This is a genomic window from Halorientalis marina, from assembly GCF_023028345.1.
GTDB lineage: Archaea > Halobacteriota > Halobacteria > Halobacteriales > Haloarculaceae > Halorientalis > Halorientalis marina.
The window spans coordinates 1777692-1996875 of sequence record NZ_CP095487.1 but is presented as its reverse complement, the minus strand read 5'-3'; the positions used below and the strand labels follow the sequence as shown (position 1 = coordinate 1996875).

Below are 219184 nucleotides of genomic sequence, written 5' to 3'. Positions count from 1 at the left end.
GAGCCGGTGGGCGAGTCTGCCGACGCGCTCCTTGTTGATGCCGAGTGAGTCGAGCGCCGACGCTGCCGTTTCCTCGTCGGTGACGAGATATCCCTGTTCTTCGAGCCAGCTGTTGGCGTAGAAGACGGTGTCGATGTCCCGACAGCCGTGGTCGGACGTCAAGAGGAGCGTCGCGTCGGGGTAGGCATCGCGGATGGCACCGATGTGTTCGTCGATGATCTCCCAGGCGTCGCGGGTCGGTTCGCCTCGGTAGAAGAAGTGCTGGAGGACGTTGACGTAGAAGACCGTGCAGTGGGCCACGTCCACGTCTCGCTCGCCGAGTTGGTCGCGGAACGTCCGGAGTCGGTCGTCGATGAGGTCGACGACGCCCGCGGCGGCCTCGCGGTCGGCCTTCGAGGACACGGGTGTCTCGGGGTGGAGGCGGTACCCCTGGGCGTCGAGGTCGTCGCCGAGGTCGGGCGGGTGGGTGTAATCGGTCTGTTCGCTGTCGGGGCCGCCGGCGACGAGGAAGCCGTCGACCTCGAACGGCGGATAGGTCATCGGGACGTTGAAGATCCCGGCCGAGAGGTCCTCGTCGGCGAGGTAGTCCCAGTAGTTGGCGCTGCGGAACGACCGCGAGTTCGGCGTCGTCAGGGTGCGCTCGTCGGTGTCGATGCGCTCCCACCAGAAGACGCCGAGCTTTCCGGGATTCTTTCCTGTCGTGTAACAGCGCCAGTTCGGGCAGGTAACGGGGGGGAGACAGCTCTCCATGTCCGTCGCGACGCCCGACTCGCGGAGGGCCGCGATGTTCGGGAGTCGCCCCTCCTCGAGCCACGGCCCGAGGAGGTCCCAGTTCGCGCCGTCGAGTCCGAGTACGATGGTGTCCGTCATGTCTCAGTCGAGTCCCCGCGTACGAAAGGCCGCGTACCGCTCCGTGACCGCGGTTTCGAGTCGGTCGACGAACGCACCCGACGAGAACCTTTCGACCGCCGACTGCGGGTCGGCGTCGATGCCATCCCGCTCGAACCGCTCGACCGCGGCGCGAATCCCCTCCGCGCTCCCGTCGTGGAGGACGCCGTTCTCGCCGTCGTCGACGAACATTCCGGGGAACCCCTCGTCGCGGGCGAGACAGGCCTTCCCGCTGGCGTTGGCCTCGATGGGAACGATGCCGAAGTCCTCGTTGCGACCGTTGAAGACGACCGCGCGACACCGCGCGAGCAGGTCACACTTCTCCGCCTCGGAGACGAACCCGCGGTAGTCGAGGCCGTCGGCCCGCCGAATCCGGGCCAGGACGTCGTCGTCCACGTCACCGCGTCCGCCCGCGAGGACCAGGTCGCGGTCCCAGCCAGCGAACGCCTCGACGACCGCCGGGACGCCCTTCTCCTCGTCGAGTCGACCGAGGTGGAGGTAGAACCCATCGTCGCCGCCGTCGCGGTACGAGTCGATGTCGACCGGCGGGTAGAGGACTTCCGAATCGCGTTCGTAGTACTTCTGCAGACGCCGGGCGATGATCGGCGAGTTGGCGAAATAGCCGTCGACCCGGGGGTCGATGGTGGCGTCCCGCATCCGGAGATAGCGAAGCAGTGGCCGGGCGAGCTGGCCGACGAGCGAGTCCTTCCGGTCGTGGTAGAGGTCGTAGAACCACCGCGGCGGGGAGTGACAGTAGTTGAGGTGGAGCGTGTCGTCGGGGGTGATGACAGCTCGCGTGGTCGCCCCCGACGTGACGAGCACGTCTGGATCGCCGAACTCCCGCCAGTCCACGTCCTCCCAGAGGGCGTACTCGAAGACGCGCCCGGCGCGAGCCTGGAGTTTGCGTAGCGGCCGTGGCGCCAGCGAGTCCGTCACGTCCACGAACCGCACGTCGCCGTAGGGGTTCGGGTCGTCGGGCGCGGGCTCGCCGAGCGTGTGGACGGCCTCGCAGCCCAGCGCCTCGGCGAGGCGGGTCACGAGGTACTCGGCGCCGCCCCACGCGTCGATCCCCCAGTGGGCGACGGCGATATCGAGGTCGTCGATGTCGGGGGCGTTGGGGGTCTCGCCACCGTCACCGGCGGCCACGTCGCCGGCACCGTCCCCCGTGTCGTCGCTCATTGTCGTTGTGCTCGCGCCGGGCACCCGTTAAGCGTATCGACCCCCGGCGACGCGGGTCGGAGCCGACGGTGGCACCGTTCACGTCCCGTCAGCGCCACTTCGTCGTTCCGTAGAGGTAGCCGAACCCGACGGCGGCCGTGAGGAGGTACAACCAGACGAACTGGGCCGCTCTCTCCCGCGAGGGGTCGAAGAGCAGCCCCTTCAGGCGGTCGGGCGTGAACTCGAAGAGGAGTTGGCCCAGGAACTCGGTCTCCTCGCCGGTGGAGTCGGGGACCAGGACCTCCATCGCCCGCTTCGAGTACCCCTGCCAGAACGCGCGGTCGAGCAGCCAGCGGGGTTCGGTCCGGTACTCGAACACCTTGTGTGCGACCTCGGCCTCGGGGTTGTAGTAGACGCCCTGGCCGTACTCCTCTTGCAGCCGGGCACAGAGTTCGGTCTCGCCGCCCTGGAGGTTCGCGTCGCCCTGGCGGCCGCCGATGTCCGTGTCGAACCCGCCGAGGTCGAGGAAGACGTCGCGGCGAAAGGAGATGTTCGAGCCGAAGGTGTTGCGCACCTCGCCGGGGCCGTCGGCGAACCCCCGCTGCGTGACGCCGACGAGCCAGTAGAACTCCGCGGGGAGGAAGTCGGGTCGGCCGGCGACCCACTGGGGGACCATCTTCCCGCCGGCGGCGACGGCGTCACGCTTCTCGTAGGCCTCGACGAGTTCGGCGACCCAGTCGGGCGCGGCCACGGCGTCGTCGTCGATGAATGCAACGACATCGCCGGTCGCGATCTCGGCGCCGGTGTTCCGACTCTCCAGCAGGCCGACGTTCTCGTCGTTGCAGTGGGTCAGTACGTCCTCCCGGCCGCCGAACTCCGCTTCGAACCGCTCGTAGAGGTCCGGATTGCCGTCGCTGACGAGGACCAGTTCGGTGTCGTCGTGGGTCCCCCCGAGGACGCTGTCGGCGGCCTCCTGGACCGCGTCGTACCGGTCCAGCGTGTGACAACAGAGGACGACCGAGACCCGCATACCGGCGAGTGGGCGACCTCAGTTCAAAGGCGTTTCCCTCTGTGGCTGTTCAGTTGCCGAACCCGGAGGACCCGGACTCCGACTGTGCGGACCAGTTCCCGAGCCGTTTCGTCTGGTTCCCGCTCTCCCAGCGGACGATAACCTGATCCTGGCCGGTGATCGCCTTCCCGAACGGCGAGTTCTCGCCGAGCGGGACCGTATCGCCCGTCTCGACCGTCGAGGAATTGTTCGTATCGGCGACGGCCGCCCACGTCTTCTCGGTGTCCCCGCTCGCGAGGACGAGTTCGCCAGCCGGGATGGGGTCTCCGGTATCCTTCGTTACGAACAGGAGGTTCGACTGGCCGATGTACTCGAACGAGAAGTTCGCGGACGGCGTTGCGTTGGAGTCGCCGCCGGAGAGGGCCAGGCCGAGTCCGAGACCCCCCGCGACGACGAGCGTGAATCCGACGAGCGCAACGGTCGCGACGCTGTCGGTTACCGTCACCGCGCGCACGTCGTCGAACCGGTTGTCTCGGTCTCTCATACTGAGGTCGGGGCCCGTTTCGGTGGGCAACTGGCGGTTCTACTTGGGCGACACTCCAGAGCCTTGCGGAAAGCTCACGCTTCGAAACGGGGCGTTCGAGTCCCGAAACTCGCTGCAAACGGCCGAATCACCGATAGCTACTGAACGGTCGGGACCGGAGTCATTTGACAAAGTTTATCCCGCCGTTCATATTTAACCCGGTCAATGAGTCAAGGCCGGGAACGGTTCGAGGACTTCGACCTCGGAACCGCGGTACGTGACTTCGAGAAGTGGTACCAGATCCCGACGCTGGTGGTGCTTCTCGGGTTCATGCTGTGGATCCGAGTACAGAGCTACTCGAATTTCATTCAGGATGGGAGGGTGTTGCTCTCGGGGAACGACGCGTGGTATCACCTGCGGCAGACGACCTACACGGTCCAGAACTGGCCGAACACGATGCCGTACGACGTGTGGACCTACTTCCCGATCGGGACGGGGCAGGGCCAGTTCGGCTCGCTGTTCGACCAGATCGTCGCGACGGTGGCACTGATCGTCGGGTTGGGGGACCCGAGTCAACAGACCATCGCGACGGTGTTGCTGGTCATGCCGGCCGTGTTCGGGACGCTCGTCGCCATTCCGGTCTACCTGGCCGGCAGACGGATGGGCGGGCGCTTCGCCGGACTCGTCTCCGTGTTGATCCTGGCGCTCTCGACCGGCGGGCTGCTCCAGCGGAGCATGGTCGGGTTCAGCGACCACCACGTCGCCGAGGCGCTGTTCCAGATGCTCGCGGTCCTCGGCTTCATGGTCGCGGTTTCGGTCTCCGAGACGGAGATGCCGGTCTGGGAACTCGTGGCAAACAGGGAGTGGGAGCCGCTCCGGCGCCCGCTCACCTGGGCGATCCTGGCCGGCTTCGCGCTCGCGCTGTACATCTGGGTGTGGCCGCCGGCGGTCCTGCTCATCGTGATCCTCGGACTGTACTTCTTCGTGCAGTTGAACGTCGACTACCTCCGCGGACGGAGCCCGGATCACGTCGCGTTCACCGGCGTCGTCGGCCTCGGCACGGCCGGCCTGCTTTCGTTCATCCCGCTGAGCGAATTCGCGCTCGCTACCACGGACTTCACGCTGCTGCAACCGCTTTTGGCCTTCGCGGTCGCGTTCGGCTGTGGCTTCATGGCCTTCCTTGCCCGCGTGTGGGACGACCGGGACCTCGACCGCCGGCTGTATCCGCTCTCGGTCGTCGGCATTATCGGTGCCATCGCAGTGCTGATGGCCCTGCTGACGCCGAACCTCTACAGTTTCTTCGTCAACAACGCCGCCCGCATTCTCGGTGCCGGCTCCGCGACGGGACAGACCATTGGCGAGGCCCAGCCCCTCACGCGGCCGCTGATCACGTTCTTCGTCAGCTACGGGCTGACGGCGTTCAGCGCGCTGTTCGGCGCGCTCCTGGTCGTCGTCGCACACGTTCGCTCGGACAACCCACGCGGCGAGACCCTGCTCGTTCTGGTCTGGAGTCTCGTGCTCCTGCTGGCGACGCTCTCCCAGCAGCGGTTCACGTACTACATCGTGCTCCCCATCGTGGTACTGAACGCGTACGCGGTCAAGTTCGTGATCCAGTATCTCACGGCCAGCGAGCGGATCGAGTCGTTCAAAGATATCGAGACGTTCCAGGTCATCACGGTCATGGCGGTGTTGCTCGTCGTCGTCGCACCCCTGGTCGTCAACGTCGGCGGTCGACCGACCGTCGTGGACGAGGCACAGGGCAATCAGCCGAGCGCCGGCGTCGTCGGCTGGGGCAGTAGCCTCGAGTGGATGGACGACAACACGCCCGAACCGGGAACCTACGGCGGCGCGGACAGCAACATGAGCTATTACGGGACCGTGCCCCGACAGGACGACTACGACTACCCATCGGGGTCCTACGGCGTGATGTCGTGGTGGGACTACGGCCACTGGATCACAGTTCGCGGGGAACGAATCCCCAACGCGAACCCGTTCCAGCAGGGAGCGACCGACGCCGCGAACTTCCTGCTCGCGCCCAACGAGACGCGGGCGAACGAGGTTCTCGACGAGGTGAGCGAGGACGACGCCGCGACCCGCTACGTCATGGTCGACTGGAAGATGACCAACACGTGGTCCCGGCGCGCCAACGGGAAGTTCTTCGCGCCGATCCAGTTCTACGACGACGCGGACGTGAGTCCGCGGGACTTCCGCCAGCGCGTCCTCTCGCTGTCGGGCGGCCAGCCGCGGACAGCCTACTACACCCGCTCGCAGCGCTACTACAACAGCACGGTCAATCGGCTGTGGCAGTTCCACGGGAGCGCCCAGCGCCCGAACCCGGTCGTGATCAACTACGGCGAACGGCAGGTTCAGGGTGGGACGCTCAGAACCCTGCCGCGTGACCGACCGAACTTCCGGCAGTTCCGGACGCTCGATCAGGCTCGGGAGTACCTGCAGAACAACACCGGGCAGATCGGCGGCGTCGGTCCGAACCCGCCGGAATACGTCGAGGCGCTGGAGCACTACCGGCTGGTCCGGAACTCCGAGACGTCGGCGATTCAGCGCGGGAGCCCGTACCAGCTGGCGGTCCAGTCCGAACTCCGAGGACTGGCGGCCGGGATGGACCTCCGGAACATGTCCGAGGTCCAGGCCAGGCAGGTCCAGTCCCAGCTCCAGGGTATCCTGTTCGACACGGACAGTCAGAACCGGAGTCAACTGGTGCGGCCGCCGTGGGTGAAGGTCTTCGAGCGCGTCCCGGGAGCGACCATCGAGGGCGAGGGGCCGCCGAACTCGTCGGTCGCTGCACGGGTTCAGATTCGCTCGCCAACGACCGACTCGTCGTTCATCTACCGGCAGATGGCCGACACCGACGCCCAGGGGAACTTCGAGATGACCCTGCCGTACTCGACGACGGGCTACGAGAACTTCGGTACCGAGAACGGGTACACGAACGTCAGTGCCCGCGCGACCGGGTCGTACCGGTTCTACGAGGCGCCGACCAGCACCAACTACCAGCGGCCGGCCGTGCGCGTGAACGAGACGTCGGGCGCACAGTACCTCTACACGGCCAACGCGACGGTTCCGGAGGCGAACGTCGTCGGCGAGAACACTTCACCGATCACGGTGGAACTGGAGCGTCAGACGGTCGCCGAGGGTAACATCAACGCCTCCGACGGTGGCGAAAACGCCACGGAAGGCAGCGAAACGACCGACGGGTCGACGGACGGCTCACAGACGGAGGGGACGACCGACGAGAATCAGACTGCGGAGAGCGTCGCCGGCCCGCGACAGGCAGTGGCGCCATAGGACTGGCCCGGCGGTTTTTCGACGCAGTCCGCTCAGTCCCAGTCGGGCGTGTCGCCCTCGGGACTGGAACTATCGACCCACGCCGCGCCGAGCAGCGCCAGGAACGCGACGATGCCGACCTGGTGCAGTGGGACGCCGCCGAACACGTCCGCGGCGACGGCGAGCATCGGAAGCAGCTCCACGTCCGCGAAGAGAACGACCGGCGAGAGTCCCGCGAGCGCGAGCGCGAGGACGAAGGTCACGATATCACGACCTGTGGCGTCCATGTCTGACGCTTGTCAGCCAACCGAATAAACGTCGCGGCGCAATTATCGGTCGTGATATCTCAAGGCAGCTGACGTGCTGTGCTGCTTTTATTTTCGATATCCGTGTAGTCGAACTGCGACGACCGGGCGGGTGGCAGAAATCGAACACGAACGGAGACGGTTCCAGGGGTTTCAACCCTGTTACCGTGTGAACGTGGGACGAGAATCCTCTTTACGGACCGACAGATACATTTACCCCACTTTCGACACGTTCGACCGGACGAGTCATTGGTATGAGACTACTCAGACGTTGGCTCGACCGGCTTAGCTTCGTCGGCGTGTCGAGCGGCGTGTTCCTGTGGGGATTCGTCCAGGGACACTACGCGCTGACGTTCCGGGTCGAGTTCGCGTTCGCCGTCCTGGTCGTCGTCCTCCTCCAGGCGGTCCTCTCAAGCCTGATGTTCACCGGGTTCGTCGGGCTATCGACGACCGCCTTCCTGTGGTCGCTCCTCCGGGGCGAGGGTCCAGCCCCTGTCGAATCGGGCCCGTCCGTCACCGCCATCGTCCCCGTCTACGGTGACGCCGCCGTCCTCCATCGGAGCGTCGAGAGCCTGTTGGACAGCGAGTACGACGACCTGTCGATCCGGATCGTCTGTGAGCCGGACGACGAACGGAGTATCGAGCGCGCCCGCGAGCTGGCCGCCAGCGCGGGCGTGGAGTACCTCGTCAACACCGAATCGCCGGGCTCGAAGGCCGGCGCGATCAACTACGCGACCGAGGGTACCGACAGTGACCTCGTTGCGGTGTTCGACGCCGACGAGGTGGTCCATCCGGAGTTCGTCGGCCGGGCCGTCGCCCGCCTGAACGCCTGTGAGGTCGTCCAGGGTCGGACCGTCCCACAGCCCGACGGCTTCGTCGAGGAGTTGGCCTACTACGAGTCGGTTCTGTTGAGCTACGTCGGTCGGCGCCTGCTGTACCTCGTGACCGACTTCAGGATGGCCGCGAGTCGCGCCGTCGTGATGGAGCGGTCGGTGCTCGACCGCGTCGGCGGCTACGACGAATCGATGCTCACCGAGGACTTCGACTTCGCCTACGAGTGTTACAAGAACCGCATCGAGGTAGAAGAACAGCTGGCTGCACCTTCGCGGATCGAGGCGGCCCACTCGCTCCGGGACTGGTGGGGCCAACGCAAACGCTGGATGACCGGCTACGCCCAGACCCTCCACAAACTCGTCACGAAGGTCCGCCCGGTGACGGATTACCGGAACCTCCTGTCGGCGGCCATCTGTGCGAGCACGGTGGTCGGGAGTCTGCTCATGCTGTCGCTGCTCTCGAAGTTCGTCGTGCTCTTCCTGGCCGGCGCGGAGGGACTGTTCCTGTTGCCCATCGTCGTCGTCCTCGCGGCGACGGCGGCCGTCCGCTTCTACGACCGCCGCGCCGGAACCGTCGACGGTTTCGGTGTCGGCTGGGCGCTCGTCCCGGTGATCGTCCCGCTGTACAGCCTCGCCGCCATCAAGGCGGTCATCGAATACCTGTTCAGCTGGGACGGGAGTTGGTACAGCGTCGAGAAAGGCGCCGCGACCTCCGAGGCCTGACGGACGAAGCGGGGCTCGGCCACTCCACGGCCTTTTTTACGACCCGAGACGCAGTCGGTGACGATGATTCGTTCGTTCAAGGACGCGGAACCGGACATCGCGGACTCGGCGTACGTCGATCCCGCGGCGACCGTCATCGGCGACGTACGGATAGAGGCAGAGGCGAGCGTCTGGCCCGGAACCGTCCTGCGCGGTGACCACGGCGAGATCGTCCTCCGGGAGGGCGCGAACGTGCAGGACAACTCGACGCTCCACGAGGGGGCCGAAATCGGCCCGTACGCGACCGTCGGGCACAACGCCATCGTCCACAGCGCTACCGTCGGCGAGCGCGCCATGGTCGGCATGGGTGCGATCGTCCTCGACCGCTCGACGGTCGGCGACGGGAGCCTCGTCGGTGCGAACAGTCTCGTCACCGAGGGCACCGAGATTCCCGAGTCAGTCCTCTATGCCGGGACGCCGGCCGAACTCGTCAAGCACGTCGAGGACTCCCCGTGGCAGTACGCCGGCGACCGGTACGTCGAACTCTCTCGGGAACACGCCGCCCACAGCGAGGTTCTCACGGAGTCTCACATCCCGGACGAGGATTGAGACTCGTATTCACCGCCTCGCGTCGTGGCCCCGAATGGGTCGCGGGGTACTGCTTCGGGGCCCGCGAGCCGGCGGTCACTCGGCGACGGCGTCGCCCCGCCAGGTCGCGAACGAGTCGAGCACGTCGTCCTCGTCGAACCGCTCGATACAGGGCACGTCGTGGGGGTGGAGTTCGACCACGCGATCCCGAAGGGCGGGGTAGGCCGCGTCGGTCGTCTTCGCGAGCAGGATGACCTCTTCGTCGTCGTGGAGGTCCCCGTCCCAGCGATACACCGAGTCACAGGAGAGGCGGTTGACACAGGCCGCGAGGCGCTCCTCGACGAGCGTCCGCGCGAGGTCCCCGGCCGCCTCGGGCGGCGCGGTGATGTAGGCCGTCGGCATGGCCGTGAGATGCGCGGGCCACTCGCAAACGCCTGTCGGTCGAAAGGTTCGGTGGTCGTTCGGGACCGCCGCTCACTCCTCGAAGGGGTTGTAGGTGCCGTTGATGTCCCACTCGTGGAGACAGTGGGGGTTCCCCACCGCCTTCTCGCCGTCCTCGTCGGCGATGACCCACGTCCGTTCCGCCTCGTCCCAGACGTCTCGTCGCCCACACCGCTCACAGACCCGTTCTTCCGGCGGGATGACTCGCACCATACGTCCCCGTTGGCCCGGCACCCGTAATGAAGCTCTCGACTGCCAGCCCCCCACGCTCAAGGGGCCCGGAGTGGAAGGGGCGCTCATGCCAGGACGACGGCGGTTCCTGCGGGCCTGCGGCGGCGTCGCGGTCGGCGGTGCCCTCGCGGGGTGTACCGGTGACGGGTCGGACGAGCCATCGGGAAACGCGACGACCGTCTCCCCGTCACCCGGGTTCGTCCTCCGCTCGCCGGCGTTCGCGGACGGGGAGGCGATCCCACGGAAGTACACCGCCGACGGCGACGACGTGTCCCCACCCCTCGAAATCGAGGGCGTCCCGAACGGGGCCGACACCCTGACACTGATCGTCGACGACCCTGACGCACCGGACGGACCCTTCTACCACTGGCTGTGCTGGAACGTCCCGGCCGATACCACCCGGATTCCGGAGGGTGTCACCCAGGCCCGTCGCATTCCGGACCTCGGGGACGCTCGACAGGGGACGAACGGCTTCGGCGAACTCGGCTACCGCGGGCCGCGCCCCCCCGCCGGGGACGACCCGCACACCTATCGGTTCACGCTCTATGCCGTCTCGGGGTCGCTGAACGTTCAGGCCGGCGCGCGGTATCCGACGGTCGACGACGCCCTCTCGGGGTCTGTCGTCGCCAGCACGCGGCTGACCGGCGAGTACGGGCGGGAGGAGTGAACGGGACGAGCGGCCGAGGGGCTTAATCCCACCCGGCCCGACGAACGCACATGGGATTCCACACGTTCGATGCCGAGCGTGCCGACGCGCTCGAAGACCCCACACGCTACGCCTATCTCTCGGCCGACGAACTCCTCGCGCTGTTCGACCCCGGCCCGGACGACGAGGTCGCCGACCTCGGGAGCGGGACCGGCTTCTACACCGACGACGTCGCCCCGTACGTTGGCACCGTTCACGCCGTCGACGTCCAGGCCGCGATGCACGACCAGTACCGTGAGAAGGGACTACCGGAAAACGTCGAGACGGTGACCGCAGCGGTTGCGGACCTGCCGTTTGCCGACGACGCGCTCGACGGCGCCGTCTCGACGATGACCTACCACGAGTTCGCGACGGAGGCCGCCCTCGCCGAACTCGGGCGCGTCCTCGCGCCCGGCGCACGGGTCGGCATCGGTGACTGGACTGCCGCCGGCCGTGGCGAGGGGGGGCCGCCGCTCGACGAACGGTTCGACGCGAGCGACGCGCGCGCGGCGATGGCCGATGCCGGCTTCGACGTGGATCGGGCCGAGGACCGCCGCGAGACGTTCGTACTGGCCGCCGCGTGGCAAGCCTGAGGGAGTGCCGCGATGCGGGGGCTACGTCTCGAAGTCCGGGAGGTCGTCGGGGGCGTCGTAGTCGGCTTCCCAGTCGATGTACTCGTTTTTGAGGACGACACAGACGACCTGCCCGAGTTCGGTGAGGCCGGCGTTGATAGCGGACACGCGGCCCCACGAGTCGAGGTCGGGGTGGATGTCACGCTCGCGCCAGTCCTCGGGCAGCCCGGGGGCGTGATAGCCCACGCGGTCGGCGAAGTCGTCCCAGAAGAAGTCGAACTCCTCGAAGAGCCCGAGGTCGGTCGCGACTGCGAAGTCGTCCTCGTCCATGTCGGTGTCGTCCATCCAGTCGTAGAAGGCCCGCTCCCAGGCTCCGTCGTGGAGGAACTCCGCCAGTTCCTCGCGGCGGTAGTCAGTTCCCTGTACGTCCACGTCGTCGTAGTCGTCTGCGTCCAGCCCGGTCGAGAGTTCGGGCGGTGCCGGCGGATCGACGTTCAGTCCCATAGGAGCGATACGCGAGACACGGGGAAAAGAGTGCGCGTCGGTGGGCCGGTGTCCGCGGGCCAGGTCAGGCGCTCTCCTCGGAACTGGACCGGGCGGCCGCCTGGAGTTCCTCGCCGCGTTCGGAGTCGGTGGTGAGTTCCGGGACCGCAGCCGGATCGAAGTCGTCGTCGATAGCGACGTAGACGAAGTGCGACTCGGTGGTGAGTTCGGTCTCGGTGGTCCGCGGGTCCTCGCCGAAGGCGCGGACGCGGACGCGGATACTCGTCTCGCCGGCGTCGTAGACGTACCCCTTCAGGAGGGCGTTGTCGCCGACCTCGATGGGGCGCCGGAAGTTGACCTGCTCCATCCGCGCGGTGACGCAGTTCCGGCCGGCAAAACGCATCGCGACCATGCCGCCGACCTCGTCCATCCACTTCAGGACGTTGCCGCCGTGGGTCGTGTTCAGGCTGTTGGCGTGGTTGGGCTGGATCATCTCGCGGTTCTCGATGTAGGTGTCCATCAGGTCCGGCATACGGGCCGCTTCGCCGGAAGCGACAAAACGTCTGCTGTCTCGTCAGTGCGTGCCCGACCTCTCGACGCGTGCGCCCCGATGTCATCCCGACAGTCGTAAAACGGGGGGTGGTCTATGGAGGGTCAATGACGGAGCGTGCGGCACCGACGCCGGACCCGCCCGGCGAGCCCTCGGGGGAGGGGAGCGTGACGGTTCTCGGAACCGCCCACGTCTCGGCCGACAGCGTCGAAGAAGTCGAACGGACCATCGAGGAACAGCGACCGGACATCGTGGCCGTCGAACTCGACGAGGGCCGGTACCGCCAGATGAAAGGCGAGGCCCCGGAGGACCTCGAACCGAGCGACCTGCTCGGCGGGAGTACCGTCTTCCAGTTTCTCGCCTACTGGCTGCTCTCGTACGTCCAGGCGCGGCTTGGCGACCAGTTCGACATCGAACCGGGGGCGGATATGCTCGCGGCCACCGAGACGGCCGAGGAGCTCGGCCTCGGGGTCGCACTGGTCGACCGGGACATCCAGACGACCATCCAGCGGTTCTGGGCCAGGCTCTCCGGCCTGGAGAAGCTCAAGCTATTAGGTGGGCTGATCGCCGGCGTCGGCGACCCCGTCGTCGCCGGACTGACCGTCGGGTTCGCCATCGCGACGTTCGTCGCCGTCCCGGTCGAACTGCTCGCCGGCCCGCTCCTGTTGGGCGGCCTCGGGATCGCCTCCATCGCCGGCGGCGCCGTCCTCGCGCTGCTCGACGGGGTCCTCCTGATCGTCACTCTCGGGCTCGGTATCGGGCTCGTCTTCGCCCTGCTTTTCACCGACTCCGGCGAGCAGGAGGATATCGACGAGATCGACGTGGAGAAACTGACGGACGCGGACGTGGTGACGGCGATGATGGAGGAGTTCCGCCGGTTCTCGCCGGGCGGCGCGGAGGCGCTCATCGACGAGCGCGACGCCTACATCGCACACAACCTCGTCCAGCTCCGGGCCGCGGGCTACGACGTGCTCGCGGTCGTCGGGGCGGGTCACCGCGAGGGCATCGAAGCGTACCTCGACGACCCGGACACGCTCCCGCCGTTCGAGTCCCTGATGGGCGAGGACACGAGCCGGCGGTTCTCGGTCTCGGGAGTCCTGTTCAAGGCCTTCGGCTACGCCTTCACGCTCGGCTTCCTCGCGTTCTTCCTCCTGCTGGCGATGGCCGGGGTGCAGGACACCTTCCTGTTGAAACTGTTCGCGGCGTGGTTCCTCGTCAACGGGATCATCTCCTTCGGGCTGGCGTCCCTGGCCGGCGCGCACTGGCAGAGCGCGTCGGTCGGCGGCGCGGTCGCGTGGCTGACGAGCGTCAATCCCCTGCTGGCACCGGGCTGGTTCGCCGGCTACGTCGAACTCCGGTACATCACGGTCAATGTCGGGGACATCAGCACGCTCAACGACATCCTCGACGACGAGGAGGCTCCGATCCGCGACATCTTCGGCCGGATGAAGGAGGTCCCGCTCTTCCGGCTCATCCTCATCGTGGCGATGACGAACGTCGGGAGCTTCATCGCCAGTTTCCTCTTTGCCGCCCTGCTGATCCCCTACTTCTTCGGGCAGATCGGCGGCGTCGACGCCATCGTCCGGCTGATGCTCGAAGGCGCGCGCAACAGCGCGTCGCTGCTGTGGGGGCTCGTGACGTGAGAGTCCAGTTCTCGACGCGGGAACTGTTGGATTTCGCGCTCGCATGGGTCGCGCTGAGTCTCGCGTTCGCGCTCTTTTTCAACGGCGGTCCGCCGCTCGTCGACCCCGCTTCCTTTCTCCCGCTGCTCGCCGTCAGCTTCCTGACCGCCGGCGTGGGCTTTCTCCTCCACGAGATGGCACACAAACTGACGGCGATCCACTTCGGGAAACTCGCGGAGTTCCGTGCCGACTACGGGATGCTCTTCATCGCCGTCGTCACGGCGCTCGCGGGCTTTCTCTTCGCCGCGCCCGGCGCGGTCTACCACCGGGGGCGCTCGACGGTCCGCGAGAACGGTCTCATCGCGCTGGCCGGCCCGCTGACGAACGTCGCGCTCGCGGTCCCGTTCGTCCCGCTCTTGCTTTTCGACGGCTTCGCGGGGCTTGTCGGCATCTACGGCGTCCGCATCAATCTCCTGCTGGCCGGCTTCAACATGGTGCCGTTCGGCCCGCTGGACGGCAGGACCGTACTGGACTGGAACCGAACAGTGTTCGCCGGGGCGTTCGTCCTCTGTGTCGGCCTCGCGGTCTTTGCGCTCTTTGGCTTCGGGTTCCCGGTCCTGTGACCGCTCCCGAGCGGACCGACGAGCATTAGTGCGCCCCGCGCGGCGACTCGGACATGACCGACCACGACGACGGGGACCGCGGAGACGCCGACGAGGAGGGACTCACCTACGCCGGGGCGGGGGTCGACATCGACGCGAGCGAGGCGGCCACGGCCGCGCTAATCGGCGCGACAGAGGGCTTCGAGGGCGACTTCGCCGGCCTGCTCGACATCGGTGACCGCTACCTCGCACTCGCGGCGGACGGTGTCGGAACGAAACTGCTCGTCGCCGAGGCCGTCGACGACTACTCGACCATCGGTATCGACTGCATCGCGATGAACGTCAACGACCTCGTGGCCGCCGGCGTGCGACCGGTCGCGTTCGTCGACTACCTCGCCGTCGAGGAACCCGACGACGAGACGAGCGAACAGATCGGCGAGGGACTGGCCGAGGGCGCCGAACGCGCTGACGTGGCCCTCGTCGGCGGCGAGACTGCCGTGATGCCCGAGGTCATCAAGGGGCTGGACATCGCCGGGACCTGCGCGGGGCTGGCCGAGAAGGGCGACCTCTTCCCCGGCGAAGCCGAGGCCGGCGACGCGCTCGTCGGTTTTCCGTCCTCTGGCATCCACTCGAACGGCCTCACGCTCGCGCGGCAGGCCGTGACACGGGACCACGAGTACACGGACCCGTTCCCGCCGGACCCGGAACGATCCGTCGCCGAGGAACTGCTCGAACCCACCCGCATCTACACGGACCTGCTCGATCCGCTCCAGGCTCACGATACCCACGCCGCCGCCCACGTCACCGGCGGGGGCTGGACCAACCTCACCCGGATGGGCGCGTTCCGCTACGAGATCACGGACCCCTTCGAGACCCAGTCCGTGTTCGAGTTCGTCCAGGAGGAGGGGAGCGTCTCCGACGAGGAGATGCACCGCACCTTCAACATGGGCACGGGGTTCGTGGCGGCGCTATCTCCCGACGACGCGGAGCGACTGGTCGAGACGACTGACGACGGACGGATTATCGGTGAGGTGCGAGAAGGCGACGAGGCGGTGTCGATCCGCGGGTTAGAATTGGCCTGAGCGACTCGAACCGCACTCGACCGCAGGGAGAGTGCGGTTTTTTCACCCACGTTTTTGACGCGAGTGGTGACCGCAGGGAGCGGAGCGACCGAGGACACCCGAGCGGGAAAAAGGTGGATGCGGCACGGGGTTCGTGGCGGCGCTATCTCCCGAGGATGCGGAGAAACTGGTCGGGGCGACCGAGGACGGCCGAATCATCGGCGAGGTACAGGAGGGCGAGGAAGCGGTGTCGATTCGCGGGCTGGAGGTGGCCTGAGAACCCGGGCGAAGTCGGTGGGGCGCGCCGTGGTCGCGGCTATCGTTCGTCGACGGGAGTCCACGACCGGCCGGTCTCGCCGACGTAGCGGCCGACGGGGCGGACGAGTCGGTTGTTCGACTTCTGTTCGAGGGCGTGAGCCATCCAGCCACCCGCCCTGGCGACGGCGAAGGTGGCGGTGAAGAGGGGCTGTGGGACGCCGATGCCGTGGAGCAGGGCGGCGGTGTAGAACTCGACGTTGGTCGCGAGCTTTCGGTCGGGCTTGTGCTCGGCGAGCAGGTCGACGGCCACCTCCTCGTAGGCCTTCGCGGCCGCGAAGAAGTCGGCGTCGCCGGCCGTGTCGTAGAACCGCTCGGCGGCGGTCGAGAGGACGGCCGCCCGAGGGTCCCGGACGCGGTAGACTCGGTGACCGAAGCCCATCAGGCGCTCCCCGGCGTCGAGTTTCGCCCGGACGTACCCCTCGGGGTCGCCGGACTCGTGTACCTCGCGGAGCGCGTCGAGAACCGGTCCCGGAGCGCCGCCGTGGAGCGGTCCCTTGAGCGATCCGACGGCGGCCGTCGCGGCGGAGACGAGGTCGGACTCGGTCGAGACGACCGCGCGGGCGGTGAACGTCGAGGCGTTGAGCCCGTGGTCGATCACCGTGTTGAGGTAGGTCTCCAGTCCGCGAACGGCGGCTTCGCTCGGTTGCTCGCCGGTGAGCATGTGGAGGTAGTTCGCGGTGTGGCCGAGGTCCGACCGGGGCGCGACCGGCTCCCGGCCCTGCCGGTAGCGCCAGTAGGCGGCGACGATAGTCGGGAAGACCGCGACGATCCGCCTGGCATCCGCCTCGTCGCCGCCGGCGTCGGTCCCGAGGTTCGCCGCCGCGGCACCCATCCGGAGGGCGTCCATCGCGGGTCGGTCCTCGGCGGCGGCCCGTCCGAGAACGGCGTGAACCTCGTCGCCGACGATCCGGCGGTCGGCCAGGTCGGCGCGGAACGCCGCGAGTTCAGTCGCCGAGGGCAGTCGGTCCTCGAGAAGCAGGTGGAGGGTCTCCTCGTAGCTCGCACGGGTCGCCAGTTCCGCGACGGGGAACCCGCCGATCACCAGTTCGCCGGCCTCGCCGTCCACTCGGCTCAGCCGCGTCTCGGCCACGGTCACGCCTTCGAGACCGCGGTTCAGCTCGGTGTCGCTCACGCGTCGACGCACCCCCGACCGGGGCGGCCACGCTGCGGGAATCGTCCGAACATAGACACCGAAACCGACGTACCCCGTTAATGTAAAATATTGGAGAATTGCACTTCTCCAGACGCGCTGACACGTGCGGACGGACGCCAGCAACGGTCGCGGTCGATCAGTCGGGGAGGTCGCCGACGATGCCGTCGTCGGTGACGATGGTGTGGACGACGGTGTGGCCGGCGTCGGTAAGGGCGTAGCCGTCGGGACCGTCGCGGACGAAGTAATCCCGGAGCTGTCGGAGGTGGTAGTTGAATCGGCCCTTGTCCTCGATGGAGGTGGCGGCTTTCAGCGCGGAGTAGGCGAGCGGGTCCTCCGCATCGAACAGGGCAAGGAGGACTTCCAGCCGTGCGGGCTCGGAGAGGGTGGCGAGCGTCTCCGAGACCGGTTCGAGCGAGCCCGAGTCCCGGTGGCGAGCCAGGAGCGTCGCGTCGGTCGGCGTCCGCTCCTCGACGGGCGTCCACGAGCGCTCCGTCTCGCCGACGTAGCGGGCCACGGGCCGCACGAGGTGGTCCGTGTCCGCCTGTTCGAGACAGTGGGCCATCCAGCCGGCCACCCTGCCGACGGCGAACGTCGCGGGCAGGAGGGCGGCGGGGATGTCGAGGGCGTGGAGCAGGGCCGCGGCGTAGAAGTCGACGGTGGGGCGTGGCCGATCCCCGTCGGCCCCGGCGGCGAGTTCGTCGCGCCCGACGGTCTCGACGGTGCGGGCGGTTTCGAGGAACGCTTCTTCTCCCGCGGACCCCGATAGACGGTCGGCGGTCGCCGCGAGCACGGCCGCCCGGGGATCGCGGACCTCGTAGACGCGGTGGCCGAATCCGGGGAGCGTGCCGGCCTCGCGCAGGTGCTCGCGGACGACCGCGTCCGGGGCGTCCGCGTCGTGTGCGTTCCGGAGCAGGTCGCTGACACGGGCGAACTGCCCGCCGTGGCGAGGGCCCTTCAGAGCGGCGACGGCCGCCGTGGCAGCCGAGATCGGATCGGCACCGGTCGAGGCGACGACCCGCGCGGCGAACGTGGAGGTGTTCAGACCGTGCTCGGCCATCGTCGTCAGGAACGTCTCCAACCCCTCGGCGGTGGGTTGGTCGGGCACCGCGCCGGTCAGCAGGTAGTGGTAGTTCGCTGCGTGTGAGAGGTCCGGTCGCGGGGAGAGGGATTCCACACCTCGTCGCCGCCGCCAGTAGGTCGCGACGACGGTCGGCACCACAGCGATGGCTCGCCGGGCGGCGGCGAGCGGCGCGTCGTCGACCGAACCCGGCTGGAGGTCGGCGCTGGCGAGCCCCATCCGCAGGGCGTCCATCGGCGAGCGGTTCTCGGCCGCGGCGCGCCGGAGGACCGCCCGGACTTCGTCGCCGATCACCCGCTGGTCGGCCAGTGCGTCCCGGAACCGGTCGCGTTCGTCGGTCGTCGGGAGGTCACCGCGGAGCAACAGGTAGCAACACTCCTCGAACGACGCGTTGGCTGCGAGTTCCGCGACGGGGAAGCCGCGGACGAGCAGGTCGCCGTCCTCGTCGACGCGGCTCAGTTCCGTCTCGGCGACGGTCACGCCCTCCAGCCCAGGGTCGAACAGCGAGGGCGTCACGGCAGTCAGGAGAGGTGTGTCGCCACGTCGGCGTCGGTGATGATCCCGATCATCTCGCCGTCCTCGATGACGATGACGGCCTCGTGGTGGTCGAGGTGGGTGTCGATCTCGTCGATGGTCGCCTCGCGCGTGACGGTGGTGATGGACTCGCGCATCACGTCGGCGACGGGGAGTTCGCCGGGCTCGTCGTCCTCGACGTGGCGGATGTCCGACAGCGAAACGATGCCGACGGGGTAGTCGTCCCGGACGACCGGTAACTGGGAGTACCCCTCCTGGTTCATCGTCTCGATGGCGAAGGCGATGGAGTCGTCGGGTTCGATGCCGTAGACCGGGCTGTGCATCAGGTCCTCTGCGCGCATGATCCCGCCCTCTGCCTCCTCCAGTGCGTTCACGATCCGGCGAAGCGTCGAGAGCCGCGGATCGACGTCACCCCCCTCGATGCGTGCGATGAGCGGCTGAGACACGTCCGCTCGCTCGGCCAGTTCGCTCTGCGTGAGACCGAGGTGGTTCCGCCGCTCGCGCAGGTCCTCCGACGTCGGGAGTTCCATACTCCCGCATTACCAGAAGTTATACAAAAAGCTTCCCCAGTGGGGCGCGGCGAGCGCGGGCTTCAGGCGTTGGCCTCGGCCTGGTCGTCGTCCTCGAACTCCATGGTGTCGACGACGCTGAGGGGGACGTCCCGGAGCGCGCCGCCGATCTCGCTTTTGGCGATCCGCTGGGCGTGTTCCGTGTTCTCGGCGTTGAACACCTTCATTTCGAGAACCAGACCGACCAGAGCCGTGTCCGCGGCGATGAAGGCCGAGTCGAAGGGTTCGCCACAGGCCGGACAGCCGGTGGCACCGACCTCGACCTCGACGTAGTCCATGTCCTCGTCGTTCAACCGCTTGCCGGCTTCGCTGACGGCGACGCCGATGGCGTCGTCGATGTCGTCGACGTCACGAACCAACCAGGCCGCCTCCATCGCTACGAGGTAGTTCATACCCCACCTTCGGGTCCCATCACTAACGTGATTTGTGATTTCCGCGCGCCGACAGTCACCGCCACCGGACGACGCGCACGAGACGCCGATAATGGTCATAACTTATGAGAAAGACGAGGGTCGATAATCCGAACCTGACGCGACCGCCGCCGAAACACCTCGCCGAACTGTCCATCCTACCGGCCGCACGAAACCGCTGTACTGCGAAGTGACTATATCTATTTAAAGACCATTATGTATTTCATACTACACCAAGCTTTATATACCAGTCTCCCCCGTGTCTTGTCGAGGACAATGGAATCGCGACTGTATCGAGGGACGCTCCTCGCGCTGTACCAGTTCAGCCTGCTACTCGGCATCACGCTGCTGCCCATCGCGCTCGTCGCGCGGCAGTTCGGCGTGGCACTGCCGGTTCACTGGATGATAACCCGACTCGGCGAAGCCTACGAGGAGACTGCCGAACAGGCCTGAGCTATATTTCGGTACCGGTTCCGGTCGGACGATTTAATCCCCTCGGGGCGCTACGACTCGCCGATGGAGTTCGCCGCGTTCGCCGACCGGGCCGCAGAAATCGAGGCCGAATCGGCCGATCTGGAGATCGTCGATCTGGTGACCGACCTCTTTCTGACCGCAGGGGACGACCTCGCTACGGTCGCCCGCTTCGTCCAGGGCCGGGTCTTCCCGGCACACGACTCGACGACACTGGACATCGGTCCCTCGCTCTGTTACGCTGCCATCGCTCGCGCGGCCGGGCGGAACGTCTCCGCGGAGGACGTCGAGGACCGCGTCGCCGAGACGGGCGAGATCGGCGCGGTGGCTGCCAGTTACGGGTTCGGCGGCCAGCAGGGACTCGGCGCGTTCGGCGGGGACGGCGAGGGTGGGGCCGACCCGTTGACCGTCGGCGAGGTCGATGCACGGCTCCGAGAGCTGGCGGCGGCCGCGGGCGAAGGGAGTCAGGACCGGAAGCTCGACGTCCTCTTCGGGCTATTCAATCGCTGTGACCCCGACGAGGCGCGGTATCTCGCACGGATCGTCCTCTCCGAGATGCGGATCGGCGTCGGCGAGGGGACCGTCCGTGACGCCGTCGCCGGGGCCTTCGACGTGCCGGTCGAGGCAGTCGAGCGCGCCCTGCAGGTGACGAACGACTACGGACTCGTCGCAGAGATCGCACGGGACGAAGGGGAATCCGGACTCGCGGCCCAGCACCTCGAAGTCGGCCGCCCGGTGCAGGCGATGCTCGCACAGGCTGGCAGCGTCACCGACGCACTGGAGGACTGGGACGCGGCGGCGGTCGAGACGAAGTTCGACGGCGCACGCGTCCAGGTCCACTACGACGGGGAGACGGTGTGGCTGTTCTCCCGGAACATGGAGGACGTGACCGACGCGTTGCCCGAACTCGTGACCTTCGTCGAGGAGTCGCTGACGGTCCCGGCCATCCTCGACGGGGAGGCAGTCGCCGTTGACGACGACGGGAACCCACAGCCGTTCCAGGAGATACTGAAACGGTTCCGCCGGAAACACGACGTGGCGAAGGCCCGCGAGGAGGTCGCGGTCGAACTCGACGCCTTCGACTGTCTACACGCCGACGGCGAAGACCTGCTCGACGCGCCGCTGACCGAGCGCCACGACCGCCTCGTCTCGGTCCTCGACGCCGGCATCGCCGAACTCCGCGTCACCGACGACCCCGACGAGATCGCCGACATCGAGACCACGGCGCTCGAAGCCGGCCACGAGGGAATCATGCTCAAGGACCCGGACTCGACGTACTCACCGGGGCGGCGCGGGAGAAACTGGCTCAAACGCAAGCCCGACGTGGAGACGCTGGACCTCGTCGTCACCGGTGCCGAGTGGGGAGAGGGTCGGCGCGCGGAACTGCTCGGCACCTTCGAGGTGTCGGTGCGGACCGACGACGGGTACGCGACGGTCGGCAACGTCGCGACGGGGATTACCGACGAGGAACTCGCCGACCTGACCGACCTGCTCGACGCGCACGTCCGGGCCGAGGACGGCAAAACGGTCGACATCGACCCCACCGTCGTCTTCGAGGTGGGGTACGAGGAGATTCAGCCGTCCCCGACCTACGATTCGGGGTGGGCGCTTCGCTTCCCGCGCTTTGTCGGCGTCCGCGACGACAAAGAACCCGCGGACGCCGACGCGCTCGACCGCCTCGAACGGCTCGCGGCCGAACAGTGACCGGCCGGCGTCGCCCATCCCTGACTTTTTGAGCGCCGCCACCGAGGGGTCGGTATGACCGTTCGACACCGCGACCTGCGCGTCGACTGGCTCGGGTACGCGACGCTCCGCATCGAGGCCGCGGACGGCCCGACCGTCTACCTCGACCCCGGCCGCTACGGCGTCCTCACCGGGGAGTGGGAGTCCGACAGCGAGGACCACCGACACCCTCCGGCACGGGACTACCGGCCCGAGGACGGCGACCTCGTCTGTGTCAGCCACGTCCACCACTACGACCCGGACGGCATCGACCGCGTCGCGGCCGACGACGCCACAGTCGTCGTCCACGAGGCGGTCCACCACAGCGAGACCGACCGGGACGTGACGCCCGTCCGGGACCTGCCCTACGACACACGGCGGGTCGACGACGAGACGGACACGGTCGTCGCCGACGTGGTCCTCCGGACGACGGCGGCGTACAACCACCCCGACGGCCCGCGGACTGACGGCTCGGGGACGCCGATACACCCCGAGGGGACCGGCTGTGGGTTCCTGCTCGATTTCGACGGGACGTCGGTGTTCTGGCCCGGCGACAGCGACGTGCTGGAGGGACACGCGGAACTCGACGTCTCGCTGTTTTGCCCCTCGATCAGCAGTTCGTTCACGATGGACCGCCACGACGCCGCCGACCTCGCGGCGCGATTGGACCCCGGACTCGTCCTCCCCATCCACTACGATACGTTCCCGGCACTCGAATCGGACGCCGACGCGTTCGTCGTCGACGTGGCCGCGCGTGGCGTCCCGGTCGCCCTCGACTGCTGACCGGCGTCGCTCACAGCAGGACCGACAGCGCGACGACCACCAGCACGAGCAGTGTCAGGACGACCACGACACGAAAGGCGAGCGAGACGAGCGGCCCGTCCGACACGAGCTGGCGCTCGGAGGGGTCCAGCAACATCCGCCGGGCCTGCTCGACGGTCCCGCGGTCGTCGGGTGGCGTCCGCTGGCGCTGGTCGGCGGAGCCACAGACACAGACGCCAGGGTCGTGATCGTGGACGCGGCCACACTCCCGGCACTCCCAGCGCATAGAGTGAGTAGAACCCCCTCGCTGAAACGCGTACCGGGCGAGTCGGGGGCCGACCCGACTCAGATAACGCCCATCTCGGTGAGTCGCTCCGGGAGGTAGGTGTCGGTCACGAAGTCGAGGCCGCGGGAGGCCAGGCTCTGCTGTTCGGCCTTCTTTCCGATGTCGAGCTGGAGCTCGATCTGCTCGCGCCAGTAGTCGGTCTGGAACCGCGGGTCCTCCAGTTCCGATTCCAGGGCGTTCACGTCCGAATCCGAGAGCGGATCGGTCGGGAGGTCGTACTCCACGATGTCGGCGGGCTGAATGCCGATGTACCGCGCTTCGGGTGTCGCGAGGTACTCCGAGAGGTGTGCGGACTTGATCGAGCCGTAGGCGACCGAGCCGTAGATGCGGTAGGACCACGGGTCGCCGTCGGCGAACACCGTCACCGGCAGGTCGAGTTCGTCGTGCAGCCGCTTGATCAGCCGGCGGGTCGCCCGCGCGGGCTGGCCCTTGAGGTGGACGATCAGGGCGTCGTACTCCTCGTCGAAGCCGTTCTCGACGAGCCGGTCGCGCATCCCGCCGGTCTCCACACAGAGGACGAACTTCGCGTCGTTTTCCAGGAACTCGATGGTGTCGGGGTCGTTCGGAATCTGGTAGCCGCCCTCGCCCACGTCCTCCTGGCAGTGGATCTCGCGCTCGCCGCGGCGTGTCTGCTCGCGGATGAGCAGCGGGCCCATGACGGTCGCGCCGGACTCCTCGGGGCGCATGTGGAACTCCTCGCGGCGCACGTCGGAGACGATCTCCAGGTCCTCGATGAGCTGGTTCGACTCGTCCTGCCCGTTGAACTGCGCCTCCTCGTGGTCGAACGACTCGCTGAGGTAGTACAGTTCCCGCAGGGTCGAAGAGCGGTCCTCCTCCAGTTGCTGGGCGAGGAAGTCGATGACGTAGATGGCCTTCAGGAGCTTCTGGGCGCCGCTAACGGACTTGGCCGACCGGGTGCTCTGCCGGTCGCCGTACACCCAGACGCCCTTTTCCTCGTCGTACTCGATGTTACTCTTCGTCCGGGTCGGGATGGACATCGTCGGAACCTCGCCCGACTCGAACTGGTCGTAGAACTCCGCGGCGAGGTCGATCAGCCGTTCGCGCGCGTCGCCGTCCGTGTCTGTGTCAGTACTCATAGTTAGGCGTCGATGGTCAGTTTCTCGTCTTCGATGCCCTCGACCGAGACCTCGAACTCGGCGTCACCGTTCAGCTCGTACTCCAGGGCGGCCCGGTCACCGGCCGAGACCGTCGGTTGCCACTTCACGAAGTACTCGCCGTCCATCTCGACGACGTTCGCACCGTCCACGTCGCCGGGGTCGGCCGAGACGATGTCGGTGATTTCGAGGTCGGCGTTCGTCGAGGCGTTGTTCTCGACGACGAGTCGGACCGCGTCGTCGCCCCGTTCCCGCTCGACGAGGACGTTGTTCATGATCCGGGCCAGCGAGTCGTCGATGTGCAACTCGCCTTCGCCGGTCACGTCCGCCAGTTTCTCGGCCATCGCCGGCAGGATCGTCGCCAGCTTGTCCTGTTTGTGCCGGCGTTTCTCCATCGACCGGCGCTTCTTGAGGAAGGACTTGAGGTCGCGTGCCGACTCCCGGATGGCCCGTTCGATCTCGTCTTCGATCTCCGGGATGTTCGCGACGGCGTCTTTCGACTCGCTCGTGAACGGCACGTTCGTCGAGGCGACGTGGACCATGATGACGACCGGCCCGTTAGGGATGCCGGTCCCGCCTGGCTGGTCGAGCTTGTAGTTGCGCCAGTTGATGCGCTTGATGACGTCCGTGATGGCACAGGCGCCGCGCTGGTAGACCAGCGGGACGCGGTTGGCGAAGCGCATCACCTGCGCCTTGTCGCCCTCGGGGAGGTCGCCGCCGTAGGCGATGCCCGCCTCGACGATGAACGGGTCACCGCCGTGGACGGAGGCGTCCCGGGTCGTCGAGGAGTAGAAGTCCGCGTCGAACTCCTTTTCCAGCCCCGCGAGCACGAGTTCGTCCGTGATGGGCGAGAGACAGTCCGTCGGCGGAGCGATGATGTCCGTCGCGCGCATCGCCTCCAGTAGTTCGCTGGCGGCGTCGCGGTCGGTCTCGATGTCGCTCACCTTCGGCGGGTCGTCGGGGACCGTCTCCATCAGGTCCCAGATGGCGTCCGTGACGTTCTCGCGTGCCGTCTCGCCGAAGGTCGCGTCGTCGTAGTCCTCGGTATCCTCGGCGGATTTCTCGACGTAGCCCGCGAGCGTGCCGTAAGGCACCCGGTCGCGGGGGTCGTCGTCACGGTTCTCGAACTTCGCCGCGATGCGCTCGGCCAGCCCCTGAACGTGGGCGTCCTCCTTCCGTTTCGTCGTCGCCTCGTCGACGAGGGTGTAGATGTCCGCCGTCCGTTCGGCGGTGATGGCCTCCCAGGCGGCCGCGACGGCGTTCTCCCGCACCGTGTCACCGAAGGACTTGTCGTGTGTCTCCTCGATGTCCTCGGCGATCTCGTCCACGACGGCGACGACGTGGTGGTGGGCGATGCGGTCGCGACTGCCGAGTTCGTCGGCGACCTGTCCGGCGAAGTCGGCTGTCGCCTCGGCACCCTTGTTCGAGACGGCTTCCGTGACGGCCGACTCGATGTCGGCCTCGGAGTGCGGTTCCGGCGGTCGCCACGTCATCTCCCGGCCGAAGTGACGGTCCCGGAAGTTGTCGATGACGCTGCCGGCTGTCTTCCCGCCGACGCGAGTGAACTCGTTTTGCAGGAACCCGGAGACGGAGTAGGAGTCGGTCGCCTCCAGCATCTTCTGGAGCGTCCCGAGTTCGACGCCGTGGGGGTGGGGCCTGATCTCCTCGGTTTCCGCGGGCAACTGATCGGTCGCGCGCTCGTACTTGAAGTGGGCGTCCGGCTCCCGGAGTTCGATACGGGCGTGCGGGTTGACGACCGCCGTGTGTTTGATGTAGTCGTGGAGCTGCTGGCGGGCGCGCATGTTCCCCTCCATCTCCAGTTCGATGCGAGTGCCGTGCGGTCGGTCCCAGGACGTCGTCGACTCCGCGTCGATTTCCGGTTCGTTCGTGTCGGTGTCGATGATCAGTTCGAAGTACTGGGCCTCGTCGCTGCCGTGCGTGCGGCTGGTGATCTTCGGGGGTTTCCCGCTCGTCAACTGGGAGTAGAGGACGGCCGCGGAGATGCCGATACCCTGCTGGCCGCGGTTCTGCTCGCGCTTGTGAAATCGGGAGCCATAGAGGAGTTTCCCGAAGATCTTGGGAATCTGTTCGCGGGTGATTCCGGGGCCGTTGTCCTCGACGACGAGGCGGTAGTAGTCGTCGCCTTCCTCGATCTCGACGTAGATATCGGGGAGGATGCCGGCCTCCTCGGCGGCGTCGAGCGCGTTGTCGACGGCCTCCTTGACGGCGGTGACGAGGGCCCGGGCACCCGAATCGAACCCGAGCATCTGACGGTTCTTCTCGAAGAACTCGGCGATGGAGATGGAGCGCTGATCGGCTGCCAACTCCTCGGCGATCCCCTCGCCCTCGCCGAGCGTCGACTGAAAGGAGGTCATTCTCTGTGCCTTTCTACCCCCGGAGGGTTTATTAGTTGCACGCCAGCGGAGTGAAAGTGGAGCGGACACCTGTGATGCTCCACGGCGTGAGTCGAGGGTTCAGCGGACGAGAGCGGACGCATTGCCCCGGAGAGCGGCCACAAGAGCCGTACGCGCGCGCGAGCGTGCGGGGGTTTTATCAGTACCCGTATCTTACCATCGAGTAGAATTTCATGTCTCAGGAGTCCGATTACGGCGCCAGGCAGATTCAAGTCCTGGAAGGGTTGGAGGCCGTCCGGAAACGGCCTGCGATGTACATCGGCTCGACGGACACTCGTGGACTCCACCATCTCGTCTACGAGGTCGTCGACAACGCCATCGACGAAGCTCTCGCAGGGCACTGTGACAGTATCGAGGTGACGATTCACGAGGACCACTCGGTGTCGGTCAGCGACGACGGCCGCGGGATTCCGGTCGACACCCACGAGGAACACGACAGGCCCGCCCTGGAGGTCATCATGACCGTCCTGCACGCCGGCGGGAAGTTCGACAACAAGTCCTACCAGGTCTCCGGTGGGCTCCACGGCGTCGGCGTCTCCGTGGTCAACGGCCTCTCGAAGTGGCTCGAAGCCGAGGTCAAGCGCGACGGCGCGGTCTGGAAACAGCGGTTCGACCACGGCGAACCCGAGTACGAACTCGAACGGGTCCGCGACATCGACCCCGACGAGGAGACGGGTACGACGATCAGGTTCTGGCCCGACGACGAGGTCTTCGAGACGACCGACTTCGAGTTCTCGACGCTCCAGTCGCGGCTCCGTGAACTCGCATTTCTCAACTCCGGCGTCGAGATCACGCTCCGTGACGAGCGCGACGACTCCGGGGTTGCCTTCGAGTACGAGGGCGGTATCAAGGAGTTCGTCGAGTTCCTGAACGAGACGAAAGACCCGCTCCACGAGGACGTCATCTACTTCGAGGATAGCGCGGAACTGAGTTCCGCGGACCATTCGAGCGGGCAGGGCCCGCGAGAAGACGAGGCGGACATAGAGGACGGCGTCGTCCAGTTGGAGGTCGCTATTCAGGCGACGAACGAACTCCAGGGGTCGATCCACGCCTTCGCGAACAACATCAACACACGCGAGGGTGGGTCCCACCTCACAGGGTTCAAGACCTCGCTCACGCGGGTTATCAACGACTACGCGAGCGACCACGACATGCTCGCCGACCTCGACGAGAACCTCAAGGGCGAGGACATTCGCGAGGGGCTGACGGCCGTCATATCGATCAAACACCCCGACCCGCAGTTCGAGGGGCAGACGAAGACGAAACTCGGCAACAGCGAGGTCCGGGGCATCGTCGAGAGCGCGATTCACGAACGGCTCGACACCTACTTCGAGGAACACCCCGACACGGCCCAGGCGATCATCTCGAAGGCCGTCGAAGCCGCGAAGGCCCGCAAGGCCGCGAAGAAGGCCGAGGAGCTGACCCGACGGAAGAACGCCCTGGAGAACACGGCACTGCCGGGCAAACTGGCCGACTGCCAGACCAAGGACCCGACGGAATCGGAGCTGTTCATCGTCGAGGGCGACTCCGCGGGCGGGAGCGCAAAGCAGGGCCGAAATCCGGAGTTCCAGGCCATCCTGCCGCTGGGCGGGAAGATCCTGAACGTCGAGAAACACCGCCTGGACCGGATTCTGGAGAACGACGAGATCAGGAACATGATCACGGCCATCGGGACGGGCATCGGCGACGAGTTCGACATCGAGGACGCCCGCTACCGGCGGATCATCATGATGACCGACGCGGACGTGGACGGGGCTCACATCCGGACGCTGCTTCTCACGCTGTTCTACCGCCACATGAAGCCGCTCATCGAGGCGGGGTACGTCTACGCCGCGCAGCCGCCCCTGTATCGGGTCCGGTATCGCGGCGAGACCTACGACGCGATGACCGAACAGGAACGTGACCGGATCGTCGAGGAGAAATGTGACGGCAACCCCACGCAGGTCCAGCGATTCAAGGGACTGGGCGAGATGAATCCCGAGCAGTTGTGGGACACGACGATGAACCCGGAGAACCGGTATCTCAAACAGATCACGATCGACGACGCGGCGGCGGCGGACAAGATGTTCTCGGTGCTGATGGGCGACGCCGTCGGGCCGCGCAAACAGTTCATCAAGGAACACTCGCCGGAAGCCGAGTGGGTGGACATATAGTATGAGTTCGGACTTACCAGACGCTCCGGACGAGCAGCCCGCGGCGCCGGCCGCGAACGTCGAGCGCGTCCGGGTCGAAGACGAGATGGAGCAGAGCTACATCGACTACGCGATGAGCGTCATCGCGGGCCGTGCCCTGCCGGACGTCCGGGACGGTCTCAAGCCCGTCCACCGGCGCATCCTCTATGCCCTCCACGAGATGGGAGTCAGTTCGGGCAGCAGTCACCGCAAGTCCTCGTCCGTGGTCGGGGAGACGATGGGTGACTACCACCCACACGGCGACCAGGCCATCTACGACACGCTCGTGAACATGGCCCAGACGTTCACGATGCGGTATCCCCTCGTCGACGGCCAGGGGAACTTCGGGTCGATGGACGGCGACCCTGCTGCGGCGATGCGGTACACGGAGGCCCGGATGGCCCCCATCGCCGAGGAACTGCTCGAGGACATCGGGAAGGACACCGTCGATTTCACCTCGAACTACGACGACCGGCTGACCGAGCCGGACGTCCTGCCGGCGGCCTACCCCAATCTGCTGGTCAACGGCTCGACCGGCATCGCGGTGGGGATGTCGACGAAGATTCCGCCCCACAATCTCGGCGAAGTCATTGACGCGACGGTCCACCTCATCGACAACCCCGACTGCGAGGTCGAGGACCTCATCCACCTCGAGTCGAACCCAGGTCCGATCAAGGGGCCGGACTTCCCGACGGGCGCGAACATCGTCGGCCACAACGACGTCCACAAGGCCTACAAGACGGGACGCGGTCGCGTGACGGTCCGCGCGGAGTACGAAATCGACCGGGAGGAAGGCAGGATCGTCGTCAGCGAACTCCCCTACCAGGAGAACAAGGCCCGCATCGTCGAGCGGATCGCCGAGGACGTGAACGAGGGCAAAATCGAGGGGATCAGCGACCTGCGCGACGAGTCCGACCGCGACGGCGTGCGTATCGTGGTCGAACTCAAACGCGGCGCGAACGTCGACGTGGTCGAGAACCAGCTGCTCGAACACCACCTCGAGTCCACCTTCGGCGTCATCAACCTCGCGCTGGTCGACGGCCAGCCGAAGGTGCTCAACCTCAAGGAGACCCTGGCGGAGTACGTCAGCCATCGGAAAGAGGTCGTCCGCCGGCGGAGCCAGTTCGAGCTGGACGAGGCCGAGGACCGCGCGCACATCCTCGACGGTCGGCTGACGGCCGTCCAGAACGCCGAGGACGTGATCGAGATCGTCCGCGACGCCGAGGACCGCGACGCAGCCAAGGAAGCCCTCAAAGCCGAGTACGAGTTCTCGGAGGAGCAGGCGGACCACATCGTCCGGATTCAGATCGGGAGCCTCACCTCGGCGGAGGTCGGCGAGATCGAGACCGAGTACGAGGAGGTCCAGGAACGCATCGACCGCCTCGAAGAGATCCTCGGCGACGAGGAGGAACTGCTCGACGTCATCAAGGACGAACTCCGGGAGATCAAAGACGAGTACGCCGACGAGCGGCGGACGAACTTCGTCGCGGATTCCGGCGAGGTCACCCACGAGGACCTCATCCCGGAGCAGGACTGCGTGGTCGTCATCACCGACGAGGACTACATCAAACGGATGCCGGTCGCGGACTTCGAGCCCCAGGGCCGGGGCGGCAAGGGCATCATCGGCGCCGACCCGAAGGAGGGCGACAGGGTCGCCAAGGTGTTCCGCGCGAACTCCCACGACTACCTCCTCTGTTTCACCAACCGCGGGAAGGTCTACCGACTCAAGACCTACCAGGTGCCGGAGATGTCACGGACGGCGCGTGGCAACCACATCCGGAACGTCATCGAGGGGATCGACGACGGCGAGGAGATCACCGCGGTCGTCAACACGGACGACTTCGGCGCCGACGAGTGCATCACGATGGTCACCCGCGATGGCTACGTCAAGCGGACCTGCTGTGAGGAGTTCGAGAACATCCTCTCGACGGGCATCATCGCGGCGAGCCTGGAGGACGGCGACGAACTCGTCGACGTGGAAGTGACCGACGGGACCCGTGATCTGGTGATCGCGACCCGGAACGGCATGACGATCCGGTTCGCCGAATCCGAGGTCCGTCAGATGGGGCGCAACGCCCGCGGCGTCGGCGCGATCAAACTCCAGGACGGCGACGCCGTGGCGGGGATGGTCGCGACGGACGACGACGACCGCTCGCTGCTGACCGTCACGAAGAACGGCTACGGCAAACGGACGAAACTCGAGGAGTACAGTCGACAGAGCCGCTACGGCAAGGGGCTCATCGACATCAAGACCGAGGGCCGCAACGGGCCGGTGACCTCGGTAAAGGGTGTGAGAGACGACGACCACCTGATGGTCATGAGCGAGGGCGGTCAGATCATGCGGATTCGCGCTGGCGATATCTCCACGGTCGGGCGGAACACGATGGGCGTCACGATCATGGAGGTCGAGGAGAACGACCGCGTCGCGAGCGTGACGGTCGTCCCGGTAGCGGACGATACCGAGTCGGCGTCCGAGGAGTAGGCGTCCGGTTTCAGGCGTCCGGCCCTTCGTACGCGGCGAGTGTGGCCGCGGAGTCCCCGTCCTGCCAGACGAGTCTGATTTCGCCGTCGCTGCGGAAGCCGACGGTGACCCGGTCGCCGGCGGCGACGGCGGGTTCCCCGTCGGTGCGCGAACTCGTGGAGCCGCGCCACCGCCCGGGCCCGGTCATGTCCGCGCCGCTGGCGCTCGTGAACCCGGTGCCCCGGACGTAGAGGTTCGCGGCCGCGATGGTGTCCCCGCCGTCGTGTGTTATCGTCACGGTCTCGGCGGACGAGTCGTACTCGAAGGAAAACGAGGCCACCGGCGTCGGCCGCTCCGTGGACCCCCCGAGTCCGAGGACGAACGAGCCGACGACTGCCGCGACGATGGCGACCACGGTCCCGACGTCGCCGGCCGTCGACACGGTCACCTCGGCGCCGTCCTGGGAGACCTCCGTGCTCTCGACGGCTTCGAGGAGTCTGTCGACTATCTCCTCGCCGCTCGGGCCGAATGACGACTCGCTCTCGATCTGGTTCTCGAGGGTGGTCAGCCCGCCCTCGATCACGTCGGCGACGTTCTCGGCGCCGTCCGCGTCGTCGGTCGTCAGCGTGACCTGGAACGCGGTGTCGCCCGCTGCGATGGAGCCGTACCCGGACTCGACGTTCTCGAAGACCGAGATGTCGAACTGGCCGCTGGACTCCGCCGGAACCAGCTCGTCGCTCACCGTGAACGCGAAGCGGAGATAGCCGTCCCGCGCGTTCTCGTAGGCGGACCGGACCTCGCCGCCGACGGGGTCGGCGTCGCCGTTGTGAACGTCGACGGTCGCCTCGACGATGTCCTCGCTGCCGATGGCGTACGTGCCGTCCTCCAGAACGCCGATCAGGTCGCCATCGTCGCCCTCGTAGATCGTCGTTCCTTCGTAGGAACCTTCATCCAGGTCGGCGGCACCCTCCTCCGCGGCGTCCGTGAGGTCGTCTTCCGACCAGTCGGTCCAGACGACGGCACCGAACGAGTCGCTCGCTCCGGCCTCCCCGAACGTTATCAGTTCGTTCAGTCCGCGGGGGTCGAGGCCGGTTTCGGACTCGATCTCGTCGAGCGCGTCCTCGATCGAGTCCGGGCCGCCGCTCCCGCCGGTCGCCGAGGCGAACGTATCGATCTGTTCGTTGACGCTCTCTCTGACGGTCTCGTCGTTCAGAAAGCCGGACACGTCGGCGTACAAAACCGTCGTGGCGTCCGCGGGGACCGCCTCGATTCGGCCTCCACCGGACCCGTCGCCGAGAATGCCGAGACAGCCGGAGAGACCGCCGGCCGCGGCGAGACCGCCGAGTGTCGCACCGGTTTTCAACACTGTACGTCTGGAGGGCGTCGGTTCGGGCATACCCCTACGTCTGCGAGCGTGTCCTATAAATATCGGTGTAGTTGCAGGGGGTGACGGTCAGTCGTCGGCGGGCGCGGTATCGACGAGCGCGTCGGGGTCGACGGGCGCGAAGGCGACGACCTCCTCGAAGTACTCGTCGGGGAGTTTCTCGCCGTCGGTGATGCCGCGGGCCTCGGACTGCCGGAAGCGCGTCTCGACGAACCACTCCGCGACGAGGGCCTTCCGTGCGTTCTCCTCGTCGTCGATCTCGTCCTGTGCGCGTTCGAGCAGGAGCGTCGCCGTCACCACGTCGAATATGTAGTCGGCGAGTTCCTTGGCCTCGTGCTGGGCGTAGTCCGGGTCGCCGGTGGCGAGGCTCACCATCGCCGCCTGCAGCGACTCGAACTCGGATTCGACGGTCTCGGCGAGCGATTCGAGGTGGGGGTGCTCGACGGCGTCCAGGCGCTCGCGGACGAACGGGAACAGTGCCTCGTGGGATTCCTCCTTTTCCAGGACGCGGAGGACGTCCAGCGAGAGGATGTTGGACGTCCCCTCCCAGATCGGCGTGACCTGGGCGTCACGGAGCAGCCGTTCGGTGACGAACTCGCGAACGTAACCGTTCCCGCCCTTGACTTCCATCGCGTAGGAGGCGGTGTCGACGGCCAGCCGCCCGAGCTTGTACTTGGCGATGGGGACGAGCAGTCGCATCAGTTTGTACGCCCGCTCCTCGCCGATGTCGTGGACCTCGGTGTCGGAGCGCTCGTCGTCGGCGTCGGCCTCGTAGCGCTCGTAGCGGTCGTAGATGCGCGATGCCTCGTAGACGTACGCCGAGGCGGCGTCGTAGTCGGTCTGCATGTCCACGAGGTCGCGTCGCATGAGCGGGTACTGGTCGATGGTGTCGCCGAAGGCCTCGCGGTTCGCGGCGTAAATCTTCGATTCGAGGAGCGAACGGCCCATGATGCCGAGCGACCCGCCGGCGTTCGTCAGTCGCTCGAAGTTCAGCATCGCGGTCATGTACTTGAACCCCTTTTCGGGTTCGCCGACGAGGTACGCCTCCGCGCCCTCGAACTCGACTTCGCCGGTCGGGACCGCGATGGTCCCCATCTTGTCCTTCAGCCGGCGGTAGACCTGGTCGTTCAACTCTCCGTTCCGCTTGGTGTGGGGGACGATGAAAAGCGAGAGGCCGTCGGTTCCCTCGGGGGCGTCCGGCCGGCGTGCGAGCGCCAGCGTCCCCTCGGCGTCGATGTTCGAACAGAACCACTTCTCGCCGTGGAGTTCGTACACGTCTTCCTCGTCCGTGGGTTCGGCGCGGACCTCGTTCGCGCCGACGTCGGAGCCACCCTGTTTCTCGGTGAGGAACATCGCGCCCTCGACGAACGCTTCCAGGTCGTCGGTCGTGAGGTGGTCGAGGTACTCCTCGCAGTACTCGTTGTCACCGAACTTGTCGAGCACGATAGCCGCGCCGGTCGTCATCGAGACCGGACAGACGAAACCCGCGTCGACGTAACAGAGCAGGTTCTGCATCGCCAGCGTGTGCTGGAGGCCAAGCGGTTCGTCCCGTCCGTCCGGCGCCCGCCAGGCGTCCGAGACGATGCCGCGCTCGTAGGCGAGACGGTCGTTCTCCAGCTGGAGCGGGTGATACTGTACGTCGTTGACGACGTTGCCGTCCTTGTCGTACGTCCGCAGTTCGTGGCCCTCCTTGTCGACGCGGTCGGCGTTATCGGCGATCTCGTGTCCGACCACCTCACCGAAATCGGCGAGTTTCTCTTCCGCCCACGCGAACTCGTCGTCGGGGTACAGCCGCTCGACCTCGTCCCGGAAGGTCGGGTCGAGCTCCCAGTAGTTGACGTGCCGTCCCTCCTCGTACTGTCCGTAGTCGAGTGGCTCCCCTGTCATACCCCCGTGTTCCTCGGCAACACACATAAAGACACAGCAAACTCGTTGTCGGTTGTAGGCTGATGGAACGAGTCGCTGACACCTATCCCGGTCGATACGATGACGGAGGCCTGGGCTCGAATGAACTCCCGACGGGTTCCTCCGCGTCCGAAATACTCATGTGACGGGGTTTCGCACGTCACGTAGTCACATGGGAGATGGAACCGACCTGTCCAACGAGGACCTCGACGTGACGGTGAGCGACGACGGGCTGGAAGTGCGGGCGACGATAGACCGGCCCGAGGAACGGAACTCGCTGAACGACAACGTTATCCTCGGTCTGCTGGAGGCGCTGGAATACGCCGACGAGGGCGACGCGCGCGTGTTCGTCATCCGTGGTGCCGAGGGAACGTTCTGCTCGGGCGGCGACCTGAAATCGATGGCCGGGGTCTTCGGCGAGGGCTCGCAGGCCTACCGCGAGCAGTTCCAGGGGCTCGCGGTGCTGGTCGAGGCGATGGTCGACGCGAGCGTGCTGACCGTCGCGGCCGTCGAGGGGTACTGTCTCGCCGGCGGTCTCGGCCTCGCGGCGGCCTGTGAGTTCGTCGTCGCCGACGGGGACGCGACCTTCGGCCTCCCCGAGGTGGACATCGGTCTGTTCCCGGCCCAGGCCATGGCGCCGATCATGCGCGCCGTGAGCGAAAAAGCGGGGCTCAAACTGCTGTTCACTGGCGAGTTCGTCGATGCGGACGAGGCCGAACGGATCGGCATCGCGACCGACGTGTACGACGACGAGTTCGAAGAGGCGCTCGACGACCTCGTCGACGACCTCGTCAACAACAGCCCCGTCATGATCGGGATGGGCAAGGAGGCCTACTACACCCAGCGGGACATGGGCTTCGGGGAGGCACTGACCTACCTCAAGGAAGTCATCTCGCTGATCGCGATGAGCGAGGACACCGAGGCGGGCATCAACGCCTTCCTCATGGACGAAGAGCCGGAGTGGAAGGGGCGATGAGCCACGGCCCACGACAGCGGCGAACGCGGACGACCGGCGGAACGACCACGACCGACGCGACGCGAGACCACGACACAGGACGATGACTTACGAGAACCAGGAATCAGTCAAGGGGAATCATCCGGACAGAGCGATCATCTCGGCGGCGCTGACGGGCGCGCTGACGACTCGGGACCAGTGCGAGGCGATCCCGTACACCCCCGCAGAGATCGCGGAGGAGGCCGCCGCAGCACGGGAGGCCGGCGCTGCAGTGGCCCACATCCACGCCCGCACGGAGAACGGCTCGCCGACGTTCTCGGACGAGACCTACCAGGAGATCTACGACGAGGTCCGGGACCGGACGGACATCGTCATCAATTTCTCGACGGGGGCGCTCCACGAACCCGTCGAGGAGCGAACGAGCTACATCGAGTCCGTCCAGCCGGACATCGCCGCGCTGAACATGGGGTCGATGAACTACGCGAAGTACTCGGACGACCGCGACGACTTCGTGTTCGACATGGTGTTCGAGAACCCCTTCGAGGAAATCCGGGAGTTCCTGCGGACGATGCAGGAAAACGGGGTCAAACCCGAACTCGAGTGTTTCGACACCGGCCACATCGGCAACACCCGCCCGATCCTGCAGAAGGGCGAACTCGACCCACCACTGAACTTCAGTCTCATCATGGGCGTCCTCGGCGGCATTCCGGCGACCGTGGAGAACCTCGCCCACCAGGTCCGGCAGGTGCCCGACGACGCGAACTGGCAGGTCATCGGCATCAGCGAGGACCAGTGGCCGCTCGTCGCCGCCGCGCTCGCGATGGGCGGCAACGTCCGCGTCGGATTGGAGGACAACTTCTACGTGAGCGAAGGCGAGATGGCAGAGAGCAACGCCGATCTCGTGGAGAAGGCCGCGCGGATGGCGCGTGACGTGGGCCGCGAGCCGGCGACGCCCGAGGAGGCGCGTGAAATCCTGCGGCTCGACTGAACACGGCCGGCGAGCGGCGCGTCCGTCACCAACGGCGGAACCAGCCCAGGCCGAACACGAGGAGGAGCGACACGAAGAGGGGCACGAGGAGGGCAAAGCCGAACCCCGGGCCCGACGCCTCGGTCGGTCGTGCGGTTGGCTCCTCCGCACCCCACGTATCGCTCACGTTCAGCTGGCCAGCGCGGACGCCGTCGATGGCGATGGTCCCCTGGCGGGCGGGGAACTCGATTCGGAGTGTTCGCCGAGTGTCCGGGGAGAGTTCGACGGTCCTGGTCGCCACCTGATCGCCGTCGAGGGTCACCGCGAGCGTCTCGGTCGCCGGCCGGTCGCCGGGGTTGACCACGGTCGTCAGCACCGTGGCGTCGTACCCGCGTTTCACCCAGTCGGCCGGGAGCCGCGTCTCGACGACTTCGACGCGGCTTTCGCCGCCAGTCGATTCCAGGACCGTCACGTTGCCCACCCGCTCGGAAGCGACGGTGACGGTATAGAGACCGGTCTCGTCGAAGGCGTGCTCGAACGCCACGGCTGCCGACTGGTTCGCGTCGAGCGAGAGGGGTTCCGAGGCAACCACGCGACCGTCGACCCCGAGCGCAACTTCGAACCTCCCCGCCCGGTCACCGAGGTTCCGCAGCCGGGCGGTCGCTTCCACGGGATGTCCAGTCTCGACCCGCGTCTCGTCGAGAGACGCCGCCGTGAGCGCCAGGTCCGCTGACCCGGTCGCTGTCGTCGGTACGTCGGTCGCTGTCGTCGGTACGTCGGTCGCTGTCGTCGGTGCGTCAGTCGCAGTCGTCGCCGAGACATCGTTCGACGACGAGAAATCCCCGTCTGACGAGCCACTGTAGGGGTCCTTGGCCGTGACTGGATCCGACGGCGGTGGTTCCTCGGTAGCTACCGAGGGGGCCTCCGTCGAAGTGGTCGCCGCCGTGGTCGAAGACATCGTGGTCTCTGTCTCTGGCGGGGACGTGGTCGCTGTCGTCGCCCTCGCCGTCGAGGTATCTGTCTCCATTGGTGTCTCGCTCGGTGTCGAAGACCCCGTAGTTGTCGTCGAGGTGTCCGTCTGCATCGGTGTCGGCGACGGCGTTGGGGTCGGTGACGAGGTTGAAGTGGGCGTGGATGTCGGCGTCTGTGTGGCGGTCGGAGAAGGTGTCGGCGTGTCGGTCGGAGAAGGTGTCGGCGTGTCGGTCGGAGAAGGCGTCTGTGTGGCGGTCGGAGAAGGCGTCTGTGTGGCGGTCGGAGAAGGCGTCGCAGTCGTTATCGGAGTACCGTCGAACTGGAGGTCTTCAGCTTCTCTATCGTCGTCCTCGTCGTCCTCGCCATCCTCACTATCTTCCTCCTCGGTTTCCTCGTCATCTTCGCCGTCCTCGCTGTCTTCATCTTCCTCGTCATCTTCGCCGTCCTCGCTGTCTTCATCTTCCTCGGTTTCCTCGTCATCTTCGCCGTCCTCGTCGTTGCCGCATCCGTTATCCCGGTCGGAGGGGTCTTCGTTTTCGGCACAGCCCTGGTCGAGGTCGTCCTTGTTATGAGCGATAGCGTTACCCGAAACCACGATGGGAGCTAACACGACGGCGACCGAGAGAACGACGACGAAGACCCGGTGCCTCATTACGCGAACGTGGCCGCTCGCGGTGTATTGTTATCCCCCTCCCAAACTCGGGTAACGCTGTCGTACCAGCGAGCGGTCGTGAAATTGGTGAAGGAACCCTATTCCTCATCGCATCGCACGGACTCTCGATAGCATCCCGGTTGTAAGTCTCTGCTACCCTCCGTCGCGGGGCGTGGTCCTGGGTTCTGCTTGTATGACGCTGACGGTCGAACGGTCCCCCGATCTGGGCCTACCCCGACCAGCCGCCCCGGATGTCGCTGTCGATGTTCCCCCGCCACTGCTCGAACCCGTTTTCACAGGCGGGATTCGACTTCAGATGATCGACGAACCCGGCCCCCGGCGACTCCAGTGCCATCTCACAGAACGGACAGACGTTCGGGTCGTTCCATGTCGACGGCACCGCCGTGGTTATTTCGTTCCCCATAAATACGGAGAGAAATTTACCACGGCACCACTTCAAGATTGCCGTTTTCCGTACTATCGATCATTACATCCCTTATATCACTCTGTATGACAGGAAGTGGTCTCAGAACAGGACGGTCCCGTGGTGGCGGTCCCGTTCGTGGCGGCGTTTGTTCTCGAAGGCACGGAGTCGTGAGGTCAATTGCTCCCGGAGGTCGCCGGCGGGCAGGAGTTCGTCGACCTGCATATTCGCGGCCTGTTTGCGGATGTCGATGTACTTCTGGAACTCCTGTTTCGCGCTCTCGACGAACTGCTCACGGGTCTCACCTTCCATGTCCTCCAGTTGGCCGCCGAAGAGCGCGTGGACGGCGGCGTCTGGACCCATCACGGAGATCTCGGCGCTGGGGAGTGCCAGCGTCGCGTCGGGGCCGAAGGAGGGGCCACACATCGCGTAGATGCCGGCGCCGTAGGCCTTCCGGGTGATGACGCAGAACTTCGGCACCTGGGCGTTGGATGTGGCGTAGATGAACTTCCGGCCCCGCTGGAGGATGCCCTCCTTCTCGACTTTCGAGCCGACCATGAACCCGGGCGTGTCACAGAGGTAGACGAGGGGGATCTCGTAGGCGTCGCATATCCAGACGAACTCGGCGGCCTTCTCCGCTGAGTCGGGGAAGATGGCCCCGGAGACGTGTGCGGGCTGGTTGGCGACGACCCCGACCGGACGGCCGGCGATGCGGGCGAAGCCGGTGACGATCTCCCGGGCGAACTCGGGTTTGATCTCGAAGAAGGATTCGCGGTCGACGACGCGGTCGATGACCTCGTGGACGTCGTATGCCTCGTTCGGTGCGTCCGGGATGACTCCGTCGAGCCCGTTCGGGTTCTTGACCGGAGGCCGGGCCTCCCGCCGAGGGTTGGGAGCGTCGTACTTCTGAGGGAGGTAGGAGAGCAGTTGCTCGACGGCCTCGACGGCGGCCTCCTCGTCGGGGACGACGAGGTCGGCGCTGCCGCTGTGTCTGGCGTGAACGTCCGGGCCGCCCAGTCCCTCCATGTCGATTGCCTCGCCGGTCATCGCCTCGACGATGCGCGGGGAGGCGATAGCCATCCCGGAGATGTCGTCGACCATGATGAGGAAGTCACAGAAGACCGGCGTGTAGGCCGAGCCGGCGATGTCGGGGCCGTAGAGCACGCCGATCTGTGGAACCTGCCCGGAGTGGATACACTGATTGTAAAACATCTTCCCGCCGCGATAGCGGTCCATGTGGGTGTCACCCTCGTCGCGCTCCTCTGCGTTCAGGCGCGCCCCCGTCGAGTCGATGAGCCGGACGATGGGTGCGCCGGCCTCGACGGCGCGCTCGGCCAGGCGAATCTCCTTCTCGACGCCCATCTGACCGAGGGAACCGGCCTTGACTGTGTAGTCGTTGGCGGTGAAAAAGACCTGTCGCCCGTCGATGGTGCCGACGCCGGTAAGCAGTCCGTCGGCGGCCAGATCGTCGTCATCGTCGTAGCGGGCGAAGGTGCCGTCCTCGTAAGCGATGTCGTCGAACAGCATATCGAGCCGGTCGCGGACGAACAGTTTCCCGAGGTCCTCGATCTTCTCGTGGCCCCGCTCGGGACCGCCCGCCATGATCTCACGGACCTCCTCACGGAGTCGCTCCTCGCGCTCGGTGACGACAGCACCGCCCTCCGACCAGTCTGCGTCGTCGGCGGAGATGCGCCCGCCGCTCTCGTCGACGATCTCGACCGGCTGTCCGAGGTGCTCCGACAACGCCGTCGCGATCACGCGTGCCGTCTCCTCGTCCGCTTCCGAATCGACCGTTATTTCCACGTCACGACACCCCTGTTCCGTTCCCGGTGCCACAGGGAGAACTATCCGCTCGTTTGAAGTTTCTACTCCGTCCCATACCAGAGTAGTAATCCGTTGCAGGGGCTAATACGTATGGGTTTCCCACACACGTGAATCACCCACGGGGGGTAGAGCGATATCGACCGACGAACCTGCAGTACGTCGAACGGCGATTTCCAATCGATGGTCGATCCACGGGTCCAGCTACCACTTTTCGGCCAGTGAGGGCCTCTCCTTTCCATCGCTATCGGGTTCGGTCCAGCCCGATACGGGAGTTTTCGCCCCGCTCGAAGGGTGAGCCGGCGAGAGCGCCACGAAGCCCCGGAAGAAACTGTAAACAACTGGTATCGTTGGCAAACTCGAATGATTTTTAATACCGGTGGACAAAAGATTGGGCTGTATTATGGTCGACAAGGATGACCTGCGCCAGCAGATGATCGACGCGTTCGGTGGAGCTGACTACCCGATCTCGAGCCCGATGGACCTCGTTCCGGCACTGCCGAACGGGCCGTCCACCAAGTTCGAGTCCGGCGACTTCTCCATGACAGCAATGGAACTCAACACGAAGCTCTCGGGCGGGGAGTTCCCCTACGACGCCCCCGAGGACTTCGTCGACGACATCATGGACGACCTCGAAGACCAGGACCTGATCTGACGGTCGGGTTCGAGCGGGAAACTTCTCGGTTTTTTCGCCCCCTGAGCGACTGCGCTAGAGTTCCTCGCCGGAGGAGGTGAGCGGCCCGTCGAGGCGCTCCTCCGCCTCCTCGCCGAGTTTGTAGCGCTGGACCTTCTGGGTCGCGCTCCGGGGCAGTTCGTCGACGAAGAAGATCCGTCGCGGGTGGGCGTAGGTGGCGACGTGGTCGAGCGTGAACTTCCGCAGTTCCCGCTCCGAGATGTCGGCTTCCGCTTCCAGCACGACGAACGCGACCGGGGCCTCCCCCTTGATTTCGTGGGGTGCGCCGACGACGGCGGCCTCGGCCACGTCGGAGTGTTCGTAGAGGGCGTCCTCCACTTCGGCGGGGTAGATGTTCTCCCCGCCGGCGATGATCATGTCGTCGGCGCGGTCGACCATCCAGAAGTAGCCGTCCTCGTCGACGCGCGCGATGTCCTCGGTGTAGAAGAAGCCCTCGTCGTCGAAGACCTCCTCGCTTTTGTCGGGGAGCTTGTAGTACCCCTCGAACACGTTTGGCCCGCGGATCGCGATCTCGCCGGTGACGGCATCCGGGTCGTCGAAGTCGATGTCCTCGTCCGGGCGCGGGGTGAGCTGGTCGGTCGACACTTTCGTCTCCCGGGTCGCGGGATCGGCGAGCTTGATGTCGATGTTGCCGAGGACGGGGCCGATACAGCCCGCCTCCTTGCGGACCCCGCGGAGCGGTTCGAGCGTCCCGGCGGGACCGGTCTCGGTCATGCCCCAGCCTTCGCCCATCGGGACGTCCCAGGCCTGTTCGATGGTGCGGCGCACGTCGTCGGCCAGCGGCGCGGCGGCACAGGTGACCTCGTCCAGCGAGGAGAGGTCGTACTCCTCGGGTGTCTCGCGGTACTCCCGCCACATCATGGTGTACATCGCCGGCACGCCGGCGAACTGCGTGATGTCGTTCTCCTCGATGGCGTTTAGCATCGGCACGGCCTCCGGTTCGGGCTGCATGTGCATCGTCCCGCCGGAGTACATGTACGTCCCCATGATGGCGTTGAGGGCGTAGATGTGAAACAGCGGCAACACGAGCAGGATGCCGTCCTCGGGGTCGATGGAGAGCCCGCCGTTGTCGTAGGTCTCGATGGTCGACAGCAGGTTCTCGTGCGTCAGCAGGACACCCTTGGGGTCGCCGGTCGTCCCCGAGGTGTAGGGCTGGCAGGCCACGTCGTCGTAAGCCCGTTCCGGCCGGTCGAACTCCGAGCTGGCTTCGCTCACCGCGTGGGAGTAGTTGACGACGCCATCGTCGCTGACGCCGGGGAGCAGGAGCGTCCCCACCTCCGCGGCGTTCGCGAGGTTCTGGACCTCGTCGGCCAGCAGCGGCGACCCGATAACGTGATCCGCCTCGGCGTTCTGGACCACGTAGACCAGCGTGTTGGGGTCCATCCGGAGGTTCAGCGGGACCGGGACCGCACCCGCACGGATCGACCCGAAGTACGCCTCCGGGAACTGGAGCGTGTTCGGGATGAACAGCCCGACCCTGTCGCCCGGCTCGACTCCCTCGTCGGCGAGGACGTTCGCCACCTTGTTCGCGCGGTCGTCGACCTCCGCGTAGGTCCGTTCCTGTCCGAACGCCTCGAACGCCGTCTTCGACCCGTACCGGTGAGCCGCCATCGCCGGCAGGTCCCCCATGTGCCGGAGTGGTTCGCCATCGAATATTTCCATGGTAACATCAACCACCCTCACCGGGCACGATAATAAGTCTGACTCCAGTGTGACAGCGTGATTGGAGTTTTCTTTCCCTCGTGTGAACCGACGGTTCGGGCAGTCTCAGACGGGAAGACGGCCGGCGACGAGCAGGAGCGAGCCGGCGGTGGCGGCCACCCCGAGTACCAGGAACGCGTAGTTCGCCGCGGTGTTGTCGGCACGAGTCAGCGACAGCGAGAACGTCCGGTTCCAGACCGGCCAGAACGGTGTAATCCCCATCGGAGTGAGCACGTCACCCAGGAGGTGTGCGAGGACTGAGAGACCGCCAATGGCGACCCCGAAGAGCGCGAGCGAGGGAGCGGCGAGCGGGTCTATCCGGCTCCCGAGGGTCCATCCGACGAGGCCCAGGGCACCACCGACCAGGAGTGCGAACCCGACGGTGTGGGTGGCGCCACGGTGGCTCACGAGCGGGAGGCGGTGGTCACAGTCCGGGAACGACGCGAGCCAGTACATCCCGGCCCCGCCGAGCAGGGCCAGTTCGGCACGACCGCTCGTCAGCAGGAGCGTCCCGAGCGGCGCGTAGACGAGCATCGCGATACCGAGGTGGCCGGTCCGGTACACGGTCGGGAGTTCGTCGCTCTCTCACCTGAATGTACGGGCCGATGCGACACGGGCGGAGTGGGACCGCGCCGGCCGCTCCCCCGAACCGGAACCGGAGGGTTATCGGTCCTCGGGGCCGTTGCCCGGTGCATGATCGGGACGGCAGTGGAGAACGTACTGGGAACAGTCGGGCCCTTCATCATCCCGGTCGTCGTCTTCACCGTCGGACTGATCGGCTACCTCCTGCTGTACGGCTACTACCGGTGGCGCGACGGCGACCTTTGGCGCTGACCAGGCCAAAATTCAAGCCCCCCCGGGCCGGGACTGTGGACCATGGCGGATCAAGAACCCGCGATGACCCGTTTCCCAGTCCCGGACGTCGAAGACCTCCCCGAGGACCTGCAAGCGCGAATCGAGGAGGAGACCGAACGCGCCGGCTTCACACCGAACGTCTTCAAGGCGGTCGGCTACCGGCCCGAACAGGCCCGGGCGTTCCTCGACTACCACGACGCGCTGGTCGAGGACTCCGAACTCGAACGCGCCGAGATCGAGATGATCATCGTGGCGGTCAGCGGCGTCAACGACTGCCTGTACTGCATCGTCGCCCACGGCGCGCTCTGTCGCATCTTCGCCGAGGCCCCGAAGCTCGCCGACCAGCTGGCCGCCAACCACCGCACCGCCGACATCAACGAGAAACACCGGGCGATGCTCGATTTCGCGGTCAAGCTCACGGAGAACCAGACCGCCGTCGACGAGGACGACATCGAGGGCCTCATCGACCACGGTTTCAGCCGGAAGGCGGTGTGGGATATCGGCGCCGTAACCGCCTTCTACAACCTCTCGAACCGGCTCGCACACCTCGCGGATATGCGGCCCAACGAGGAGTTTTACCAAATGGGACGCGACCAAACATAGAACGAGAGCAAAATCAGTAGCTCAGAGGGAATCGCCACGCCAGAAAATCCGGTTCACTCAGCAACCCTTTTCGTCGCTGTCCCAACCAGCAAACGCTTCCGAAAGCCGTCGAACTACTTCCCCCTCAGTCACGTCCTCGCCCATCTCTTGTTTCACGGCGTGCTTTGCGTTGGTGTAGGCAGAGATTTGATCGCCGTAGAGGTTAACCACCTTGTGTGATTTCCCCTCGTTCCCTGGTTGCGTCTCTTTAGCGAAATAGGCGAAGATTTCGAGCTTCGTGCTCTTCCCCCCAATAGCGTCTGTATTCGCATTCGCGGCAATGCGCCTGATTTCCTGATAGTGCATCTCCTCTAGCTCTTCGAGTGAAAAGACGGGATCGCCGTTCTCTGCTGCCCGTTCATCAACCATGCCCGAAAGTGCCTGTGCTTTGCTCATTGTTTCATCAGTCCAAGGTACACACTCGCCGGAATCACACCCAGGAGCGGGACAGCACTCAGTAACGAATACAGCACAACTCGGCGCTTGGAACACTGTGGCTCTACCACACCGTGGGTAGCGACAGACGCCGGCAGGAGAACCCACGCACCGATAATGAGTGCATCAACCCCTGCCGCCGGAAGCTCAGAGACACCAAGCAGGATGAACAGACCCACCCACAGGGAAAGCCCAACAACGATTCCAAAGACCGAGAGTGTAACCAGTAGATCGTCCGGCCCACCGCCGTCCGACATTACCCTCGTGCTCATCCGTTTCGCCCCCTGCGCGATACGGTGTCTCGTCGGTAGCGGCCAGTCTCGTTAGTCACGTCACGGCCGTCAAGGTAGACTCTCGGGTTATCAAGCGCGTTGCCCGTGCTCATGTTGGGGGTCATGCTACCAGCCATGTTATCAGCCGCTCCGCCAACCGTGCCGGTATTCGCGTTAATGCCCTGTGCGACAGTATTCACTAGTCCCGGCCCGGTTTGGTCAAGGTCGGATAGTGGGCCAGTTTTCGCGGGACTAGAGGGAAGCCTATCACGGATGGGCTGTGCAATCTTGTTGTCGACCGCTTGTTTGAGATCGTTCACTGAGTTTTCAAAGCCCTGGATGATTCCGTCTATGATGTTTTCACCCCACTCTACAGCCTGGTCAACAAGATTTTCAATAATCCGCTCAACCCGTTCAAGCGTCCGTTCCCATGCTCCGATGAACGTGTTAATCACACTGCCACTGAGTGTGAGCGCCCGGTCGATACCTTCCGACAGACCACCTTCTAACGTTCCCTGCACAAAGCCACGAATTGCCGCCCCGACTGTTGCCAACGGTGCCGTAAATGCGCTTGAGAAGGCCAACATTCCATCCGTTGCCCACTGGGGTAGCCTGTCCCGTATCGTCCGGCCAAACTGTTCCACACGGTCGAGCACCCCCGTCACTTCTAACGCGGCCACACCGAGCGTCCCGATGAACGCACCAAGTGCGCCCGCTGCCGCGAGACTGCCCGACACAAGACCCCCGAGTGTTGTAGCGAGCGATGTAACACCGCCTGCGACGGTTGACAACAGGCCCGAGAGTTTGCCGAGAAGTGCGCTCAACCCCTGGGTTTTCGCAATATACGCCCCGTACACAGTGAGCGAAGCACCGAGTGCCGTTCCAAGCCCACTAATCGCACCGATTAGATCGCCTGCCGCGCCGTCGACTTGGAAGATCGCATTTGCCACCTTGAAGAGTGTTTGATTCAGCCCTGTGAGAGAGGGGCGAAGGGCTTGGTCAATTTGGAACGCGAGGGCGTCAACAATCGCACCTAGTCCACCCATTAGTTCGCCAACCACGGGGACCTGCGTAGCGAGTGCCGACACGCCGAGCGTTAGGCCGGCGACAATCGCACCAAGAGCGCCCTGCCATTCTGATGCTAAATCCCCGAGTTGGCCGGTGGTATCTTCCATCTCATCGGTGGTTTCGCCAATCTCACCCTGAAGATTCTCAAATTTATCTGCCGACTCCTCAACCCCGTCCGGCTTGGCACGAATTACCAACTCCTCGACAGTATTACTCACGCCAGATCACCCCACATCTCCAGTTCGCCGTTTCCCGCTAACCATTCCGAATCGGGATTCTCTGTCGTGACAAACTCGGCAAAGTCCATCACACGGCGCTTGAGGAGTACCTCATTGGCTTCTTGCTTGATTTTCTCAGTACGGTCGGGTGCCCGGCGTATCTTCCGTTTGTGACGGTCTGTGACTTCTCTGTTTACCTCTGGATGGTTGGCCCGTCCCCACTTGAACGCCATATTGATGAATAGACCCATCTCCACGTCAAGCGAGTGTAGAGCACTATCCAGACACTCCCGTTCGTCAGGGTTGAGCTTGAGAAAAATCTCGCCCTGTTCCGGGTGCTGGTATCGGATTTTCGTTTGCTCAGTCATTGTTTGATTTTTCCCATTTATGATACAAAAGCACTCGTTCAAATCAGCCAGAAGGCCGGCCCACCACCCTCGAAATCGTCGCTGTAATGCCGCCAACTCTCCTCAATATCCTCGGCTACCTGCTCTTTGTCCACACCCTCACTACTGGCGTAGCACTCCGGGCAGGCTTCGAGTTGCTTCCCGTGCTCCAAGTCCCTATCAAGCGGCAGATCGGTTATCTGCACTAGACGGGTATCGCACTCCTCGCATTTTGGAATCGTCACACTCGACAGTTGCCGGGACAGGCTTCGCGTGACTGTTGCAATCCGAATACCAGGGTTTGCCCGTCCGTAGCCGGACCTATCTGGATTAGCCATGTGCCTCACCCTCTGCCGGTTCCTCGCTCGTCGCTTCGCTCGTGTCGACGTACTCCCAAGCGGGGGCTTCGCTTGGTGCATCAACACCGGGCAATTCCCGCAGGTAATCCCACACCTTCCGGTAGCCCCGGTCAGTCATATGCACCCCGCAGTTTTGGATTAGCTCAAACTCATGGGCGGGCCGTGGGTAGCCATTCCGCTCCCTGATTTGTTCCAGGTGTTTGTATGATGCACTCACCGCTTTAGGGACCAAGTGGTGACTTCGCGTATCAGGAATCTCTAGCTCACTCGCGGCTGTCTGCCACTCGTCGCTGTTGTGCTCAGGGGCGTCCGCTTCAAGCCGATACGAGCCGTTCCAGTCGACCGCTTCGGCACTTGAAATCAGTGGGGCAACTTTCGCCCACAGTCCTTCTTTGAGCATCTGATGATCGTTGCCCGCGATAGCGGCATTCCGTAGTTCGTCGTCAGTGGCCGATTTCACCTGTTTCAAGTGCCGAAGGGCATTCTCGGCGTGCTGGATTAGCTTATTTTTCTCGTTCCACGTTCGGATTTGGTCGTACTCCTCAAACGGCGTGCTCTCAAACGGTCCCGGTTCATCGGTCGAATTACCGCGGTTCATGAAGTCGCTCATATTACTGAATCTGTCTGTTATGCGTGATAGTTTCTCGTTCATCCGTGCGTTCTGAAGGTGGGGCGGTGCGTCCGGGGTGTGGTGGTTTCCCCGGTCATGGACTGACGCGAAATCCGCGAAGTGCTTTCACGAACGCACCGGGCAGTTGCCTCACCGAGATGCCAACCTCGGATCATCGGCAGGGTCACTATTCGTCACCCCCGTAGTCGCCAATACCAGAGTTGCGACCGTCCGAATCGCTATCTTCGTCACTGGTTAGATAGCTCTCTCCTCGCTCATTGAGAGTCACACCGACAAAGACACGCTGGCGCTTCCCGTCGATGTATGCCCGCCCATCGGCTATGCCCTCACTCTTGAGCCGGCGAGTCATTTTGTGCTGTGTCTCTGCCGGCAGGTTCTCCTCCTCACAGAACGTCAGATATGCGCGGAATGCCGTCTGTTTAGCCAACTCATCACCCTCTGTTTTCTCAAGGCAGGTTTCACGGAAGCGGTCGACCGTGTTACCCCACTTCTCCCATGTCCGTTGTGTCTCTCCGGGGGTTCTATCAGCCGTAAACTGCCCCTGTTGCATTAACCGCTGCAACCCCTCTAACATCCAGTTGAGAACGCCGGATAGCTCAGACTGCAATTTCTCATCAAGATGGGGATCGCGGTCCTCCTTGGGGACAGACGACGGAAACGGCACCAACAGCACACGCCGATAAAACGCTTCGTCCTCAGTTTCAGCGTCCGGCAGTTGATTCGCACTAAACAGGTGCTTGGCAGTCGGCTCAAACCGGAACGGGTCTTTGAATTTCCGTTCGGCTTTGATGCTATCGCCGGCAGTGATTTCCTTGAATGAGCCTGTGTCTTCGATCAGGCTACTCGGAATGTCGTTGCGGAAATTCGCCCACGACTGGAACAACTCGGCCCCTGCGAATCGCTCACTCGTTAGTTCCTGTGGCGTCAATGAAACCACAGTGTCCGTGTCAAGCACCGCCCGGATGGTATCCAGAAACGTCGATTTCCCCGAAGCGGTCGGCCCGACCAAAAACAGGGCCTTGTGATACGGCAGTCCCCAATGCAGTAGCGTGTAACCAGCGTACTCTTGGAGCTTTTTGCGACCGGCCCCACTCTGGACGGACTCTTTCAGGAATGACCGGAAGCGTGGGCAGTCGGCGTTTGGATCAAACTCTGTTGCCACAGACCCCAGGAACCGATACCTCGGGTCATGGTCCGCCAATTCGATACTGTCGGACTCGACTTTGAGCACACCGTTCCGAACCGGGATGTGCTTCGCCGGCCCACCCATCTCGTCTTGACTGACGGTGTGCCGGCCCCGAAGTTGATCCAGAATCTCGTTTTTCTCGTTCTTGGCGTATTGCTCTTTCAGGTTATCAACCAACAGCTCACGGACTCGTTTCTCACCAGTTGGATTGTAGACCCCTCGCTCAGAGTCATACGCATACAACACGTCGTTTTCTTCGAGGTTTGCCCAATGGTGTGCCTCAGACAGCAACTCAGTGGCCTTGTATCGGGCCGGCTTCCGCTCTTCGGCTTCGGACGCGCCATCATACTCCCGATACACCGCGTCCCATGTGTGACTGTCCTCGTTTCGTTGCGGGGCGTCTGTCGTTTCTTGAGCCGCCGTTACTGTGCCGCCGTCAGTGGTGGGGACGGCTTTCGTATTGGCGTCAGTCCCAACATTGCGTTTCGCTTTCTCCCACGTCCGTTGCCAATAATCGTCTGAAGCATCGGGAGCGTCAACCTTCGTATTGGCATTGGTCGCTAGCAATCGGTAGGCTTCCCGCTCATCAACACCGTGTTCGATCATCCGGCAACAGACATGGAAATCCGATTCGCTACGGTCGTCACTCCCATGCATCAGATAGTCACTGATGTTTGAGTAGTGGCGTGCGACCGCACGCGCCTGTGTGTCGTCCCCCTCCTTGGCTGGTGTCTCTCGGGACGTATCCACATCCCCCGTGTTCTGTGGCGCGTTCTCGTCGCTCTCGTCGGCGTTGATAACCTCAATCAAATCGGCTACCGTAATCTCGGCTATCGGGGCGTCTGTTGCTATCTCGTAGGTTCCACCGTCCGGCTTTTGGCAGTCCTCACACCACTCCTTATCACAGCCGTCGAGTTGCGACCCCGGCCCAACGACGTACTGGTTATGAACGCGAATCTCGCCCCAACTCATGCCGGGATTCTTCGCACCCGTGGCCGCTTCGATAGTCTCGGCTACGGCTTTCCCGTCAATGAAGTAATAACGGTGCCCGCCGGGATCGCCGTCTGTATGCGGGCTTTTGACCGTCAGTGTCTCGGGTAGGTCCGTAGCCGCTTCGAGTGCGTTCGTGTCGGCAGCGTTGTAATCGTCAATATCCACGTCGATGAGCCACCGCTCACCGTCCGGCGTAGCTCCCGCATAGACCCCGTAGTTTCCAGACAGTGTGTCGAAATCGCTCTTCCTGTTTGCCGATTCATTGTGCCGGACCAGGGACGCTTTCCCGCCGTCCTTCACAGGGATTAGACGGTTCTCCAACAGGCCCACATCTCTCAGTCGGTCGGCGACTGTCTCCCGGTCCTTGGTCATGCTTCGCTCTCCAATTCTAGAAGTGCCTGCGCGATTTCCGCACAGGGCAGGTCTGATTCAGACAAGTCCTCAAGCTCCTCACGTCGTGCGCCAATCTTCTCAGAGAGCGTAGAATCTACTGTTGCCATTTAGGGAGCCTCCGTTAGCCGTTCGCCACAGACAGCACACTTGTAGGCCACAAGCTCGTTGGCCGTTTCTTCGAGCGTTGGCCGGTCACACTTGGGGCAAGAGTAATTTGCCCCGAGCGCCAACTTAGCCATGCAACCACACCTCAAGGTTGTAGTCCTTGATTTCGCCCCGCCGGTGGTCCCAACACCGGCACACCGTTCCTGCCATCGTTAGACGTTCCCCTCGTAGGTGTCGGCCATTTCCGCCAGAAACTCGTCATAACTCATACTGTCGTACGGCTTGAGCTGTTCAAGCCGGTTCTTGACCGGGCGAGTCACCCGGATTGTGGTTGAATCGGTTTGGTTCGTTGCCATACGAACCTATACGCCCATATACTTATTAGTGGTAAGCCCATTATTGGACGTGTAGTAAGATGAGCCAAACCGACGAACAAGCGAAAGGCCGATTCTTGACCGACACCCAACGGAAATATCTTCAAGGAAACCACGACCCGCCCAGCGATAACGCAGAGTATCAAATGCGGTCCAAGATTCGGCACCGTACCAAAGGCGCAATCCATGACTTGGGAGTTGTTGCCCGGCACCTGAGTCAGAAAGATCGGTCGCTCCTGCTGGATTTGGAAACACCACACGATACCGATACGGCACAGGAAAAGACCGAAATGCCAGATGGGACACCGCTTTCACTCCCTACGGACGAGAACACAGACTTTGGACTGTGGGGATGGGTTGGGTTCTCCCGAGAGATGGATTCTATTCTGCAATTCTACTACTTGGCTTCCCGTGAGCAGACACTCAAAGAGGGGAGCGATTTCAGCCGGTCAAACATCACCGAATCAATCAAACAAGCTCTTGAGAACGCCGAACGGGAATTTCTCAATGTCTCGCCACGCACTCACAAGATAGAGGCAACGGTCGACATTGAAACCACGAAAGAGGTTGATATTGAGAACGCCAAGGAGCGACACAAACAGGGCAAAGACCTTCGACCGATTGAATTGAAGGCCCTGGTAGAGAGCGGCCACGCCGATATTCAGATCACCGACGATTGACCGCTCACAGTCGAGGGGTAACCTGCAACGGCTTGTTCGTGCTACCGCTCTCAAAGTGTCCCACAAGATTCCTGATACATCGCCGTTTTCAGCAACCACAGGCTCTCTCCGGTCAATGTAACTTATCCAATGGGACACATCGGTTTCACCTATTGCGAGCGCACACGCACACGTACGGACGCGATTAATAGGAGCAGGTTGTCCCATAAACTGAATGATATGCCCGGCTTAGACTGTGAGAGTGGTAAAAACCCGGAAGTGTCAAGCATTTTGTGGGACACATCCAAAGACCATTATAGATTTCTGCTGTCAAGACAACGGTATCCCGTCGGTTGGCTGTGGTCATAATGTAGAAAAACCTCTCCACGTTGTGAGAGAAACGCTAGATTCTTCTATCACAAATCTTCTATCGGGCAGGAAACACGCCGGACGGCGAGAGGGTCCGATCATCCCACCGCCGGCAGTGTGGTGATAGACTCACCGATAATGCCTGCAATCCCCGAGTGTGGGCCTATCGCTTTTCGATGAGTGAGCCGCTATCACTGCCTTCTTTGCGACCGTACATATCGGCCCCGAGAACCTGGGTACCACTCTGTCGAAGGTTGAGCTTCGTGAGTGCGTAGTATGCAGCATCCAGCAGGTCGGGGCTGTTGTCGGATGATCCAAACTCACACCACTCACGCACGAAGGGTCTAAGGCGAGCGTCATACCCAAGATTCTCGTCAATATCTCTGTTGACCAAGACCACATCCCCCCGCTCGAAGGCTATGCTCATGTCCGTGATTCGGCTGTCTTTACTTTCGGTGCCGGGACTCACGGGGACGATATTCCCAGGGACGGCTTCTTGTGCCTCTTGAATCCAAAAGTTCTGTGCGCCCACCTTCTCGACTTTCACCGTGGGATTCGGGACTTGAGAAGCTAAATCAGAGAGCCACTGAATGCCTTTTCTCATGGACATACCGCGTTCTCTGGCTATGTCGATGAGGTAGGCTTGTTTGTTCTGTGAGTCGACTCCAACCAAAGCCACCGCCGTATAGTCGGAATCTGTGGCTTCGGCGTGCTGTTTGCTTGAGACATAGGACAGGTCAACCCCCAGGTGATAGCGTAGGTTTTCGTCCTCAAGATCGTCAAGATGAACGAAACTCAGTTGGTCACGGGAGAGGAGTGCGCCTGTGGACTGACTAAACCCACCATAGAGAGCCTGTGATTCTCGGCTTGTGTTCCCATACTGCCGCTCAAAGCGTTCCTTTTCCCCGGTATCCAGATACGGGTTCTCAAGCGTACTGGCCCGCACAAGCTCAATGTTCAACCCAAGGGCTTCGCCGTCTGAGTCCTCTTTCCGTTCAAGAATGTCAAAGGCGGCGTTGTGTCCGTTGCCCGTGAGCGTCCACAGTTGCGCCTTGGGGCCGTCGACTCCTCGAAGCCGGGAGCCAATCATCTCAAGGAGATCGTGCAAATCTTCGCCGTAGTGAGAGGGTTCATCAAGCCACACACCGCCGTACTCATCACCCGCGTATCTGTTCCACTTGTCGGCACTCCCGAGTTTCACAACGGTATCATTGACGAAGGTGAGCCGGTGGTTCTGGCGATTATAGTCTTCAACCACGGGGGACTGTTCCGGCCCGTTGTAGGAGCTTGTGACTATGCCCGTACGTTCGCCGGGGAGCTGTTCAAACAACACCCGGAATGTGGTATCCCTGGCCTTGGTGAAATCAATCCCCATGCCAAGGAATCGAGAACCGTCATGATCCAGGGCGTTCTTGATGAGCCACCGTGCCCCGAAGATCGTTTTGCCAGACCCGTAGCCGGCGAGAAACGCGGTAATATCGGTGTCGCTATCCAGCGTGGTGAGTGTCTGTCGCTGTGCGCCCCACAGGTCGTATGTGAGGGTATTCGACTCCGGCACCCACGTCACACCCTCCGGGCGGGTTGAGGGGTCCGCAGTCCCCCACAGAACGGTTACGTCGTCACTGACACCGCTCCCGGTCTGTTCAATCACCTGCTCGAATTTGTTGCGAACCTCCCGCTCAGTGGGTTGATTCATAGGTCAAGTTCGCCGCTCTCTTGGAGGGCTTCGAGGGTCCGGCCCATCTCTTCAAGGTGCTTGTCTTTGACCACCTGCCGTTTGGCTCGAATGGCCTGTTCCGTCCGTTTCATGTATTCTGCGCGGGCTTTGGCCTTCTTTGTATCCTTGATTCGCCCGTCGCCTGTGAGCTTGGAAAGCCCCAGTTCAATAATCTCGTCAAGGACGGCAACCATGTCATCGTATTCGTCGGTCGTTTCTGGCGTGCCCTGAATGGAATCGTCGGCAATACTCATTGGAAGATCGTGGGGTGTGAACCCGAATCGGTGACAGGGGACAGTCTCAGGCGTAGTTACGAGTGGTAACTGTCTCGTATCGCCCGGTTATTGCCCTGTTATGTGCATCTAACAGAGAACCCGGTGTAAGTGTTCGGTCAACTAGGAATCGTCTAGATCGTCTATATCCACATCACCGAAGGCTTCGCCAGCGGCAACACCATGGCACGGTGCGCATAGATAGACGGGTTCTTTCGTCTCCTCATCGTACCCCACGTACGATTTCATCTTTTGTTCCTCACACCGCATACATTCAATCGGGGAATCATGTTCGGTCCATGAGTCACTTGGGAAGATAGCACCGAGAAGCCGCCCGTCCTCGAATCGCTTCCCACCGATATGTTGCGGTTCGTCGGGTAGTAGATCGTCGGGAATCTCATCAGTCATTGGCCTTACTCCAACCAGGATTTGAACCGGGAAATAACACCGCTCTGTTCACTGTGAGTCGTGTTCGATTCAACCTCACTTCGTAGTTCCACGTCCTCGAAATACTCGGCTATCAATTCTACGGCGTCAAGCTCTAAGATCATCCCGATAAGTTCGCTCCCGTCGATCAACAGCACATCCAAATCAGGGGCTAGTGCTTCGGCTTGAGTCGAGAACGTGCCGGTTGTGACGATAGTAACTTGGTCGACGTTTTCCTCTTGAAGCCGAAGCGAAGCGTACTGTTGCACTTCGGGACTCCCAACGGTCGTATTGGGGCCGTATCGCTTGGCTTGAATGAGTTGCTTGTTCTCGGGTGTGGTTGCTACCACGTCAATGCCCTTATCGCCGGGTTCGCCCACGACCTTCGTATTCCAGTCCATGTAGGTCCACAGGTCGGCTACGAAGTGCTCAAACTCATACGGGTCCATGTTCTGTAACCGCGTGCGAACCATCTCCCGCGTGGCAGTCTGATAGTCGTCGGTCATTCGTTCAGTTTCTCAAGCAGGGCGGCTTTCACTTCGGGATCATCCAGCAGTTCGTCTAGCTGGTCGACTTTCTCTTGGGTGTCACTGCCGGGTTCAGTTTGGGCGAAAGACTGCTTCATGTCCGATTCAACTTGGTCCTTCGCTGCCTGTGCGTTCGGTGCGAACACGGTTCCACACCCCTCACACGCCTTTGCGTCCGGTGCGAGGTTATCGTCACAGGTTGGGCAGACCGGCGGTGTGAACGGTGATTCTTCCTCTTCGTCCCGAACCCCAAACTCAACTTCGGCGTCCTTGATGTGGTCCTCGTCGGTCAAGTGCTGGTAGGTCGTTTCCATGACCGTGCTCCCCTCCCCGTGGCCGATAAGGTGCTTAACCGTGGCGTCGTCCATGTCGTAGTGCCGTTTGCACATCGTCACGAAGTAGTGCCGGAAGTTGTGGGGGTTCGGTGGCTTGTCAATCTCCGCTTCGTCGGCCAGTTTCTTGAGCGTCCGGCGGATCGTAGATTGAGAGAGTTGCTCGCCGGACTTGGCCCATGAATGATCGTTCCGTGGCGTGATTAGGAACGCTTCGGGGTTCTCACTCTTGGGATGAAAGTCCAACCAGTCCTTGACCGCCCGCTTCGCACCAAGGAGCGGACGCTTGGCCCCGTTCTGGTCGGCACCTTTCAGCCCTTCCATGTCCGTGTTAAGATAGTAAACGCCAGTGGCCCCTTCGTTCGGCTTCACGTCCTTCACACGAAGCGTCTGAATCGCTCGAATCCGCTGCCCCGTGTTCAAGAACAATTCCAGCATACACTTGTCGCGTGCGTTGTCGACCGCTTCACGAAGTGCCTGCACCTCCTCGCGGGTATACATATCCCGGTCGTCAACACTTGATTTATCCTGCGTGAAAATCACTATCTCGTTCGGATCAACCTCGTAATCGTGATACCGATAGAAGCCACGAAGAGCCGCCTGCCACGGCTTGAGATACGAGTTACTATAACCGTCGTCTTTGACGTTTTCGTGGTCGACCCGCCCCTCACGAAGCGCCCCCATCAATTCATTCACATCGTCGGCAGTGAACTCCCCGAGTGGTGTATCTGTTACCTCTGCCACGCGCTTGAGTCCATACACGTAGGTCCGTAGCGTGTTGGTGCTCTTCGTTTCCGTTTCGCCGTCCTCGTTTACGAAATTCGTGGTTAGGTTCTCCGGGTCGATTGCATCAAGGAACTCTGCTATGTCGTCCTTATCCGCCTGCGGAATGTCGTCACACTCCTGCATGGATTGCCGGTTTCGCTGGTAGCGATAACGAGGGTCGTCTTGGTTCGCCATGCACATGCCAAGTGACCCCATGCACTTAGTTGTTTTACACAGTGACGGCACGCCAAACGAGGAGTTCTACTCGATGGGGCGGTAGGATGCGCGGCCTGGACGAGACGGACCGGCAGATACTGGATCTCCTGCTGGCGGACGGTCGCCGCCCGTACAGCGAAATCGCCGAGGCCGTCGACCTCTCCGCGCCCGCGGTCTCCGACCGGGTCGACCGCCTCCGGGAGACCGGCCTGCTCCGCCGCTTCACTGTCGACATCGACCGCTCGATGCTGCGGGAGGGCATCCCCCTGCTGCTCGACCTGACCGCGCGGCCGGGCCGGGCCGCTGACCTCCGGGCGGGGCTGGAGACTGCGGACCCGATCGAACACGTCTTCACCACCGCCGACGAGCGGCTGGTGGTCACCGCGACCGTCCCGGACGCCGACGTGGAGGACCTCCTCGACGACGCAGTCGACCTCGACGCGGTCGCGAGTTACGAGGTGGACCTGCTGACCGATACGGACTGGTCGCCGGGGATGGGCGAGGCCGAACTCGCCCCCGCCTGTGCCGAGTGTGGCAACACCGTCACCGTCGAGGGCGAGACGGCGCGGCTCGACGGCGAGCTATACCACTTCTGCTGTGGCTCCTGTGAATCACAGTTCGTCGAGCAGTACGAGACCCTCCAGGAAGGGATCGACTCCTGAGCGTTATGTGGACGGCCGCCGAAGCCGGCGTATGGTCCCGATCCGTCGACTCGTCCTCGACGTGTTGAAGCCACACGAACCGGAAATGACTGAACTCGCCCGTCGCACCGCCGACTGTGACGGCGTCGAGGGCGTGAACGCGACGCTCGTCGAGTACGACCGTGAGGTCGAGAACGTGAAGCTCACGCTCGAGGGCGACGATATCGACTTCGAAGCGGTCAGGACGGTCATCGACGGGTTCGGCGCCAGCGTCCACTCCGTCGACGAACTCGCCTGTGGCGACCGTCTCATCGATGCCGGGGAGACGCCCCAGGACTGAGATGTCGGGACTCGTCTCCCGCATGCGGGCGTGGGTGGGCCGCCACTTCGACGCGATTTCGCGCCGGTACTTCATCTCCAACGGCTTCGACGGGACGCTGACCAGCATCGGCGTCGCCGTCGGCTCGTACCTCTCCGGGGTCCCGGAGGGCGTAACGGTGGTGAAAGTCGGACTCGGCGCTGCCGTCGGCCTCGCCACCTCCGGGGTCTGGAGCGTCTGGGAGATCGAGCGCGCGGAGAAACGGATCGAGCTGGCGGAGATCGAGACGGCGATGCTCACCGGGCTGGAGGGCACGCGCGTCCAGGCGCAACAGTCCGAGCGGCGCCTCCGGAGTGCCGCCATGAGCGGGATCGGGCCCTTGATCGGCATCATCCTCCCGATCCTCCCCTACGCCTTCGCCCCCGCGACGGTGTCGATGCTCGGGGCCACGCTCGCCGCCATCGCGGTCGGCGTTGGCCTCCTCTTCGTGTTCGGTGCCTACATGGGAAGCATCTCACAACAGTCCTGGCTCGTCGCCGGCGCCAGAATGGGACTGGCCGGGCTCGTGGTCGCCGTCATCAACATCGCGCTCCCGGGGTGACTTACATCGGACAAGAAAACTGGCAGTAATGCTTTGGATTCGAGTGTCTGGAGGGTTCTCGGTCGAACTATATAAAGAACAAACCGCTTGAACGAGGGGGCCCTAGGTATAGATAGGACAATGGTATCGAGAACGACCAGGCTGGAGATCGGCGGGATGAGCTGTGCGAACTGCGCAGCGACGATCACGGAGTCGGCCGAAGGGATCGAGGGGGTCGAGGAAGCCAGCATCAATTACGCGACCGACGAGGGGTCGGTGACGTACGACCCCGAGCGGGCGTCGCTGGCGGAAATCTACGCGGCCGTCGAGGAGGCCGGCTACGACCCCGCACGCGCGACCGTGACCGTCCCCATCACGGACATGTCGTGTGCGAACTGCGCGGAGACCAACGAGGAGGCACTGCTGTCGACGCCGGGCGTAATCGACGCCGAGGTCAACTACGCGACCGACGAGGCACGCGTCGAGTACAACCCCGCGGACACCGACCGAGGCGCGCTCTACGACGCTATCGAGGATGCTGGATATTCGCCTGTGCGTGACGACGGCGCCGCCGGCGACGACGCGGACGGACAGTCAACCCAGGAACGGCAAGACGCCGCCCGCGGGGAAGAGATCGAGCGACAGAAGCGCCTGACGCTGTTCGGGGCGGCGCTGTCGCTCCCGTTGCTGGCGATGATGGCCGAACACCTCTTTTTCCCGGGGACGTTCCCGGATTCGGTGTTCGGCCTCTCCTTTGGCTGGGTCGCCTTCGCATTCGCGACGCCGGTACAGTACGCGCTGGGGAAGCCGTTCTACGAGAACTCCTACCAGGCGCTCGTGAAGAACGGCCGCGCGAACATGGACGTGCTGATCGCGATGGGGTCCTCGACCGCGTACTTCTACAGCGTCGCCGTCCTGCTCGGCCTCATCGCCGGGCAGGGGCTGTACTTCGACACGGCCGCGCTCATCCTCGTGTTCATCACGCTGGGTAACTACCTCGAAGCCCGCTCGAAGGGGCAGGCCGGCGACGCCATCCGGCAGTTGCTGGAGATGGAGGCCGACACGGCGACGCTCGTGGACGACAGCGAGGCGTCGGACGACGCCTCTGGCAGCCGGACGGAGTCCGGCGACGACGGGACCGAACGCGAGGTCCCCGTCGACGAGGTCGAACCCGGCGACCGCATGAAGGTCCGGCCGGGCGAGAAGGTGCCGACGGACGGCGTCGTCGTCGACGGCGAGTCCGCGGTCGACGAGTCGATGGTCACCGGCGAGTCCGTCCCCGTGGAGAAATCGGAGGGCGACGAGGTCGTCGGCTCGACGGTCAACCAGAACGGCGTGCTCGTCGTCGAGGCCACGAAGGTCGGGTCGGAGACAGCCATCCAGCAGATCGTCTCGATGGTCAAGGAGGCCCAGAGCCGCCAGCCCGACATCCAGAACGTCGCCGACCGCATCAGCGCCTACTTCGTCCCCGCGGTCATCGCGAACGCCCTGCTGTGGGCCACTCTCTGGTACCTCTTCCCCGGAGCACTCGGCGGCTTCGTCGACGCGCTCCCGCTGTGGGGCGTCGTCGCCGGCGGCCCGACGGTCGCGGGCGGGACGATCCCCCTCTTCGAGTTCTCGGTGCTCGTGTTCGCCAGCGCCGTCCTCATCGCCTGTCCCTGTGCGCTGGGCCTGGCGACGCCGGCGGCGACGATGGTGGGGACCTCCATCGGCGCGCGCAACGGCGTCCTCTTCAAGGGCGGCGACGTGCTCGAACGCGTCCGCGACACCGACACGGTCGTCTTCGACAAGACCGGGACGCTCACCGAGGGCGAGATGCGCCTGACCGACGTTGAAGTCGTCGACGGCGCGGCCGCCGACGGTGGCGAGACAGTCGCCGACGGCGGTCGACTCGAGCGAGCGGTCGACGAGGATTTCGTCCTCGAAGTCGCGGCCAGCGCCGAACGCGGGAGCGAACACCCGCTCGCGCAGGCCATCGTCGAGGGCGCCCGCGAGCGCGGCATCGACCCCGAAGAGCCCGAGGACTTCGAGAACGTCCCCGGCCACGGCGTGCGCGCGACGACGAGCCACGGCGAGGTCCTGGTCGGGAACCGCAAACTGCTCGAAGACGAGGGCGTCGACCCCGCGCCGGCCCTCGACGCGATGGAACGCCTGGAACGCGAGGGCAAGACGGCGATGCTCGTCGCGCTGGACGGCGAGGTCGTCGGCGTCGTCGCCGACGCGGACACAGTGAAGGAGTCCGCGAAGGCGGCCGTGTCGGCGCTCCGGGACCGCGGCCTCGACGTCCACATGATCACCGGCGACAACGAGCGGACCGCCGAGGCGGTCGCCGAGGAGGTCGGCATTCCCGCCGAGAACGTCAGCGCCGGTGTCCTTCCCGAGGACAAGGCGGACGCCATCGAAGCGATCCAGTCCGACGGCCGGCGGGCGATGATGGTCGGCGACGGCGTCAACGACGCGCCCGCGCTCGCGGCGGCGTTCGTCGGCGTCGCCATCGGGAGCGGGACGGACGTGGCAATCGAGGCCGCGGACGTGACGCTCATGCGTTCGGATCCACAGGACGTGCTGAAGGCCATTCGCGTCTCCGAGGGGACGCTCGCGAAGATCAAACAGAACCTCTTCTGGGCGCTGGGCTACAACACGGCGATGATTCCGCTGGCCTCGCTCGGCCTGCTCCAGCCCGTGCTCGCGGCCGGCGCGATGGCACTCTCCAGCGTCTCCGTGCTGGCGAACAGCCTCCTGTTCCGGAAGTACACGCCGGACGAGGACTATCGCCTGCTCGGTTTCCTGCGGCGCTGAGCGGCGACCGCCCCTTTCTCGCGGGCTATCAGAGGTCGCCCGATTCGGCCAGTTCCCTGATCTCCGCGGCCCGGTCCCTGATTTCCTCGCGTTCGTCCTCGTCTTTGTCGTCCCAGTGGCTGTAGACCAGCCCCATCCGGTGGTTCGAGCGCAGTTCGTCCTCGTTGCGCCCGAGGAAGTCCCAGTAGAGGGCGTTGAACGGGCAGGCGCCGTCACCAGTGGTCTTTGTCTTGTAGTACGGACAGCCCGAGCAGTAGTCGGACATCCTGTCGACGTAGTTCGCCGAGGAGGCGTATGGCTTCGTGGCGAACACGCCGGCACCGAACAGGCCCATCTCGACGACGTTGGGCGTCGTCACCCAGTGGAAGGCGTCGACGTAGGCGGCGTGGAACCAGCGGTTCAACTGTGCGGGCTCGACGCCGTACGTGAGCGCGAAATTGGAGAGGACCATCAGCCGCTCGATGTGATGGGAGTAACCGCGCGCTCGGACGCCGTCGATCACGTCCGAGAGGCAGGCCATGTCGGTCTCGCCGGTCCAGTAGAACTCGGGCAGGTCCTCGGCAGCGCCCAGCTGGTTTGCGTCTGCCAGTTCGGGCATCTCCCGCCGGTAGACGTGTCTGAGGAACTCCCGCCAGCCGAGCACCTGGCGGACGAACCCCTCGACGCTGTTGAGGGGGACGTCCCGGGATTCGTACTCCTCGACGACGCGCTCGACCACCTCCGCGGGGTGGAGCAGGCCGAGATTGAGCGCCGTCGAGAGCAGGCTGTGCTGGAGCGCCCACTCCGAGTCGCGCATCGCGTCCTGATAGTGGCCGAAGCGGTCGAGCCGTTCGGTCGCGAAGGTGTCGAGTGCGTGGCAGGCCTGCCGGCGAGTGACGGGCCACGGGAAACTGTCGCCGTTCCACGCTGGGTCGGCCCAGTCGCCGCCGTAGGGTGGGTCGTCGTAGCCGCCGTCGAAGGTCTCACGGACCCACTCGTGGACCTCGGCAGTCGTCTCGTCGATCTCGAAGGCCGGCGGCTCGGGCGAGTCGTAATCCTCGGGCGGCGTCTCGCGGTTTTCCTCGTCGTAGTTCCACTCGCCGCCGACGGGCTCGTCGCCGTCCATCAGATAGCCGGTTTCGCGGCGCATGAACCGGTAGAATCGCTCGTGTTTGAGTCGGTCGGCGTCGCCGACCCACTCGTCGAAGTCCGCGGGCGAGCAGAGGAACGCCTCGTTCTCGACGACGGTCAGCGTGCCGCCGGCGTCGGCGACCAGTTCGTGCAGGCGCTCGGCGGTGCCGTGGCTCGCCGGCCGCATGACGACGAGTTCGTCGTCGGGATGGGCGTCGAAGTGCGCCGCGAACCCGTCGGCGAACGTCTCGACGCGATGATAGTCGACCGTCCGCCCCTCGGCTCGGCACTCGTCCCGGAAGTGCCGCATGGCGCTGAAGACGGTCGTCAGTTTGTGGGGGTGATAGGGGAGTCGGTGGGCGAACGCGCTGGCTTCGATCATGAGGACACGCTCGTCTTCTCGTCGTGCCACGGGGCCGTGGCGGCGGGTGAGCTGGTCCCCCAGTACGAGGACGGTCAACGGCCCCGTCCCCCTGCGATAGCGTCCATGAAGACCGCTTGGGACGCCGGCCACTAATCAGCCCCGCCCGCTGAAGTCAGGGAATTTATATTTGCGGGCGGTAACGTAGTTCTCTATGACGTGGACACCAGAGCGGCGAACGTTCATTCGAATCGGGCTCGCGTCGTCGGCGGTCGGGATCGCCGGCTGTTCGGGCGGCGGTTCCGAGGAGACGGAGGAAGAGGACGACGACGAGGACACCGACGAGACGACGGCGACGGCCACGTCGACGGAGGCGACGACGGCACCGGAGCCGACGGAGACGGTCCCGGAGCCGACCGAACAGCCCGAGCAGCAGACGGTTCAGGCGACGGAGAGTCAGCGCACGCCCTACGCCGATCCCGAGGGCGCGATCGACAGCTGGCTCCAGAACACCTCGAACTACAACGGGACGATCCAGGACCGTCGGGGCGAGGACCGGGTCAGCGTCCAGGTCGGCGCAGACGGCAACGGCGGTGCCTTCGCGTTCTCCCCGCCGGCGGTTCGCATCCAGTCCGGCAACTCGGTTTTCTGGCAGTGGCGCGGCGAAGGGGGCGCACACAACGTCTCCGCGCGCAACGGGGAGTTCCGGAGCGGCGACCCCCGGGAAGGTGGCGGTCTCTCGTTCCAGGTCACCTTCGAGGAGACCGGGCTGTACCTCTACGAGTGTGACACACACAGTAACTTCGGGATGCGGGGCGCGGTCCTCGTCGAGGAGCCACAGACCCTCAGCGGCTATCCGCGGGTCGACGACTGGCTCGCGGACTACGAGTACTCCGGGCGGCTGAGCGACCAGCGGGGGCAGAGCACCGTCGAGATCACGGTCGGCGCCGACACGGAGGATGGGGCCTACGGCTTCCGTCCCATCGCGCCGCTGGTCGACCCGGGAGCCGAGATCCAGTTCGACTGGACCGGCCGCGGCGGCAACCACTCCATCGACTGGGAGGAGACGCCGACGGAGGTCTCGAACAGCGAGTCCACGAGCAGCGCGCGAGGGAGTTACTCGGTGACGCTCGACGAACCGGGCGTCTATCTCTACGGCTGCGGCGACCACCGCATCTTCGGCGGCCACGGCGCTATCGTCGTCAACGACGCCTGACAGCCGAGACGCGGGCGCGGCACGACCGCCACGCCGCCGTCAGGTCCGCTCGACGAAGTCGACGATCTCCGCGGCGACCGTCTCGCCTTTGTCCTCCTGCAGGAAGTGCGCGCCACCCTCTATCCAGGTGTCGGGCTGTTCGTCGGCGGTCGGGAAGAGGTCACGCAGGTCGTCACGAGCGCCGTGCGTGATGGGATCGGAGTCCGAGAAGAGCACGAACACCGGTTTCTCCCAGTCCGCGAAGGTCTCGCGGGCGTCGCCGATGGTGTCGGCTCCTTCCATCTCGGGGTCGGTGGGGACGCGACTCGGCATGATGCGCGCGCCGGCCATGTGTGATTCGTCGGGGAACGGCGCGCCGTATGCGGCTTTCACGTCCTCGTCGAGGTCGGAGAGGCAACCCCCGTCGACGAGCTGGGCCACGTCGAAGTTCGGGTCCTCCTTCGCCATGTCCTTGAAGTCGTGCCAGACGTCCGGCATCCCCGCCGTCCCGTCCATGAGGCCGGTGTTCATCGGCACCAGTCGGGCGAATCGGTCGGGGTTGTTCGCCGCGACCGGCAGGCCGAGCAGGCCGCCCCAGTCCTGGCAGACCAGGGTGATATCGGTCAGATCGAGTTCCTCGACGAAGGTCTCGACCGTGTCGTACATCCGGTCGTATGTGTAGTCCTCCTGGGCTTCGAACTTGTCCGACCGGCCGAAGCCGACGAGGTCGGGTGCGACCACCCGACCCACGTCCGACAGCGTCGGGATCATCTTCCGGTAGAGGTACGACCACGTCGGTTCGCCGTGCAGGCAGAGGAACGTCTCGTCACCGTCGCCCTCGACGTCGACGTACGCCATCTCCGGGCCGCCGACGTCGACGTACTCCTGGTCCCACGGGTAGCCTGGCAGTTCCTCGAACCGTTCTTCCGATGCGCGAACGAGTCCCATGTTCGGCCAACTCACACCGGGGATTTGTAACCGTTTGGTTACGACTCGGGGCAAGATAGAATACACTGGTCACCATTAGAGGGAGAGAGAACAACGATGGAAGTAGAAGATGTGATTTCGACAAACGATGTATCCCCCGTCGGTACGGCGCGAGCACCGTCCACGGCCACGGCGACGAGGCCCGGGATGTGGATTTATGCGGGATCGAGCGATAGCGTGGGTATGGACGTGGAGTTCGTCTCCTACGCGACGGTCAGGGACGCCATCGGAACGAAGTCGGTGACGCGGGACCTCCCAGAAGGAACGACGGCCGAGGACGCGCTGCGCGACCTCGCCGTGGAGTACGAGGGGCTGGACTCGCTCCTGTTCACGAGCGACGGGGAGATTCGCCCACACGTGAACGTCCTCGTCAACGACGAGAACATCCGTGACCGTGACGGGCAAGCGACGACACTCTCCGCCGGCGACACGGTCGGTCTGTCACCCGGCGTCGCCGGCGGCGGTCGCGTCGGGGTGATCGACGCGTGAAGCGCATTCAGCTGGAGAACTCCTTCTTCGAGGGGCTGAACAACGCGTACCTGTTCAACGGCGACGGACCGACGACGCTGGTCGATACCGGTGTCTCGACGCCGGAGACGCGGGAACAGCTCGAAGACGGCCTCGCCGAGGCCGGTGTCGGCTTCGCTGCCATCGAGCAGGTGCTGTTGACGCACTTCCACGCCGACCACGCGGGTCTGACCGGCGAAATCCAGGCCGAAAGCGGGGCGACGGTCCGCTGTCATGCCGCCGATGCCCCGCTGGTGGAACACGACCCCGACGCCGAGGCGGACATGGACGCCAGCCACGAGCGCCTGTTCGACGAGTGGGGGATGCCGGCAGCAGCACAGGAGCAACTGCTCGCTTTCCTCGACGGTGACGAGCGGCTGAACGGGACCGGTGCAACGGTCGAACCGATAGCGCCCGGCGAGTCGGTCGCCGCCGGCGACGAGCAACTGGAAGCGATGCACCTGCCCGGCCACACGGCGGGTCTGACCGGGTACGTCCGCCAGGGGGCAAACGGGCAGGAACTCCTGAGTGGCGACGCGCTCCTGCCGGAGTACACCCCGAACGTCGGTGGTGCGGACGTGCGCGTCGACGGTGCGCTCGCGCAGTACCTTTCGACGCTCGACAGCGTCGCCGACGCGGGCTTCGACCGCGCACACCCGGGGCACCGGTACCCCATCGAGGACCCGACCGCACGCGCTCGCGAGATCATCGACCACCACCGCGAGCGGACGGAGAACGTCCTCGCTGCCCTCGCCGAACACGAACCGGCGACACCCTGGCGCATCAGCGCGCACCTCTTCGGCGACCTCTCGAACATCCACATCCTGCATGGCCCCGGCGAGGCCAGCGCACACCTCGAGCATCTTCAGGCCCACGGCATCGTCGAACGCGACGGGCGCGAGTACCGGCGGATCGAAACCGACCCCGACACCACCGCGCTGTTCCCCTGAACGGCGGTCGAGCGGAGCAGACCGGGCCGTACTCCGGGCGGAGCAGCCACTCACAGTCGCGCACGAGCGGGGAGAACGCATCCGACGATACACTCCGGCAGTCGGAACGGGCGCTCGGGGAGCGCCCGATCAGACCATCGCGCGGAGTCCGCCGGGTGTGGGCAAACGCCCGTCGTCGTCAGTTGTCCCCTCGTCCCTGTTCCCCTTCCGTTCGGAGCCTGACGCGTCGCGGTCGGACATACGTCCATCTGATCGTTCGTGACCCCCCGTATAAATTCCTTGCTTCAGAAGGCGAATAAAAAGGCCAGTGGAAGCCCGCCGGTCACTCGTCGGCCGTCGCCGCACCCTCGCTGTCGGTCGCGTCGAGTTGGTCGATCCCCGTCCGGACGGCCCCGGCGATACCGGCACCGAGCATCACGTCGACCACGACGAGGCCGATGATCCCCACGAACGCGACGATCGGCGTCAGCTCGTAGAGCCAGTACAGGTCCCCGCCCAGCAGGGTCACGAGCAGTTTCGGGTTCACCTTCCAGCCGAGCGCGCCGTACTGACCGGCGAACACGAACGAAATCACGAACCCGCCCATGACGCCGGCCGCGAGCCCGTGCCACAGCGCCGTTTTGAGCGTCCCACGACAGAGTAGACCGGTCACGATCCCGCCACAGACGAGAAGCGTGTAGCTCCCCGTCCCCGACAGGAACATCGAGATCAACTCCAGGTTCATCACCAGGAGCGTCCCGTGTTTCAGCGCCGTCGTGTTGCTCTCCGATACCCCGAAGATTCCGCCGCGTATCTGATCGGTCAGTCCCATATCCCTCTCGCCCCCAAGCGAGATATTTTCTATCTATTGCTATTCGACAAAAACATTTCCACTCCGCAGTCCGGGCACGACCAGCAACAGGTAGGTGCGTCGTTACGGCCCCGACTTGACCGCGACGGCGTGGCGAGTCAGGGATCGCTCAGATCGTTCTGCTCTGGTCGGTCGTCACGCTCGACCCGCTCACGACGAGGTCCATCCGTTCGAGGAGTGCATCGCCGCCCCTGTTTTTCGGCATCTGCGTCCGGACTTTGAGGTCGCCGTTCTTGTCGGAGACCGTGTTCAGTTCCCAGACGACGTCCGCGACGGTCAGCGTCGTCTCGCGGAACGCCGGTGGCTCTCCGAGCGACGTGCAGTGAAAGACGCCGATACTGTCTGCGTCGTGGATGTGTGAGGCCACCCGGGACAGGAGCGTCCGATAGTCGGCGCGACAGGCGTTCCGTTCCAGCGGGTTCGTCGGGTCGATGATGACGTTGTGGCGCTCGTCGATCCGCTTGACGATGTCGAACACCTCGTCGAAGAGCCGATCCGGTTCCGTCGTCTTCGCCGCGTGAATGTCGCTTCCGGTCAATTCGTGTAACATCAAGTTCTCGGTCGATGCCTTCCCCACCTCCTCCAGCGTGAGGTCGGCCTGCCGGTCCACCCCGGCCGGCAGGTCGTTTTCGACGACTGACGCAGGGCGAAGGGTAGAGATATAGAGCGTCGGGCGCCGCCGGATCAACTCGTGTAACACGGCGTAACTCGGCGTGTTCGGCGACGTGACGAGTGCCACCAGACTCCCCGGTTCGAACCCACCGTCCAGTTTCGCGTCGATCTCCCTGATCCCCGTCGAGAGGTTGTGCCCTGCTGCCATGTGTGTCCACCACCCACCCGGACGTTGTGTCGTGCTCACATATCATTACCTGACAGTTCAGAACTGTTCAATCGAATCGAATAACAAAACCAGTCATTGAGCCGGTGGTCGGAGCGAGATAACGCTCATTGAAACCCGGAAGCCTGTTCCTTCGACCGACCCCCCGCTGTCGGTCGGACCTCGAAGCCGTCCCGGGTTCGATACTCGAGCCCGTTGTGACACCCCCGACATGGAATCGACGGCCGGTTCCGTCAGCAAAAGCGATGAGTCGAGAGTGGTGACGCGGGACAGTCGCGGCCGAAGCGATGGGCGTGCCGGGATTCGAACCACGCCCGAGAACCTGCGCTTCGCGCAGAACCTCGGTCTACTTCGAATCCCGGTTCCGGTTCACTCGACACTCACTGCGTTCGTGTCTCGTTGCACGGGCGTGCCGGGATTCGAACCCGGGATCGAGGGGTTAGGAACCCCTCGCCCTGTCCACTAGGCCACACGCCCTACCGACCGTTGGACCACCGGCCGAAAAACCGTTTCTTTTCTTGGAAACGCTTAGGTACCGGCCGTCACATCGCCGTGTATGGAGAAAGTATCACTCGACGACGTGCAGGTCCAGACCAACCCCGTCGCCGATCAGTCGATTCGGAAACCCGTTTCACAGGCGCTCGGGACGACGGACTTCGCGTTCAACTATTTCGAGCTCCAGCCCGAGGAGTCCTTCTCCGGGGGGATGCACCGCCACCACGACCAGGAGGAAGTGTTCTACGTCCTCGAAGGTGAGGCGACGTTCGAGACGCCCGACGACGAGCACGTGATCGGGACCGACGAGGCCATCCGGTTCGAACCCGGCGAGTACCAGACCGGCCGCAACAGTGGTGACGGCCCGCTCCGTGGCCTCGCGATGGGCGCACCGGGCGCCCGCCACGACTGGGACCAGATCGACGCCCTCCTGTTCTGCAGCGAGTGCGACGAAGAGACAGACCACGCGATGAGCCTCACCGACGACGGCCGCTTCGAGTTCGAGTGTCGTGACTGCGGCAACGAACTGTGAACTACCCCACCCTACTCAGCCGCTAGCGCGGCTTCCTTGAGGGTGGGCCTTCTGTCTCAACGACGCGCTTTACATCCACAACATCGGAAGCACCCGACGATCTAATCCTCGGCGGCAGGTTTTTGCGCCGACCGGGCGAGGCCCGGGTATGCGCGACGTTGTGACGTTCAGGTCCGGGCCGGACGGTTCGCTGATCCTCGCACCCGACCCCGGAGAGGACTACGACTACGAGGATATGGAGGTGGAACTCAGCGGGCGGACGATACACGTCTCGACGCCCGAGGGCGGCCAGAAAGTACGACTCGAAGTCGTCCACGGCGAGAGCGAGTGACGGGACCGGCGGCTGGGAACGCGGTCTCGAAAAAAGACGGACGCGGGAGTTACTCGCTGCTGCCGCCCGTGCTGCCCGTGGATGCGCTCTCGGTTTCGGTCGCCGTACTCTCGGTCGTTTCCTCGGTGGCCTCCGCGGCCGTGGTCGCGGTGTCGTCGGCGGACTTGGTCTCGCCCTCTTGCATCTGCTGGAGTTCCTGTTCGACTTCCTCGCGCCCCTTCTGGAACTCGCCGATGGCCTCGCCCGAGGAGCGGGCGAGTTTCGGGATCTTGTTCGCGCCGAACAGGAGGATCGCGATGAGCAGGATGACGAGCATCTCGGGCCCACCGGGAATGCCCCCGAACAACGGAATAGCTCCGGTCATGTGTATCTCAAGGTAGCCGAAGGCTGATTATAGGCTTTTTGCTCCTGTGAACGGGGGCGGTACCGAACGCAACTATCATTGTGCGCGTCCGTGTATGTCTCTCCGATGGTTTCAGAAGGCGATACTGCTCCGGACTTCACGGCACCGCTTGCCGACGGCGACATCGGCGAATTCACCCTCTCGGACCGGCTCGACGAGGCACCACTCGTCCTCGCGTTCTTCCCGGGCGCGTTCACCTCGGTCTGCTCCCACGAGATGACCGAGTTCCGCGACCGGATGGAGAGCTTCGAGGACCTCGGCGCGGCGGTCTACGGCATCAGCGTCGACTCCCCGTTCGCGCTCAACGAGTTCCGCGACAAACTCGACCTGAACTTCGGCCTCATCAGCGACGCCGACAAGGAGGTCATCGCTGAGTACGGCATCGGCATGGACTTCGCCGAACTCGGCGTCCACGACGTGGCGAAGCGCGCGGTGTTCGTCGTGAACGGTGACGGCGAGGTCACCTACGCCTGGGTCAGCGACGACCCGAGCGTCGAACCCGATTACGAGGAAGTCGAGTCCGCGGCCGAAGCGGCCTGAGGCGGACCGCACCACCCACTCCTTTTTTGTCTGGCACGCGTCGGCGTCCTCATGAGTGATGCAGACGACACGCGGGGCGGCCGCGTCTACGACCCCGACGCCGACCACGCGTTCCCCGACGAGCGCGTCAACGAAGCCCTCGCGTACGTCGACGACGACGCCGAAATCACCGCCTACCTGGAGGCCCAGAACGTCAACCCGGTCGACCGTATGCGGTACAACGACCACGGGAAGAAACACGTCAGCATCGTCCGCAACCGGGCGATGTGTCTCTACGACCTGTTGAAAGGTGCCGGCGTCGAGTTCAACGGCGCGACCGATCAGGGACTCGACGAGGCCGACGAGGCGGTCGTCGTCGCCCTCGCGGCCGAACTGCACGACATCGGACACGTCGTCCACCGCGACGACCACACCTACTACTCGATCCCGCTGGCCGCGGACATCCTCGACCGCGTGCTCGACGACCTCGGCTTCTACGACGTCGCCGAAACCGTCCGGATGAGAGGCGAAATCCTCCACGCCATTCTCTGTCACACGACCGAGGAGAACCCGCTGACGACCGAGGCTGGCGTAGTCAGGGTCGCGGACGCGCTGGACATGGAGAAGGGGCGCTCGCGCATCCCCTACGAACAGGGCGGCCGTGGCATCAACACGGTCTCGAGTCAGGCCATCAAGCGGGTCAGTCTGCGGCCGGGCGACGAGAAGGGAGTCCTCGTCGAGATCGAAATGAACAACGCCGCCGGGGTCTACCAGGTCGACAACCTCCTGAAGGCCAAACTCCGGGATTCGGGGCTCGAAGAGCACGTTCGTATCGTCGCCGTCAACGAACACGAACAGCCCGACCAGATCGTCGAACGGATCGAACTGTAGTCAGTCCTCGTCCAGCAGTGCGTCGTCGCCGTGACGCTGCCGGAGTTCTCGCAGGTACTCCCGCTGCTCGCGGACCCGCGGCGTCGGTGCCTCGTAGGCGTTTTCGAACAGCTGCTCGGGGTCCGGTTCGTAGCCCATTGCTTCGTCGACGAGTTCGGCGACGCGCTCGCGGGCCGCCTCGTGAATGGCGTCGAGGCGTTCGTCGTCGACCAGGCCGCGGTCCCGGAGGAACCGCTCCATCCGCGGGAGTGGGTCGCGCTCGCGCCACCGCTCGACTTCCTCCTCCTCGCGGTAGACCGAGGGGTCGTCGGCGGTCGTGTGAGCGCCGAAGCGATACATGACGGTCTCGATGAGCGAGGGGCGCAGTTGGTCCTCGTCCGGGTCCCGTGCCTTCTCGACGGCGGCTTTCATCACCTGGTAGCTCGCGAGCGGGTCCATCCCGTCGACCTGAATCCCGTCGAAGCCGTAAGCCTCTGCCTTCTGGGCGATAGTGTCGCTCGCGGTCTGTTCCTCCCGTGGGATGGAGATAGCGTACTGATTGTTGTTACAGACGAAGATCGCGGGGACGTCGAAGACACCGGCGAAATTGAGCGCCTCGTGGAAATCGCCCTCGCTCGTGGCGCCGTCGCCGAAGTGACAGGCGAAGACGGTATCTTCACCTTTCAGTTTCGCGGCCCACGCGAGTCCAGTCGCGTGGGGGAGGTGGCTCCCGATGGAGATGTTGATTGGGAAAACGTTCTTCTCGGCTAGCCACTCGTTGCCGGCCTCGTGGCCCTGCCAGTAGAGGAGGTATTCGGGGGCGAGCCCGCGGTGGACGACGGCCCCGTGTTCGCGGTACTGGTAGAGTATCCAGTCGGAGTCGGAAAGCGCGTGGGTCGTCCCGATCTGGGCGGCCTCCTGGCCCGCCAGCGAGGGGTAGGTCCCCATGCGGCCCTGGCGCTGGAGGGAAATGGCGCGCTCGTCCAGGTGGCGGGCGAGCCACATCTCACGATACATCTCGACGAACTGCTCGTCGGGCAGGTCCGGAACCGCCGCGTCGTCCAGCACTCGCCCGTCGGCGTCGAGCACCTGGACCATGTCCTCGGGCACCTCCCCGACCGTGGCTCGGTTCGCAGTCACTGTGTGCCCGGCCACGTCGGGCGATGACATAATCCTATCCCCGCCGAACCTCGCAGCCACTGTCTCGTCACAACCGTTTTGTAGTGCCACGCCTATCTGTGTGTATGGGTAACACGCCCTCCCAGCAACCCTTCGAAGACGACGCTCCGGAGGGAGTGGAGTCCGCTCCGGGCGCGTCCCTGGCTACGAGATTCGTGCGCGCGGCTCGGTCGTTCGTGGCGTCCTGTCGGCGGCGTGTGATGGGGTTCCAGTCGCGGCCGGTCGGTACCTCGACCGAGAGGGAGGACGCGGACGTGACCGGGGACGGGAGCGGGCAGGACGGAATCGAATCGGCACCGCCGACCACGGCGGACGCCACCGAGTACCGGAGCATCGATGAGATTCCCGCCCGCGAGACGCCGTTTGCCTATCCCGAGAGCAACTGCGAGGGCGAGAACGGCCCGGACCTGCAGGCGACAGAGTCGGAGGACGAACTCGCGATTTACTACCCGAGCTGTCCCGGCGCGACCATCGAGTCCGACACCTGGGAGCGCGTCGAGCGCTGACCGTACCGGATTCGTGCGTGCCTCTCAGGACACGGAGAATCCCCGCTCCCGGAGTTCCTCTCGCGCCCGGTCGGAGTGATTGCCCTGGAGCTGGATCGTCCCCTCCTCGACAGTCCCACCGCAGGCGAACGCCGATTTCAAATCCGACGCGAGGTCGTCAACGTCGACGTCGTTCGGGTCCAGTCCCTCGATGATCGTCATCTCCTTACCGTACCGCCGCTCGTCGACCCTGATCGTGATCTCCTGGGCCTCCTTTGCCACGTCCTCGCAGACGCAGAGTTCGTCGGGGAGTCCACAGGTCGAACAGGTCTCCGCCATTACCCCTCCCTTGCACGACCGGCGGACTAAACCTTTCGACGTGGTATCACGTGTCAGACACCGGACGAGGCCGAGCGACTCTACTGGCGTCGTCTTCGGCGACACCTCCGCGACGGGGTCCCCTGTCTCGGGTCGTGTTCGGCGAGCGAGTCGTGCAGTAGCCGCGGGTCAAGCCAGCGTCCGGCGGTCTTTGCACGCCGGATCACTCGACGTGAGCGAACCGAGTGTCGACTGGCAAGAGCCGTCGACCACTAGCCCCACCGAGATCAGTCGGCCTCCTCGATCATCGCGAGCGTCCGGGTGTAGCGGCGGACAGTGTTCCCGTCACCGTCACGCAACACCACCTGGAACTGTTTCTGCCCGGTCACCGTCGAGAGTTCGTCCTCACTGACGGTGAACTCGAATGGGGGGTCCTCGTCGGTGGTAACCACCTCGCCGCTACTCACGACCTGGACGTGGTCGATCCCGCGCGACTCGGTGAGGTGACAGTGGACCTCGGTGGTTCCGTCGTTGACACTCTTCGTACAGAGCAGGCTCGGGTCGATATCGGTCCCCGTCGAGCTCTCGATGGCCGACTGGAAGTCGAAGGCCATCACGCCGGGTGGGGCCGTGCCGATAACGACGACGATGGCGAAAAACACCGCGAGACTGGCGTTCGGCAGTCGCTTGCTCAGTCGAGTGCGGCCTCCCCGGCGCAGACGGACAGCCAGCGGAATCACGACGACGTGATGGAACGGCCCGTAGAGGACGAGAACGAACCCGTAAGCCATCGGGTAGTAGAGCCACTCCCAGGACGACTGGAAGGAAAGCAGTACGTTCGCGGCCATCCAGAAGAAAAACCCAAAGAAGACCAGCGCGCCACTCTTGAGAAACCGCCAGCTCGGTGAATTTGCCCAGTAAACGCTCTTGACGGCCTTCCAGGTGTTACCGGCGGCCCGGCGCGTCCATTCCAACGGGGACTCGACTGATTCCTGACTCATTCAAATCACAGCAGATGGTCGCTATCGATTGCTAGGCTGTCTCCGGACAGGGGAATTGTCACGAATATGTTCGCCTCCATTCACGGCGCCTCGGCGGTGACGACGCGGTGGTACGCGCGAGTCGCGAGTGCAGGCAGGTCTGGTCCCGGCGCAGCCGGGACCCCGCCGAGACGGGGCCGCCGCGACCAGAGCCAGCCGATCAGCATCGCCGAGAGACCGGCGCTGCCGAGAGCACCCGCTGGTCCGGCCGCGAGCGAGCCGTCGACGGCCCAGCCGACGAACAACAGCGCGAGATAGACGTTCGAGGTGAAGAAGGCTCGGACAGCCGTCGAGTCCGTCCCTGCCGTGAGGAACCCGCGGTAGGCCAGCAGGAACAGCACCGAGCCGGCAGCGAGCGCACCAGCGTAGACCGGGCCCGCGAACGGGACCAGTGCGGCGGCCGTCAGGACTGTCAGCAGTGCCGACAGCCAGATGGCACGCCGGGTCCGAGCGGGGTCGGTGACCACCGGCAACGTCGGGATGGCGACGGCAGCGAAATCCTCACGGTAGACGACAGCGAGCGCCCACGCGTGAGCGGGCGTCCAGACGAACACGAGGAGAGCCATCAAGAGTGCCGGCGCTGCGGGGACCGCGACGGGGTGGACCGCGGTCCAGCCGGCCAGTACGGGGAACGACCCCGCGGACCCGCCGAGAACGACCCCCAGCCAGTGGCGTCGCTTCAGCAAGACGGTGTAGAGGCCGACGTAACTCGCGACGCCGAGCCACATGTACCCGACCGAGACGGCAGGGAGCACGAGCAGTCCGACGGCCGTCGCGGCAGCGAGCAGCCCCGTTCCGAACGCGAGTGCGACCCACGGCGAGACGTGCCCCGTCGCGAGCGGGCGGTCGGCAGTGCGTTCCATCTCGGGGTCGATATCCCGGTCGTAGTAGCAGTTCAGCGCGGCCGAGCCACCGGCCATGCCGATCCCGGCGAGGACGAACGCTGCGAGTTCGACGAGCGGTAACCCACCGGCTGCGAAGACAGCGGTTACGCCCGTCAGCGTGAGCAGCGCGACGATCCGGGGCTTGGACAGCGAGAGGAGCGAGCGAGTCAGCGACGGGGTGTGGGTGTCCTGCATGGTGGTCACCCGATCTTCCAGAGGCCGCTGAGCAGGAACCAGTTCAGTGCCATCATCACGACGAACACGGCGAAGAACACGAGCGCGAGGATGAACGTCCCGCGCATGCTCAGCATGTGGTGGGCCATGCCTTCCTCGTCGTCGTCACTTCCGTCGGACTGCCCGTCCGACGACGTCCCGTTCGCGTCGCTCGCGGGACCACCGTCGGCGACGGCGGTGGGCCGCTCGACCGGGAGCGCACCCTCGTACTTGTCACCACCGAGCAGCGTTCCGACGGCGACGACGACGAACAGTGCCCCGCCGAGGATCGCCACCAGCGCGGCGATGCCGAAGATGAAAAACAGTGGCTTGGCGGCGGCGAAGCTGAAGTCGGTACCCGGGATGTCCATCACCGAGGGGTGACGACGCGGGACACCGAACAGGATGCCGATGTACATCATCATGAGGACCGTGATGCTCATCGCACCGGCGTAGAGATACGGCTGGATGACCGCCAGCGGTTTCAGGACCCACTCGCGGCCAAAGACCAGTCTGAGGACGTAGTAGCTCAGCCCCATGAACGCCAGCGTCGTCCCGAGGACCACGGTGGCGTGGAAGTGACCCGGCACGGCCAGCGTGTTGTGCCAGGTCATGTTGAGCTGCATCTGGCCCATCATGACGCCGGTGATGCCTCCCAGGAAGCCAAAGAGGATGACGCTCATCACGATAGACGAGAAACCGGGGTCGCTCCACGGTGCGGTCTTGAGCCAGCCGAAGACGCCACCACCCTTGCCGCGCTTGCGGCGTCCGACTTCGAGTCCCGCAGGGATGGCGAACGCGTGAATCATGCTCGCCAGGACCGCGCCGTACGCGGCGTAGGAGGTGTTCCAGATCTTCCAGGCCGGCGAGAGGCCCGGGTCCACCATCAGGTGGTGGGCCGCGCCCATGTTGATGAAAAACAGGTAGAGCACGAAGGCCGTGCGTGAGACTTTCTCGCTGGCGACCTCGGCACCCCCGACCACGTGGGTCATGAAGTACCAGATCGTGATCATCGCCAGGAGGTTGATCTGCTGGGTCCCGTGACCCATGATCCAGTACATCTGCCGGTACCACGCCGCATCGAGCGCCGGGAAGACCCCGATCCGCCAGAGATACGTCGGGATGTAGGTGACGAGTCCACCGACGATGGCCTCCGCGGCGACGATCGAGGTGATGAACGCGCCGAAGGCGACGAGCGGCATCGTCCCGTGGGGGTTCTGCCGTTTCTCCTTCCAGATCGTCGCGAGGAAGGGCAGCGCCGCGACGAGTGCCCCCAGCAGGAAGACGATCGCACCGAGATAGAACCACTCCGAGGACGGCAGTGGGACGTAGGAGGTCAGCAGTGGCGCCTGATTCGGTTGCTCGGTGAGCCAGATCGCGGTGAGGATCGTCACCGCGCCACCGGCCATCAGCGCGTACGCCGCCTGTGAGAGGCGCTTCCACGGGAGTTTTCGCCCGAGGACGAACGGGCCACCCACGTACAGGACGGCGATCTCCATGAACACCATCCAGAAGACCAGCAGGAGCCACGCGTGCATCGAGAGATACGTGTAGAAGTCGCCCGGGGAGAGCAGGCCGACGACCTCCCAGCGGGTCAAGACGACGAAGATCGCGAAGATGCCACCGAATGCCAGCGAGACGATCGCCGTCACGCCGAACAGTTTCACCATGTCCTCGGCGGACCTGTGGATGTCCAGTCCCGTCACCGAGCACGTGCGGAAGCCGTCGTCGTCGTATTCGTACGTTCCGAACATCTACAGCACCTCCACGACGCCTTTCATTCCGAGGGCTTTGTGTGGCCGGCAGAAGTACGTGACAGCGCCGCTCTCCTCGAACGTCCGCTCGAAGGTGAAGCCAGCCTCGCCGGTCAGTTCGGACTCGAAGTCAGCACCCGACTCCGCGACGACGTTGTGCTGGCCCCCCTCGCCGGTCCACTCCCAGGTGACGGTCGTTCCAGTGTCGACCCGGACGGCCGGGGGGTCGAACGCGAAGCCGCCGCCGTTGCCTTCCGCGCCGACTCGAATCGTGACCGAATCGCTGCCGGTCTCGTCGACTGGTTCGCCGTCGAAGTTGTCCGCGTTGCTGAGGTAGCCGTCGTACTGGCCGTCTTCCGACCCGTCGGTGCCGGTGCCCATCTCCACGTCGGGGAGCGAGTCACGCACCTCGAAGGTGGAGTGCATCGTCCGGTGCCCCTCGCCACAGAACTCGTTACAGACGACGTGGTAGGTCCCGATCTCGTCGAAGGACATCGGCACGAGCCACTCGTACCCCGGAAGCATCTGCAGGCTCATCTGCTTCGAGAGGGTGTCTTCGAGTCGCACCGAGAACCCGTGCTGGACGTCGTAGGTACCCAGGTGGAACGTGTACTCGGTCCCCTTCTCCAGCACGACCGGCAGGCCGTCGAAGGCGTACCGGGCCGCGCCGACGTAGATATCCGTTCCGGGCGGCACCAGACCCGCTTCGGCCTCACCGGCCCGGCTCTTGTAATCGGTAACTTTCTCCTGGAACCGTTCGGTGGAAACGTCCAGCGACTCGCCGATGGGGTTCTGGTTGCCGAACTGCGTCCAGCCGGACATCCAGCCGAACAGGCCCAGTGCCCACGCGCCCGAGATGCCGAGCCAGATGGTTTCGCGCCTGTTCACCTTCTCGTCCCACCAGTTTCCGTCTGGGCCTTCGAGTGGTGACTTCATGTTACCCTCCTGCGATTGCCATGAGATCGACCAGACCCCAGATGATGTACGAGAGCGTGAAAAACAGCAACGCCGCCCCGGCCAGCAGCCAGGGACTCTCCAGCAACTGCTGGGGCCACGGTACGTCTGCCCGATCCTGTCCTGACATAACACGCTCAACTCGACACCCTGCCTGCATCACTCACGACCCTGAGTATGCAGGGTCTTATCTACCCTCCCTGGCCCAGGCCTGCCGGGACCATCCGGATTCCCAGCGGCTGAGAACAACGACGGCCGCATATGGGCAGCGATTGCGGAGAGAGACGTATGAGCACTCACGGGTCCAGTGACGGCGTGACAGTCTCGGAAGCCGACGACGGGGAAGAGACCGGCGGTGGCATTCAGGTCGAGATGGTCGTGAGAGGACCCGAGTGCTGCCCGATCGCGGACCTCTCCGGGGAGTGTAACGCACTGGTCAACTCGGTGGCTCGCAGCAGTCCCGCCGAAGACTGCGAGGTTGCGGAGTTCACACTCCCCGCTGAAGCCGATCCGCCGGCGGAGGACATGACGCCGGTCTTCCGGACCGGATCGCGGACGCGGTACCGATACAGCTACGACCCGGATGGCCCCTGTCTCTGCCGGTTCGTCGAGCAGCACAACTGCCCGGTCAGCGACATTCACGCCGAGAACGGCGACCTGTTCGTCACCTTCTACGCCGAGAACGTCGAGACGGTCCGGACGATCGTGACCGAAGCGCGTGAGGTGTTCTCGGCTGTCAGGCTCCGGCACCTCTCCCACTCGGCCGGACTCGACGACGAGGACCACGTCGTCGTCGACCGCGGGCGACTCACCGACCGCCAGATCGAGGTCCTCTCGACAGCGTACGAGATGGGCTACTTCGATCACCCCAAGGAAGCCAACGCCAACGAAGTGGCCGCGGAACTCGATATCGCCACCACCACGTTCAGCGAACACCTCGCGGCCGCCCAGGGCAAACTGCTGTCGAGCGTCGTCTCGGAGTGACCGACGACGACCGGCCGGTTACGGACCCCACGCTCGTTCGCCATCGGAACCCGGGGCCTCTCCTCGATCCGGTGGCCGATCGAACCGTCACCGCGGCAGTCGACCGCCCGTTCGACCTCGACGGCTGCGTCGTTGCAGCCGCTGGCGCGTCGCTCGATATATATCACCCTCAGTATGCAGGGTCAGGATACGTGGTCTGCCGATTCCACTCGTCGAGCAATGACCGCGGACGGGGCCACGGCGACGACCTGCACGCTCTGTGAGCTGCCCGCGCCGGACCCGCCGCTCACCGACGAGACCGTCGAGGGCGAGTTCTGCTGTCGCGGCTGTCTCGCGGTCGCAAAGCGACTCGACGAGTGTGAGCCCGAGGCCACGGAGGCAGTCCGTGACCGACTCGACGGCGAGGCGGAGCCGGTGCCCGCCGACGCTGACGGGACGGAACTGTTCCTGGCAGTCGAGGGAATGCACTGCGGGACCTGTGAGGCCTATCTCGAGAGCAGGGCGACTGCACAGGAGGGTGTGACGGCAGCCGAGGCGAACTACGCGGCGGACCTCCTCAGGCTGGTCTACGATCCGGAGCGGGCCGACCCGGCGGCTCTCCCCGAGGCGGTCAGCGGGCTCGGGTACGAGGCGCGACCACTCGACGACGCGACGCCGGAGCGGTCGGCGTCCCCGCCCTGGCGGCTGCTCGTCGGCGGGTTCTGTGGTATGATGGTGATGATGTGGTACGTGCTCTTCCTGTACCCGCGGTACTTCGGGTTCCAGCCGACGGGAGCCGCCTGGCAGTCCGGGCCAGTCGGGTTGCTTTCCCTGGGGAATCTCTGGGTGTTCACCTCCATCGTTTTACTGTACACTGGCGCACCGATCCTCCGGGGCGCGTACGTCAGTCTCCGGTCCGGACATCCGAACATGGACCTGCTCGTGGCTCTGGCAGCGATCAACGCCTACGTGTACAGTACGGCGGTCGTCGTCACTGGTGGCTCGGAGGTGTACTTCGACATCTCCGTCGTGATCGTCCTCGTCGTCACGCTGGGCACTCGCTACGAGGAGCGCATCAAGCGAACAGCCAGCGGAACACTGGAAGACCTGACACGAGCGCGTGTCACGGAGGCACACCGTCGGACTCCGGACGGGACTGACACGGAGGACGTCACGGTCTCGGCCCTCCAACCCGGTGACGAGGTCGTGGTCCGGCCCGGGGAACGCGTGCCCGTCGACGGCATCGTCGCTGCGGGGACGGCATCGGTCGACGAGTCACTGGTCACCGGGGAGTCGGTCCCGGTTCGGAAGACGCCAGGCGACGAGGTGATCGGGGGTGCGGTCGTCACCGACGATGCACTCACCGTCGAGGTCGGCGAGGACGTCGACAGCACGCTCGACCGGCTGGTGACTCAGCTCTGGCAGATCCAGAGCGCCCGGCCGGGTGCACAGCGACTCGCGGATCGGCTGGCGACCGTGTTCGTCCCGCTCGTCTTGCTGCTGGCAGTGGGTGCGGCGGGCTGGCAACTCCTCTCGGGTGTCACTTTCGCGACCAGTTTGCTAACGGGGTTGGCGGTACTCGTGGTCTCCTGTCCCTGTGCGCTCGGGCTGGCGACGCCACTGGCGGTCGCCTCGGGCGTCAGGGACGGACTCGACCACGGAATCGTCGTGCGTGGGGACGGCGTCTTCGAGGCCGCCGCGAAAACCGACGTGGTGGCACTGGACAAGACCGGGACGCTGACCACCGGCGAGATGCACGTGACGGACCCGGCGTCGCCAGCGGCGATGGAGCGTGCGGCCGCAGTCGAGCAGTTCGCCAGCCACCCCGTCGCGGCGGCCATCACCGACCACACCACACCGACCGAATGGACCGTCACGGAGTTCCAGCGCCACCCCGGACGGGGCGTGAGCGCGACCGTCGACGACCAGCGCGTCATCGTCGGCAAGCCGGAGCTACTGACTGCGGAGGGGCTTGCAGTGCCGGACTCGCTCCGGACGCACGCCGACGACGCCCGCTCCGAAGGCGACCTGCCGGTCGCGATCGGCTGGGACGGGCGGGCACGAGACGTGATCGTCGTCGGCGACCAGCCCCGTCCCGAGTGGCCCTCGGTCGTGAGCGAACTGTCGGCTGCCGGGCGGTCGGTCGCGGTCATTACGGGCGACGACGAGCGCGCAGTCGGCCGGTTCCGTGACCATCCCGACATCGAGTACGTGTTCGCCGGCGTGCCACCGGAGGCGAAAGCCGAAGTCGTCGAACGCCTCCGGGCGGAGGGAACGGTCGCGATGGTCGGCGACGGGAGCAACGACGCGCCCGCGCTGGCGACTGCCGACCTCGGCATCGCGCTCGACAGCGGGACGGCGATGGCTGCCGACGCCGCCGATGTCGTGTTGACCGGCGAGAAACTGCGCGCCGTCCCCCGCGTGTTCGCGTTGACCCGGGCGACGAACCGCCGCATCTCACAGAATCTCAGGTGGGCGTTCTGCTACAACGCCATCGCAGTCCCGATTGCGATTCTCGGGCACATCAACCCGCTGGTCGCTGCCGTCGCGATGGCGCTCAGTAGTCTGCTCGTGGTCGGGAACTCCTCGCGGCCACTGCTCGCCGCCCCGACCCCGGAGACGCCCTCAACCGAGGGCCCGTCCGAGACACCCGATTCGACGGTCAGTCAGGAACCCGATTCGGCACAGCAGCGCGGTGTTCCGGCCGGTGAATGAGGCGAGACTCGCGTCGCCCGTCTCTCTCGGTCGAATCCGGACTGCTCGTCCGTTCGCAGCAAAATGCGCCGGCCGGGATTTGAATTTACATCAGGTGTACTCACTCGGTTCGTCGTCCCGCCGCCTGGCAGTGCTCAAAACGCGTCAATGTTGCATTTGTGGCTCACTTTGAGTGGACACAAAGTGGGCCACTCCAGATTTGAACACCGTATTTGCCCGTAGATCTGTGCCATCCTTCCACTGTATTCTGGACACAAATCTAAAATACATAGAATTCAAACTACAGATGAATGCCGATACTCACCGCTCCGTCGGATACTCCGAACGGAGTTTCCGACGAAAATCAATTCGAGGCTGATTTCGACGGACTGATCGCTGCAACGACGCTGCTTCAGGAGCCACGCCTCGCTCGGGGATACGTCTACATCTGCTACTACGGACCGACGACGATCCAGGACCTCATCGACCAGTTGGACATCGCACGGGCGACAGCGTACGACGATGTCGACCAGCTCGAATCGCTCGGTGTCGTGGATCGAGACGAAAGTACCCGGCCCCATGAGCTGACGGCGACCGCCTTCGCGTTTATCGACGAGAGTGAAATCGCGATCACTCCGACCGTCCTGCACGCAATCGCGCTGAGTGAAATCGACGACGACGTGGCGTACGTCCGGAATCGGTACGGGACGACGCGGCTGGTGAAAGCGCTCAGACTCGCTGGCGAGTACGTCGCGGGCTCGCTCACACAGCGGATGGTTGCCGAGAAACTCGGTGTCACGCCCGCCGAGGGGATGGCCATCGTCTACGCTCTGCAGCCCGTGCTGTCCGCAGGCAGCGAGCACGACCCATACTTCGACCGGTTGTTCCCCGAGATCAGTGACGATATTTCGGTCGATGGAGACCTCTCCCGGCCAGTGAGCGACGAGTCTGTAGAGGATGGGTGAAGCGCTCGGCACGGCCGATATCGTTCTGGTCGACACGAACGTCTTCGTGGCCGTCGGTGGCCCCGACCACGACAAGTACCAGGCACTTCGGTCAGTCGTCCAGCGTGAAGGCGTCGTCCTCCAGATTCCCGAGCGAGTCAAGGCGGAGTTACGAACGATGCAGATGACGAACCGGGTGGAGTCGGCAGTCGACGACGGCTGGGCAGAACTGGTTTCCCCGCCTGAACCAACCGACGGTGACGCAGTAACGGCCATGGACTTCACACGGCGAGACATCGCCAACCAGACCGACACGCACGAACACGAAGTGGAGAAAGCGGACACGGTGTTTGCTGGACTCGCCATCCAGTATCTGAAGGACGATACTGGTGGCAGCTTCGTCGTTCTAACCGACGATAAAGTGGCGGCTACGGCGATTCAGCGGGCGGTAGAACAGCAGGGATACGGGACGTCAATCTCCGTTTTGCGACTGTCCGATGTCATCGAGGACGAGATTGATGACGACTTCCGAGTGATTTGAGTCGGAAAGATGACCCTATGGGCGTTCATCAGCGTCATCTTCCGACCTGGAAACGACAACGGTCTATGAGCAGTAAGCATCGGGTCGGATTCCGGTTTCGTGTCGTCTCTGGGGGCAGTTTGCCCGTAAAACCGATGCGCCGACCGGGATTTGAACCCGATGGCAAATCCTCGCTGCCGCTCGGATTTGCGTGCTTCAAATCCCTTTGCGATTCCTGCGGCTCACGAATTGCTCGCCGCAGGAATGCGCCGACCGGGATTTGAACCGGAGGAAGACGGTCGGCCTCGCGTCGCTCGGCCGCTGCGACTTCCAGGGTTCAAATCACTCCGGCGATTTCGCCGCTCGCGTATTGCTCGCCGCAGGAATGCGCCGACCGGGATTTGAACCCGGGCCATGAGCTTGGAAGGCTCAGGTCCTACCACTAGACCATCGGCGCGCTCACTTCCTTCGCGCCCCGAGCATCGACGGACTGCGTCCGTCTCAACATCGACGCGCTCACTTCCTTCGCCGTTGGAACGCATCCCGGAGTTACCCGCCGTGCATTAAGGGCGTTTCCTTTCACTCCGGGGCCGACACCGTGGCGTAACAGTTCCCACTGGAGACGAAGCAGTCGTCGACGACGAGGTCGGACCGGTCGAGATCGGCCCGGAACTCCGCCGGGTCGTACACGTGGTAGAATCGGTCGACGACCTCGCCGTCGGGCAGGGTCCACTCGACGGTCGTGTCGAACCCCTCCGAGTCGTCGAAGCGGTCGTGGGCCGTGCTCCAGGCGCTCACCAGGGCCCGTCCCCCGGGCATCAGAACGCGCGCGAGTTCGTCGAGGCTGGCGCCCCTGAGCGAGCGCTCGGGCAGGTGATGGAGGGTGGCTACGTAGGCGGCGAGGTCGATAGCGTCGGCCTGGAGCGGGAGGCAGGCGGCGTCGCCGGAGAGGAGGGTGGTCCGGTCAGCCACGCCGTCCCCGGCGACGCGGTCGCGGGCCTCGTCGAGGAGGCCGCGGCTGGCGTCGACGGCGAGGACGCGGTCGACGCGCGCGGCGAGGGGCGCGACGTGGCGGCCGTTCCCACAGCCGAGATCGAGGCCGACGGCACCCCCGGGCGCGGATTCGAGGAATCGATCGACCTCCGGCCACGGGTAGGCGCGCGTCTTGGCGAAGTGGGACGCGATCTCCTCGTAGGTGTCGCGGACGCTGGCGCGGTCCGGCCGGTCGTCCATGCCACCGCTTCCGAGCGGGCGAGGAAGTGGGTTTCGGGAGTCAGGTGACCGTCGCTTCCGCCCGGTTCGCCTCGGCCCCCGGCGGATACGGCCTGTCGAGTTCGCCGCCATCGTACTCGAACTGCTGGTCGTCGTCGGTGTCCATGTGCGGGACGGCGACGACGGTCGCGTCGCTCGGTATGTCCCTGTCGAGTTGTATCATCACGCCCTTCGAGGTGCCGGCAGGGAGGTACTCGGAAGTGCCGACGACGGGGCCGTTCTCGTCGTAGAGGTGGAGAACGACGTACCCGCCCGAGGACAGCGAGGCGGACTGGACTTCGACCTCCTGGTCGAACATCAGTTGCTCCTGGAACGACATCGAGGCGACCGGCGAGGAGAGGACGACGAACGCGACGTAGGCGACCCCGAGCAGGACGGCGGCGTGTTTCGCGCCATCGCGGATCGTCCCCTCACCGATCTGGCCGCCGATGAGCCCGGACAGGACCGCCTGAATGAGCGCCGTGTGGAAAAAGACGAGCGTGTACGCGGCCTTGTTCACGCTGCCCAGGCGGCTGAAGGTATCGGCGTTGACCCCCAGTTCGTTGCTGTCGGGCGTCGGCACGCTGTTGGGCAGGCTCGGCACGAGCACCTCCTGGACGGCCACGATGATGACCAGAAAGACGAGAAAGGCGACGTAGATGACGACGAGGTAGGTGAGCATCTGTCGGCGGCGCTGGCGTTTGAGCCGCAGGTCGGCCCGCGACTGATTGGCGGCGATCCGCAGGACAGCACCGATATTCCCGCTGGCCCGCATGGCGTTCGTCAGCAGGGTCACCCCGCGGGTGACCGGGACGGTCCGGACGCGACGGCCGAACCGGGTGAGCGCGTCGTCGACGTTGGCACCGATGCGAACGTCCGCCCAGATTCGTTCCACCTCCTCCGAGAGAGCGCCGAGGTCGCTGCCGCGCACGCGGTTGAAGCTCTCGACGATGGACATCCCGGCCTCGTTGAGCGACGCGAGGCGTTCGAGGAACTCCGGGGTCGCCGCCTCGATACGACTCAGCCGGCGCTTGTGGACGTACTGGACGATGGCGTACGTCCCGATGACGAAAAGCAGCGCCTGGGCGATCAGGTCGTCGACGACTCTGACGTTGACACCGACGCCCGTCAACGCAGCCGGGAACCGCAGAGCGGTCACCACCACGGCGAGCGGGACGGTAACGTACAGCAGGGCTTCGGGGTTCCGAAGGACCGTCCGGAGCGGACTCCCCAGGATTCGTTTGAGGTCGGCGATGTCGTCGTAGCGGGCGAGGCGGGCGAAGTTCTCCCGCATCGCGGGAACGTGGCCGCCGTCGGCGGCGGGCACGTCGGCGGTGGGACTGGACCGCTCCGCGGTGTCGCCGTCGTCCGGGACCGTCGCCTCGCTGCGCCCGCCCATCCCGAGCAGTGAGAGTCGCTGGCTGACGAAGACCATGAACCCGAAGTTCGCCAGCGGAATCAGCAGGTACCCGAGCATCTGGAGCAGCCAGAGGGTGTCGGTCGTCGTCAGTCCGAAGACGAGCAACACGGTGATGATGAACAGCGTCCCGGCGACCAGCACCGTGACGTACGCTTCCGCGATGGTCGCCAGCAGTTCCAGCACCTCCTCCTGTCGCTCCTCGGCTTCCTCCTGGTATCGCTCGTACTGGTCTTTGAGGAAGGTCGGGAGGCTCTGCCCGCTCTGGAGGACGCTCGCGAGGTTCTCGCTGAAGGTCTTGAAATCCTCGCTGGGAGTCCGCTGGGACGTGGTCCGGATGGCCGTGATCATGTCCGTCCCGAACAGTTGCATCTCGCGGACGGCGACGGAAATCTCGTCGGCGGCCGCGCCGTACACCTCGCGGTTGCGCGACAGCGTCGCCATGATCTGGGGGAAGGGCATTCCCCCGCGGGACTGAGCGTAGAGGAAGGCCACGGTCCGGGCCATCCCCTCGTTGATCTGTCGGCGTCGAGCCTCGGCGCTGCTGGCCGGGAGCCGCCACCGCATCGTGTAGGCCAGCCCCCCCGAGAGGAGCGCGCCGACCAACCCCCCGCCGACGAGCAGGATGGTCCACTCGGTCCTGGACAGGGAGATGGACCACTCGGAGGGATAGCCTATGACGGCGTTGATGGTGTTCGGCAGCCCCGAGAGGAAGTCACCGATGGTCGGGATGGCGACGACGATACCGCCGAGGACGTACGCGGTGGCGATGCCGCCGACCACCGACAGGAGGACGGTGTAGAGGTACGTCTTCGCGGCGTAGGTCCGGTAGGTCTCCGCGACGTAGGCCGACTGGAGCAGGCGTTTTCGTTCCCGGCGCCCCTCGTCGAGGCGGTTCCGGAAGAGCACCCTGGCGATCCGGGCAAAGGAGCGGTTGACGGACTCGCTGCCGCCGGCCGCGACGAGCAGGGCAACGACGGGAACGGCGACCAGTGCCGGCAGGATCACGATGGGCGAGACCATGTCAGGTTTCGATCGTGACCGCGGAGTCGTCGATGGTTTCGAGGACCTCCTCCTGGTCCGCGTAGTACTTGTTCACCATGGCGGTGAAGCGGCGGTAGTCGTTGACGCCCTCCTCCTGCAGATACTTCAGGAACCGCCGCCGGTTCCGGAGTTCGGTGAGCAGTTCCGACTGCGACCAGCCCCGCTCCTCGCGGATTTCGTCCATGAGTTCGCTCCCGCTGTCCCGGAACTCGTCCGCTGTCGCCTGCCAGGAGTAGGTGTTCGAGTAGTCCAGTTCGCCGGTCCGCTGGTCGATGCCTTCGATCTCGGCGAGCGTCTTCGCCCGGCGGACGCGTTCGCCCTCGCTGCGGGCCAGCACCTGCACACAGAGGATGTCGAGGCTCTGGACCATCGGCCGCGGGACGTTGATCGGTTCGTTCTCCAGCCGATTGATGACCGTCTGGACGGAGTCGGCGTGCATCGTCGAGAAGGTCGTGTGCCCCGTGTTCATCGCCTGGAAGAGCGTGATCGCCTCCTCGCCACGGACCTCGCCGACGATGATGTACTCCGGCCGGTGCCGGAGCGCCGACCGCAGGAGGTCGTACATCGTGATGTCGTCGTCGTCGAGCCGTTCCCGCGTGACCGAGGAGAGCCAGTTGTCGTGATACAGCGACAGCTCGCGGGTGTCCTCGATGGTCAACACCTTCGAGCGCGGGGGGATGAACATCGAGACGGCGTTCATCGAGGTGGTCTTCCCCGCAGCGGTCCCGCCGGCGAAGATGAGCGAGCGGTTGTTCTCGATGGCGAGCCAGAGGTACGCGAGCATATCGAGGTCGAAGGTCCCGTACTCGAGCAGGTCGATTGGGGTGAACGGCTCGTCGGCGTACTTCCGGATGGTGAACGCGGAGCCGCGTGGCGTGACCTCCTCGCCGAGCGCGAGTTCGATACGCGAGCCGTCCGGGAGCGTCGCGGAGACGACTGGCTGGGAGACGGAGACGTGGCGACCGGCCCGCTGTGCGAGCTGAATGACGAAGTTCGAGAGGTCCTGTGCGTCGTAGACGACGTTCGTCTCGACGTCGGTGTAGTCGTCGTGGTAGACGAAGAGTGGGAGGTTCGGCCCGTCACAGGAGATGTCCTCGACGTGGGGGTCGTGCATGATCGGGTCGATCTGCCCGTAGCCGTGGAAGCGCCGGTAGAGGTAGTAAAAGAGGCGGAAGAAGGTCTCCATGCCGATCTCGACACCGTACTCCTCCAGCCGGGTTTTGAGTTCGTCCCGGAGCGCGGCCTCGGGGTCCTCGGCCACGTCGTCGCGGTAGAGCAGGGGTTCGCGGATGTCGGCGGTGAGCCGGTCGAGTAACTCGGTTTCGAGTTCGTCGAGCTGAGGTTCGACGATGTGATAGATGTGCTTGTCGTTCTCCGGGTCGAAGTTGATCGAGACGAACGAGAACGGGACGTTGAGCCAGTAGCGGTCGATCTCCTCGTGACCGGGCAGGCCCGAGAAGGAGATGAGCCGCCCGTGTTTGTCCGGGTCGTAGTTCTGGACCGGGATGGTCGACCCGCGAAGCAACTCCGCGGTCCGGGACAGCCACTGCCGAACGTCACGGAGTGGATTGCTCGCGTCGTCGCCGGGGGTCGTATCCTGTCGTGACATCGCTACGTAGACGGGTCCTAACCGGGGTACGCCGCTCTTACTCCGGGTAGCGGACCCACGTACTTAAACCCGCTACTCGTTTCCGGCCCCGTGTGGGTCACGCCCCCTCACGCCGGGTCCGTGGCCTCGTCGGGGGCGTCCTCGACCGTCTCGGCGCGGACCAGCAGGACCGCGAGGACGAGGATGACCACCAGCCCGACCGGGACGGGGATGCCGACGGCATCCCGGGCGATGTAGAACCAGGCGGTCGAGACGGCCAGCGGAACCGTGGCGGCGATGAGGAGGTAGCCGGTGACGCGCGGGTACGAGAACGGGAGCCGCGCCCGCGTCGCCTCCTCCCGAGTGTACATGGCGATGCTGAGTGCGAACGCGGCGAGCAACAGGAGGGCGGCGAGCGTCCAGAAGGCGTTGGCGAGGGTGAGCGCGCGTGCGCCCTCGAAGGCCGCCCCGTCGTACCAGAGCGCGGCGGTGGGCGGGGACGTGCCGTAGAAGTTCTCGAACAGTCTGGTGCCGCTGTAGACAGTATCGAGGGCCTCCATCACTTCGAGTTGCTCGGTCCGGTCGGGGTACTGGATCGTGATATCGGAGGGGAAGCGAAGCTGCAGTTCGAACACGGAAATCCGGACGAAGGCGAGGTGACTGCTGAGCGGCCCGTCGGAGTGGTAGGTGACCGACCACGGCACCACCATCGACAGCCAGGTGACGAGCACGGCGAGTTCGTCCGCGTACTCCGACTTGACCCAGACCATGCTCGGCCATCCGTGACCGACGCTGGTAAAACCCATCGGTGGGAGGGCGGAATCGTCGGTCCGGTCGCGGCCAGAGGTATCGGGTCGTTGACGTGGGCGTTACGTTCATTGCCCCCGAAACCGTACGTTCCGGTAGCGAATGAGGCGCGATTACTTCACGCTCCACCTGGACGACCTGGCGACCAGCGCCGAGGATCAGCCGACGGTCCACGTCGATTTCGACGGACCGGCCGACACGCTCGAAGAGCGCCTCACACTGGCGTCCGACGACGTGGACGTCACCTACCGGTTCCGGACGCCCGTCGGCGCCGACGACGCGTCCGGCGTCCTCGCAGTCACCGACCGACTGACGGGCGAGTTCGTCCTCGAATGTAACGCCGACGCCGAGCGGATCTTCGACCTCGTCGACGCCGCCCGCGAGTTCAGCACCGCCGACGCCGACGGCTGTTACGAGGTCCGCATCACCCACGGCGACGAGTCAGTGTTCACCACCGAGAAGCGGATGCTGCTCGTCTACGACGACGAGGGCAGTCTCCTCCGCCAGCACTCGCTCATCCCCAGCGGCGTCGAACTCTAGGGCCGCCAGCCCCCGCTCCCCGCGTCCGAAGGGTACGTTCTAAGTTCACGCCGTGACTGGGGAGCGTATGGAACTGTTCGGGACCGCGGGCATCCGCGGACCGGTTCGGACGGACGTGACGCCGGAGCGCGCGCTCGCGGTGGGCAGGGCAGTCGCCGCCGACGGCGCGGAGTTCGTCGTCGGTCGCGACGGCCGCGAGACCGGCACGACGCTTGTCTCGGCGCTCGAGGCCGGCCTGGAGAGCGGCGGCGCGACCGTCCGACGAGTCGGGCAGGTCCCGACGCCGGCGCTGGCCTACGCTTCCCGCGGCCGCCGCGGCGTGATGGTCACCGCGAGCCACAACCCGCCCGCCGACAACGGTCTCAAGTGTTTCGTCGACGGCGTGGAGTACGACAGCGACGCCGAACGGCGCATCACCGACCGCGTCACCGAGGGGACCGACCCCGTCGCGTGGGACGGGTGGGGCACCACCACGACGACGGACGTCCTCCCAGCATACCGCGAGGCGGTCGGCGATTACGCCGAGGGCTTCGGCACGGGGCCGGACCACCTCCGCGTCGCCGTCGACTGCGGGAACGGGATGGCGAGCCTGGCGACGCCGCAGGTACTCGCCGACCTCGGCGCGTCCGTCGTCGCGCTCAACGCGAACGTCGACGGCCACTTCCCTGGCCGGGAGAGCAAACCGACGCCGGAGAGCCTGCGTGACCTCCGGGCCTTCGTCGCGGACGGGGACGCCACGTTCGGCATCGGTCACGACGGCGACGCCGACCGCATCGTCATCGTCGACGGGGACGGCGAGGTCGTCCACGAGGACACCGTCGTCGCGGTCCTGGCCGAGCGGTTCGTCCGGGCGACCGACGCGGCCGACCCGGTCGTCGTGACGACGCCGAACGCCTCCGCGCGCATCGACGAGCGGGTGGACGCCGCCGGCGGCCGCGTCGAGCGCGTGCGACTGGGGGCCCTGCACGAAGGGATCGCTCGCGTCCGCGCGGCGGGCGACGAGCGGACGCGGGTCGCGTTCGCGGCCGAGCCGTGGAAGCACATCCACCCCGACCTCGGCGGGTGGATCGACGGCGTCGCGAGCGCTGCGGTCCTGACGCGGGTGGTCGCGGCCGAGGGACTGGACTCCCTCCGGGAACCGGTGGCCGAGCGCCCCTATCGGAAAGAGAGCGTCGCGTGTCCGGACGACCGGAAGGACGCGGCGATGGAGCGCCTCGAAGCGACACTCCCCGAGGCCTTCCCCGAGGCAGCGGTCGCGACGGAGTACGGCGTCCGGCTGACGTTCCCGGACGGGTCGTGGTGTCTCGTCCGGCCGAGCGGCACGGAGCCGTACCTCCGGGTCTACGCGGAGAGCGAGCGCGTCGAGGCGCTGACCGACGAAGTGCGCGAGGTCGTCGAAACGGCCATCGAGTAACCGGGTTCCCGCGGGGGTCAGGCGCCTTCCTCGGTCAGTTCGGCCAGCGTCGCACGGACGTCATCGAAGGCGCCGATGTCCGAGCGGTCGAACCGAACGTCCTCGGTCCAGGCGGATCGGAGTCGGACGACGAGCGAGTCCTCGGCCACCTCGAACCGCTCGACGTCGTCCCAGCGGGTGAGCGTCCCGTCGACTTCGATGCCGTCCTCCCTGATGCGAACCGTCCGCTCGGCGGTCTGGAAGACGACCCAGATGATCGAGACGACGGCGAGACCCAGGACGGCGAGCACGAGGGGGGAGGTCCGGCCGTTCAGGAACAGCGACAGGCCGAGGCCGACGATTATCCCGAGGCCGAGACCGAGCGAGGCGAGGCGCAGTCGACGCGTTCGCGGCGGGGGGCGGGCAGTGAACGCCGCGAGCGTCTCGGACTCGGACGCCCTCGAGGCGTCGAGCGCGAGGTGGATCGCCACCATCGCCGGCAGGAAAGCGAAGATGCCGACGGTCGTCGTCCTGACGAGGAGGTTCCCGGGGGTCATGCCGGGGTTGTTCGCGGCCAGGGCGAACAGCCAGACGAGATAGCCGAGCGGAAGGACGGCCGCGATGGACCCGCCGAGCACGTTCGAGAGGTGCGAACGGAGGTCGAACCAGTCGACGAGGGCGTATCCGAGCGTCCCACCGCCGACGAGACCGACGGCGAGAACGAGCCACGCGAGGCCGGGCACGGGCGGGTCCCGTGACACGAGCAGGGTGGGGAGGGGACCGAGCAACAGGGCGCCGTAACTCGCGATCACGAGTCGGAGTTCGCGGTCGGCGCGCATAGCGGGAACAGTTCCTGGCAAGACAAATAAGTTCGCGGCAGTTCGAGACGGGAAATCGCGGTGGCCCGACGGGACCGCTCGCGCCGGAGGGTATTAGTCGCGGGCCTGCCTCCGTCACGCCCATGGACGACCTGATAGAGCGGGCCCGCGACGCCCTCACGAACGCTCACGTCCCCTACTCGGAGTACCGGGTCGGCGCCGCGATCCGGGTCGCCGACGGGTCCGTGTACACGGGCTGTAACATCGAGAACGCGAACTACAGCAACAGCCTCCACGCGGAGGAGGTCGCGGTCGCCGGCGCCGTGTCCGACGGCCACCAGGCGTTCGACCACCTGGCGGTGACGAGCAGTGAGCGCGACGGCGTCCTGCCCTGCGGGATGTGCCGGCAGACGCTCACGGAGTTCTGTGGCCCCGAGTTCCCGGTCGTCTGCGACGAGGGTGACGGGACGGCGAGGTACACGCTCGGCGAACTGCTCCCCGACGCCATCTCGCGGGAGACGCTGGACCGATGAGCGGGGACGACCAGCGGGACGGGAGCGCGGACACGCCCGCCAGCGAAGACCCGAACGAGGACGAGGGGTACCACCTCGAAGTCGGCCCGGAGGACGTGGCCGAGACGGTCCTGCTCCCGGGGAACCCCGAGCGCGTGGCGAAGGTGACGGCGACCTGGGACGACGCGACCGTCGTCGGGGACCACCGGGAGTACCGGACGGCGACGGGCACCTACGAGGGGACGCCGATCTCGGTCACCTCGACCGGCATCGGGAGTCCGTCGGCGGCCATCGCCGTCGAGGAACTGGCCCGAGTGGGTGCGGACACGTTCATCAGGGTCGGCTCCTGTGGCGCGCTCCGCGAGGCGGCGAGCGTCGGCGACCTCGTCATCACGCGTGGGGCCGTCCGCCAGGAGGGGACCAGCGACGAGTACGTCCGCGAGGACTACCCGGCGGTCGCGGACCACGCGGTCGTCGCCGCGCTCGTCGCCGCCGCCGAGCGCCTGGACTACGAGTACCACGTCGGCCTCACCTGCTCGACGGATTCGTTCTACGCCGGGCAGGGCCGCCCGGGGTTCGAGGGGTTCGAGGCCGCCGGCGCCGCCGACCTCGTCGACCGCCTCCGGGAGGCGAACGTCTGCAACGTCGAGATGGAGGCCAGCGCGATCCTGACGCTGGCGAACCTCTACGGCCTGCGGGCCGGCGCAGTGTGTACGGTCTACGCCAACCGCGAGACCGGGGAGTTTCGAACCGAAGGGGAACGGAAGGCCGCGAAGACGGCGAGCCTCGCGACGCACCTGCTCGCGCGGATGGACGACCGCGTCGCGGCAGCGGACGCGGACGCCTGGCACGCCGGACTCAGCATCGACGACCCCGTCGAGTAGCGCGCGCGCCGACCGGGTCCGCGGCGGCGTCCCGGAACGGTCATTTCACTGCACTTCGAAGCGCGACTCGTGAGCGTCATCGCCGAGTTCGAGAAAGAGGCCAGGGTCATCCGGGACACGCTGGAGGCAGTACCGGACGTGACCGTGACCGTCGACGGCGTTCAGTGGCTCCCCGAGAGTCCGGCGAAGGTCCACTTCGAGGCCGGCGGCGGCGATCTCGACGCGTTCGAGGAGGCGCTCGCCGAGGACCCGACGGTGACGGCGTTCCGCCGACTCTCGTCCGTGACGGGCGGCCGCCTGTACAGGGCCACCCTCTCGTCCAACGGGCAGGGAAAGTCCACGTACCACCTCGTCGCCGACCAGGACGGGCTCGTTTTGCACATGACGGCCCGGAGCGATACGGCACACGTCCGGGCCCGGTTCCCCTCACGCGAGGCGCTGTTCGCGTACCAGGAGGCCTGCCGGGAACGTGACATCGAGTTCAGTCTCGACCGCCTGTTCACCGAGGACGCCGGCGCGACCACCGGTGGCGACCGGTTCGGCCTCACCGAACCACAGCAGGAGGCGCTCCTGGCCGCGCTGGAGAGGGGCTACTTCGAGGTCCCGCGACGAACGAGGCTCGAAGCCGTGGCGGACGACCTCGGTATCTCGACGCAGGCCCTGTCGACTCGGCTCCGGCGCGCGCACTCGAACCTCCTTCGGCACACCCTCGCCGCGAACGATACTATTTAAACCGTTGTGCTGGTCAATACGGACGGCTTCCCGTCCCGGGAGCGGAGTTCGTACGATGTCAAAGCGTTCCGGGAGCATGCCAGAGCAATCCAGCGTGACGACGTATCAGGTGGGGCCTGCGGAGTCGTACACCGAGGCCATCGTCGCTGCGGTCGCGGACGTGTCGGATCGAAACACGAGTCCGTTGCAGGACGGGGCACACCTCGACAGCCTCTACGAAAGTATCGATCCGGACGCGCTCGAAGCGCTCTTCGAGCGCAGCGCCACGGACAGTCCGGTGACGGCCACGTTCTCCTACAGCGGGTACCGGGTGACGGTCGACGCCACCGGTTTCATCACTATCGCGGGCGCCTGAACGCGGCAGTCGCTCGGCGGGCGGAACGGACTCACTCGGTTTCGGAGACGGCTCGTTCGTACCAGGGCGGGCGCTCGACGGCGGTCGTCCCGATGTCGTCGACGGTCACCCGGACGGTCACGTCCACCGGCTCCCCGTTTCGTCGAACGCGGTAGCTGATACGATACTCCGCGAGGACGCCCTCGGGCGTGACGGTCCCCTCGAAGCGCACGTTCTCCAGGGGTGGCACGTCACGAACGCGGGTCGTGGTGAGCCGATAGCGCACCGAGCCGTTCTCGCGGTCCGTCCCCGCCACGTCGACGGAGAGCAGGCCGAACACCCGGCCAAGCGAGGCGCCGTAGTCGCTCGGGCCGAGCGGGACCCGTCGGGCGGTCGCGACGGTGTCTTCGACGCTGTAGGTCGTCGCATTGCCTTCGGTCCTGGCCGTGTACACCCGCTGTCCGTCCGCCCAGCTGTCGATACGGAGGGACGTGGCAGCCGCCGTTGCCCGCCGTACGTACCGGTACCGGACCGCCGACCCGTTCCGCCGGACGACCGTCGTGTACTGGCTCAGGATCGTCCCGTTCGCGTCCCGTCGCGTCACCCGCTCGCGGAAGGTGTGTGACGCGTTCGCGAGCTGTGTGGTGTGCGCGCGCTGGAGGGCGCCGGGGTCGACCAGTCCCTCGGCGGTGACGCCGGGGGCGACGTACCGCCCGTCCGCCCGGTCGGTCGTCGTCGGCACGGCACCCGGTGCGACCGTCGTCCGGTCCTCGGCGGGCCCGCCGGCGAAGCCGCTACAGCCGGCGACGACCAGGGCGAGCGAGAGCACGAGCGGTGCCCAGAGACGGGCCATCGACGACACTACGGATGGCAGAGGTTAACGAGTGTCGGTCGATTCGACGGGGGCGCGAACTCGCACTGTCGTGAGCCGCCGGCGTTACCGAGATTCGAGAAGAAAGTCCACGTCGTCAGTCGCGGGAGCAGTCACATATCGGGCCACGCCTTCGCGGCGCGGCCGATGCCGGTGATCGAGGCGATCCAGCGCGCGGCGATGGCCTTCTTGAGGGTCCGGGCCATGACGCCGCCGAAGGTAGTGATCGGGAAGTACATCACGTCGTGTGCGACGGCGTCCTCGCCCACGGAGATGGCGGTCCCCTTCGATTTGAACCGCCAGTCCTTGAGGGGTTGGCCGCGTATCTGTCGGGCCATGTTCTTGCCGACGTGGTCGGCGGCTTCCCAGGCGGCCTCGGCGGTCGGCGGCGCGGGGTTGTCTCCCGGCTGGTCGACGAGCGCACAGTCCCCGATGGCGAAGACCCGCTCGTCCTCGGTCTGGAAGTTCATCCCCGAGTTGATCCGATGACTGCGCTCGTCTTTCTCCAGGTCGACGTCCTGAACGCAGTCCCGCCCCGTTATTCCGCCGGTCCAGATCAGCACGTCGTAGTCGAGTGCCTCGTCGTCACCGATGTAGACGGTGTCCTCGTCCACCTCGCCGATGAACTCGCCCGTCATGATGTTCACGTCGAGCTTTTCGAGGCGCTTCCGGATCGCGCCCTGTACCTCGGGGTCGTTGTTCGGAAAGACGTTGTCCAGCCCCTCGACGAGGTGGATGTCGATTGGCGCGCGGTGCTTGTCGCGGAACTCCGCGATCTCGCCGGCGGTCTGGATGCCCGACAGGCCGGCTCCGCCGACCACGACCTGGGCGGGGTCGGACTGGGAGGCCTCGCGAGCGGCCGTCTTGACGTCTTCGTGAATATCCAGCGCGTCGTCAAGGCTCTTCATCGTGTGTGCGTTCTCCTCCAGGCCCTCGATGCCGAAGAAGGCCGTCTGGGAGCCGATAGCGACGAGCAGGTAGTCGTAATCGACCGTCGAGCCGTCGTCGAGGGCGATCTCGCGGTCCTCGGTGTCGACGTCTTCGACGCGGGCCTGGACGAACCGCGTCGAGGGGGCCTTGATCTCCTCGATGGGGATCTTGACTTTGTTTTCGACCGCGGGGTCCCGAATACACCGGTGGGTCTCGTGGAGAACGAGGTGGTAGTCGACGTCGGAGACCCAGGTAATATCGGCCTGGTTGCCGACTGCCGATTCGAGACTCTGAACCGCGCCCGCGCCGGCGTATCCCGAGCCGAGCACGACGACGTTTTCCGTCATACCGACGACTCGGGAGTCACCTGATACAAAGGCTTTGAATTCACCACGAGGTGTCGACCGTTGACACAGGGCCTGGACCCTCCCACTTGCAGGTGGTTCTTACCGCTACCGAGACCGGGTGAACAGCGGAGAAGACGAGTGACGGCTTATTTCTGGACGTCGCCGACGGGCGCTCGCATGTCGTCGATAGTCAGAATGATGATATTGTTCGTATCGTCCTGCCCCTCGACAGTGCCGATGATGCGGAGTTTCGAGAGCGGCGTCGGCCCGACGGTGACCGTATCGCCCTCGTGGAACTGGGAGATGGAGCCCTGGAGTTTGATTTCCGCGCGGCACTCCTCGGGGTGGTGGACGCTCGTGAGGTCGATCTCCTCGACGTTCGCGTCCTCGACACCTTCGCCGTCGTGCTGGAGTGGCACGTCGGCCGCGTCGTCCATCTCCTCGACCTGCAGCGCGTCGTAGGCGTTCGCTGTCGGCTTGTAGCCACCTTTCGGCCCCGGTACACCCTCGACCAGCTGGAGGGCCTTGAGGCTCTGCATCTGGTTGCGAATCGTTCCGGGGTTGCGGTCGACCTGCTCCGCGATGTCCTCACCTTTGACTGCCGTCTCGGTTTTCCGGTAGAGGTTCACCAGTTCCTGCAGGATGTTCTTCTGGCTCGGTGTGAGTTCGATTGATGACATGACGGACGTTTCGTTGTTGCCGTCCTTAAACCCGACGGAGGGTATCACCGTTCCGGTAACTCCACGGAATCGACACCGAACGGGTCGTAGCGTCGCGTTCTCGCCAGCCGCGCTCCGCGGGACAGTCGCCTCTCGGACAGTTGATACGCGGGGCCGCCGACCCGTCAACCGGTTGTTCCGCTGACGATAAAGCGACATACATAAACCGGTCGCATCAGGGAGGATAGATATGCAGAACAAACGCGTGCTGGTGACGGGCGGTGCGGGGTTCATCGGGTCGAACCTCGCCAATCACCTCGCCGAATCGAACGACGTGATCGCACTGGACGACGGCTACCTCGGCACGCCCGAGAACCTCGACGACGGCGTCGAGTTCGTCGAGCGAAGCGTCGTCGAGGACGACCTCCCGACCGACGTGGACGTCGTTTTCCACCTCGCGGCGCTGTCCTCGCTGAACATGCACGAGGAGAACCCACAGAAGGGCGCACGCGTCAACATCGAGGGGTTCGTCAACACCGTCGAACAGGCCCGCGAGGACGGCTGTGACACCGTTGTCTACGCCTCCACCTCGTCCATCTACGGCAGCCGCACGGAGCCCTCGCCCGAGGACATGCCCGTGGCGGTCAACACCGGGTACGAGGCCTCCAAACTGGGCCGCGAGCGCTACGGCGAGTACTTCGCCAACTACCACGACATGAACATGGCCGGTCTCCGCTTCTTCTCCGTCTATCAGGGCTACGGCGGCGCCGAGGAGCACAAGGGCGAGTACGCCAACGTCATCGCGCAGTTCGCCGACGACATCGCCAACGGCGAGTCACCCGTGCTGTACGGCGACGGCGAGCAGACGCGGGACTTCACTCACGTCTCGGACATCGTCCGTGGCATCGAACTCGCCGCCGAGCACGAACTCACCGGTATCTACAACCTCGGCACCGGCGAGGCCTACTCCTTCAACACCGTCGTCGAGATGCTGAACGACGAACTCGGGACCGACGTGGACCCGGAGTACGTCGAGAACCCCATCCCAGAGGACGTGTACGTCCACGACACCTGCGCCGACGCCTCGAAGATCGGCGAGGCCGCCGGCTGGGAGCCCGAAATCGACTTCGAGGAGGGCCTCCGCCGGGTCTGCGCGCAGTACCAGTAGGTCACCGCCCGGGCGCTTTTTGTCACGGCACGCGTCGGTCGTCGCATGGACAGACCGGTTCGCGTCCTCGGCGTCCCGATGGACCTCGGCGCCGACCGCCGCGGTGTCGATATGGGTCCCTCCGCGATCCGATACGCCGGCCTCGCCGAGACGCTGGCGGACATCGGCGCGTCCTGTCTCGATGCCGGCGACGTCACAGTGCCGCGCCCCGAGGCGCGGGACCCCGACGCGGGCGGCCCGGCCACCGGAGACGCGAAGTTCCTCGCGGAGACCGAGACCGTCAGCCGGCGGCTGGCCGACCGCGTCGCCGGGGTCGTGGCGGACGGCGAGTTCCCGCTCGTCCTCGGCGGCGACCACTCGGTGGCAATCGGCTCGGTCGGCGGCGTCGCCCGCGACCACCGGACGGGGCTGCTCTGGTTCGACGCCCACGGCGACTACAACACGCCGACGACGACACCGAGTGGAAACGTCCACGGCATGAGCCTCGCCGCGCTCCTCGGCGTCGGAGAGTTCGCCGACACGGACTGGGCGCCGGCACCGACCGTCCCCGAGGAGAACGTCGCTATCATCGGTCTGCGTGAAATCGACGACGGCGAGCGCGAGGGGCTCCGGGAGAGCGACGTGACTGCGTACACGATGTCCGACGTCGACGCCCGCGGCGTGACGACGGTCGTCGCCGAAGCACTCGACACCGTTACCGACGGGACGGACGGCGTCCACGTCAGCCTCGACCTGGACTGGCTCGACCCGACCGAGGCGCCGGGCGTGGGGACACCGGTCCGGGGCGGCGTCTCCTACCGCGAAGCTCACGCCGCGATGGAGCGCGTCGCCGCACGTCTCACCGACGCGGGGATGCTCCGGGGCTTCGACCTCGTCGAAGTGAACCCCATCCTCGATCAGCACAACCGGACGGCCGAGCTGGCCGTCGAACTCGCCGCGAGCGCGCTCGGGAAGCGAATCCTCTGAGAGGCCCGACCGGGGCCGGTGGCCCGGAACCGCCGCTCGCCCTACGCCACGGCGTCGAGCGCGTCGAGGAGATCGTCGGTGATCGCGTCCCGGTCGGCCGAGGCGAAGAGTTCGTGGCCGCCGTCGTACAGCGTCACCTGCTCGGGGTCGACGGCCGCGCCGATCCCGTCGAGCCCGACGACGGTGTCGCGGAGCGAGCAGAAGACCCGCGCGTCGTCGCCGGGGTCGGGCATCCGTTCCTGCGCATCGTGGATCGCGGCGACGAAGCCGGGGCTGACCCGTTTCGGCAGACTTGCCCACTCCGAATCCGAGACCAGGGCGCCGAGTTCCGACCGCTCGAAGTCGATGGGCACGAGCGGCCGGTCGGTCGACAGTTTTCGGACGAGATCGAAGCCCATCCCGCGGAGTTTCAGTCCGTAGAACTCCCACCACGGGCTACAGTAGACGGCGCCGTCCGGCTGCAGGTACGGGCCGACGAGGCCGCCGGTGCTGTGGCCGACGACCGGCGCGAGCTGGAGCGCGTTCCCGTTGCGGTACTCCTGCACCGGGTCGAGGTAGTCGGCCTCGAAGTCGGTCCCGTTCGTCGGCAGCTGCGCGGCGTGGACGCGGTAGCCGGCGTCGACGAGCCGGTCGACGAACCAGCGGACGTTGTCCCCATCGAGTCGATTCCCCCATCCCAGCAGGAGAAGGAGGTCCTCCCCCTCGCCGTACGCGGCGAACTCCATGTTCGGGGCAGTGTTCTCCGAAATAAAACGGTCAGTGGTGTTTCGGCACCCGTAACGAGCCGGTGGTGTGAAGGCGCCGTCAGTCGTCGGCCGCGGCGACCGTCTCCCCGTGTTCGATCTCGGTGCCGAGCAGGTCGAGGAACTCGGCGAGCCACTCCTGGTGGTCGGGCCAGGCCTGCCCGGTCACGAGGTTCCGGTCGCGGGTCACCTCGTCCACCCAGGAACAGCCTGCGGCCTCGACTTCGGCCTGGACTGCCGGGTAGGCCGTCATCTCGTAGCCGTCGAGAACGTCCGCGGCGGCGAGGATTTGCGGGCCGTGACACAGCGACGCGACCGGCTTCTCCGCCTCGAAGAAGTGCTGGACGGCGTCGATGACCTCGTCGTGGGTCCGCAGGTACTCCGGCGCGCGACCGCCCGGAACGACCAGCGCGTCGTACTCGGCCGGGTCGACCTCGCTCATCGTCGCGTTCAGCTCGAAGTTGTGGCCCCGGGCCTCCATGTACGTCTGGTCGCCACGGAAGTCGTGGATGGCAGTCTTGACGGTCTCGCCGGCCTCCTTGTCCGGACACACGGTGTCGACGTCGTGGCCCACCATCTCCAGTGCCTGGAACGGTACCATCATCTCGTAGTCCTCCCCGAAATCGCCGACGATCATCAGGATTCGCTTGCCGCTCATTGGAAATCACGCGTCCCTCTGGAACGCACCCGTACGGTAGGTGCTACCGTAGCATAAAGCTACGCCGCGTCGGGGGCCGCGGGGCCGCTGATCGCCGCCACTCCGTCACAGCAGGGCATCGGGGACCGCCGAGAGGGAGTCGAGTACGTGGTCGGGGGTCGCGTCGGCGGCCGCGATGTCGGCACGCGTGCTCGCGCCGGAGAGGACCAGCACGGTCTCCATGCCCGCGCGCTCGCCCATGGCGATGTCGGTGTCGAGGTTGTCGCCGACGAGCAGACACGCCTCGGCGGGGGCGCCGAGGCGGTCGAGGGCCATCTCAGTGGTTCGGGCGGCAGGCTTCCCGAGGACGATATCGGGGTCGCGGTCGGTCACGACGCCGACGGAACCGATGATCGCTCCCGACCCCGGGACCGCCATTCCGTCGCCGGTCGGGATCGTTCGGTCCGGGTCCGAGCCGATGAAGGCGGTGTCGTCGTCGAGTGCCACGAGCGCGTCACGCATGTCGTCGTAATCGAAGTCGCGCTTCCAGGAGGCGACGACCACTTCCGCGCCCGTGGGGTCGTCGACGAGCGAGAGCCCGCCGTCGTCGAGTTGCTCGCGCAGGCCCGGCGACGCGATGGGAAAGACGGCGTCGTCGCCGTGCTCGTCCTGCAGGTAGGCCGTGGTGACGGCACCCGCCGAGAGGACCTCCGACTCGTCGGCCGCGATGTCCATGCCGGCCAGGCGCTCGACGTAGGCCGCGGGCGTCTTCGTCGGATTGTTCGAGAGAAAGAGGAGGTCGAGCCCGGCATCGCGGAGGGCGGCGACGGCCTCCGGCGCACCCGGGACGGCGTCCCCGCCGCGGTAGACGGTTCCGTCCAGGTCGACGATAGCGGCGCTGAAGTCCATGTCGACCCCCAGGGGCGCGACCGGGAAAACCGCGCGGGAATCGGCAGCCCCGGACGAGGAGGCCATCGGTGGCGCGTCAGGCGGAATCGACGCCGGTGATGTCGAATCGGGCGCCGCCGTCCTCGCTGGCGGTGACGGTGATGGTCCAGCCGTGGGCGTCGGCGATCTCGCGGACGATAGCCAGGCCGAAGCCGGTGCCGTCCTCGGCGGTCGAGAAGCCGGTCTCGAACACGTCCTCGCGTTCCTCCGGAGGGATGCCCTCGCCGTCGTCGGCGACGAAGAAGCCGTCGGCGGTCGTCCCGACGCGGATCGTCTCGGCCTCGCCGTGGTCGACCGCGTTCTGGAGGAGGTTCGTCAGCAGTTCCTGGAGCCGGCTGGGGTCGGCCTCGACTCCCCCGTCGGTCTCGACCACGAGGTCGGTGTCGGGCGCGTTCACGTAGGGCCACACGTCCTCGGTGGCCGCGCCCAGGTCGGTCGGCTCCGTCGCCTCGATGGTCGCGCCCTGCTTCGCGAGCGTCAGCACGTCGTCGATGAGGTCGGCCATCCGGCGGTGGGACTCGTCGACCTGTTCGAGTTCCGGCGGAACCTCGTCGAACTCCTCTTCGAGGACCGAGAGGTTCACCTGCGCGATGTCGAGCGGGTTCCGGAGGTCGTGAGAGACCGTCGAGGCGAACTGGTCGAGGCGGTCGTTCTGCCGTTCGAGTTCCCGTTCCCGCTCGGTGCGTTCGGTCACGTCCCTGGCGATGAGCTGGAAGGTGTTGCGCTCGGTGTTGATGTCGACCCGGACGAAAATAGTCTGGTAGAACCGGTCGCCGAGCTGGACCTCCTCGCGGCGCGTGCGGCCGTCCTCGACCGTCTTACAGCCGACCGAGAGCAGGTCCGCGCCGATTTCGGGGACGGCCTCGGTCAGGTCGGTACCGACCAGCCGGTCTCGGGTCGCGTTCGCGAGGTCGGCCATCGCGGGGTTGGCGGCCAGGGTTTCGCCGTCGGCGGCGACCTGTGCCACAGCGTCCGGCGTGTTCTTGACGAGGAGTTCGTACCGTTTCTGTGCGCGGCGCTGGTCCACGGCGGTCTCGATGCGGTTCGCGAGCCGCTGGTACTGTTGGTCCTCGACGACCTCCAGTTTGAGGATGTAGTCGGCGACGCCGGCCGAGATGGCGCGGGCGGCGACGGTCTCGTCACCCCGACCCGTGAGGATGATAAACGGGATTTCGCCGTGGCGCTCCTCCACGAGTTCCTTGAGTTCGAGTCCGTTGGTCCCGGGCATCTCGTAATCGCTGACGATACAGTCGATCTCGTGCTCCGCGAGGACGTCGAGGGCCGCCTCGGCGTCCGAGGCCCACTCCGCGTCCATCCCGTGCTCGTCGGCGAGCGTGTTCGCGGTCATCTCCGCGAAGAAGTCGCTGTCGTCGACGACCAGTACGCTGAGCGGCCCCGGGTCGCTCATGCGTGGTGGGTCAGTGATGTGTGGGACGCAGTTGGCAAAACGGCTCGACACGGGGACCGACGAGGAGTGTACACGGGTAACACGGAGAGATGCGATACGCAAATATCCTCCGGGTGTGACGGATGCCGAGTCTCGCTCACGGGCCGTCTCGGCCTAGGACCGGAGTCGCCGTTCCCACCGTGGCCCGGCCCGCGTCGTGAGGGCGAGACCGATGACCGCACCGAGGGCCGCGACCGCGAGCGAACCGACGAGCGTCGCGGTCGGAGCGACCGGGTAGACGAGGGCCGCGACGAGAAGCGGGACCGCGAGGGCCGCGAGTGCGGCCCCGAAGGCCACGAAGCGAGCGGTGTCGAACAGCAATTCGGTCGGCGAGAGTCCGGCGACGAACGCGGTGACACCGAAGACGTAGACGGCGACGAGCGGGAGAACGACGGCCCCGACCGCGAGCGAGAGCGGGTCGTACCAGACGACTGCGAGCACCAGATAGACGAGTCCGGCCGGAACCGAGAGGAGCAGGTACGCGCGTCGCTTGCCGGCGAAGACGGTCGCCATCGACACCGGATAACGGAGGTACTCCGCGGATGCGTCGAACTGTGTCACCCACGAATAGGTCGTGAACGCACCGAGTCCGAGCAGGGTTCCGAAGGCGATTCCGGGCGAGGGCTGGAGCCCGGTGGCGGCGACGATCTGCCGGAGCAGGAGGGCGGTCACGGCGAAGAGCACGCCCATCGAGAACAGGACCTTCCAGACCGAGCCGGAGGAGCGAGCCACGTCCAGGAGCGGCCGCGTCGTCAGCCCGGAGTCGTCTCGGAGGAGGCCCCGGAGCCGCGTGAACCGCTCCGGCGAGGTCCGTTGTGCGCGCCCCTCGACGGGCCGAAAGAGGAGCGGCCCGACGACGGCGAGGACGATGGCAGGGGCGAACCCGCGGGCCGCAGCGAGCGACGACGGCTCGGCGTAGAGCGCGTACGGCGTGTACGCGACGACGTCGACGCGCCCGGCGAAGATGGCGACGACGACCGCCGCGACGAGGACGATCACGAGGGGTTTGCTCCGGGTCGCGACCCCCGCGAGCGTCAGGCTCGCGGCCGTCCCGAGGCCGAAGGCGCCGACGAGGGTGAGCCACAGAAGGAGGATTCGGGGGACGGCGACGCCGGCACCGAGCGCGCTCGGGACGAGAGCCAGCGAGAGCGGCGTGACGAAGTAGGCGGTGTAGTAACAGAGGTCCTTGACGAGGAAGACGGCGAGTAGGCGGTTCCACGAGACCGGGAGCGTCCGGGCCGAGAAGACCAGCAGCGTCACGTCGCCGAGCACGTCCCGGAGGGCGTCGCGGCCGACGAGGCCGATGGTGCCGACCTGGAGGCCGAGGAAGAACACGAGGCCGTGGAGGCCGGCGACGACCGCGCCGAAGTCGGTGCCGGTGGCCGCGAGCAACTCGAAGCCGCCGAGCACGAGCAGGAAGACGACGACGGGGAGGGCGGCGAACCGGCGACTCCCGAACAGTTCCTCGTGGAGGCGCCACTCCTCGCGGCACATCCGGACGAAGAGGTCGGTCGTGAGCGTCATGTCAGGGTGAGCCCGCGGCGGCGTTCGCCATGCCGACCTCGGCGCGGAACACGTCGAGAAGCGACATGCCGTCGGGCAACTCGCGGGGGTCGCGTTCCTCGACCAGCCGCCCGTCCGAGACGATGGCGACCTGCGTACAGAGTTCCTCCGCGACCTCGATGAAGTGCGTCGAGAGGACGACGGTGTTGCCACGCCCGCAGTAGTCGACGAAGTGACCCTTGATCTCCTCTTGCATGAGCGGGTCGAGGTTCACGAGCGGTTCGTCGATGAAGACGAGGTCGGGTTCGTGGACGAAGGCGGCGGCGAGCATGACCCGCTGGCGCTCGCCCTCCGAGAGGTCGGTCGCGAGCGTGTCGAGTTTCTCGCGGAACTCGAAGCGGTCGGCCCACTCGTCGATACGGGCGCTCGTCCCGTCGATGCCCCGCACCGCGCCGACGAACTCCAGGTACTCCCGGGGCGTGAGGAAACTCGGCGGGTCCTCCCGTTCGGGGAGGATGCCGACGGCCCGGCGGACCGCGAGCGGGTCCGTGACGGGGTCGTGGCCGAGGACGCGTGCTTCACCGGCGGTGGGTTCGAGCTGGCCGGTCAGGATTTCGATGGTCGTCGTCTTTCCGGAGCCGTTGGGGCCGAGGAGGGCGAACAGTTCGCCCTCGGGCACGGAGAGCGTGCAGTCGTCCAGCGCGACCAGGTCGCCATACTGTTTCGTCAGGCCGGTCGTCTCGACGGCAGTCATCCTCTCGACGGTCGGCCCCGAGGGGAAAAAGCGTTCGGCGGGTTTCGAACCGGGAGCGACGGAAGCGAGGTCGTAGTACCGGTATCAGTCCTCGTCTCCGAAGACGATCTCCGCGATCTCGTGGCGCGGATTCTCGTCGTCGTCGCCCTCGTACTTGTAGCGGACGCCGTCTTCCTCCTCGGCCGTGGCGTTGTGCGAGCCGTCACAGAAGGGGTAGTCGGCCGAGAGGCCACACATACAGATCGCGATGTCCCCTTTCTCGCCGATGTCGTCCTCGCCGACGATCTCCGGTCCGGTCGCGTCGTGAGTAATCTCTCGTGACACACGTTCACATGCCGCTCGATCCACTAAAACCCGGCGGGGGTGCTCCGAAAGAGGAAAGAGGTGGTGCCCGCTTGGAGTGACTGATGGACACGTGGCGCCGCCGGACCGTTTACTATCTCGTGGGGCTGGTCGCGGTCATGCTCGTGTACGTGGGTCTCTATCACCACGTGATGGCGACCTACGAGGACGATCCGGTGACGGTCCTTCACGCTGCACAGGTCGTCGTCGAGACGTTCACGACCACGGGGTTCGGTTCGGACTCGCCGTGGACGACGCCGGAGTCGAACCTCCTGATAATCGCGATGGACCTGACCGGCGTGGTCCTCATCTTCCTCGCGCTGCCGGTCTTGCTGTTCCCGCTGTTCGAGGAGACGATCTCGACGACGCCGCCCCGGGCGGTCGACGGCGTCGAGGACCACGTCGTCGTCTGTGCGTTCTCACCCCGGATTCGAGCGCTACTGGACGAACTCGATGTCCTCGACATTCCGTACGTCGTCGTGGAATCGGACCGCGACGAGGCGGTGGAACTCGTCGAGGAGGACCTGCCAGTGGTTCACGGCGACCCTGAATCCGGGGCAACGCTGGAGAACGCCGGCGTCGACGCGGCGCGTGCGGTGGTCGCGGACGTGGACGACGAGACCAACGCCAGCATCGCCCTGACGTCGAAGGGAGTCTCGCCGGAGACGGACGTCATCACCTTCGTCCAGACGCCCGAGATCGAGACGTATCACCGGTACGCGGGCGCCGACCACGTCTACTCCCCGCGACAGCTCATCGGGCAGAGCATCGCGAGCAAGGTCTCGCGGTCGGTCTCGGCGGAGATCGGCGACGCCGTCGAGATCGGCGAGGACTTCGAGATCGTCGAGTTCCCGGTCCAGGCCGACAGCGACATCGCGGGGACGCGGATGACCGAGAGCCGCATCCGCGAGCGGACCGGCGCGAACGTCATCGGCGCCTGGTTCCGCGGCGAGTTCGTCTCCCCCCCGTCCCCCGACGCCCTGATCGACGAGCAGACCGTTCTACTCGTGGCCGGCCAGGAACGACAGCTCGAACAGCTCAAGGAGCTGACCCTCTCGGAGAGACAGGAGTTCCGGACGGGGCGGATCATTATCGGCGGCTACGGTGAAGTCGGATCGACGGTCGCGACGGCGCTGGCGGAAAACGACATCCCGACTGTGACGGTCGACAGAGACGGCGAGAAAGACGTCGACGTCGTCGGCGACCTGACCGACGAAGCGACGCTGGAGGCGGCCGGCATCGACGACGCGAGCACGGTCATCCTCGCGCTCCCGGACGACACGACCACCATCTTCGCCACGCTCGTCCTCCGAGAGCTGGCACCCGAGGTCGAAATCGTCGCCCGCGCGAACGGGAGCGAGAGCGTCCGGAAGATCTACCAGGCGGGGGCGGACTACGTGCTCGCGTTATCGACCGTCAGCGGCCGGATGCTCGCCTCGACTATCCTCGGCGAGGACGTCATCTCCTTCGACCAGCAGGTCGAGATCGTCCGCTTCGGTGCGGACCAACTGGCTGGTGACACCCCCGCTGGCGAGGACATCCGCGCCCGGACCGGCGCGACGATCATCGCCGTCGAACGAAACGGCGATGTCATCACCGACTTCGGTCCCGACTTCGAGTTCGCGGCCGACGACGACCTCATCGTCGCCGGCCCGGACAACTCCATCACGCAGTTCGCGGCGACGTACACGTGAATGGAGCCAGCGCTGGGACGGTTAGCCGAGCCCGAGCCGACGGCGGACGTCGACACTCGTCGCCACCGCCCAGACGCCGAAGACCGTGGCGCCGACGATCTCCGGCAGCGCCAGCCCGGGCCGCACGAACGGGCCGGTCAGCCCCCAGACGACCCACGCCGCGAGGTTCGCGACCCCCGCACCGGCTGTCAGCAGGCCACGCCGACGCGCGCCGGCGAGGGCGTTCCCCGCGCCGTACGTCCAGCACGCGAGCGACAGCAGGACGTAGAACGCGACGGCGACCGCGAAGTGCGGGTCGCGGTGTTGCGGGAAGACGCCGATCAGTGCCATCGCGACCACCGTGAGGCCGAACAGGGCGACGCCGGCGAGTTCGACGGCGTTCCGGCGGGCCGCCAGGAGCGTCGGCCCGAACCCGAGCCCCACGAGGCCGCCCAGGAGCAGGCCGTTGTTGAACAGCAGTCGCGTCGTCGGCGTCGCGACGGCCGCGTCGGGGCCGCCGAGGTTCGAGAGCGCCTTCGCCGTCCACGAAAACGACGGCGAGAGCAGGGTCGCGGCGAAGATGGCCCCCAGTGTCAGTACCGGCGCGAGAGCGCCAGCGGCCGCGCTCGCCCGTCGCAGTCGGTCGGCAGGCATATCGGCGGCCGACGCCCGGCCGCGGTATCAACCCACGGGATTCCGCGCGGCCGTGACCGCTCTGTGAGGTGACCGTGGCTGTGCCACGGCCTTCCTACCCGACGGGCGTCGTTCCGGCACTGCCGTCGCCGTAGACGTCCGTTCCGGGGTTGAAATCGCGCCACGCGAACCAGAACATCGGCGAGCGGTCGTTGGCCCGGTCGAGCGTCGTGCCCTCGTAGGAGCCATCGGTAGCCGTCGCCGTCGCGACCGACCACCGGGAGCCGCCCGCGGCCAGCGCGTCGCCGTCCCGCTCGAAGGTCAGCGTCGTTCCATCGACGCGCCGGTCGTAGGCGTACAGGCGGCCGTCGTCGCCGACGGTCACGACGACCGGCAGGTCCCCTACGGTGTCGTTCAAGACGCCGGCCTCGCGGACGGCGGGGAGCGGGTACGCACGGCTCGTGTCGCCGCTGGTCACGCCGACGACCGTCGTCTTTGGGTGGAGCCGACCGCCGTCCTCGCGGTCGCCGATACCGATCCGGCGGCTGTCGTCGTAGGCGGCGTAGGGGTCGACGGCGTACCGGCGGCGGACGCGGCCAGCGACCGTGTCCGAGATCGGCGGCGGGAGGAGGACCTCGGTGTCGGGGTGGGCCTCACGCCAGGAACCCCAGGCGGTGAACGACGACGGGGTGAGCGAGAGTCGGTCGCCGGTCGCCGGCCCCTGGATGGCCTGTGCGAGTATCTGACTCCACAGGCTCTCGGTCGCCTCGTCGTACATCACGAGGTCCGCCCTGTAGAGCAGGCCGGAGACGCCGAAGGTCGTCGGCTCGCCGTCGACGCGGCGCTCGGCCGTCACCGCGCTCCCACAGAGCGGGCAGTAGGTGACCAGCAGCGGCCCCGCGAAGGTGTCGTTGACGACCTCGTGCCAGTTGAGCACGCGCAGGGGGTAGGCGCGCGCCCGGCCGTCGCGCTCGACGCCGATGACCTGGTCGTCGTCGTTCAGCGCCAGTCCCTCCGGAAGTGAGCTATCGTACCCCTGTGACCGCTGGGTCACGTCGCTCCAGTCGGCACCGAACACGGGGTCGGTGATCGCCGGGATGGCGTCACGCGGCGCGCCGCGGTCGAGCGCCGAGTCGGGTACCGGGAGGTCCGTCCCGTCGACTGCCGTCCCGGTGACTCGACCCGGCGTTCGCGTCGCGGGGGACGCGGTCGCGGCCGTGCCCGGTATGCCGGTGTCGGTCCCCTGCCCGTCCCCGGAACGACCACCCTGACACCCCGCGGCAGCCGCGACCGCCGCGGTGAGCGAGGCGAGATAGGCCCGTCGGCGCATTACAGTCCTCTGGTAGTCACAGCCACATATACCGCGTGGGGGTGTGTACCGCGATAGCACACACGCCGAGTCGTTTTTCACCACCGACGCGTGAGAAACGGTATGGACGACCGGAGCCGCCGCGCGGTCCTCGCGTCGAGCGGTGTGGCGCTGGCCGCCCTCGCCGGCTGTACCAGCCTTCCCGGGAGCGCTGCCGGCGGCGACGGCGCCGCGGACGAGTCGACGCCGGCGGGGTTGACCCTCGACACCTACGACGTGGCCGGCTCCTCCGGCGAGACGGTGCCGGTCCGGGCACCGGATTCGGTCACGCTGCTCGACTTCTTCGCGACGTGGTGTGCCCCCTGCAAGCCGATGATGGACGAACTGCGCCAGGTCCGCGCCGACTTCCCCGACATCCACATGCTCTCGATCACCTGGGAGACCGAGCAGGCCGCAATCGAGTCGTTCTGGCGGGAGTACGAGGGGACCTGGAACGTCGCGAGCGACCCCGACATCACGACCGGCGAGGAGTACGGTGTCGGCGGCCAGTTGCCGACGACGCTCCTGCTCGACGCCGACGGGACCGAGGCCTGGCGCCACACCGGCCTCGTGCGAGCCGACGACATCGCCGCCGAGGTGGAGGCCGCGCAGGAATGATCGATCTCGGGTCGCTCAAACTCGGCCTCGCGTTCTCCTTTGGCACGGTCACCTTCTTCGCCCCCTGTGCGTTCCCGCTCCTGCCGGGCTACGTGGCCTACTACCTCGGGTCCAGCGGGGACGACGACACGAGCCGGCCGCTCCCGAACCGGCTCGGGCGGGCGGCCTACGTCGGTGTCGTCACCAGCCTCGGGTTCTTTCTCGTCTACGGCGCCCTCGCGGCGATTGCGGTCCTCGTCGGCCAGCAGGCGCTCAGGAACGTCAGCGTCCTCGAACTCGTCGTCGGCGTCCTGTTGATCGTCCTCGGAATCGGGATGGCACTGGGGCGGTTCCAGGCGTCGTCGTTACATCTCCAGTTGCCCGAGCGCGAACGGTCGACGCTCGGCTACCTCAGTTTCGGCGTCGTCTACGCGGCGGCAGCGGCGGGCTGTACCGCCCCGTCGTTCATCGCCATCGTCGGCCTGGGCCTCGCCGGTGGCCCGACCTCGATGGCGGCCATGCTCGGCGCCTACGCCGCTGGCATGAGCGTGCTGATGATCGCCGTGACGACACTCTCCGCGGTCGGCCGCGACACGCTTCTTCGCCGCGTCTCCGCGCGGACGGGACAGATCACGCGCCTCGCCGGCGTGGTGATGGTGCTGGCCGGCATCGTCCAGTTGTACTTTTTCCTGTTCCGGTTCGACGGGCTGGCGACGCTCGGGCTGGTGTGAAGTCGTAAAAAGCGATCAGGCGCCGTGGTCGTCGCTCTCGGCCTCGAAGAGGCCACGAATCTGGACTTCGTTGTCGGTCGCGAACATCAACTGCGCGCCGGTCGTTTCCGTGCTGGTCGTCGTCGTAGGTCGACTGTCGTCGGTTCGGAGTCGTGTGCTCATTGTTGGAAGTCGGGGGCGGACGTTCGATGCCGATACCGCTACGCGTCTCAAAGAAGGAGTCGGTGTACGCGTACGGTCGAAATCATCGGCTTACCTCACCGTTTTGCCCTATCTATAATAAATGTTCCTGTTGGACGCCGCCGTCACCGGGTCAGTCGGTGGTGACTGCGGCGGTGGTCGGTCACAGGTCGCTGTCGAGGTCGTCGGCCGCGGCGTCGAAGTGGCTCCTGCGGATGGACACCTCGTCGGCCCGCTCGGCGGCGGTCTCGGGGCCGTGCTCGATGGCGAACTCGCGGATGGCCCGCATCGACGCGCCGCGGACGAGCGATTCGAGGTCGGCACCGGAGTACTCGGTCGTCTCGGCCGCCAGCCGGTCGAGGTCCACGTCCTCGGCGAGTGGTTTGTCACGAGTGTGGACCTCGAGGATGGCGCGACGCTCGTTTTCGCCGGGTTCGGGAACCGGAACGTGTTCTTCGAGCCGACCCGGGCGCAGCAGCGCGGGGTCGAGAGCTTCCTTCCGGTTCGTGGCAGCGATGACGACCACGTTCGGGTCCTCGGCGTTCCCGTCGAGTTCGGTCAGCAACTGTGAGACGACCCGCTCGGTGGCCTCGTTCCCCCCGCCGCGCTGGGTGGCGATGGCGTCGATTTCGTCGAAGAAGACGATGGCCGGCGAGGCCTGTCGGGCGCGCTCGAACACCTCCCGGACCGCCTTCTCGGACTCGCCGACGTACTTGTCGAGCAGTTCCGGGCCGGCGACGCGGATGAAGTTCACCTCGCTCTCGCCGGCCAGCGCCGTCGCGAGCAGTGTCTTCCCAGTCCCAGGCGGGCCGTAGAGCAGGACCCCCGAGGGCGGGTCCGTTGCCGTCGCCTCGAACAGTTCGGTGTACGAGAGCGGCCACATCACCGCCTCCTCGAGTTTGCGCTGTGCGGCCTCCAGCCCGCCCACGTCGGCGAAGGTCTTCGTGGGTTTTTCGGCGACGTACTCCCGCATCGCCGAGGGGTCGACGGCGGCCATGGCCGCCTCGAAGTCATCGCGCGCGACCATCGGCTCCGCGCGGGTTCGCCGCAGGGCGTTCATCGCGGCCTCGGTCACGAGCGACTGGAGGTCGGCGCCGACGAAGCCGTGGGTCCGGGCCGCCAGTCGGTCGAGGTCCACGTCGTCCGCGATGGGCATTTCGCGGGTGTGAACATCGAGGATTTCGCGCCGCCCGGTCTCGCCGGGGACGCCGATCTCGATCTCGCGGTCGAACCGGCCGCCGCGACGCAGGGCGGGGTCGATGACGTCGACGCGGTTGGTCGCGCCGATGACGATGACGCGGCCCCGCTCCGCCAGCCCGTCCATCAGCGTCAGCAGTTGGGCGACGATCCGGTTTTCCATGTCCGCGTCCTCGTCGCGCGTCCCCGCGATGGAGTCGATCTCGTCGATGAAGAGGATCGCCGGGGCGTTGTCCGACGCCGTGCGGAAGGCGTCCCGGAGCTGTTCCTCGCTTTCGCCCTTGTACTTCGAGACGATCTCCGGCCCGGAGATGGTCTGGAAGTGGGCGTCGACCTCGTTCGCGACCGCGCGGGCGATGAGGGTCTTCCCGGTTCCGGGCGGGCCGTAGAGCAGGACGCCCTTCGGCGGGTCGATACCGAGCCGGCGGAACACGTCCGGCTCCGAGAGGGGGAGTTCGATCATCTCCCGGATCGTGTCGAGTTCGTCGTCGAGCCCGCCGATGTCCTCGTAGGTGACGCCCAGTCCGGCGGCCTCGTCGGCGTCGTCGCCGGACGTCCCCCCTGCAGACGTCTCAGCGGTCTCGCCGCCGGCCGCACCCAGATCCCCGTCGAGATCGACGGTCATCCCATCGAGAACCGAGAACTCGGTCGATTCGGTGATCCTGACCGGCCCCGTCGGGTCGGCGAGGGAGACGACGAAGGTGCCCATCCCCTCGACGTTGACGCGCTCGCCCTCCCGGATCGGCCGGTCGAGCAGTCGCTCTTTGACCCGGTCGTCGACGCCCTCGTCGTCGGGGAGCGCGGAGGTCGGGCGGACGGTGACGACGGTCGCGTCCTGGATGGAGGTGGTGGAGACGGTGACGGTGTCGCCGACGTTGACGCCGGCGTTGGCGCGGGTGTCGGCGTCGATGCGGATGACGTCGTCGCCGCCGTCGCGCATCGGCCACACCTTCGCGACGGTCCGTTTCTCGCCCTCGATGACGACCGCGTCGCCGCTGAGGACGTTGAGTCGCTGGCGCGCCGGCTCCGGCAGGCGGGCGACGCCGCGGCCGGCGTCGCGCTTGTCCGCGCCCTTGACCGTGAGTTCGATACCGCCACCGTGGCTCATATCCACCCCTTCTGGGTCCACGTGCTTCAGGCTTCCCCGGGGGAACGGTTTTCACGCCGGACACACGACCCTCACGTATGGTGGTCCAGACCGAGCGTGACGACGCGACCTGGTACGAGTGTGAGCAGTGTGGGATGCTGTTCGACGAGAAGCAGGACGCCGCACAGCACGAGGACACCTGCGACGCCGAAGACCCCTCGTACATCCAGTGACAGCGCGGGGAGTCAGCGGGGTTAGGTATCGTGAAACGGCCAGCAGGTACTTCTTCGACGACCGCCGAGAGCCGACGGATGCGAGTTGCGCTTTTTTTCGGTGTCGTCGTCCTCCTGGCCGGCTGTAGCGGCCTCCCCGTCGACACCGGTACCGACACGACGCCGACCGAGGACCGGTCGCCCGCCGCGACCCCGCGGCCGACGACGGGGGACTCGACAGCCACGGCACCCGCGACGGACGAACGGGCGACCACCGGGGCCACGCCAACGGCAGCGAGTCGGACGACCGAGATCGGCGACCCCGCCGACGGCGAGACGACAGACGACGGGACGGCGACCACGGCCGACAACCCCTGGGGCGAGCGGACGGTCTCGGTCGCGCTCGTCCGAAACGGCCACGAACGGACGGACTACGAGCGCGCACTCTTGGAGACGTTCGACTACTGGCAGAATCACATCGCGCTGGCGGACTATCAGGTGGCCTTCGAGCTCGTGAACGACACCGCCGACGCCGACGTCCGCGTCGAAATCCGGGAGGAAGTGGGCAGTTGCGGCTACGACCAGGGGGAGTACCTGGTCGGCTGTGCGCCGCTGATCGAGCGCGGAACCGAACCGGACCGGCCGGCGACCGTCCGGATCGAGGCGGGATTCGATCGGCGGAGCACCCGGAGCGTCATGATCCACGAGTTCGGGCACGTCCTCGGGATCGGACACGGCGAGCCGCCCGAGTCGTACATGACTGCCAACAACACCCTGTTCACCGTCGAACGGCCCGATGCGACCGAGCGGGCGTACCCCTGGGGGACGACGGACTTCCGCGTGTACGTCGCCACGGCGGACCTCCCGGACGACGAGCGGACTGCCACCCGCGAGCAGGTGCGCCACGTCGTCGACTACTACAACCGGATTCGAGACGTGGACGAGTCGGTCCCTTCGAACGTAACCTTCCGGCTGGTCGAAACGCCGACGGAGGCGAACGTCTTCGTCTCGTTCCCGGAGCAGCTGTCGTGTGGTCCTGACGAGGGGAGCTGTGGCGGCCTGTTCGGCCCCGACCTCGACGGGGACGGCGCTATCGAGACCTACGACCGACTGAACGTGACGGTCTCGGGGCTCGACGCCGACGCACGGGGCTGGCACGTCGGCTACTGGGTCGGGCGCTCGCTGGGCATCGTGGAGTCGGACCTCCCCGACCCGTTCGTGGACCCGAGCTACCGCGAAATCCGCTCGGACTGGTGGACCGAGGCGCCCTGACCGTCACTCCGCGGCCGGGTCACCGTCCGCGGATTTCGATATCGCCACCGAAAGGACCGGGATTTCGGTCTTCGCGAGGACGCGCTCGGTCGTGCTGCCGATGAGGTGTTCGACGCCGCGGCGCCCGAAGGTCCCCATCACGACGAGGTCGGCATCGTTCGCGGTCGCGTAGTCGACGATGGCCTCGTTGATGTGCATCCCGCGGACCACGTCCGTCGTGACCGGGACGTCGGCGTCCCCTGCCATGGCCTCGATGTCCGCGACAGCGTCCGTACCATGCTGTTTCATCTCGCCGATGGCGTCGTTCATCGGTTTCGTGCTCACGAAGAGGTTGCTCGCGCTCTCGTCGATGACGTAGACGACGAGCAGTTCCGCGCCGACTTCAGCCGCGAGGTCGATGGCCTCGCGTGCGGCCGCCTGCGCCGCCTCGCTCCCGTCCGTCGGGACGAGAATCCGGTCGTACATACGGCGGGGTACGACCGGGAGTCACTTAATCGGGTCCCCGCGGCCGCCGCCGATTCGGGGCTGGCCCCGCCCGCACACGCAAACCGTTTGACCGTTCGGCGATTACACGGAGCCAGTGACCGACGACGCCGACGACGCGGCGACAGAAGCGGGGGACGGCAGTCGCACCGAGAGCGGGCCGGACCTGGACGCGGACGCGTTCACGGACCTGATCCAGCGGATCGGCCGCCCGGTCGTGACGGCCGCCCGGGTCGCCGAGGAACTGGACTGCTCACAGGAGGCCGCCAGCGAGTCGCTCGGGGCGCTCGTCGACGAGGAGTTGCTCCAGCGACTCGACGTGTCCACGGACCCGGTGGTGTGGTACCCGACGGACTGGTCGCGGCTGACCGACCGGGAACGGGTGATCCCGTTCCCGAAGCGCCGCGAGGTCGTGGTCGACCACCCCACGCAGTTCACGCGGGCACAGCTGTCCCAGTTCGCCCATCTGGTCGACACCACCCACAGGGGCTACCTCTACGAAATCCGTCGAGAGGACATCTGGAACGCCCCGTACGAGGAGTTCGAGGAGCTTCTGACGACGGTCCGGGACGTCCTTCCCGAACGCGTCCCCGCGCTGGAGGAGTGGATCGAGGACCAGTGGAAGCGCGCCCACCGGTTCACGCTCCGGACCCACGAGGACGGGTACGTCGTCCTCGAAGCCGCCTCGGAGAGCCTGATGGGCAACGTCGCCCGCGAGAAACTCGACGACGACCAGCTGCGAGCGCCCATCTCCGACACCGAGAGCTGGGTCGCCGAGGACCGCGTCTCGGCGGTCAAGCGCATCCTCTACGAAGCCGGCTACCCCGTGCAGGACGAGCGCGACCTCGATACCGGCGAGGCGCTCGACCTCGATCTGACGCTGGACCTGCGGGACTACCAGCACGCCTGGGTCGAGCAGTTCATGGAGACGAAATCCGGCGTCCTCGTCGGGCCGCCGGGGGCCGGCAAGACCGTCGCCGCGCTGGGCATCCTCGCCCGCGTCGGCGGGGAGACGCTGGTGCTCGTCCCGAGCCGCGAACTCGTCGGGCAGTGGCGCGAGGAGATTCTCGCCCGGACGACCCTCACCGAGGACCAGATCGGGGAGTACCACGGCGGGACGAAGGAGGTACGACCGGTAACCATCGCCACGTACCAGACGGCCGGGATGGACCGCCACCGCGAACTGTTCGACAGCCGCCAGTGGGGGCTCGTGGTCTACGACGAGGTACACCACATCCCGAGCGCGGTGTATCGGCGGAGCGCGGACCTCCAGACCAAACACCGGCTCGGCCTCTCGTCGACCCCCGTCCGCGAGGACGACAAGGAGGAAGAAATCTACACGCTCATTGGGCCACCCATCGGGACGGACTGGGACGCGCTGTTCGACGCGGGCTTCGTCGCGGAGCCGGAGGTCCAGATCAGGTACGTCCCCTGGGCCGACGAGGACAGCCGGAACCAGTACGTGAGCAGTAACGGGCACGAGCGCCGTCAGCAGGCGGCCACGAACCCGGCGAAACTGGAGGAGGTCCGGCACCTCCTGGCCCGCCACGCCGACAAGAAAGCACTGGTGTTCGTCGACTACCTCGACCAGGGCCGCGAGTTCTCGGCGGCGCTCGACGTGCCGTTCGTCAGCGGAGAGATGCCACACAGCCGCCGGGAGCGACTCCTGGAGGAGTTCCGGACCGGCCAGCGGGACACGCTGCTCGTCTCGCGGGTCGGCGACGAGGGAATCGACCTCCCGGACGCGGAGCTGGCTATCGTCGCGTCGGGCCTGGGCGGCTCCCGCCGCCAGGGTGCCCAGCGCGCGGGCCGGACGATGCGGCCGGAGGGGCGGTCGCTCGTCTACGTCCTCGCCACGCGAGGTTCGAACGAGGAGGAGTTCGCACGCCAGCGGCTCCGCCACCTGGAGGAGAAAGGCGTCCGCGTCACGGAGTCCGAGGCGGAGGCAGTGGAGTCGGAGTGACGGCTATCGGTGGGGGCGGGCTACCCGGTGATGGACGGGTCGCTACCGAGTGAGACGCCAACGGCGGCGAGGCGAAGCGTCACTCGCCGTCGGGGCGGATTGGAGGGTTGAAAAAGAGCGCGTCGGCCATCGCGATGGACCCGATCAGCGCGGCGGCGAGCAGTGCCGTTCGCGTCGAGATCGGGAGCAGGTGCCCCACGAGGACGCTCACCAGGAACGCCACCGGAATGACGGCGAGCACGATGTCGTAGTGTGACAGCGAGGCGAGAAGACCGAACGGTCTCTCGCGTCGAGCGGTCCGAGTGACGTCGTCACTATCAGTCATGGCTCTGGGCACCTCCACGTGTGAATATACCCCGTTTTCCCACTAAAATTTTACCCCAATACCATCATCCAACACCATCGAAACGAGCGGTAGGTGTCACTTGTAATATCGGTATAACTTATGCGGTAGTTTTTCAGGAATAACCGACGGAGAGGGGTGGAGTGGCACTCGCCAGGGAACGAAGGAACCGGACAGCTAGCAGCGACCGCGGGGCGAGTTCCATAGTGGAAGGTCACCCGTGACGCCGTCCGCGCCGTGTGAGAAATCCTATCTGTTCGGAGGAGAGTCGCCCGAAGCCGAACCAGGACCGGTCGATACGGCGACTGGCACAACGGTTTAGTGTTGCCCGACCGTATCTCGTACCCGCAATGAGGGCCGAGGTATGGGTCCACGGAGCCGTCTTCGCACTCGCGGTTGCCCAGTTTTTCGTCTTCTGGTATCTCTACCGCCGGTCTGGAATGTCGAGCGCCACCGAGACGGGAGGGAGCAGCACAGCGGCGGCGGCCGAGGGCACCCGAGAGACGGGCGATCACCACGTCGCCTGCCCGAACTGCGGGGCACTCAACACCGCCCAGTTCCGGTACTGCCAGGACTGCGTCGCGGAACTCCCCCGCAACGCACGCACCGATTGATATCCGCAACCGGGCATCCCGAACGAGGTCACTGCGCGTCTCGACAGTTCTACCACGGTGGCTCGTCGTGAGCCGTAAAGCCAAGGAGGGACGATTTCCTGGGAAACGATATGCCCGACGAGTTCGCTGATAGATTGCGCGGCCGGCGAGCACGGACGACGGTTGACGGGACGGAGTGTGCGGGGACGATCACGTCGGTCACGTACACGCTCAAGGGCGGTGAACCCGTCGTCGAACTGTCGTTAGACGAACCCACCCCGACCGGTCGGGAGGCCGTCGCCGTCGGGCTCGGTGACCTCGACAGGGCCGCCGACTGACGGTGACGGGGCCGGGCTCCCCCAGGGCCCGGCTGTGAATGGGCTCGGCCGACCCGGTCGCGTCAGCCCGACCAACGTGCGTCAGCGAGCGTTCGCTGGACTGCTTCCTCGCCGACGGCGGTCGCGAGGGTCTCGAAGCCGGCGCGCTCGCTGCGGTCGGTGGCGTCGGCGACGAGCCGCGAGACGATGAACTCCGGCGTGGAGCGGCCGACGGTCCCGAAGCGGGGCTGGTAGCCGACTTCGAGTTCCAGGTCCGGGTCCAGCCCTTCGGCGAAGATGCCGTCGATCCGGGCGGCGTCGGGCAGCGGTTCGAGGTCGTCGGCGAGGTGCGTGACGAACACGCCCAGCGCGCCGCGGTCGACGGCGAGCGTGACCAGGCCGTGCAGGAGGTCGGCGGCGCTGCCCGGTTCGGTGATCGCCTCGAACTCGTCGACGAGCATCAGCGTCCGGCCCTCGTCGGTCAACGGCGGGACGATGGTCCGGAGCGTCGATTCGAGGACGCCGGCGTTGAAACTCGCGTGTCGCCGGTGGAACACCACCACGTCGACGATCCCGACCTCGGCCTGGGCTGCCGGGACGGGCAACCCCATCTGTGCGAGCAACTGGACCTGACAGAGCGTCTCCAGCAGCGTCGTCTTCCCGCCGCTGTTCGCCCCGGTCAGGACCGAGACGCTGTCGCCAGTGGGCGGTGCCGTCGCGCTCGCGAGGCCGAGTTCGTGGTCGCCGACGGCGTAGGTGACCGGCTGGATGTCCTCGTCAGCCGCCCGGAGCGCGAGGTTGCGCGCGTCCGCGACGGCGACCGTCTCCCGGTCCGCCACGAACGCCGGCCGCGAGAGGTCGTACGCGAGCGCGAAGCGGGCGAGCGAGACGTAGAAAGCGATGTCGTCGACGGCCGCCACCGCCGCGTCGATGTCTTCGCGCGCGTCCTCGATAGCGCCTTCGAGGTCGGCGGCGATCTCGTCTTCGCGGTCCGCGATGGCCTCGCGGCGGTCGTCTGCCAGCGCCCGAAGCGTCCCGCCGACGAACCCCGCGGCGTCGGTCGCGTCCGCCGGCATCGCCTCCCTGACCGCAGAGAGCGAGACGCCGGTCTCGGCGACGACGTACTCGACGAACGCCTCGCGGAACTCGTCGGTCCCGCGAGCGCCCTGCTGTACCGTTTCGACTACGTCCGCCTGGTTCGCGGCCAGTTCGTCCACGGCAACCGACTGCTCGCGGAGCTCGTCCAGCCGGTCGTCCGCGCCCTCGCCGACGGCCCCGTCGTCGAGGGCGGCCAGCGCCGTGGCCGCGTCCGTCAGCGCGTCGGCGTCGATGTCGTCGAGCCGCTCGAAGACACCGCCCTCGACGCCGGCGTCGAGGAGGTCGAGCGCGGTCAGCGCGGCCGACCGCTCCCCGCCGGCGACGCTATCGTGGGCCTCGAAGGCGTCGATTACCGCTGCCTGCGTCGGGTCGTCCAGCCCCGCCCAGGCATCGACGGCGTCGAGGACGGTGTCCATCCGTTCGGCGATCGCCTCGCGGTCCCGCAGCGGCGTGAGCACGCGGATTCGGTCCTCGGCGTGGCGCGTGACGGCGAACTCGCTGGCGAAATCGAGGATGTCCTTGTACACGTCGCGGGTGTCCCGCGTCGCGAGGACGTCCATCCCCTCGCCGCCCTGTGCGCGCCTGAGGATTCGGGTGGCCCGCCCGCGGCTGAGGCCGGCGTCCATCAGCGCGCGGCTGTCGGCGTTCTCGATGGCCTCGATGGCCGCGGCCTCGCCGATCTCCTCGACGAGCAACTCCCGGGTCTTCGGCCCGACGCCCCAGTAGTCCTCCAGTCGCATACCGCCGCCCAGAACTGGCGCGGTCTTAGCGGTTGGGGACTCGCGACGGCCGGTCCCAGTGGCAAACCGAGGGCGTCCGTCGAGACGGGTCGAAATCGGGGGCACACTAGAGAGATAGGGGCGCGGATTATGACTGGAAGACCGGACGTTCACCCATGCGGAAAGAAAATGCAGGGGAGGCGAGTCGGTACGGACAGCAACCATCACGCTCCCGGCGCGCCGTCCTCGGTACGCTGGGTGCCGCGGCCGGTATCGCGCTCGCAGGGTGTAGCGGCGGTGGCGGCGACGACGGCTCGACGGACGACGAGTCCGGAGACGACGGCTCGGGAGACGACGGTGCGAACGGCGACGGCTCGAACGGCGACGGTGGCGACGGTGGCGGAAGCGGTGGCGAGAACGGGGACAGTGACGGCGGCGGTGGTGGCGGCGACGGGAGCAGCGGTGGCACGACGCCGAGCGGCTGTCCGTCGCCGCCGTTCTCTTACAGCGAGTACACCGTCTCGTACCCGGACCAGCAGTACCCGGCGTTCGCCGTGGACGCGCCGGGTTTCGCCCAGGTCGTGACGGCGGGCGGCGTCTCGTTCAATTACCAGACCGACAGCGGGTCGTACACGACCGTATCCGCTTCGCACTGGGAGACCACGAGCAGTGTGTCCGACATCACCGAGTCCCTGGCGGAACAGTACGAGGAGACGACGAGCGAGTACGACCTCCAGCCGGACGGCGCGCGCTCGTTCACGTTCGACAGGATCGGAACCACGATCGTCGTCTACCCGACGCAGAGCGGCGCGTCGTCGGTCTCACTCGGGTTCCAGGGAGCAGCCGATGACTGTCCCGATACGGTGGAGGCACTCAGAACCCACATGATCGAGTCGATTCGGCTGGCCTGACGAACACCGGGCAGGGACGAGGGGCGACGCGACGCTACTCCAGGATTTCCTTCGTCTTCCGGTGGCGGTATCTGAACATCGGGTCGAGACCGATCACCGCCAGCGGGCCGAGGGCGTCGCCGATGGGACCGAGCGGAAGCCGGTACTCCACGCGGTCGTTGACGACCGTCTCGTCGCCGTCCGCGAAGAAGCGGTGGGTGTGGCGCCAGTGCCGGAAGGGGCCGCCCTCCATCTCGTCGACGAAGTGCGCGCTCCCGTCGCCCTCCTCGCGCTCGACGATCACGGAGGTCCACCCCTGGCGGGGGCCGACGCCGAAGGGCCGCATCGAGGACTCCGCGCGGGACCCGGCGTCGAGCACGTCCGGGTCCGGGTCGCCGTCCGGCCCGGTCACGGATTCGATTTCGAGGTTCATCCATCCCGGCGTGAGTGCCTCCAGCCCGCTGATCTGTGAATGAAACTCCCACACCTCGTCGAACGGTGCCGCGACCCGGACCTCCCGCTGAAAGACTGGCATTGCCCAAAGTAGGGGCGGCGCGGTGAAAACCCCCGCGGTGACCGTCCACGACGGGAAGTTCCGTTATCACTCCCTGGGAACCGAGGGCCCGTTGAAGGTGGTGTGTATCGAACGTCCGAATATGTACGACAGAGTTCTGATACCGACCGACGGGAGCGAGGCGACGACCGAGACGATGAAACACGCGCTCGACCTCGCGGATCGCCACGACGCCGCCGTTCACGCGCTCTACGTCGTCGACGAGCGCCAGTACGGCGGGCTTCCCCCCGAGCGACGGGACGAGGCCGAGGAGACGTTACACAAGAAAGGCGAGCGCGCGGTCGCGGAGGTCGAGATGCGAGCCGACGAACTCGGCGTGGAGACGGCGACGACCGCGGTCCGCGAGGGGATTCCGTCCGAGGTCATCGTCCAGCACGCGCAGGGCAACGACGTGGACGTGATCGTCGTGGGGACCCACGGCGAGGCGGACCACGAGCGACGAGTCAGACTCGGGAGCGTCACCCGGCGCGTCGTCGAATCCGCGACGGTCCCGGTGTTCGTCGTTCACATCGGCGCCGACACCGAGACGCCCTGAGAGACGCGCAGCCCTCAGGGGAAGACGCCACTCTCGTCGGCGGCCTTCGCGACGCGCTGTATCGCGACGACGTAGGCCGCCGTCCGGTAGCTCGGGAGGTCACGCGCCTCGTAGGCGTCGGTGAGACCGTCGAAGGCCTCCGTGATTACGCGTTCGAGTTCGTCGTTGACCCGCTGTTCGGTCCAGTTGAACCGTTGTCGGTTCTGCACCCACTCGAAGTAGGAGACCGTGACACCGCCGGCGTTCGCCAGCACGTCGGGGAACACCGCCACGTCGCGGTCGGTCAGCACGTCGTCGGCGTCCGGCGTGAGCGGCCCGTTCGCCGCCTCGACGATCATGTCCGTGCGCACGTCCTCGGCGATGTCCTCGTCGATGGCGTTTTCGAGTGCCGCCGGAATCACCAGGTCGGCGTCGAGGGTGAGCAGTTCCCGGTTCGTAAGTTCGGACTCGGCGCCGTCGAAGCCGGTCAGCGCGCCCGTCTCCATCTTGTGGGCTTTGGCCGCCGCCACGTCCAGCCCAGCCGGGTCGTAGACCGCGCCCGAGGAGTCCGAGACGGCGACGACGCTCGCACCCAGGTCGTCCGCGATCAGTTCCGCGGCGACCGACCCGGCGTTCCCGAACCCCTGGACGGCGACGGTGGCCTCGGCGATGTCTTTCCCGAGGTACTCGAAGGCCTCGCGCGCGGTCAGCATGACCGACCGGCCCGTCGCTTCGACGCGGCCCTCGCTCCCGCCGCTCGTGAGTGCTTTCCCCGTAATCGTCCCCGGCGCGGTCGTGTTCTCCAGGGTCTCGTAGGTGTCTTTGATCCAGTTCATCTCCCGCTGGCCGGTGTTCACGTCGGGCGCGGGGATGTCCTTGTCCGGCCCGATCAGCGGCCGGAGTTCCTTCGCGTACGACCGGGTGAGCCGCTCCAGTTCGCTCGCGGAGTACTCTCGCGGGTCGACGACGATTCCCCCCTTCCCGCCGCCGTAGGGAATGTCCACGACGGCACACTTGTAGACCATCCACCCCGAGAGGGCCTTCACCTCGTCCCGGGAGACGTTCGGGTGGTACCTGATCCCGCCCTTGTACGGGCCGCGGTCGCCGTTGAACTGCGACCGGTAGGCCTCGAAGAGTTCGATGGAGCCGTCGTCGAGTTCGACGGAGAGGTTCGTCTCGAGGACCCGCTCGGGCCGTTTCAGTCGTTCGAGCACGTCCGGTCCGACGTCGAGGTACGCCGCGGCGTCGTCGATCTGCTCTTGCAGACTCTCGAACGGGTTCACGTCCTCGGACATGCCCCCCACATCGGTGACGGCGGGGATAAACGTACTCCCGATCCGTGTCAGGCAGGCAGGACCGGCCTGCGTGGCGGTTCCGCCGTGGGAGGATTTACCGCTCGCCAGCAGCTCGCGCCCGTTCGAGGACGCGCTCGGCCTGTGCGATCAGCGGGGCGTCGATCATCTCCCCGTCCACACGGAAGACGCCGCGGCCCTCGGCGTCGGCCTCGGCTTTCGCGTCGAGGACCCGCTCCGCCCACTCGACCCGCTCGGGCGCGGGTGTGAACGCGTCGTTGATGACCGGGACCTGCGCCGGGTGGATCGCCATCTTGCCGTCGTAGCCGAGTTCGAGCGCGAAGTCGGTCTCGTCGGCGAGGCCCGACTCGTCTTCGAAGTCGGCGTGGATGGTGTCGATGGCGTCGACGCCGGCGGCGCTTGCCGCGAGCACGACGTGTTCGCGGGCGTACAGTACCTCGGTCCCGTCGTCGGTCCGAGTGGCGCCGAGGTCGGCGGCGAGGTCCTCGGCGCCGAAGGCGACGGCGTCGGTCGCGTCCGCGGCCGCGATGGATTCCGCGTTGAGGACGCCCGCGGCGGACTCGACGAGAGCGACGATTGGGAGGGACCGGCCGTGTTCGTCGAGCAGTGCGTGGAGGGACTGCACGTCGTCGGCCGCCGCGACCTTCGGGAGCATGACGCTGTCGAGTCTGGGGTCGCCGGCCAGCACTGCGCCGAGGTCGTCGTCGGCCGCGATGCCGGTCGGGTTCACGCGGACACAGACCTCGGCGTCGGGGTCGAAGTCGGGGTCGGTCAGCACCTCGGCGACGGCCGCCCGTGCGTCGGCCTTGGCGTCCGGCACGACGGCGTCTTCGAGGTCGAACACGACCACGTCGGCCCCGCTGTCGGGAGCTTTCCGCATGAGTTCGGGCCGGTCGCCCGGCGAGAAGAGGACGCTTCTGCGAGCCATGGCGTGGGGATGCACCGCCAGGGATTTGTGCCTTCGGGGGCGCGGCGAGTCACGCCCCCCGGCCGTCGACGGCACACGACGACACGGCGAGCCGTACTCCACCCAACATTGATTTACCAGTTGGGTTAACCCTCGTGGTATGGTAAACAAAACGGCACTTGGTGTGCTGGGCGTCATCATCCTCTCGTCGATGGGGGTGGGCATCCTCATCGGTATGCAGATGGGTGGCCCCGTGAGCGGCCAGACCGCCGACGGGAACGAGACCGGCGGCGACGCGACACCGCTCCCCAACGAGACGACGAGCAGTCCGACGCCGTTCCCCGAAGCCCCGCCGACTGCTGTCGGTCCCGGCGGGCCGAGCCCGACGGTGACGCTCGCCGAGCGGACGACGGTCTCGTACCGCCGGTTCGACGAGAACCGTATCGCGGCGCTGGTGAAAGACCGCATCAACGACCGCCGGGAGCGGGCCGGGCTCTCCCCGCTACAGGCCGACGGTAACACCGTCGACCGGCTCGACGCGATGGCGACGACTCACAGCATCGCCATGGCGGACGCCGGGAAGGTCCGGAACTTCCTCGACGGGAACAGCAGTGCCGACCGCTACCGGGATTTCGGGCTGTACAGCTCGTGTACCTTCTCCAACGAGGCGGAGACGTTCATCGTCGACGCCGACGGGAACCAGCTCGAAGTCATCGGCGAAGCCAGCGCCGGCCGCGCGTACGGCAGTCAGGCCAACCCACGGTTCAACGAGAACGAATCACAGGTCGCGGACCAGATCGTCCGCGAGTGGTGGGCCGACCGGGCCAAACGCGACCGACTCTCCTGGGATAACGCCGAGCGCATCGGCGTCGGCGTCGAGGTCACCCAGGACGGCAGCGTCTACACGACCGCGAACCTCTGCTGACGCCGCGTTTCCCGGTTCGGCGTGACAGCAACGGTCACGTTCGGCGATGCTGTTATATGTCACCATGACCCATGAAACGGTGACTATGGGGCGACCGAACTGGATGCGGCCGGCCGACGAGGAGATCCTCTCGGAGCTACACGAGCAGCGGCCGGAGTATCTCCCGCTCGTCGCGAACAGACTGGGGATGCATCTGGGGTACGTCGAGCGCCGCTGTGACGAACTCGTCGAGCAGGGACTGGTCGAGGCGGTGAGCGAGGAGACGGTGTACCGGACGACGGACCTCGGTCGGCAGTACCTCGCCGGCGAGGTCGACGCCACGGCGCTGTCCGCACGCGGGGACTGACCGGGTGTGGGCGAGAGTGGCTGGATTGATACGGCTCGGGCGCCTGGAGTCGGGTAATGTTACTCGCTGATCGGACCTGGCCGGAACTCGGAGAGTACTTCGCGGACGAGTCGCTGGCGTTCGTCCCGCTGGGGTCGACCGAACAGCACGGGCCACACCTGCCCGAGGCGACCGACGCCATCATCGCGGAGGGGTTCGCCCGGGCCGCCGCGCGCCGGACCGGGTTCCTCTGTACTCCCACTGTCGACATCGGCGTCTCACCCCACCACCGACAGTTCCACGGGACGATGTGGGTCGACGCGCCCGTCTTCCGGGACTACGTCGAGAGCTTCACCCGGAACCTCACCTCCCACGGCATCGACCGCGTGATCTTCGTCAACGCCCACGGCGGCAACGTCGAGCACCTCCGGGAGGTCGGTCGTCGCCTCCGCGACGCCGGCGACTGTTACGCCATCGAGTGGATGTGGGACGAGAGCATCACCGACCTGATCGAGGAGGTCTTCGAGACGCCGGGGCCACACGGCGGCCCGAAGGAGACCTCGCTGGTCTGGCACCTCGAACCCGACCTCGTCCGCGAGGACCGCATCGAGGACGCCCGCGACGGCGGCCTCGTCGACTTCGACGCGGACGCGGGCCGCGTCCACGGCGCTCGGACCTTCTACGACTCCATCGACAACACCGAAAACGGCGTCCTGGGCGACCAGACGGACGCCTCGCCGGAGGTCGGTGAAGAGCTGTTCGAGGCCGCCTGCGACCATCTCGTCGAGTTGGCCGGCTGGCTCGACGACCAGCCCTTCGAGGACCTCATGCCGAAGGCCCACGTCTGAGAGACGCGGACAGCGACAGCGTGGGCGCCCCGATCTCAGGGGTCCGCCATCGGAAAGAGCAAGAGCCCGACGAAGGTCATCTTCGTCGTGTCCTCCTGGTTCGTGGTGCGTGCCCTGCTGTGGACGACACCCATCCCCTGGGCGTCACCCCATGGCTCCTTGTCGACGACCTCCGTCTCGACCGACAGCGTCTCGTCCGGCCTGACGGGCTGGGACCAGCGGAGTTCGTCCACGCCGACAGCGCCCAGCGCCCGCGACTCGTTGAGGTAGTTGTCGACGAGCATCCGCATCGTCATCGCGGCCGTGTGCCAGCCGCTCGCGACGAGCCCGCCGAACATCGACTCTCGTGCCGCCTCCTCGTCCGTGTGGAACGGCTGTGGGTCGTACTGCTCGGCGAACTCCAGGACCTCGGCCTCGGTGACGTGGTAGTCCCCGAACGAGCGGGTCTCACCGATATCGATGTCTTCGAAGTACGGACGGTCGTCGGACATACCCCTGCGACGGGGTGAACGGAAAAAATAGTGGGGGTGAGTCGACGTGAGTCAGTTGCTGGAGCTGTTCGTCGAACTGTTGCCCGAACTGCCCGAACTCTGCTGTTCGTCGACCCACTGCTGGAACTCCTCTTCGCTCCGGACTTCGACGGAGCCGAGCATCGCGGAGTGGCCCGAGCCACAGTACTCCGCACAGTAGAGCTGGTATTCGCCGGTCTCCTGTGCCTCGGTGAGGACCTGGTTCCACTGGCCCGGGAAGGCGTCCTGTTTGAGTCCCATGCCGGGAACGTGGACGGCGTGGAGCCAGTCCTTCGAGGTTACGTTCAACTCCACTGGCCGATCACTGGGCATCACCAGCGTGTTGGTCGAATTGATGTCCTGTTCGGGGTAGTGGAACTGCCAGTTGTAGCGCTGGCCGATGACCTTGATCTCCATCGGTTCCTGTTCGGTGTCGAGTTCCTGGGTGGAACTGGCACTCACGTACGGGCTGCCCAGCACCTGGTAGGCCGCGGCGCCGACGAAGAGGAGAATGACGGCGGTCGCGACGGTCCACGTGATTTCCAGCCGGCGGTTCTCCTTCGTCGGTTTGGCCTCGTCGCTCTTGCTGAACTTCCAGACGGTGTAGATCAGGATCCCCTCGACGAGGATCGTGATGGGCACCGCCACGTACAACAGTTTGCTGTTGAGCCCCCAGATGAGCTGCTCGGTCGTCGTCGAACTCGTCTGCTGTGCCGCCACCGGTTCGACGAAGACGAGCAGGAAGGCGAACCCGAGGAGGGCCGTCAGCCCTGCGCGCTTCCCTTTCATCGTATCGGCGGTTAGGAGTTCCCGCATAAATAGCTGCTGTTGTCCGCCCAGACCGGCCGACGGGGATTCGGTACGGCCCCACATATTCGGGTCAGTGCGGACGCGACGACCCGGGTGTCGCCGGGCAAAGCGCGGGGCATAAGTGGTCCCGGTCTAAGGTTCATCTAACGAGGAATAGCACCGTGTCCATCTCCATCCCACGCCCGCGGTTCGCGACCCTGCTCGCCAGTACCGCGATGGGAATCTACCTCCTCGTGGTCGTCGGCGCGACGGCCGCGATGGCGGACGTGACGAGCGCCTGTGGCTCCTGGCCGCTGTGCCAGCAGGCACCATCCCTGGCCGAACCCGTCCTGCTCGTCGCCTGGCTCCACCGCGTGGTCGCACTCGCGGTCGGCGTCCTCACCCTCTGGACCGTCGCTGTCGCTTTCACCAGTGAGACCGTCGCCCGTCGCGTCAAGGCGGCCCTGGCCGGCTCCGTCGCCCTCTACGGCGTCCAGGTCGGGATCGGGGCGGTTGTCGCGACGAACGGTGCGAGCGCCCCCTTCCCGATGGTCCACCTCGTCGCCGGGATGGGCATCTTCGGCGGCTTGACGCTCGCGCTCGCCTGGCACCTCGAACCCCGGACGGGTGCGGACGCCAGCGAGCACGCGCCCGTCTCGACCGGCGACGCGCCCGACGGTACGGCCGGTACCGATACGCCCCACGGCCCGGGGACCGCGGCCGAGGCGACGGCCGAGACCGACACGGCCGCCGAAGCCGACGCCACGACGGCATCGGCGGCCTCCGCCGAGTCCGGGGACTCGCCCACGCTCGGTCAGCGCGCCTACGCGTACTTCCGGTTGATGAAACCGCGGTTGATGTGGTTGCTCTGTCTCGTCGCCTCGGCCGGGATGGCGCTGGCGGCGACGACCGGCGCGCCGCTCACGGTCGCAACGGTCGCGTTCACGCTCTCCGGCGGCGTCCTCGCCATCGGCGCGTCGGGCACGTTCAACCACGTTCTGGAGCGCGACGTGGACAAGGAGATGGACCGGACGAGCGACCGCCCCGTCGCGACCCACGAGATTCCGGTCCGGAACGCCGTCGCGTTCGGCCTCGCGCTGGCGGTCGTCTCCGTGACGGTCTTCCTCCAGTTGAACCCGCTGGCCGCGGTACTGGGCGTCACGGCGATTCTGTTCTACAGCATCGTCTACACGCTCCTGCTGAAACCCAACACCGTACAGAACACGGTTATCGGCGGTGCGGCGGGCGCGCTGCCGGCGCTGATCGGCTGGGCGGCCGTCACCGGCGGGATCGGCCTGCCGGGGCTCGCGCTGGCCGGGATCGTGTTCGTCTGGACGCCGGCGCACTTCTACAACCTCGCGCTGGCGTACAAGGACGACTACGAGAAGGGGGGGTTCCCGATGATGCCGGTGGTCCGCGGGGAGGCGACGACGCGGAAACACATCCTGCTGTGGCTGGCCGCGACGCTGCTGACGGCGACGGCGCTCGCGGCGTTGACGAGCCTCGGCTGGCTCTATGCCGCCACGACGACGGCGCTCGGTGCCGTCTTCCTCTGGACGGTGATCCGCCTGCACCGCGAGCGAACCGAGGGAGCCGCCTTCCGGGCGTTCCACGCCTCGAACGCGTACCTCGGCGCGCTCCTGCTCGCCATCGTCGTCGACGCACTCGCCATATGAGCACCGTCACGTCGGACTGGCTCGCGCGGGTCCGCCCGGAGCGGAAGACGCTCCTGTGGGCCGCACTCGTCGTCAACTTCGAGATACTCCTGCTCGCGTCGTACGCCGTGATCTCGGAGTCACAGCTCGTCGGCCCGCTCGCGGTCCGGTACTGGCTCTTTCCGTTCGTCTGGATCAACGTCGGGCTCTGGGCCATCCTCCGGACGCGACCGGCGCCGACCGGGACGCGCGAGCGTCGCATCGCCGCCGCGGTCGCCGTCGGCTACTTCGCCGTCCTGTCGTACTTCGGGGGGCTGATCGGTCCCGCCGCGAACCCCGCCCTCTCGACGGCCCGGGTCGTCCTGCTCGACCTCCCGCCGGGGTGGGGACCGGCGCTTCTCTACGACGGGACCGTCGTCGGCGTCACGCTCATGCCGTACAAGCTGGTCGGTTACATCTCACTCGCCTATCTCGTGTACGCAACGGTGATCGACGCGGCCGGGTCGGCCATCGGCGGGCTGCTCGGCCTGCTGTCCTGTGTCTCCTGTACGTGGCCGGTGCTGGCGACGCTCGTAACGGGCGTCGTGGGGAGCGGCACCGCGGTCGCGAGCGCGGCCTACGCACAGACCTACGGCCTCTCGACGGTCGTGTTCGTCGTCACCGTCGCGCTGCTGTACTGGCGGCCGTTCGGCCGGTGATGGGACCGGGCGCGGTCGTGTCACCACCCCGACCGTCGTCGGCGGGTTTTTGTCGCTCACTATCGCACACACCAATATGACGACCGTCGAGATCGAGTACTGCGTTCCCTGTGGGTTTCTCGACCGCGCACTGCGGATTCAGGAGTCGCTGTTGCGGACGTTCGGGGAGCGCCTCGACGCGGTAACGCTCCGGACGGGTCGGGACGGCGTCTTCCGCGTCAGCGTCGATGGAACCGTCGTCTTCGACAAGGCCGACGACGACTACGACGTCGACGAGGTCGTGCGCCGTGTCCGCGACGAGGTCTGATGGTTGGGGCTATCGGGGGCACCGGTGGGATCGCACTGGACATCGTACTCATCGGAGTGGCCGGTGTGGGGCTGTGGTTCGGGTCGGGCCTGCTCGTCGAAGGTGCCGTCGCGATAGCCGGCCGACTGGGACTTTCGGAAGCCGTAATCGGTCTGACGGTGATCGCCATCGGCACCTCCGCACCGGAACTCCTGGTGACCGGCAACGCGGCCATCTCGGGCGAGGGCGATATCGCCGTGGGGAACGTCGTCGGCTCGAACGTGTTCAACCTCGGGTTCGTCCTCGGCGGTCTGGCGCTGACCCGCGATATTCCAACGTCGCGAAACCTCGTCCGTCGAGACGGGCCGGTACTGCTCGCAGCCGCGTTGCTGGTGACGGTCTTCCTGTTCGACGGCCGGCTGAGCGCCTGGGAAGGGGGCGCGCTCGTCGCGCTCTGGGTGAGTTACGTCACGGCACTGCTTCTGGGGCTGTCGGCGACGGAAGGTGACGCAGTCAACGTCGATCCGGACGATATCGACACTGCGGTCGAGGCGGCGGTCCCCGATCTCCCCGGCGACCTGGACGAATGGGAGGGGGGCGACGAGTGGCCGCTCCCGAGAATGGTCGCGGTGCTCCTGCTCGGCCTGGTTCTGTTGCTCGGCGGGGCGCACCTGCTCGTCGGCTCCGCATCGAGTATCGCGCGGGCGGTGGGCATCGCCGAGTGGGTGATCGGCGTGACCGTCGTCGCGACGGGAACCTCGATGCCGGAGTTCGCGACGGTGACCGCGGCAGCCCGACGCGGGAGTCACGGAGTTACGGCGGGGACGCTGATCGGGAGCGACCTCTCGAACCTGCTGCTCGCGCTGGGGGTCGCCGCGGTGATCCAACCACTGCTAATCGACGTCGCGGTCGTCCCGAACTTCGGGCCGCTGGTGCTCACGGTCGGACTCGTAATCGTGCTGTCGCTGACTGGGGAGCGACTGCGCAGGCGCGAAGGGGCCTTGCTCGTCGCCGTCGCGCTGGGGCGATGGGTGATACCCCTGCTGTAAATCCGAATCCTTACGCCGGCAGGGCAGTCACGTCGGGATATGACCGCCGCCATCGTCGCCGAAGAGGTCCGCCGGGCCTACGGCGACACCGTCGCCCTCGACGGCGTCTCGCTGACCATCGACGAGGGCGAGGTGTTCGCCTGCATCGGGCCGAACGGCGCGGGAAAGACGACGCTCGTCCGCGCGCTCCTCGGGACGACCGACGCCCAGGGGAGGGTGGAGGTGTTCGGGCAGGCGCCGACAGCGGTCGGCCGCGACCGCATCGGCCTGCTCCCGCAGGCGTTCTCACCGCCCGCGCGCCTGACCGCCCGGGAACTGCTGGACTACTACGCCGGCCTCTACGACGACGCCCGCGACGTGGAGCGGGTCCTCGCCGACGTGGGCCTCGAAGCCGACGCGGACACCTGGTACGAGGACCTCTCGGGTGGACAGCAACGGCGGGTCTGTGTGGGGACCGCACTGGTCAACGACCCGGACCTGCTCGTGCTCGACGAGCCGACGACCGGGATCGACCCCGCCGGCAGACGCGCGCTGTGGCGCCTGATCGAAGCCCTCGCCGACGGCGGGACGACCGTCTTCCTGACGACCCACTACATGGAGGAGGCCGAACGGCTCGCCGACCGCGTGGGACTGCTCGCGGACGGGACCCTCGTGGCCTGTGATTCGCCGGCGGCGCTCGTCGCCGACCACGGCGGGGACAGCCGCCTCGTGATCGCGACCGACGCCGACCCCGCGGTGACGGCCGACCTCGGCTACCCGGCGGAACTGGCCGACGGCCAGCTGACGGTCTACGACGTGCCGCCGGAGGCCATCGGCGATGTCGTGGCCCGCCTCGAAGCCGCGGGCGCGACCTACGACTCGCTGACCTGGACCGAGCCCGACCTGGAGGACGTCTACCTCGACCTGACCGGCCGAGCCGTGACAGCGTCCGGCGAGGCCGTCGACCGCGGGGAGATACCGCTGGCCGATGGCGGGCAGTCCACGTCGGCCACGGACGACGCCGAGTCCGAGGAGGGGCACCGATGACCGTACTCGGCCGCGTAGCGTCCTCGTTCACCGCGGCCTCGCGCTCTTTCCTCCGCCGGCGGACGGCCGTCTTTTTCACCTTCTTCTTCCCGGTCATCATCATCCTGATTTTCGGGGCGGTCGTCCAGACCGACGCGACCGGGAGCGGCCTCTTTACCGAGCCCGCGGGCTACTACGTCCCGGGCTATCTGGCCGTCGTCGTCCTGTTCACGCCGCTCTCGCGGGTCGGGAGCGAGGTGGCGCGCCACCGTGACGGCAATCAGTTCGAGAAACTGGCGACGACGCCGCTCTCCCGGCCGGAGTGGCTGCTCGCACAGACGCTGGTCAACGTCGTCGTCATCGGTCTCGCGGGCCTGCTCCTGCTCGCTTTGATCGTCGTCGTGACCGGTGCGGAAATCACGTTTTCACCACTGCTCGTCCCCTTCGTCGCCTTCGGCGTCGCGCTGTTCTGCGGTGTGGGCGCCCTGCTCGGCAGCCTCGCGGACTCACAGGACGGGGTCATCGCGGCGAGCAACGGCATCGCCCTCCCCTTGCTTTTCCTCTCGGAGACGTTCGTGCCGCCGGTGCTGTTACCGGACTGGCTCCCCACCGAACTCTCGCCCCTGACGTACTTCTCGTGGGGCGTCCGCTCGGCCACCTTCGACCCTGCCTCGGCGCCGCTGTCTGCGATGGCCGCACTCGGCGTCCTCGCCGCGCTGACCGTCGTCTTCTTCGCCGCGGGCGCGTACGCGCTGCCGACGACGGACTGATCGCGCTCACTCGGCGCCGTCGGCCTCCGCGTTCCCCCCGCTCTCGGTTTCCGCTTCCGTGTCTCCCGAGTCTGCACCGTCGGCACCAGTGTCGCCGTCCTCGACGGCCGCGCCGTCGGTCTCGGCCGGCACACCGCCGTCCTCGACGCCGTCGGCCAGGACCTCCTCGTCGACCTTCTCGACTGCGGGTTCCCGGGACTTCTCCATCTCTTCGAGCGGGTCGAAGGTCACGATGCCACGGCCGGAGGTGTACTCGTAGGCCGACCACTCGGGGTAGGTGAGGACGCCGCTCATCTTCCGGACGCGAATCTGTTTGATGAGCGCGCCCTCGACGATGTCCTCGTTGAGCCGGACCTCGATGATACCGTCGACCATGTAGCCCATGTCGTGGGGGAACTCCAGTTCCTCGCTGGCGCGTGTCGCGCCGGCGAACACGGGGACGAACCGCCCCTTGCAGACCTCCGCGCGGACGTTCTTGACGAAGTCGTAGGCCTGGACGGGCTGGACGAGCGTTCCCAGTTCCGTCAGCGAGTCGATGACGACGATGCCGGCGTCGTCCATCCCGAGGTCGCCGAGGCAGTGGTCGAGTTCGTTCTCCAGCTGGCGGGTCGCGCTCGGGTCCCGGGCCGTCGTGGTGGCGTCCTCTGCCACGGTCGCGAGGTGGTGGTTCCAGTCGTCCATCCGGTCGAACATCCGGTCGTGGTCGTCCAGCCGATAGGTGAAGCAGTCGAGCAGGCGCAACTGCCCGGACTCCAGATACGGGAGGACGTTCCACTCCAGCGTGACGAACTTCTGAATCACCGACACCGGCGGTTCGAGGAAGGTGACGTAGACGACCGGCTCGCCGCGCTGGAGCGCCCGCCAGACCAGTTCCGCCATGATGGCTTCGGAGCGCGTTCCCGCCAGGTCGGTCAGCATGACGAAGGAGTTCCGGGGCACGCCCTGGGGCAGGCTCGCGTCGAGAGCGGCGACGTTCGTGTCGTAGCGTCGAAACCCGTGATACTGCGTGAACGCGTGCTCGGCGTCGCTCTGTGCGTCGCGGCAGGCCGCCGAACAGAACTCGTAGGTCACGTCGTCGTGCTCGACCGTCAGCGACTCGCGCGGGCACGGGAGCCGGCAGTAATCACACCGCGTGATCGTTTCGGCGTCGGTTCGGTCGTCGGCCATGTGGCTTGCGTACGTGGACCACGCAAAAAACCGTGCCGTCGGGAGAGGCGACGTGACTCGACGCCGCTTACTCCCGGTCGCCGAACAGGCTGTCCCGGAGTTCGCCGAGTCCGGGGCCGACCAGGAGCAAGAAGAGTTCGGTCCGGGGTTCCCAGCTGTAGACGTGATTCAACAGGAGGTACGTGATGACTCCGAGCGCGAGCGAGAGGCCCCACGCACCGACGGCGACGCGGCCGACGCGCTTGTGGATCGTGTCGCGCAGTTCCGACGGGGAGTGAGTCAGTCCGAGGACGACTGCGTGGAGGACGACCGGGACCGCGAGCGCCGATAGCAGGATGTGAACGGCGAGCATTCCGAGATAGGCGTAGTAGACCACGCCCTCGGCGAGGATGGCTTTCTCGAAGCCGGCACCGACCTTCACGAGGTACATGACGAGAAACACCATGATGAGCGCGAAGGCGGTCAGCATCGCGGCGCGGTGTTTGCGGACCTGGTCGGTGCGGATGAAGTAGACGCCGGCGACGATAGCGCTCAGTGCCAGCGTGTTCACCACGGCGATGGCGTCACCCAGGAGAATGACGGTGTCCCGACCGATCTCGGGGATGGGGAGCAGGCCCCCGAACGCGCCGATCACGAGCGCGTAGCCGAGGATCGACAGGACTGTGGTGACGAGACGCGGGTGTGCCCTGGGCCACTGCCCGAGGTCGTCGGCGACTGCCATACCGAACGTCGGGACCGAACTTTCTTCAGTGCGTCGCATCCGGTCGGGTTCGCGCGGGCACCGCGACGGGTCCGCTCGGAGCGGCGAACCTGTTACCTAAGTGTGGGGATAGAGGGCAAGAATGAAGCCATCCACCCCGGTACACTGTGCTATGAGTGCGGATACGGAGCAACGGACGATTCGGTGTCTGGTCGCCAAGGTCGGACTCGATGGTCATGACCGGGGCGCACACGTCATCGCGCGTGCGTTCCGAGATGCCGGGTTCGAGGTCATCTACTCCGGCCTCCACAAGTCCCCCGAAGAGATCGTACAGGCGACGGTCCAGGAGGACGTCGACGTGCTGGGCATCTCCATCCTCTCGGGTGCCCACAACACGCTCGTCCCGAAGATCCTCGACGGGCTAGAGGAGTACGACGCAAAGGACGACACGCTGCTCCTGCTCGGCGGCATCATCCCCGAGGAGGACCGTGACGACCTCTACGACCTCGGTGTGGGGAAGATATTCGGGCCCGGCGCGTCGATGGACGAGATCATCGAGTACGTCCGCGAGAACGCTCCCGATCGATGAGCGACCTGATAGAGGAGTTACTCGCCGGGAAACACCGCGCGCTCGCCCGCGTCATCACGAAAATCGAGAACCGATCACCCGGCTACCGGGACCTCGTGTCGGCCCTCCACGACCACACCGGCGGTGCCGAGGTGATCGGTATCACCGGCAGTCCCGGCGCCGGCAAGTCGACACTCGTCGACAAACTCGCCGAACACTACCGGGACGAGGGCCTCACGGTGGGTGTCATCGCCATCGACCCCTCTTCGCCGTTCACCGGCGGGGCGGTCCTCGGGGACCGCATTCGGATGGCCTCGAACCGCGGGGACATGGACGTGTTCTTCCGCTCGATGTCCGCACGCGGGACGCTCGGCGGCCTCTCGACGGCGACGACGGACGCCGTCAAGGCGCTCGACGCCTTCGGGAAGGACAAGATCATCATCGAGACCGTCGGTGCCGGACAGAACGAGGTCGATATCGTCCGGACCGCCGACACCGTGACCGTCCTCGTCCCACCCGGAAGCGGCGACGACGTCCAGATGCTCAAGGCCGGCATCCTGGAGATCGCTGACCTGTTCGTCGTGAACAAGGCGGACCTGGAGGGGGCGAACCGGACGGTCTCGGACCTCCGGGAGATGATCGAGATGCGCCGGGACGAGGTGTCGGTCGCCACGGGCCACCACGGCGCCGTCGAGTCGGACGCCGAGACCGTCGCCGTCGAGACGCGAGCCGACGAGGAAAGCGAGGGCGCGGGCTGGAAACCGCCCATCGTCGAGACGGTCGCCAAGACCGGCGAGGGACTCGAGGACCTGGTCGAGGCGCTCGACGACCACCGCGAGTTCCTGGAGACCTCCGGGCAACTCGACGAGATCGCGCGCGACCGCTACGCTTCGGAGATACGCACCCTCCTCCGGGAGGACGCCGCCGGCCTGCTGGCCGAGGAGATCGAGGCCCGCGGCGGGCTGGACTCGTTCGTCGAGGCCGTAATGGCCCGGGAGACCGACCCGTACACCGTCGCCGACGAACTCCTCGAACCCATCGAGGACTGCGTCAGCGACCGTCGCGACGAGTGAGCGAGCGGATTCCCGGATCATGGGAACGGGCGAAAGGCTCCCCAATTGCAGGCCTCGTACAAGACAACAACGGAACAGTGCCGGTTCGAACCGACACCGCGTCCGAATACCGAAGCATGACACGGAAACACGTTTGCGAGAGCGGCGGGGGTGGATCGGGTCGCTCGTGCGACCACGACAGAAAGCCGGTTCGCGTCACGCGACGCCACGTCTGTGCCGGCATCGCGGCGGGAGCCGCGACGGCACTCGCGGGGTGTTCGAACGGCGGTGACTCGGACGCAGCGCCGACCGGTGACGTCCCCGCCGCGGTGACCCTGACGACCGACGACGCCTGTGAAATCTGTGGTATGATCATCCCGAACCACCCGGGGCCGACGACGGAGATCTTCTACCCCCAGCACACCCCGTCGGGGCACGAGAACCCGGCGCGGTTCGACAGTACGTGGGAGGCGTTCCAGTACGACTTCGACCGTGACTGGGAGCGAACGGTGATGTACGTCACGGACTATTCCGCGGTCGACTACGACCTGTTCGAGGAGGGCGGCGATACGCTCATCTCGACGCACCCGCAGGCCGATTCCTTCGTCGACGCCGCGTCGGTCACGTTCGTCGCCGGGTCCGAGGTGAAAGGCGCGATGGGGCGGGACCTGATCGCGTTCTCGGAGCGCGGCGACGCCGAATCGCTCCAGTCCGAGTACGGCGGCGAACTCGTCGGCGTGGACGGGGTGACGCCGGAACTGATCGCCCAACTCGGGATGTAGATGCACGTCAAGTACGTTCTCGTCGCGGTGCTTGCCGTCGTCGCGGTCGCGGCGACGGGGTTCGCCGTCGACACTGGCGTCGACAGCCGCACGTCGGCGGTGCCGTTCGACGAGACGCTGACGCTCGGGTTGGCCGGTGTCGACGTCCAGGAGGCGGAGGCCGCGGGCTACCACGTCCCGAAGACGGAGGTGTTCTACTCCCAGTTCCAGTACGTCGTCGGGTACTACGGCGTCGACGCCGCTGCGACACACCTCGTCACTCCCGGAACGGGGGAGCAGTTCGGCCGGCCGCTCTCCGTGCTCGTGACCGACTACGCGAACGCGGCCCCGAACCTCACGCGCGAGGGGTACGTCCGCCTCGACAACGAGATCGGACTCCGGTGGGTCCAGGCGAGCGAGGCGTGGTTCGTCGTCGACAGCCCGGCGCGGACGCCGGGCGGACCCGCAGTCCTGCCGTTCGGGGACCGTGACGCGGCACGGGCGTTCGTCGACGAACACGGCGGCGAAGTCGTGGACTGGGACGGCGTTCTCGCGCGCGCCGGCGAGGAAGCGGCGGACCCCGTCGAAACACGCACACGGATCGTCGACAACCGGACCGCGTGGGCCGACCGGCAGGTGGAGGCGGCCGCCGACCTGCGGGACCGGCCGACGTCGGTCGTCGTCGGTGATGACGCACCGACGCTCGCCGCCGGGATCGAGCGGGCCCCGCCGAACACGACCGTCGCGGTCCCGGCCGGTACCTACGACGCGAACCTGACAGTCGAGAAGCCCGTGACGATCAGCGGTGTCGGCCCGGATACTCACCTCCAGGGTCCCGGAACAGGCACCGTCGTGCGCGTCAGGAACCCGCGCGTGGCGATCACAGACCTCCGAATCAGTGGCGTCGGGCCGAACGGGTCCCGCTCCGTCGCGGACGTCGAGAGCGACGACTGGGACGCGCGCGTCCGAGTCGCCTACGGGACCGGCGATGCGGCGATCCGGTTCGACAACGCCACGGGGTCGCTCGTCGACGGCGTCGAGATCGACACGCCGGCGACCGGCATGTTGATCCGGTACAGCCCCGGCGTGGTCGTTCGCGACTCGACCGTCCGCGGGACCGAGACGGCCGCCGACGGATTCATGGGGGCGCTCGCGATGTACGACCCGGTGGTCGTCCAGAACTCGACCTTCCGTGGCGGTCGCGACGGCGTCTACACCCACCGGACGCCGGGAATCGTGGTCCGGGACAACCGGATGCTCGGCATGCGCTACGGCGTCCACGAGATGTACACGTCGCGAGCGTTGGTCACGGACAACACGATCCGGGACACGCGGGCCGGCGTCATCGTCATGACCAGACCTCGGCGGAACGTCCTCCTCGGGAACGACGTTCGTGGCAGCGACATGGGTCTCTCGATCGCCGGGAGCGCGTCGTTCGTCGCCGACAACACGGTCACCGACAACGGCATCGGGATTTCGGTCGGGGCCACCCGGTCGCTGGTAGATGGCAACGTCGTCGTCGGGAACGACCTCGGCGTGCGGGCGGACACGCTCATGCCCTCGACCGACGTGGTCCGAAACGACATCGTGGCTAACGAACGCCAGGTCGAAGCCCGGCGGGGGCCGATCCGCGTGTGGACGCGCGACCGGGGGAACTACTGGGGGGACCTGCCGGGCCGTGACGACGACCGTGACGGGACGCTCGACACCGCCTACTACCCGACCGGCGAACTCGACCGGTCGCTCCTGCGTGCTCCCGGGGCCGTGACGCTCCGTGAGTCCCCCGCCGTCGGGACGTACCGGAGCGTCCAGAACGCCGTTCCCGGACTGCGGGCGAGCGGCATCGTCGACCGCGCACCGCTCGTCGAGCCGGTCCACCCGAACCGCCTTGCGTCACTCAACCGCTCGAACCCATGACAGAACACGTCGCCACTCTCGATTCGGTTACCGTCTCGTTCGGCGATCTCACCGTCGTCGAGGACGCGAGTTTCGCCGTCGAGTCCGACGCCGTCACCTGCCTGATCGGGCCCAACGGCTCCGGGAAGACGACGCTGCTGCGAGCCGTCACGGGCCTGCTCGCGCTCGACCGCGGTCACGTCGACCGCACGGTCTCGACCGACAGACCCGTCGGCTACCTCGCACAGGAGCCGACCTTTCGCCCGCAGTTCACCGTCCGCGAGACCCTTGAGTTCTACGCGGACCTGATCGGGCACGACATCGACGTGCCGGCGGTGATCGACCGGGTCGGACTCGGTGGCGTCCCCGACCGCCGAGTGGAGGCCCTCTCGGGAGGGATGACGCGCCTGCTCGGAATCGCACAGGCCACCCTCGGCGATCCGGGGCTGCTCGTCCTCGACGAACCGTCGAGCGGCCTCGATCCGATGATGACTCGCCACATCACCGAGACCGTCTCGGAACTGGCCGACGGGGAGACCGGGGTCCTGCTCGCCACGCACGACCTCGCGTCGGTCGAACGGGTGGGCGACGAGGTCGTCGTCCTCGACCGCGGGCAGGTCGTCGAGACTGGCACACCGACGGCGTTGCTCGACGAGACCGACACCGGGAGCCTCGACGAGGCGCTCTCGGCGCTCGTGAGTGGCGAGTCGGGCTCGGTCGCGACCAGAGAGGTCGTCTCCGCCGAGGGCGGCGACGGGGGTGACCGATGAGCCGTCGGGCAGCGGTCGACCGGGCGTTCGTCGTCGCCCAGCGGGAGTTCCGCACGGTCCTCCGGACCCGGACGGTGGCGGTCCTCGCGGCGGGGTACGTCCTGATCCTGGTCGGGCTGGTCGTCGCCGCGGGCACGGCTGGCTACCTCCCGCTGTCGCTCGATCTGCTCCGGCCGGTCGAGGTGCTGGTGCCGATCCTCGCGTTCGCCTTCGGCTACCGGTCGATCCTCGCGGACGCCGAGCGCGGCGAACTGGAGACGATCAGGACCTACCCGATCTCCGGGCGCGTGTTCGTCGCCGGCGTCTACCTGGGCCGGCTCGCGGGTTTTCTCGCGGTCGTGCTCCTTCCGCTCGTGATCGCGGGCCTCCTCGTCGCGACGGGGGGCAAAGGCCAGGTGTCGGTCATCGCCGCCCACGAGACGGTCGATTCGCCCGCCATCTACTTCCGGTTCGTGACGCTGACCGCCGGGTACGCCGCCGTGACGCTCGCGATCGCGACCGCAGTTTCCGCGGTCGCGCGGTCGACGCGCGAGGCGCTCGCGCTCGTCGCCGTCCTCTTTCTCGCACTCGTGATCGGGTTCGACGCCTCGATAGTCGCGGCGCTGTCCGGCGGGCTGATCGGCCCCGGACAGGTCGCCCCGCTGCTGGCAGTCAGCCCGAACAGCGCCTTCCGTGGACTCGTGTTCTCGCTCGCTATCGGTGACGCCTACACGCGTGGCGCGACGACCGGATCGCCGCTGCTGTTGGCGGCCGGGCTGACCCTGTGGTTCGTGGGGTCGATGGCGGTCGGCGTCCGCACCGTCTGGCGATCCTGACGCGGCACCCACTGCCCGCTGCGCCACAACTAAACCGCCGACGACCCTATTGTGAGTATGAAGCTCCGATCGATCGCCGGTGCCGCGGTCGGTGCCGTTGGCCTGACCGCCGTGGCGAACAGGGTGTTGGCCGGGCGAGCTGGGGACCTCGAATCGCCGCTGGACGGCGAGTCGGGCACCTACCGCTGGCGCGGGTTCGACATCGCCTACACCGAGGCCGGCGACCCCGACGATCCCGACCTGTTGTGCCTGCACGGGGTCAACGCCTCCGGGTCCAGCCACGAGTTCCGCCACGTCTTCGGCGACCTCGCCGAGGACTACCACGTCGTCGCGCCCGACCTCCCCGGATTCGGTCGCTCCGACCGGCCGCCCCTGCTGTACTCCGGGCCGCTGTACGCTACCTTCGTCGAGGACTTCGCCCGCGATATAACCGAGGACGCGACCGTACTCGCGAGTTCGCTCGCCGGCGCGTACGCGACCGCCGCCGCCGAGTCGGTCGAGTTCGCCGAACTGATACTCGTCTGTCCGACCGCGACCACCTTCCCGGGCCGGCGGGCCTGGCTCCGAACCGCGTTCCGCGCGCCACTTTTCGGCGAGGCGCTGTACAATCTCATCACGAGCAAACCGTCGATCCGCTACTTCAACGCCGACCACGGTTACTACGACGAGGACAACGTGACCGACGATCTCGTTGACTACCAGTGGCAGACCAGCCACCAGCCCGGCGCCCGCTACGCGCCCGCTTCGTTCGTCGGCGGCTTCCTCGACCTCGACATCGACCTCGGGAGCGCCCTCTCGAACCTCGACGAGCCGGTGACGCTCGTCTGGGGCCGGGAGGCGTCGATCACGCCGCTCGAAGGGGGGCAGAAACTCGCCGAGGCCGCGGACGCCCGACTCGTCGTCTTCGACGAATCGGACGTGCAGCCCCACGTCGAACACCCGGGGCAGTTCGTCCGGCAGGTGCTCCGGGACGCGCTCGACCCCGACGCGGCCGAAATCGAGATCGAGGAGCCCGGCGAGTCCACCGAGCCCGAGGAGTGAGGCCGTGTCCGACCACCTCGACCTCGGGATCGCGGTCGTGGTCGGTGCGGTCGCCGGCGTGGGCTACGCGGCCTTTCCGGTCGCACTCGCCATGGCCGCGGACGAGCGGGCCGAGAGCGCGGTGAAAACGGACGCGGACGCGAGCGCCGAGAAGCGCTAGCGCCGCTCGAAGACGACCAGACGGTCGCCCTGCGTGACCGTCTCGTCGACGTCGATGCCGACTATCTGACCGGTCTCGACGTCCTCGGGGTCGACGCCGCGGACCTGGCCCGTGACTGACACGGGCCCGAAGTCGACGATCGCGGTGACGAAGGGGGCGTCGTCCTCGAACGTCGGCGTCGGGACCGTGATGATGGTATAGGTCTCGATTTCACCCGAGTCGGGGAGTGGCGTCTCGCTCACGTCGCGGTCGCCACACTGGGGGCACACCCGCCGCGGCGGGAGCGAGCCGTGGCCGTTCGCGCATTCGAGGTAGTAGCCGCCGTCGTCGGCGACCGCGTCGAGCCAGTCGTCGAAGCCGCCGTCCCGCGTCTCCTCGCTCATGATTGCACCTCCAGGACGTGGACGGTCGCGCTCGCGACCGTCCCACCCGCGTTGTGCGCGAGAGCCGTCTCCGCGTCGGCCACGTCGTCGCTCCGGGGGCCGTCGCCCCGGAAGTGTCGGACGATGGAGACGACCTGTGCCACGCCGGTCGCACCGACGGGGTGGCCCTTGGCCTTGAGTCCGCCCGAGAGATTGACGGGGAGGTCGCCGTGGCGCGTCGTCTCGCCGCGGGCCGCGGCACCGATGGCTTCGCCGACCTCGTAGAGCCCCAGGCTCTCCAGCGCGAGGACTTCGGCGATGGTGAAGCAGTCGTGGACTTCGAGGAAGTCCACGTCGTCGGGGCCGATCCCGGCGTCGGCGTAGGCCTCGTCGGCAGCGTCCTCGGTGGCGGGTGATTCCGCGAGGTACTGCCGGTCGTGGAGCGCCATCTTGTCGCCGCCCTGGCCCGTGCCCGTCACGGCGACGGCGGCGTCGAGGTCGTGCTCCTCGGCGTAGCTCTCGCTGGTGAGGACGATAGCGCTCGCGCCGTCGGTGATGGGACAGGAGTCGTAGAGGTGCAGCGGGTCGGCGATCATCGGCGCGTCCATCGCGTCCTCGACGGTGATCTCGCTGCGAATCTGTGCGTGCTCGTTCGTGAGAGCGTGTTCGTGGTTCTTGACGGCGATCTCGGCGAGGTCCTCGCGGGAGCCGCCGAACTGGTCGAAGTACGAGCGGGCCATCAGCGCGTACGCGCCGGGGAAGGTCATGCCGGCGCGGACCTCGTAGAGGTCGTCGGCGGCGATGGCGAGCGCGTCGGTCGCGCCCGCGGTCCCGATGTTCGTCATCCGCTCGGCGCCGCCGACCACGACGACGTCCTGCTCGCCGTTGCGGACGGCCCGGACTGCGTCCCGGATCGCGGCACCGCTCGATGCGCACGCCGATTCGTAGCGCGTCGCGGGGGCGTCCAGTCCGATGGCTTCGGCCATCAGCGGGCCCTGGTGGCCCTGGTGTTCGGCCAACTCGCCCATGAAATTGCCGTAGAAGAGTGCCTCGACGTCGTCGGGGTCGATGCCCGAGTCGTCGAGCGCGGCCAGCCCCGCCTCGGCGAACATGTCGCGTCCCGTCCGCTCGGGATGTTTACCGAAGTGGGTCAGGCCAACGCCGGCTACACGTGGGTCTGACATCAGCTACCATAGACGGCGGAGCCCTTATACCGCTGTCGGACCGGCCGTCGTCAACCGCGACCGGACGCCCGCTCCACGCGACCGGCCCGAACCGGTCACATCCCCATGTCGTCGGCCGGGTCTGGGACCGGGAGGTCGTGGGCCGAGACGCCCAGCAACTCGGCGGCGTGGTCGAGCGCCATGTCGAAGCCGTAGTACCGTTCCAGTTCGTCGCCCTCGGGGGTCGGCCGAACCTTCAGCATGGCATAGCCTTCGACGTTCTGGGCGACGGCCGCCGTCGCGCCGTCGCGCTCGAACGACAGGACGCGCTCCTCCTCGGTTTCGTAGTAGCGGGCCGTCACGCCTCCCTCGCTGACCTCGGTCTCGCTCATCGAACACCGGTACGGGCGCGAGCATGTCGTACCTGTCGGTTCCAGTAGCTACAGTCAGCGGTCGCTGACTTCGAGCCCACGGACCTCGTCGGGGACGAGCCGCCAGCCCTGGAACTCCCGAATCCCTTCGGCACGTTCGAAATCCGGGGAGAACCAGGCGTTGTCGGTCAGCGCGTCCATGAGCGTCGCCCACTCGTCGCTGTCGGGGGCGACCGGGCGGAGCGTGCCGGTCACGGCGATGGACTGCCAGTCGAATCGCCCCGCGACGTCAGTCACCAGCACCCGTGCCGTCTCGCCGTCCCCGGCGAACTCGAATTTCGTGTTCGTCGGGCTGTCCCTGATAAACACGAAGTAGACGTCTTCGCCATCGTATCCCGTCGAGACGGGAATGCTGTACGGTTCGTCGTCGGCGGCGAGCGAGAGTACGCCCCACCCTGCGGAGCGGAGCAGGTCGTCGATGTCGCCCTCGTCCATCGGTGTCCCCATCCACTGTCCGTACGGATCGGTCGCCATGGAAGTACATTCCGTCGGCCAACATTTCAACCCTCCTGCGTACACGAGCGGCGGGGTCGGTGAGTCCGACCGAGCGGGACTCGAAAAGCCGTTGTGCGCGGCCCCGGGAGTGTCGGTATGACCCGCTGGCTCCAGAGCGGCACCCGCCGGGACCTCTGTGTCCTGCTCGCCGGTGCCGAGGACGGGGAACTGCCCGCACAGAAACTGAAGACGCGACTGGAGCGCCACTACGACACTCGGATCGAGCCGAAACGGTTCTACGGCTCGCTGGAGGACCTCGAACGGAAGGGGTTCGTCGAGTCCCGCGCCGAGGGGTTGACCGATGTCTATCGCCTGACCGACGCCGGCGACCGGCGACTCCACGACCACTACGACTGGCTGCAGTCCCAACTGGAGTGAGTCAGGCCAGGAAGCGGTCGTGGATCAGGACGCCGACCGCGTACAGGACCATGACGATCCCGATGCCGAACGGGAGCGGGTCGTACGTCGCATCGACCGCCGAGGACGATGCCAGCCCGTACGTGGTGAGGACGAACCCGACGACGGCGACGAGGGCGGCCTGCTGTCTCCGGGCGAGACCCATGAACTCTCCCATAGTCGACCTATCATCGTATCTGCATATAAACGCTCGGTCGAACCGGCGGCGGCGGGGAAACCGATTTGTCCGACCATCGATAACGTCGGTCGCATCGGTGATCCTGTGAACCCACCAGACCAGCAGACCGTCGAGAACCGGATCGAGGAGTACTGGGGCTGGATCACCGTCGCGCTCTTCTTGCTGGTGACGCTCTATCTCCTCACGTCCCTCTACGCCGCACAGGTCGTCGGCCTGGAGTACGAGTCGAACCCACTGATGGCGTGGCTGCTCGGCCAGTCGCTGGTGGCGGTCATCACCGTCCACGTCGCCGCCGTCGTCCTCGCCGCAGTGTTTTTCTACGCCATCGTCGAACTCATCCGCCGGACGACGCCCACCCTCCAGTGGGTGATGATGCGCAGTCTGGAGATCTATCTCGGCCTGCTCATCGCCGTAGGACTGTTCGTCGTCGCCAACAACCTCTCGGTGATCGTCCTGCGCCGGAGCCTGCTGTGAGCGAAAGCGGAAGCTCGAACGGCTGCAGGGGCCGAATCAGTCCAGAATCTGCTGACCGATGGTGTTGCGCAGGACCTCGCTGGTCCCCTCGTAGATCTCGTTGAGCTTGGCGTCGCGGTAGAACCGTTCCGACGGGAAGTCCTTGGTGTAGCCGTAGCCGCCGTGAACCTGGATGCCTTCGTTCGCGACTTCGCGGGAGATTTCGGAGGCGTAGAGTTTCGCCTGGGCGGCCTCCTTGATGAACTTCTCGCCGCGCATCTTCTTGTCGGCCGCGGAGTGCATCAGCAGGCGCGCGGCACGCGTCTTGGTGTCCATGTCCGCGAGTTTGTGCTGGATGGCCTGGAACTCGCCGATGGGCTGGCCGAACTGCTCGCGGTCGCCGGCGTACTTCGCGGCCTCGTTGAGGGCGGCCTGTGCGATGCCGACCGAGCGGGCGGCGATGGTGATGCGGCCGCCGTTGAGCGTCTTGAGCGCCTGCACGAAGCCGTCGCCTTCGTCACCGAGCAGTCGGTCTTCGGGAACCCGCAACCCGTCGAACCGGAGTTCCGCGGTGGGACAGCCCTTGTCGCCGAGTTTCTCCTCGGTACCCTCGACGATGAAGCCGTCGTCTTCCTCCGGGCGGACGATGAACGAGGAGATGCCCTTGTTCCCGGCGTCGGGGTCGGTCTTGGCGAACAGCGTGACGGTGTCGGCGACCGAGCCGTTGGAAATCCAGAGCTTGCCGCCGTTGATGACGTACTCGTCGCCGTCCTTCTCGGCGGTGGTGTCCATCGCAGGCACGTCGGAGCCGGCGCCCGCTTCCGAGAGCGCGAACGCGCCGATGTCGTGGCCCTCGGCCAGCGGCGTCAGGTACTCCTCTTTCTGTTCGTGGTTCCCGAACTCGTAGACCATGTTGCCGGCCAGCGAGATGTGGGCGGCGACGATGGTACCGAGGCCGCCCGAGCCGCGTGAAATCTCTTCGAGCGCCATCGGGTAGGCGTGGTAGTCGAGCCCGGCACCGCCGTACTCCTCCGGGAAGGGCATTCCCATGAGGCCGAGCTCGCCGAGTTCGTCGACCAGGTCCCACGGGAACTCGTCTTCCTTGTCGATCTCCGCGGCCCGCGGTTTGACCTCGTCGTCGACGAAGTCGGACACCATGTCCTTGATTTGTCGCTGTTCCTGCGTGAGGCTCAAGTCCATAACTGATAGTCTAGGAAAGTTCGTCCTTTAGCTTTCGCATTGGCCGTCACTCAAGCGAGGGGTAACGTCCGGTTCAGCAGACGGTCAACGCGTCGCGTGGGAACCGGATCGACACCGTCTCCCCGACGCCCGGCGGGTCGTCACTATAGGCGTCGACCGTCACGTCTGTTCCGTCGCCGGTCACGAGCGCGCAGACGACCCTGGTGCTCGCGTCCTCGCGCGTGACCCGTTCGACTGTCGCCGTGGCGTCTACGGCGCCGGCGTCGCCACCAGCGAGAACGACGGCTTCGGGGCGGATCGCGACGTAACCGCTGTCGTCGGTGGTCCCGTCGACCGTCTCCCGGAGCGAGGGCAGGGCCGCGAGCGGGAGGACGTTGCTCCCGGTGAACCGCGCGACGAGCGGCGACGCCGGCCGCTCGAACACGTCGGTCGGGGTCCCGGTCTGGACGACGCCGCCGTCGTTCATCACGACGATGCGGTCGGCCAGCGCCCGCGCGGTCGTCCGGTCGTGGGTCACGTAGATGGCGGTGGCGTCTGCCAGCACGTCCTGCAGGTCGTCGCGGAGCGTCTGGCGAGTGGGCACGTCCAGAGAGGACAGCGGTTCGTCGAGGAGCAGGACCTCGGGGTCGACCGCGAGCGACCGGGCGAGCGCGACCCGCTGGCGTTCCCCGCCGGAGAGCGTCGGCGGCGACCGCTCGGCGAGGGCAGCGACGCCCAGTTCCGAGAGCAGTGTCTCCGGGTCACGCTCGCTCTCGTGGTATCGCAGGCCGAACCCGACGTTCTCGCGGACGGTCATGTGCGGAAAGAGCGCGTAATCCTGGAAGACGAACCCGAAGTCGCGGGACTCCGGCGGGTCGTTGGAGATCACTCGCTCGTCGTGGCGGACCGCCCCCTCGTGGTCGTGAAAGCCCGCGACGCTCTCCAGCAGTAGGGTCTTCCCGCTCCCGCTCGGGCCGAGGACGACGACGGTCTCGCCGGTCTCGACTTCGAAGGCGGCGGCGATGTGGAAGTCGTCGGCGCCGTCCGCGGAGAACGTCGCCGCGAGATCGACGGTGAGCGTCACGGCAGCCCCCCAGTGCCGGCCGTGTCGCTGGTCAGCCAGCGGACGAGCAGGAAGATTGCGGCCGAGACCGCGAGCAGGAGCGCGGCGACGGCCCCGCTCTCGTCGAGGCCGCCCTGCAGGTACGTGTTGTAGACGAACACCGGCGCGTGCTGGGCGACGACCCGCGAGCCTTCGAGCGGGAAGAAGAACTCGACGCTGTAGGCGACGACCGCCACGGCACCGAACTCCGAGACCGAGCGCGCCCAGGCGAGGACGCCGCCCGTGACCATCCCGCGGACGGCCAGCGGTCCGGTCACGCGGCGGAAGGTCGCCCACGGCGTCGCGCCGTGGACCCGCGCGGCGTACTCCAGTCGGTCGTCGACCGACTCGAAGGCCTCCCGGCTCGCGTTCACGGCGTAGGGTGCGCTGACGAACGTCAGCGCGAGCACCATTCCCGGGAGCGTCCCGAGCACCGACAGCGATGGGAAAGCACCGCCCTGGCCGAAGCCAAAGAGGATGATGATGCCCGCCACGCTGTGGGGCACCACGAGCGGCAGATCGACGAGGCTCTCGACGAGTTCCTGCCCGGGGAACCCGCGGGCGAGGTGATACGCCAGCGGGACGCCGAACAGGAGGCTCGCGGCGGCGGCGAGAAACGGGGCGTAGACGCCGAGATAGAGGACGCGGTGGACGCCCGGATCCATCGCCTTCTCGGCGACCAGCGACGGGGACTGCCGGGCGACGAAGAGGAAAAGCGGGAGGCCGAGCGCGACGAGCAGGACGCTCCCGACGGTCGCCATGGCGACGCCGAAGGCCCCCTCGCGGCTGGCGACGCCGAGGGCGGCGGCGCTGACGACGAGGAAGACGGCGTACAGCGTCGGCATCCCGACGGTGTAGGCCGCGGCGAACGCGAGGAGCTGGACGGCCAGTACCGCCAGTACGACCGAACTCCGCGCGAACCCGTCGAGGGGAAGTGACCGTTGACTCTCGGTTGCCATCTGGTGCTACCCTGCGCGGCCGTGCCCCTGAGCCTTGCGCCCGGCAGGTCGCCGGGAGACGAGTTCCGACCGCATCACTGCGGGTTCAGCGCGATGGGACCGAGCGCCTCTCTGGCCTCCGCGTGTTGCATGACTCGCTGTGGAACGGCGTCCGAGCCGCTGGCGTTGACGACCGGCGTCTCGACCGGCTGGAGGCCCTTGTTCCGGAGGATCTCCCGTCCCGGCTCGGTGACGAAGTACTCGACCCACTGGGCGCCGCGCCCGGATGCGCGGGCGACGTTCGGAACGGTCATCCCGTACGCGATCGGCGCGCCGGTGAACGTGCCGCTCCCGGTTTCGACCTCCGCCTTCGCGTAGTGCTGGGCGTACTGCGAGGTGGCCCGCGAGAGGTCGACCTGCGGCTGGAGGTCGACGAACGGCTTGCCCGACGTGCTGGAGATAGACTGGTAGTAGAGCACGTAGTCCAGTTCGCCGGATTCGAGCTGCCCCTCCAGGTTCGTCTCGGTCCCGGTCGGGACCGTCGCGTTGTCCATCATCGCCTGGTAGGTCGAATCGGCGTAGAGGCGCTCGCCCTCGAACGCCTCCCTGCCGAGTTGCATGGTCATCACAGCGCGGTAGCCGCCGGGATCGACCGCCGGGTCGGAGTGGCCGATAGTCACGTCGTCCCGGGAGAGGACTTCCCACCAGTTGTCCTTGCTGATGTCACCGGCGCCCGGCGAGTCCTCGCGGTACTGGATCGACATGGCGTTCGTCGTGAACACGATGACCCAGTCGCCGTAGTCCGGGACGACGCGGTCCCGGATCAGTCGGAAGTCGGATACGCCGAGGGCGTCGGCTTTCCGGCCCTGCTGGGTGATCTTCTGGGTCGAGGCGACCGAGCCCTTCGCCTCGCGGGTCACGTCGACGCCGTTCTCGTCCTCGAACCGCGGTTCGGCCTCGCTGAACGGCGGCGCGAGACTCCCGGCGTGAAAGATCGTCATCGAACTCGCCATCTCGTCGCCGGAACCGCCTCCGTTCCCGCCACCGCCGAGACAGCCGGCGAGCGCGAGCGCGCCAGCGCCCCCTGCGGCCGCGAGGAATCCTCGCCGTGTCCGTTCACCCGTCGCCGCATACCCCGAACCGGTACGTTGTGTCATGAGAGATACAACGTCGTTGTGCCGAGTGTGGCATAACGTCTTCGGTACCGGGAATCGGCGACTGCTCGCCCCCGGACTCCGTGGCAGGCGGTCGATTCGGACACACATCGCGGGCACAACGGCTTTGACGGGCAGCCGTGAAGCGTGGGTATGGACATCGCGGCGGATTTCGACGCGCGCCTGGGCAGCGGTGACGTGTCCCTGACAGCCGCGGACCGGGAGCTGCTGACGGCCATCGAGGAGGAAGGGTCGCTGAACGCGGCCGCAGCGGCCCTCGACCGCTCGTACGCCCACGCCCAGCGCCGGGTGGTCGAACTGGAGGAGGCGTTCGGCCCGCTGGTCGAGCGCAGTCGCGGCGGCTCGGGGGGCGGCGGGAGCGAGCTCACCGACACCGCGCGGCGGTTGCTCTCGAAGTTCGACCGCCTCAGGGCGGAGTTCGCGGGCGTCGCCGACGCCGAGGAGACGGTCCTCCCGGGAACGGTGGTCGAGCGGGACGGCGAACTGGCCGTCGTCGAGACGGCGGCGGGCGAGGTGCGGGCCGTCACGCCGCCCGATACCGAGCGCGTGGAGGTCGCGGTCCGCGCCGACACGGTGACGCTGCACGGTCCGGACGACGCGCCCGACCCCGGCGAGACGAGCGCGCGCAACCGGTTCGCGGGGACTGTCACGGGCGTCGACCGCGGCGAATCACTCGTCCGCGCGCGAATCGACGTCGGGGCGGACGCTCCCCTCGTGGCGACGGTGACGACCGAGAGCGTGGGCCGACTCGACCTGGAAGCCGGCGACGCCGTCGTCGCATCGTTCAAGGCCACCGCGACGCGGGCCGTTCCGCGGCGGGACTGAAAGGAGTCGGAAACGCTTACCCCGCCAGGGGAGTTTTGCCCGGGTATGTCACCGACGATCTCGGAGTTGCAGGACGTGCTCGACTGGCAGGCCATCGTCGTCATGCAGGCAGTCGACGAGCGCGGGGGCGCCACCGTCGACGACATCACCGACGCGACCGACCTCGGTCGAGGCGTCGTCGAGAGCCGACTTCAGCAGGTGACGACGCTGGGACTGGTCGCCGAGGCCGAGACCGACGCGGGGACGGTCTACGAACTGACGGGGCAGGGCCACGGGGCCGCCGGCGCCGGCCTCTACGACGAGTACGACCTCGTCGGCGAGGCGGACATCGACGACCTCGCCGAGCAGGTGGCGGGCCTGCTGGACCGCCGCGACGCTCTCCGAGCAGAGGTCGGCGAACTCCGGGACGACGCCACCGAAATCCGGGAGAAGGCCACCCGGCAGTTCGGCGACCGCGAGGACGTGCGCGCGGAGTTCGAGTCGCTGATGGCCGACATCGAATCGCTGGCGACGGCGCTAGACGGTGACGAGAGCGGCACTGCCGACGACTGACTCAGTCCTCGTACTCGTAGAACCCCCGTCCCGACTTCTTCCCGAGGTCGCCGGCCTCGACCTTCCGCTTGAGGAGGTAGGGCGGCTGGTAGCGGTCGCCGAGTTCGGTGTGGAGCGTCTCCATCGCGTCGAGACAGATGTCCAGCCCGATGTGGTCGGCGAGTTCGAGCGGCCCCATCGGAACGTTGGTCCCGAGTTTCATCCCGCGGTCGATGTCGTCTTTGGTCGCCACGCCCTCGTCGAAGGCCCGAATCCCCTCGGCGAGCCAGGGCATCAGGATGCGGTTGGAGACGAAGCCGGGTTTGTCGTCGGCCTCCCAGGTGGTCTTCCCGAGGTCCGCGGCGAGTTCGTGGGCGAGGTCGACGACCGCCGGGTCGGTGTGCTCGCCGACGACGACTTCGACGCCCTCCATGAGCGGGACGGGGTTCATGAAGTGAAGCCCGACGACGCGGTCGGGGCGGTCGGTGGCGCTCGCGATGGACGTGATCGAGAGCGTGCTGGTGTTGGTGGCGAGGACCGCCTCCGCGGGCAGCGTGTCGTCGAGGTCGGCGAACACGTCCTCCTTGACGCCCAGTTTCTCGACCACGGCCTCGACGACGAACTGACACTCGGTCAGATCGTCGAGGTCGGTGGTTCCGCCAATTCGCTCGCGTGCGGCGTCCGCCTCCTCGTCGCTGAGGTCGCCCTTCTCGACGAACCGCGAGAGGCTGTCGTCGATGGCCGCGAGACCGTCGTCGACGAGTTCGCGCCCGATGTCGCGGAGGACGACGTCGTAACCGCTGATGGCCGCGACCTGTGCGATTCCGTGCCCCATCGTTCCCGCGCCGACCACGCCGATGGTGTCGATGTCTGTGAGGTCCATATCTCACCTCTCCCGGCGGGCGCGTGTAAGCGTGACGGCGAGCAGTGCCTCCCGGACCCCCGGCCGACTCCCATCGGCCGGGACGCGGGATTCCGGCCGGTCGCTCAGTCCTTGTCGGTCCCGTGGACCCACTCCAGGGCGGCGCTCAGTCCCTCTTCGTCGCGGATATCGCGGAACCGCGTCGCGGCGGCGGACTCCATCGTCAAGGTCCCGAGGTACTCGTCGATGCGCCCGTAGCGGCGGTAGCCCTGCGTCTCCTGTACGTCGTTGACCATGTCCTTGACGAGCGCGACGGCGGACCCCGGCGTCTTCAGGATGTGGTCGACCTCCTCGTCGACGGCGGCCCCGAGGTCGCCGTCGGGGACGACCCGGTTCACGAGCCCCATCCGGTGGGCTTCCTCGGCCGAGATCGATTTCCCGTTGTAGAGCAGTTCGCGGGCCTGCTTCAGGGAGTTCGTCACGAAGGGCAGAACGAACTTCGGCGGTGGTTCGCCGAAGTGCATGTCTGGATAGCCGAACTCGGAGCGTTCGGTGGCGAAGGTGAGGTCACAGGCCAGCGCGAGGTTACAGCCGCCGGCCAGCGCCGGCCCGTCGACGGCGGCGATCACGGGAATTCGCGCGGAAAAGACCGCTTCGAGGTGGGTCCGCTGGTCCAGCATCGCCTCGTCGACGGACCGCTCCGGTTCGTCCTCGCCGATGTCGTAGCCCGAGGAGAAAGCGTCGCCGTAGCCGGCGACGACCGCGACGCGAACCTCGTCGTCGGCCTCGTCGTGGGCGAGCGCGTCGACGAACTCCGAGAGCAACTGCTCGTTCAGCGCGTTCAGCGCGTCCGGTCGGTCCAAGCGGACGTGGGCCGTCGCCCCGTCGCGCTCGTACTCGACCGTCTCGTAGGTCGGCATGGGACCACCGTCCGGCCGGACCGGAATAAAACTACGCCGGCACGACACCGTAACACCGATTGTCACTCGTTTACATATGCCACAGTATGGAGCGCGGCACGGACTGGGAGCGCGAGGCCGTGGCCCGGCAGTGGGCGGTCATGGAGCGGCGGCGCAGACAGGGGACGCGGCTCTTGGGCGGCGTCGGCCTGCTGACGCTGGGAGCGATCTGTCTTTTCCTCGGGACCGCGTCGGCCGCCTGCGTCGGCGACAACGGGGTCGTGCCGACGTGTACGGCCATAGTGCCCGGGCCCGTCGCGACCGTCTTCCTGGCGACGGGGGTCGTGGCGCTCGCGGGCGGCGCGTGGCGGTGCTGGTCCGCTCTCGGTTGATTACGTCCCCGTGTGACCCTGCCGCGGTGCGGAGTCGCTCGTCCCCGCTCGCGCGGGCGCCTCCACGGCGGTCTCCTCCTCGTCGCGGACGAGGATTTCCCGCATCAGGCGGACGGTCACCGGGACCGCGAGGAAAAGCAGGAGGACGCTCAACGCTGCCATCCAGACGACTGCTTGTACCATATGCGCCGATACACCGAGGTGAATAAAAAAGACTGAGCGGCGTTCCCAGCGTCCGAAAACAGGCCGCTCACGACCGATTCTGCTTTAGAACCGCTCCATGATGTCACGGCGGTAGAGGTCGAGTTCCGTGACCGTCGCGGGCGCCGGCTGTCCGGCGACGTAGGCGATGGCGTCGGCCACGTCCGTCGCGTCGAGCGTGTCCGCCGCGGGGAGCGAATCGGCGTTCGTCGTCTCCCGGAACTCCGAGCCGAAGTCGGTCGTGACGCCGGAGGGGTTGACGACGGTGACGCCGACGCCCTCGGGGCCGACGCGGCCGGCGACGCTCTTCGCGAACCCGCGGAGCCACCACTTCGAGGCAGCGTATATCGGCGTCGACGTGCTCGGGTACTGGCCCTTGTAGCTGCCGACGAACACGAGCGCGCCGTTGCCCTCCCGCAGGGCCGGTAGAGCCGCCCGCGTCGTGTAGTAGGCCCCGTGAACGTTCGTCTCGGTGACGCGCTCGAACTGTTCGAGCGGGAGGTCGTCGAGCGCACGGTTCCGTTCCTCCCCGATGCCGGCGTTGACGACGACGGTGTCGAGGCGGCCGAACCGGTCGGTCGTCGCGTCGACGAGCACCGCGACGGCGTTGGGGTCGGCCACGTCCGTCGGCACCGCGAGTGCATCGCCGCCCGAGTCACGGCAGTCCGCGGCGACCGATTCGAGCGCGTCCCCGCTCCGGGCCGCGAGAACGACGTTCGCGCCGTCGCTCGCGAACCGGCGGGCGGCCGCGGCGCCGATGCCGGAGCTCGCGCCGGTGACGAGCGCGACGGTGCCGTCGAGGGGTTCGTCGCCCGTCACACGTCGAGTTCGGTGATCCGCTCGTCGTCGGTGGCGGCCGTCGCGGCGTCGATGCCGGCCGCCGCGTCGAGGAAGGCGATCCGGTAGCTCGCGGGGCCGTCGTAATCGCCGTACTCGCCGGCGGCGGCGAGTTCGCCCGCGCGACCGTAGGCCAGCGTCGAGGCCAGCGCCGCGTCGAGGGTGTCGTCCATGCTCCCGGCGAAGACCGCGTTGGTCGCGCCGAGCATACAGCCGGTGCCGACGAACTTGCCCATCATCGGGTCGCCGGCCTCGACCTCGAAGGCGCGGTCCGCGGTCGCGACCACGTCGGTCACGCCGGAGGCGACGACGACCGCCCCCGACGCGTCGGCGAGGGCCTGCGCCGTCGGCACGATGTCGTCGTAGTCGCCGACCGACTCGACGCCTCGGACCTCGGCGGCGCCGCCGGCCAGCGCCGTGATCTCGCCGTAGTTGCCCTTGACGATGGCCGGGTCGATGTCGGTCACCAACCGCTCGGCAGCGTCGTCGCGGGTCGGCGTCGCGCCGACACCGACCGGGTCGACGACGACCGGCGTGTCCGTCTCCATCGCTGCCTCGCCGGTCGCGAGCGACGTCTCCAGGCCCGCCTCGGAGACGGTGCCCATGTTCAGGAGCAGGGCCTGTGCCCCCTGGACCATCTCCTGGGCGTCCTCGTGGTCGTCGGCCATGACCGGCAGGCCGCCCCAGTAGAGGACGACGTTGGCGACGTCCCCGACGGTCACGTCGTTCGTGATGCAGTGGGTCAGCGGGCCGGTCTCCGCGACGGCGTCGAACGCCGCGTCGAGGTCGACCGTCACGCTTCGACCCTCCCCTGCTTGACCGCATCGTTCAGCGTCCGCGTCGCCGCCGCGGGGTCGTCCGCGGCCGTGATGGCCGAGATGACCGCGACGCCGTCCGCGCCCGCCGCGACCACGTCCGCCGCGTTCTCGGGCGTGATGCCACCGATGCCGACGAAGGGTACGTCGACCGCCTCGTCGATGGCCCGCACGCGGTCGAGTCCGATCTCGGACTGTTCCGGGTCGGTGTCTTTCGACGACGTGCTATAGACCGCGCCGACGCCGAAGTAGTCCGCGCCGGCCGCCGCGGCGTCCTCGGCGGCGTCGACCGTCGAGACCGAGCGGCCGATGACGGCGTCCGCGCCCAGTTGCTCGCGGGCGACCGAGATCGGGAGGTCGTCGTCGCCGAGGTGGACGCCGTCGGCGTCGACGGCCGCCGCGAGATCGAGGCGGTCGTTGACGATCAGCGGCACGCCGGCCTCGCGGGTCAGGTCGCGCAGGTCCTGCCCCAGTTCGTACCGCTCGCGTGCGCTCCGCCCCTTCTCTCGCAGTTGGACCGCGTCGATGCCGCCCTCGATGGCCGCCTCGACGATCTCCACCGTCGAGCGCCCTGCCGAGAGGCCCGCGTCGGTTACCAGATACGTGTCGGGATTCATCCGTAATATCGCCTCGTGGTCGCGCCTCAAGTGGATTGGGTTCCTGACGGTGTTGTGCCCCCAGTGCACCCGTGACCGGCAGGGTCGTCCCCCGGGCCGGCTTCCCGACGGAACACAACTGGCGAATGGCCCGGTTATTTGGGGATGGCACGGTCACCTCGACGTGCATGTCCGTCCTGTCAACTGAAGACGAGGGAAAGTTCCTGATGGATGTCGAAGGCGAACAGATCGGTATCGTGACCGAAGTCGACCCCGAGGCCCAGGTCGCGTACGTCGAACCGGATCCGGACCTGGCGGAGGCATGGATCCAGGGGTTCGGGTTCGGTGACGCCGACGAGGACGACATCGAGGTGCCCGCCGATGCCGTGGCGACGGTGACCGATTCCGAACTCCGGGTCGCCAGAGACCTCTGACGGCGCAGGACACCACCGTCCCCGGGCGCGTGGGGCGCCGGTTCTCACCGAGCAGTGTCCCACACTCGTCCCGCTGTGGCCGGTCGCTCCCGGTCAGTTCGTGCAGGTCACGCCGGGCCCGGTGTACGTCGCGCTCCCACCCGTCGCGGTGAACAGCGGCTCCCCGTTCAGGAGGATCACGTTCTCGTACGACGCCTGTTTCGTCACGTACTGGAACGTGCTCTCCTCACAGCCGGGCTGGAAGACGAGGTACACGTCGTTGGTCGGTTCCGAGCCGCCGGGCGTCGCCTGGAGGTCGCCACTGGCGGTGACGGTCACCGAGTCGGCGATCCGCGCGCGGTCCGTTTCGCTGGGACTGCTGTCCCAGTCTCCGACGTTGTCGGGGAACACGACGACGTACACCGGTGGTTCGAGCCCCTCGACCGGGCGGTCGAACCGCTGGACGTACACCCACGGATTGGTGGTCGGATAGCTCGTGTCGCCGTTGACCGAGTTCGGCCCGTCGGGGTCGATCGAGAGCGTGAACTCGAACGACTGGTCGCGGAGCGGAACCTCCCGGTCGCCGACTTTCGCGTAGGCGAACTGTGTCGCAGTCCCGGACAGATCACAGTTCGTCCTCGCCTCGACCGTGTAGCGCTCGATCAGGTACGTTCGCCCGCCGCCGTCGTGGACCGACCTGATAGAGAGTTCGTCGCCGGGGACCAGACAGCTGAGCCGCCGGACCTCACGGCCACCGCTGCCCTGCCACGTGTACACGTCCTGGCCGTCGATCTGCAGGACGAACTCCGTACCGTCTTCCATGTACTGGGGGACGATCCGGAACGCCTCGCTGCTCCGGTCGATGGTGAAGTCCGCACGCGGTCGCGGTTCGGTGTCTTCGGGCAGGAACGTCAGCGCGCCGACGACGACGACGATGCCGACCACGAGTGCCAGCGCGATCATGAACAGCGTCGACAGGACCGGCGTCACGGCACGGTCCGAACGGCCGTCACCTCGCCACATTCTCGGTTGTTGCTCGGAACTCCGCCCCCAAAACACCTCGGACGGTTGCAACGAGTGAGTGGTCCCTGGACGGCCGAGCAGCCCGGCCGGGCGCGTCGTCCTCGGAGGCGATACCGAACGGACGCTGGAGCCGAAACACGCAGCCCCCGAGCCACCGGACTCCACCCGATACGCCCCGAGCCGCGCTATCTCCACCCGAAGCGGTACCGTTTTCTCTACGTTTGCGTGTGTTTGACACAGTTCTCTCGGGGGGTCGTCCCGTCGCGCCCGCCCTCTCAGTCCGGCCTGCGAAGCCGCTCGACGCCCGCGCGGAGACTCTCTACCTCGTAGGTCGGCTCGACGGACAGCGAGCGCTCGGCGTTGTGCGGGCGCCGCAGAAAGGCCACGTCGACACCGGCCCGGCGTGCGGCCTCGACGTCGCTCTCGCTGTCGCCGACGTACAGCGGCCGTTCGATCCCGAGGTCGGCCATCGCGTCCGTCAGGAAGTCCGCCGCGGGCTTTTTCCGGTCGAGACTCGCCAGCGTCGGCTCGCGGGCGCGGACCGTCCCGAAGACGTCCGCCAGCCCGTGGTGGGCGAGTACGTCCTCGACGATACGAGTCTGGTTGTTGCTGACGACGCCGAGCGGCAGGTCGACCTCGGTGAGTCCGTCCACGTCGTCGTATGGCGTCTTCCGTCCCTCGCGGGTCGCCGTCCGGAGCAGCCGTTCGATCCGGTCGTCTCGGTGGCGCCACAGCGTCGCCGGTTCGACGTCGTAGGTCCGCCCCAGGCGCCGTACGTCGGCGGGGTCGACGCCGACGCTGATCGCGTCCACGTCCGCCGGGTCCGGGTCGGTGATACCCGCGTCCGCGAGGGCGTCGCTGGCCGCGCGCCGGAGGCTGGCCCGGTCGGCCAGAGTCACGATGACCCCGTCGTGATCGAGCAAGAGTCCGTCGTAGCCCATCACCAGTTACTCCGGCGCTAACCACCTGAAAACATCGGTTTCAACCCAGCTCCCGGAGCAGTTGCTCCGCAGTGTCGGTCGTGACGTAGTAGGTGTGTTTCCGGTGGGTCTCGTCTTTGGGCTTCAGTTTCCGCTCGCTCCCCTTGATCGTGCTGCCCTCGTAGGTCGTGACGAGACCGACCCGGCGGAGCGCCCGATAGCAGTGGCGGGCGTGCTCGAAGTCCATCCCGAGCTCCTCGGCGGTCATCCGCGGGTAGTCCGGGCCGCCACGCGCCAGCCGCTCGGCGATGCGCCTGCCGTCGGGGAGGTGCCGGAGGACGTTTCGTTTCCCCTCACGATCACCGAGGAAGCGCAGGAGGTGGTCGCCCTCGCGGGAGAGCCGGTAGTAGGTGTGGTGCTGGCGCACCTCGTCGGCTTGCTTGGCCTTGACGTTGCGCTGTTTCACCGTGCCCGACTCGACGCGTTCGAGCAGCCCCGCAGTCTCCATGCGGCCACAGAGTTCCTCGACGTGACCGCGCCCGGCGTCGAGGTGGCCGGCCATCGAGCGCGGGTAGTTACCTTCGACGGTATCGAGGTGGGAGAGGACGAGGTAGGCGACGGGGTCGGCCGGGAGCGGGGCGAGTTGCCCGACGACCTCGCGCTGTCGTTCGAGTTTTTCCTCCAGTTCCGAGACGCGTTCGTAGCGGGTTTGTGCGTTGGCGGCGGCGTCCGCGTCGAGGTCGAGCGTGACCGTGATGTCCTCGCCGCGGGGCGTCTCCAGCGCGAGGTCGAGTTCCCGGTCGTCCCAGTGGTCGCCGTCCTCCGAGCGGGCCCGCTCCAGTGCCTCCTCGACCCGCTGGATGCGGGTCATGATCGTGTCCGCCTCGCGGCGGAGTCGCTCGATCTCGGCCTCGGAGACCATCACTTCGCGAAGTAGCTGGTGAAAAAGCCGGACAGGAACGCCGAGAGTCCGACGGCGAGGGCCATCTCCGAGAGGTCCCAGGGGCCGTCCTCGTCGTCGGCCATCGCGACGGTGACGCCGACGCTGATCACGAGCGAGATGATACCGTTGACCGTGTGTTTCGCGAGTCCCATATCCGTCCCGTGGGCCGCCAGCGTCTAGAGGGTTTCCCCGTCGGTGGCGTCGCGGTCGTCGGAGAGGGTGTCCCCGCACTGCCGGCAGTACCGGTCGCTGCGGGCGACGGCCTGTCCACAGCGAGGGCAGTCAGCGTCGGGGGCGTCGGGGTCGGTCGAGAGGTCCCGGAGGCGACTGGCCTGCCACGGGATGAGAACGAACCCGACGAGAACGGCGGCGACCGTCACCCAGCGGCCGGCCACCGTCACCGGGACGATGTCGCCGAACCCCACCGTCGAGACCGCGATGACCGTGTAGTAGAACGCCTCGCCGAAGTTCTCGATGCCCGGGTTCGCCCGCACTTCCACGGCGTAGACGAACCCGCTGGTGATGAAGAAAATCAGGAAGATCGTCACCGAGAGTTCGACCCGACGGACGGTCCGCTGGTGGAGCGTCCGGCCGAGCACCTGACGCTCGTCGACCAGCAGGCGCAGGAACCGGAACACCCGAAGCGTGTGGAAGCCACGCAGGAAGCCCACGTTCGCACCGCCCAGGGCGAACACGGGGAGGACGGCCACGAGGTCGACGACAGTGAAGGGGTCGGTCACTTCCCCCCGCGGGTCGTCGGCCGAGTACACCCGGGCGACGTACTCGCCGAGGAACACGACACCGAGTCCCAGTTCCGCCACTCGAACGGCCGTCGGGTACGGCGCCGGGAGGTCGTACGTCGAGACGACGTACAGCGCGATGAAGACCGTGTTGAGCGCGTAGAGGACGGCGTTGGTCAGCCGTCCCGGGCGCGTCTCCCGGTCGCGCAACAGGAACCCGATCCGGTCCAGCAGACGGACGATCATCGAGACAACGCCCACCACGTCGCCCCCGCGAATAACTGTTGATATGCCGACCGCGGCTCACTCCTCGCCGAACGGGTCGGTCGTGTCCCGCGTCCGGCCCCCATCGTGTTCACGGTCCTCGTCGAGCGTCGCCTCGCGGCCGGCCGCGGTCAGCCGCCAGCGCCGGACGCCGCGGTGGGTATTGAAGCCGACGAACCCCTGGAGGGCGAGCTGCTGGAGGTGCGTCGTCAGGTACGGTTTCGGCGCGTCGAGGGTGGCGGCGAGTTCGGCCGTCGGCACCGCCGTCCGGTCGAACCGCGCCAGCGCCGCGAGCACCGAGTCGCCGGTCAGCGCGTCCAGTCCCATACCCCTCGTCAGGGCGGCCGGGGGCACAAGCCTGGCGGTCACCTGCCGACACTGGGAAATCGGGATTTAAGCCCGTCGGCCGTGGAGATGGTGTATGGCAATCCTCGTCGCCTACGACGGGTCGCTCCCCGCACAGAAAGCGGTCGAGTACGCGGTTCGGGAACACCCCGACAAGGAACTGATCTTCCTGCGTGTCGCCGAGGCCGCGAACGGCTCGCTGGAGGCCGGCTTCAACCTCCTCAAAGAGCAGTTCACGGAGGAACGCGAGGAGATCTCGGATCGCGTCCAGGCCGAGGTCACGGACCTCCTCGAGGAATCGGACCCCGAATTCACCGTCGAAGTATCGGTCGGCAAGCCGGCCCGCGAGATCGTCGAGTACGCCGAGGAAAACGACGAGGTCGAGGGGATCGTCGTCGGGAGCCACGGCCGCGACGGCGTCTCCCGTGTCCTCCTCGGCAGCGTCGCCGAGAAAATCGTCCGTCGGGCGCCCTGCCCGGTGACGGTCGTCCGGTAACGGACGCCAACAGCTCGCGTCCGCGGGTGGTCAGGCGGTCAGTTTCGGTTCCGGCTCGAGCAGCGGCTCGGTCCGGTCGACGGTGACGGCGTCGAAACTCGTCAGCCAGTCGGCGTCGCCACGGTCGAACGCGTCGAGCGCGTCGCCGACGGCGTACGCCCGCTCCTCGTCAGTGCAGGGGAACACGCCCTCGATGCGGTCGCCTTCGTAGATGGCGAGCGCGATGACCGGGAAGACGACCACCTCGTCGACGCGATTCAGGCCCATGTACGACCGCGTGCGCCGCTCGAAGGCCGGTTCCAGCGAGAAACCGTTCCGCTCGGCCCACTCCCGGAACTCGTCGTGGATCGCCAGTGCCCCGTCGCGGGCGTCCTCGGCCCGGGTCCGGATACGCTGCCACTCCCCGGCCACGATGGACTCGCTGAACGTCCCGTTTGCCTCCAGGCGTTTCACGCGGTTCAACACCTGTTGCTGTGCGTCGAACGTCCCGTAGGTGTCCCCGCGGAGGTACAGTTCCGCCCGCAACCCCGAGTCAGTCGTCGTGTGTGTCATACGACGAACGTCGACTCCCTCCGTATTAATGCCTGCTGTCCACGTTCCAACACTTGTGGGTGGCTTGCGTGCGCGATTCGGCGGTCGGCCGGGACCGGCGCTGAGCTCCCGTTCGAATCGGTTCGACGGGAATTTACCGCCGGGAGGCCAGACAGGAATGCTTCGCGGGTCCACGCGCGGTGTCACGCCGGTCGTCTCCGAGGTGTTGCTGATCGCGGTCGTGGTCGTCGTCGCGACGACGGTCTCGGTGTTCGCGCTCGGGGTCGGCGAGGAGACACGCGAGCCCGCGCCCGCCGTCGCACAGTCGAGCGGGACGTTCGTCGCCTTCGAGGACGGCTCGGACGAACAGATCGTCCGCATCACGCACGTCGCCGGGGACCGCATCCCGATCTCCGAACTGGAAGTCGTCGTCGACGCTACCGACGCCTGCGGGAAGGCGGGACGGCTGGTCGACCTCCCCGTCGACGGGGCCGGCGGCAACGCCATCGCCGACAGCAACATCGACGGCGACGATATCCTCGACCAGCGACCGCCGTACCTCGGCGGGCCGGACCTGGGCGTGCTCACCGGATCGTCGTTGGCGGCCGGCGAGTACGTTGGGTTCCGGCTCTCGAAAGGCGAGTGTCTCGTCGAACCCGGCGACGAGGTGGTCGTCCGACTCGTCCACGCGCCGACGGACGCGGTGGTCGTCAGGGAACGGCTGGTCGCGGACGGCTGACCGGGACTACCGGCGGACGGTCGTCGGCGACGGTCGACGAGGTGACTCGTTCACGCGTCGGACCTGCCGTTCGGTTCGTCGGCGAGGAGCGCGTCCATGAGTTTCTGCTGGGCGGCGCCCAGATGCTCCGCGAACGTCGCCTGTGCGATACCGAGTTCGTCGGCGACTTCCGAGCCGTTCGCCCGCTTCGGGTGTTCGAAATACCCCATCCGGTGGGCGGTTTCGAGGATCTCCCGCTGTCGGTCCGTGAACGAACTTCGGTCCAGCAGGATCGGGTCCGCGTCGGCCAGCGCGTCGTCGGAGTGTTTGAGACAGCGGATACGGACGGAGTCCGCGGTCGTGCGGAGCGAACTGACGACGCTCCGGAGTCCTTCGAGGTTTGGCGCGATGAAACTGAGGACGAGCGTCCCGTTGGCCGCCCGGACGTCGCGGACCGGACAGCCCAACTGCTGGATTCGCTCGCAGGCACAGTTCAGGTCCGCCTCTCTGGTGGTCCGGTACACGGTCTCCGATTCGTTGCTGAACACGCGCCGTGCCTCGACACTGTCGTCGAACCGGTCGTCGGTCGTCACCTCGACGGGGACCTGCCCGTCCATCGGTCTGCCCTGTGAGACCGACGTGATCCGTGTCCCCTCGCTGAGCGACGACACTGGACAGCACTCCGGGTCCGCCACGGCCACTTTCGCCAGGACGCCGCCGTTCATATTCGCCCAGTCCACGGTTGGAATAATATACGTTTCCCCGAACCCGTCGAATCCGACGAGCAAAACGGGTGTGACCGACCGAGGCGGTGCCTGAACGGCCCCGTGCGTCCGTTTGCGCCCGGTTCGTCGACCGAAAAGCCGCCGAGGATCGGAAGCACGGTGTGTAGAGTGCGGGCACCCGTGAGTTCGTCCGTCCGGGCCTGCATCTGGACGCGTTCCCCGGACTTTACGGCGCGGCGTACTGCCGATCCGGCCCCGGTTCTTTAAGCCCCTCTATTTGATGGGTCGTGATTCAACCTCGGCCTCTACGAGGTTCACATGTATCGGAACCGAGAGTACTCCATCCGCCGTCGAGTCCCGGACCCGGACGGTCCGCGGCGGACCGGGTCGTATCGAACCGGAAACGCCGATTGACCGGTAGTCGGCTCTCGGCCGCGTTCGAGGGCCCCTTCCCACCATGCAATACAGGACACTCATCATCCTCCTGGTGGTCGCCGCCGTGCTCTTGCCGACGTGGTACGTCGCGATGCACGGCGAACCACCCGCCGAAGAGATCGAAATCGACCAGAGCGTGAGCGAGATACAGCCACTGGCCGGCCCGCTGGACACGCCGACGAAACTCTCGCCCAGTCAGGTCGGCGTCATCGTCTGGGTGGCGCTGTTCGCCCTCGTCGGCGTGGTCGCCGGCTTCCATCGGTTCATGAACCGGGCGGCGCGGCCGGACGCCGACGAGCGGGCGACGGCGGCCACGGACGGCGGGCCCGCGAGCGGAGCGAGCGGGGCCTCGTCGGAGCATCGGCCCGACGGCGGTCCCGAGAGCGGGGCGAGCGAGACCTCGTCGGGCCACCGGCCCGACGGCGGCGTGTCGTTGCCGTGGATCGAGACCGAGACCCGCTGGCTCGTGGAGTACTATCCTTCGAGCGACGCCATCGAGGGGCTGATCGCCATGGGCGGGCTGACGGCCCTCTCGATCACGTTCGCCGCGCTGTTCACCGGCGAGTACCTCACTCTCGCCCGCACCCAGTACTTCGGGCTGTACGCCTTCGGGATGTTCATGTCACTGACCGGGCTCACGGTGTCGTACTACGCCTGGTTCATGCCCCACGTCGAGGTCGCCGAACGGAGGGACCACGGATGACCGGGACCGACGACGGCTCGTCCGCCGACGAGGTGCCGACCTCTGGGTGGCCCGACGCCGACGACGGCTGTGCCTGTGAGGGTGGCGACGGCGGCCACCGGCCGAGCATCTACCAAAACTTCTACGGCGACCACCGCGCCGAGATGGAGCGCCGCGACTACGCGAAGGCGCTGGCGACCATCGGCGGGCTGACTGCCATCGGCAGTCTCGTGGCCCCGCTCTCCGGGCTCTCGAAGGTGTTCGAGCGGGAGTACACCGGTCCCGTCTACTCCGACGGGGTCGCCCTCGTCGACGGCGAGGGCAGTCGGATCGAAGAGGGGCGGCTCGGCGAGGGCGAACAGCTCACCGTCTTCCCGGAGAGCCACCCCGGCATCGAGCGAGCGCCGACCCTGCTCGTGCGCTTCGCGGAGGGCGAGTACGGCGGCGAGACGAAATCCGAGTTCACCGTCGGCGGGTACGCTGCCTACTCGAAGGTGTGTACCCACGCCGGCTGTATGGTCGCCGACCGCGACGGGACGACGCTGGTCTGTCCCTGTCACTCCGGGCGGTTCGACCCGCTCTCGGGGGCGATGGTCACCGGCGGCCCGCCGGCGCGGTCGCTCCCGCAGCTCCCGATCACGCTTTCCAGTGACGGCTATCTGCTCGCGACCGGCGACTTCGAGGGGGCCGTCGGCCCCGGGGGTGCGTGATGAGCCGCCGTGAGCGCCTCTACGGCTGGTTCGACGACCGCCTCGATCTGAGCGGTGCCCAGTCGTTCCTCGGGAAGGCCTTCCCCGCAGAGGACTCCTTTCTCCTCGGCGAGGTCGCCCTGTTCTGTTTCCTGATCCTCGTGCTGACGGGCGTCTTCCTCGGCTTCTTCTTCGAGCCGAGCACGAGCGACGTGGAGTACGAGGGCAGCGTCGCCCAGTACCAGGGAGAGGACCTCCCCGAGTCCTTCGCGAGCGTCCTCAACATCACCTACGACGTGCCCTTCGGGATGTTGATCCGGCGGATTCACCACTGGGCGGCCCACCTGTTCATCGCCTCGATGGCCCTGCACATGTTACGGGTCTTCTTCACCGGGGCCTACCGGAACCCCCGGGAGCCGAACTGGCTCGTCGGGACCGGCCTCGCGGGGCTGTCGATGTTCGCTGCCTACACCGGGTACGCGTTGCCGTTCGACGAGTTCGCCAGCACGGCCGTCGGCATCGGCTACAACGTCGCGCTCTCGATCCCACTGGTCGGCGAGACGCTGGCGTTCATCGTCTTCGGCGGGAGTTTCCCCTCCAGTGCGACGATTCCGCGGCTCTACTTCCTGCACATACTGGTCCTGCCGCTGGCAATCGCGGGACTGCTCGTCCTCCACATGGCGATTCTGATCCGGCAGAAACACACCGAGGCCCAGCGCGACGAGGACGTGGATGGACGCGAGCAGGTAGACAAAGACGACGACAGCGTCGTGGTGGGCCTGCCGGCCTTCCCGAACCAGGCGGCGGTCAGCGCCGTCGTGTTCTTCCTGACGCTGGCGACGCTGTCGCTTTTGGCCGGCTTCCTGCCGGTCCACAACGTCGCCGCCTACGGGCCGAACGACCCCGCGTCGACGCCGAGCCTCATCATGCCAGACTGGTTCCTGATGTGGGGCTACGGCTTCCTGAAGCTCGTCCCGTCGTGGATGAGCATCGACCTGCTGGGCGTCCACATCAGCTCGGAGTTCATCGGCGGCCTGCTGTTGCCCGGGCTGGTCTTCCTCGCGGTCGCAGTGTGGCCGTTCATCGACTACGAGGAGGACCCGGTCCACTTCACCGCGAACCCGCTGGAGCGGCCGTGGCAGACCGGCGTCGGCGTGGCTGGCGTTACGTTCATCATGATCGCCTCCATCGCCGGCATGGACGTCCTCCTGGCCGAAATCGTCGGGATGCCGACCAACGACCTCAAACCGTTCCTGATTGCCGCGCTCGTGGTCGTCCCGCTCGTCACGGGGTTGATCACTTACGCCACCCTCGGCGGCTTCGGCGGCGGGGGCGGTGGCTCGGAGGCCGCGCCGGCCACCGACGGCGGCAGGGCGAGGAACGGCCCGGCAGCGGACGGGACGGACGACGGCCCGGCCGCCGAGGAGGGGTCGGAATGACGACGCATCGCTCGCTGGCGCTGTCGCCGGCACAGTACCGCTGGCTCGACCGGGTGAGCAAACTCGCCGGTGTCGCGCTGATCGCCGCCGGCCTCGACGTGGGCGGCGACACGGCGCTCGGCATCGGCCTGGCGGCACTCGGCGTGGCCTGTGGCCTCCTGACGGTGGTGTTCGACAATGAGTGAACGAACCGAACGGAACGACGACACGAGGGACGGGACGACAGACACTGGGGCGGACGGAGCGGACGACACCGCGACGGACGGCGGGACTGACGCTGCCGCGGATAGCGGAACGGACGCCGCGGCGGAGTCCACACCCGACGCCACAGCGAACGGGCTGGACACGGCCCGCCGTGACTTCCTGAAGGGACTGGGCGCCGCGGCCGCCGTCGGCGCGACCGGGCTGAGTCTCGGCCAGGACGGCACGGCGATGACCGACCTCGAGATCGTGGACGACCCCATCGGCTCTTACCCCTACCGCGACTGGGAAGACCTCTACCGCGAGGAGTGGGACTGGGACTCGAAGGCACGCTCGACTCACTCGGTCAACTGCACCGGGAGCTGTTCCTGGCAGGTGTACGTCCGTAACGGCCAGGTCTGGCGCGAGGAGCAGGCCGGCGACTACCCCAACTTCGACGAGAGCCTTCCGGACCCCAATCCGCGGGGCTGTCAGAAGGGGGCCTGCTACTCCGACTACGTCAACGCGGACCACCGCATCACCGAACCGCTGATGCGGGTCGACTGGAGCCGCGACGAGCCCAATCCCGAGGGCCGCGGTGAGGGGCAGTGGAAGCGCGTCTCCTGGGACGAAGCCCTGACTGCTATCGCCGAGGAGGTCATCGAGACGGTCCAGGACGAGGAGTACGACGCCATCAGCGGCTTCACGCCCATTCCGGCGATGAGCCCCGTCTCCTTCGCCTCGGGGTCCCGGCTCGTCAATCTGCTCGGCGGGCTCTCCCACAGCTTCTACGAGTGGTACTCGGACCTGCCCCCCGGACAGCCCATCACGTGGGGGACCCAGACCGACAACGCCGAGAGCGCCGACTGGTACAACGCCGACTACATCATCGCGTGGGGGTCGAACATCAACGTCACGCGCATCCCAGACGCGAAGTTCTTTCTCGAAGCCCAGTACAACGGCACGAAACGCGTCGGCGTCTTCACGGACTACTCACAGACCGCGATCCACTGCGACGATTGGCTCAGCCCGGAACCGGACACCGACACCGCGCTCGCGCTCGGGATGGCCCGGACCATCGTCGACGAGGGACTGTACGACGAGGCCCACCTGAAGGAGCAGACCGATATGCCCCTGCTGGTGCGTGAGGACACCGGGAAGTTCCTCCGTGCGAGCGAGGTGCCCGGCCTCGGCACGAACGTCGAAGACCCCGAGAAGACGTTCGTCATGCAGGACGCCCAGGGGAGTCTCCGGGTCGCACCGGGTTCGCTCGGCGACCGCGACGGCCAGCACGACGCCAGCGCGAGCATCGAACTGACCTTCGATCCGCAACTGGACGTGTCCCGGACGGTGCAGGCCACGGGCGGCGAGGTGTCGGTCACGTCGGTCTGGAACAACCTGAACGAGGAGCTGTCGAACTACACGCCCGAGTACATCAACGAGGAGACCGGCGTCGGGCGGGAGACCCACCAGGAGATCGCCCGCGAGTTCGCCGAGGCGGACAAGGCGAAGATCATCCATGGCAAAGGCGTCAACGACTGGTACCACAACGACCTCGCGAATCGCGCCATCCAGTTGCTCGTCACGCTCACCGGCAACCTCGGCGAGCAGGGGACCGGCCTCGACCACTACGTCGGCCAGGAGAAGATCTGGACGTTCCACGGCTGGCAGACTCTCTCCTTCCCCACCGGGTCGGTCCGCGGGGTCCCGACGACGCTGTGGACCTACTTCCACGGCGGTATCCTCGACAACACCGACCCCGACACCGCCCAGCGCATCCAGGAATCCATCGACGAGGGATGGATGCCGGTCTACCCATCCGAACGCGAGGACGGCACCCGACCGGACCCGCGGCTCATGTTCGTCTGGCGGGGCAACTACTTCAACCAGGCCAAGGGCAACGTCGCCGTCGAGGAGGAACTGTGGCCGAAACTCGACATGGTCGTCGACATCAACTTCCGGATGGACTCGACGGCCCTCTATTCGGACATCGTGCTCCCGGCGGCGAGCCACTACGAGAAACACGACCTCTCGATGACGGACATGCACACGTACGTGCACCCGTTCACGCCCGCCGTCGAGCCGCTGGGCCAGTCCAAAACCGACTGGCAGATCTTCCGCGAACTCGGCCAGAAGATTCAGGAGATCGCCGAGGAGCGCGGTATCGACCCGGTGCCCGACCGCAAGTTCGACCGCGAGATCGACCTCCAGTCGATCCACGACGACTACGTGCGCGACTGGGAGGACGACGAGGAGGGCGCGCTGACCGAGGACCGCGCCGCGGCGGAGTACATCCTCGAGCACTCCGCGGAGACCAACCCCGACGGTACCGACGAGCAGATCACGTTCGACGACGTCGACGACCAGCCACAGCGGTTCCTCGAAACCGGGGACCACTGGACCTCACCCATCGAGGAGGGCGAGGCCTACGCGCCGTGGAAGCAGTACGTCCGGGACAAGGAGCCGTGGCCGACCTTCACCGGCCGCCAGCAGTACTACATCGACCACGACTGGTTCCTGGACCTCGGCGAGGAACTGCCGACACACAAGACCGGGCCGGTCCTGCAGGAGAAAGAGGACTACCCGCTGCGATACAACACGCCCCACAGCCGGTGGTCGATCCACTCGACGTGGCGGGACAACTCGAAGATGCTCCGCCTCCAGCGTGGCGAACCCACCGTCTTCCTCAACCCCCAGGACCTGGATGAACGGGGCATCGAGGACGGCGACACCGTCCGGGTCTACAACGACCTCGCCGACGTGGAAGTCCAGGCCAAGTCCTACCCCAGCAGCGAGCCAGGGACGGCACGACACTTCTTCTCCTGGGAGAAGTTCCAGTACCCGGATCGGGAGAATTTCAACTCGCTCGTGCCGATGTACATGAAGCCGACACAGCTCGTCCAGTACCCCGAAGACACCGGGGAACACCTCTATTTCTTCCCCAACTACTGGGGGCCGACCGGCGTCAACAGCGACGTGCGCGTCGAGGTGGAGCCGGTCGACGGGGGCGACGGGAGCGCAGGTGGCGACGACGACTCTGCCGCCGACGGCGGAGGTGAGAGCCAATGAGTTCCCAGGACCAGTCGGGGGACGGAAGCAGCGACACCCCGGAGGGCATCGACCTCGCGGAGGGCGTCGACCACCAGGTCGCGATGGTCATGGACCTCAACAAGTGCATCGGCTGTCAGACCTGCACCATCGCCTGCAAGACCAACTGGACAGAGGGCGGCGGCCGCGACTACATGTACTGGAACAACGTCGAGACCAAGCCCGGGTCGGGCTACCCCCGGGACTGGGAGGAGATGGGCGGCGGCTGGCAGTCCGAGGAACACAGCGAGCGCAGCCCCGGCGAACTCCCGGACGAGGAGGAGTACGGCCGGCCGTGGGAGTTCAACCACGACGCCATCTTCTACGAGGGCAGCGACGAACCGCTCCGCCCGATGGACCAGGCCGAGTGGGGCCCCAACTGGGACGAGGACGAGGGCGCCGGCGAGTACCCCAACTCCTACTACTTCTACCTCCCACGGATCTGCAACCACTGTACGCACCCCTCCTGTGTGGAGGCGTGTCCACGGTCGGCGCTGTACAAGCGCGAGGAGGACGGCATCGTCCTCGTCGACCAGGACCGCTGTCGGGGCTACCGCTACTGCGTCGAGGGCTGTCCGTACAAGAAGGTGTACTACAACGCGATGACGAAGAAGTCGGAGAAGTGCATCTTCTGTTACCCGCGCATCGAGGGCGAGGGGCCGGAAGGCGAGGTCCGCGCGCCGTCGTGTGCCGAGGACTGCCCGCCGCAGTTGCGGATGGTGGGTTTCCTCGACGACGAGGACGGCCCCATCTACAAGCTCGTCGAGGAGTACGAGGTGGCGGTCCGGCTCCACCCCGAGTACCGGACGGAGCCGAACGTCTACTACATCCCGCCCTTCGCCCCGCCACAGCACTCCGAGGGCGGGGAGTCGCTCGACGCCGAACGCATCCCGCGGAACTACCTCGAAGAGCTGTTCGGCCCGGCGGTCAACGAGGCGCTGAACACCATCGAGCGCGAGCGGAACAAGGTCCAGCGCGGCGAGGAGAGCGAGGTCATGGAACTGCTGACCCGGAACCGCGAGGACAAGTACCGGCTGGAGGTGTTCGACGATGGATGACAGGACGCTCGCGGCGGTCGCGCTCGTCGCCGTCGCCGTGCTCGCGGGGACGGCCCTCCTGCCGGCGGTCGTCTCGGCGCGCCCGGCGTTCGCCATCCCGGTTCACTACAGTACGGGCGGCGACGCGGGGACGCTCCAGCAGCCCACCGGTGCGGGCTGGGCGGACGCCCCCGCGGTGACGGTCCCGCTCGGGAGCGCGGCGAGTAGCGTCCCCGCCGCGGACAACACGAGCGTCGAGCGACTGAACGTCGAGGCGGCACGGACGAACGACCGGCTCTACCTCCGGCTCTCCTGGGCCGACGCCACCCGGGACACCACCACGGAACCGATACGCGGGTTCGCCGATTCCGCGGCCGTCCAGGTGCCGGTCAACGAGAGCGCCCGCCCACCAATCGCCATGGGTGGGGCGGACAATCCGGTCAACGTCTGGTACTGGTCGGGCAGTGGACGGAGCCAGGAACTGGTCGCCGGCGGGCCCGGCACGACGACCTCCTTCGAGTCGTCGCGGGTCGCCACCAACCACAGCTACGAGGACGGCCGCTGGACGGTCGTGGTCTCGCGACCGCTGGCCGCCGACAGCCCGAACCGGACGACGATCCCGACCGACCGCGACCTGGACGTGGCCTTCGCGACCTGGAACGGCTCGAACATGGAGCGGTCCGGCCGGAAGGGCGCGAGCGACTGGTACTACCTCGCGCTCGGGCCCGGGCCGCAGGGACCGCCCTACGAGGCGATCCTCTGGGGCATCGCCGGCGTGGGCATCGTCGTCACGACGCTGGTCACCATCGAGGGCGTGCGGCGAACGCGGAGCGGAGGTGAGACCGATGGCGACGAATGAGCCGGGCGCGGCGACCGACGAGTTGGCAGACGAGGTGGAAACGGACCCCGCCGCCCGCGGGACGATCTACGCGCTCGCGGCCCGGGCGTTCACCGAACCGGACGCCGACCTCTACGCCGCGCTCGACAGCGGCGACCTCGCCGCGGAGTTCGCGACCCTGCTCGACCGCACTGCGCTGGACGTCGAGCCGCCGGACCTGGACATCGCGGACGACCACGACACGGTGCGGGCGCGGTACAACGACCTGTTCGTCGTCGGCTACTCCGAGGTCGTCGACCGGACCGACGGGACCGTCGACAGCCAGGGCCCGCCGGTGTCGCTCTACGAGTCCGATTACCGTCCGGAGGTGTCCTGGAACGACGTGAACCTCGACCTGGCCCGCGCCTACGAGTACTTCGGGTGCCAGGTCGACCAGGACGAGCGGGACAACCACGACAACCTCCGCATCCAGCTGGAGTTCATGGGCTATCTCTGCCGACGCGAGGCGGCGGTCGACCCGGACGTGGTGGCCGCGCGGCTCGACTTCCACGACCGCCACCTCCGGGTCGTGATCGACGGCGTCACGTCGGCGCTGGCCGAGGAGCCGGGAACGGGCTACTACGGCTCGCTCGCGGACTTCCTCGACCGGTTCAGCGACGCGGACGTGGCCGACCTCGCCGCCCGCTGTGGAGGTGACGGCTCGTGAGCAACCGACAGCGGACGACGACCGGAGACGGAACTGGCGGCTCGGCGGCAGCGCTCCTCGCCGGTTTCGACGCGCGGCTTCCCGAGCGGCGACGGGCACGCCGATTCGCCGTCGGCGCTGCCGCGCTCGTCGTCGCGGCCCGACTCGTCGCGACGCTGCTCTACAACGCGCCGTACGACCCGCTGGCCGTGCCGGCCGCGTTCCGTGGCGGGCTGGCGGTGGCGACGACGGCGGTCCTCGCCATCGCGCTGGGCGTCGTCGCGGTCACGGCCCGCCGCCCCGCGGTTCGCGTCGGCTCGCTGTTCGTGGCCGCCTTCGGTCCGCTCGCGGTCGTCGACGCGAGCGCGACTCTGCCGGCGGTCCTGGGCGTCGCGTTCGGCGGTGCGGTCGCACTGGCGGGCGTCGTCGGCCGACCGACGAACTACGTCGAGGGACGGAACGCGGTCGTCGCGGCGGGATTCGCCATCGGCGTCGGTATCTCGCTGTCCAGCACGACCGGCCTGCTCGGTGGCGGCTGGCGGGCCGTCGGCGCCGCGCTCGCGCTCGGATCGCTCGCGGCGACCGGACTGTTCGGGTCGGGCGCACGCCCGGCGGGACGTGACCGGCTGGTCGGCGTCGTCGGCCTCGCGGCCTTTCTCGCCGTCGTCGCGGCGGGCCTCGCCGCCCCCTACGTCTTCGGGAGCGTCCTGCTCGTGGGCTTCGCGGTCGTCGGCGTCCCGCATCTGCTGTTCGCGCTGGCGGTGGCCGGCGGCGTCGCCGCGGCCGTCGGCGCGCTCCGTCGGCGCGCGTTCGTCCCCGCGTTCGGTGCCGTCCTCCTGCTGGCGGCCGGCGCGCCGGTGACGCTCCCACGGGCGACGGCCGTCCTGCTCGGTGCTGTCGTCGTCCTCTCCGACGCGATGCCTTCGACGGAATCGGGGGTGACGACATGAGGGACCCGGAGGAGGCGACGGACGGGCCGACCGACCCGCGGGTCCATCCCGAGCAGAGCCCGGGGTTCGGCGAGGACCCCGAGGGGCTGGAAGACATCGAGGTGAGCCGCGACATCACGATCGGCGAGGCGACGCCGCGGGAACTCCAGGCGACGGACCTCACGCCCATCGTCGGCGACAGCGCCGCCGAGAAGATCGAAGACCTCGTCGCCGGTGACCACGTCGAACGGCGCCGCGCCGCGCTCGGTCTCGGCGAGGAAGGCCACGACCCGACCGTCGTCGAGGCGCTGGTCGAACACGGCCTGACGGATGCGGACGACGACGTGCGTCAGTTCGCCGTCGAGTCACTCGGCAACCTCGGCGGCGAGCGGGCGGCCGAGGCCGCCATCGAGACGCTCGGCGACGCGGACCCCTGGGTCCGCGCCGAGGCCGTCGTCGCGCTGGACCGTATCGACCGCGTGACCTACGAGTCCCACATCGAGGCCGCGCTCGAAGACGACCACCACGCCGTCCGCCGGAACGCCTTCGTCTCGCTGTTCAAACTCCGCGGCGAGGGCCTGCGGGACGTGCTGCTCGAACACACCCACGACGACAGCGAGCGGGTTCGCGAGTGGGCGGCCCACCTGCTCGCGGGCGTCGACGACGAGGGCGCCGACGAGCGCCTCGAAGCCATCGCGAACGACGAGAGCGAGCCGAAAGTCGTCCGCAGCACGGCCGCCCGGGCGCTGGACCAGGACCCCGGGAAGTTCCGGCGACAGTTCACCGGCGGCACGGAGAACGACGGCGCTGCCCTCCCCGGCGAGGACCGACTCAACCGCAAACCAGACCTCTGACCATGACCGACGAGACACCGGCGACGGAGCAGGAATCGAGCAGGGAGGTAACGACCGACGACGGCACCGCGACCGACGGAGGCGCTGCCGCCGACGGGAGCGTCACCACGGACGACGTGGAGGCTGCGCTCAGGCAGGTCCGCGACCCGGAAGCGGAGGTCCACGTCATCGAGGCGGGACTCATCGAGAACATCCACGTGACCGACGGGCGCGTCACCGTCGAGGCGGACCTGCAGGACTTCCCGCCAGGGGAGGCCGAGGCCGTGACGAAGACGATGATGCGTGCCGTGAACGACGTGCCCGGCGTCGAGCGTGCCCACGTCGAACACGTCGGCTCGGTTCCGGACACGACCGACCGGGACGTGGGAGTCGAGGCCGCGAACCGCGTCATCGCCGTCGCGAGCGCGAAAGGCGGCGTCGGCAAGACCACCGTCGCGACGGCGCTGGCCTGCGGCCTCGCCGCCGACGGGCGGGACGTGGGCCTGTTCGACGCCGACATACACGGCCCGAACGTCCCCGAACTGCTCTCGATCAGCGGCCCCGTCCACTCCGACGAGGACGGGAACCCGATTCCCGTGGCTGTCGACGGTACCGACGAGGATAGCGACGCCGACGCGGGCAGTCTCGAAGCCATGAGCGTCGGCCTGCTGTCCTCCTCGGCGCCGCTGGCCTGGCGCGGCGCGATGGCCCACGACGCCCTCTCGGAGCTGTTCGAGGAGACGGCGTGGGACGACCCGGACACGGTCGTCCTCGACCTCCCGCCGGGGACCGGCGACGTGGCGCTCACGACGCTCCAGGAGGTCCAGGTCGACGGCGTCGTCTTCGTCACGACGCCGTTCCACGCCGCCGTCTCCGACACCGTTCGCTCGCTCCAGCTGTTCGAGGAGAACGACGTGCCGGTGCTGGGAATCGTCTCGAACATGGGCGAGTTCGTCTGCGACGAGTGTGGGGCCGCCCACGACCTCTTCGACGGCGGCGACCCCATCGCGGCCCTCGACGCGCCGCGGCTCGCGGACGTACCCTTCACCGACGACCTGCAATCGACGTTCCGCCCATCGGCCGCGGCCCTGCCGGCGCACGCGCGTGACCTCGCGACCGCGGCGGCGGAGCGACTCGACGAGATCTGGTCGGTCGAGGTCCCCGACCACGCGGTCGACCTCCGTGGCCTGTCACCCGAGGAGCGTCGCGAGCGCGTCCGTGACTCGTTTACCAGCATGGACCCCGGCGCGGAGTTCCTGGTGGTCAGCGACCGCGACCCCTCACCGGTCCGTGGCTATCTCGACGAACTGGCCGACGGCAACGCTCCGGTCGACGACGCGGCAGTCAAACGGCACAACCCCGAGACGTGGTTCTTCCGGGCGACCGTCGCGGCCTGACGAGTGACCCGTTCACTCGATCTCGTACCGAGCCACGTCCCGCGAGCCACAGGCTGGACAGCGCGCGGTCGGGCCGTCGAGGGTCGTTCCGCATCGGCGGCACTCGCGGAAGTCGTGCGTCGTCCGGCCGACGGCCCGCTTCAGCGTCCCGAGCATGGCTACCCACGACTGAGGACTCGACCGCTAAATAGGCCACCCGACCGCGCCGGAAGTGAAAACCGCAGGAAGTGGTGACGATACGCGACCTCCCGTCAGTCGACCGTCAGACATCCGTCGATGGGCGTTCAGGCCTTCGGACCGATCCGACTCACGGCTCGACGACGAGTTTCCCGAGGAAACTCTCTTCCAGTACCGCGCGGTGGGCCTCGGCGGCCTCGTCCAGCCCGTAGGTGCGGTCGATGGTCACGTCGAGGCGACCCTCCGCGAGGAGGTTGCCGATGCGGTCGAGGATCGGGCCGATGTCCGGCGCGTCCGAATGGGTCGCGAGGTTCGACATACTCATCATGTGGACGTCGAGTTCCGCGGACCGCGCCGCGGCCACGTCCGGGAACGTCGCCGTGTCGCCGGCGATGGCGACGATATCGCCACCGAACCCCGCGGCTGCCACGTCCGTCCCGAGGTACGTGTCGGGCATGTGGTCGAGGACGGCGTCCGCGCCGCCGGTGGCGTCGCGGGCCGCGTCCGCGAGGTCGTCGCGCCCGTAGTCGAGGACCGTTCCGGCCCCCAGGTCCCCGAGCGCGTCGTGGTACTGCGGGCGGGCCGTGGCGACCGGCGTCGCACCCAGAGCGTCCGCGAGGCCGACCGCGACGTGGCCGACGCCGCCGTTGCCGCCGTGGACGAGGGCCGTCCCGCCAGGTTCGAGTCCGGCGTGGTGGACCAGCGCTCGCCAGGCGGTGACGCCGACGAGCGCGACTGCAGCACCATGCTCGAAGGAGACGCCCTCCGGGAGGTGTGCGAGGAGATCGGTCGGCACTGCCGCGTACTCGGCGAACGAGCCGCCCGCGAACCGCCCGGTGTGGAGACCGGTCGCGAACACGCGGTCCCCCTCGGCGTAGTCGTCGACGCCCTCGCCGACCGCGACGACGGTGCCGGCGAGGTCCGAGCCCGTCGTCTTGGGCAGGCGGGGCAGGCCCGCGGCCCGGAACTTCGCGTCGACGGGGTTGACGCTCGCCGCCTCGATCTCGACCAGTACGTCGCCGCGGCCCGGGTCGGGACGTTCGATGTCTTCGAGGTCCAGCACGTCCGGGTCGCCGCCCTCGTGATATCGTACGGCTCGCATACCCGTCCGTGGGCCGGGAGTACCATAGTGATACCGCCCAGGTGACCGCCGGTCGGGACCGGTCGACGGGTCCCACTGGGCCTTTCGCAGCGTTTCGCGCCGAGAAACTCTGCCTCCGGTTTGTAGGTCAGGCCCTCCCACCTCCCGACTGCACATGAACGACACTGGCAGTCCGAAGGAGTGTGGCGTCGGTATCAGGGGTATCGCGATGGCGATCGACTCGATCGTGTGGCTGCTCCTGTTCGTCCTCGCGGTGTCGGTCGTCGGCGCGCTGACCGGTCAGATGGAATCGACCGCGACCGGGGTCGACACGAGTCTCGAAGGCACGCCCGCTGCCATCGGCCTGGTACTCTGGCTCGGCCTCGCGACCGGCTATCACACGCTCATGGAGTGGCGGTTCGGCAAGACCGTCGGGAAGTACCTCGTCGGGATTCGAGTGACGAGCGACGGGTGGTCGACACCCACTCTCCGAGCGTCGCTCGTGCGGAACCTCCTGCGACTGGTCGACTGGCTCCCGCTGTTCTATCTCGTCGGCATCGTCGCGCTCGTCCGCTCGGGCCGGAAGAAACGCCTCGGCGACCGCGTCGGCCACACCGTCGTCGTCCGGACCTGAGCGCCCCCTCGCGCCCGGCTGCCGCCGAACGACGACCCGGCGTGCCCCGGTCGACGGTGGACACAGACTTACGTTCCCCCGCCGCGAGGGGTGGTGGTATGGAGTACCACGACTCCGAGAAAGCGAAAGAAGTGGCGACGCGGGTCGAGGCGTTCATGGACGAAGAGGTCCTGCCCCGGGAGCGCGAGGCGCTCCGGACGGGCGACCTGATCTCGTTCGACGAACTCGCGGAGTACTGGGAGATGGCGAAGGAGCGCGACCTCTTCGCGCCGCAGGTGCCCGAGGAGTACGGCGGACAGGGGCTGGACTTCCGCGATATGTTGCCCTCCTTCGAGCAGGTTGGACGGTCGCTGTTCGGGGCGCTGGCTATCCGGGCGAACGCGCCCGACGAGGGGAACATGCACACCCTCGAGATCGGCGGGAGCGAGCGCATCAAGGAGGAGTACCTCCGGCCGCTGGTCCAGGGCGAGAAGTGGAGCGCGTTCTCGATGACCGAGCCGATGGGCGGCGGCGGGTCGGACCCGAAGATGCTCCGGACCACCGCCGAGAAAGACGGCGACGAGTGGGTCATCAACGGCCACAAGTGGTGGAGTTCGCAGGCGAAGATCGCCGACTTCCTGCTCGTGATGGCTCGCACCGACCCCGACGCTCACCCCTACGAGGGCACCTCGATCATCCTCGTCCCCAAGGACACCGACGGCGTCGAGATCGTCCGTAACTATCCCGTCCTGGGCGGCCACGGGGTCATGGAGACGGAGTTCGGCCACGCGGAGGTGGCATACGACAACGTGCGGGTCCCGGTCGACAACACCATCGGCGAGGAGGGCGGCGGCTTCCGACTCGCACAGCTCCGGCTCGGCGGCGGCCGGCTGACTCACTGTATGCGGTACTGTGGGATGGCCGAGCGGGCGCTGGACGTGGCGAAGGCCTACATGACCGAACGGGAGGCGTTCGGGTCGACGCTCGCGGACAAGCAGGCGCTCCGGCACCGCATCGCCGACGCCGAGACGAAACTCCACGTCGCGCGGACGGCCTCGCGCCACGCCGCGCGGGAACTCGACAACAGCGACGCCCGCATCGAGGTCGCGATGGCGAAGACGTTCACCGCGAACGTCACCAACGAGATCATCGACCTCGCGGTGCAGTGCTGTGGTGGGAACGGCATCGCGAAGGACCTCCCGCTCGCGCACTTCTACGAGGAGGTCCGCCCGTTCCGTATCTTCGACGGCGCCGACGAGGTCCACCGCCGGACCATCGCCCGCGACGCCTTCGAGGACGTCAAGACGGAGGAGGTCGAGCACGTCCTCCGGTTCGGCGAGCCACACCGCTGAGAATCGGGACCGGATGGCGGAACGTTCCCACTGCCCCGGGCCGAACCGCCAGCCTCAGTCCGCCGTCGTCGCGGCCGTGGCCCGCCCGAGGTCGAAGCCGTCGTACTCGTCGCGGGCGATGCGGTCGCAGATTTCCCGGTAGTTGTCGAGACCGCCGGGGAAAGGCGTGAACACCTGCGTCTTCCCCGGGACGTTCGCGCCGCGGTACCACGACTTCGCCTCCGAGAAGAGCATGTTCTCGGCCAGCATGTTGGTGTTCTGGACCCACTGGGCTTCGGCGTCCTCGGTCGCCTCGATGCGGTCGTAGCCTTCCGTCTCCATGAACTCGATGCAGTCGGCGATCCACTCGACGTGCTGTTCGATTGCCATCGGCATGTTCGTCAGCACGGAGGGGCTCTGCGGGCCGGTAATCGTGAACAGGTTCGGGAAGCCGTTGGTGCCGAGGCCGAGGTAGGTGTGCGGTCCCGCCTCCCACTTCTCTTCGAGCGTCTGCCCGCCGCGCCCCTCGATGTCGAGGGCGAGGAGTGCACCCGTCATCGCGTCGAATCCCGTCGCGAACACGACCATGTCGAGGTCGTAGTCGGCGTCGGCCGTCCGAATCCCGTCGGGAGTGAACCGCTCGATTGGCGACTCGTTGACGTCCACGAGGCTCACGTCGTCGCGATTGAACGTCTCGTAGTAGCCGTCGTAGTCCATCGGCGGCCGTTTGGCGGCGTAGGGGTGGTCCGTCGGGACCAGTTTCTCCGCGGTCTCGGGATCGTCGACCTGCTCGCGAATCTTCTCGCGAATGAACTCGGCGATGAACTCGTTCAGTTCGGGGTCCGAGAGGACGGTCCCGGGCTCGAAGGCGTGGAGGAACCGGAAACCGCCCTGTTGCCAGCGCTCTTCGAGCGTCTCTCGGATCTCCGCGTCGGAGAGCCCGAAGTCCGTCTGGTGGTCGTGGTCGAAGGGCATCCCGAGGCGGGAGTCACGCGCCCGCTCCCAGATGTCGTCGTAGTTCGCCCGGATGTCCTCGTACTCGTCGGCGTCCAGCGGTCGGTTCCGGGCGGGCACGGCGTAGTTGGGCGTCCGCTGGAAGACCGTGAGGTGTTTCGCGCGGCCGCCGACCTCCGAGATGAACTGGATGCCCGTCGATCCGGTGCCGATGACGCCGACGTGCTCGTCGCTGAAATCGACCTCCTCGTGCGGCCAGCGGGCCGTGTGGTACCACTCGCCCTCGTAGTCGTCGAGCCCCTCGAAGTCGGGCCGATAGGGCTTCGAGAGACAGCCGACGGCGGTGATAAAGTAGCGAGTCCTGACCCGTTCACCGTCGGCTGTCTCGACCGTCCACGACGCCGTCTCCTCGTCGTAGGTCGCCCCCGTTACCTCCGTCTCGAAGGCAATCGACCGGCGCAGATCCAGCCGGTCGGCGACCCACTGGAGATACTCCAGGATTTCGGGCTGTTCGGGGTAGCGCTCGCTCCACTCCCACTCCTCGTGGAGGGCCTCGTCGAAGGAGTAACAGTAGATGTGGCTCTCGCTGTCACAGCGGGCGCCGGGGTAGCGGTTCCAGTACCACGTCCCGCCCACCTCGTCGCCTTTCTCGTAGACCCGAACGTCGAGCCCCTGCTCGCGCAGGCGATGGAGCATGTACAGCCCCGAGAACCCGGCTCCGATGACGACGGCGTCGACGTCGACCCCGTCTCCCTGTCCACCCGCGTCCGTTTCCCTGTTAGACACTGTATCTCACTGGTGCACGGCTAGGCACGAGCGATGTTAAACCCGACTCCCCACATTATCGGCCCTCTTTCAGTACGGCCGGGGGTCGCCGCGCCGTCCCGCCGGGGCGTGGTCGTGCTCGGGCCACCGCAGGGGACGCCGCCTCGACCGGAACGTACAGGAGCGGCCACGTCCACTGCGCTGGTATGGGACTGCTCGCCGAGTACGAGATAACCTGCGAGGGGCTCCCGCTCGTCGGGGTCGCGGCGACCGTCCCCACGGCGACGCTCGAGCTCGACTTCCACCCCAGCGAGGACTGGTACACCGCGTTCGTGGTCCGGGTTGTCGAAGGGGACACCGAGGCGGTCGAGCGAGCCTTCGAGTCGGACGCGTTCGTCGCCTCGTACAGGCGGGTCGAACGCGACGACGGGACACCCTGTTATCGCATCGAACCCTCCCGGGGTATGGAGGCACAGCTCGGACCGTACGTCGACGACGTGTCCGAACTCCAGGCGCTGGCGGCCGCCGACGCCGAGATCCGGACCATCCGTGCCACGCCGACGGGCTGGGTGCAGGGGGGCTGGTTCGCCGACCGGGCGACGCTCGAACGGTTCCAGTCGTTCTGGCAGCGCAACGCCGAGTTCCGGCTCCGGCGACTGATCCCCCACGGCGGGAGCGGTGACCCCGCGGCGGGCCTCACCGACCGCCAGCGTGAGGCGCTCGTCCGGGCCCACGAACTGGGCTATTTCGACATCCCGCGATCGGCGTCGCTCGACGACGTCGCCGACGACCTCGACATCACCGCCTCGGCGCTCTCCGAACGCCTCCGCCGGGCGCAGTCGGCCCTCGTCGAGACGACGGTCGCGCCCGACATCGGCCTCTAGACACCGCCAGAAGCGCGTCGCCACAGCGCCGTACTTAAGCGGCCGCACCAATTCGGGAAGCGGCTACACGACTGACGCCCGACGGTCCCGGTGGAATGCCCTCCGATCAGTCACGACCCTCCGAAAACGGGGTCGCGCGATCCGACGATACCGGTCTCGCTATCGACGCCCGCGACGTCCACGTCACGTACGCGGACGGGACGGAAGCGGTCCGCGGCGTCTCACTCCAGGTCGAACGCGGCGCGTTCTTCGGCTTCCTCGGGCCGAACGGCGCCGGGAAGACGACCACGATCCGGACGCTCGTGACGCTCCTGCACCCGACCCGGGGCACCGTCCGGATCAACGGGTACGAGACGGCGACGGCCCCGCAGGCGGTCCGCCAGTCCATCGGCTACATGGCACAGGAGACGAGCATCGACCGGGAACTGACCCCCAGGGAGAACCTCCAGCTGGCCTGTGACCTGTACGGCGTCCCGGAGCGCGAGCGTACCGACCGTATCGACGCACTGCTCGAACTGGTCGACCTCGAAGCGGTCGCGGATTCGCGGGCGGGGACGTTCTCCGGCGGGATGCAAAAGCGGCTGGACGCCGCGACGGTGCTGGTCCACCGGCCACCCGTCGTCTTCCTCGACGAACCGACGACCGGGCTGGACCCGGAGGCACGGCTCCGACTCTGGGACTACTTCGAGCGGATCAACGACCGCGGGACGACCGTCTTCCTCACGACGCAGTACCTGGCGGAAGCCGACCGGCTCTGCGACCGGCTATCACTGCTTCAGGACGGTCGGATCGTCGCTACCGGCACCCCTGCCGAACTCAAGTCCGAGGTCGGCGGGGACGTCGTCGAGATCTCCCTCGCGGACCCGAGCGAGCAGCGGACGCGTGCGGCCGTACAGGCCATTCGCCGCGTGGACGCCCTGGCTGACGCGACCGTCGAGCCGACGAGTCAGGGGGTCTCCGTCAGGACACCGAACCCCCGCGAGGTGACGAGCGACCTCGTCGTCGCGCTCGGCGACGCCGGTTTCTCGGTCACCACCTTCGACGTCCGGTCGCCGACGCTCGACGACGCGTTCCTCGCGCTGACCGACGACGATCCCGAGACCGATGACGGGACGGCGGGGGCGGCTCCGCAGGCCTCGGGGGTGGTGAAATGAGCGGACACGACGGCGAGTCCGGCGTGCTCCCGGAGGACCGTCCGCGGAAAGCGCCGGGGAAGAGTACCGTGGCGGACGTTCAAACGAGCTTCGAGCGGTGGCTCGTCAAGACCAGCCGTAACCCCTTCGTGACGTTCACGTCGCTGGTCCAGCCCGTGATCTTCTTCGTCCTCATGGCGGAGGTGTTCGGCGCGGTCGCCGGCGGTGCGCTCTCGCAGACGCTCGGCGGCGGTATCAGCTACGTCACGTATCTGACGCCGGCGATCATCATCCAGTCGACCCTCTCTTCGGCCGCAGTCTCCGGAATTGGTCTCGTCGACGACATGGAGACCGGGATGTTCGAGAAGGTGCTCGTCTCCCCGATGAACCGGGCCGCCATGTTCCTCGGCAAAGTACTGTCCGAGGTCGCACGGATCGTCGTCCAGACCGTGATCGTCCTCCTGCTTGGCTCTCTCCTCGTGGCGCTCGAAACGGGCACACCCTTCGGCCAGTACCTCCGAACGGGGTTGCCCGGCGTCGTCGGGATCGTCCTCGTCACGGTCGCGTTCGGCGGCGTGTTCATGGCGTACTCGAACGTCGTCGCCCTCGTGACGCGCGACCAGGAAGCGACCGTCATGCTCGCGAACCTCCTGACGTTCCCGCTGTTGTTCGTGTCCAGTGCGTTCCTTCCCCTCGCGGTGTTGCCGGGCTGGATCCGGACGGTTGCCGTGGTCAATCCGGTCACGTACGGCGTCGACGCGGTCCGCGCCATCGTGCTCGGTCGGGACGTGATGACGGTCCTCGACGTGACGGCGTTCGGCGGACTCTGGAACACGGTCGTCCCTGCCCTCGCCGTCCTCATCGTGTTCAACGTCGTCCTCGGTGCTGTCGCCGTCCGTCTCCTCCACCGTGCTGCCAGGGCCGACGTGCGGTAGGCACGGTCCGGTTTCCGAACGGCCGGCCCGCCACCGCGCCGTCACAGCAACCCTGCGGACGCGAGCACGAACACCAGTGTCAGGAGTACGGCGAGAACCGCGCCGCCGGCAAGCGGGACGTTCTCCAGGAGTTTCTCGTGGACGGGCATCCGCTCGTACTGCTCGCGGAATCGGTCGCGGTTCTCCCGGTCGTAGAAGTACTTCGTCGCGAGCATGAACCGCTCGGCGACGGCACAGCCCGTACAGACCGGCGTCCCCTCCAGGCGCTCGGTCTCGATGTGGCTCGGGCAGTTGATGCTCCCGCAGTTTGCACAGTAGGTGTACGTCGACGCCGTCTCGTCGCCACACTGGACGCATCGATGGATGCCGTTCTCGACGGTCGTCCGGGAGGGGCCGGCGTTGTAATACTCGTAGGGGTAGCTGTACTCGCCCAGCGAGATCGTCTGCCGGACCCGGGGGAGATAGACCGGCTCGATGGCCCGTATCGAGACGGCCGAGCGGGTCGGCTCGCAGGTCTTCGTGTACGTGACGTTGTTGTCGCCGGTGTACTGGACGGTCCGGGTCCGCCGTTCGCGGACCCGCTCGACCGCCCAGTCCTTGTACTCGGTTTCGGTCTGCCCGAATCGGTGGACCTCGATCTCGTCGAAGGTCTCGCCGAGGCGGTCCTCGTCGAGGTCCACGCGCTGGCCGAAGTTGTTCGTGACCAGCCGTTCGACCTGACCGTCCGCCACCGTCGGGTGGCCCCGGTCGGCCGCGACTACGAGTCGGTCGGTCCCCTGCTCGCGGTGGACGACGCCGACGCTCGTCTCGAAGGTGGCGTCGACTTCGGCCGTGACCTGGACGATCGGGCGAAAGTCCGCGACCGCAGTCGGCGTGGGCAGATCACGCGTATCGAGGTTTTCGACCTCGCGGACGGCGTCCTCGACGGGTGCGCGGACGCCACGTGAGGGGTCGTAGGGCCGGAGGGTCTCGTCACAGAGGATCTCGATGCGACCGTTGTAGAGGTCGAGGCCGATCTCCTCACCGAACTCCCGGAGATCCGTGCCGTCGAGCAGTTCGATCGGATGTGGATCGCCGTTCGTCCGTAGTTGCGCGGCGTACCCCTCGGCGGGACCGGTGAACGTCCCCGTCGTGACGACGATGCCGCGTTTCGGGCCGTCGTAGTCGTGGGTAGCGACCGCCGAGTGTAGCTTCTGGACCACCGGGCGGCCGACGCTGTCGGTGTGTTTGCACTCGACGACGACCGCCTGCCGCTGGCCGTCGAGGACCTCCTCCATGACGATATCGCGGCCTTCGTCGCCGGTCTTCGTCGACTGGCGAACGTTCTCGTAGCCGAGGTTACGGAAGACGTCCTCCATGAGGTCCTCGAACTCGAACCCCGAGAGGTCGTCGAGGAGTTCGACCATCGCGACAGGAGGACGGCAGGCCGCGCACTTCAGTGTTCACGTCGTGTCGCGTGGCGACCCGTATCGGCCTCACCCGTCCGCCGGCATCGGCTCGAGGCTGTGTATCACGTCGCCGGACACGGAGACGACGTCGTCCTCGGGATGGACCAGCGTTCCCTCGCCCGTCTCATCGTCGACCGCGTCTCCGTCGACCGCCGGCGGCCACGTCCAGGGAGCGAGTCGCTCGACGAGCGACGGGCGTCGGATGAACTGCAGTTCGAGGACGGTCTCGCCGACCCGGACCGCGTCGAACCCCTCGACCGCCGCCGCGTCACACGCGAAGACCTCGCTGTGTTCGAGTCGCGCGCCGGTCCCGGCGGGGACGATGTCGGCCGCTTCGCCGAACACGTACCGGCCCTCGTGCCGTCGACACCAGTTCGCTTCCACGGTCTCCTGCTCGCCGTCGACCGCTACTTCGTACGCGAATCGCGGTCGCTCGTACTCGTAGCTGATCGTGACTGGGCTCGTCGTCATCGTCGTCTCCGGTTCGACGGATTCGTACGGACGATTCGGACGCCAGCCGCTTTCATGTTGCGCCCGGCCGCCGCACCGTCTCGGTGGTCACGACCGTCGCCGGCGTCCGTACCTCTAAAGGCCCGTCGGCGGAACACTCCCCCATGCCCGACGAGACACTCGCTGCGGACGTATCGGACTGTCGCGACCGGATCGCCGAGGCGGAAGACCTGCGGTTGATCGAGGCGACCCGCCTCCCGGAGGGGGACGCCATCGGCCTCGACACGCCGTCGCTCTCGGCGGCCGTCGATCTTGCTCGCGACCTCGGCTGCCGGGAGTGTTACCTCGTGGCCGACCGGACCGATTCGGGGACCGTCACCCGGGCCGCCGTCGGATTCTTCCACGACGGCGTCCTCCACACCGCCTCGCGGGTCGCCGACAGACCACCCGCCGGGGTCGTCTCCGCCGACACGGACGACGCCAGCGACGGTATCGACGACGAGGAGGCCCTCGCCCGGATCGTCTTCCGCGACGGACGGTTCAACGACTCGTACACCGTCGCGGACACCGAGATGCTGTTGAACGCGCTCGACATCGAGTACGACGCCGAGGCAGTCAGTCTGGAGTCGGTCCACCGTCGAGCCATGGAACTCCCGGCGGAGGAGTGAGCCGGGCCGACCGGTCACCGTCCCGCATCGGTCGCTACGGCCGCGAGGTCAGTCGTCGGCGGGTGCTGCGACCTCCGACCGGATCATATCGGCGGCCTTCTCCGCGATGGCAATCGTCGGCGCGTTGGTGTTGCCGCTGGAGATAGTCGGCATGACGGAGGCGTCGACGACACGCAGGTTCTCGACGCCGCGGACGCGCAGGCGGTCGTCGACGACGGCCATGCCGTCGTCACCCATCTTGCAGGTCCCGACCGGGTGGTAAACGGTGTGGGCGGTCTCGCGGATGTGCTCGCGGATCTCCTCGTCGGTGGTCACGTCCGCGCCGGGCCACACCTCCTCGCCACGGTACTCGTCCACGGCATCGGCCTGGGCGATTTCGCGGGCTCGTTTGACCCCCTCGACCATGATCTCCATGTCTTTCTCCTCGGTGAGGTAGTTGGGGTCGATGGCGGGGTGCTCGAAGGGGTCGTCGGAGGCGAGGGTGATCTCCCCGCGGCTCTCCGGCCGCAGCTGGGTCGCGCCGATTGAGAAGCCCACCCCTTCCTCCGGATTCCCGAGCCCGTGTTCCATGAAGTACACCGGCGCGAAGTGATACTGCAGGTCCGGCGCGGGTTCGTCCTCGTCGACGTACGTGAACCCGCCGGCTTCGCCGATGTTCGAGGACGGTGCCGGCTCCTCGGGGCCGTCGGTCCGCTCGTGGACCACGAACGCGAACAGGTGGTCCTGGAGGTTCTTGCCGACGCCGGGCAGGTCCTGTTGGACCTCGATGCCGTGGTCTTCGAGGTGGTCGGCGGGACCGATGCCCGAGAGCATGAGCAGTTGCGGGGAGTTGACGGCGCCGGCGCTGACGATCACTTCGCCGTCGGCGTCCGCGTGATGGGTCTCGCCGTCCCGTTCGTAGGCCACGCCGACCGCGCGGTCGCCCTCGAAGCGGATTTCGGTCACCTGGGCGCCGGTCTCGGCGGTCAGGTTCGGGCGGTCGAGGATCGGCGTGATGAACGCCTTCGCGGCGCTACACCGCTTTCCGTCCGTCTGGGTGAGGTGGTAGTGCCCGACGCCCTGCTGTTGTTCGCCGTTGAAGTCGTCGTTGCGGACGTGGCCGACCTCGGCGGCGGCCTCGACGAGCTGTCCCGAGACCGGGTGCGGGTCGACGGGATCGGCGACGTCGAGTGGACCGTCGGTCCCGTGGTAGCTCGGATCGCCGCCCTCCGGTTCGAACCCCTCGGAGCGTTTGAAATACTCCAGCATATCGTCGTAGCCCCAGCCCTCGTTGCCCCGCTCGGCCCAGGTGTCGTAGTCGTGGGGTACACCGCGGATGTAGATCATCGCGTTGAGCGAACTCGACCCGCCCATGGTCTTGCCCCGCGGCCAGTACAGTTCCCGGTCGTTCAGTTCGGGCTGGGGGGTCGTGTAGTAATCCCAGTCGACCTCGCTTTTGAACAGGTGCGGGAAAAGCGCGGGAACGTGGATCTCCTCTTTCTCGTCGGGTTGCCCCGCTTCGAGCAGGAGGACCTCCGTATCGGCGTCGCCCGAGAGTCTGTGTGCCAGTGCGCAGCCTGCCGATCCTGCACCCACGATTACGTGGTCGTAGGTCTTGGGTGTCGTTCCCATAGCATTCGCATGGTCGTTCATTGCATAAAGCCACGGTAACACCGCGCACAATTCCGGAACTCCGGTCCCGTCTCGCGGATCGGTCCGTTCGGCCAGGGTGTCGTGACGGAGCGAGTCCCGGTATCGGCGCGTCTCTCACTCCGGTCGAGCCTCGATAGCGGTCAGCACCCCCAGAGCGGCGGTGGAGTGGTCCACGGCGGCGAGTGGTGAGCGCTCGATCACCTCGAGCGGTTCCTGATTCCACCGACAGTGGTGTTTTCGGAAGTGGGCATCGGCACGCCAGTCCTGGAACTGGGCTATCGGGCCGACGCTGCTGCGGCCGTGTTCGAGGAGCAGGACCCGGCCGTCGGGTCGGCAGACTCGCCCCATCTCGGCGAGGGCCGTAAGGGGGTCGGGGAACGTACACGTCGACAGCGACGAGATGACCGTGTCGAAGCTATCGTCGGGGCAGTCGAGGTCGTGTGCATCCATCTTTTGCAGCGTGATCGCACGCCGACGCCCGGCGAGGCGCTCTCGTGCCTTCGCTAGCATATCAGGGCTGATGTCGACGCCGACGTACGCACAGTCTTCGGGGAGGTACCGTTCGTTCGTCCCGACGCCGCAGGCCACGTCGAGGACCCGTCCGCTGGCAGTTCCGAAGAGTCGCCGCCGATAGCGTCCGGTGAGCAGGCCGTTCAGCGGGTCCAGTCGGGCCATCGTCGCCGCCTGTTCGCGGTACGTCTTTCGGACGTCCTCGTTCGAGTGTGTTGGATTGCCGGCCAGGACGGCCGCGGCCGTGTCGCCGGTCTCGACGGCCGACCCCGCCGTGCTGTCAGGGCCGGAGGTGGTGTGTTCGGTCATCGTCTGCCCATATCACCCGAAGGGTCGAATGTGTACCGCCGTGCATACTGTGAGCGATACGTCGTCGCCGTCCGGTTCCGGCCGCCGTGTCGCCGACGCGTATTCCCGCGCCGGCCGAGGTTCGCTACGCGTCGCCGACGGGGTCCGGGTCGTCGCCACCCCGTCGTGCCAGCACGATTCCGGCGACGAAACAGAGTCCGGCGAGCCCGAACAGCCCGAACCTGAGCGCCTGTTCCGAGACGAGGAAGCCGGCGACGAGCAACACGGCGAACGCTGCGTGGAGAAGCGCGGTCTGTTTCACGACTATGCCATGGCCTGAATCGACAAAAGTGGCGCGAAACGCCGACAGCCGCCACGTACTCGCCCTGCAGCCTCCGTGGGTCACCGGGGCCGCACGGTCGCGGACGGGGCCACAAGCGCTATGCCGGCGAGTCCCGGAACTCGGGCCATGATACGGTCCGTGGACGCGACAGGGACTCGGTGCCGAGCGGGACCACCGCCGCGGTCCGGGACGGGTGGCGGATGACGCGGCCGCCCGTCGACCGGCGGACGCTCCTCGCCGGACTCGCCGGCGGCGGGATGGCCTCGCTGGCGGGCTGTCCGCTGCTCGAACGGGGCGACGACGGCGCGACGGCCGAGGTGACGGACGAGCGAGCGCGCGACCTCGCCGAGCGGTTCGCGCCGTCGATGTACTTCGACCGCAACGAACCGTGGTTTCCGACGGACCCGCGGGCCTACGAGAGCGAAGCAGACGGTGAGACAGTCGTCGATGGGTTCGACGCCCTCGACGGCTACGTCGCCGACTGGACCGGGGACGTGCCGCCGGAGCCCACGGTGTTCTACCACGTCGTCGAGTACGCGGACTCGCCGCTCGCAGTCGTGCAGTTCTGGTTCTACTCGGCGTTCGACCAGTTCACCACCAACTTCCACTGGCACGACTGGGAGCTCCTGCAGGTCTTCGTCGACACCGAGACCGGCGAGCCACAGCTGTACGTCGCCAGCTCCCACTCCCGGTCGGTCCCGAACAACGAGTTCCTCGACCCCGACCCCGACCGACCGCCGCGGATCCTCTCGGAACTCGGCTCGCACTCCAGTGGCCTCTCGGTCAACGACAACGCCGAACGGTTCCAGCGGTTCCCGCTCGACGGCGACGTGGCCGACATCACCAACAGCGTGCTCGACGGCGTCGAGGACGTCGCGGCGATCCCGCTCGCCTACGGCCTCCCCCGGGACGAGGGGCTGGCGCTGCCGTACGTCGGCCCCGAACTCGACGGGGAATCGCTCTCCGACCACGAGCGCCTTCCGTCGGTCGACGCCTCGGATTTCGTCACCGAGGACCTCACCGTCCGGTCGTTCGACGCGCTGTCGTCGCCGCCGGCGAACCTCCCGGACCGCGAGACCGGGCTCCGCTTCGAGTTCCAGGGCCGCGACGCCGACCCCGACGTGGCCTACGACGTGGTGCCGACGGCCGATCTCGAACACATCACCGACTTCACCGGCCCGCAGTTGAGCTTCGAGTTCGCCATCCCCGAGTTCGCCGAGGACGCCATCGCCTCCCACATCACGACCACCGGCGTCCCCTGGCAGGGCGACCGCTACGACGACCCCGCGTCGGACATCAGCGAGGCCCGCCACCGCCAGGCACTTGCCGACCGCTACGACGCCATCGCGGCCCCCTCGCCGGTGAACCAGGTCGTCGTCGGCGTGACGAACGCGGTTACGGCCGACGAGGCCCCCGCCGGTAGCGGACTGGCGACGACGGACTCGTCGGTCGAGACCGTGGCCCTCCTGGAGAGCGAGCCGGAGGCGGTCCCGACGTTCCGCGGGGTCGCCGCCGTCCAGGACGTCCCCGAGGGCGACCACCGGCTGACGATCAACGGGGCCGGCGTCGCGCCCCACAGCGAGACGGTGTCGGTCTCCGGCGACGACGGGCCGACGGTCGCCGGCGTGGACGGCGAGGTCCCGCTCGTCGCCCGCGAGAACGCGACGAAACTCGAAGTCGACCCCGACGGCGCGGACAGCGACCTCACGGCGCTGGCCGTCGAGGACGACTTCGCCGGCCGGCTGTACGACGCGCCCCTCTCCGGGCCCGACGCCGTCTACCTCCACCGCGGGGGCGCGTTCACGACGGAGGTCCGCGATCGCGCGGACGAGGTCGGCGCCTTCCGCGTCAACCCCGACAACGAGGACCGCGTCCGACTCGACGAACCACGAACCGGAAAAGCGTCCCTCGCGGAGTACGTCGCTGACGTCGCCGCCGAGACCCGGGCAGACGTGGCGGCCGGCGTCGACGAGGCCGATATCGGTGACACCGACGACGATGACGACGACCGCGGCGGCCAGGCCGGCGGCCCCGAGAACGCCGTCGAGGGGCTCACGCGGGCCCTCGATGCCGTCGTCGAGGCCGCTCGTCGTGCCGCCGACCGCGCCGCCGCGGGGGACCGAGGGAACGCAGACCGGAGCCTCGAAGCCGTGGCGATGCGGCTCGAACGCGTCGGGTCCCGGCTCGCCGCGGCCAGCGACTCGCTGCCACCGGGCCTGTCACGGGCCGCCGACAACCGGCTGGCACAGGCCCGCCAGCGCTCCGAACAGGCGCGCCGGGCCGACAAGCTCTGAGGAGTCCGCCGGTCGGGCATCAGCCCGGGTGCACCCGGGAGTGGTGCGTGACTGCGCTCTGTCCGACGCAGTCACGACTCAGTTGCCGTCCGACTCGCCGGAGAACCACGAGGGCGGGGCCGACCGACCCCAGACCACACGTGCAGGGCCTCTGTCTACTCCGCGTCTGACTTTCGGCCGCGACGGCTGTTCATCCAGATTAAATCTAACGGCCCCTTTCCGGTGGTGAAAGCCGGCGAGTGAACGAAAGGGGTTCGCCGCCCACCGCACTACTGCCGATGGACGAACACGAGTCCCAGAATCCCCTGTTGAATCCAGTGCTCAGATACGGCATGGCAACCACCAGCGCAGCGGTGGTCCTCGTCATCGCGTTCCTGTTTCTCGACGGGACCGCTCGGCTCGTTGCCGTGGGTATCGCCGTGCTGGAGGTGCTGGTCACGCCGATGATTCTCAAGCGGGCCGGGGAAGGAGCGCCCGCCGAGACGTAACTCGCCCTCGCTCCGCCGCCGCGTCCTCCTCGGTGGAATCGTCGGGCCACCGCCGGTCCCCGCCCGGAACCGGAACCTACAGGCCCGGTGCCGACGTCCCGCCCGTATGGCGAAAACAGTCGACGACCTCCGGAACGAGATCCGCGAGGCTGTCGGGCGATACGAGCGCGTCGAATCGACCGCGTTCACGAAGGAAGCGCTCGCGGCGATCTGCGAGGCCGTGGGGTACGAGATCGACACGAACCGTCTGCCCTCGAAAGCGCGGATGCGGGCCGGCATCCTCTGGAAAGTCGGCGTGCTGGACGAGGACGACCCGGAGCAGGCCGACCAGGCGTTCCGGAAGGCCGAACTCGAATCGATTGCCGAAGCCGTTGGGGTGGAGTGACGGTTTCGCCCGCCGTTCTCATCTGTAGATTTATATATTCGGTTCGTCACTCCACGGAGTATGGACGAACGCCGTCTCGCGGTCGCTGCCTTCGGCGTCATCGTCGCCGTCGGCATCGGCGCAATCGCCCTCCGGTTCATCGCGGCGCTCTCCGTGTCGGTCTTCCTGTACTACTCGGTGCGCCGCTATCACAAGGCCCTCCGGAAACTACGGCTGCCGGCACGGATGCGTGCCGTGGTCGTGCTCGTCTCGCTGGCCGTTCCCCTCCTCTTGCTCATCGGTTACGCGGTCGTGCTCCTCGTCGTCGAGGCTCGGCAGTTCGTCGATCAGACCGCTATCGTCGGCGTCGCCAGCGAACAGATCCCGTGGTTCGGCCGCGTCGACCAACTCCCAGAGTTCACCGTCGGCGGGATGTACCGCGCCTACCAGTCCGGCCAGCTCGACCCGTTCCTCTCTTTCGCCACGGACAACGCGACCTTCCTGACGGACCTCGTCTCCGGGTTCTTCCTCAATCTCTTCATCATCGTCGTCGTCACCTACTACCTGCTGGTCGACGGCGCGCGCATCCGAGAGTGGTTGTTGCGATTCGACGACGACGCCATTATTCGTGAGTACCTCGAAGCCGTCGACAGGGAGCTGGAGGCGGTCTTTTTCGGCAACCTGCTCAACGTCATCGCCACGTCGCTCATCGCCATCGCCGTCTTCCGTGGGTACAACGTCGCCGTCCCTGCTGGCGCGCAGGTGCCCTACCCCACGCTCGCGGGCGGGCTCACGGGCATCGCGAGCCTCGTCCCCGTCGTCGGCATGAAGATCGTCTACGTCCCGGTGACCCTCGCCGCCGGCGCAGGGGTCGTGATGGGCGGTGACCAGTCGCTGTTGCCCTACGTCGTCGGCTTCTTCGTCCTCGCCGTGGTCGTCGTCGACACCATTCCCGACCTCGTGCTCCGGCCGATCCTCAGCGGCGACGCGACGCACGTCGGCCTGCTCATGCTCGCGTACACCCTCGGGCCCATCGTCCTGGGCTTCTACGGGTTCTTTTTCGCGCCCATCGTCCTCGTCGTCGGGCTGATGTTCGCAACCGTCGCCCTCCCGCGGTTGCTGGGCGTCGACCCGGACGAGGAAGACGGACTCGACGGCGATCAGATGCGGCTGGGCGACTTCTGAGCCGGCCGGGCCTGCCGTCGGTTCTTAGAGCCCCTCGAAGTAGCGGTCGTAGTGTGCGCGACAGCCTGGATTGAACGCGGCACCGCAGGCCGGACACGTGTGGTCGGCGTCGAGATACGCCGTCGCCGACAGCGCGGTGGCACAGCCTCCACAGAGGACGGCCGGTTCGTCGAAGCGCTCGCGGGGCCAGGGGTCGGAGTCGTGGCCGGCGACCGCCTCGTGACAGCGGTGACACGGGTAGAAGACCTCACAACAGCCGAGTCGGAGCGCGATGATATCCCGGTCGCCGTCGTAGTGCGCACACCGCGTTTCCGGACCGACGTCGACCCCGCGGACCTCGTACTCACCGACCGCGCGTTCCATACCCGGAGGGACGGCCCGGACGCCATTCAATATCCCGGCGGTGACGGCGGCGAACTCGCATCGACCAAGAGCGGTCACCCGTCCGGGACGGCCACCGCCGAACGCGGCCGTCGGCGATTCGCCCGGGACGGCTAATTCCCCTGGATCGCATCGATGACGGCCGTACCGATCACGACGGGCGCCGGTGGAACCGAACCGCTGTCGGTGAGCGTGATGTCGTACTCGTCGAGTATCGCGAACCCGCTCTCGATGGACCCGGCCGTATTGCCTTCCGGGCCGGTAATCTCGTACTCGTGGCCGATCCACTGGCCGAGCGGGAGGAGCTTCCGGCCCGCGGTGACGAGTCCGCCGCGGGACTCGATTTCGGCGAGGAGCGACCCGTCGTCGGCGTCGCGGACCCGCCAGGTGTCCCGGAGCATGGAGAAGTCGTTTTCGAAGACGACGAGGTCCTCCCCGGTGTGACTGTCCGTGAGGCGGTAGTCGCCGGCGATGTCCCAGGTCCCGCTGGCCGTCACGGTGCAGACCTCGTTACCGTCCGAGTCGGCGAAGCGGACCGTGTCCTTCTCTTGGTACATCTCGTATTTGCCGGTGAAGACGGTGGTACCGGTGACGTCCCGGGCCTCGTACTCGGGCCGCATGTTCTCGTCTTTCCCGGTCTGTTCGACAGTAAATTCGGTGCCGGAGAGGGTGACTGCTTCCGGCTGGTACCGTTGTGTCGTGGCGTGCATTCGTCGTGGTTCACAGTTCCCAGTATCGGGACATAAGTCGTCCACCACAGTCACAGAGCCTGCAACCCTGGACGGTGCTTTATTACTGGGTGGGAGTGGAACTCGGAACGATACCTGAAACACGACGAGCGGTGATTTACTCTCTTCCGTGTAAATTTCGACAATTCGGCTCCAACAACATTAATAGCGAACGTGGGGGAGGATTCGGTGAGATGATCCCTATCGACGACAGCCCGCTGACCCGGGACGGGAAGGTGCTCATCCTGGCGTACGACCACGGCCTCGAACACGGGCCGGTAGACTTCGAGGACGTGCCGGAGAGCGCGAACCCGGAGCGCGTGTTCGACGTGGCGACCCACGACGCCGTGACCTCCGTCGCGGTCCAGAAGGGCATCGCCGAGGCGTACTACCCCTCATACGAGGACGAGGTGGACCTGCTGGCGAAGCTCAACGGCACCTCGAACCTCTGGCGCGGCGAGCACGACTCGGCGGTCAACTGGACCGTCGATTACGCTCGCGAAATCGGCGCCACCTCGGTCGGGTTCACCGTCTACGGCGGCTCGGACCACGAGATCGAGATGGTCGAGGAGTTCCGCGACGCCCAGGAGGCGGCACACCGCAACGATATGCCCGTCGTGATGTGGTCGTACCCGCGCGGTGCGGGCCTGCGGAACGCCAAGACGCCCGAAACCATCGCCTACGCCGCACGCCTGGGGCTGGAACTCGGCGCTGACGTGGCGAAGGTCAAGTACCCCGGCACCCAGGACGCGATGGAGGAGACCGTCCGGATGGCCGGGAAGACGAAGGTCGTCATGAGCGGTGGCTCCAAGCGCTCCGACGAGGCGTTCCTCTCGAACGTCAAGTCGGTCATCGACGCCGGCGGCGCGGGGCTGGCGGTCGGGCGGAACGTCTTCCAGCGTGAGAATCCCGAGCGGATCCTCGACGCCCTGGAGAAGGTGATCTTCGAGGAGTCCTCCGTCGAGGAGGCCCTGGAGGCGGCCGGCGGGGCCGCCACGCCCGAGGCAGAATGAGCGAGGCGGTCGAGCGCGTCCTCGACGTCGTGACCGAGACGGCCCCGGAGATTCGCGCGGGCCTGTCCGGGCGTCGGGAGTACGAGACCGCGGAGAATCCGAGCGGCGACCAGATGCTCGCCGCGGACGTCCACGCCGACGAACTGCTCGAGGAGCGGTTGCTCTCTGTCGACGCCGTCGCCGAGTACGCCAGCGAGGAACGCGAGGGGACCGTCGAGAGCGAGGGGGGCCACCTCCACGTCGCCTGTGACCCGCTCGACGGCTCCTCGAACCTCAAGTCCAACAACGTCATGGGGACCATCGTCGCGATCTACGACGAACCGCTGCCGGCGCCCGGGGAGGCGCTGGTCGGCGCCGCGTACGTCCTCTACGGCCCCATCACCAACATGGTTGCCGCCGTCGACGGGGCGGTGACCGAGTCGGTCGTCCACTCGGAGGACGGCGGGGCGGAACGCCACGTCGTCGACGAGGACGTGACCCTGCCGGCCGACCCGGTCGTCTACGGGTTCGGCGGCCGCGTCCCCGACTGGCCGGCCGACTTCGAGGCGTTCGTCCGCGAGATCGAACAGGACCTCAAGCTCCGCTACGGCGGCGCGATGATCGGCGACGTGAGTCAGGTGCTGGAGTACGGCGGAATCTTCGCCTACCCCGCACTACAGTCGGCCCCGAACGGCAAGCTCCGACTCCAGTTCGAGGGCAATCCCATCGGCTACATCGTCGAGTGCGCGGGCGGGCGATCCTCGAACGGGGAGGAGTCGTTGCTGGCCGTCGAACCGACGGAACTCCACCAGCGCGTCCCGGTCCACGTCGGGAACACGGGGTTGATCGAGCGACTCGAAGGCGCGCTCGCCGAGTGAGTCAGGGCGTGAAAATCGAGAAGGTGCCGGTCGCCCGCGCGACGAGCGTCCCGCCCTGCCGGACCGCCGATTCGAGGTGGGCGACCGAGCCGCCGCGGCGCGTCACGGTCGTCTCACAGACCAGGTCGCCGTCCCTGACCGGTTCCATGTAGCTCATCTTGATCTCGACGGTCGCACAGCTCTGGCCGTCCTCGAGCGACGGCTGGAGCGCCGCTCCCATGCCGGTGTCGGCCATCGCGTAGGTGACCGCGCCGTGGAGCACGTCGTTGGGGTTCAGCAGGTCCTCGGTTACCGACAGCGTACCGCGACTGTATCCCGGCTCCACGTCAGTGATCGTCAGTCCGATACCGTCGGCGAACGCGCCCGGTGGTCCATCGCTCATCGGCGGGCGTTCACCGGGCCGACTAATCAATGCGATGGGTCGGTCACCCCCTCGCCGGCGGGGTCAGTCGTCGGCCGGCAGTTCCCGCTCGGTCGCGGCGGCGACCGCTTTCGGAAGCACGGTCTCGACCGTCGCGACCGTCCCCCCGGCTCGCTCGTCGGCGTTCAGTTCAGTACCGACGCGGACACGCGGGGAGTCGTCGCCGAGAGGCCGCCAGTCGACGCCGTTAGGCGGGTCGGCGATCACGAGTACGTCGGCCGACGCCGCGAGCCCGGCGGCCCGTTCGTGTGCGGCCTCGTCGGGCGTCTCGAACGGCGGGACGGTGACGGCGTCGAGCCTCCGGGCCCGGGCTGTCGCCGCGGCCACGTCGCCCTCGGGGAGCGGTCCTGCGGTCACGGTGACGCCGCCGTCGGCGAGCGTCGCGACCGTTCGTGCCGCGAGCGGTCCCGAGCCGACGACGTGAGCGCGAACGTCGCGGTCCGGGCGGTCGTCGAGTGCCGTCACCGACGGCGTCCCGGTCACGGCGTCGGTCGCGACCGCGGCGTCGGCCCCGAAGGCGTCGCCGAGTGCGTCCGCGGTCAGGACCTCGGCCGGGGGACCTCGCTCGACCACGCCGCCGTCGGCGACGAGGACCAGCCGGTCGCAGAACCGGGCCGCCAGGTCGAGGTCGTGGATGGCCGCCACCGCCGTCTTTCCCTCGGCCGCGAGGTCGGCCACGAGCGAGAGCGTCTCGACCTGATGAGTGATATCGAGGCTCGCGGTCGGTTCGTCGAGCAGGAGGGCGGGCGTGTCCTGTGTGAGCGCGCGGGCGAGCAGCACGCGCTGGCGCTCGCCGCCGCTGACGGCGTCGATGGAACGGTCGGCGAACTCGGCGGTGCGCGTCCGTTCCAGTGCACGCTCGACGTGGCGCCGGTCCGCGGCGTGGTCGGTCCGGCCAAGCCGGGACTGGTAGGGCGTTCGCCCCATCGCGACGATGTCCTCGACGGCGAAGTCGAAGCCGACGCTGGCGTGCTGTGGCACGGTGGCGACGAGTCGGCCGACCGTCCGGGCAGAGCAGTCCTGGACGTCGCGGCCGTCGACGGTGACCCGGCCCGCGTCCGGCGTGAGGACGCCGTTAATCGTCTGGAGCAGGGTGGTCTTGCCCGCGCCGTTGGGACCGACGAGCGCGACGAACTCCCCGGCGTCGATGGACATGGAGACGTCTTCGAGGACGGCGACGCCGCCGCGGGAGACCGTGACGCCGTCGACTGCGATCACAGCGCGTGCACCTCCCGACTGCGGAGGAGATAGAGGAAGAAGGGGGCCCCGAGCGCGGCGGTGACGATGCCGACGGGAACCTCGGCGGGGCCGGCCCGCGCGAGCGTGTCGGTGGCGACGAGGAAGGAGGCGCCAGCGAGCGCGCTCGTCGGCAGGAGGATCCGGTGGTCGGGGCCGACGAGCAGGCGCATCGCGTGGGGGACGATCAGGCCGACGAAGCCGATGACGCCCGCGACGGCGACCGCGGCGGCGGTGATGACGCTGGCGACGGCCAGCAGGAGCCGCTTCGTCCGCTCGACCTCGATGCCGAGCGTCTGGGCGTCGACCTCGCCGAGCAGGAGGACGTTCATATCGCGGGCGTAGGCGGAGAGGGCCAGGAAGGCCAGCAGCGCGAGCGGGAGCGTCACTTCGACCTCGGCCCACGTCGAGTTACGGAGGTTCCCCATCAGCCAGTAGACGGCCTGCCGGAGGCTCTCGCCGGACTGCAGGAGCATATACGAGACGACGGCACCGAGCAGCGTCTGGACGGCGACGCCGGCGAGCAGGAGCGTCGCGACGGGCGTCCGGCCCCCCTCGCTGGCGATGACGTAGACGCCGAAGGCGGCCGCGAGCGCGCCGACGAACGCCGCGGTCTGCAGGCCGAAGGGAACAGCGAGCGGGAGCGCGATGGTCGCGACGGCGCCGACGGCCGCGCCGGAGGAGACGCCGACGATGGAGGGGTCGGCCATCGGGTTCCGGAAGAAACCCTGCATGACGGTCCCGGCCGCGGCGAGCGCGAAGCCGACGACGGCGGCCAGCGCGATGCGGGGCAGGCGGACCTGCCGGACGATGGTCTCGCTGGCCGTCGGCACGCGGAAGGCGAAGGGGTACGCGTAGGTCACGTCCGGGACCGGAACGGGGAGGGTCGCGCCCGCGACGGTCGCGGTGCGGACGCTCGCGGCGATCCCGGCGGGGACGGCGACGGCGTTCAGCGTCGCTTTCGCGACCGTCAACACGTCGATGGCGACGGGGCCGACGGTCGCGCTGGCGAGGGTGACGGCCACGAGGCAGACGGCGAGCGCGGCCGACCAGCTCACGGTCCGGACGCGCGCGTTCATACCACACAAGCCCGGTTGCGTTAGGCAAATACTTATTGGATACCCGTCGTGGGTAGGGACGATGAACGCGAGAACGCTGTTACTCGTCGGCTGTCTGGTCGTCGCGGGTGTGGTCGGGACGGTCGGGTTCGGGGCCGCGGGACCGAGCGCAGCCGGTGGGGGCGATTCGGGCGCTCTCGGGTCGGCCGCGAGCGTCGGGACTGGGGACCGTGCGGCGGAGGTCGATGCCGCTCGCGGCGGCCCCGCCGCCGTGCAGGAGTCCTGTTCGTTCCCGGTGACGGCGACGGACACGACGGGGACCGAGGTGACCGTCGAGGAGCGGCCCGAGCGGATCGTGGCGCTCCAGCCCAGCGACGCGCAGGCACTCTGGGAGATCGGCGCACAGGACCGGGTCGTCGGCATGGACAGGACCCAGTACACGGCCTACCTCTCGGACAGGGGCGACACGACGAACGTCAAAAACGAGGATCTCACCGTGAACACGGAGCAGGTCGTTGGGCTCCAGCCCGACCTCGTGCTCGCGGCGAACACGACGAGCATCGAGACGGTCCGACAGCTCCGGTCGGCGGGGATCACCGTCTATCACTTCGGCCTCGTGACGTCGCTGGACGAGGTCGCGCGCAACGTCGAGACCGTCGGGCGGCTCGTCGGGAGTTGCGAGAGCGCCCGCAAGTCCGCGACCGAGTTCCGCCTCAGCGTCGAGCGTGCGGCGGTCGCGGCCGAGCGCGCCGACGAGCGGCCGGACGCGCTCTATTACTTCTTCGAGACGACGACCGGCACCGGGACGCACATCCACGACGTGATCGAGACGGCCGGCGGGAACAACGTCGCCGCCGACGCTGGCATCGAGGGCTACGCCTCGCTGAGCGAGGAGATCGTGGTCGAGCGCGACCCCGACTGGATCGTCTCCCCGGACGACGCCACGGTGCCGTCCACGGCCGCGTTCAACGGGACGACCGCGGTCCGGGAGGGACAGACCGTCGCGCTCCGCTCGAACTACATCAGTCAGCCCGGGGTGCGCGTGGCAGTCCCGCTCACCCGCCTCGCCAGGACGTGGCACCCCGACGCGCTCGACGCCGCAAACGAGAGCGTGAACCGCTCGGACGTGCGGGAGAACGCCACCACGCCGACGCCAGCGGCGACGACCGCGAGCGGGCCGGGGCTCACGGCTGCGGGCGCCATCGCCGGCCTGACGCTCGGATTCGCGGCCGTGGTCCTGCTGACCCGGCGACGGAACTGACGCCGCGGCGTCGGCCGGACTGGAAAGAGCCTTACATCGGGGCCAACCAACGGACGCACATGGTCGAGAACGTCATCTGGCCCGCCTTCCTCGACGCGGACCTGTCCCGGAGCGAGGGGCGCCGGGTCTCCCGCGACCTCGCGGTCTCGGAGCCGACGGTCGACGAGATCGCGAAGGCCGTCCAGCAGGTCGGCTACGACGCGAAGATCGAGCGCGACAAACAGTACCCCCGGGAGTGGGAGCCTCGCGGACGCGTCCTCGTGAAAGACGCCGAGGACGCGACCAAGACGGACCTCCTGCAGGCGGTCGCGGCCTACCTGGAGGTCATCCGGTCGTGAAACGCGTCGGCGACGTGGTCCGGACCGCACAGGGCCTGGCCGTCCTCCGGGCCCCCGAGGCCGAGAAACCCGAGTTCGGCACCGAGGTCGTCGACGAGAACCTGACCGAAATCGGCCGCGTCGTCGACGTGTTCGGACCGGTCGCCCGCCCCTACGTCGCGGTCACGCCGAACGACGAGGTTCGCCTGCCGACGCTCATCGGTTCGACGCTGTACGCGCGCTGAGTGCGTGGTCCCCGGCCATGTCGGGCTTCGCAATCCTCAAACCGGAGCCACTGCAGGGGAACACATGGACAAGCAGACGCGGGCGTACGTCGCCGTCGCGGGGATCGTCGGGATGTTCCTGCTCGTGCAACTGGGCGCGCTCGCGCTGGTCGAGCCGTTCAAGCAGGCCGGCCTCCAGGCCGTCGAAGACCCGCAGGACCCAACCAACGCCGTGGTGTACGTCGCGGCCATCCTCGTCGCCACGGGCGTGATGCTGGTAGCCATCAAACTCGCTCAGGACCGGGCGATCCGCGCCCTGCTCGTCTTCACCGGCGTCTACCTCTCGTGGTTCGTCCTCCAGGTGGTCGTGCCCGCCGTGGTCGTCTGGGAGGGGTTCAACGTCCTCGCGGTCGTCATCGCCCTCCTGCTCGGCGTCGCCCTCTACGTCCATCCGGAGTGGTACGTCATCGACACCACCGGCATCGTGATGGGTGCCGGCGGTGCCGGCCTGTTCGGCATCAGTTTCGGCCTGCTGCCGGCGATCTTGCTTCTGACCATCCTCGCCATCTACGACGCCATCAGCGTCTACGGCACCGAGCACATGCTCACGCTCGCCTCCGGGATGATGGACCTCAAAGTGCCCATCGTCTTCGTCGTCCCGCTGTCGCTGTCCTACTCCTACCTCGATGCGGACATGCCCGACCCGACGGGCGAAGTCGAAGATGGCGCCGACGCGGCCGCCGCGAACGGCGGCACGGAAGGCGGCGCTTCTGCGGACCCGGCCGAGAGCGAGGAGTCCGAAGAGGGAATGGAACTCGAGCGCGACGCGCTCTTCATCGGTCTCGGCGACGCGGTGATTCCAACGGTACTGGTCGCCAGTGCGGCCTTTTTCGCGCCGTCTGGGATTCCCGCGGTCTCGCTGCCGGGTCTGTTCGTGCCGTTACCGGCGCTGACGGCGATGGTCGGGACGATGCTCGGACTGCTCGTGCTCCTGCGGATGGTCCTGAAAGGGCGCGCCCACGCCGGACTCCCGCTGTTGAACGGCGGCACCATCGCCGGATACCTGGTCGGCGCGCTCGCGAGCGGCATCCCGATTCTGCAGGCGCTCGGGGTCGCGCAGTACCTCTAGCGGCCGGTCAGCGCCTGGCTCGCGGCGGCGAAGTCGATCTCTTCGCCGAGGCCCTGCTCTTTCGCGCGTTCGTAGAGCATCGCGGCCGCGGCGACGGTCTCGATTGCCGTGCCGCCGCTGTCGAACAGCGTGATGTCGTCGGGTGACTCGCGGCCGGATTCGACGCCGGCGACGACCTCGCCGAGTTCGGCGTGGACGTGGTCCGCGCCGATGGCACCCTCCTCGCGGGCCTGGATGAAGGCGCCGGCGTCGGTCTCGGTGCGACCGCGCAGGTCCGGGACGTACTTCGCCTTCGAGACGGTTTCGGCGTCGACCTCGCGTTTGTCGCGGTCGTACTGGCCCATCGCGGTGACGTGGGTGCCGTCTTCGAGCAGGTCGCCGTCGAAGACGGGTTCGGTGGCGTTCGTCGCCGTGATGACGACGTCCGCGCCCTCGATGGCGGCGGCGCTGGAGGCGACCGCGCCGACGGTCGCGTCGAGTTCCTCGTTCATCTCGCCGGCGAAGGCGTTGCGGCTCTCCTTCGTCGGGGAGAACACGTCGACGCGGTCGAGGTCGCGGACGGTCGCCGTCGCCCGGAGCTGGCCGCGGGCCTGTGCGCCGCTCCCGATGAGAGCGAGCGTGTTCGCGTCGTCGCGGGCGAGCGCGTCGACGCCGACCGCGCCGGCCGCGCCGGTCTTGAACGGGTTCATGCTCGCGCCGTCGAGCAACGCCACCGGACGACCGCTCTCGCTGTCGTACAGCGGGAGGTGGAAGTAGGCGTCCTGCGCGCCGAAGCCGGCGCCGTACATGTACCCGCCCATGTACCCGCGCTCGGGCAGGATCGCCACGTAGCTCGTGAAGAAGCCGGGCGGATCGGCGTTGAGGAGTTTCGTCCGCGGTTCTGCCGGGGCCCCCTCACCGCGTTCGCGGTACCCGTCGCGGACGGCGTCGACGAACTCACCCGGCGTGGCGAGGTCGGCGAGTTCGTCGCTCTGGAGAAACAGTACGTCGGCGCTGGCGTCGTCACCCATGTGCCACCCTTCGGTGGTCGGCGTCTTAGAAGCACTGGGAAGAAGCCGGACGTCGAGAGGGCTCAGTCGGCGGAGAAGCCGGACTCCGACGGGTTCGACGATGTCGCCGTGCTGTCGTCGGTCGTGTGTGTCGACGGCGAGACGGGGGCGTTGACGAACATCGCGTGGCCGACGAGCCCTGCGGCCACGAGCGAGCCGACCGAGACGGCGGTCGTCAACTGGAACCCGGCCACGAGAAGCGCGCCAGCGATAGCGATGAGCGAAACCGGAATGAGCCCGAGCACGTAGTCATAATACCCCGTCATGCGTGTACACTGATTTCGGTCACGTTCGGACATAAGTGTTTCTCATAGCCACCTGATAATGACTACTGTAGGCATCGAATATTTACTGTGAGGTTTCGTAATACTACACTCATAACTTATAGGAGTGTTATGAGACGGGGTCGCCCGTCTCTGACCGTCTCGTCGGCGGTTTCCGGCCGTCCCTGAGCGCATCGGTATCGGTGACAGTAGCCGCGTGGCTTCAGTTATAGCAGTCACCAGAAGTCTTTGCTCACTGTGTGGTTCAAAAGGGGGACTCGGCCCGAAGGCCGTCCTGCTGGCGCTCGTGGCCCGTGAGAGTTTCTGCTGACTACTATAGCTCCGGAGATGCTACCAGTATCAAATTCGAAAAGGTCGACTGATTCACACGTAATCCAATGGCAGCGTGGTTATGTTGAATGATAATTACAGGCAAGTTCTTATACCACTGTGTGGCCCAGTGTGAATAGAGAGGAACGGCGGCGCGGACGCCGCCGAAACGTCACATGAGCACGAACACTTCGGACCGCGGCGAGACCAAGGCCGGTGAACAGGAGCGACGGTTCGCGGAACTCGTCATCGGCGACGACGAGTTCGTGATCTACGACCGTGAGAACCACCAGGCGTGGGTTCAGTCGAGCGTCGCCGTCCCGCTCGCCGACCGCTGCTGAGACGACCGGCCCGACCCCGGTCGCCGGACGGCGTGTCGGTCCCCGCCGCCGGAGCATCGCCGTCCCTTTTCGAGAGTATCGACGCGTTGAAGCCCCAGAGTCCTCAAGACCGGCTGTGAACAGTAACGACCGGTCCATCGTCGGGCTCGTGATGATGGCCCACGCGATGGTCCACACCTACGAGCTCTCGATCCCGGTGCTGGTGCCGATCTGGTTGGCCGAGTTCGAGGTCATCGACCTGTTTTTCGTGCAGTTGCCGGTCAACGCCGCGACGGTCGGCGGCCTCGTCGCCATCGGCTACGGGCTGTTCGGCATCGGCGCGCTCCCGAGCGGCGTCCTCGTCGACCGTGTTGACTCCCGACCGCTGATCACCGCCTGTCTCGTCGGCATGGGCGTCTCGTTCGTCCTGCTCGCGCTCTCGCCGACCGCGCTCGTCGTTGGCCTCGCGCTCGCCGTCTGGGGCGTCGCCGCCTCCGTCTACCACCCCTCCGGCCTCTCGCTCATCAGCCGCGGGGTCGAGGAACGGGGCAGCGCCTTCGCCTACCACGGGATGGCCGGCAACGCCGGCATCGCCGTCGGCCCGCTCGTGACCATCCTCCTGCTCGTCGCCCTGGACTGGCGGCTCGTCGCCGGCCTCCTCGCCGTCCCCGCCGCCGTCGCCGCCGCCTTCGCCGTCCGTATCGACATCGACGAACGCGCCGCCGTCGCCACGGACGGCGGACGCGACGCGACCGACGACGCCGACGGTGAAAGCGACGGCGACGACCGCTCGGAGACCTCCGTCGACTCGCTCGCCGACTTCCTCACCACCTCGAAGACGCTGTTCGCGAGCGCGTTCGCCGTCGTCTTCGCCGTCACGTTCTTCTCCGGTCTCTACTACCGCGGCGTCCTCACTTTCCTCCCCGAACTCCTCCGGGACGTGGAGGCGCTGGCCCCCGTGGTCTTCGGCGGGCGGACGTTCGAGCCCGGAGACTACCTCTACGTCGCGCTGCTGATGGTCGGCGTCGGCGGCCAGTACGTCGGCGGCAAACTCACCGACCGCGGCCGCCCCGAGTTCGGCCTCGCGGCCGGGTACGGCGCCCTCGGCGTCATCGCGCTCCTGTTCGTCCCCGCCACGGAGTTCGGGCTGGCCGCACTGCTCCCTATCGCCGCCCTGCTCGGCTTCTTTTTGTTTTTCGTCCAGCCGTTCTACCAGGCCTCGGTCGCGGAGTACTCGCCGCCCGAAGCGCGGGGGCTCTCCTACGGCTTCACGTATCTCGGCGTCTTCGGCGTCGGCGCGCTCGGCGCCCTCCTCGCCGGGACGATGCTGACTTACTTCTCGCCCGGGGAGTTGTTCGTCGTCCTCGGCGCGCTCGGGTTCGGCGGCGCGGCGCTCGGCGGCTACCTCGTCATTCGTGATCCAGCCGTCCCCGGGTCGTGACGAAGACGGCCAGTGCTCGCCAGCCGAGCAGGAAGGTCCCGCCGACGACCAGCGAGACGATGGCGAACGTCACCGCGAAATTCCCGTGGAAGAGGGCCGTCGAGCGCAACGCCTGCGCGACGACGACCCCGCCGGTCCAGGCGGCGACCGTCGAGAGGACGCCCTGCCGGATGTCGGTCCGGGCCGTGCGGCTGTAGACACCCGTCGGGAGTGCGAACACGAGCCAGCCGACGAGGAAGGGGACGTAGGTGTCCGCGACGATGGCCGGGTTCGCCAGCGGGTCGATGCTGTGACTGATCTCGCCGACGACCACGAACGTCGCGATGGCGACGAGGTCCCCCACGAACAGACCGGCCGTGGTGAGTGAGGGGTCGAGGCGGGTCCGAACGCGCTCGGCGACGGTGCTCATACCCGGCCGTTGGGACGCCCCCGACTTGGCTTGCCCGCTCTCGACCGGGTGGGGCCAGCTCCCGTACCAGTGTCGCCACCGGACCGGCAGAGTGAAGCGCCTCTCGGTGCACAGTCGGAGCATGGAGTACGTCGTCCTCGGCTGGCCGCCGGACGGCCCCACACTCCGGCTTCACTACGAGCGGTTCAGCTACGCGGGCAAGTTCGTCATGACGAACACGGGGAAAGCGGCCGTTCTCACCGACGACGCGGAAAGCGAGGGGACGGGGGACGACCAGGGGGTGGCCGTCGAAACCGACGAGGAGGGGTTCGCCACCAACGTCCTCGGCGCGGTCTCGTTCAACGAGGACCGAACCGACGAGGGGGCCCTGTGGCTCCGGTACGTCACCGTCAGGGAGGACCGCCGCGGCGAGGGATTCGGCGCCCGACTCTGCCGGTTCGTGACCGACCGAGCGCGCGAGCGCGGCTACGAGAACGTCCGCATCGCCGTCAACAACCCCTTCGCCTACGAAGCGCTGTACAAGGCCGGCTTCGGCTTCACCGGCGACCGGACCGGACTCGCCGAACTCGTCCTCTCCGTCGACGCCCCCCGCGACACCGAGCGCTACCAGGCGGGACTCGACGCCTACCGCGAACGCGACCTCGAACCCAACGAGGGCGTGGCGGCCTTCCTCGCCGAACGCGAGGGTTCGTCGCCGCCGGAGGTCGTCGATGACCCCGCCGCCTCACTCCTCTGAATCGCCATCCCGGAGCCGCCACGCGCCGACGCCCAGCCCCGCCAGCGCCCCGACGACGCCGAATCCGGGTCCGGAGCCGGACGACGTGTCCGTGGGGGTGCCGGCGTCGTCGGAGCCGTCACCGCCGCTACCGTCGCCACCAGCCTCGCCGTTGCCCTCGTCACCGTTGGCCGCAGTCGTCCCCGCACTGTCGTTGGCGTCCGTCGTCTCGGTCCGCATCCCGGGCGAGCCGGGGTCGTCCGTCTCCGGCCTGTCCGTTGCTGTCCCCGACTCCGGCGTTCGCGTCGTCGGCGGCGACCGGGTCGGCGTGGCCGTCGCGGTCGGCGTGGGTGCCTCGTCGGTGTGTTCGAGCGCGACGACGCGGCCGTCGGCGACGGCGACGTAGATGCGGCCGTTCGCGACCGCTGGCGGTGCGACGAGCGAGCCGTCCACGGTGTAGCGGAACCGTTCGCTACCGTCGGCCAGCACGAGGCCGACCAGCGTTCCGTCGGCCCGACCGAGAAGCACCGTCCCGTCGACGACCACCGGGTCGGTGTAGGGGCCACCGCCGAGTTCTCGTCGCCACTGTTCGATGCCGGCACCGGTCGAGAGCGCCGCGACGGTGCCCCGTTCGGACACCACGACGGCGCGCGACTGGCCGGTCGCGGGCGAGGCGGTCACCGCGGCACCGGCGTCGTATTGCCAGCGCTCGTCGCCCGACCGGGTGACCGAGACGAGCGAGCCCGCACGAGTCCCGACGTAGACCGCGCCCTCGAAGGCCGCCGGAGCGGCGCCGATCTCGCCGTCGGTCTCGAAGCGGAACTCCCGGCCACCGCCACCGGCCTCCTGTGCGTAGAGGACGCCGTCGGTGCTCCCGAAGTAGACGATCCCGCCGGCGACCGCCGGCGCCGCGAGGATTTCGCCGGAGGTGACGCGCCGCCAGACCTGGCTGCCGCCGCTCGACGAGAGGGAGTAGCCGATGGCGTTCGTCCCGCCCGCGACGACGCGCGCGCCGTCGACTGTGACCGGGGCCCGAACCGGATCGTTGACGTTCCGGCGCCAGTCCCGGCTCCCGTCCGCGGTCGAGAGCGCGTAGACGTAGCTGTCGTCCGCTCCGAGGAACACGCGGTCGTTCGCGACCGCCGGCGAGGAGTGGACTGCCCCGCCGACCTCGACCGACCACTCCGGGTCGCCCTCCAGGTCCGTCGAGAGGGCGGCGACGGTCCCCGCCGTGTCCGCGACGTAGACGGTGTCGTCGACGACGGCCGGTGCCGTCCGTATCTCGCCGTCGAGGGTCGTCTCCCCGGCCGGCGCGACCGGGGGCTCCGGGAGCGTCACGTCCGCGAACCCGGTGTTCGCCGCGTCGGCACAGAACTGCCGCCACTGTTCGGTCCCGGACTGGCCGGCGACACGCCCAGCGGCCCCGGCGGCGGCGAGCGAACCCAGCGAGGCCAGCACCGTCCGGCGGGAGAAATATGTCATGCACGTGCCATTCGGTGGGAGCGAGATAAGCCCACCGGCCGGTCAGTCGTCGGCGTCCCGGACCGCCCGCCAGGCGACGAGGCCGAGCGCCGCCGCGGCCGCAAGCGGGCCGAAGCCGGGACCGAACAGCCGCGTCGCCGTCTCCGTCGGCGTCACGGTCCCGGTCGGCACGTCGGTCGCCGTCGGCGGTTCGGTCATCGTCGCTGTCGGCGTCTCCGTCGTGGTCGGGGTCGCCGTCGTCGTGGTCGTTGTGGGCGTCTCGGTGGTCGTCGGCGTGGGTGTTTCTGTCGTCGTCGGCGTCGCGGTCGCCGTCGGCGTCGGCGTGGTGACGGTCCCGAGCCCGGTCACGCGCCCGTTCGACTGGACGTAGAACAGGCGGTCGCTCGCCAGCGCGAGCCCCTCGACTGGCGTGCCCTCGATGGAGAACCGCCAGCGCTCGTCGCCGTCCTCGCGGTCGAGCGCGACCACACGCCCGCGGTCGGTCGCGACGAGGACGGTGTCCCCGACGAGGATCGGATCGGTCACCGGCACGCCAGGGACCGAGGTGAGCCACTGCCGGGACCCGGCCACGGTCGACTGTGCGCGGACGTCCCCTTCCTCCGTGCCGATGTAGAGGCCGTCGTCGTCGACGGCCGGCGACCCCGTAATCGCCTCGCTCGTTCGCTCCAGCCACCGCTCGTCGCCGTTGCTGATCGAGAAGGCGTGGACGTCGCCGATCTCGTTCACGACGATGAGGCTCCCCTCGGAGACCGTCGGCGCGCCGGTGGCCCGGGCGCGTGTGCTCGATTCCCACAGGACCTCGCCGTCGTCGGCCGCCAGCGCCGTGACCCCGTCGTCGCGGTCCACGACGAACACCCGTTCGCTCTCGGCGTCGTAGGCCGGGGCGTGGTCGATTCGGGCGTCGACGTCGGTCGTCCATGCTGGGGTCCCACTGTCGGCGTCGAGCGCCGTCACGCCGCCGTCGATGGTCCCGACGAAGACCGTGTCGCCGGTGACCGTCAGGTCGGCGTAGACCGGCCCGTCGACGTCTCGGCTCCACTCCTGGCCGCCGAGGTCCGGGTCGCGAGCCGTGACGGTCGAGCGGTTCGTTCCGGCGTAGACGAAGTCCGTGCCGATTGCGGGCGCCCCGCGGACGGTTCCGACGGTTCGCGTCCAGGCGATTTCGCCGGTCTCCGCGTCGACGGCCGTCAGGCCTTCGTCGTGACCGTAGTAGACCCGGTCCCCGTCGGCGACGGGGGCGGAGAACCCCTCTTCGCCCTCGCGGGCGCGCCAGAGCCGGCCCCGCGGTGCGGCGGGGAGGCTCCCGCGCCCGACGGTACCGGTCTTGGCGGCGTCGAAGCCGATCTGGGGCCACGTGGAGGGGGTCTGCCGGGCGGCCGTGGCGGAGCCGGTGGTTCTCGATGTCTCGCTCGCGGCGACGCCGACACCGCCGGCGGCGCCGACGACACCGAGGGCGCGAAGCAGGGACCGTCGAGACGGCGAGCTGTCGTCCGACATACCTGACACATTCTTCCCCGGATATATAATCGCTCGCCAATCGGAACGGGGGATTCAAGCGCCGGCCGCCCGAACGCGCGGATGATGGGAAACGCTGATCTGCGCGATCTCGCGGTCATCGAACCCCGGCCGTACGACGAGCTCGGCGGGGCCGTCGTGGCCATCGACGCGCACAACTGGCTCTACCGGTATCTGACGACGACGGTCCGGTTCACCCGCGACTCGGCCTACACCACCGCCGACGGCACGGAGGTCGCGAACCTGATCGGCGTCGTCCAGGGGCTCCCGAAGTTTCTCGACCACGAGGTAACGCCCGTCTTCGTCTTCGACGGCGGCGTCACCGACCTCAAGGACGACGAGGTCGAGCGCCGGCGCGAGGAACGCGAGAAACGCGAGGAGAAACTCGAAGCCGCCCGCGAGCGCGGCGACAGCGCCGAGATCGCTCGCCTCGACTCACAGACCCAGCGGCTGACCGACACCATCGTCGACACCACCCGCGAACTGCTCGGCCTGCTCGACGTGCCCGTGGTCGAGGCCCCAGCCGAGGGCGAGGCACAGGCCGCACACATGGCCCGCACGGGGTCGGTCGACTACGCCGGCACCGAGGACTACGACGCCCTGCTGTTCGGCTCGCCGCTGACCCTCCGACAGCTCACCTCCTCGGGCGACCCCGAGTGCATGGACCTCGACGCGACGCTGGCCGAACACGACCTCACCTGGGAGCAACTCATCGACGTCGGCATCCTCTGTGGGACGGACTTCAACGAGGGCGTCAAAGGCATCGGCCCGAAGACGGCCGTGAAAGCCGTCCGCGAACACGGCGACATCTGGGGCGTCTTCGAGGCCCGCGGGGTCCACATCGAGAACGTCGACCGCGTTCGAGACCTCTTCCGTGACCCGCCGGTGACCGACGACTACGAGTTCGAGACCGGAATCGAGCCGGACGTGGACGCCGCTCGCGAGTTCGTGGTCGACGAGTGGGGCGTCGCGCCAGCGGAGGTCGAACGCGGCTTCGAGCGGATCGCGGACGCCTGCGTCCAGACCGGGCTGGACCGCTGGACGTGAACGAGCAGCCCCAATCGGCGCGCCACGCTCCCGCCCGCGATCAGTGCAGGCGGTCGACGGTCTCGCGAATCTCCTCGATCTGTTGACGCTGCTGTTCGTTCGCGGCCGCGACGTCCTCGATTTCGTCGGCGATCTCGGAGATGTCGTCGGTGGCCTCGTCGATCATGCTCGCGACTTCCTCGGCGGAGGCGGCCTGGTCGTCGGTCGCGTCCGCCACCTCCTGGATGCCGTCGGCCACCGTCCGGACCTGTTCGACGATGTCGACGAGGGTCTCCATCGCGTCCTCGACGCGCTCCATCCCGTCTTCCACCTGTCGAGTGGTGCGCTCCAGACTCGCGACGGTCTCGTCGGTGTCGTTCTGGATGTTGTCGATCATCGACTCGATCTGTCCGGCGTACTCCTGGGACTCCTCGGCGAGGTCCTTGACCTCGTCGGCGACGACGGCGAACCCTTCGCCGGCCTGCCCCGCCCGTGCGGCCTCGATGGAGGCGTTCAACGCGAGGATGTTCGTCTGGTCGGCGATGTCGTTGATCACCTCGGCGATCTCGTCGATCTCGCCGACCCGCGTCTGTAACGCGTCGACGTCGTCCCTGACCGCCCCCGCCGACGCCGAGACGTCTTCCATGACCGTGATGGCGTCCTCTGCGGCCGTTCGCCCCTCGGCCGCCATCTCGACGGTGTCCGTGGTCATCGTGTCGACCTCGTCGGCCGTCGAGGCGACCTCTTCGACCGTCGCCGAGAGGTTCGACACCTCCGCGGAGATCGTGTTCATGTTCTCGACCTGCGTCCCGGTCAGCTCGGAGATTTCCTGGGAACTGCGCGTCACCGATCCGGACATCGACAGGAGGTCGTCGACGGACTCGGTGACCGACGAGGAGACGGCCTCCTGTCGGTCGAGTTCGTCTTCGAGGTCCTTGCTGTACGCGTCGATGTAGGTGTCCATCGCCACCTGCTGGTCGAGGTTGAGGAGTTTCAGCGTCGAGAGCGTCCGCTCGACGATGGCGTCCGACACCGCTTCGACCGTCTCTCTCGTCTCCGCGCTCGCGTCGTCGGGAACCAGTTCCGTCGTCGTCGCCTCGGCGATGGCCTCGATCACGCCCTGGTAGTAGATGCTGTATGCCCCGAGGTAGATCTTCGGCCCGAGGTCCAGCATGTCGTGAATCTTGCCGATCCTGGCCCGCCGCCGGAAGTACGACTCGTCGTACGACCCCCGGCCGAGAGCCGTGAGGTACTGTCGCTGGTCCGCTTTCAGCATCTCGATGCCCTTCGAGGACGACTGGAGGATCGCGACGCTCTCGTCGAACGACTGAAGGTGCTCGTAGAAGTCGTCGACGAGATCGCCCGCCACGTCCTCGAACACGTCCGAGAGTTCGGCGAGACGCCGAGCGTCCGCGTCGTCGAAGCCCGTGAACGCCTTCCGCCACTGGATCTCGGTCTCGTCGATGCCGATGTCCTCGGCGAGTTGCAGTCCGTCGACGTCGGTCCTGTTCTCGTTCGTGATTTTCAGCTCTGCATCCTGCCCGATTTCAGTCTGGCCCTCTGCGCCCATTACGGTCCTCAAGAATCAGTAGTGATATGCACCTGATGCCTCACTAGTTGGATATCGGGCGCGCAGCAGCGCTGGCACTCGGGGGAACACGGGCGACCGACCGGACGCGGAACCGGGCTGGCCGGGGACGCCGTCCGGTGCCTGGCGGCGATTCGGGTGCGCCGCCCTCCGTCACCTTTTCACGGCCCCCGACCGGAGCGAGAGGTATGGAAGCCCTCCACTCACGGATCAGGCTCCGCTGGGCGCTGACACGGCTCGCCGTGGCGCTGGTCGTCGGCGCGGTGATTGCGGTCGTCCTCGTCCGCTTCGGGCGGTCGCCGCTCGGCGGGGCCGCCGTCGGTGGCGGCCTGCTCGCTATCGGACTCGTCCATACACTCCTCCTCTATCGGAGCTGGCGGTTCGCCGTCGAGTCCGACGCGCTCGAACTCAAGCGTGGGGTCCTGACGAGAGTCGAGACGGCCGTTCCATTCGTCCGCATCCAGCACGTCGACACGCAGCGTGGCCCCCTCGACCGCCTGCTCGGCCTGTCGAGCGTCGTCGTCTACACCGCCGGGTCACGCGGTGCCGACGTGACGATTCCGGGCCTGTCCCCCGACCGGGCAGAGAAACTCCGGAACCGACTGCGCGACCTGGCAATCGAGAGCGAGCCGGAGGACGCGGTATGAAACTCCACCCGCTGAGCGCCGTCCTGCGTGGCCTCCAGCGGGGCGTGCTCGCCGCGTCGTTCGTCTTTTTCATTTTCGGCATCGGGAGCGGCGCGCTATCGAACGTGGTCGACCTCCCCATCGACCTGGTGTTCGTGCTCTTTCCGCTCGCCTTCCTCGCCGGCCTCGGCCACCAGATCGCCTACTACTACCGCTTCGAGTACGAACTGACGCCGGACACCTTCGATATCGCCTCGGGCGTGTTCGGCCGCCAGGAGCGGGAGATTCCCTACCGGCGCGTCCAGAACGTCGACATCACCGAGAGCATCTTCCACCGGTTCGTCGGCGTCGCCGTCGTGAGCATCGAGACCGCCGGCGGCTCCGAGACCGAGGGGCAACTGAACTTCGTCGGCGCCGACGAGGCGCGCCGCATCCAGCGGGAGATTCGCGAGCGCCGCGCTGCCGCACGCGGGGAAACCCGGAGCGGTGACACCGCGGCCGACGCGGACGCGGCGGCCACGGCCGAAGCGGGTGATGACGTCCCCGGGGCCGCCACCACGGGAACGACACCCGGCGACGGTGCAACCGGCGTCGGAGAACCCGACGAACTCGGCCGAGCGGACGAGACCGACGATTTCGGGACGCCGTCGCTCATCTTCGCGCTGTCGTCGACGGAACTCGTCCTCCTCTCGCTGGCCTCGTTCCGGGCGGCGTCGATCCTCGTGTTCGTCGTCGGCCTCCCGGTCGCACAGGACGCGCTGCTCAGCCTCGTTTCGGGGGTCGTCGGCGTCCCGGTCGACCCGGGAACCATCGGGGAAACGCCCGACCTCGCCTTCCTGACGGCGCTGATCGGACTGGTGTTCGTGGCCCTCGGGACGTGGCTCGTCAGCGCCGGCCTCACCTTCGTCGAGTATTACAATTTCACGCTCGGGCGACTGGGCGAGGACCTGGTCTACGAACGGGGCCTGCTCCAGCGGTACAGCGGTTCGATCCCGACCGACAAGGTCCAGACGCTCACTATCGAGGAGAACGTCCTGATGCGGTGGCTGGGCTACGCGGGGCTGACCGTCGAGACCGCGGGGTACAGTCCCGGGCAGTCCAATTCGGGCGGCGCGCAGTCGGCGATTCCGCTGGCGGCTCGTGACCGCACCATGTCGCTCGCCCGCGATCTCGAACCGTTCGGCGAGTTGGAATTTACGCGGCCGCCGAAACGAGCGCGCCGACGGTACGCCGTCCGGTACGCGCTGGCCGTCGCCGCCCTGACCGGCGCGCTGTGGATCGTCGCGCAGTTCGTCGCCGGCTTCACGCTCTGGTACGTCCCGGCCGGCCTGCTCGTCGCGGTGCCGGTGGCGGCTCACTACAAGTGGAAACACCGCGGCTACCACGTCGGCGAGGAGCAGTTCGTCGTCAGAAACGGCTTCTGGCGGCGACAGACACGTGTGGTGCCGTACTACCGACTCCAGACGGTCATCCGGTCGCGGTCGCTCTTCCAGCGCCGTCTCGGCCTCGCACATCTGACCGCCGACACCGCCACCTCGTCGCTTCTGGGGCGGCAGGACGCGACGGCCTACGACATCGACGCGGACGAGGCGGCACGCATCTACGATACCGGGCGCGACCGGTTGCAGGCGAGCATCCGCGAGCGGGGCAGTACGGCGGGCTAAATCCAATCGTTTTAGGACCGTTCCGTTCGCACCTCCGGACGAGCATGACTGACGACGATTATCGCACGGAGCGGGACAGCCTCGGCGAGATGCAGGTGCCCGCGGACGCCTACTGGGGCGCACAGACACAGCGCGCGCTGGCGAACTTCCCCATCTCGGGAATCTCCTTCGGCCGCCGGTTCGTCCGCGCGCTCGGGGTCGTGAAGAAGGGCGCCGCACAGGCCAACCTCGACCTCGGACTGGTCGAGGCGGAGAAAGCCGAGCCGATCATCGAGGCCGCCGACGAGGTCATCGCCGGCGAGCACGACGACCAGTTCCCGGTCGACGTGTTCCAGACCGGCAGCGGCACCTCCTCGAACATGAACGCGAACGAGGTCATCGCCAACCGCGCCACCGAGATCTACGGCGGCGAGATCGGCTCCCGGGAGATCCACCCCAACGACCACGTCAACTACGGGCAGTCAAGCAACGACGTGATTCCGACCGCGATGCACGTCGCCGCCCTCGAAGCCGTCGAGAAGGACCTGCTTCCGGCCCTGGAGACGCTCGCCGACGCACTCGGTGAGAAAGAAAGCGAGTACGAGGACGTGGTCAAGACCGGCCGCACGCACCTCCAGGACGCGACGCCAGTCACGCTCGGCCAGGAGTTCGGCGGCTACCGCACCCAGGTCGAGAAGGGCATCGAACGCGCCGAGAGCACCGAGGAGCGCCTGAGCGAACTCGCCCTCGGCGGGACGGCGACGGGCACGGGCCTGAACACCCACCCCGAGTTCCCCGGGAAGGCCGCCGAGTACATCAGCGAGGAGACGGGCATCGAGTTCCGCGAGGCCGACAACCACTTCGAGGCCCAGGCCGCCCACGACGCGATGAACGAGGCCCACGGCGCGCTGCGGACGGTCGCGGGCTCGCTGAACAAGATCGCCAACGACCTCCGGCTGCTGGCTTCCGGGCCCCGGAACGGCCTCGGCGAGATCGATCAGCCGGAGAACCAGCCCGGGTCCTCCATCATGCCCGGGAAGATCAACCCCGTCGTCGCCGAGGCTGTCAACCAGGTCCACAAGCAGGTCGTGGGCAACGATGCGGCCGTGGCCGCCGGCGCCGCCGAGGGACAGATCGACCTGAACCTCTACAAGCCGGTCCTCGCCCACAACTTCCTGCAGAGCGCCGATCTCCTCTCGAACGCCAGCGAGGTGTTCGCCGAGAAGTTCGTCGCGAAACTGGAGGCCGACCGCGAACACTGCGAGGAACGCGTCAAACAGTCGATGGCGCTCGCGACCGCGCTCAACCCCGCCATCGGCTACGACAAGGCCAGCGAGGTCGCCAAGGAAGCGATGAAGTCCGGGAAGACCATCCGCGAGGTCGTCCTGGAGAAGGGCTACCTGAGCGAGGAGGAGGCCGACGAGGTGCTCGACCCGGCGAAGATGACGGAGCGGGTGATTCTGGGCGACGACTGACCGGTGAGGACCGCGACAGCGTGTCCGAACCGCGGTCGTCGGTCAGCGGGCGACGACCGACGGGCGATTCGACCGCAGGGAGAATCGCCGGACGAGCGAGCGGGGAGGAACGACCCGCGAGCAGGGAGTCGTGAGCGAAGCGAGCGACTCCGAATGGACAACGGGCGACATCGCCGCCCGTGAGTCAGGTGAGGACCGCGGGAGAACCACTCACTCCGATTCGGCCGCCCTGTCGGCCCGTTCGAGCCAGTCCGGCGGCGCGGTCGAGACGTTCCCGCGGCGTTCGTAGGCGAAGCGGTAGGCGACGACCTCGCGGACGTCGCCGTGGTCGACGACGTAGGAGACGGAGAGCCGGCGGACGAACCCCGAGGGTTCGACGTAGGCGACCGCCGAGTAGTTCGACCAGTGGTCGTTGAACCGGCCGGGCCGCTCGTTGCGGACGCGGTAGATGGTGGAGCCGTTCTCCGTGAGGGGGACGACCGAGGCGGTTCCGACCGAGAGGTACTGTTCCATCGCGAAGGTGGCGGCGAAGGCGAACCGGTCGCGGTCCGAGCGGAGCGGGCCGCCGGCGAACGATTCGCTCGTCCCGTTGATCGTCCGCTGGTGCCACTGGTCGCCGTCCGCGTAGGTAGCCCGAATGAACTCCCGGGACCCGCTCGGTGTGGCCCGGACTCGCGAGAGGCGGTGGCTGTAGACGGTGGCACTCTCCACGCGCATCTGCTCGCTGCGGGTCACGAGGATGTCGGGGCGGTCCGGCCGGATGGACCGGGACTGCTCCCACTCCGTCATGACGTACGACTGGTTGCCGAGGGCATCCCGGTGGTTTCGGACCAGCACGGAGATGCTCCCGATTCCCTCTTCCGTGAGTCCCGGCGGGGGCGAGCCGTCCCGGTCGGGGTCCGAAACCGGAACGGGCGTGACGGTGTCGTCGAACCGGCCGTCGTCCGCACCGGACCCGGTGAGCGTGCTACACCCCGCCAGCAGGAGACAGCAGCCCAGGAGGACGACGAGCCCGGAACGCATGGGGGCACCAACGGCTGCCGGGGGCAAAAACGTCCGGACCGTCGTGCCTCACGAGCGGGCGCTCGCGCCGGCTCGCCGGCGAGCGTGGAGGGCAGGCAGCGCGTGGAGCGCGACGCCGACGAACAGCAATGCCACCGCGACGACGAGCAAAAGTGGCTGGTCGCGGTGGTACCCGTACCCGAGCAACACGGCGAGGTAGAACAGGTGGACCGTCACCGGAATCGCGGAGACGAGGATCGACACGGGTCGCGGGTCGATCTCGGCCCCGGCGACGACGACGAGCGCGGCACCGACCATGACCGCGAACCCGAGCGCCCGGGCGATCACTCCGTGGACGGCGACGACTCGAAGCCAGAGTTCGAGGAGGACGAGCAGTGAGGCAACGGCGGCGGTGAGGGTGACGCCCGCCCGGAGCGGCAGGCTGGCGATGCGGTCGTGGGCGATGAGGTACGCGCCCGAAAAGAGGAGGCCGATGAGGTACCAGCCGACGAAGTTGTTGATGGGGACCCCGAACCACGCGCCGCTGTTGGCCCACGTCCAGAAGGGGATGCGGATGGCGACGGCGTCGATGGCGAGGTCGACGTGGAGGAGATAGAGCGCAGTGAACGCGGGGATCGCGCTCGTATCGAGGTCGAGCGCGCGGGCGGTTTCGAGCGCCGAGTAGACGATGGCTGCCCACGCGAACGCGATGGTGAGCGGCACGTCCAGCAGCGTCATCGGGAACCCATCGAGGGCGTAGGTGTACCGCTCGAAGACGACGATGGCGCCCTGTTCGAGGAGAAAGCCGTAGCCGACGGCTGCCCCGATGAGCCACAGCCGTTCCCGGTCCGGGGCGGCGTGATATCCCACCACGACGAGCCCGGCGACCGAGAGGACGGCGGCGACGAGGTACGGCAGCTGCGCCATGCGAGTCCCTGACGGGAGCAGGCTCTTGAGCGTTCGGTTCGGACAGACAGCTCGTGAAAGGAAGCGGTGCGGGGGCTGGCGATGGCCGACACGGGAGACGGAGTCGAGCGTCGACGGCGGCCGGGCGCGGGCCGGAAAGGAGTGTGTTTTTTGCGTTCGGGCTTCGGAGTCCACGGTAATGACCGACGCCGCCGACTACGATTACGAGGAGCTGGGGCTGGTAGCCGGGCTGGAGATACACCAGCAGCTCGACACGGAGACGAAACTGTTCTGTGGGTGTCCGACGCAACTCCGCGAGCCCGAGGAGTCGACGCGGTCGTTCACGCGGTACCTCCACCCCACCAAATCCGAGCTCGGGGAAATCGACGAGGCCGCCCTGGAGGAGAGTCGCGTCGACCGCGAGTTCGAGTACCTCGCCTACGACACGACCTGTCTCGTCGAGGAGGACGACGAGCCGCCACACCGCGTCGACGACGAGGCGATGGCGACCGCTCTGGAGATCGCACAGCTCCTGGATATGAACGTCGCCGACCAGGTTCACGTCATGCGGAAGATCGTCGTCGACGGCTCCAACACGACGGGTTTCCAGCGGTCGATGCTGGTCGCGAACGACGGCGGCATCGAGACTTCGGAGGGGCCGGTCGGCATCGAGGACATGCTACTGGAAGAGGAGTCCTGCCAGCGCGTCGCGGAGACCGACGACGGGGTCCGATACTCGCTGGACCGGCTCGGCATCCCGCTCGTGGAGATCGGCACGAAACCGGATATCCGCTCGCCGGAGCAGGCAAAGGAGGCCGCGGAACGCATCGGTATGCTCCTGCGGTCGACGGGGAAGGTCAAACGCGGGCTCGGGACGATCCGCCAGGACGTGAACGTCTCCATCGCGGAGGGGGCCCGCATCGAGATGAAGGGCGTCCAGAGCCTGGCCGATATCGACGACCTCGTGCGCAACGAGGTGCGCCGGCAGGTCGAACTGCTCGACATCGCTGAGGAGTTGAACGACCGCGACGCAGCGGTGGGCGAGCCGACGGACGTGACCGAAGTCTTCGCGGACACCGACTCGGGCGTCATCGGCGGCGCGCTCTCCTCGGGCGGCAAGGTGATGGGCGTCCCGCTGTCCGGCTTCGACGGGCTGGTCGGACGCGAGATTCAGCCCGACCGCCGGCTCGGGACGGAGTTCTCCGACCACGCCAAGCGCCACGGCGCGGGCGGTATCTTCCACACCGACGAACTGCCGGCCTACGGCGTGACGGACGAGGAAGTGGCGGCCCTCTACGATGCCGTCGACGCCGACGACGGGGACGCCGTCGCCATCGTCGCCGACGACCCCGAGACGGCCGAGCTCGCCATCGACGCGGTCGCGGAGCGGGCGGAGACGGCGATGGAGGGTATCCCCGAGGAGACCCGCGACGCCAACGAGGACACGACCTCGCGGTACCTGCGGCCGCTGCCCGGGGCGGCCCGGATGTACCCCGAGACGGACGTGCCGCCAGTCGAACCCGACCCCGCGGAGGTCGAGACGCCGGAACTGCTCACTGAAAAGGAACGGCGCTACCAGGAGGAGCACGGCCTGGGCGAAGGGCTGGCGAACCAGGTGGCTTCCGGCCGGCGCTGGCACCTCTTCGAGGAGGCCGTCGAGACCGGCGTCGACCCGAACCTCGCGGCCCGGACCGTCGAGTCGGAGGTGACGAGCCTCCGCCGCGAGGAGGTGCCCGTCGAGAACCTCACCGACGACCACTTCCGTGGGGTCTTCGAGCTCGTCGTCGCCGACGAACTGGCGAAGGAGGGCGTTCCGGAACTGCTCGAAGCCCTCGCCGAGAGCCCCGAGTTGACCGCCGAGGAAGCCGCGGAGCGGGAGGACCTCGGCAGTGCCGGCGAGGACGAGGTCCGCGAGGCCGTCGTCGAGGTCGTCGAGCGCAACGCGGACCAGGTCGAGGCGGAGGGAATGCAGGCCTTCTCGGGGCTGATGGGCGAGTGCATGGGCGCGCTCCGCGGCCAGGCCGACGGCGACCTGGTCAGCGAAGTCCTCCGCGAGGAGATTCAGAAACGGGCCTGAGCAGGGGGTCGGATTCCGCCGGGAATCGACTACGCTTCTGTCGATCCGCCGCCCTCCGCGACGACGACGGCACCGCGCATCCCCTGTGAGCGGTGTGGCGAACAGACGTAGAGGACGGTCCCCGGCTCCTCGAAGGTTCGTTCGTAGGTGTATTCGTCGCTGTTCCGGAGTTCGCTCTCGAAGGCACCCTGCTGTTCGACGACGTTGTGGAGGCCGCCGTCCCCGGTCCAGTCCCAGACGATTGTCGTCCCGGGCGAGACGCGGACGGCGGGTGGGTCGAACGCGAGGTTCCCGTTGTTGCCGGACGCGCCGACGGCGACCGACACCTCGTCCTGGCCGGTTCGGTCGACGGTCCCGTCGAAGTTGTCCGTGTTCCGGAACCAGTCGCCGTAGCGGTCGGATTCCGTGGCGGCACCGTTCCCGGACCCGCCGAGACAACCGGCAAGCGCGAGCGCGCCGGCTCCGCCGAGCGACCGCAGGAGGGTACGTCTGTCCATGTCCGCTCGTCCGGACCCGCAAAACGTGTGTCTTCCGATACGAGGCGGCAGTCAGGCGCCGTCGCCGCCGTCGGCACCGCCCTCGTCGTCATGTTCCACACGGTCGATGCGCTGGCCGGCCCGCCGGAAGAGTCCCCGGAGCGTCCTGGCCTCCCGGCCGGTCGGGTGGGCGCGGCCGACGAACCGTCGCCAGAGGCGCTGGGCCTTCCCGCGTTTCTCCTCGGGGTGGCCGATGGCGTCGAGGAAGTCGGCGAACTGGTCGTGGAGGCCCTCGACGGCGGCCTCGTCGGCGCGGTCGTGGCGGCCGTCGGGGTGCTGGGGCTCCGCGACGGTCAGGTCGCGGAGTTCGTAGAGGACGATGGTCGCGGCCTGTCCGAGATTGAGCACGGGATAGTCAGCAGCCGCGGGGATGGAA

General features: G+C 67.2%; 237 protein-coding genes and 2 tRNA genes (2 of these 239 only partly in view). 115 read left to right on the top strand and 124 right to left on the bottom strand.

The features are described from left to right. The 4 genes from MUG96_RS10090 to MUG96_RS10075 all read right to left on the bottom strand — a co-directional run. A protein-coding gene (locus MUG96_RS10090; protein WP_246982215.1) for an alkaline phosphatase family protein crosses the window boundary here: on the bottom strand, window positions 1-870 show its 5' portion. Its footprint begins 648 nt before the window's first position; the window shows 870 of its 1518 coding nt (coding positions 1-870); the start codon lies at window positions 868-870; the stop codon falls past the left edge of the window. Window positions 871-873: 3 nt separating this feature from the next. Further along, window positions 874-2067, bottom strand: a complete 1194-nt coding sequence (locus MUG96_RS10085; protein ID WP_246982213.1) for a glycosyltransferase — start codon at window positions 2065-2067, stop codon at window positions 874-876. A gap of 88 nt (window positions 2068-2155) precedes the next feature. Next, window positions 2156-3076 (bottom strand): glucosyl-dolichyl phosphate glucuronosyltransferase, encoded by a 921-nt coding sequence (gene aglG / locus MUG96_RS10080; protein ID WP_246982211.1) that lies wholly within the window; start codon window positions 3074-3076, stop codon window positions 2156-2158. A gap of 49 nt (window positions 3077-3125) precedes the next feature. Beyond that, on the bottom strand, window positions 3126-3599 hold the full coding sequence (locus MUG96_RS10075) for a hypothetical protein (protein WP_246982209.1): 474 nt from the start codon (window positions 3597-3599) through the stop codon (window positions 3126-3128). A gap of 204 nt (window positions 3600-3803) precedes the next feature. Here MUG96_RS10075 and MUG96_RS10070 point away from each other — a divergent pair, with 204 nt between their 5' ends. Beyond that, a complete protein-coding gene (locus MUG96_RS10070; protein ID WP_246982207.1) occupies window positions 3804-6881 on the top strand; it encodes an oligosaccharyl transferase, archaeosortase A system-associated in 3078 nt (1025 codons plus the stop codon). A gap of 32 nt (window positions 6882-6913) precedes the next feature. On the opposite strand, the gene MUG96_RS10065 is transcribed toward MUG96_RS10070, so the two are convergent. Further along, on the bottom strand, window positions 6914-7147 hold the full coding sequence (locus tag MUG96_RS10065) for a hypothetical protein (RefSeq protein WP_246982205.1): 234 nt from the start codon (window positions 7145-7147) through the stop codon (window positions 6914-6916). Between the two features lie 272 nt (window positions 7148-7419). Here MUG96_RS10065 and MUG96_RS10060 point away from each other — a divergent pair, with 272 nt between their 5' ends. Both MUG96_RS10060 and MUG96_RS10055 read left to right on the top strand, forming a co-directional pair. Then, complete coding sequence (locus MUG96_RS10060) at window positions 7420-8721, top strand: glycosyltransferase family 2 protein (protein ID WP_246982197.1); 1302 nt, start codon at window positions 7420-7422, stop codon at window positions 8719-8721. A gap of 63 nt (window positions 8722-8784) precedes the next feature. Then, window positions 8785-9309, top strand: a complete 525-nt coding sequence (locus MUG96_RS10055) for a gamma carbonic anhydrase family protein (RefSeq protein ID WP_246982195.1) — start codon at window positions 8785-8787, stop codon at window positions 9307-9309. A gap of 75 nt (window positions 9310-9384) precedes the next feature. On the opposite strand, the gene cutA is transcribed toward MUG96_RS10055, so the two are convergent. Both cutA and MUG96_RS10045 read right to left on the bottom strand, forming a co-directional pair. Then, window positions 9385-9690, bottom strand: a complete 306-nt coding sequence (gene cutA / locus MUG96_RS10050) for a divalent-cation tolerance protein CutA (RefSeq protein ID WP_246982193.1) — start codon at window positions 9688-9690, stop codon at window positions 9385-9387. A gap of 72 nt (window positions 9691-9762) precedes the next feature. Next, window positions 9763-9942, bottom strand: coding sequence for an HEWD family protein (locus MUG96_RS10045; RefSeq protein ID WP_246982191.1), 180 nt, complete (start codon window positions 9940-9942; stop codon window positions 9763-9765). Between the two features lie 85 nt (window positions 9943-10027). On the opposite strand from MUG96_RS10045, the gene MUG96_RS10040 reads away from it, so the two are divergent. Both MUG96_RS10040 and MUG96_RS10035 read left to right on the top strand, forming a co-directional pair. Next, window positions 10028-10627 carry a YbhB/YbcL family Raf kinase inhibitor-like protein gene (locus tag MUG96_RS10040; protein WP_246982189.1) on the top strand — a complete coding sequence of 200 codons (600 nt, stop codon included), beginning with the start codon at window positions 10028-10030 and terminating at the stop codon, window positions 10625-10627. A gap of 50 nt (window positions 10628-10677) precedes the next feature. Further along, window positions 10678-11238, top strand: coding sequence for a class I SAM-dependent methyltransferase (locus tag MUG96_RS10035; RefSeq protein WP_246982187.1), 561 nt, complete (start codon window positions 10678-10680; stop codon window positions 11236-11238). A gap of 21 nt (window positions 11239-11259) precedes the next feature. Here the strand turns inward: MUG96_RS10035 and MUG96_RS10030 are convergent, their stop codons facing one another. Both MUG96_RS10030 and MUG96_RS10025 read right to left on the bottom strand, forming a co-directional pair. Continuing rightward, complete coding sequence (locus MUG96_RS10030; RefSeq protein WP_246982185.1) at window positions 11260-11721, bottom strand: DUF7992 family protein; 462 nt, start codon at window positions 11719-11721, stop codon at window positions 11260-11262. Window positions 11722-11785: 64 nt separating this feature from the next. Then, on the bottom strand, window positions 11786-12232 hold the full coding sequence (locus tag MUG96_RS10025; RefSeq protein ID WP_246982183.1) for an acyl-CoA thioesterase: 447 nt from the start codon (window positions 12230-12232) through the stop codon (window positions 11786-11788). Between the two features lie 125 nt (window positions 12233-12357). On the opposite strand from MUG96_RS10025, the gene MUG96_RS10020 reads away from it, so the two are divergent. From MUG96_RS10020 to MUG96_RS24155, 4 genes are all read left to right on the top strand, one after another. Further along, window positions 12358-13893, top strand: a complete 1536-nt coding sequence (locus MUG96_RS10020) for a TraB/GumN family protein (protein ID WP_246982181.1) — start codon at window positions 12358-12360, stop codon at window positions 13891-13893. Then, window positions 13890-14495, top strand: a complete 606-nt coding sequence (locus tag MUG96_RS10015; RefSeq protein ID WP_246982179.1) for a zinc metalloprotease — start codon at window positions 13890-13892, stop codon at window positions 14493-14495. Before MUG96_RS10020 ends, MUG96_RS10015 begins: the two co-directional genes overlap by 4 nt. Before the next feature lie 53 nt (window positions 14496-14548). Next, window positions 14549-15556 carry a phosphoribosylformylglycinamidine cyclo-ligase gene (gene purM, locus MUG96_RS10010; RefSeq protein ID WP_246982178.1) on the top strand — a complete coding sequence of 336 codons (1008 nt, stop codon included), beginning with the start codon at window positions 14549-14551 and terminating at the stop codon, window positions 15554-15556. 133 nt (window positions 15557-15689) lie between these two features. Next, complete coding sequence (locus MUG96_RS24155; RefSeq protein ID WP_256465378.1) at window positions 15690-15812, top strand: hypothetical protein; 123 nt, start codon at window positions 15690-15692, stop codon at window positions 15810-15812. A 39-nt stretch (window positions 15813-15851) separates the two neighbouring features. Here MUG96_RS24155 and MUG96_RS10005 read toward each other — a convergent pair whose 3' ends face one another. The 4 genes from MUG96_RS10005 to MUG96_RS09990 all read right to left on the bottom strand — a co-directional run bounded on the left by MUG96_RS10005 (window position 15852) and on the right by MUG96_RS09990 (window position 19579). Then, on the bottom strand, window positions 15852-16985 hold the full coding sequence (locus MUG96_RS10005; protein WP_246982176.1) for a citrate synthase: 1134 nt from the start codon (window positions 16983-16985) through the stop codon (window positions 15852-15854). A gap of 157 nt (window positions 16986-17142) precedes the next feature. Further along, window positions 17143-18600 (bottom strand): citrate/2-methylcitrate synthase, encoded by a 1458-nt coding sequence (locus tag MUG96_RS10000; RefSeq protein WP_246982174.1) that lies wholly within the window; start codon window positions 18598-18600, stop codon window positions 17143-17145. 5 nt (window positions 18601-18605) lie between these two features. Continuing rightward, window positions 18606-19148: a CBS domain-containing protein gene (locus MUG96_RS09995; protein WP_246982172.1), complete on the bottom strand. Its 543-nt coding sequence runs from the start codon at window positions 19146-19148 to the stop codon at window positions 18606-18608. A gap of 62 nt (window positions 19149-19210) precedes the next feature. Continuing rightward, window positions 19211-19579, bottom strand: a complete 369-nt coding sequence (locus MUG96_RS09990; protein ID WP_246982163.1) for a DUF555 domain-containing protein — start codon at window positions 19577-19579, stop codon at window positions 19211-19213. A 294-nt stretch (window positions 19580-19873) separates the two neighbouring features. On the opposite strand from MUG96_RS09990, the gene MUG96_RS09985 reads away from it, so the two are divergent. The 3 genes from MUG96_RS09985 (at window position 19874) to MUG96_RS09975 (ending at window position 22573) form a co-directional block, all read left to right on the top strand. Further along, on the top strand, window positions 19874-20050 hold the full coding sequence (locus MUG96_RS09985) for a hypothetical protein (protein WP_246982161.1): 177 nt from the start codon (window positions 19874-19876) through the stop codon (window positions 20048-20050). 63 nt (window positions 20051-20113) lie between these two features. Beyond that, the gene (ligA, locus tag MUG96_RS09980; RefSeq protein ID WP_246982159.1) at window positions 20114-21772 is read left to right on the top strand and encodes an ATP-dependent DNA ligase LigA; all 1659 of its coding nucleotides are present in this window, start codon (window positions 20114-20116) and stop codon (window positions 21770-21772) included. 54 nt (window positions 21773-21826) lie between these two features. Beyond that, window positions 21827-22573 (top strand): MBL fold metallo-hydrolase, encoded by a 747-nt coding sequence (locus tag MUG96_RS09975; RefSeq protein ID WP_246982157.1) that lies wholly within the window; start codon window positions 21827-21829, stop codon window positions 22571-22573. Window positions 22574-22583: 10 nt separating this feature from the next. Here the strand turns inward: MUG96_RS09975 and MUG96_RS09970 are convergent, their stop codons facing one another. From MUG96_RS09970 to MUG96_RS09960, 3 genes are read right to left on the bottom strand one after another with little or no spacing between them, the layout of a single operon-like run. Beyond that, on the bottom strand, window positions 22584-22838 hold the full coding sequence (locus MUG96_RS09970) for a hypothetical protein (RefSeq protein ID WP_246982150.1): 255 nt from the start codon (window positions 22836-22838) through the stop codon (window positions 22584-22586). 59 nt (window positions 22839-22897) lie between these two features. Next, on the bottom strand, window positions 22898-23995 hold the full coding sequence (locus MUG96_RS09965; protein ID WP_246982148.1) for a DNA topoisomerase IV subunit A: 1098 nt from the start codon (window positions 23993-23995) through the stop codon (window positions 22898-22900). Window positions 23996-23997: 2 nt separating this feature from the next. Further along, window positions 23998-26388, bottom strand: a complete 2391-nt coding sequence (locus tag MUG96_RS09960; RefSeq protein WP_246982146.1) for a DNA topoisomerase VI subunit B — start codon at window positions 26386-26388, stop codon at window positions 23998-24000. Window positions 26389-26600: 212 nt separating this feature from the next. Here MUG96_RS09960 and gyrB point away from each other — a divergent pair, with 212 nt between their 5' ends. Together gyrB and gyrA are read left to right on the top strand one after the other, a co-directional pair. After that, window positions 26601-28580: a DNA topoisomerase (ATP-hydrolyzing) subunit B gene (gyrB, locus tag MUG96_RS09955; protein ID WP_246982144.1), complete on the top strand. Its 1980-nt coding sequence runs from the start codon at window positions 26601-26603 to the stop codon at window positions 28578-28580. A gap of 1 nt (window position 28581) precedes the next feature. Beyond that, the gene (gene gyrA / locus MUG96_RS09950) at window positions 28582-31080 is read left to right on the top strand and encodes a DNA gyrase subunit A (protein ID WP_246982142.1); all 2499 of its coding nucleotides are present in this window, start codon (window positions 28582-28584) and stop codon (window positions 31078-31080) included. 10 nt (window positions 31081-31090) lie between these two features. On the opposite strand, the gene MUG96_RS09945 is transcribed toward gyrA, so the two are convergent. Next, window positions 31091-32455, bottom strand: a complete 1365-nt coding sequence (locus MUG96_RS09945) for a type IV pilin domain-containing protein (protein WP_246982140.1) — start codon at window positions 32453-32455, stop codon at window positions 31091-31093. 57 nt (window positions 32456-32512) lie between these two features. After that, window positions 32513-34330 (bottom strand): acyl-CoA dehydrogenase family protein, encoded by a 1818-nt coding sequence (locus tag MUG96_RS09940; protein WP_246982139.1) that lies wholly within the window; start codon window positions 34328-34330, stop codon window positions 32513-32515. Window positions 34331-34520: 190 nt separating this feature from the next. On the opposite strand from MUG96_RS09940, the gene MUG96_RS09935 reads away from it, so the two are divergent. Both MUG96_RS09935 and MUG96_RS09930 read left to right on the top strand, forming a co-directional pair. Then, window positions 34521-35324: an enoyl-CoA hydratase/isomerase family protein gene (locus MUG96_RS09935; protein ID WP_246982137.1), complete on the top strand. Its 804-nt coding sequence runs from the start codon at window positions 34521-34523 to the stop codon at window positions 35322-35324. Between the two features lie 82 nt (window positions 35325-35406). Next, the gene (locus MUG96_RS09930; protein WP_246982135.1) at window positions 35407-36291 is read left to right on the top strand and encodes a beta-keto acid cleavage family enzyme; all 885 of its coding nucleotides are present in this window, start codon (window positions 35407-35409) and stop codon (window positions 36289-36291) included. A 25-nt stretch (window positions 36292-36316) separates the two neighbouring features. Here the strand turns inward: MUG96_RS09930 and MUG96_RS09925 are convergent, their stop codons facing one another. From MUG96_RS09925 to MUG96_RS09915, 3 genes are all read right to left on the bottom strand, one after another. Continuing rightward, window positions 36317-37894: a DUF7407 domain-containing protein gene (locus MUG96_RS09925; RefSeq protein WP_246982133.1), complete on the bottom strand. Its 1578-nt coding sequence runs from the start codon at window positions 37892-37894 to the stop codon at window positions 36317-36319. 229 nt (window positions 37895-38123) lie between these two features. Beyond that, entirely contained in the window at window positions 38124-38294 is a 171-nt protein-coding gene (locus MUG96_RS09920) for a DUF7501 family protein (RefSeq protein WP_246982131.1), read from the bottom strand. Window positions 38295-38420: 126 nt separating this feature from the next. After that, window positions 38421-40121, bottom strand: coding sequence for an acyl-CoA carboxylase subunit beta (locus MUG96_RS09915; protein ID WP_246988664.1), 1701 nt, complete (start codon window positions 40119-40121; stop codon window positions 38421-38423). A gap of 421 nt (window positions 40122-40542) precedes the next feature. Here MUG96_RS09915 and MUG96_RS09910 point away from each other — a divergent pair, with 421 nt between their 5' ends. Continuing rightward, a complete protein-coding gene (locus MUG96_RS09910; RefSeq protein ID WP_246982129.1) occupies window positions 40543-40794 on the top strand; it encodes an MTH865 family protein in 252 nt (83 codons plus the stop codon). A gap of 54 nt (window positions 40795-40848) precedes the next feature. Here the strand turns inward: MUG96_RS09910 and MUG96_RS09905 are convergent, their stop codons facing one another. Together MUG96_RS09905 and MUG96_RS09900 are read right to left on the bottom strand one after the other, a co-directional pair. After that, complete coding sequence (locus tag MUG96_RS09905) at window positions 40849-42495, bottom strand: class I adenylate-forming enzyme family protein (RefSeq protein WP_246982121.1); 1647 nt, start codon at window positions 42493-42495, stop codon at window positions 40849-40851. 105 nt (window positions 42496-42600) lie between these two features. Beyond that, entirely contained in the window at window positions 42601-43098 is a 498-nt protein-coding gene (locus MUG96_RS09900; RefSeq protein ID WP_246982118.1) for a metal-dependent hydrolase, read from the bottom strand. A 129-nt stretch (window positions 43099-43227) separates the two neighbouring features. Here MUG96_RS09900 and MUG96_RS09895 point away from each other — a divergent pair, with 129 nt between their 5' ends. After that, a complete protein-coding gene (locus MUG96_RS09895; protein WP_246982116.1) occupies window positions 43228-43368 on the top strand; it encodes a hypothetical protein in 141 nt (46 codons plus the stop codon). A gap of 42 nt (window positions 43369-43410) precedes the next feature. Then, window positions 43411-43992: a peroxidase-related enzyme gene (locus MUG96_RS09890; RefSeq protein ID WP_246982114.1), complete on the top strand. Its 582-nt coding sequence runs from the start codon at window positions 43411-43413 to the stop codon at window positions 43990-43992. 57 nt (window positions 43993-44049) lie between these two features. Here the strand turns inward: MUG96_RS09890 and MUG96_RS09885 are convergent, their stop codons facing one another. The 7 genes from MUG96_RS09885 to MUG96_RS09855 all read right to left on the bottom strand — a co-directional run bounded on the left by MUG96_RS09885 (window position 44050) and on the right by MUG96_RS09855 (window position 50433). Further along, window positions 44050-44427 (bottom strand): hypothetical protein, encoded by a 378-nt coding sequence (locus MUG96_RS09885; RefSeq protein WP_246982112.1) that lies wholly within the window; start codon window positions 44425-44427, stop codon window positions 44050-44052. A 307-nt stretch (window positions 44428-44734) separates the two neighbouring features. Next, a complete protein-coding gene (locus MUG96_RS09880) occupies window positions 44735-46024 on the bottom strand; it encodes a phage tail family protein (protein ID WP_246982110.1) in 1290 nt (429 codons plus the stop codon). Next, entirely contained in the window at window positions 46021-46392 is a 372-nt protein-coding gene (locus MUG96_RS09875; protein ID WP_246982108.1) for a hypothetical protein, read from the bottom strand. Before MUG96_RS09875 ends, MUG96_RS09880 begins: the two co-directional genes overlap by 4 nt. 38 nt (window positions 46393-46430) lie before the next feature. Next, complete coding sequence (locus tag MUG96_RS09870; protein ID WP_246982105.1) at window positions 46431-46655, bottom strand: hypothetical protein; 225 nt, start codon at window positions 46653-46655, stop codon at window positions 46431-46433. 85 nt (window positions 46656-46740) lie between these two features. Next, window positions 46741-47379: a hypothetical protein gene (locus MUG96_RS09865; protein ID WP_246982103.1), complete on the bottom strand. Its 639-nt coding sequence runs from the start codon at window positions 47377-47379 to the stop codon at window positions 46741-46743. Window positions 47380-47566: 187 nt separating this feature from the next. Further along, a complete protein-coding gene (locus MUG96_RS09860) occupies window positions 47567-49951 on the bottom strand; it encodes a phage/plasmid primase, P4 family (RefSeq protein ID WP_246982101.1) in 2385 nt (794 codons plus the stop codon). A gap of 338 nt (window positions 49952-50289) precedes the next feature. Then, window positions 50290-50433: a DUF7557 family protein gene (locus MUG96_RS09855; protein ID WP_246982090.1), complete on the bottom strand. Its 144-nt coding sequence runs from the start codon at window positions 50431-50433 to the stop codon at window positions 50290-50292. Between the two features lie 59 nt (window positions 50434-50492). On the opposite strand from MUG96_RS09855, the gene MUG96_RS09850 reads away from it, so the two are divergent. After that, entirely contained in the window at window positions 50493-51131 is a 639-nt protein-coding gene (locus MUG96_RS09850; RefSeq protein ID WP_246982088.1) for a DUF8102 family protein, read from the top strand. Between the two features lie 511 nt (window positions 51132-51642). Here MUG96_RS09850 and MUG96_RS09845 read toward each other — a convergent pair. The 5 genes from MUG96_RS09845 to MUG96_RS09825 form a co-directional block, all read right to left on the bottom strand. Further along, window positions 51643-53175: a terminase large subunit domain-containing protein gene (locus tag MUG96_RS09845; protein WP_246982087.1), complete on the bottom strand. Its 1533-nt coding sequence runs from the start codon at window positions 53173-53175 to the stop codon at window positions 51643-51645. After that, window positions 53172-53450 carry a DUF8136 domain-containing protein gene (locus MUG96_RS09840; protein ID WP_246982085.1) on the bottom strand — a complete coding sequence of 93 codons (279 nt, stop codon included), beginning with the start codon at window positions 53448-53450 and terminating at the stop codon, window positions 53172-53174. The genes MUG96_RS09845 and MUG96_RS09840 overlap by 4 nt, the downstream gene beginning before the upstream one ends. Window positions 53451-53591: 141 nt before the next feature. Then, a complete protein-coding gene (locus tag MUG96_RS09835) occupies window positions 53592-53876 on the bottom strand; it encodes a hypothetical protein (RefSeq protein WP_246982083.1) in 285 nt (94 codons plus the stop codon). Window positions 53877-53881: 5 nt separating this feature from the next. Next, the gene (locus MUG96_RS09830; RefSeq protein WP_246982081.1) at window positions 53882-54400 is read right to left on the bottom strand and encodes a restriction endonuclease; all 519 of its coding nucleotides are present in this window, start codon (window positions 54398-54400) and stop codon (window positions 53882-53884) included. After that, the gene (locus MUG96_RS09825) at window positions 54397-55713 is read right to left on the bottom strand and encodes a tyrosine-type recombinase/integrase (RefSeq protein WP_246982079.1); all 1317 of its coding nucleotides are present in this window, start codon (window positions 55711-55713) and stop codon (window positions 54397-54399) included. Before MUG96_RS09825 ends, MUG96_RS09830 begins: the two co-directional genes overlap by 4 nt. An 86-nt stretch (window positions 55714-55799) precedes the next feature. On the opposite strand from MUG96_RS09825, the gene MUG96_RS09820 reads away from it, so the two are divergent. From MUG96_RS09820 to MUG96_RS09805, 4 genes are all read left to right on the top strand, one after another. Continuing rightward, window positions 55800-56396: an AsnC family transcriptional regulator gene (locus tag MUG96_RS09820; RefSeq protein WP_246982078.1), complete on the top strand. Its 597-nt coding sequence runs from the start codon at window positions 55800-55802 to the stop codon at window positions 56394-56396. 31 nt (window positions 56397-56427) lie between these two features. Next, window positions 56428-56715: a DUF211 domain-containing protein gene (locus tag MUG96_RS09815; protein WP_246982074.1), complete on the top strand. Its 288-nt coding sequence runs from the start codon at window positions 56428-56430 to the stop codon at window positions 56713-56715. Between the two features lies 1 nt (window position 56716). After that, a complete protein-coding gene (locus tag MUG96_RS09810; protein WP_246982072.1) occupies window positions 56717-57295 on the top strand; it encodes a VIT1/CCC1 transporter family protein in 579 nt (192 codons plus the stop codon). A gap of 120 nt (window positions 57296-57415) precedes the next feature. Further along, on the top strand, window positions 57416-60073 hold the full coding sequence (locus MUG96_RS09805; protein ID WP_246982070.1) for a heavy metal translocating P-type ATPase: 2658 nt from the start codon (window positions 57416-57418) through the stop codon (window positions 60071-60073). 28 nt (window positions 60074-60101) lie between these two features. Here MUG96_RS09805 and MUG96_RS09800 read toward each other — a convergent pair whose 3' ends face one another. Continuing rightward, complete coding sequence (locus MUG96_RS09800) at window positions 60102-61643, bottom strand: cryptochrome/photolyase family protein (RefSeq protein ID WP_246982068.1); 1542 nt, start codon at window positions 61641-61643, stop codon at window positions 60102-60104. A gap of 115 nt (window positions 61644-61758) precedes the next feature. On the opposite strand from MUG96_RS09800, the gene MUG96_RS09795 reads away from it, so the two are divergent. Then, window positions 61759-62760: a halocyanin domain-containing protein gene (locus MUG96_RS09795; RefSeq protein ID WP_246982066.1), complete on the top strand. Its 1002-nt coding sequence runs from the start codon at window positions 61759-61761 to the stop codon at window positions 62758-62760. 39 nt (window positions 62761-62799) lie between these two features. Here the strand turns inward: MUG96_RS09795 and MUG96_RS09790 are convergent, their stop codons facing one another. Next, window positions 62800-63687 (bottom strand): haloalkane dehalogenase, encoded by an 888-nt coding sequence (locus MUG96_RS09790; RefSeq protein ID WP_246982064.1) that lies wholly within the window; start codon window positions 63685-63687, stop codon window positions 62800-62802. A 222-nt stretch (window positions 63688-63909) separates the two neighbouring features. Here MUG96_RS09790 and MUG96_RS09785 point away from each other — a divergent pair, with 222 nt between their 5' ends. Next, entirely contained in the window at window positions 63910-64215 is a 306-nt protein-coding gene (locus MUG96_RS09785; protein ID WP_246982062.1) for a ubiquitin-like small modifier protein 1, read from the top strand. Continuing rightward, complete coding sequence (locus tag MUG96_RS09780; protein WP_246982060.1) at window positions 64212-65183, top strand: MBL fold metallo-hydrolase; 972 nt, start codon at window positions 64212-64214, stop codon at window positions 65181-65183. The genes MUG96_RS09785 and MUG96_RS09780 overlap by 4 nt, the downstream gene beginning before the upstream one ends. A 322-nt stretch (window positions 65184-65505) precedes the next feature. On the opposite strand, the gene MUG96_RS09775 is transcribed toward MUG96_RS09780, so the two are convergent. From MUG96_RS09775 to MUG96_RS09765, 3 genes are all read right to left on the bottom strand, one after another. Then, window positions 65506-65994: a hypothetical protein gene (locus tag MUG96_RS09775; protein WP_246982058.1), complete on the bottom strand. Its 489-nt coding sequence runs from the start codon at window positions 65992-65994 to the stop codon at window positions 65506-65508. A gap of 148 nt (window positions 65995-66142) precedes the next feature. After that, a complete protein-coding gene (locus tag MUG96_RS09770; RefSeq protein ID WP_246982055.1) occupies window positions 66143-66853 on the bottom strand; it encodes a DUF7125 family protein in 711 nt (236 codons plus the stop codon). A gap of 422 nt (window positions 66854-67275) precedes the next feature. After that, a tRNA-Arg gene (locus MUG96_RS09765) sits at window positions 67276-67348 on the bottom strand. A gap of 79 nt (window positions 67349-67427) precedes the next feature. Between MUG96_RS09765 and MUG96_RS09760 the strand changes: the two genes are divergently transcribed. Both MUG96_RS09760 and MUG96_RS09755 read left to right on the top strand, forming a co-directional pair. Beyond that, window positions 67428-67898: a cupin domain-containing protein gene (locus MUG96_RS09760; protein ID WP_246982053.1), complete on the top strand. Its 471-nt coding sequence runs from the start codon at window positions 67428-67430 to the stop codon at window positions 67896-67898. Window positions 67899-68046: 148 nt separating this feature from the next. Next, window positions 68047-68229: a hypothetical protein gene (locus tag MUG96_RS09755; protein WP_246982051.1), complete on the top strand. Its 183-nt coding sequence runs from the start codon at window positions 68047-68049 to the stop codon at window positions 68227-68229. 49 nt (window positions 68230-68278) lie between these two features. On the opposite strand, the gene tatA is transcribed toward MUG96_RS09755, so the two are convergent. Next, on the bottom strand, window positions 68279-68593 hold the full coding sequence (tatA, locus tag MUG96_RS09750; RefSeq protein WP_246982042.1) for a twin-arginine translocase TatA/TatE family subunit: 315 nt from the start codon (window positions 68591-68593) through the stop codon (window positions 68279-68281). 105 nt (window positions 68594-68698) lie between these two features. Between tatA and MUG96_RS09745 the strand changes: the two genes are divergently transcribed. Together MUG96_RS09745 and MUG96_RS09740 are read left to right on the top strand one after the other, a co-directional pair. After that, complete coding sequence (locus MUG96_RS09745; RefSeq protein WP_246982040.1) at window positions 68699-69172, top strand: redoxin domain-containing protein; 474 nt, start codon at window positions 68699-68701, stop codon at window positions 69170-69172. A gap of 51 nt (window positions 69173-69223) precedes the next feature. After that, the gene (locus tag MUG96_RS09740) at window positions 69224-70042 is read left to right on the top strand and encodes an HD domain-containing protein (RefSeq protein ID WP_246982038.1); all 819 of its coding nucleotides are present in this window, start codon (window positions 69224-69226) and stop codon (window positions 70040-70042) included. On the opposite strand, the gene pdhA is transcribed toward MUG96_RS09740, so the two are convergent. Then, window positions 70043-71119, bottom strand: a complete 1077-nt coding sequence (pdhA, locus tag MUG96_RS09735) for a pyruvate dehydrogenase (acetyl-transferring) E1 component subunit alpha (protein ID WP_246988662.1) — start codon at window positions 71117-71119, stop codon at window positions 70043-70045. Window positions 71120-71265: 146 nt separating this feature from the next. Between pdhA and MUG96_RS09730 the strand changes: the two genes are divergently transcribed. Further along, a complete protein-coding gene (locus MUG96_RS09730; RefSeq protein ID WP_246982036.1) occupies window positions 71266-71706 on the top strand; it encodes a hypothetical protein in 441 nt (146 codons plus the stop codon). Window positions 71707-71730: 24 nt separating this feature from the next. Here the strand turns inward: MUG96_RS09730 and MUG96_RS09725 are convergent, their stop codons facing one another. The 6 genes from MUG96_RS09725 to MUG96_RS09700 all read right to left on the bottom strand — a co-directional run bounded on the left by MUG96_RS09725 (window position 71731) and on the right by MUG96_RS09700 (window position 76978). Beyond that, a complete protein-coding gene (locus MUG96_RS09725) occupies window positions 71731-72024 on the bottom strand; it encodes a translation initiation factor (RefSeq protein WP_246982034.1) in 294 nt (97 codons plus the stop codon). 266 nt (window positions 72025-72290) lie between these two features. Further along, the gene (locus MUG96_RS09720) at window positions 72291-73004 is read right to left on the bottom strand and encodes a hypothetical protein (protein WP_246982033.1); all 714 of its coding nucleotides are present in this window, start codon (window positions 73002-73004) and stop codon (window positions 72291-72293) included. Window positions 73005-73084: 80 nt separating this feature from the next. Beyond that, a complete protein-coding gene (cyoE, locus tag MUG96_RS09715) occupies window positions 73085-74122 on the bottom strand; it encodes a heme o synthase (RefSeq protein WP_246982031.1) in 1038 nt (345 codons plus the stop codon). Window positions 74123-74127: 5 nt separating this feature from the next. Further along, on the bottom strand, window positions 74128-75894 hold the full coding sequence (locus MUG96_RS09710) for a cytochrome c oxidase subunit I (RefSeq protein ID WP_246982028.1): 1767 nt from the start codon (window positions 75892-75894) through the stop codon (window positions 74128-74130). Further along, on the bottom strand, window positions 75895-76830 hold the full coding sequence (locus tag MUG96_RS09705; RefSeq protein ID WP_246982026.1) for a halocyanin domain-containing protein: 936 nt from the start codon (window positions 76828-76830) through the stop codon (window positions 75895-75897). A 1-nt stretch (window position 76831) separates the two neighbouring features. Beyond that, window positions 76832-76978 (bottom strand): hypothetical protein, encoded by a 147-nt coding sequence (locus MUG96_RS09700; protein WP_246982023.1) that lies wholly within the window; start codon window positions 76976-76978, stop codon window positions 76832-76834. Between the two features lie 158 nt (window positions 76979-77136). On the opposite strand from MUG96_RS09700, the gene MUG96_RS09695 reads away from it, so the two are divergent. The 5 genes from MUG96_RS09695 (at window position 77137) to MUG96_RS09675 (ending at window position 81990) form a co-directional block, all read left to right on the top strand. Then, window positions 77137-77832: a helix-turn-helix domain-containing protein gene (locus MUG96_RS09695; protein WP_246982015.1), complete on the top strand. Its 696-nt coding sequence runs from the start codon at window positions 77137-77139 to the stop codon at window positions 77830-77832. Continuing rightward, on the top strand, window positions 77829-78095 hold the full coding sequence (locus MUG96_RS09690) for a hypothetical protein (RefSeq protein WP_246982013.1): 267 nt from the start codon (window positions 77829-77831) through the stop codon (window positions 78093-78095). The genes MUG96_RS09695 and MUG96_RS09690 overlap by 4 nt, the downstream gene beginning before the upstream one ends. Beyond that, window positions 78052-80526 (top strand): heavy metal translocating P-type ATPase, encoded by a 2475-nt coding sequence (locus MUG96_RS09685; protein WP_246982011.1) that lies wholly within the window; start codon window positions 78052-78054, stop codon window positions 80524-80526. Before MUG96_RS09690 ends, MUG96_RS09685 begins: the two co-directional genes overlap by 44 nt. A 290-nt stretch (window positions 80527-80816) precedes the next feature. After that, window positions 80817-81470, top strand: a complete 654-nt coding sequence (locus tag MUG96_RS09680) for a DUF7437 domain-containing protein (RefSeq protein ID WP_246982009.1) — start codon at window positions 80817-80819, stop codon at window positions 81468-81470. Further along, on the top strand, window positions 81463-81990 hold the full coding sequence (locus tag MUG96_RS09675) for a PIN domain-containing protein (protein ID WP_246982007.1): 528 nt from the start codon (window positions 81463-81465) through the stop codon (window positions 81988-81990). Before MUG96_RS09680 ends, MUG96_RS09675 begins: the two co-directional genes overlap by 8 nt. A 365-nt stretch (window positions 81991-82355) precedes the next feature. On the opposite strand, the gene MUG96_RS09670 is transcribed toward MUG96_RS09675, so the two are convergent. The 5 genes from MUG96_RS09670 to MUG96_RS09650 form a co-directional block, all read right to left on the bottom strand. Further along, window positions 82356-82426 (bottom strand) — tRNA-Gly (locus MUG96_RS09670). 122 nt (window positions 82427-82548) lie between these two features. Beyond that, window positions 82549-83202, bottom strand: a complete 654-nt coding sequence (locus MUG96_RS09665) for a class I SAM-dependent methyltransferase (RefSeq protein WP_246982005.1) — start codon at window positions 83200-83202, stop codon at window positions 82549-82551. Window positions 83203-83242: 40 nt separating this feature from the next. Next, window positions 83243-85660, bottom strand: coding sequence for a type II secretion system F family protein (locus tag MUG96_RS09660; RefSeq protein ID WP_246982003.1), 2418 nt, complete (start codon window positions 85658-85660; stop codon window positions 83243-83245). A gap of 1 nt (window position 85661) precedes the next feature. Then, window positions 85662-87290 (bottom strand): type II/IV secretion system ATPase subunit, encoded by a 1629-nt coding sequence (locus MUG96_RS09655; protein ID WP_246982001.1) that lies wholly within the window; start codon window positions 87288-87290, stop codon window positions 85662-85664. 107 nt (window positions 87291-87397) lie between these two features. Beyond that, on the bottom strand, window positions 87398-88039 hold the full coding sequence (locus MUG96_RS09650) for a DUF7549 family protein (RefSeq protein ID WP_246981999.1): 642 nt from the start codon (window positions 88037-88039) through the stop codon (window positions 87398-87400). A 139-nt stretch (window positions 88040-88178) separates the two neighbouring features. Between MUG96_RS09650 and MUG96_RS09645 the strand changes: the two genes are divergently transcribed. Next, window positions 88179-88616 (top strand): DUF5793 family protein, encoded by a 438-nt coding sequence (locus tag MUG96_RS09645; protein WP_246981997.1) that lies wholly within the window; start codon window positions 88179-88181, stop codon window positions 88614-88616. Between the two features lie 67 nt (window positions 88617-88683). Further along, entirely contained in the window at window positions 88684-90030 is a 1347-nt protein-coding gene (locus tag MUG96_RS09640; RefSeq protein WP_246981995.1) for a phosphohexomutase domain-containing protein, read from the top strand. A gap of 17 nt (window positions 90031-90047) precedes the next feature. Here the strand turns inward: MUG96_RS09640 and MUG96_RS09635 are convergent, their stop codons facing one another. Further along, the gene (locus MUG96_RS09635; protein ID WP_246981993.1) at window positions 90048-90848 is read right to left on the bottom strand and encodes a DUF5673 domain-containing protein; all 801 of its coding nucleotides are present in this window, start codon (window positions 90846-90848) and stop codon (window positions 90048-90050) included. 122 nt (window positions 90849-90970) lie between these two features. Between MUG96_RS09635 and cdd the strand changes: the two genes are divergently transcribed. From cdd to MUG96_RS09615, 4 genes are all read left to right on the top strand, one after another. Continuing rightward, window positions 90971-91360, top strand: a complete 390-nt coding sequence (gene cdd, locus MUG96_RS09630) for a cytidine deaminase (protein ID WP_246981991.1) — start codon at window positions 90971-90973, stop codon at window positions 91358-91360. After that, window positions 91357-92223, top strand: coding sequence for a nucleoside phosphorylase (locus MUG96_RS09625; protein WP_246981983.1), 867 nt, complete (start codon window positions 91357-91359; stop codon window positions 92221-92223). Before cdd ends, MUG96_RS09625 begins: the two co-directional genes overlap by 4 nt. A gap of 69 nt (window positions 92224-92292) precedes the next feature. After that, window positions 92293-92955, top strand: a complete 663-nt coding sequence (locus tag MUG96_RS09620; RefSeq protein ID WP_246981981.1) for a helix-turn-helix domain-containing protein — start codon at window positions 92293-92295, stop codon at window positions 92953-92955. A 55-nt stretch (window positions 92956-93010) separates the two neighbouring features. Further along, window positions 93011-93310 (top strand): HalOD1 output domain-containing protein, encoded by a 300-nt coding sequence (locus MUG96_RS09615; protein WP_246981979.1) that lies wholly within the window; start codon window positions 93011-93013, stop codon window positions 93308-93310. A gap of 31 nt (window positions 93311-93341) precedes the next feature. On the opposite strand, the gene MUG96_RS09610 is transcribed toward MUG96_RS09615, so the two are convergent. From MUG96_RS09610 to MUG96_RS09600, 3 genes are all read right to left on the bottom strand, one after another. Continuing rightward, a complete protein-coding gene (locus MUG96_RS09610) occupies window positions 93342-94142 on the bottom strand; it encodes a hypothetical protein (RefSeq protein ID WP_246981977.1) in 801 nt (266 codons plus the stop codon). A gap of 131 nt (window positions 94143-94273) precedes the next feature. After that, entirely contained in the window at window positions 94274-95437 is a 1164-nt protein-coding gene (locus tag MUG96_RS09605) for an NAD(P)/FAD-dependent oxidoreductase (protein ID WP_246981975.1), read from the bottom strand. 146 nt (window positions 95438-95583) lie between these two features. Beyond that, window positions 95584-96117, bottom strand: a complete 534-nt coding sequence (locus MUG96_RS09600; RefSeq protein ID WP_246981973.1) for an HTH domain-containing protein — start codon at window positions 96115-96117, stop codon at window positions 95584-95586. Window positions 96118-96346: 229 nt separating this feature from the next. Here MUG96_RS09600 and MUG96_RS09595 point away from each other — a divergent pair, with 229 nt between their 5' ends. Both MUG96_RS09595 and rocF read left to right on the top strand, forming a co-directional pair. Next, complete coding sequence (locus MUG96_RS09595; RefSeq protein ID WP_246981966.1) at window positions 96347-97264, top strand: NAD-dependent epimerase/dehydratase family protein; 918 nt, start codon at window positions 96347-96349, stop codon at window positions 97262-97264. Window positions 97265-97309: 45 nt separating this feature from the next. Then, complete coding sequence (gene rocF, locus MUG96_RS09590) at window positions 97310-98230, top strand: arginase (RefSeq protein WP_246981961.1); 921 nt, start codon at window positions 97310-97312, stop codon at window positions 98228-98230. Window positions 98231-98271: 41 nt separating this feature from the next. Here rocF and MUG96_RS09585 read toward each other — a convergent pair whose 3' ends face one another. The 7 genes from MUG96_RS09585 to MUG96_RS09555 form a co-directional block, all read right to left on the bottom strand. Continuing rightward, window positions 98272-98955: an alpha/beta fold hydrolase gene (locus MUG96_RS09585; protein WP_246981959.1), complete on the bottom strand. Its 684-nt coding sequence runs from the start codon at window positions 98953-98955 to the stop codon at window positions 98272-98274. Between the two features lie 79 nt (window positions 98956-99034). After that, window positions 99035-99631, bottom strand: a complete 597-nt coding sequence (locus tag MUG96_RS09580; RefSeq protein ID WP_246981957.1) for a DJ-1/PfpI family protein — start codon at window positions 99629-99631, stop codon at window positions 99035-99037. Window positions 99632-99736: 105 nt separating this feature from the next. Further along, entirely contained in the window at window positions 99737-100519 is a 783-nt protein-coding gene (locus MUG96_RS09575) for an HAD-IIA family hydrolase (RefSeq protein WP_246981955.1), read from the bottom strand. A gap of 76 nt (window positions 100520-100595) precedes the next feature. Continuing rightward, entirely contained in the window at window positions 100596-101966 is a 1371-nt protein-coding gene (locus MUG96_RS09570; protein WP_246981953.1) for a sensor histidine kinase, read from the bottom strand. A gap of 153 nt (window positions 101967-102119) precedes the next feature. Next, complete coding sequence (locus tag MUG96_RS09565; protein WP_246981951.1) at window positions 102120-103529, bottom strand: hypothetical protein; 1410 nt, start codon at window positions 103527-103529, stop codon at window positions 102120-102122. Window position 103530: 1 nt separating this feature from the next. Next, window positions 103531-104262: an ABC transporter ATP-binding protein gene (locus MUG96_RS09560; protein ID WP_246981949.1), complete on the bottom strand. Its 732-nt coding sequence runs from the start codon at window positions 104260-104262 to the stop codon at window positions 103531-103533. An 84-nt stretch (window positions 104263-104346) separates the two neighbouring features. Then, entirely contained in the window at window positions 104347-104586 is a 240-nt protein-coding gene (locus MUG96_RS09555) for a CDGSH iron-sulfur domain-containing protein (protein WP_246981947.1), read from the bottom strand. 83 nt (window positions 104587-104669) lie between these two features. Here MUG96_RS09555 and MUG96_RS09550 point away from each other — a divergent pair, with 83 nt between their 5' ends. After that, a complete protein-coding gene (locus MUG96_RS09550) occupies window positions 104670-106298 on the top strand; it encodes a potassium channel family protein (RefSeq protein WP_246981945.1) in 1629 nt (542 codons plus the stop codon). 21 nt (window positions 106299-106319) lie between these two features. Here the strand turns inward: MUG96_RS09550 and MUG96_RS09545 are convergent, their stop codons facing one another. Both MUG96_RS09545 and MUG96_RS09540 read right to left on the bottom strand, forming a co-directional pair. Further along, window positions 106320-106931 carry a DUF998 domain-containing protein gene (locus MUG96_RS09545; RefSeq protein ID WP_246981943.1) on the bottom strand — a complete coding sequence of 204 codons (612 nt, stop codon included), beginning with the start codon at window positions 106929-106931 and terminating at the stop codon, window positions 106320-106322. A 94-nt stretch (window positions 106932-107025) separates the two neighbouring features. After that, window positions 107026-108240, bottom strand: coding sequence for a DUF3179 domain-containing protein (locus MUG96_RS09540; protein ID WP_246981941.1), 1215 nt, complete (start codon window positions 108238-108240; stop codon window positions 107026-107028). A 102-nt stretch (window positions 108241-108342) separates the two neighbouring features. Between MUG96_RS09540 and MUG96_RS09535 the strand changes: the two genes are divergently transcribed. Then, the gene (locus MUG96_RS09535) at window positions 108343-108876 is read left to right on the top strand and encodes a TlpA family protein disulfide reductase (RefSeq protein ID WP_246981939.1); all 534 of its coding nucleotides are present in this window, start codon (window positions 108343-108345) and stop codon (window positions 108874-108876) included. Then, window positions 108873-109586, top strand: a complete 714-nt coding sequence (locus MUG96_RS09530; RefSeq protein ID WP_246981937.1) for a cytochrome c biogenesis CcdA family protein — start codon at window positions 108873-108875, stop codon at window positions 109584-109586. The genes MUG96_RS09535 and MUG96_RS09530 overlap by 4 nt, the downstream gene beginning before the upstream one ends. 15 nt (window positions 109587-109601) lie before the next feature. On the opposite strand, the gene MUG96_RS09525 is transcribed toward MUG96_RS09530, so the two are convergent. Together MUG96_RS09525 and MUG96_RS09520 are read right to left on the bottom strand one after the other, a co-directional pair. Further along, the gene (locus MUG96_RS09525; RefSeq protein WP_246981935.1) at window positions 109602-109748 is read right to left on the bottom strand and encodes a hypothetical protein; all 147 of its coding nucleotides are present in this window, start codon (window positions 109746-109748) and stop codon (window positions 109602-109604) included. A gap of 181 nt (window positions 109749-109929) precedes the next feature. Continuing rightward, a complete protein-coding gene (locus MUG96_RS09520) occupies window positions 109930-112071 on the bottom strand; it encodes an AAA family ATPase (RefSeq protein WP_246981933.1) in 2142 nt (713 codons plus the stop codon). A 77-nt stretch (window positions 112072-112148) separates the two neighbouring features. On the opposite strand from MUG96_RS09520, the gene MUG96_RS24150 reads away from it, so the two are divergent. Then, window positions 112149-112283, top strand: coding sequence for a DUF7128 family protein (locus MUG96_RS24150; RefSeq protein WP_256465377.1), 135 nt, complete (start codon window positions 112149-112151; stop codon window positions 112281-112283). Between the two features lie 78 nt (window positions 112284-112361). Next, window positions 112362-113534 (top strand): matrixin family metalloprotease, encoded by a 1173-nt coding sequence (locus tag MUG96_RS09515; RefSeq protein ID WP_246981931.1) that lies wholly within the window; start codon window positions 112362-112364, stop codon window positions 113532-113534. 3 nt (window positions 113535-113537) lie between these two features. Here the strand turns inward: MUG96_RS09515 and MUG96_RS09510 are convergent, their stop codons facing one another. Then, window positions 113538-113999: a universal stress protein gene (locus MUG96_RS09510; RefSeq protein WP_246981930.1), complete on the bottom strand. Its 462-nt coding sequence runs from the start codon at window positions 113997-113999 to the stop codon at window positions 113538-113540. Between the two features lie 115 nt (window positions 114000-114114). On the opposite strand from MUG96_RS09510, the gene MUG96_RS09505 reads away from it, so the two are divergent. Next, entirely contained in the window at window positions 114115-115980 is a 1866-nt protein-coding gene (locus MUG96_RS09505) for a DEAD/DEAH box helicase (RefSeq protein WP_373221641.1), read from the top strand. A gap of 79 nt (window positions 115981-116059) precedes the next feature. On the opposite strand, the gene MUG96_RS09500 is transcribed toward MUG96_RS09505, so the two are convergent. After that, on the bottom strand, window positions 116060-116305 hold the full coding sequence (locus MUG96_RS09500) for a DUF8015 family protein (protein ID WP_246981928.1): 246 nt from the start codon (window positions 116303-116305) through the stop codon (window positions 116060-116062). A 368-nt stretch (window positions 116306-116673) separates the two neighbouring features. Between MUG96_RS09500 and MUG96_RS09495 the strand changes: the two genes are divergently transcribed. Continuing rightward, window positions 116674-116937 (top strand): zinc ribbon domain-containing protein, encoded by a 264-nt coding sequence (locus MUG96_RS09495; RefSeq protein ID WP_246981926.1) that lies wholly within the window; start codon window positions 116674-116676, stop codon window positions 116935-116937. 110 nt (window positions 116938-117047) lie between these two features. Beyond that, window positions 117048-117254 (top strand): hypothetical protein, encoded by a 207-nt coding sequence (locus MUG96_RS09490; RefSeq protein WP_246981917.1) that lies wholly within the window; start codon window positions 117048-117050, stop codon window positions 117252-117254. A gap of 62 nt (window positions 117255-117316) precedes the next feature. Here MUG96_RS09490 and MUG96_RS09485 read toward each other — a convergent pair whose 3' ends face one another. After that, window positions 117317-119071 (bottom strand): MutS-related protein, encoded by a 1755-nt coding sequence (locus MUG96_RS09485; protein WP_246981914.1) that lies wholly within the window; start codon window positions 119069-119071, stop codon window positions 117317-117319. A gap of 155 nt (window positions 119072-119226) precedes the next feature. Here MUG96_RS09485 and MUG96_RS09480 point away from each other — a divergent pair, with 155 nt between their 5' ends. Continuing rightward, on the top strand, window positions 119227-119961 hold the full coding sequence (locus tag MUG96_RS09480) for a hypothetical protein (protein ID WP_246981904.1): 735 nt from the start codon (window positions 119227-119229) through the stop codon (window positions 119959-119961). Window positions 119962-119995: 34 nt separating this feature from the next. On the opposite strand, the gene MUG96_RS09475 is transcribed toward MUG96_RS09480, so the two are convergent. After that, on the bottom strand, window positions 119996-120475 hold the full coding sequence (locus MUG96_RS09475) for an SRPBCC family protein (protein ID WP_246981896.1): 480 nt from the start codon (window positions 120473-120475) through the stop codon (window positions 119996-119998). A 121-nt stretch (window positions 120476-120596) separates the two neighbouring features. Between MUG96_RS09475 and MUG96_RS09470 the strand changes: the two genes are divergently transcribed. Continuing rightward, window positions 120597-121049: a universal stress protein gene (locus tag MUG96_RS09470; protein WP_246981894.1), complete on the top strand. Its 453-nt coding sequence runs from the start codon at window positions 120597-120599 to the stop codon at window positions 121047-121049. A gap of 14 nt (window positions 121050-121063) precedes the next feature. Here the strand turns inward: MUG96_RS09470 and MUG96_RS09465 are convergent, their stop codons facing one another. Both MUG96_RS09465 and MUG96_RS09460 read right to left on the bottom strand, forming a co-directional pair. Continuing rightward, the gene (locus tag MUG96_RS09465) at window positions 121064-122323 is read right to left on the bottom strand and encodes a Glu/Leu/Phe/Val family dehydrogenase (RefSeq protein WP_246981892.1); all 1260 of its coding nucleotides are present in this window, start codon (window positions 122321-122323) and stop codon (window positions 121064-121066) included. 94 nt (window positions 122324-122417) lie between these two features. Continuing rightward, complete coding sequence (locus MUG96_RS09460; RefSeq protein ID WP_246981890.1) at window positions 122418-123269, bottom strand: HpcH/HpaI aldolase/citrate lyase family protein; 852 nt, start codon at window positions 123267-123269, stop codon at window positions 122418-122420. 139 nt (window positions 123270-123408) lie between these two features. On the opposite strand from MUG96_RS09460, the gene MUG96_RS09455 reads away from it, so the two are divergent. The 3 genes from MUG96_RS09455 to MUG96_RS09445 all read left to right on the top strand — a co-directional run bounded on the left by MUG96_RS09455 (window position 123409) and on the right by MUG96_RS09445 (window position 125346). Then, window positions 123409-124173, top strand: a complete 765-nt coding sequence (locus tag MUG96_RS09455; protein ID WP_246981888.1) for a CAP domain-containing protein — start codon at window positions 123409-123411, stop codon at window positions 124171-124173. Between the two features lie 64 nt (window positions 124174-124237). Then, window positions 124238-124519, top strand: a complete 282-nt coding sequence (locus tag MUG96_RS09450; protein ID WP_246981886.1) for a winged helix-turn-helix domain-containing protein — start codon at window positions 124238-124240, stop codon at window positions 124517-124519. Between the two features lie 56 nt (window positions 124520-124575). After that, a complete protein-coding gene (locus MUG96_RS09445; protein WP_246981884.1) occupies window positions 124576-125346 on the top strand; it encodes a creatininase family protein in 771 nt (256 codons plus the stop codon). Between the two features lie 35 nt (window positions 125347-125381). On the opposite strand, the gene MUG96_RS09440 is transcribed toward MUG96_RS09445, so the two are convergent. Both MUG96_RS09440 and coxB read right to left on the bottom strand, forming a co-directional pair. Next, entirely contained in the window at window positions 125382-125837 is a 456-nt protein-coding gene (locus MUG96_RS09440; RefSeq protein WP_246981882.1) for a MaoC family dehydratase, read from the bottom strand. Window positions 125838-125888: 51 nt separating this feature from the next. Further along, window positions 125889-126644, bottom strand: a complete 756-nt coding sequence (gene coxB, locus MUG96_RS09435; protein ID WP_246981880.1) for a cytochrome c oxidase subunit II — start codon at window positions 126642-126644, stop codon at window positions 125889-125891. A gap of 236 nt (window positions 126645-126880) precedes the next feature. Here coxB and cyoE (MUG96_RS09430) point away from each other — a divergent pair, with 236 nt between their 5' ends. The 6 genes from cyoE (MUG96_RS09430) (at window position 126881) to MUG96_RS09405 (ending at window position 132107) form a co-directional block, all read left to right on the top strand. Then, window positions 126881-128320 (top strand): heme o synthase, encoded by a 1440-nt coding sequence (gene cyoE / locus MUG96_RS09430; protein ID WP_246988658.1) that lies wholly within the window; start codon window positions 126881-126883, stop codon window positions 128318-128320. After that, entirely contained in the window at window positions 128317-128997 is a 681-nt protein-coding gene (locus MUG96_RS09425; protein ID WP_246981878.1) for a DUF7546 family protein, read from the top strand. Before cyoE (MUG96_RS09430) ends, MUG96_RS09425 begins: the two co-directional genes overlap by 4 nt. A gap of 76 nt (window positions 128998-129073) precedes the next feature. Further along, complete coding sequence (locus tag MUG96_RS09420) at window positions 129074-129304, top strand: SelT/SelW/SelH family protein (protein WP_246981876.1); 231 nt, start codon at window positions 129074-129076, stop codon at window positions 129302-129304. Further along, window positions 129304-130332 carry a sodium:calcium antiporter gene (locus tag MUG96_RS09415; RefSeq protein WP_246981867.1) on the top strand — a complete coding sequence of 343 codons (1029 nt, stop codon included), beginning with the start codon at window positions 129304-129306 and terminating at the stop codon, window positions 130330-130332. Before MUG96_RS09420 ends, MUG96_RS09415 begins: the two co-directional genes overlap by 1 nt. A gap of 39 nt (window positions 130333-130371) precedes the next feature. Next, window positions 130372-131358 carry an ABC transporter ATP-binding protein gene (locus tag MUG96_RS09410; protein ID WP_246981865.1) on the top strand — a complete coding sequence of 329 codons (987 nt, stop codon included), beginning with the start codon at window positions 130372-130374 and terminating at the stop codon, window positions 131356-131358. Continuing rightward, the gene (locus MUG96_RS09405) at window positions 131355-132107 is read left to right on the top strand and encodes an ABC transporter permease (RefSeq protein ID WP_246981863.1); all 753 of its coding nucleotides are present in this window, start codon (window positions 131355-131357) and stop codon (window positions 132105-132107) included. The genes MUG96_RS09410 and MUG96_RS09405 overlap by 4 nt, the downstream gene beginning before the upstream one ends. A gap of 6 nt (window positions 132108-132113) precedes the next feature. Here the strand turns inward: MUG96_RS09405 and MUG96_RS09400 are convergent, their stop codons facing one another. Beyond that, window positions 132114-133274: an ATPase domain-containing protein gene (locus MUG96_RS09400; RefSeq protein ID WP_246981861.1), complete on the bottom strand. Its 1161-nt coding sequence runs from the start codon at window positions 133272-133274 to the stop codon at window positions 132114-132116. Window positions 133275-133341: 67 nt separating this feature from the next. After that, complete coding sequence (locus tag MUG96_RS09395) at window positions 133342-133995, bottom strand: DUF420 domain-containing protein (RefSeq protein WP_246981859.1); 654 nt, start codon at window positions 133993-133995, stop codon at window positions 133342-133344. Between the two features lie 151 nt (window positions 133996-134146). On the opposite strand from MUG96_RS09395, the gene MUG96_RS09390 reads away from it, so the two are divergent. From MUG96_RS09390 to MUG96_RS09355, 8 genes are all read left to right on the top strand, one after another. Beyond that, window positions 134147-134563, top strand: coding sequence for a cobalamin B12-binding domain-containing protein (locus tag MUG96_RS09390; RefSeq protein WP_246981857.1), 417 nt, complete (start codon window positions 134147-134149; stop codon window positions 134561-134563). Further along, on the top strand, window positions 134560-135615 hold the full coding sequence (gene meaB / locus MUG96_RS09385) for a methylmalonyl Co-A mutase-associated GTPase MeaB (RefSeq protein ID WP_246981856.1): 1056 nt from the start codon (window positions 134560-134562) through the stop codon (window positions 135613-135615). The genes MUG96_RS09390 and meaB overlap by 4 nt, the downstream gene beginning before the upstream one ends. 116 nt (window positions 135616-135731) lie before the next feature. Then, window positions 135732-136376: a nitrous oxide reductase accessory protein NosL gene (locus tag MUG96_RS09380; protein ID WP_246981847.1), complete on the top strand. Its 645-nt coding sequence runs from the start codon at window positions 135732-135734 to the stop codon at window positions 136374-136376. Then, window positions 136377-138272 (top strand): NosD domain-containing protein, encoded by a 1896-nt coding sequence (locus MUG96_RS09375; protein WP_246981845.1) that lies wholly within the window; start codon window positions 136377-136379, stop codon window positions 138270-138272. Then, entirely contained in the window at window positions 138269-139021 is a 753-nt protein-coding gene (locus MUG96_RS09370) for an ABC transporter ATP-binding protein (RefSeq protein ID WP_246981843.1), read from the top strand. The genes MUG96_RS09375 and MUG96_RS09370 overlap by 4 nt, the downstream gene beginning before the upstream one ends. Continuing rightward, window positions 139018-139836 carry an ABC transporter permease gene (locus MUG96_RS09365; protein WP_246981829.1) on the top strand — a complete coding sequence of 273 codons (819 nt, stop codon included), beginning with the start codon at window positions 139018-139020 and terminating at the stop codon, window positions 139834-139836. Before MUG96_RS09370 ends, MUG96_RS09365 begins: the two co-directional genes overlap by 4 nt. A 57-nt stretch (window positions 139837-139893) precedes the next feature. Next, a complete protein-coding gene (locus tag MUG96_RS09360; protein ID WP_246981827.1) occupies window positions 139894-140877 on the top strand; it encodes an alpha/beta fold hydrolase in 984 nt (327 codons plus the stop codon). A gap of 4 nt (window positions 140878-140881) precedes the next feature. Continuing rightward, window positions 140882-141037: a hypothetical protein gene (locus tag MUG96_RS09355; RefSeq protein ID WP_246981825.1), complete on the top strand. Its 156-nt coding sequence runs from the start codon at window positions 140882-140884 to the stop codon at window positions 141035-141037. Here the strand turns inward: MUG96_RS09355 and MUG96_RS09350 are convergent. The 4 genes from MUG96_RS09350 to MUG96_RS09335 all read right to left on the bottom strand — a co-directional run bounded on the left by MUG96_RS09350 (window position 141034) and on the right by MUG96_RS09335 (window position 143467). Beyond that, entirely contained in the window at window positions 141034-141420 is a 387-nt protein-coding gene (locus MUG96_RS09350) for a Zn-ribbon domain-containing OB-fold protein (RefSeq protein ID WP_246981823.1), read from the bottom strand. The two genes, MUG96_RS09355 and MUG96_RS09350, sit on opposite strands and share 4 nt — an antisense overlap. Beyond that, window positions 141417-142583: a thiolase domain-containing protein gene (locus MUG96_RS09345; protein ID WP_246981822.1), complete on the bottom strand. Its 1167-nt coding sequence runs from the start codon at window positions 142581-142583 to the stop codon at window positions 141417-141419. Before MUG96_RS09345 ends, MUG96_RS09350 begins: the two co-directional genes overlap by 4 nt. Before the next feature lie 95 nt (window positions 142584-142678). Continuing rightward, window positions 142679-142954, bottom strand: coding sequence for a DUF7111 family protein (locus MUG96_RS09340; RefSeq protein WP_246981820.1), 276 nt, complete (start codon window positions 142952-142954; stop codon window positions 142679-142681). A gap of 54 nt (window positions 142955-143008) precedes the next feature. Continuing rightward, entirely contained in the window at window positions 143009-143467 is a 459-nt protein-coding gene (locus MUG96_RS09335) for a pyridoxamine 5'-phosphate oxidase family protein (RefSeq protein WP_246981818.1), read from the bottom strand. A gap of 117 nt (window positions 143468-143584) precedes the next feature. Between MUG96_RS09335 and MUG96_RS09330 the strand changes: the two genes are divergently transcribed. After that, window positions 143585-143866, top strand: a complete 282-nt coding sequence (locus tag MUG96_RS09330; protein WP_246981809.1) for a PadR family transcriptional regulator — start codon at window positions 143585-143587, stop codon at window positions 143864-143866. A gap of 1 nt (window position 143867) precedes the next feature. Here MUG96_RS09330 and MUG96_RS09325 read toward each other — a convergent pair whose 3' ends face one another. Further along, window positions 143868-144062 carry a hypothetical protein gene (locus tag MUG96_RS09325; protein ID WP_246981807.1) on the bottom strand — a complete coding sequence of 65 codons (195 nt, stop codon included), beginning with the start codon at window positions 144060-144062 and terminating at the stop codon, window positions 143868-143870. A 105-nt stretch (window positions 144063-144167) separates the two neighbouring features. On the opposite strand from MUG96_RS09325, the gene MUG96_RS09320 reads away from it, so the two are divergent. Beyond that, entirely contained in the window at window positions 144168-144557 is a 390-nt protein-coding gene (locus tag MUG96_RS09320) for a hypothetical protein (protein ID WP_246981805.1), read from the top strand. A 36-nt stretch (window positions 144558-144593) separates the two neighbouring features. On the opposite strand, the gene MUG96_RS09315 is transcribed toward MUG96_RS09320, so the two are convergent. From MUG96_RS09315 to MUG96_RS09300, 4 genes are all read right to left on the bottom strand, one after another. Then, window positions 144594-145736, bottom strand: a complete 1143-nt coding sequence (locus tag MUG96_RS09315) for an acyl-CoA dehydrogenase (RefSeq protein ID WP_246981804.1) — start codon at window positions 145734-145736, stop codon at window positions 144594-144596. A gap of 73 nt (window positions 145737-145809) precedes the next feature. Beyond that, entirely contained in the window at window positions 145810-146799 is a 990-nt protein-coding gene (locus MUG96_RS09310) for an ABC transporter ATP-binding protein (protein ID WP_246981802.1), read from the bottom strand. Further along, on the bottom strand, window positions 146796-147776 hold the full coding sequence (locus MUG96_RS09305) for an ABC transporter permease (protein ID WP_246981800.1): 981 nt from the start codon (window positions 147774-147776) through the stop codon (window positions 146796-146798). Before MUG96_RS09305 ends, MUG96_RS09310 begins: the two co-directional genes overlap by 4 nt. A gap of 74 nt (window positions 147777-147850) precedes the next feature. Beyond that, the gene (locus MUG96_RS09300; RefSeq protein WP_246981798.1) at window positions 147851-148912 is read right to left on the bottom strand and encodes an extracellular solute-binding protein; all 1062 of its coding nucleotides are present in this window, start codon (window positions 148910-148912) and stop codon (window positions 147851-147853) included. 150 nt (window positions 148913-149062) lie between these two features. On the opposite strand from MUG96_RS09300, the gene MUG96_RS09295 reads away from it, so the two are divergent. Continuing rightward, window positions 149063-149755: a TOBE domain-containing protein gene (locus MUG96_RS09295; protein WP_246981796.1), complete on the top strand. Its 693-nt coding sequence runs from the start codon at window positions 149063-149065 to the stop codon at window positions 149753-149755. 45 nt (window positions 149756-149800) lie between these two features. After that, complete coding sequence (locus MUG96_RS09290) at window positions 149801-150307, top strand: hypothetical protein (protein ID WP_246981794.1); 507 nt, start codon at window positions 149801-149803, stop codon at window positions 150305-150307. A 1-nt stretch (window position 150308) separates the two neighbouring features. Here the strand turns inward: MUG96_RS09290 and MUG96_RS09285 are convergent, their stop codons facing one another. Next, window positions 150309-151169 (bottom strand): 3-hydroxyacyl-CoA dehydrogenase family protein, encoded by an 861-nt coding sequence (locus tag MUG96_RS09285; protein WP_246981792.1) that lies wholly within the window; start codon window positions 151167-151169, stop codon window positions 150309-150311. A gap of 104 nt (window positions 151170-151273) precedes the next feature. Continuing rightward, a complete protein-coding gene (locus MUG96_RS09280; protein ID WP_246981790.1) occupies window positions 151274-152068 on the bottom strand; it encodes an enoyl-CoA hydratase/isomerase family protein in 795 nt (264 codons plus the stop codon). Window positions 152069-152154: 86 nt separating this feature from the next. On the opposite strand from MUG96_RS09280, the gene MUG96_RS09275 reads away from it, so the two are divergent. Next, the gene (locus tag MUG96_RS09275; protein ID WP_246981782.1) at window positions 152155-152439 is read left to right on the top strand and encodes a hypothetical protein; all 285 of its coding nucleotides are present in this window, start codon (window positions 152155-152157) and stop codon (window positions 152437-152439) included. Here MUG96_RS09275 and MUG96_RS09270 read toward each other — a convergent pair whose 3' ends face one another. The 4 genes from MUG96_RS09270 to thiE form a co-directional block, all read right to left on the bottom strand. Beyond that, entirely contained in the window at window positions 152440-152622 is a 183-nt protein-coding gene (locus tag MUG96_RS09270; protein ID WP_246981780.1) for a hypothetical protein, read from the bottom strand. 84 nt (window positions 152623-152706) lie between these two features. After that, window positions 152707-153459: an SDR family oxidoreductase gene (locus MUG96_RS09265; protein WP_246981772.1), complete on the bottom strand. Its 753-nt coding sequence runs from the start codon at window positions 153457-153459 to the stop codon at window positions 152707-152709. Next, the gene (gene thiM / locus MUG96_RS09260; protein WP_246981770.1) at window positions 153456-154274 is read right to left on the bottom strand and encodes a hydroxyethylthiazole kinase; all 819 of its coding nucleotides are present in this window, start codon (window positions 154272-154274) and stop codon (window positions 153456-153458) included. Before thiM ends, MUG96_RS09265 begins: the two co-directional genes overlap by 4 nt. Then, complete coding sequence (gene thiE / locus MUG96_RS09255) at window positions 154271-154909, bottom strand: thiamine phosphate synthase (RefSeq protein WP_246981768.1); 639 nt, start codon at window positions 154907-154909, stop codon at window positions 154271-154273. Before thiE ends, thiM begins: the two co-directional genes overlap by 4 nt. A 167-nt stretch (window positions 154910-155076) precedes the next feature. Here thiE and MUG96_RS09250 point away from each other — a divergent pair, with 167 nt between their 5' ends. Next, a complete protein-coding gene (locus MUG96_RS09250; RefSeq protein WP_246981766.1) occupies window positions 155077-155322 on the top strand; it encodes a DUF8593 domain-containing protein in 246 nt (81 codons plus the stop codon). A gap of 93 nt (window positions 155323-155415) precedes the next feature. Here the strand turns inward: MUG96_RS09250 and MUG96_RS09245 are convergent, their stop codons facing one another. From MUG96_RS09245 to MUG96_RS09220, 6 genes are all read right to left on the bottom strand, one after another. Next, window positions 155416-156324 (bottom strand): hypothetical protein, encoded by a 909-nt coding sequence (locus MUG96_RS09245; protein ID WP_246981764.1) that lies wholly within the window; start codon window positions 156322-156324, stop codon window positions 155416-155418. A gap of 275 nt (window positions 156325-156599) precedes the next feature. After that, window positions 156600-157265, bottom strand: coding sequence for an HAD family hydrolase (locus tag MUG96_RS09240; RefSeq protein WP_246981763.1), 666 nt, complete (start codon window positions 157263-157265; stop codon window positions 156600-156602). 40 nt (window positions 157266-157305) lie between these two features. Beyond that, a complete protein-coding gene (locus MUG96_RS09235) occupies window positions 157306-158166 on the bottom strand; it encodes a DUF2250 domain-containing protein (RefSeq protein ID WP_246981761.1) in 861 nt (286 codons plus the stop codon). Next, complete coding sequence (locus MUG96_RS09230; protein ID WP_246981753.1) at window positions 158166-158339, bottom strand: hypothetical protein; 174 nt, start codon at window positions 158337-158339, stop codon at window positions 158166-158168. The genes MUG96_RS09235 and MUG96_RS09230 overlap by 1 nt, the downstream gene beginning before the upstream one ends. Window positions 158340-158363: 24 nt before the next feature. Continuing rightward, the gene (locus tag MUG96_RS09225) at window positions 158364-159173 is read right to left on the bottom strand and encodes an ion transporter (RefSeq protein ID WP_246981752.1); all 810 of its coding nucleotides are present in this window, start codon (window positions 159171-159173) and stop codon (window positions 158364-158366) included. 57 nt (window positions 159174-159230) lie between these two features. Beyond that, window positions 159231-159518 carry a helix-turn-helix domain-containing protein gene (locus tag MUG96_RS09220; RefSeq protein WP_246988596.1) on the bottom strand — a complete coding sequence of 96 codons (288 nt, stop codon included), beginning with the start codon at window positions 159516-159518 and terminating at the stop codon, window positions 159231-159233. Window positions 159519-159612: 94 nt separating this feature from the next. Between MUG96_RS09220 and MUG96_RS09215 the strand changes: the two genes are divergently transcribed. Continuing rightward, on the top strand, window positions 159613-160032 hold the full coding sequence (locus MUG96_RS09215) for a universal stress protein (protein WP_246988595.1): 420 nt from the start codon (window positions 159613-159615) through the stop codon (window positions 160030-160032). Between the two features lie 30 nt (window positions 160033-160062). Here the strand turns inward: MUG96_RS09215 and MUG96_RS09210 are convergent, their stop codons facing one another. Further along, window positions 160063-160584 carry an HTH domain-containing protein gene (locus MUG96_RS09210; RefSeq protein ID WP_246988594.1) on the bottom strand — a complete coding sequence of 174 codons (522 nt, stop codon included), beginning with the start codon at window positions 160582-160584 and terminating at the stop codon, window positions 160063-160065. 157 nt (window positions 160585-160741) lie between these two features. Here MUG96_RS09210 and MUG96_RS09205 point away from each other — a divergent pair, with 157 nt between their 5' ends. Continuing rightward, window positions 160742-161302 (top strand): type IV pilin domain-containing protein, encoded by a 561-nt coding sequence (locus MUG96_RS09205; protein ID WP_246988593.1) that lies wholly within the window; start codon window positions 160742-160744, stop codon window positions 161300-161302. 50 nt (window positions 161303-161352) lie between these two features. Here the strand turns inward: MUG96_RS09205 and MUG96_RS09200 are convergent, their stop codons facing one another. After that, a complete protein-coding gene (locus MUG96_RS09200) occupies window positions 161353-162006 on the bottom strand; it encodes a helix-turn-helix domain-containing protein (protein WP_246988592.1) in 654 nt (217 codons plus the stop codon). Window positions 162007-162463: 457 nt separating this feature from the next. Between MUG96_RS09200 and MUG96_RS09195 the strand changes: the two genes are divergently transcribed. From MUG96_RS09195 to MUG96_RS09145, 11 genes are read left to right on the top strand one after another with little or no spacing between them, the layout of a single operon-like run. Next, window positions 162464-163144: a hypothetical protein gene (locus MUG96_RS09195; protein ID WP_246988591.1), complete on the top strand. Its 681-nt coding sequence runs from the start codon at window positions 162464-162466 to the stop codon at window positions 163142-163144. Then, on the top strand, window positions 163141-163833 hold the full coding sequence (locus MUG96_RS09190) for a QcrA and Rieske domain-containing protein (protein ID WP_246988589.1): 693 nt from the start codon (window positions 163141-163143) through the stop codon (window positions 163831-163833). Before MUG96_RS09195 ends, MUG96_RS09190 begins: the two co-directional genes overlap by 4 nt. Beyond that, on the top strand, window positions 163833-165251 hold the full coding sequence (locus MUG96_RS09185; RefSeq protein ID WP_246988587.1) for a cytochrome b: 1419 nt from the start codon (window positions 163833-163835) through the stop codon (window positions 165249-165251). The genes MUG96_RS09190 and MUG96_RS09185 overlap by 1 nt, the downstream gene beginning before the upstream one ends. After that, window positions 165248-165436 carry a DUF8120 family protein gene (locus MUG96_RS09180; RefSeq protein WP_246988585.1) on the top strand — a complete coding sequence of 63 codons (189 nt, stop codon included), beginning with the start codon at window positions 165248-165250 and terminating at the stop codon, window positions 165434-165436. Before MUG96_RS09185 ends, MUG96_RS09180 begins: the two co-directional genes overlap by 4 nt. Continuing rightward, the gene (gene narG, locus MUG96_RS09175) at window positions 165429-168500 is read left to right on the top strand and encodes a nitrate reductase subunit alpha (RefSeq protein ID WP_246988583.1); all 3072 of its coding nucleotides are present in this window, start codon (window positions 165429-165431) and stop codon (window positions 168498-168500) included. Before MUG96_RS09180 ends, narG begins: the two co-directional genes overlap by 8 nt. Beyond that, window positions 168497-169576, top strand: coding sequence for a nitrate reductase subunit beta (gene narH / locus MUG96_RS09170; protein ID WP_246988581.1), 1080 nt, complete (start codon window positions 168497-168499; stop codon window positions 169574-169576). The genes narG and narH overlap by 4 nt, the downstream gene beginning before the upstream one ends. Next, window positions 169569-170414, top strand: a complete 846-nt coding sequence (locus tag MUG96_RS09165; protein WP_246988579.1) for an ethylbenzene dehydrogenase-related protein — start codon at window positions 169569-169571, stop codon at window positions 170412-170414. The genes narH and MUG96_RS09165 overlap by 8 nt, the downstream gene beginning before the upstream one ends. Next, window positions 170401-171099, top strand: coding sequence for a molecular chaperone TorD family protein (locus tag MUG96_RS09160; protein WP_246988578.1), 699 nt, complete (start codon window positions 170401-170403; stop codon window positions 171097-171099). The genes MUG96_RS09165 and MUG96_RS09160 overlap by 14 nt, the downstream gene beginning before the upstream one ends. Beyond that, entirely contained in the window at window positions 171096-172028 is a 933-nt protein-coding gene (locus tag MUG96_RS09155; protein ID WP_246988576.1) for a DUF8068 family protein, read from the top strand. The genes MUG96_RS09160 and MUG96_RS09155 overlap by 4 nt, the downstream gene beginning before the upstream one ends. Beyond that, window positions 172025-172861, top strand: a complete 837-nt coding sequence (locus MUG96_RS09150) for a HEAT repeat domain-containing protein (RefSeq protein ID WP_246988574.1) — start codon at window positions 172025-172027, stop codon at window positions 172859-172861. The genes MUG96_RS09155 and MUG96_RS09150 overlap by 4 nt, the downstream gene beginning before the upstream one ends. 2 nt (window positions 172862-172863) lie before the next feature. Then, window positions 172864-174237, top strand: a complete 1374-nt coding sequence (locus tag MUG96_RS09145; RefSeq protein WP_246988572.1) for a P-loop NTPase — start codon at window positions 172864-172866, stop codon at window positions 174235-174237. Between the two features lie 12 nt (window positions 174238-174249). Here the strand turns inward: MUG96_RS09145 and MUG96_RS09140 are convergent, their stop codons facing one another. Together MUG96_RS09140 and MUG96_RS09135 are read right to left on the bottom strand one after the other, a co-directional pair. After that, window positions 174250-174393, bottom strand: coding sequence for a hypothetical protein (locus tag MUG96_RS09140; RefSeq protein WP_246988570.1), 144 nt, complete (start codon window positions 174391-174393; stop codon window positions 174250-174252). A 151-nt stretch (window positions 174394-174544) separates the two neighbouring features. Beyond that, a complete protein-coding gene (locus MUG96_RS09135) occupies window positions 174545-175516 on the bottom strand; it encodes a quinone oxidoreductase family protein (RefSeq protein WP_246988569.1) in 972 nt (323 codons plus the stop codon). A gap of 154 nt (window positions 175517-175670) precedes the next feature. Between MUG96_RS09135 and MUG96_RS09130 the strand changes: the two genes are divergently transcribed. Together MUG96_RS09130 and MUG96_RS09125 are read left to right on the top strand one after the other, a co-directional pair. Further along, window positions 175671-176129 (top strand): RDD family protein, encoded by a 459-nt coding sequence (locus MUG96_RS09130; protein ID WP_246988567.1) that lies wholly within the window; start codon window positions 175671-175673, stop codon window positions 176127-176129. A 98-nt stretch (window positions 176130-176227) separates the two neighbouring features. Further along, the gene (locus tag MUG96_RS09125) at window positions 176228-177460 is read left to right on the top strand and encodes an acyl-CoA dehydrogenase family protein (RefSeq protein WP_246988565.1); all 1233 of its coding nucleotides are present in this window, start codon (window positions 176228-176230) and stop codon (window positions 177458-177460) included. 54 nt (window positions 177461-177514) lie between these two features. Here MUG96_RS09125 and MUG96_RS09120 read toward each other — a convergent pair whose 3' ends face one another. Continuing rightward, window positions 177515-179179 carry a flavin-containing monooxygenase gene (locus MUG96_RS09120; RefSeq protein ID WP_246988563.1) on the bottom strand — a complete coding sequence of 555 codons (1665 nt, stop codon included), beginning with the start codon at window positions 179177-179179 and terminating at the stop codon, window positions 177515-177517. A gap of 185 nt (window positions 179180-179364) precedes the next feature. On the opposite strand from MUG96_RS09120, the gene MUG96_RS09115 reads away from it, so the two are divergent. From MUG96_RS09115 to MUG96_RS09105, 3 genes are all read left to right on the top strand, one after another. Further along, a complete protein-coding gene (locus MUG96_RS09115; RefSeq protein WP_246988561.1) occupies window positions 179365-180042 on the top strand; it encodes a helix-turn-helix domain-containing protein in 678 nt (225 codons plus the stop codon). A 95-nt stretch (window positions 180043-180137) separates the two neighbouring features. Continuing rightward, entirely contained in the window at window positions 180138-181196 is a 1059-nt protein-coding gene (locus MUG96_RS09110; RefSeq protein ID WP_246988559.1) for an ABC transporter ATP-binding protein, read from the top strand. Then, the gene (locus MUG96_RS09105) at window positions 181193-182110 is read left to right on the top strand and encodes an ABC transporter permease (RefSeq protein ID WP_246988556.1); all 918 of its coding nucleotides are present in this window, start codon (window positions 181193-181195) and stop codon (window positions 182108-182110) included. The genes MUG96_RS09110 and MUG96_RS09105 overlap by 4 nt, the downstream gene beginning before the upstream one ends. Before the next feature lie 41 nt (window positions 182111-182151). On the opposite strand, the gene MUG96_RS09100 is transcribed toward MUG96_RS09105, so the two are convergent. Both MUG96_RS09100 and MUG96_RS09095 read right to left on the bottom strand, forming a co-directional pair. Further along, window positions 182152-183516 carry a restriction endonuclease gene (locus MUG96_RS09100; RefSeq protein ID WP_246988554.1) on the bottom strand — a complete coding sequence of 455 codons (1365 nt, stop codon included), beginning with the start codon at window positions 183514-183516 and terminating at the stop codon, window positions 182152-182154. 69 nt (window positions 183517-183585) lie between these two features. After that, window positions 183586-184029 carry a hypothetical protein gene (locus MUG96_RS09095; protein WP_246988552.1) on the bottom strand — a complete coding sequence of 148 codons (444 nt, stop codon included), beginning with the start codon at window positions 184027-184029 and terminating at the stop codon, window positions 183586-183588. A gap of 143 nt (window positions 184030-184172) precedes the next feature. Here MUG96_RS09095 and MUG96_RS09090 point away from each other — a divergent pair, with 143 nt between their 5' ends. Further along, a complete protein-coding gene (locus MUG96_RS09090) occupies window positions 184173-184676 on the top strand; it encodes a hypothetical protein (RefSeq protein ID WP_246988550.1) in 504 nt (167 codons plus the stop codon). 48 nt (window positions 184677-184724) lie between these two features. On the opposite strand, the gene MUG96_RS09085 is transcribed toward MUG96_RS09090, so the two are convergent. The 3 genes from MUG96_RS09085 to MUG96_RS09075 form a co-directional block, all read right to left on the bottom strand. Continuing rightward, window positions 184725-186287: a GMC family oxidoreductase gene (locus MUG96_RS09085; RefSeq protein ID WP_246988548.1), complete on the bottom strand. Its 1563-nt coding sequence runs from the start codon at window positions 186285-186287 to the stop codon at window positions 184725-184727. 135 nt (window positions 186288-186422) lie between these two features. Further along, a complete protein-coding gene (locus MUG96_RS09080; protein ID WP_246988546.1) occupies window positions 186423-187127 on the bottom strand; it encodes a class I SAM-dependent methyltransferase in 705 nt (234 codons plus the stop codon). Window positions 187128-187251: 124 nt separating this feature from the next. Then, window positions 187252-187428, bottom strand: coding sequence for a hypothetical protein (locus MUG96_RS09075; protein WP_246988544.1), 177 nt, complete (start codon window positions 187426-187428; stop codon window positions 187252-187254). Between the two features lie 221 nt (window positions 187429-187649). Here MUG96_RS09075 and MUG96_RS09070 point away from each other — a divergent pair, with 221 nt between their 5' ends. From MUG96_RS09070 to MUG96_RS09055, 4 genes are all read left to right on the top strand, one after another. Continuing rightward, window positions 187650-189743, top strand: a complete 2094-nt coding sequence (locus tag MUG96_RS09070) for a hypothetical protein (RefSeq protein WP_246988656.1) — start codon at window positions 187650-187652, stop codon at window positions 189741-189743. A gap of 278 nt (window positions 189744-190021) precedes the next feature. After that, window positions 190022-190231: a hypothetical protein gene (locus tag MUG96_RS09065; RefSeq protein WP_246988542.1), complete on the top strand. Its 210-nt coding sequence runs from the start codon at window positions 190022-190024 to the stop codon at window positions 190229-190231. A 106-nt stretch (window positions 190232-190337) separates the two neighbouring features. Beyond that, window positions 190338-190616, top strand: coding sequence for a hypothetical protein (locus MUG96_RS09060; protein WP_246988541.1), 279 nt, complete (start codon window positions 190338-190340; stop codon window positions 190614-190616). 60 nt (window positions 190617-190676) lie between these two features. Next, a complete protein-coding gene (locus tag MUG96_RS09055) occupies window positions 190677-191780 on the top strand; it encodes an AI-2E family transporter (protein ID WP_246988540.1) in 1104 nt (367 codons plus the stop codon). Window positions 191781-191804: 24 nt separating this feature from the next. Here MUG96_RS09055 and MUG96_RS09050 read toward each other — a convergent pair whose 3' ends face one another. Both MUG96_RS09050 and MUG96_RS09045 read right to left on the bottom strand, forming a co-directional pair. Then, window positions 191805-192143, bottom strand: coding sequence for a CHY zinc finger protein (locus MUG96_RS09050; RefSeq protein ID WP_246988539.1), 339 nt, complete (start codon window positions 192141-192143; stop codon window positions 191805-191807). Window positions 192144-192274: 131 nt separating this feature from the next. Continuing rightward, complete coding sequence (locus MUG96_RS09045; protein ID WP_246988538.1) at window positions 192275-192871, bottom strand: LURP-one-related family protein; 597 nt, start codon at window positions 192869-192871, stop codon at window positions 192275-192277. A 212-nt stretch (window positions 192872-193083) separates the two neighbouring features. Between MUG96_RS09045 and MUG96_RS09040 the strand changes: the two genes are divergently transcribed. Then, window positions 193084-193902, top strand: coding sequence for a class I fructose-bisphosphate aldolase (locus tag MUG96_RS09040; protein ID WP_246988537.1), 819 nt, complete (start codon window positions 193084-193086; stop codon window positions 193900-193902). Then, on the top strand, window positions 193899-194759 hold the full coding sequence (locus MUG96_RS09035; RefSeq protein ID WP_246988536.1) for a class 1 fructose-bisphosphatase: 861 nt from the start codon (window positions 193899-193901) through the stop codon (window positions 194757-194759). The genes MUG96_RS09040 and MUG96_RS09035 overlap by 4 nt, the downstream gene beginning before the upstream one ends. Before the next feature lies 1 nt (window position 194760). Here MUG96_RS09035 and MUG96_RS09030 read toward each other — a convergent pair whose 3' ends face one another. The 3 genes from MUG96_RS09030 to btuC all read right to left on the bottom strand — a co-directional run bounded on the left by MUG96_RS09030 (window position 194761) and on the right by btuC (window position 197495). After that, window positions 194761-195141: a PaaI family thioesterase gene (locus MUG96_RS09030; protein ID WP_246988535.1), complete on the bottom strand. Its 381-nt coding sequence runs from the start codon at window positions 195139-195141 to the stop codon at window positions 194761-194763. 63 nt (window positions 195142-195204) lie between these two features. Next, a complete protein-coding gene (locus MUG96_RS09025) occupies window positions 195205-196398 on the bottom strand; it encodes an ATP-binding cassette domain-containing protein (RefSeq protein WP_246988533.1) in 1194 nt (397 codons plus the stop codon). Then, complete coding sequence (gene btuC, locus MUG96_RS09020) at window positions 196395-197495, bottom strand: vitamin B12 ABC transporter permease BtuC (protein WP_246988531.1); 1101 nt, start codon at window positions 197493-197495, stop codon at window positions 196395-196397. The genes MUG96_RS09025 and btuC overlap by 4 nt, the downstream gene beginning before the upstream one ends. A 61-nt stretch (window positions 197496-197556) precedes the next feature. On the opposite strand from btuC, the gene MUG96_RS09015 reads away from it, so the two are divergent. The 4 genes from MUG96_RS09015 (at window position 197557) to MUG96_RS09000 (ending at window position 200405) form a co-directional block, all read left to right on the top strand. After that, entirely contained in the window at window positions 197557-198735 is a 1179-nt protein-coding gene (locus MUG96_RS09015; RefSeq protein ID WP_246988529.1) for a PGF-CTERM-anchored ABC transporter substrate-binding protein, read from the top strand. A gap of 59 nt (window positions 198736-198794) precedes the next feature. Further along, on the top strand, window positions 198795-199073 hold the full coding sequence (srp19, locus tag MUG96_RS09010) for a signal recognition particle subunit SRP19 (RefSeq protein WP_246988527.1): 279 nt from the start codon (window positions 198795-198797) through the stop codon (window positions 199071-199073). After that, window positions 199070-199297: an H/ACA ribonucleoprotein complex subunit GAR1 gene (locus MUG96_RS09005; RefSeq protein ID WP_246988525.1), complete on the top strand. Its 228-nt coding sequence runs from the start codon at window positions 199070-199072 to the stop codon at window positions 199295-199297. The genes srp19 and MUG96_RS09005 overlap by 4 nt, the downstream gene beginning before the upstream one ends. A gap of 64 nt (window positions 199298-199361) precedes the next feature. Then, window positions 199362-200405: a presenilin family intramembrane aspartyl protease PSH gene (locus MUG96_RS09000; protein WP_246988523.1), complete on the top strand. Its 1044-nt coding sequence runs from the start codon at window positions 199362-199364 to the stop codon at window positions 200403-200405. Here MUG96_RS09000 and MUG96_RS08995 read toward each other — a convergent pair. Further along, window positions 200402-201415 carry an ornithine cyclodeaminase family protein gene (locus tag MUG96_RS08995; protein WP_246988521.1) on the bottom strand — a complete coding sequence of 338 codons (1014 nt, stop codon included), beginning with the start codon at window positions 201413-201415 and terminating at the stop codon, window positions 200402-200404. The genes MUG96_RS09000 and MUG96_RS08995 overlap by 4 nt on opposite strands. A gap of 62 nt (window positions 201416-201477) precedes the next feature. Beyond that, the gene (locus MUG96_RS08990) at window positions 201478-201720 is read right to left on the bottom strand and encodes a DUF8015 family protein (protein WP_246988519.1); all 243 of its coding nucleotides are present in this window, start codon (window positions 201718-201720) and stop codon (window positions 201478-201480) included. 503 nt (window positions 201721-202223) lie between these two features. Here MUG96_RS08990 and MUG96_RS08985 point away from each other — a divergent pair. Next, on the top strand, window positions 202224-202388 hold the full coding sequence (locus MUG96_RS08985; RefSeq protein ID WP_246988517.1) for a DUF7331 family protein: 165 nt from the start codon (window positions 202224-202226) through the stop codon (window positions 202386-202388). Window positions 202389-202503: 115 nt separating this feature from the next. Beyond that, entirely contained in the window at window positions 202504-203808 is a 1305-nt protein-coding gene (locus MUG96_RS08980; RefSeq protein ID WP_246988515.1) for an MFS transporter, read from the top strand. On the opposite strand, the gene MUG96_RS08975 is transcribed toward MUG96_RS08980, so the two are convergent. Next, window positions 203777-204217: a DUF3054 domain-containing protein gene (locus MUG96_RS08975; RefSeq protein WP_246988513.1), complete on the bottom strand. Its 441-nt coding sequence runs from the start codon at window positions 204215-204217 to the stop codon at window positions 203777-203779. The two genes, MUG96_RS08980 and MUG96_RS08975, sit on opposite strands and share 32 nt — an antisense overlap. Window positions 204218-204338: 121 nt before the next feature. Here MUG96_RS08975 and MUG96_RS08970 point away from each other — a divergent pair, with 121 nt between their 5' ends. Continuing rightward, window positions 204339-204953: a GNAT family N-acetyltransferase gene (locus MUG96_RS08970; protein ID WP_246988511.1), complete on the top strand. Its 615-nt coding sequence runs from the start codon at window positions 204339-204341 to the stop codon at window positions 204951-204953. Here the strand turns inward: MUG96_RS08970 and MUG96_RS08965 are convergent. After that, on the bottom strand, window positions 204942-206414 hold the full coding sequence (locus MUG96_RS08965) for an outer membrane protein assembly factor BamB family protein (RefSeq protein WP_246988509.1): 1473 nt from the start codon (window positions 206412-206414) through the stop codon (window positions 204942-204944). The genes MUG96_RS08970 and MUG96_RS08965 overlap by 12 nt on opposite strands. A 42-nt stretch (window positions 206415-206456) precedes the next feature. Further along, the gene (locus MUG96_RS08960; RefSeq protein WP_246988507.1) at window positions 206457-207911 is read right to left on the bottom strand and encodes an outer membrane protein assembly factor BamB family protein; all 1455 of its coding nucleotides are present in this window, start codon (window positions 207909-207911) and stop codon (window positions 206457-206459) included. A gap of 84 nt (window positions 207912-207995) precedes the next feature. On the opposite strand from MUG96_RS08960, the gene fen reads away from it, so the two are divergent. Beyond that, entirely contained in the window at window positions 207996-208976 is a 981-nt protein-coding gene (gene fen / locus MUG96_RS08955; RefSeq protein ID WP_246988505.1) for a flap endonuclease-1, read from the top strand. A 40-nt stretch (window positions 208977-209016) separates the two neighbouring features. Here fen and MUG96_RS08950 read toward each other — a convergent pair whose 3' ends face one another. Continuing rightward, window positions 209017-210525, bottom strand: a complete 1509-nt coding sequence (locus MUG96_RS08950; protein WP_246988503.1) for a globin-coupled sensor protein — start codon at window positions 210523-210525, stop codon at window positions 209017-209019. Window positions 210526-210731: 206 nt separating this feature from the next. Here MUG96_RS08950 and MUG96_RS08945 point away from each other — a divergent pair, with 206 nt between their 5' ends. The 3 genes from MUG96_RS08945 to MUG96_RS08935 are packed head-to-tail and all read left to right on the top strand — an operon-like array spanning window position 210732 to window position 214287. Beyond that, entirely contained in the window at window positions 210732-211190 is a 459-nt protein-coding gene (locus MUG96_RS08945) for a PH domain-containing protein (RefSeq protein WP_246988501.1), read from the top strand. Then, on the top strand, window positions 211187-212833 hold the full coding sequence (locus tag MUG96_RS08940) for a PH domain-containing protein (RefSeq protein WP_246988499.1): 1647 nt from the start codon (window positions 211187-211189) through the stop codon (window positions 212831-212833). The genes MUG96_RS08945 and MUG96_RS08940 overlap by 4 nt, the downstream gene beginning before the upstream one ends. Window positions 212834-212877: 44 nt before the next feature. Continuing rightward, window positions 212878-214287 carry a class II fumarate hydratase gene (locus MUG96_RS08935; RefSeq protein WP_246988497.1) on the top strand — a complete coding sequence of 470 codons (1410 nt, stop codon included), beginning with the start codon at window positions 212878-212880 and terminating at the stop codon, window positions 214285-214287. A gap of 210 nt (window positions 214288-214497) precedes the next feature. Here the strand turns inward: MUG96_RS08935 and MUG96_RS08930 are convergent, their stop codons facing one another. Further along, on the bottom strand, window positions 214498-215310 hold the full coding sequence (locus MUG96_RS08930) for a hypothetical protein (RefSeq protein ID WP_246988495.1): 813 nt from the start codon (window positions 215308-215310) through the stop codon (window positions 214498-214500). Between the two features lie 48 nt (window positions 215311-215358). Continuing rightward, window positions 215359-216216 (bottom strand): carotenoid biosynthesis protein, encoded by an 858-nt coding sequence (locus MUG96_RS08925; protein ID WP_246988493.1) that lies wholly within the window; start codon window positions 216214-216216, stop codon window positions 215359-215361. 178 nt (window positions 216217-216394) lie between these two features. Between MUG96_RS08925 and gatE the strand changes: the two genes are divergently transcribed. Continuing rightward, on the top strand, window positions 216395-218272 hold the full coding sequence (gene gatE, locus MUG96_RS08920) for a Glu-tRNA(Gln) amidotransferase subunit GatE (protein ID WP_246988491.1): 1878 nt from the start codon (window positions 216395-216397) through the stop codon (window positions 218270-218272). 29 nt (window positions 218273-218301) lie between these two features. On the opposite strand, the gene MUG96_RS08915 is transcribed toward gatE, so the two are convergent. Further along, window positions 218302-218769: a halocyanin domain-containing protein gene (locus MUG96_RS08915; protein ID WP_246988489.1), complete on the bottom strand. Its 468-nt coding sequence runs from the start codon at window positions 218767-218769 to the stop codon at window positions 218302-218304. Window positions 218770-218820: 51 nt separating this feature from the next. Continuing rightward, on the bottom strand, window positions 218821-219184 hold the final stretch of the coding sequence (locus MUG96_RS08910) for an RNA methyltransferase (protein ID WP_246988486.1). 398 nt of this gene lie beyond the right edge of the window; only the last 364 of its 762 coding nucleotides appear in the window; its start codon lies beyond the right edge, outside the window; the stop codon is at window positions 218821-218823.

What these genes read in the sequence shown, in the direction of transcription:
- MUG96_RS09945 (WP_246982140.1), bottom strand. Translation starts at nt 32,455, where the DNA reads ATGCCCGAACCGACGCCCTCCAGACGTACAGTGTTGAAAACCGGTGCG.
- MUG96_RS09045 (WP_246988538.1), bottom strand. Translation starts at nt 192,871, where the DNA reads ATGCACGCCACGACACAACGGTACCAGCCGGAAGCAGTCACCCTCTCC.
- MUG96_RS09540 (WP_246981941.1), bottom strand. Translation starts at nt 108,240, where the DNA reads ATGCGCCGACGGGCCTATCTCGCCTCGCTCACCGCGGCGGTCGCGGCT.
- MUG96_RS09405 (WP_246981863.1), top strand. Translation starts at nt 131,355, where the DNA reads ATGACCGTACTCGGCCGCGTAGCGTCCTCGTTCACCGCGGCCTCGCGC.
- MUG96_RS09510 (WP_246981930.1), bottom strand. Translation starts at nt 113,999, where the DNA reads ATGTACGACCGGATTCTCGTCCCGACGGACGGGAGCGAGGCGGCGCAG.
- MUG96_RS09115 (WP_246988561.1), top strand. Translation starts at nt 179,365, where the DNA reads ATGGGACTGCTCGCCGAGTACGAGATAACCTGCGAGGGGCTCCCGCTC.
- MUG96_RS09365 (WP_246981829.1), top strand. Translation starts at nt 139,018, where the DNA reads ATGAGCCGTCGGGCAGCGGTCGACCGGGCGTTCGTCGTCGCCCAGCGG.
- MUG96_RS09890 (WP_246982114.1), top strand. Translation starts at nt 43,411, where the DNA reads ATGGCGGATCAAGAACCCGCGATGACCCGTTTCCCAGTCCCGGACGTC.
- MUG96_RS09070 (WP_246988656.1), top strand. Translation starts at nt 187,650, where the DNA reads ATGACGCGGCCGCCCGTCGACCGGCGGACGCTCCTCGCCGGACTCGCC.
- MUG96_RS09815 (WP_246982074.1), top strand. Translation starts at nt 56,428, where the DNA reads ATGGTCCCGATCCGTCGACTCGTCCTCGACGTGTTGAAGCCACACGAA.
- MUG96_RS09055 (WP_246988540.1), top strand. Translation starts at nt 190,677, where the DNA reads ATGGACGAACGCCGTCTCGCGGTCGCTGCCTTCGGCGTCATCGTCGCC.
- MUG96_RS09775 (WP_246982058.1), bottom strand. Translation starts at nt 65,994, where the DNA reads ATGGGACTGACCGATCAGATACGCGGCGGAATCTTCGGGGTATCGGAG.
- MUG96_RS09270 (WP_246981780.1), bottom strand. Translation starts at nt 152,622, where the DNA reads ATGGTACAAGCAGTCGTCTGGATGGCAGCGTTGAGCGTCCTCCTGCTT.
- MUG96_RS09415 (WP_246981867.1), top strand. Translation starts at nt 129,304, where the DNA reads ATGGTTGGGGCTATCGGGGGCACCGGTGGGATCGCACTGGACATCGTA.
- MUG96_RS09785 (WP_246982062.1), top strand. Translation starts at nt 63,910, where the DNA reads ATGGACGTGGAGTTCGTCTCCTACGCGACGGTCAGGGACGCCATCGGA.
- MUG96_RS09200 (WP_246988592.1), bottom strand. Translation starts at nt 162,006, where the DNA reads ATGAACGGCGGCGTCCTGGCGAAAGTGGCCGTGGCGGACCCGGAGTGC.
- MUG96_RS09905 (WP_246982121.1), bottom strand. Translation starts at nt 42,495, where the DNA reads ATGGAAATATTCGATGGCGAACCACTCCGGCACATGGGGGACCTGCCG.
- MUG96_RS09295 (WP_246981796.1), top strand. Translation starts at nt 149,063, where the DNA reads ATGGACATCGCGGCGGATTTCGACGCGCGCCTGGGCAGCGGTGACGTG.
- MUG96_RS09230 (WP_246981753.1), bottom strand. Translation starts at nt 158,339, where the DNA reads ATGGGACTCGCGAAACACACGGTCAACGGTATCATCTCGCTCGTGATC.
- MUG96_RS08950 (WP_246988503.1), bottom strand. Translation starts at nt 210,525, where the DNA reads ATGGGCGCAGAGGGCCAGACTGAAATCGGGCAGGATGCAGAGCTGAAA.
- MUG96_RS09215 (WP_246988595.1), top strand. Translation starts at nt 159,613, where the DNA reads ATGGCAATCCTCGTCGCCTACGACGGGTCGCTCCCCGCACAGAAAGCG.
- MUG96_RS09725 (WP_246982034.1), bottom strand. Translation starts at nt 72,024, where the DNA reads ATGGCGGAGACCTGTTCGACCTGTGGACTCCCCGACGAACTCTGCGTC.
- narG (WP_246988583.1), top strand. Translation starts at nt 165,429, where the DNA reads ATGAGTGAACGAACCGAACGGAACGACGACACGAGGGACGGGACGACA.
- MUG96_RS10040 (WP_246982189.1), top strand. Translation starts at nt 10,028, where the DNA reads ATGCCAGGACGACGGCGGTTCCTGCGGGCCTGCGGCGGCGTCGCGGTC.
- MUG96_RS09740 (WP_246982038.1), top strand. Translation starts at nt 69,224, where the DNA reads ATGAGTGATGCAGACGACACGCGGGGCGGCCGCGTCTACGACCCCGAC.
- MUG96_RS09825 (WP_246982079.1), bottom strand. Translation starts at nt 55,713, where the DNA reads ATGGCGAACCAAGACGACCCTCGTTATCGCTACCAGCGAAACCGGCAA.
- MUG96_RS09400 (WP_246981861.1), bottom strand. Translation starts at nt 133,274, where the DNA reads ATGGCCGACGACCGAACCGACGCCGAAACGATCACGCGGTGTGATTAC.
- MUG96_RS09830 (WP_246982081.1), bottom strand. Translation starts at nt 54,400, where the DNA reads ATGACCGACGACTATCAGACTGCCACGCGGGAGATGGTTCGCACGCGG.
- MUG96_RS09550 (WP_246981945.1), top strand. Translation starts at nt 104,670, where the DNA reads ATGGACACGTGGCGCCGCCGGACCGTTTACTATCTCGTGGGGCTGGTC.
- MUG96_RS09460 (WP_246981890.1), bottom strand. Translation starts at nt 123,269, where the DNA reads ATGGCTCGCAGAAGCGTCCTCTTCTCGCCGGGCGACCGGCCCGAACTC.
- MUG96_RS09930 (WP_246982135.1), top strand. Translation starts at nt 35,407, where the DNA reads ATGACTTACGAGAACCAGGAATCAGTCAAGGGGAATCATCCGGACAGA.
- MUG96_RS09580 (WP_246981957.1), bottom strand. Translation starts at nt 99,631, where the DNA reads ATGAGCGGCAAGCGAATCCTGATGATCGTCGGCGATTTCGGGGAGGAC.
- gyrA (WP_246982142.1), top strand. Translation starts at nt 28,582, where the DNA reads ATGAGTTCGGACTTACCAGACGCTCCGGACGAGCAGCCCGCGGCGCCG.
- MUG96_RS09040 (WP_246988537.1), top strand. Translation starts at nt 193,084, where the DNA reads ATGATCCCTATCGACGACAGCCCGCTGACCCGGGACGGGAAGGTGCTC.
- thiE (WP_246981768.1), bottom strand. Translation starts at nt 154,909, where the DNA reads ATGAATCCCGACACGTATCTGGTAACCGACGCGGGCCTCTCGGCAGGG.
- MUG96_RS09885 (WP_246982112.1), bottom strand. Translation starts at nt 44,427, where the DNA reads ATGAGCAAAGCACAGGCACTTTCGGGCATGGTTGATGAACGGGCAGCA.
- MUG96_RS09000 (WP_246988523.1), top strand. Translation starts at nt 199,362, where the DNA reads ATGGACAAGCAGACGCGGGCGTACGTCGCCGTCGCGGGGATCGTCGGG.
- aglG (WP_246982211.1), bottom strand. Translation starts at nt 3,076, where the DNA reads ATGCGGGTCTCGGTCGTCCTCTGTTGTCACACGCTGGACCGGTACGAC.
- MUG96_RS09490 (WP_246981917.1), top strand. Translation starts at nt 117,048, where the DNA reads ATGCCCGACGAGTTCGCTGATAGATTGCGCGGCCGGCGAGCACGGACG.
- MUG96_RS10030 (WP_246982185.1), bottom strand. Translation starts at nt 11,721, where the DNA reads ATGGGACTGAACGTCGATCCGCCGGCACCGCCCGAACTCTCGACCGGG.
- MUG96_RS09745 (WP_246982040.1), top strand. Translation starts at nt 68,699, where the DNA reads ATGGTTTCAGAAGGCGATACTGCTCCGGACTTCACGGCACCGCTTGCC.
- MUG96_RS09650 (WP_246981999.1), bottom strand. Translation starts at nt 88,039, where the DNA reads ATGGTCTGGGTCAAGTCGGAGTACGCGGACGAACTCGCCGTGCTCGTC.
- MUG96_RS09195 (WP_246988591.1), top strand. Translation starts at nt 162,464, where the DNA reads ATGCAATACAGGACACTCATCATCCTCCTGGTGGTCGCCGCCGTGCTC.
- MUG96_RS09965 (WP_246982148.1), bottom strand. Translation starts at nt 23,995, where the DNA reads ATGAGTACTGACACAGACACGGACGGCGACGCGCGCGAACGGCTGATC.
- srp19 (WP_246988527.1), top strand. Translation starts at nt 198,795, where the DNA reads ATGGTCGAGAACGTCATCTGGCCCGCCTTCCTCGACGCGGACCTGTCC.
- fen (WP_246988505.1), top strand. Translation starts at nt 207,996, where the DNA reads ATGGGAAACGCTGATCTGCGCGATCTCGCGGTCATCGAACCCCGGCCG.
- MUG96_RS09080 (WP_246988546.1), bottom strand. Translation starts at nt 187,127, where the DNA reads ATGACCGAACACACCACCTCCGGCCCTGACAGCACGGCGGGGTCGGCC.
- MUG96_RS10085 (WP_246982213.1), bottom strand. Translation starts at nt 2,067, where the DNA reads ATGAGCGACGACACGGGGGACGGTGCCGGCGACGTGGCCGCCGGTGAC.
- MUG96_RS09235 (WP_246981761.1), bottom strand. Translation starts at nt 158,166, where the DNA reads ATGGTCTCCGAGGCCGAGATCGAGCGACTCCGCCGCGAGGCGGACACG.
- MUG96_RS10065 (WP_246982205.1), bottom strand. Translation starts at nt 7,147, where the DNA reads ATGGACGCCACAGGTCGTGATATCGTGACCTTCGTCCTCGCGCTCGCG.
- MUG96_RS10060 (WP_246982197.1), top strand. Translation starts at nt 7,420, where the DNA reads ATGAGACTACTCAGACGTTGGCTCGACCGGCTTAGCTTCGTCGGCGTG.
- MUG96_RS09250 (WP_246981766.1), top strand. Translation starts at nt 155,077, where the DNA reads ATGTCCGTCCTGTCAACTGAAGACGAGGGAAAGTTCCTGATGGATGTC.
- MUG96_RS09095 (WP_246988552.1), bottom strand. Translation starts at nt 184,029, where the DNA reads ATGACGACGAGCCCAGTCACGATCAGCTACGAGTACGAGCGACCGCGA.
- cdd (WP_246981991.1), top strand. Translation starts at nt 90,971, where the DNA reads ATGGACGACCTGATAGAGCGGGCCCGCGACGCCCTCACGAACGCTCAC.
- MUG96_RS09640 (WP_246981995.1), top strand. Translation starts at nt 88,684, where the DNA reads ATGGAACTGTTCGGGACCGCGGGCATCCGCGGACCGGTTCGGACGGAC.
- MUG96_RS09520 (WP_246981933.1), bottom strand. Translation starts at nt 112,071, where the DNA reads ATGAGCCACGGTGGCGGTATCGAACTCACGGTCAAGGGCGCGGACAAG.
- MUG96_RS09180 (WP_246988585.1), top strand. Translation starts at nt 165,248, where the DNA reads ATGACGACGCATCGCTCGCTGGCGCTGTCGCCGGCACAGTACCGCTGG.
- MUG96_RS09285 (WP_246981792.1), bottom strand. Translation starts at nt 151,169, where the DNA reads ATGGACCTCACAGACATCGACACCATCGGCGTGGTCGGCGCGGGAACG.
- MUG96_RS09275 (WP_246981782.1), top strand. Translation starts at nt 152,155, where the DNA reads ATGGAGCGCGGCACGGACTGGGAGCGCGAGGCCGTGGCCCGGCAGTGG.
- MUG96_RS09995 (WP_246982172.1), bottom strand. Translation starts at nt 19,148, where the DNA reads ATGGAACTCCCGACGTCGGAGGACCTGCGCGAGCGGCGGAACCACCTC.
- MUG96_RS09440 (WP_246981882.1), bottom strand. Translation starts at nt 125,837, where the DNA reads ATGTCCGACGACCGTCCGTACTTCGAAGACATCGATATCGGTGAGACC.
- MUG96_RS09840 (WP_246982085.1), bottom strand. Translation starts at nt 53,450, where the DNA reads ATGAGTATTGCCGACGATTCCATTCAGGGCACGCCAGAAACGACCGAC.
- MUG96_RS09335 (WP_246981818.1), bottom strand. Translation starts at nt 143,467, where the DNA reads ATGGCGACCGATCCGTACGGACAGTGGATGGGGACACCGATGGACGAG.
- MUG96_RS09975 (WP_246982157.1), top strand. Translation starts at nt 21,827, where the DNA reads ATGACCGTTCGACACCGCGACCTGCGCGTCGACTGGCTCGGGTACGCG.
- MUG96_RS09610 (WP_246981977.1), bottom strand. Translation starts at nt 94,142, where the DNA reads ATGGCCCGTCTCTGGGCACCGCTCGTGCTCTCGCTCGCCCTGGTCGTC.
- MUG96_RS09810 (WP_246982072.1), top strand. Translation starts at nt 56,717, where the DNA reads ATGTCGGGACTCGTCTCCCGCATGCGGGCGTGGGTGGGCCGCCACTTC.
- MUG96_RS10025 (WP_246982183.1), bottom strand. Translation starts at nt 12,232, where the DNA reads ATGCCGGACCTGATGGACACCTACATCGAGAACCGCGAGATGATCCAG.
- MUG96_RS09330 (WP_246981809.1), top strand. Translation starts at nt 143,585, where the DNA reads ATGACCCGCTGGCTCCAGAGCGGCACCCGCCGGGACCTCTGTGTCCTG.
- MUG96_RS09100 (WP_246988554.1), bottom strand. Translation starts at nt 183,516, where the DNA reads ATGGTCGAACTCCTCGACGACCTCTCGGGGTTCGAGTTCGAGGACCTC.
- MUG96_RS09145 (WP_246988572.1), top strand. Translation starts at nt 172,864, where the DNA reads ATGACCGACGAGACACCGGCGACGGAGCAGGAATCGAGCAGGGAGGTA.
- MUG96_RS08915 (WP_246988489.1), bottom strand. Translation starts at nt 218,769, where the DNA reads ATGGACAGACGTACCCTCCTGCGGTCGCTCGGCGGAGCCGGCGCGCTC.
- MUG96_RS09895 (WP_246982116.1), top strand. Translation starts at nt 43,228, where the DNA reads ATGATCGGGACGGCAGTGGAGAACGTACTGGGAACAGTCGGGCCCTTC.
- MUG96_RS09410 (WP_246981865.1), top strand. Translation starts at nt 130,372, where the DNA reads ATGACCGCCGCCATCGTCGCCGAAGAGGTCCGCCGGGCCTACGGCGAC.
- MUG96_RS09755 (WP_246982051.1), top strand. Translation starts at nt 68,047, where the DNA reads ATGCGCGACGTTGTGACGTTCAGGTCCGGGCCGGACGGTTCGCTGATC.
- MUG96_RS09595 (WP_246981966.1), top strand. Translation starts at nt 96,347, where the DNA reads ATGCAGAACAAACGCGTGCTGGTGACGGGCGGTGCGGGGTTCATCGGG.
- MUG96_RS09470 (WP_246981894.1), top strand. Translation starts at nt 120,597, where the DNA reads ATGTACGACAGAGTTCTGATACCGACCGACGGGAGCGAGGCGACGACC.
- MUG96_RS09525 (WP_246981935.1), bottom strand. Translation starts at nt 109,748, where the DNA reads ATGAGCACACGACTCCGAACCGACGACAGTCGACCTACGACGACGACC.
- MUG96_RS09795 (WP_246982066.1), top strand. Translation starts at nt 61,759, where the DNA reads ATGACGTGGACACCAGAGCGGCGAACGTTCATTCGAATCGGGCTCGCG.
- MUG96_RS09420 (WP_246981876.1), top strand. Translation starts at nt 129,074, where the DNA reads ATGACGACCGTCGAGATCGAGTACTGCGTTCCCTGTGGGTTTCTCGAC.
- MUG96_RS09060 (WP_246988541.1), top strand. Translation starts at nt 190,338, where the DNA reads ATGGCGAAAACAGTCGACGACCTCCGGAACGAGATCCGCGAGGCTGTC.
- MUG96_RS09720 (WP_246982033.1), bottom strand. Translation starts at nt 73,004, where the DNA reads ATGAGTCAGGAATCAGTCGAGTCCCCGTTGGAATGGACGCGCCGGGCC.
- MUG96_RS09380 (WP_246981847.1), top strand. Translation starts at nt 135,732, where the DNA reads ATGACACGGAAACACGTTTGCGAGAGCGGCGGGGGTGGATCGGGTCGC.
- MUG96_RS09700 (WP_246982023.1), bottom strand. Translation starts at nt 76,978, where the DNA reads ATGTCAGGACAGGATCGGGCAGACGTACCGTGGCCCCAGCAGTTGCTG.
- cutA (WP_246982193.1), bottom strand. Translation starts at nt 9,690, where the DNA reads ATGCCGACGGCCTACATCACCGCGCCGCCCGAGGCGGCCGGGGACCTC.
- MUG96_RS09185 (WP_246988587.1), top strand. Translation starts at nt 163,833, where the DNA reads ATGAGCCGCCGTGAGCGCCTCTACGGCTGGTTCGACGACCGCCTCGAT.
- MUG96_RS09485 (WP_246981914.1), bottom strand. Translation starts at nt 119,071, where the DNA reads ATGCGACTGGAGGACTACTGGGGCGTCGGGCCGAAGACCCGGGAGTTG.
- rocF (WP_246981961.1), top strand. Translation starts at nt 97,310, where the DNA reads ATGGACAGACCGGTTCGCGTCCTCGGCGTCCCGATGGACCTCGGCGCC.
- MUG96_RS09370 (WP_246981843.1), top strand. Translation starts at nt 138,269, where the DNA reads ATGACAGAACACGTCGCCACTCTCGATTCGGTTACCGTCTCGTTCGGC.
- MUG96_RS09585 (WP_246981959.1), bottom strand. Translation starts at nt 98,955, where the DNA reads ATGGAGTTCGCCGCGTACGGCGAGGGGGAGGACCTCCTTCTCCTGCTG.
- MUG96_RS09245 (WP_246981764.1), bottom strand. Translation starts at nt 156,324, where the DNA reads ATGTGGCGAGGTGACGGCCGTTCGGACCGTGCCGTGACGCCGGTCCTG.
- MUG96_RS09350 (WP_246981823.1), bottom strand. Translation starts at nt 141,420, where the DNA reads ATGAGCGAGGAGACGCGGGACGGCGGCTTCGACGACTGGCTCGACGCG.
- MUG96_RS09065 (WP_246988542.1), top strand. Translation starts at nt 190,022, where the DNA reads ATGGACGAACACGAGTCCCAGAATCCCCTGTTGAATCCAGTGCTCAGA.
- MUG96_RS09305 (WP_246981800.1), bottom strand. Translation starts at nt 147,776, where the DNA reads ATGGCAACCGAGAGTCAACGGTCACTTCCCCTCGACGGGTTCGCGCGG.
- MUG96_RS08965 (WP_246988509.1), bottom strand. Translation starts at nt 206,414, where the DNA reads ATGACATATTTCTCCCGCCGGACGGTGCTGGCCTCGCTGGGTTCGCTC.
- MUG96_RS09985 (WP_246982161.1), top strand. Translation starts at nt 19,874, where the DNA reads ATGGAATCGCGACTGTATCGAGGGACGCTCCTCGCGCTGTACCAGTTC.
- MUG96_RS09680 (WP_246982009.1), top strand. Translation starts at nt 80,817, where the DNA reads ATGCCGATACTCACCGCTCCGTCGGATACTCCGAACGGAGTTTCCGAC.
- cyoE (WP_246988658.1), top strand. Translation starts at nt 126,881, where the DNA reads ATGGGAATCTACCTCCTCGTGGTCGTCGGCGCGACGGCCGCGATGGCG.
- MUG96_RS09515 (WP_246981931.1), top strand. Translation starts at nt 112,362, where the DNA reads ATGCGAGTTGCGCTTTTTTTCGGTGTCGTCGTCCTCCTGGCCGGCTGT.
- MUG96_RS09600 (WP_246981973.1), bottom strand. Translation starts at nt 96,117, where the DNA reads ATGTCATCAATCGAACTCACACCGAGCCAGAAGAACATCCTGCAGGAA.
- MUG96_RS09150 (WP_246988574.1), top strand. Translation starts at nt 172,025, where the DNA reads ATGAGGGACCCGGAGGAGGCGACGGACGGGCCGACCGACCCGCGGGTC.
- MUG96_RS09875 (WP_246982108.1), bottom strand. Translation starts at nt 46,392, where the DNA reads ATGACTGAGCAAACGAAAATCCGATACCAGCACCCGGAACAGGGCGAG.
- MUG96_RS09835 (WP_246982083.1), bottom strand. Translation starts at nt 53,876, where the DNA reads ATGACTGATGAGATTCCCGACGATCTACTACCCGACGAACCGCAACAT.
- MUG96_RS09110 (WP_246988559.1), top strand. Translation starts at nt 180,138, where the DNA reads ATGCCCTCCGATCAGTCACGACCCTCCGAAAACGGGGTCGCGCGATCC.
- MUG96_RS09990 (WP_246982163.1), bottom strand. Translation starts at nt 19,579, where the DNA reads ATGAACTACCTCGTAGCGATGGAGGCGGCCTGGTTGGTTCGTGACGTC.
- MUG96_RS09085 (WP_246988548.1), bottom strand. Translation starts at nt 186,287, where the DNA reads ATGGGAACGACACCCAAGACCTACGACCACGTAATCGTGGGTGCAGGA.
- MUG96_RS09730 (WP_246982036.1), top strand. Translation starts at nt 71,266, where the DNA reads ATGGGTAACACGCCCTCCCAGCAACCCTTCGAAGACGACGCTCCGGAG.
- MUG96_RS09960 (WP_246982146.1), bottom strand. Translation starts at nt 26,388, where the DNA reads ATGACCTCCTTTCAGTCGACGCTCGGCGAGGGCGAGGGGATCGCCGAG.
- MUG96_RS09565 (WP_246981951.1), bottom strand. Translation starts at nt 103,529, where the DNA reads ATGACGCTCACGACCGACCTCTTCGTCCGGATGTGCCGCGAGGAGTGG.
- gatE (WP_246988491.1), top strand. Translation starts at nt 216,395, where the DNA reads ATGACCGACGCCGCCGACTACGATTACGAGGAGCTGGGGCTGGTAGCC.
- coxB (WP_246981880.1), bottom strand. Translation starts at nt 126,644, where the DNA reads ATGAAAGGGAAGCGCGCAGGGCTGACGGCCCTCCTCGGGTTCGCCTTC.
- MUG96_RS09225 (WP_246981752.1), bottom strand. Translation starts at nt 159,173, where the DNA reads ATGATCGTCCGTCTGCTGGACCGGATCGGGTTCCTGTTGCGCGACCGG.
- MUG96_RS09625 (WP_246981983.1), top strand. Translation starts at nt 91,357, where the DNA reads ATGAGCGGGGACGACCAGCGGGACGGGAGCGCGGACACGCCCGCCAGC.
- MUG96_RS09210 (WP_246988594.1), bottom strand. Translation starts at nt 160,584, where the DNA reads ATGACACACACGACGACTGACTCGGGGTTGCGGGCGGAACTGTACCTC.
- MUG96_RS09280 (WP_246981790.1), bottom strand. Translation starts at nt 152,068, where the DNA reads ATGCCGACCTACGAGACGGTCGAGTACGAGCGCGACGGGGCGACGGCC.
- MUG96_RS09845 (WP_246982087.1), bottom strand. Translation starts at nt 53,175, where the DNA reads ATGAATCAACCCACTGAGCGGGAGGTTCGCAACAAATTCGAGCAGGTG.
- MUG96_RS09770 (WP_246982055.1), bottom strand. Translation starts at nt 66,853, where the DNA reads ATGGCAGCAGGGCACAACCTCTCGACGGGGATCAGGGAGATCGACGCG.
- MUG96_RS09340 (WP_246981820.1), bottom strand. Translation starts at nt 142,954, where the DNA reads ATGAGCGAGACCGAGGTCAGCGAGGGAGGCGTGACGGCCCGCTACTAC.
- MUG96_RS09575 (WP_246981955.1), bottom strand. Translation starts at nt 100,519, where the DNA reads ATGGACTTCAGCGCCGCTATCGTCGACCTGGACGGAACCGTCTACCGC.
- MUG96_RS09925 (WP_246982133.1), bottom strand. Translation starts at nt 37,894, where the DNA reads ATGAGGCACCGGGTCTTCGTCGTCGTTCTCTCGGTCGCCGTCGTGTTA.
- MUG96_RS08940 (WP_246988499.1), top strand. Translation starts at nt 211,187, where the DNA reads ATGAAACTCCACCCGCTGAGCGCCGTCCTGCGTGGCCTCCAGCGGGGC.
- MUG96_RS09535 (WP_246981939.1), top strand. Translation starts at nt 108,343, where the DNA reads ATGGACGACCGGAGCCGCCGCGCGGTCCTCGCGTCGAGCGGTGTGGCG.
- tatA (WP_246982042.1), bottom strand. Translation starts at nt 68,593, where the DNA reads ATGACCGGAGCTATTCCGTTGTTCGGGGGCATTCCCGGTGGGCCCGAG.
- MUG96_RS09560 (WP_246981949.1), bottom strand. Translation starts at nt 104,262, where the DNA reads ATGACTGCCGTCGAGACGACCGGCCTGACGAAACAGTATGGCGACCTG.
- MUG96_RS10075 (WP_246982209.1), bottom strand. Translation starts at nt 3,599, where the DNA reads ATGAGAGACCGAGACAACCGGTTCGACGACGTGCGCGCGGTGACGGTA.
- MUG96_RS09425 (WP_246981878.1), top strand. Translation starts at nt 128,317, where the DNA reads ATGAGCACCGTCACGTCGGACTGGCTCGCGCGGGTCCGCCCGGAGCGG.
- MUG96_RS08990 (WP_246988519.1), bottom strand. Translation starts at nt 201,720, where the DNA reads ATGACGGGGTATTATGACTACGTGCTCGGGCTCATTCCGGTTTCGCTC.
- MUG96_RS09130 (WP_246988567.1), top strand. Translation starts at nt 175,671, where the DNA reads ATGAACGACACTGGCAGTCCGAAGGAGTGTGGCGTCGGTATCAGGGGT.
- MUG96_RS09660 (WP_246982003.1), bottom strand. Translation starts at nt 85,660, where the DNA reads ATGGTCTCGCCCATCGTGATCCTGCCGGCACTGGTCGCCGTTCCCGTC.
- btuC (WP_246988531.1), bottom strand. Translation starts at nt 197,495, where the DNA reads ATGAACGCGCGCGTCCGGACCGTGAGCTGGTCGGCCGCGCTCGCCGTC.
- MUG96_RS09655 (WP_246982001.1), bottom strand. Translation starts at nt 87,290, where the DNA reads ATGTCACGACAGGATACGACCCCCGGCGACGACGCGAGCAATCCACTC.
- MUG96_RS09300 (WP_246981798.1), bottom strand. Translation starts at nt 148,912, where the DNA reads ATGACACAACGTACCGGTTCGGGGTATGCGGCGACGGGTGAACGGACA.
- MUG96_RS09395 (WP_246981859.1), bottom strand. Translation starts at nt 133,995, where the DNA reads ATGGCAGTCGCCGACGACCTCGGGCAGTGGCCCAGGGCACACCCGCGT.
- MUG96_RS09675 (WP_246982007.1), top strand. Translation starts at nt 81,463, where the DNA reads ATGGGTGAAGCGCTCGGCACGGCCGATATCGTTCTGGTCGACACGAAC.
- purM (WP_246982178.1), top strand. Translation starts at nt 14,549, where the DNA reads ATGACCGACCACGACGACGGGGACCGCGGAGACGCCGACGAGGAGGGA.
- MUG96_RS09390 (WP_246981857.1), top strand. Translation starts at nt 134,147, where the DNA reads ATGAGTGCGGATACGGAGCAACGGACGATTCGGTGTCTGGTCGCCAAG.
- MUG96_RS09970 (WP_246982150.1), bottom strand. Translation starts at nt 22,838, where the DNA reads ATGCGCTGGGAGTGCCGGGAGTGTGGCCGCGTCCACGATCACGACCCT.
- MUG96_RS09855 (WP_246982090.1), bottom strand. Translation starts at nt 50,433, where the DNA reads ATGGCAACGAACCAAACCGATTCAACCACAATCCGGGTGACTCGCCCG.
- MUG96_RS09545 (WP_246981943.1), bottom strand. Translation starts at nt 106,931, where the DNA reads ATGCCTGCCGACCGACTGCGACGGGCGAGCGCGGCCGCTGGCGCTCTC.
- MUG96_RS09570 (WP_246981953.1), bottom strand. Translation starts at nt 101,966, where the DNA reads ATGAGCGACCCGGGGCCGCTCAGCGTACTGGTCGTCGACGACAGCGAC.
- MUG96_RS09935 (WP_246982137.1), top strand. Translation starts at nt 34,521, where the DNA reads ATGGGAGATGGAACCGACCTGTCCAACGAGGACCTCGACGTGACGGTG.
- MUG96_RS09790 (WP_246982064.1), bottom strand. Translation starts at nt 63,687, where the DNA reads ATGGGACTCGTTCGCGCATCGGAAGAACGGTTCGAGGAACTGCCAGGC.
- MUG96_RS10035 (WP_246982187.1), top strand. Translation starts at nt 10,678, where the DNA reads ATGGGATTCCACACGTTCGATGCCGAGCGTGCCGACGCGCTCGAAGAC.
- MUG96_RS09090 (WP_246988550.1), top strand. Translation starts at nt 184,173, where the DNA reads ATGCCCGACGAGACACTCGCTGCGGACGTATCGGACTGTCGCGACCGG.
- MUG96_RS08930 (WP_246988495.1), bottom strand. Translation starts at nt 215,310, where the DNA reads ATGCGTTCCGGGCTCGTCGTCCTCCTGGGCTGCTGTCTCCTGCTGGCG.
- MUG96_RS09705 (WP_246982026.1), bottom strand. Translation starts at nt 76,830, where the DNA reads ATGAAGTCACCACTCGAAGGCCCAGACGGAAACTGGTGGGACGAGAAG.
- MUG96_RS08970 (WP_246988511.1), top strand. Translation starts at nt 204,339, where the DNA reads ATGGAGTACGTCGTCCTCGGCTGGCCGCCGGACGGCCCCACACTCCGG.
- MUG96_RS09165 (WP_246988579.1), top strand. Translation starts at nt 169,569, where the DNA reads ATGGATGACAGGACGCTCGCGGCGGTCGCGCTCGTCGCCGTCGCCGTG.
- MUG96_RS09105 (WP_246988556.1), top strand. Translation starts at nt 181,193, where the DNA reads ATGAGCGGACACGACGGCGAGTCCGGCGTGCTCCCGGAGGACCGTCCG.
- MUG96_RS08960 (WP_246988507.1), bottom strand. Translation starts at nt 207,911, where the DNA reads ATGTCGGACGACAGCTCGCCGTCTCGACGGTCCCTGCTTCGCGCCCTC.
- MUG96_RS09360 (WP_246981827.1), top strand. Translation starts at nt 139,894, where the DNA reads ATGAAGCTCCGATCGATCGCCGGTGCCGCGGTCGGTGCCGTTGGCCTG.
- MUG96_RS09140 (WP_246988570.1), bottom strand. Translation starts at nt 174,393, where the DNA reads ATGCTCGGGACGCTGAAGCGGGCCGTCGGCCGGACGACGCACGACTTC.
- MUG96_RS09695 (WP_246982015.1), top strand. Translation starts at nt 77,137, where the DNA reads ATGAGCACTCACGGGTCCAGTGACGGCGTGACAGTCTCGGAAGCCGAC.
- MUG96_RS09375 (WP_246981845.1), top strand. Translation starts at nt 136,377, where the DNA reads ATGCACGTCAAGTACGTTCTCGTCGCGGTGCTTGCCGTCGTCGCGGTC.
- MUG96_RS09015 (WP_246988529.1), top strand. Translation starts at nt 197,557, where the DNA reads ATGAACGCGAGAACGCTGTTACTCGTCGGCTGTCTGGTCGTCGCGGGT.
- MUG96_RS10045 (WP_246982191.1), bottom strand. Translation starts at nt 9,942, where the DNA reads ATGGTGCGAGTCATCCCGCCGGAAGAACGGGTCTGTGAGCGGTGTGGG.
- MUG96_RS08995 (WP_246988521.1), bottom strand. Translation starts at nt 201,415, where the DNA reads ATGGGTGACGACGCCAGCGCCGACGTACTGTTTCTCCAGAGCGACGAA.
- MUG96_RS09500 (WP_246981928.1), bottom strand. Translation starts at nt 116,305, where the DNA reads ATGACTGATAGTGACGACGTCACTCGGACCGCTCGACGCGAGAGACCG.
- MUG96_RS09240 (WP_246981763.1), bottom strand. Translation starts at nt 157,265, where the DNA reads ATGGGCTACGACGGACTCTTGCTCGATCACGACGGGGTCATCGTGACT.
- MUG96_RS09615 (WP_246981979.1), top strand. Translation starts at nt 93,011, where the DNA reads ATGTCAAAGCGTTCCGGGAGCATGCCAGAGCAATCCAGCGTGACGACG.
- MUG96_RS09345 (WP_246981822.1), bottom strand. Translation starts at nt 142,583, where the DNA reads ATGTCAGACCCACGTGTAGCCGGCGTTGGCCTGACCCACTTCGGTAAA.
- MUG96_RS09665 (WP_246982005.1), bottom strand. Translation starts at nt 83,202, where the DNA reads ATGGACGACCGGCCGGACCGCGCCAGCGTCCGCGACACCTACGAGGAG.
- MUG96_RS09865 (WP_246982103.1), bottom strand. Translation starts at nt 47,379, where the DNA reads ATGAGCGACTTCATGAACCGCGGTAATTCGACCGATGAACCGGGACCG.
- MUG96_RS08925 (WP_246988493.1), bottom strand. Translation starts at nt 216,216, where the DNA reads ATGGCGCAGCTGCCGTACCTCGTCGCCGCCGTCCTCTCGGTCGCCGGG.
- MUG96_RS09635 (WP_246981993.1), bottom strand. Translation starts at nt 90,848, where the DNA reads ATGCGCGCCGACCGCGAACTCCGACTCGTGATCGCGAGTTACGGCGCC.
- MUG96_RS09450 (WP_246981886.1), top strand. Translation starts at nt 124,238, where the DNA reads ATGACCCATGAAACGGTGACTATGGGGCGACCGAACTGGATGCGGCCG.
- MUG96_RS09860 (WP_246982101.1), bottom strand. Translation starts at nt 49,951, where the DNA reads ATGACCAAGGACCGGGAGACAGTCGCCGACCGACTGAGAGATGTGGGC.
- MUG96_RS09325 (WP_246981807.1), bottom strand. Translation starts at nt 144,062, where the DNA reads ATGGGAGAGTTCATGGGTCTCGCCCGGAGACAGCAGGCCGCCCTCGTC.
- MUG96_RS09760 (WP_246982053.1), top strand. Translation starts at nt 67,428, where the DNA reads ATGGAGAAAGTATCACTCGACGACGTGCAGGTCCAGACCAACCCCGTC.
- MUG96_RS09530 (WP_246981937.1), top strand. Translation starts at nt 108,873, where the DNA reads ATGATCGATCTCGGGTCGCTCAAACTCGGCCTCGCGTTCTCCTTTGGC.
- MUG96_RS08975 (WP_246988513.1), bottom strand. Translation starts at nt 204,217, where the DNA reads ATGAGCACCGTCGCCGAGCGCGTTCGGACCCGCCTCGACCCCTCACTC.
- narH (WP_246988581.1), top strand. Translation starts at nt 168,497, where the DNA reads ATGAGTTCCCAGGACCAGTCGGGGGACGGAAGCAGCGACACCCCGGAG.
- MUG96_RS09605 (WP_246981975.1), bottom strand. Translation starts at nt 95,437, where the DNA reads ATGACGGAAAACGTCGTCGTGCTCGGCTCGGGATACGCCGGCGCGGGC.
- MUG96_RS09190 (WP_246988589.1), top strand. Translation starts at nt 163,141, where the DNA reads ATGACCGGGACCGACGACGGCTCGTCCGCCGACGAGGTGCCGACCTCT.
- MUG96_RS09495 (WP_246981926.1), top strand. Translation starts at nt 116,674, where the DNA reads ATGAGGGCCGAGGTATGGGTCCACGGAGCCGTCTTCGCACTCGCGGTT.
- MUG96_RS09820 (WP_246982078.1), top strand. Translation starts at nt 55,800, where the DNA reads ATGCGCGGCCTGGACGAGACGGACCGGCAGATACTGGATCTCCTGCTG.
- MUG96_RS09455 (WP_246981888.1), top strand. Translation starts at nt 123,409, where the DNA reads ATGGTAAACAAAACGGCACTTGGTGTGCTGGGCGTCATCATCCTCTCG.
- MUG96_RS09465 (WP_246981892.1), bottom strand. Translation starts at nt 122,323, where the DNA reads ATGTCCGAGGACGTGAACCCGTTCGAGAGTCTGCAAGAGCAGATCGAC.
- MUG96_RS10070 (WP_246982207.1), top strand. Translation starts at nt 3,804, where the DNA reads ATGAGTCAAGGCCGGGAACGGTTCGAGGACTTCGACCTCGGAACCGCG.
- MUG96_RS09685 (WP_246982011.1), top strand. Translation starts at nt 78,052, where the DNA reads ATGACCGCGGACGGGGCCACGGCGACGACCTGCACGCTCTGTGAGCTG.
- MUG96_RS09135 (WP_246988569.1), bottom strand. Translation starts at nt 175,516, where the DNA reads ATGCGAGCCGTACGATATCACGAGGGCGGCGACCCGGACGTGCTGGAC.
- MUG96_RS09645 (WP_246981997.1), top strand. Translation starts at nt 88,179, where the DNA reads ATGAGGCGCGATTACTTCACGCTCCACCTGGACGACCTGGCGACCAGC.
- MUG96_RS10055 (WP_246982195.1), top strand. Translation starts at nt 8,785, where the DNA reads ATGATTCGTTCGTTCAAGGACGCGGAACCGGACATCGCGGACTCGGCG.
- MUG96_RS09290 (WP_246981794.1), top strand. Translation starts at nt 149,801, where the DNA reads ATGTCACCGACGATCTCGGAGTTGCAGGACGTGCTCGACTGGCAGGCC.
- MUG96_RS09475 (WP_246981896.1), bottom strand. Translation starts at nt 120,475, where the DNA reads ATGCCAGTCTTTCAGCGGGAGGTCCGGGTCGCGGCACCGTTCGACGAG.
- meaB (WP_246981856.1), top strand. Translation starts at nt 134,560, where the DNA reads ATGAGCGACCTGATAGAGGAGTTACTCGCCGGGAAACACCGCGCGCTC.
- MUG96_RS09910 (WP_246982129.1), top strand. Translation starts at nt 40,543, where the DNA reads ATGGTCGACAAGGATGACCTGCGCCAGCAGATGATCGACGCGTTCGGT.
- MUG96_RS09220 (WP_246988596.1), bottom strand. Translation starts at nt 159,518, where the DNA reads ATGGGACTGGACGCGCTGACCGGCGACTCGGTGCTCGCGGCGCTGGCG.
- MUG96_RS09205 (WP_246988593.1), top strand. Translation starts at nt 160,742, where the DNA reads ATGCTTCGCGGGTCCACGCGCGGTGTCACGCCGGTCGTCTCCGAGGTG.
- MUG96_RS09125 (WP_246988565.1), top strand. Translation starts at nt 176,228, where the DNA reads ATGGAGTACCACGACTCCGAGAAAGCGAAAGAAGTGGCGACGCGGGTC.
- MUG96_RS09710 (WP_246982028.1), bottom strand. Translation starts at nt 75,894, where the DNA reads ATGTTCGGAACGTACGAATACGACGACGACGGCTTCCGCACGTGCTCG.
- MUG96_RS09030 (WP_246988535.1), bottom strand. Translation starts at nt 195,141, where the DNA reads ATGAGCGATGGACCACCGGGCGCGTTCGCCGACGGTATCGGACTGACG.
- MUG96_RS09160 (WP_246988578.1), top strand. Translation starts at nt 170,401, where the DNA reads ATGGCGACGAATGAGCCGGGCGCGGCGACCGACGAGTTGGCAGACGAG.
- MUG96_RS09805 (WP_246982070.1), top strand. Translation starts at nt 57,416, where the DNA reads ATGGTATCGAGAACGACCAGGCTGGAGATCGGCGGGATGAGCTGTGCG.
- MUG96_RS09315 (WP_246981804.1), bottom strand. Translation starts at nt 145,736, where the DNA reads ATGGACTTGAGCCTCACGCAGGAACAGCGACAAATCAAGGACATGGTG.
- MUG96_RS09050 (WP_246988539.1), bottom strand. Translation starts at nt 192,143, where the DNA reads ATGGAACGCGCGGTCGGTGAGTACGAGGTCCGCGGGGTCGACGTCGGT.
- MUG96_RS08985 (WP_246988517.1), top strand. Translation starts at nt 202,224, where the DNA reads ATGAGCACGAACACTTCGGACCGCGGCGAGACCAAGGCCGGTGAACAG.
- MUG96_RS09480 (WP_246981904.1), top strand. Translation starts at nt 119,227, where the DNA reads ATGCGGAAAGAAAATGCAGGGGAGGCGAGTCGGTACGGACAGCAACCA.
- MUG96_RS08935 (WP_246988497.1), top strand. Translation starts at nt 212,878, where the DNA reads ATGACTGACGACGATTATCGCACGGAGCGGGACAGCCTCGGCGAGATG.
- MUG96_RS09035 (WP_246988536.1), top strand. Translation starts at nt 193,899, where the DNA reads ATGAGCGAGGCGGTCGAGCGCGTCCTCGACGTCGTGACCGAGACGGCC.
- MUG96_RS09445 (WP_246981884.1), top strand. Translation starts at nt 124,576, where the DNA reads ATGTTACTCGCTGATCGGACCTGGCCGGAACTCGGAGAGTACTTCGCG.
- MUG96_RS09940 (WP_246982139.1), bottom strand. Translation starts at nt 34,330, where the DNA reads ATGACAGGGGAGCCACTCGACTACGGACAGTACGAGGAGGGACGGCAC.
- MUG96_RS24150 (WP_256465377.1), top strand. Translation starts at nt 112,149, where the DNA reads ATGGTGGTCCAGACCGAGCGTGACGACGCGACCTGGTACGAGTGTGAG.
- MUG96_RS09850 (WP_246982088.1), top strand. Translation starts at nt 50,493, where the DNA reads ATGAGCCAAACCGACGAACAAGCGAAAGGCCGATTCTTGACCGACACC.
- ligA (WP_246982159.1), top strand. Translation starts at nt 20,114, where the DNA reads ATGGAGTTCGCCGCGTTCGCCGACCGGGCCGCAGAAATCGAGGCCGAA.
- MUG96_RS08945 (WP_246988501.1), top strand. Translation starts at nt 210,732, where the DNA reads ATGGAAGCCCTCCACTCACGGATCAGGCTCCGCTGGGCGCTGACACGG.
- cyoE (WP_246982031.1), bottom strand. Translation starts at nt 74,122, where the DNA reads ATGCAGGACACCCACACCCCGTCGCTGACTCGCTCGCTCCTCTCGCTG.
- gyrB (WP_246982144.1), top strand. Translation starts at nt 26,601, where the DNA reads ATGTCTCAGGAGTCCGATTACGGCGCCAGGCAGATTCAAGTCCTGGAA.
- pdhA (WP_246988662.1), bottom strand. Translation starts at nt 71,119, where the DNA reads ATGGTCCAGGTGCTCGACGCCGACGGGCGAGTGCTGGACGACGCGGCG.
- MUG96_RS10020 (WP_246982181.1), top strand. Translation starts at nt 12,358, where the DNA reads ATGACGGAGCGTGCGGCACCGACGCCGGACCCGCCCGGCGAGCCCTCG.